Annotated in this window: 208 protein-coding genes, 2 tRNA genes, 1 pseudogene and 2 riboswitches (2 of these 213 running past the window's edge); of the genes and pseudogenes, 99 read left to right on the plus strand and 112 right to left on the minus strand. The window is 57.0% G+C overall.

Annotated features, from left to right (window positions below):
* The 4 genes from RBB47_RS07065 to RBB47_RS07080 form a co-directional block, all read right to left on the minus strand.
* On the minus strand, window positions 1-722 hold the 5' portion of the coding sequence (locus RBB47_RS07065) for an SDR family oxidoreductase (protein WP_305985065.1). 28 nt of this gene lie to the left of the window's left edge; 722 of the gene's 750 nt are visible here — the first part of the coding sequence; it begins with the start codon at window positions 720-722; its stop codon lies off the left edge, out of view.
* Window positions 723-803: 81 nt separating this feature from the next.
* Window positions 804-1,610 (minus strand): phosphatidylcholine/phosphatidylserine synthase, encoded by an 807-nt coding sequence (locus tag RBB47_RS07070; RefSeq protein WP_371932759.1) that lies wholly within the window; start codon window positions 1,608-1,610, stop codon window positions 804-806.
* 74 nt (window positions 1,611-1,684) lie between these two features.
* On the minus strand, window positions 1,685-2,389 hold the full coding sequence (locus RBB47_RS07075; protein ID WP_305985067.1) for a phosphatidylserine decarboxylase: 705 nt from the start codon (window positions 2,387-2,389) through the stop codon (window positions 1,685-1,687).
* Between the two features lie 189 nt (window positions 2,390-2,578).
* Window positions 2,579-3,496: a LysR family transcriptional regulator gene (locus RBB47_RS07080; protein ID WP_305985068.1), complete on the minus strand. Its 918-nt coding sequence runs from the start codon at window positions 3,494-3,496 to the stop codon at window positions 2,579-2,581.
* A 96-nt stretch (window positions 3,497-3,592) separates the two neighbouring features.
* On the opposite strand from RBB47_RS07080, the gene RBB47_RS07085 reads away from it, so the two are divergent.
* Both RBB47_RS07085 and RBB47_RS07090 read left to right on the plus strand, forming a co-directional pair.
* Window positions 3,593-3,784: a hypothetical protein gene (locus tag RBB47_RS07085; RefSeq protein ID WP_305985069.1), complete on the plus strand. Its 192-nt coding sequence runs from the start codon at window positions 3,593-3,595 to the stop codon at window positions 3,782-3,784.
* Between the two features lie 914 nt (window positions 3,785-4,698).
* A riboswitch (FMN riboswitch) is annotated at window positions 4,699-4,843 on the plus strand.
* Between the two features lie 74 nt (window positions 4,844-4,917).
* On the plus strand, window positions 4,918-5,355 hold the full coding sequence (locus tag RBB47_RS07090; protein WP_305985070.1) for a 6,7-dimethyl-8-ribityllumazine synthase: 438 nt from the start codon (window positions 4,918-4,920) through the stop codon (window positions 5,353-5,355).
* A 36-nt stretch (window positions 5,356-5,391) separates the two neighbouring features.
* Here the strand turns inward: RBB47_RS07090 and RBB47_RS07095 are convergent, their stop codons facing one another.
* The 3 genes from RBB47_RS07095 to RBB47_RS07105 form a co-directional block, all read right to left on the minus strand.
* Complete coding sequence (locus RBB47_RS07095) at window positions 5,392-7,239, minus strand: ABC transporter ATP-binding protein/permease (RefSeq protein WP_305985391.1); 1,848 nt, start codon at window positions 7,237-7,239, stop codon at window positions 5,392-5,394.
* 141 nt (window positions 7,240-7,380) lie between these two features.
* On the minus strand, window positions 7,381-7,773 hold the full coding sequence (locus tag RBB47_RS07100) for a helix-turn-helix transcriptional regulator (RefSeq protein WP_305985071.1): 393 nt from the start codon (window positions 7,771-7,773) through the stop codon (window positions 7,381-7,383).
* Window positions 7,774-7,907: 134 nt separating this feature from the next.
* Window positions 7,908-9,563 carry a LysM peptidoglycan-binding domain-containing protein gene (locus RBB47_RS07105; RefSeq protein ID WP_305985072.1) on the minus strand — a complete coding sequence of 552 codons (1,656 nt, stop codon included), beginning with the start codon at window positions 9,561-9,563 and terminating at the stop codon, window positions 7,908-7,910.
* Between the two features lie 189 nt (window positions 9,564-9,752).
* On the opposite strand from RBB47_RS07105, the gene RBB47_RS07110 reads away from it, so the two are divergent.
* Both RBB47_RS07110 and RBB47_RS07115 read left to right on the plus strand, forming a co-directional pair.
* On the plus strand, window positions 9,753-10,388 hold the full coding sequence (locus RBB47_RS07110) for a TIGR00730 family Rossman fold protein (protein WP_305985073.1): 636 nt from the start codon (window positions 9,753-9,755) through the stop codon (window positions 10,386-10,388).
* Window positions 10,389-10,513: 125 nt separating this feature from the next.
* Window positions 10,514-11,767 (plus strand): diguanylate cyclase, encoded by a 1,254-nt coding sequence (locus RBB47_RS07115; RefSeq protein ID WP_305985074.1) that lies wholly within the window; start codon window positions 10,514-10,516, stop codon window positions 11,765-11,767.
* Window positions 11,768-11,785: 18 nt separating this feature from the next.
* On the opposite strand, the gene rarD is transcribed toward RBB47_RS07115, so the two are convergent.
* The 4 genes from rarD to cysS are packed head-to-tail and all read right to left on the minus strand — an operon-like array spanning window position 11,786 to window position 16,268.
* On the minus strand, window positions 11,786-12,697 hold the full coding sequence (rarD, locus tag RBB47_RS07120) for an EamA family transporter RarD (protein WP_305985075.1): 912 nt from the start codon (window positions 12,695-12,697) through the stop codon (window positions 11,786-11,788).
* A 26-nt stretch (window positions 12,698-12,723) separates the two neighbouring features.
* Window positions 12,724-14,319, minus strand: a complete 1,596-nt coding sequence (gene cimA / locus RBB47_RS07125; RefSeq protein WP_305985076.1) for a citramalate synthase — start codon at window positions 14,317-14,319, stop codon at window positions 12,724-12,726.
* Between the two features lie 54 nt (window positions 14,320-14,373).
* Window positions 14,374-14,856, minus strand: coding sequence for a GFA family protein (locus RBB47_RS07130; protein ID WP_305985077.1), 483 nt, complete (start codon window positions 14,854-14,856; stop codon window positions 14,374-14,376).
* The gene (cysS, locus tag RBB47_RS07135) at window positions 14,853-16,268 is read right to left on the minus strand and encodes a cysteine--tRNA ligase (RefSeq protein WP_305985078.1); all 1,416 of its coding nucleotides are present in this window, start codon (window positions 16,266-16,268) and stop codon (window positions 14,853-14,855) included. The genes RBB47_RS07130 and cysS overlap by 4 nt, the downstream gene beginning before the upstream one ends.
* A 281-nt stretch (window positions 16,269-16,549) precedes the next feature.
* On the opposite strand from cysS, the gene RBB47_RS07140 reads away from it, so the two are divergent.
* The 3 genes from RBB47_RS07140 (at window position 16,550) to RBB47_RS07150 (ending at window position 18,965) form a co-directional block, all read left to right on the plus strand.
* The gene (locus tag RBB47_RS07140; RefSeq protein ID WP_305985079.1) at window positions 16,550-18,220 is read left to right on the plus strand and encodes a murein L,D-transpeptidase; all 1,671 of its coding nucleotides are present in this window, start codon (window positions 16,550-16,552) and stop codon (window positions 18,218-18,220) included.
* Window positions 18,221-18,360: 140 nt separating this feature from the next.
* Window positions 18,361-18,549 carry a sugar transporter gene (locus RBB47_RS07145; protein ID WP_305985080.1) on the plus strand — a complete coding sequence of 63 codons (189 nt, stop codon included), beginning with the start codon at window positions 18,361-18,363 and terminating at the stop codon, window positions 18,547-18,549.
* Between the two features lie 74 nt (window positions 18,550-18,623).
* A complete protein-coding gene (locus RBB47_RS07150) occupies window positions 18,624-18,965 on the plus strand; it encodes a metalloregulator ArsR/SmtB family transcription factor (protein WP_305985081.1) in 342 nt (113 codons plus the stop codon).
* 30 nt (window positions 18,966-18,995) lie between these two features.
* Here RBB47_RS07150 and RBB47_RS07155 read toward each other — a convergent pair whose 3' ends face one another.
* Together RBB47_RS07155 and RBB47_RS07160 are read right to left on the minus strand one after the other, a co-directional pair.
* Window positions 18,996-19,490 (minus strand): CreA family protein, encoded by a 495-nt coding sequence (locus RBB47_RS07155; protein WP_305985392.1) that lies wholly within the window; start codon window positions 19,488-19,490, stop codon window positions 18,996-18,998.
* Between the two features lie 163 nt (window positions 19,491-19,653).
* Window positions 19,654-20,874 carry an MBL fold metallo-hydrolase gene (locus RBB47_RS07160; protein WP_305985082.1) on the minus strand — a complete coding sequence of 407 codons (1,221 nt, stop codon included), beginning with the start codon at window positions 20,872-20,874 and terminating at the stop codon, window positions 19,654-19,656.
* Window positions 20,875-21,246: 372 nt separating this feature from the next.
* Between RBB47_RS07160 and RBB47_RS07165 the strand changes: the two genes are divergently transcribed.
* Both RBB47_RS07165 and RBB47_RS07170 read left to right on the plus strand, forming a co-directional pair.
* The gene (locus tag RBB47_RS07165) at window positions 21,247-21,747 is read left to right on the plus strand and encodes a MarR family winged helix-turn-helix transcriptional regulator (RefSeq protein WP_305985083.1); all 501 of its coding nucleotides are present in this window, start codon (window positions 21,247-21,249) and stop codon (window positions 21,745-21,747) included.
* Window positions 21,748-21,879: 132 nt separating this feature from the next.
* Complete coding sequence (locus RBB47_RS07170) at window positions 21,880-23,226, plus strand: DUF2865 domain-containing protein (RefSeq protein WP_305985084.1); 1,347 nt, start codon at window positions 21,880-21,882, stop codon at window positions 23,224-23,226.
* Here RBB47_RS07170 and gltX read toward each other — a convergent pair.
* Complete coding sequence (gene gltX, locus RBB47_RS07175; protein ID WP_305985085.1) at window positions 23,189-24,550, minus strand: glutamate--tRNA ligase; 1,362 nt, start codon at window positions 24,548-24,550, stop codon at window positions 23,189-23,191. The two genes, RBB47_RS07170 and gltX, sit on opposite strands and share 38 nt — an antisense overlap.
* 357 nt (window positions 24,551-24,907) lie before the next feature.
* Here gltX and RBB47_RS07180 point away from each other — a divergent pair, with 357 nt between their 5' ends.
* Complete coding sequence (locus tag RBB47_RS07180) at window positions 24,908-27,058, plus strand: hypothetical protein (RefSeq protein ID WP_305985086.1); 2,151 nt, start codon at window positions 24,908-24,910, stop codon at window positions 27,056-27,058.
* A gap of 671 nt (window positions 27,059-27,729) precedes the next feature.
* On the opposite strand, the gene RBB47_RS07185 is transcribed toward RBB47_RS07180, so the two are convergent.
* The 4 genes from RBB47_RS07185 to RBB47_RS07200 all read right to left on the minus strand — a co-directional run bounded on the left by RBB47_RS07185 (window position 27,730) and on the right by RBB47_RS07200 (window position 32,828).
* On the minus strand, window positions 27,730-28,935 hold the full coding sequence (locus RBB47_RS07185; RefSeq protein WP_305985087.1) for an MFS transporter: 1,206 nt from the start codon (window positions 28,933-28,935) through the stop codon (window positions 27,730-27,732).
* 47 nt (window positions 28,936-28,982) lie between these two features.
* Complete coding sequence (locus RBB47_RS07190; protein WP_305985088.1) at window positions 28,983-30,650, minus strand: NAD+ synthase; 1,668 nt, start codon at window positions 30,648-30,650, stop codon at window positions 28,983-28,985.
* 97 nt (window positions 30,651-30,747) lie between these two features.
* Window positions 30,748-31,281 (minus strand): response regulator, encoded by a 534-nt coding sequence (locus RBB47_RS07195; protein ID WP_305985089.1) that lies wholly within the window; start codon window positions 31,279-31,281, stop codon window positions 30,748-30,750.
* Between the two features lie 164 nt (window positions 31,282-31,445).
* Window positions 31,446-32,828 carry a class II 3-deoxy-7-phosphoheptulonate synthase gene (locus RBB47_RS07200; protein ID WP_305985090.1) on the minus strand — a complete coding sequence of 461 codons (1,383 nt, stop codon included), beginning with the start codon at window positions 32,826-32,828 and terminating at the stop codon, window positions 31,446-31,448.
* A gap of 276 nt (window positions 32,829-33,104) precedes the next feature.
* On the opposite strand from RBB47_RS07200, the gene RBB47_RS07205 reads away from it, so the two are divergent.
* Window positions 33,105-33,836 (plus strand): VIT1/CCC1 transporter family protein, encoded by a 732-nt coding sequence (locus RBB47_RS07205; protein WP_305985091.1) that lies wholly within the window; start codon window positions 33,105-33,107, stop codon window positions 33,834-33,836.
* Between the two features lie 28 nt (window positions 33,837-33,864).
* Here RBB47_RS07205 and RBB47_RS07210 read toward each other — a convergent pair whose 3' ends face one another.
* The gene (locus tag RBB47_RS07210) at window positions 33,865-34,458 is read right to left on the minus strand and encodes a gamma-glutamylcyclotransferase family protein (protein WP_305985092.1); all 594 of its coding nucleotides are present in this window, start codon (window positions 34,456-34,458) and stop codon (window positions 33,865-33,867) included.
* A gap of 51 nt (window positions 34,459-34,509) precedes the next feature.
* On the opposite strand from RBB47_RS07210, the gene RBB47_RS07215 reads away from it, so the two are divergent.
* From RBB47_RS07215 to RBB47_RS07225, 3 genes are all read left to right on the plus strand, one after another.
* Window positions 34,510-35,697 carry an aminotransferase class V-fold PLP-dependent enzyme gene (locus tag RBB47_RS07215; RefSeq protein WP_305985093.1) on the plus strand — a complete coding sequence of 396 codons (1,188 nt, stop codon included), beginning with the start codon at window positions 34,510-34,512 and terminating at the stop codon, window positions 35,695-35,697.
* A gap of 136 nt (window positions 35,698-35,833) precedes the next feature.
* Complete coding sequence (locus RBB47_RS07220) at window positions 35,834-37,327, plus strand: diguanylate cyclase domain-containing protein (RefSeq protein WP_305985094.1); 1,494 nt, start codon at window positions 35,834-35,836, stop codon at window positions 37,325-37,327.
* Window positions 37,328-37,531: 204 nt separating this feature from the next.
* A complete protein-coding gene (locus tag RBB47_RS07225; protein ID WP_305985095.1) occupies window positions 37,532-39,076 on the plus strand; it encodes a diguanylate cyclase domain-containing protein in 1,545 nt (514 codons plus the stop codon).
* A gap of 61 nt (window positions 39,077-39,137) precedes the next feature.
* Here the strand turns inward: RBB47_RS07225 and gor are convergent, their stop codons facing one another.
* The 3 genes from gor to rpiA all read right to left on the minus strand — a co-directional run bounded on the left by gor (window position 39,138) and on the right by rpiA (window position 42,006).
* Window positions 39,138-40,514, minus strand: a complete 1,377-nt coding sequence (gor, locus tag RBB47_RS07230) for a glutathione-disulfide reductase (RefSeq protein ID WP_305985096.1) — start codon at window positions 40,512-40,514, stop codon at window positions 39,138-39,140.
* Window positions 40,515-40,737: 223 nt separating this feature from the next.
* Window positions 40,738-41,253 carry a DUF2059 domain-containing protein gene (locus RBB47_RS07235; protein ID WP_305985097.1) on the minus strand — a complete coding sequence of 172 codons (516 nt, stop codon included), beginning with the start codon at window positions 41,251-41,253 and terminating at the stop codon, window positions 40,738-40,740.
* 57 nt (window positions 41,254-41,310) lie between these two features.
* Window positions 41,311-42,006, minus strand: a complete 696-nt coding sequence (rpiA, locus tag RBB47_RS07240; protein WP_305985098.1) for a ribose-5-phosphate isomerase RpiA — start codon at window positions 42,004-42,006, stop codon at window positions 41,311-41,313.
* Between the two features lie 302 nt (window positions 42,007-42,308).
* Between rpiA and RBB47_RS07245 the strand changes: the two genes are divergently transcribed.
* Entirely contained in the window at window positions 42,309-44,006 is a 1,698-nt protein-coding gene (locus RBB47_RS07245; protein WP_305985099.1) for a methyl-accepting chemotaxis protein, read from the plus strand.
* A 96-nt stretch (window positions 44,007-44,102) separates the two neighbouring features.
* Complete coding sequence (gph, locus tag RBB47_RS07250; RefSeq protein WP_305985100.1) at window positions 44,103-44,783, plus strand: phosphoglycolate phosphatase; 681 nt, start codon at window positions 44,103-44,105, stop codon at window positions 44,781-44,783.
* A gap of 33 nt (window positions 44,784-44,816) precedes the next feature.
* Here the strand turns inward: gph and RBB47_RS07255 are convergent, their stop codons facing one another.
* Window positions 44,817-45,017, minus strand: a complete 201-nt coding sequence (locus RBB47_RS07255) for a YqaE/Pmp3 family membrane protein (protein ID WP_305985101.1) — start codon at window positions 45,015-45,017, stop codon at window positions 44,817-44,819.
* A gap of 236 nt (window positions 45,018-45,253) precedes the next feature.
* Here RBB47_RS07255 and RBB47_RS07260 point away from each other — a divergent pair.
* A tRNA-Val gene (locus tag RBB47_RS07260) sits at window positions 45,254-45,328 on the plus strand.
* Between the two features lie 121 nt (window positions 45,329-45,449).
* Here RBB47_RS07260 and RBB47_RS07265 read toward each other — a convergent pair.
* Window positions 45,450-46,535, minus strand: a complete 1,086-nt coding sequence (locus RBB47_RS07265; protein WP_305985102.1) for a hypothetical protein — start codon at window positions 46,533-46,535, stop codon at window positions 45,450-45,452.
* A gap of 424 nt (window positions 46,536-46,959) precedes the next feature.
* Here RBB47_RS07265 and RBB47_RS07270 point away from each other — a divergent pair, with 424 nt between their 5' ends.
* Window positions 46,960-48,819: a lipopolysaccharide assembly protein LapB gene (locus tag RBB47_RS07270; protein WP_305985103.1), complete on the plus strand. Its 1,860-nt coding sequence runs from the start codon at window positions 46,960-46,962 to the stop codon at window positions 48,817-48,819.
* A 43-nt stretch (window positions 48,820-48,862) separates the two neighbouring features.
* On the opposite strand, the gene RBB47_RS07275 is transcribed toward RBB47_RS07270, so the two are convergent.
* Both RBB47_RS07275 and RBB47_RS07280 read right to left on the minus strand, forming a co-directional pair.
* Entirely contained in the window at window positions 48,863-50,005 is a 1,143-nt protein-coding gene (locus RBB47_RS07275; RefSeq protein ID WP_305985104.1) for a polysaccharide pyruvyl transferase family protein, read from the minus strand.
* The gene (locus RBB47_RS07280; RefSeq protein WP_305985105.1) at window positions 50,002-50,733 is read right to left on the minus strand and encodes a cytidylyltransferase domain-containing protein; all 732 of its coding nucleotides are present in this window, start codon (window positions 50,731-50,733) and stop codon (window positions 50,002-50,004) included. Before RBB47_RS07280 ends, RBB47_RS07275 begins: the two co-directional genes overlap by 4 nt.
* Before the next feature lie 296 nt (window positions 50,734-51,029).
* Here RBB47_RS07280 and RBB47_RS07285 point away from each other — a divergent pair, with 296 nt between their 5' ends.
* A complete protein-coding gene (locus tag RBB47_RS07285; RefSeq protein WP_305985106.1) occupies window positions 51,030-51,893 on the plus strand; it encodes a class I SAM-dependent methyltransferase in 864 nt (287 codons plus the stop codon).
* Window positions 51,894-51,908: 15 nt separating this feature from the next.
* On the opposite strand, the gene RBB47_RS07290 is transcribed toward RBB47_RS07285, so the two are convergent.
* Together RBB47_RS07290 and RBB47_RS07295 are read right to left on the minus strand one after the other, a co-directional pair.
* Window positions 51,909-52,805, minus strand: coding sequence for an N-acetylneuraminate synthase family protein (locus RBB47_RS07290; RefSeq protein ID WP_305985107.1), 897 nt, complete (start codon window positions 52,803-52,805; stop codon window positions 51,909-51,911).
* 240 nt (window positions 52,806-53,045) lie between these two features.
* On the minus strand, window positions 53,046-53,858 hold the full coding sequence (locus tag RBB47_RS07295; protein WP_305985108.1) for a ferredoxin--NADP reductase: 813 nt from the start codon (window positions 53,856-53,858) through the stop codon (window positions 53,046-53,048).
* 510 nt (window positions 53,859-54,368) lie between these two features.
* On the opposite strand from RBB47_RS07295, the gene RBB47_RS07300 reads away from it, so the two are divergent.
* Window positions 54,369-55,337: a GlxA family transcriptional regulator gene (locus tag RBB47_RS07300; RefSeq protein ID WP_305985109.1), complete on the plus strand. Its 969-nt coding sequence runs from the start codon at window positions 54,369-54,371 to the stop codon at window positions 55,335-55,337.
* Between the two features lie 55 nt (window positions 55,338-55,392).
* On the opposite strand, the gene RBB47_RS07305 is transcribed toward RBB47_RS07300, so the two are convergent.
* Window positions 55,393-56,160 (minus strand): sulfite exporter TauE/SafE family protein, encoded by a 768-nt coding sequence (locus RBB47_RS07305; RefSeq protein ID WP_305985110.1) that lies wholly within the window; start codon window positions 56,158-56,160, stop codon window positions 55,393-55,395.
* A gap of 221 nt (window positions 56,161-56,381) precedes the next feature.
* Here RBB47_RS07305 and RBB47_RS07310 point away from each other — a divergent pair, with 221 nt between their 5' ends.
* Window positions 56,382-57,602: a winged helix-turn-helix domain-containing protein gene (locus RBB47_RS07310; protein WP_305985111.1), complete on the plus strand. Its 1,221-nt coding sequence runs from the start codon at window positions 56,382-56,384 to the stop codon at window positions 57,600-57,602.
* Window positions 57,603-57,662: 60 nt separating this feature from the next.
* Here RBB47_RS07310 and RBB47_RS07315 read toward each other — a convergent pair whose 3' ends face one another.
* From RBB47_RS07315 to RBB47_RS07330, 4 genes are all read right to left on the minus strand, one after another.
* On the minus strand, window positions 57,663-59,069 hold the full coding sequence (locus RBB47_RS07315) for a nicotinate phosphoribosyltransferase (RefSeq protein WP_305985112.1): 1,407 nt from the start codon (window positions 59,067-59,069) through the stop codon (window positions 57,663-57,665).
* A 56-nt stretch (window positions 59,070-59,125) separates the two neighbouring features.
* Window positions 59,126-60,190, minus strand: a complete 1,065-nt coding sequence (locus RBB47_RS07320; RefSeq protein WP_305985113.1) for a bifunctional nicotinamide-nucleotide adenylyltransferase/Nudix hydroxylase — start codon at window positions 60,188-60,190, stop codon at window positions 59,126-59,128.
* A gap of 135 nt (window positions 60,191-60,325) precedes the next feature.
* The gene (locus RBB47_RS07325; protein ID WP_305985114.1) at window positions 60,326-61,327 is read right to left on the minus strand and encodes an AraC family transcriptional regulator; all 1,002 of its coding nucleotides are present in this window, start codon (window positions 61,325-61,327) and stop codon (window positions 60,326-60,328) included.
* Window positions 61,328-62,176, minus strand: a complete 849-nt coding sequence (locus RBB47_RS07330; protein WP_305985115.1) for an oxidoreductase — start codon at window positions 62,174-62,176, stop codon at window positions 61,328-61,330. It lies immediately after the preceding gene.
* A 256-nt stretch (window positions 62,177-62,432) separates the two neighbouring features.
* On the opposite strand from RBB47_RS07330, the gene RBB47_RS07335 reads away from it, so the two are divergent.
* A complete protein-coding gene (locus RBB47_RS07335) occupies window positions 62,433-62,636 on the plus strand; it encodes a DUF2892 domain-containing protein (RefSeq protein WP_305985116.1) in 204 nt (67 codons plus the stop codon).
* Window positions 62,637-62,958: 322 nt separating this feature from the next.
* On the opposite strand, the gene tdh is transcribed toward RBB47_RS07335, so the two are convergent.
* The 3 genes from tdh to RBB47_RS07350 all read right to left on the minus strand — a co-directional run bounded on the left by tdh (window position 62,959) and on the right by RBB47_RS07350 (window position 65,872).
* Window positions 62,959-63,999 (minus strand): L-threonine 3-dehydrogenase, encoded by a 1,041-nt coding sequence (tdh, locus tag RBB47_RS07340; protein WP_305985117.1) that lies wholly within the window; start codon window positions 63,997-63,999, stop codon window positions 62,959-62,961.
* Entirely contained in the window at window positions 63,996-65,183 is a 1,188-nt protein-coding gene (locus tag RBB47_RS07345) for a glycine C-acetyltransferase (protein ID WP_305985118.1), read from the minus strand. The genes tdh and RBB47_RS07345 overlap by 4 nt, the downstream gene beginning before the upstream one ends.
* 128 nt (window positions 65,184-65,311) lie before the next feature.
* A complete protein-coding gene (locus tag RBB47_RS07350) occupies window positions 65,312-65,872 on the minus strand; it encodes a helix-turn-helix domain-containing protein (protein WP_305985119.1) in 561 nt (186 codons plus the stop codon).
* 249 nt (window positions 65,873-66,121) lie between these two features.
* Between RBB47_RS07350 and RBB47_RS07355 the strand changes: the two genes are divergently transcribed.
* Window positions 66,122-67,792, plus strand: a complete 1,671-nt coding sequence (locus RBB47_RS07355) for a formate--tetrahydrofolate ligase (protein WP_305985120.1) — start codon at window positions 66,122-66,124, stop codon at window positions 67,790-67,792.
* Window positions 67,793-67,845: 53 nt separating this feature from the next.
* Here the strand turns inward: RBB47_RS07355 and RBB47_RS07360 are convergent, their stop codons facing one another.
* Entirely contained in the window at window positions 67,846-70,164 is a 2,319-nt protein-coding gene (locus tag RBB47_RS07360) for a hypothetical protein (protein WP_305985121.1), read from the minus strand.
* 233 nt (window positions 70,165-70,397) lie between these two features.
* Complete coding sequence (locus RBB47_RS07365; protein WP_305985122.1) at window positions 70,398-70,883, minus strand: hypothetical protein; 486 nt, start codon at window positions 70,881-70,883, stop codon at window positions 70,398-70,400.
* A 205-nt stretch (window positions 70,884-71,088) separates the two neighbouring features.
* On the opposite strand from RBB47_RS07365, the gene RBB47_RS07370 reads away from it, so the two are divergent.
* From RBB47_RS07370 to RBB47_RS07395, 6 genes are all read left to right on the plus strand, one after another.
* On the plus strand, window positions 71,089-71,793 hold the full coding sequence (locus RBB47_RS07370; protein ID WP_305985123.1) for a B12-binding domain-containing protein: 705 nt from the start codon (window positions 71,089-71,091) through the stop codon (window positions 71,791-71,793).
* A 25-nt stretch (window positions 71,794-71,818) separates the two neighbouring features.
* Window positions 71,819-72,466, plus strand: a complete 648-nt coding sequence (locus RBB47_RS07375) for a DUF1638 domain-containing protein (RefSeq protein ID WP_305985124.1) — start codon at window positions 71,819-71,821, stop codon at window positions 72,464-72,466.
* A gap of 103 nt (window positions 72,467-72,569) precedes the next feature.
* Window positions 72,570-72,872, plus strand: a complete 303-nt coding sequence (locus RBB47_RS07380; protein ID WP_305985125.1) for a virulence factor — start codon at window positions 72,570-72,572, stop codon at window positions 72,870-72,872.
* Window positions 72,865-73,755, plus strand: a complete 891-nt coding sequence (locus RBB47_RS07385) for a methylenetetrahydrofolate reductase (protein ID WP_305985126.1) — start codon at window positions 72,865-72,867, stop codon at window positions 73,753-73,755. Before RBB47_RS07380 ends, RBB47_RS07385 begins: the two co-directional genes overlap by 8 nt.
* A complete protein-coding gene (locus RBB47_RS07390; RefSeq protein ID WP_305985127.1) occupies window positions 73,756-74,712 on the plus strand; it encodes a methyltetrahydrofolate cobalamin methyltransferase in 957 nt (318 codons plus the stop codon).
* A 113-nt stretch (window positions 74,713-74,825) separates the two neighbouring features.
* Window positions 74,826-76,859, plus strand: coding sequence for an ASKHA domain-containing protein (locus RBB47_RS07395; protein ID WP_305985128.1), 2,034 nt, complete (start codon window positions 74,826-74,828; stop codon window positions 76,857-76,859).
* 50 nt (window positions 76,860-76,909) lie between these two features.
* On the opposite strand, the gene RBB47_RS07400 is transcribed toward RBB47_RS07395, so the two are convergent.
* A complete protein-coding gene (locus tag RBB47_RS07400) occupies window positions 76,910-77,791 on the minus strand; it encodes a DUF1194 domain-containing protein (RefSeq protein ID WP_305985129.1) in 882 nt (293 codons plus the stop codon).
* A 106-nt stretch (window positions 77,792-77,897) separates the two neighbouring features.
* Here RBB47_RS07400 and RBB47_RS07405 point away from each other — a divergent pair, with 106 nt between their 5' ends.
* Together RBB47_RS07405 and RBB47_RS07410 are read left to right on the plus strand one after the other, a co-directional pair.
* Window positions 77,898-78,719, plus strand: a complete 822-nt coding sequence (locus RBB47_RS07405) for an enoyl-CoA hydratase (protein WP_305985130.1) — start codon at window positions 77,898-77,900, stop codon at window positions 78,717-78,719.
* Between the two features lie 42 nt (window positions 78,720-78,761).
* Entirely contained in the window at window positions 78,762-79,199 is a 438-nt protein-coding gene (locus tag RBB47_RS07410) for a hypothetical protein (protein ID WP_305985131.1), read from the plus strand.
* Window positions 79,200-79,232: 33 nt separating this feature from the next.
* Here the strand turns inward: RBB47_RS07410 and RBB47_RS07415 are convergent, their stop codons facing one another.
* Window positions 79,233-80,108 carry a GyrI-like domain-containing protein gene (locus RBB47_RS07415; protein ID WP_305985132.1) on the minus strand — a complete coding sequence of 292 codons (876 nt, stop codon included), beginning with the start codon at window positions 80,106-80,108 and terminating at the stop codon, window positions 79,233-79,235.
* Window positions 80,109-80,282: 174 nt separating this feature from the next.
* Here RBB47_RS07415 and RBB47_RS07420 point away from each other — a divergent pair, with 174 nt between their 5' ends.
* Both RBB47_RS07420 and RBB47_RS07425 read left to right on the plus strand, forming a co-directional pair.
* Window positions 80,283-80,813 carry a CoA-binding protein gene (locus RBB47_RS07420; protein ID WP_305985133.1) on the plus strand — a complete coding sequence of 177 codons (531 nt, stop codon included), beginning with the start codon at window positions 80,283-80,285 and terminating at the stop codon, window positions 80,811-80,813.
* Between the two features lie 148 nt (window positions 80,814-80,961).
* Complete coding sequence (locus RBB47_RS07425) at window positions 80,962-82,242, plus strand: O-acetylhomoserine aminocarboxypropyltransferase (protein ID WP_305985134.1); 1,281 nt, start codon at window positions 80,962-80,964, stop codon at window positions 82,240-82,242.
* 125 nt (window positions 82,243-82,367) lie between these two features.
* Here the strand turns inward: RBB47_RS07425 and RBB47_RS07430 are convergent, their stop codons facing one another.
* Window positions 82,368-83,384, minus strand: a complete 1,017-nt coding sequence (locus RBB47_RS07430) for a COX15/CtaA family protein (RefSeq protein ID WP_305985393.1) — start codon at window positions 83,382-83,384, stop codon at window positions 82,368-82,370.
* 235 nt (window positions 83,385-83,619) lie between these two features.
* Here RBB47_RS07430 and RBB47_RS07435 point away from each other — a divergent pair, with 235 nt between their 5' ends.
* On the plus strand, window positions 83,620-83,835 hold the full coding sequence (locus RBB47_RS07435) for a DUF2842 domain-containing protein (RefSeq protein ID WP_305985135.1): 216 nt from the start codon (window positions 83,620-83,622) through the stop codon (window positions 83,833-83,835).
* Here the strand turns inward: RBB47_RS07435 and RBB47_RS07440 are convergent.
* Window positions 83,795-84,916 carry a polysaccharide deacetylase family protein gene (locus tag RBB47_RS07440; protein ID WP_305985136.1) on the minus strand — a complete coding sequence of 374 codons (1,122 nt, stop codon included), beginning with the start codon at window positions 84,914-84,916 and terminating at the stop codon, window positions 83,795-83,797. The two genes, RBB47_RS07435 and RBB47_RS07440, sit on opposite strands and share 41 nt — an antisense overlap.
* Before the next feature lie 169 nt (window positions 84,917-85,085).
* On the opposite strand from RBB47_RS07440, the gene RBB47_RS07445 reads away from it, so the two are divergent.
* Entirely contained in the window at window positions 85,086-86,252 is a 1,167-nt protein-coding gene (locus RBB47_RS07445; protein ID WP_305985137.1) for a GNAT family N-acetyltransferase, read from the plus strand.
* Between the two features lie 32 nt (window positions 86,253-86,284).
* Here the strand turns inward: RBB47_RS07445 and RBB47_RS07450 are convergent, their stop codons facing one another.
* Window positions 86,285-88,855, minus strand: coding sequence for an exopolysaccharide transport family protein (locus RBB47_RS07450; protein ID WP_305985138.1), 2,571 nt, complete (start codon window positions 88,853-88,855; stop codon window positions 86,285-86,287).
* 196 nt (window positions 88,856-89,051) lie between these two features.
* Between RBB47_RS07450 and RBB47_RS07455 the strand changes: the two genes are divergently transcribed.
* The 5 genes from RBB47_RS07455 (at window position 89,052) to RBB47_RS07475 (ending at window position 93,961) form a co-directional block, all read left to right on the plus strand.
* Window positions 89,052-89,609, plus strand: a complete 558-nt coding sequence (locus tag RBB47_RS07455; RefSeq protein WP_305985139.1) for a polysaccharide biosynthesis/export family protein — start codon at window positions 89,052-89,054, stop codon at window positions 89,607-89,609.
* Window positions 89,610-89,714: 105 nt separating this feature from the next.
* Complete coding sequence (locus RBB47_RS07460) at window positions 89,715-90,944, plus strand: glycosyltransferase family 4 protein (protein WP_305985140.1); 1,230 nt, start codon at window positions 89,715-89,717, stop codon at window positions 90,942-90,944.
* Window positions 90,944-92,551: an undecaprenyl-phosphate glucose phosphotransferase gene (locus RBB47_RS07465; RefSeq protein ID WP_305985141.1), complete on the plus strand. Its 1,608-nt coding sequence runs from the start codon at window positions 90,944-90,946 to the stop codon at window positions 92,549-92,551. Before RBB47_RS07460 ends, RBB47_RS07465 begins: the two co-directional genes overlap by 1 nt.
* Window positions 92,548-93,876 carry an O-antigen ligase gene (locus RBB47_RS07470; RefSeq protein ID WP_305985142.1) on the plus strand — a complete coding sequence of 443 codons (1,329 nt, stop codon included), beginning with the start codon at window positions 92,548-92,550 and terminating at the stop codon, window positions 93,874-93,876. Before RBB47_RS07465 ends, RBB47_RS07470 begins: the two co-directional genes overlap by 4 nt.
* Window positions 93,877-93,884: 8 nt before the next feature.
* Window positions 93,885-93,961 (plus strand) — tRNA-Pro (locus tag RBB47_RS07475).
* 275 nt (window positions 93,962-94,236) lie between these two features.
* On the opposite strand, the gene RBB47_RS07480 is transcribed toward RBB47_RS07475, so the two are convergent.
* Both RBB47_RS07480 and RBB47_RS07485 read right to left on the minus strand, forming a co-directional pair.
* Window positions 94,237-95,028, minus strand: a complete 792-nt coding sequence (locus RBB47_RS07480) for a ChbG/HpnK family deacetylase (protein WP_305985143.1) — start codon at window positions 95,026-95,028, stop codon at window positions 94,237-94,239.
* Window positions 95,029-95,445: 417 nt separating this feature from the next.
* Entirely contained in the window at window positions 95,446-96,354 is a 909-nt protein-coding gene (locus RBB47_RS07485; protein ID WP_305985144.1) for a LysR family transcriptional regulator, read from the minus strand.
* On the opposite strand from RBB47_RS07485, the gene RBB47_RS07490 reads away from it, so the two are divergent.
* From RBB47_RS07490 to RBB47_RS07505, 5 genes are all read left to right on the plus strand, one after another.
* Window positions 96,353-97,300 carry a class I SAM-dependent methyltransferase gene (locus RBB47_RS07490; protein WP_305985145.1) on the plus strand — a complete coding sequence of 316 codons (948 nt, stop codon included), beginning with the start codon at window positions 96,353-96,355 and terminating at the stop codon, window positions 97,298-97,300. The two genes, RBB47_RS07485 and RBB47_RS07490, sit on opposite strands and share 2 nt — an antisense overlap.
* Window positions 97,301-97,447: 147 nt before the next feature.
* Window positions 97,448-97,795, plus strand: a complete 348-nt coding sequence (locus RBB47_RS07495) for a DUF6326 family protein (protein WP_305985146.1) — start codon at window positions 97,448-97,450, stop codon at window positions 97,793-97,795.
* 4 nt (window positions 97,796-97,799) lie between these two features.
* Window positions 97,800-98,441 (plus strand): class I SAM-dependent methyltransferase, encoded by a 642-nt coding sequence (locus RBB47_RS07500; RefSeq protein ID WP_305985147.1) that lies wholly within the window; start codon window positions 97,800-97,802, stop codon window positions 98,439-98,441.
* Window positions 98,442-98,633: 192 nt separating this feature from the next.
* Window positions 98,634-98,801 (plus strand): carboxymuconolactone decarboxylase family protein, encoded by a 168-nt coding sequence (locus RBB47_RS30995; RefSeq protein WP_371932753.1) that lies wholly within the window; start codon window positions 98,634-98,636, stop codon window positions 98,799-98,801.
* A 442-nt stretch (window positions 98,802-99,243) separates the two neighbouring features.
* Window positions 99,244-99,717 carry a GNAT family N-acetyltransferase gene (locus RBB47_RS07505; protein WP_305985148.1) on the plus strand — a complete coding sequence of 158 codons (474 nt, stop codon included), beginning with the start codon at window positions 99,244-99,246 and terminating at the stop codon, window positions 99,715-99,717.
* Window positions 99,718-100,070: 353 nt separating this feature from the next.
* Here the strand turns inward: RBB47_RS07505 and RBB47_RS07510 are convergent, their stop codons facing one another.
* The 10 genes from RBB47_RS07510 to RBB47_RS07555 all read right to left on the minus strand — a co-directional run bounded on the left by RBB47_RS07510 (window position 100,071) and on the right by RBB47_RS07555 (window position 115,020).
* A complete protein-coding gene (locus RBB47_RS07510; protein WP_305985149.1) occupies window positions 100,071-102,113 on the minus strand; it encodes an amidohydrolase in 2,043 nt (680 codons plus the stop codon).
* A 363-nt stretch (window positions 102,114-102,476) separates the two neighbouring features.
* Window positions 102,477-103,289 (minus strand): class I SAM-dependent methyltransferase, encoded by an 813-nt coding sequence (locus RBB47_RS07515; protein WP_305985150.1) that lies wholly within the window; start codon window positions 103,287-103,289, stop codon window positions 102,477-102,479.
* 579 nt (window positions 103,290-103,868) lie between these two features.
* On the minus strand, window positions 103,869-107,006 hold the full coding sequence (locus tag RBB47_RS07520; RefSeq protein WP_305985151.1) for a glycoside hydrolase family 38 C-terminal domain-containing protein: 3,138 nt from the start codon (window positions 107,004-107,006) through the stop codon (window positions 103,869-103,871).
* Between the two features lie 6 nt (window positions 107,007-107,012).
* Window positions 107,013-108,752: an ABC transporter ATP-binding protein gene (locus RBB47_RS07525; protein WP_305985152.1), complete on the minus strand. Its 1,740-nt coding sequence runs from the start codon at window positions 108,750-108,752 to the stop codon at window positions 107,013-107,015.
* Window positions 108,753-108,755: 3 nt separating this feature from the next.
* Complete coding sequence (locus tag RBB47_RS07530; RefSeq protein WP_305985153.1) at window positions 108,756-109,706, minus strand: ABC transporter permease; 951 nt, start codon at window positions 109,704-109,706, stop codon at window positions 108,756-108,758.
* Between the two features lie 4 nt (window positions 109,707-109,710).
* Entirely contained in the window at window positions 109,711-110,718 is a 1,008-nt protein-coding gene (locus RBB47_RS07535; protein ID WP_305985154.1) for an ABC transporter permease, read from the minus strand.
* A gap of 66 nt (window positions 110,719-110,784) precedes the next feature.
* The gene (locus RBB47_RS07540; RefSeq protein ID WP_305985155.1) at window positions 110,785-111,552 is read right to left on the minus strand and encodes a phytanoyl-CoA dioxygenase family protein; all 768 of its coding nucleotides are present in this window, start codon (window positions 111,550-111,552) and stop codon (window positions 110,785-110,787) included.
* Window positions 111,553-111,666: 114 nt separating this feature from the next.
* Window positions 111,667-113,406, minus strand: coding sequence for an ABC transporter substrate-binding protein (locus tag RBB47_RS07545; RefSeq protein ID WP_305985156.1), 1,740 nt, complete (start codon window positions 113,404-113,406; stop codon window positions 111,667-111,669).
* A gap of 54 nt (window positions 113,407-113,460) precedes the next feature.
* Entirely contained in the window at window positions 113,461-114,144 is a 684-nt protein-coding gene (locus RBB47_RS07550) for an MBL fold metallo-hydrolase (RefSeq protein ID WP_305985157.1), read from the minus strand.
* Between the two features lie 42 nt (window positions 114,145-114,186).
* Window positions 114,187-115,020: a phytanoyl-CoA dioxygenase family protein gene (locus RBB47_RS07555; RefSeq protein WP_305985158.1), complete on the minus strand. Its 834-nt coding sequence runs from the start codon at window positions 115,018-115,020 to the stop codon at window positions 114,187-114,189.
* Between the two features lie 135 nt (window positions 115,021-115,155).
* Here RBB47_RS07555 and RBB47_RS07560 point away from each other — a divergent pair, with 135 nt between their 5' ends.
* Entirely contained in the window at window positions 115,156-116,013 is an 858-nt protein-coding gene (locus RBB47_RS07560; RefSeq protein WP_305985159.1) for an AraC family transcriptional regulator, read from the plus strand.
* 958 nt (window positions 116,014-116,971) lie between these two features.
* Here the strand turns inward: RBB47_RS07560 and RBB47_RS07565 are convergent.
* On the minus strand, window positions 116,972-117,430 hold the full coding sequence (locus tag RBB47_RS07565) for an Lrp/AsnC family transcriptional regulator (protein ID WP_305985160.1): 459 nt from the start codon (window positions 117,428-117,430) through the stop codon (window positions 116,972-116,974).
* Between the two features lie 236 nt (window positions 117,431-117,666).
* On the opposite strand from RBB47_RS07565, the gene RBB47_RS07570 reads away from it, so the two are divergent.
* From RBB47_RS07570 to RBB47_RS07585, 4 genes are all read left to right on the plus strand, one after another.
* A complete protein-coding gene (locus RBB47_RS07570) occupies window positions 117,667-118,035 on the plus strand; it encodes a DUF1127 domain-containing protein (protein WP_305985161.1) in 369 nt (122 codons plus the stop codon).
* On the plus strand, window positions 118,025-118,387 hold the full coding sequence (locus RBB47_RS07575) for an STAS domain-containing protein (protein ID WP_305985162.1): 363 nt from the start codon (window positions 118,025-118,027) through the stop codon (window positions 118,385-118,387). The genes RBB47_RS07570 and RBB47_RS07575 overlap by 11 nt, the downstream gene beginning before the upstream one ends.
* 121 nt (window positions 118,388-118,508) lie before the next feature.
* Complete coding sequence (locus RBB47_RS07580; protein WP_305985163.1) at window positions 118,509-118,910, plus strand: GNAT family N-acetyltransferase; 402 nt, start codon at window positions 118,509-118,511, stop codon at window positions 118,908-118,910.
* A gap of 673 nt (window positions 118,911-119,583) precedes the next feature.
* Window positions 119,584-120,435 carry a DUF2235 domain-containing protein gene (locus RBB47_RS07585; RefSeq protein WP_305985164.1) on the plus strand — a complete coding sequence of 284 codons (852 nt, stop codon included), beginning with the start codon at window positions 119,584-119,586 and terminating at the stop codon, window positions 120,433-120,435.
* Window positions 120,436-121,184: 749 nt separating this feature from the next.
* Here the strand turns inward: RBB47_RS07585 and RBB47_RS07590 are convergent.
* The 3 genes from RBB47_RS07590 to RBB47_RS07600 all read right to left on the minus strand — a co-directional run bounded on the left by RBB47_RS07590 (window position 121,185) and on the right by RBB47_RS07600 (window position 123,497).
* Window positions 121,185-121,700, minus strand: coding sequence for a GNAT family N-acetyltransferase (locus tag RBB47_RS07590; RefSeq protein WP_305985165.1), 516 nt, complete (start codon window positions 121,698-121,700; stop codon window positions 121,185-121,187).
* Window positions 121,701-121,717: 17 nt separating this feature from the next.
* Window positions 121,718-122,203 (minus strand): GNAT family N-acetyltransferase, encoded by a 486-nt coding sequence (locus RBB47_RS07595; protein ID WP_305985166.1) that lies wholly within the window; start codon window positions 122,201-122,203, stop codon window positions 121,718-121,720.
* A 79-nt stretch (window positions 122,204-122,282) separates the two neighbouring features.
* On the minus strand, window positions 122,283-123,497 hold the full coding sequence (locus RBB47_RS07600; protein ID WP_305985167.1) for a GTP-binding protein: 1,215 nt from the start codon (window positions 123,495-123,497) through the stop codon (window positions 122,283-122,285).
* A 160-nt stretch (window positions 123,498-123,657) separates the two neighbouring features.
* Between RBB47_RS07600 and RBB47_RS07605 the strand changes: the two genes are divergently transcribed.
* The 7 genes from RBB47_RS07605 to RBB47_RS07635 all read left to right on the plus strand — a co-directional run bounded on the left by RBB47_RS07605 (window position 123,658) and on the right by RBB47_RS07635 (window position 129,907).
* Window positions 123,658-123,894, plus strand: coding sequence for a hypothetical protein (locus RBB47_RS07605; protein WP_305985168.1), 237 nt, complete (start codon window positions 123,658-123,660; stop codon window positions 123,892-123,894).
* Window positions 123,895-124,137: 243 nt separating this feature from the next.
* Window positions 124,138-124,366: riboswitch (cobalamin riboswitch) on the plus strand.
* A 126-nt stretch (window positions 124,367-124,492) separates the two neighbouring features.
* Window positions 124,493-124,939 (plus strand): DUF1636 domain-containing protein, encoded by a 447-nt coding sequence (locus RBB47_RS07610; protein WP_305985169.1) that lies wholly within the window; start codon window positions 124,493-124,495, stop codon window positions 124,937-124,939.
* Entirely contained in the window at window positions 124,939-126,450 is a 1,512-nt protein-coding gene (locus RBB47_RS07615) for an ABC transporter substrate-binding protein (protein ID WP_305985170.1), read from the plus strand. The genes RBB47_RS07610 and RBB47_RS07615 overlap by 1 nt, the downstream gene beginning before the upstream one ends.
* Before the next feature lie 19 nt (window positions 126,451-126,469).
* On the plus strand, window positions 126,470-127,432 hold the full coding sequence (locus tag RBB47_RS07620) for an ABC transporter permease (RefSeq protein ID WP_305985171.1): 963 nt from the start codon (window positions 126,470-126,472) through the stop codon (window positions 127,430-127,432).
* On the plus strand, window positions 127,425-128,210 hold the full coding sequence (locus tag RBB47_RS07625; protein WP_305985172.1) for an ABC transporter permease: 786 nt from the start codon (window positions 127,425-127,427) through the stop codon (window positions 128,208-128,210). The genes RBB47_RS07620 and RBB47_RS07625 overlap by 8 nt, the downstream gene beginning before the upstream one ends.
* A gap of 18 nt (window positions 128,211-128,228) precedes the next feature.
* Entirely contained in the window at window positions 128,229-129,020 is a 792-nt protein-coding gene (locus RBB47_RS07630) for a cobalamin-binding protein (protein ID WP_305985173.1), read from the plus strand.
* A gap of 2 nt (window positions 129,021-129,022) precedes the next feature.
* Window positions 129,023-129,907: a DUF1289 domain-containing protein gene (locus RBB47_RS07635; RefSeq protein ID WP_305985174.1), complete on the plus strand. Its 885-nt coding sequence runs from the start codon at window positions 129,023-129,025 to the stop codon at window positions 129,905-129,907.
* Here the strand turns inward: RBB47_RS07635 and RBB47_RS07640 are convergent.
* The gene (locus tag RBB47_RS07640; RefSeq protein WP_305985175.1) at window positions 129,892-130,431 is read right to left on the minus strand and encodes a hypothetical protein; all 540 of its coding nucleotides are present in this window, start codon (window positions 130,429-130,431) and stop codon (window positions 129,892-129,894) included. The genes RBB47_RS07635 and RBB47_RS07640 overlap by 16 nt on opposite strands.
* A 505-nt stretch (window positions 130,432-130,936) precedes the next feature.
* Here RBB47_RS07640 and thrS point away from each other — a divergent pair.
* Window positions 130,937-132,919, plus strand: coding sequence for a threonine--tRNA ligase (thrS, locus tag RBB47_RS07645; protein WP_305985176.1), 1,983 nt, complete (start codon window positions 130,937-130,939; stop codon window positions 132,917-132,919).
* Window positions 132,920-133,172: 253 nt separating this feature from the next.
* Entirely contained in the window at window positions 133,173-133,736 is a 564-nt protein-coding gene (locus RBB47_RS07650) for a GcrA family cell cycle regulator (RefSeq protein ID WP_305985177.1), read from the plus strand.
* A 144-nt stretch (window positions 133,737-133,880) separates the two neighbouring features.
* Here the strand turns inward: RBB47_RS07650 and RBB47_RS07655 are convergent, their stop codons facing one another.
* The 5 genes from RBB47_RS07655 to RBB47_RS07675 form a co-directional block, all read right to left on the minus strand.
* Window positions 133,881-134,345 (minus strand): DUF1348 family protein, encoded by a 465-nt coding sequence (locus RBB47_RS07655; RefSeq protein WP_371932754.1) that lies wholly within the window; start codon window positions 134,343-134,345, stop codon window positions 133,881-133,883.
* A gap of 78 nt (window positions 134,346-134,423) precedes the next feature.
* Window positions 134,424-134,888, minus strand: coding sequence for a cyanase (cynS, locus tag RBB47_RS07660; RefSeq protein WP_305985178.1), 465 nt, complete (start codon window positions 134,886-134,888; stop codon window positions 134,424-134,426).
* A 17-nt stretch (window positions 134,889-134,905) separates the two neighbouring features.
* Window positions 134,906-135,823: an ABC transporter ATP-binding protein gene (locus RBB47_RS07665; protein ID WP_305985179.1), complete on the minus strand. Its 918-nt coding sequence runs from the start codon at window positions 135,821-135,823 to the stop codon at window positions 134,906-134,908.
* A gap of 11 nt (window positions 135,824-135,834) precedes the next feature.
* On the minus strand, window positions 135,835-136,836 hold the full coding sequence (ntrB, locus tag RBB47_RS07670) for a nitrate ABC transporter permease (protein ID WP_371932760.1): 1,002 nt from the start codon (window positions 136,834-136,836) through the stop codon (window positions 135,835-135,837).
* A gap of 72 nt (window positions 136,837-136,908) precedes the next feature.
* Entirely contained in the window at window positions 136,909-138,339 is a 1,431-nt protein-coding gene (locus tag RBB47_RS07675) for a CmpA/NrtA family ABC transporter substrate-binding protein (RefSeq protein WP_305985181.1), read from the minus strand.
* Window positions 138,340-138,623: 284 nt separating this feature from the next.
* Here RBB47_RS07675 and RBB47_RS07680 point away from each other — a divergent pair, with 284 nt between their 5' ends.
* Entirely contained in the window at window positions 138,624-140,519 is a 1,896-nt protein-coding gene (locus RBB47_RS07680) for a sigma-54-dependent Fis family transcriptional regulator (RefSeq protein ID WP_305985182.1), read from the plus strand.
* A 667-nt stretch (window positions 140,520-141,186) separates the two neighbouring features.
* On the opposite strand, the gene RBB47_RS07685 is transcribed toward RBB47_RS07680, so the two are convergent.
* From RBB47_RS07685 to RBB47_RS07700, 4 genes are read right to left on the minus strand one after another with little or no spacing between them, the layout of a single operon-like run.
* Window positions 141,187-141,759, minus strand: a complete 573-nt coding sequence (locus tag RBB47_RS07685) for a sarcosine oxidase subunit gamma (protein ID WP_305985183.1) — start codon at window positions 141,757-141,759, stop codon at window positions 141,187-141,189.
* Window positions 141,752-144,745, minus strand: coding sequence for a sarcosine oxidase subunit alpha family protein (locus RBB47_RS07690; RefSeq protein WP_305985184.1), 2,994 nt, complete (start codon window positions 144,743-144,745; stop codon window positions 141,752-141,754). The genes RBB47_RS07685 and RBB47_RS07690 overlap by 8 nt, the downstream gene beginning before the upstream one ends.
* Entirely contained in the window at window positions 144,742-145,008 is a 267-nt protein-coding gene (locus RBB47_RS07695; protein ID WP_305985185.1) for a sarcosine oxidase subunit delta, read from the minus strand. Before RBB47_RS07695 ends, RBB47_RS07690 begins: the two co-directional genes overlap by 4 nt.
* A gap of 9 nt (window positions 145,009-145,017) precedes the next feature.
* Window positions 145,018-146,274 (minus strand): sarcosine oxidase subunit beta family protein, encoded by a 1,257-nt coding sequence (locus tag RBB47_RS07700; protein WP_305985186.1) that lies wholly within the window; start codon window positions 146,272-146,274, stop codon window positions 145,018-145,020.
* A 149-nt stretch (window positions 146,275-146,423) separates the two neighbouring features.
* On the opposite strand from RBB47_RS07700, the gene RBB47_RS07705 reads away from it, so the two are divergent.
* The gene (locus RBB47_RS07705) at window positions 146,424-147,278 is read left to right on the plus strand and encodes a MurR/RpiR family transcriptional regulator (protein ID WP_305985187.1); all 855 of its coding nucleotides are present in this window, start codon (window positions 146,424-146,426) and stop codon (window positions 147,276-147,278) included.
* Between the two features lie 49 nt (window positions 147,279-147,327).
* Here the strand turns inward: RBB47_RS07705 and RBB47_RS07710 are convergent, their stop codons facing one another.
* Window positions 147,328-148,338 carry a GlxA family transcriptional regulator gene (locus RBB47_RS07710; RefSeq protein WP_305985188.1) on the minus strand — a complete coding sequence of 337 codons (1,011 nt, stop codon included), beginning with the start codon at window positions 148,336-148,338 and terminating at the stop codon, window positions 147,328-147,330.
* A 92-nt stretch (window positions 148,339-148,430) separates the two neighbouring features.
* On the opposite strand from RBB47_RS07710, the gene RBB47_RS07715 reads away from it, so the two are divergent.
* The 9 genes from RBB47_RS07715 to RBB47_RS07755 all read left to right on the plus strand — a co-directional run bounded on the left by RBB47_RS07715 (window position 148,431) and on the right by RBB47_RS07755 (window position 158,339).
* Window positions 148,431-149,477 (plus strand): proline racemase family protein, encoded by a 1,047-nt coding sequence (locus RBB47_RS07715; protein ID WP_305985189.1) that lies wholly within the window; start codon window positions 148,431-148,433, stop codon window positions 149,475-149,477.
* Window positions 149,478-149,662: 185 nt separating this feature from the next.
* Window positions 149,663-150,682 carry a TRAP transporter substrate-binding protein DctP gene (gene dctP / locus RBB47_RS07720; protein ID WP_305985190.1) on the plus strand — a complete coding sequence of 340 codons (1,020 nt, stop codon included), beginning with the start codon at window positions 149,663-149,665 and terminating at the stop codon, window positions 150,680-150,682.
* 54 nt (window positions 150,683-150,736) lie between these two features.
* On the plus strand, window positions 150,737-151,270 hold the full coding sequence (locus tag RBB47_RS07725; protein ID WP_305985191.1) for a TRAP transporter small permease: 534 nt from the start codon (window positions 150,737-150,739) through the stop codon (window positions 151,268-151,270).
* Window positions 151,267-152,571 (plus strand): TRAP transporter large permease, encoded by a 1,305-nt coding sequence (locus RBB47_RS07730; protein ID WP_305985192.1) that lies wholly within the window; start codon window positions 151,267-151,269, stop codon window positions 152,569-152,571. Before RBB47_RS07725 ends, RBB47_RS07730 begins: the two co-directional genes overlap by 4 nt.
* 16 nt (window positions 152,572-152,587) lie before the next feature.
* Complete coding sequence (locus RBB47_RS07735; protein ID WP_305985193.1) at window positions 152,588-153,037, plus strand: universal stress protein; 450 nt, start codon at window positions 152,588-152,590, stop codon at window positions 153,035-153,037.
* 11 nt (window positions 153,038-153,048) lie between these two features.
* Window positions 153,049-153,594, plus strand: a complete 546-nt coding sequence (locus RBB47_RS07740; RefSeq protein WP_305985194.1) for an asparaginase domain-containing protein — start codon at window positions 153,049-153,051, stop codon at window positions 153,592-153,594.
* Between the two features lie 3 nt (window positions 153,595-153,597).
* Complete coding sequence (locus RBB47_RS07745; protein ID WP_305985195.1) at window positions 153,598-154,980, plus strand: aspartate ammonia-lyase; 1,383 nt, start codon at window positions 153,598-153,600, stop codon at window positions 154,978-154,980.
* 591 nt (window positions 154,981-155,571) lie between these two features.
* Window positions 155,572-157,446: an adenylate/guanylate cyclase domain-containing protein gene (locus tag RBB47_RS07750; RefSeq protein WP_305985196.1), complete on the plus strand. Its 1,875-nt coding sequence runs from the start codon at window positions 155,572-155,574 to the stop codon at window positions 157,444-157,446.
* 188 nt (window positions 157,447-157,634) lie between these two features.
* The gene (locus tag RBB47_RS07755) at window positions 157,635-158,339 is read left to right on the plus strand and encodes a Crp/Fnr family transcriptional regulator (RefSeq protein ID WP_305985197.1); all 705 of its coding nucleotides are present in this window, start codon (window positions 157,635-157,637) and stop codon (window positions 158,337-158,339) included.
* Window positions 158,340-158,386: 47 nt separating this feature from the next.
* Here the strand turns inward: RBB47_RS07755 and RBB47_RS07760 are convergent, their stop codons facing one another.
* From RBB47_RS07760 to RBB47_RS07785, 6 genes are all read right to left on the minus strand, one after another.
* Window positions 158,387-158,659 carry a hypothetical protein gene (locus RBB47_RS07760; protein ID WP_305985198.1) on the minus strand — a complete coding sequence of 91 codons (273 nt, stop codon included), beginning with the start codon at window positions 158,657-158,659 and terminating at the stop codon, window positions 158,387-158,389.
* A gap of 7 nt (window positions 158,660-158,666) precedes the next feature.
* Window positions 158,667-159,233 carry a cytochrome c oxidase subunit 3 gene (locus tag RBB47_RS07765; protein ID WP_305985199.1) on the minus strand — a complete coding sequence of 189 codons (567 nt, stop codon included), beginning with the start codon at window positions 159,231-159,233 and terminating at the stop codon, window positions 158,667-158,669.
* A 134-nt stretch (window positions 159,234-159,367) separates the two neighbouring features.
* Window positions 159,368-161,305, minus strand: a complete 1,938-nt coding sequence (locus RBB47_RS07770; protein WP_305985200.1) for a nitric oxide reductase activation protein NorD — start codon at window positions 161,303-161,305, stop codon at window positions 159,368-159,370.
* A gap of 10 nt (window positions 161,306-161,315) precedes the next feature.
* Window positions 161,316-162,125 carry a CbbQ/NirQ/NorQ/GpvN family protein gene (locus tag RBB47_RS07775; protein ID WP_371932755.1) on the minus strand — a complete coding sequence of 270 codons (810 nt, stop codon included), beginning with the start codon at window positions 162,123-162,125 and terminating at the stop codon, window positions 161,316-161,318.
* A 5-nt stretch (window positions 162,126-162,130) separates the two neighbouring features.
* The gene (locus RBB47_RS07780; protein WP_305985202.1) at window positions 162,131-163,501 is read right to left on the minus strand and encodes a cbb3-type cytochrome c oxidase subunit I; all 1,371 of its coding nucleotides are present in this window, start codon (window positions 163,499-163,501) and stop codon (window positions 162,131-162,133) included.
* A 23-nt stretch (window positions 163,502-163,524) separates the two neighbouring features.
* Window positions 163,525-163,977 carry a cytochrome c gene (locus RBB47_RS07785; protein ID WP_305985203.1) on the minus strand — a complete coding sequence of 151 codons (453 nt, stop codon included), beginning with the start codon at window positions 163,975-163,977 and terminating at the stop codon, window positions 163,525-163,527.
* Window positions 163,978-164,292: 315 nt separating this feature from the next.
* On the opposite strand from RBB47_RS07785, the gene RBB47_RS07790 reads away from it, so the two are divergent.
* From RBB47_RS07790 to RBB47_RS07855, 14 genes and pseudogenes are all read left to right on the plus strand, one after another.
* Window positions 164,293-165,969 carry a cytochrome D1 domain-containing protein gene (locus tag RBB47_RS07790; protein ID WP_305985204.1) on the plus strand — a complete coding sequence of 559 codons (1,677 nt, stop codon included), beginning with the start codon at window positions 164,293-164,295 and terminating at the stop codon, window positions 165,967-165,969.
* 240 nt (window positions 165,970-166,209) lie between these two features.
* A pseudogene (locus RBB47_RS07795) lies at window positions 166,210-166,701 on the plus strand (NapC/NirT family cytochrome c); the annotation flags it as partial.
* 90 nt (window positions 166,702-166,791) lie between these two features.
* Window positions 166,792-167,940, plus strand: coding sequence for an ethylbenzene dehydrogenase-related protein (locus tag RBB47_RS07800; RefSeq protein ID WP_305985395.1), 1,149 nt, complete (start codon window positions 166,792-166,794; stop codon window positions 167,938-167,940).
* 55 nt (window positions 167,941-167,995) lie between these two features.
* Window positions 167,996-168,418, plus strand: coding sequence for a plastocyanin/azurin family copper-binding protein (locus RBB47_RS07805; RefSeq protein WP_305985205.1), 423 nt, complete (start codon window positions 167,996-167,998; stop codon window positions 168,416-168,418).
* 116 nt (window positions 168,419-168,534) lie between these two features.
* Window positions 168,535-169,332, plus strand: a complete 798-nt coding sequence (gene cobA / locus RBB47_RS07810) for a uroporphyrinogen-III C-methyltransferase (RefSeq protein ID WP_305985206.1) — start codon at window positions 168,535-168,537, stop codon at window positions 169,330-169,332.
* Window positions 169,325-169,630, plus strand: a complete 306-nt coding sequence (locus RBB47_RS07815; RefSeq protein WP_305985207.1) for a cytochrome c — start codon at window positions 169,325-169,327, stop codon at window positions 169,628-169,630. Before cobA ends, RBB47_RS07815 begins: the two co-directional genes overlap by 8 nt.
* On the plus strand, window positions 169,627-170,790 hold the full coding sequence (locus RBB47_RS07820) for a cytochrome D1 domain-containing protein (protein WP_305985208.1): 1,164 nt from the start codon (window positions 169,627-169,629) through the stop codon (window positions 170,788-170,790). Before RBB47_RS07815 ends, RBB47_RS07820 begins: the two co-directional genes overlap by 4 nt.
* Window positions 170,791-170,793: 3 nt before the next feature.
* A complete protein-coding gene (locus RBB47_RS07825) occupies window positions 170,794-171,783 on the plus strand; it encodes an Lrp/AsnC family transcriptional regulator (RefSeq protein WP_305985209.1) in 990 nt (329 codons plus the stop codon).
* Window positions 171,780-172,235 carry an Lrp/AsnC family transcriptional regulator gene (locus RBB47_RS07830; RefSeq protein WP_305985210.1) on the plus strand — a complete coding sequence of 152 codons (456 nt, stop codon included), beginning with the start codon at window positions 171,780-171,782 and terminating at the stop codon, window positions 172,233-172,235. The genes RBB47_RS07825 and RBB47_RS07830 overlap by 4 nt, the downstream gene beginning before the upstream one ends.
* On the plus strand, window positions 172,232-172,720 hold the full coding sequence (locus RBB47_RS07835) for an Lrp/AsnC family transcriptional regulator (RefSeq protein ID WP_305985211.1): 489 nt from the start codon (window positions 172,232-172,234) through the stop codon (window positions 172,718-172,720). The genes RBB47_RS07830 and RBB47_RS07835 overlap by 4 nt, the downstream gene beginning before the upstream one ends.
* A 3-nt stretch (window positions 172,721-172,723) precedes the next feature.
* Complete coding sequence (gene nirJ / locus RBB47_RS07840) at window positions 172,724-173,944, plus strand: heme d1 biosynthesis radical SAM protein NirJ (RefSeq protein WP_305985212.1); 1,221 nt, start codon at window positions 172,724-172,726, stop codon at window positions 173,942-173,944.
* Window positions 173,919-175,451 (plus strand): nitrite reductase, encoded by a 1,533-nt coding sequence (locus RBB47_RS07845; RefSeq protein ID WP_305985213.1) that lies wholly within the window; start codon window positions 173,919-173,921, stop codon window positions 175,449-175,451. Before nirJ ends, RBB47_RS07845 begins: the two co-directional genes overlap by 26 nt.
* Window positions 175,408-176,358: a sirohydrochlorin chelatase gene (locus tag RBB47_RS07850; RefSeq protein ID WP_305985214.1), complete on the plus strand. Its 951-nt coding sequence runs from the start codon at window positions 175,408-175,410 to the stop codon at window positions 176,356-176,358. The genes RBB47_RS07845 and RBB47_RS07850 overlap by 44 nt, the downstream gene beginning before the upstream one ends.
* Window positions 176,355-176,591, plus strand: a complete 237-nt coding sequence (locus RBB47_RS07855) for a hypothetical protein (RefSeq protein ID WP_305985215.1) — start codon at window positions 176,355-176,357, stop codon at window positions 176,589-176,591. The genes RBB47_RS07850 and RBB47_RS07855 overlap by 4 nt, the downstream gene beginning before the upstream one ends.
* Before the next feature lie 45 nt (window positions 176,592-176,636).
* On the opposite strand, the gene RBB47_RS07860 is transcribed toward RBB47_RS07855, so the two are convergent.
* The 9 genes from RBB47_RS07860 to RBB47_RS07900 all read right to left on the minus strand — a co-directional run bounded on the left by RBB47_RS07860 (window position 176,637) and on the right by RBB47_RS07900 (window position 187,496).
* The gene (locus tag RBB47_RS07860) at window positions 176,637-177,656 is read right to left on the minus strand and encodes an FAD:protein FMN transferase (protein ID WP_305985216.1); all 1,020 of its coding nucleotides are present in this window, start codon (window positions 177,654-177,656) and stop codon (window positions 176,637-176,639) included.
* Entirely contained in the window at window positions 177,653-178,201 is a 549-nt protein-coding gene (locus RBB47_RS07865; protein ID WP_305985217.1) for a nitrous oxide reductase accessory protein NosL, read from the minus strand. The genes RBB47_RS07860 and RBB47_RS07865 overlap by 4 nt, the downstream gene beginning before the upstream one ends.
* A complete protein-coding gene (locus RBB47_RS07870; RefSeq protein WP_305985218.1) occupies window positions 178,198-179,028 on the minus strand; it encodes an ABC transporter permease in 831 nt (276 codons plus the stop codon). Before RBB47_RS07870 ends, RBB47_RS07865 begins: the two co-directional genes overlap by 4 nt.
* A gap of 2 nt (window positions 179,029-179,030) precedes the next feature.
* The gene (locus RBB47_RS07875) at window positions 179,031-179,936 is read right to left on the minus strand and encodes an ABC transporter ATP-binding protein (protein ID WP_305985219.1); all 906 of its coding nucleotides are present in this window, start codon (window positions 179,934-179,936) and stop codon (window positions 179,031-179,033) included.
* Window positions 179,933-181,216 carry a nitrous oxide reductase family maturation protein NosD gene (locus RBB47_RS07880; protein ID WP_305985220.1) on the minus strand — a complete coding sequence of 428 codons (1,284 nt, stop codon included), beginning with the start codon at window positions 181,214-181,216 and terminating at the stop codon, window positions 179,933-179,935. The genes RBB47_RS07875 and RBB47_RS07880 overlap by 4 nt, the downstream gene beginning before the upstream one ends.
* A gap of 3 nt (window positions 181,217-181,219) precedes the next feature.
* Complete coding sequence (gene nosZ / locus RBB47_RS07885; protein ID WP_305985221.1) at window positions 181,220-183,130, minus strand: TAT-dependent nitrous-oxide reductase; 1,911 nt, start codon at window positions 183,128-183,130, stop codon at window positions 181,220-181,222.
* A 29-nt stretch (window positions 183,131-183,159) separates the two neighbouring features.
* Entirely contained in the window at window positions 183,160-185,304 is a 2,145-nt protein-coding gene (locus RBB47_RS07890) for a NosR/NirI family protein (RefSeq protein ID WP_305985222.1), read from the minus strand.
* 210 nt (window positions 185,305-185,514) lie between these two features.
* Window positions 185,515-186,744 (minus strand): NnrS family protein, encoded by a 1,230-nt coding sequence (locus RBB47_RS07895; RefSeq protein ID WP_305985223.1) that lies wholly within the window; start codon window positions 186,742-186,744, stop codon window positions 185,515-185,517.
* Between the two features lie 206 nt (window positions 186,745-186,950).
* A complete protein-coding gene (locus tag RBB47_RS07900; RefSeq protein ID WP_305985224.1) occupies window positions 186,951-187,496 on the minus strand; it encodes a hypothetical protein in 546 nt (181 codons plus the stop codon).
* A gap of 591 nt (window positions 187,497-188,087) precedes the next feature.
* Here RBB47_RS07900 and RBB47_RS07905 point away from each other — a divergent pair.
* Genes RBB47_RS07905 through RBB47_RS07915 form a run of 3 tightly spaced genes read left to right on the plus strand, consistent with a single transcriptional unit; the run spans window position 188,088 to window position 189,026 of the window.
* Complete coding sequence (locus RBB47_RS07905) at window positions 188,088-188,300, plus strand: hypothetical protein (RefSeq protein WP_305985225.1); 213 nt, start codon at window positions 188,088-188,090, stop codon at window positions 188,298-188,300.
* A 4-nt stretch (window positions 188,301-188,304) separates the two neighbouring features.
* A complete protein-coding gene (locus tag RBB47_RS07910) occupies window positions 188,305-188,514 on the plus strand; it encodes a hypothetical protein (RefSeq protein ID WP_305985226.1) in 210 nt (69 codons plus the stop codon).
* Window positions 188,514-189,026, plus strand: coding sequence for a hypothetical protein (locus RBB47_RS07915; protein WP_305985227.1), 513 nt, complete (start codon window positions 188,514-188,516; stop codon window positions 189,024-189,026). Before RBB47_RS07910 ends, RBB47_RS07915 begins: the two co-directional genes overlap by 1 nt.
* Here RBB47_RS07915 and RBB47_RS07920 read toward each other — a convergent pair.
* Entirely contained in the window at window positions 188,947-189,636 is a 690-nt protein-coding gene (locus tag RBB47_RS07920) for a hypothetical protein (protein WP_305985228.1), read from the minus strand. The two genes, RBB47_RS07915 and RBB47_RS07920, sit on opposite strands and share 80 nt — an antisense overlap.
* Before the next feature lie 517 nt (window positions 189,637-190,153).
* Window positions 190,154-190,342 (minus strand): hypothetical protein, encoded by a 189-nt coding sequence (locus tag RBB47_RS07925; protein ID WP_305985229.1) that lies wholly within the window; start codon window positions 190,340-190,342, stop codon window positions 190,154-190,156.
* A gap of 271 nt (window positions 190,343-190,613) precedes the next feature.
* On the opposite strand from RBB47_RS07925, the gene RBB47_RS07930 reads away from it, so the two are divergent.
* The 3 genes from RBB47_RS07930 (at window position 190,614) to RBB47_RS07940 (ending at window position 195,221) form a co-directional block, all read left to right on the plus strand.
* Window positions 190,614-191,849, plus strand: coding sequence for a cytochrome P450 (locus RBB47_RS07930; RefSeq protein ID WP_305985230.1), 1,236 nt, complete (start codon window positions 190,614-190,616; stop codon window positions 191,847-191,849).
* A gap of 657 nt (window positions 191,850-192,506) precedes the next feature.
* Window positions 192,507-193,688, plus strand: coding sequence for a glycerophosphodiester phosphodiesterase family protein (locus RBB47_RS07935; RefSeq protein ID WP_305985231.1), 1,182 nt, complete (start codon window positions 192,507-192,509; stop codon window positions 193,686-193,688).
* A 123-nt stretch (window positions 193,689-193,811) separates the two neighbouring features.
* Complete coding sequence (locus RBB47_RS07940) at window positions 193,812-195,221, plus strand: hypothetical protein (protein WP_305985232.1); 1,410 nt, start codon at window positions 193,812-193,814, stop codon at window positions 195,219-195,221.
* 12 nt (window positions 195,222-195,233) lie between these two features.
* Here RBB47_RS07940 and RBB47_RS07945 read toward each other — a convergent pair whose 3' ends face one another.
* The 6 genes from RBB47_RS07945 to RBB47_RS07970 form a co-directional block, all read right to left on the minus strand.
* Window positions 195,234-195,818, minus strand: a complete 585-nt coding sequence (locus tag RBB47_RS07945; RefSeq protein ID WP_305985233.1) for a MerR family transcriptional regulator — start codon at window positions 195,816-195,818, stop codon at window positions 195,234-195,236.
* An 11-nt stretch (window positions 195,819-195,829) separates the two neighbouring features.
* Window positions 195,830-196,144: an integration host factor subunit alpha gene (locus tag RBB47_RS07950; RefSeq protein WP_305985234.1), complete on the minus strand. Its 315-nt coding sequence runs from the start codon at window positions 196,142-196,144 to the stop codon at window positions 195,830-195,832.
* A gap of 143 nt (window positions 196,145-196,287) precedes the next feature.
* Entirely contained in the window at window positions 196,288-197,265 is a 978-nt protein-coding gene (locus tag RBB47_RS07955) for a beta-ketoacyl-ACP synthase III (protein ID WP_305985235.1), read from the minus strand.
* Complete coding sequence (plsX, locus tag RBB47_RS07960) at window positions 197,262-198,326, minus strand: phosphate acyltransferase PlsX (protein ID WP_305985236.1); 1,065 nt, start codon at window positions 198,324-198,326, stop codon at window positions 197,262-197,264. Before plsX ends, RBB47_RS07955 begins: the two co-directional genes overlap by 4 nt.
* Window positions 198,327-198,540: 214 nt before the next feature.
* Window positions 198,541-199,113, minus strand: coding sequence for a DUF177 domain-containing protein (locus RBB47_RS07965; RefSeq protein ID WP_305985237.1), 573 nt, complete (start codon window positions 199,111-199,113; stop codon window positions 198,541-198,543).
* Window positions 199,114-199,144: 31 nt separating this feature from the next.
* Entirely contained in the window at window positions 199,145-199,693 is a 549-nt protein-coding gene (locus RBB47_RS07970) for a ubiquinol-cytochrome C chaperone family protein (protein ID WP_305985238.1), read from the minus strand.
* A gap of 114 nt (window positions 199,694-199,807) precedes the next feature.
* Here RBB47_RS07970 and RBB47_RS07975 point away from each other — a divergent pair, with 114 nt between their 5' ends.
* The 3 genes from RBB47_RS07975 (at window position 199,808) to RBB47_RS07985 (ending at window position 202,520) form a co-directional block, all read left to right on the plus strand.
* Entirely contained in the window at window positions 199,808-200,245 is a 438-nt protein-coding gene (locus tag RBB47_RS07975) for an outer membrane protein assembly factor BamE (RefSeq protein ID WP_305985239.1), read from the plus strand.
* A 343-nt stretch (window positions 200,246-200,588) separates the two neighbouring features.
* Window positions 200,589-201,533, plus strand: a complete 945-nt coding sequence (locus RBB47_RS07980; RefSeq protein WP_371932756.1) for a UDP-glucuronic acid decarboxylase family protein — start codon at window positions 200,589-200,591, stop codon at window positions 201,531-201,533.
* A gap of 6 nt (window positions 201,534-201,539) precedes the next feature.
* On the plus strand, window positions 201,540-202,520 hold the full coding sequence (locus tag RBB47_RS07985; RefSeq protein ID WP_305985240.1) for a glycosyltransferase: 981 nt from the start codon (window positions 201,540-201,542) through the stop codon (window positions 202,518-202,520).
* A gap of 93 nt (window positions 202,521-202,613) precedes the next feature.
* Here RBB47_RS07985 and RBB47_RS07990 read toward each other — a convergent pair whose 3' ends face one another.
* The 16 genes from RBB47_RS07990 to RBB47_RS08065 all read right to left on the minus strand — a co-directional run bounded on the left by RBB47_RS07990 (window position 202,614) and on the right by RBB47_RS08065 (window position 218,830).
* Complete coding sequence (locus tag RBB47_RS07990) at window positions 202,614-204,752, minus strand: sodium-translocating pyrophosphatase (RefSeq protein WP_305985241.1); 2,139 nt, start codon at window positions 204,750-204,752, stop codon at window positions 202,614-202,616.
* Between the two features lie 218 nt (window positions 204,753-204,970).
* The gene (locus tag RBB47_RS07995; RefSeq protein ID WP_305985242.1) at window positions 204,971-206,194 is read right to left on the minus strand and encodes an MFS transporter; all 1,224 of its coding nucleotides are present in this window, start codon (window positions 206,192-206,194) and stop codon (window positions 204,971-204,973) included.
* A 114-nt stretch (window positions 206,195-206,308) separates the two neighbouring features.
* Window positions 206,309-207,307 (minus strand): thiamine-phosphate kinase, encoded by a 999-nt coding sequence (gene thiL, locus RBB47_RS08000; RefSeq protein ID WP_305985243.1) that lies wholly within the window; start codon window positions 207,305-207,307, stop codon window positions 206,309-206,311.
* A gap of 2 nt (window positions 207,308-207,309) precedes the next feature.
* Window positions 207,310-207,828 carry a transcription antitermination factor NusB gene (gene nusB, locus RBB47_RS08005; RefSeq protein WP_305985244.1) on the minus strand — a complete coding sequence of 173 codons (519 nt, stop codon included), beginning with the start codon at window positions 207,826-207,828 and terminating at the stop codon, window positions 207,310-207,312.
* A 5-nt stretch (window positions 207,829-207,833) separates the two neighbouring features.
* On the minus strand, window positions 207,834-208,283 hold the full coding sequence (gene ribH / locus RBB47_RS08010) for a 6,7-dimethyl-8-ribityllumazine synthase (protein ID WP_305985245.1): 450 nt from the start codon (window positions 208,281-208,283) through the stop codon (window positions 207,834-207,836).
* 152 nt (window positions 208,284-208,435) lie between these two features.
* On the minus strand, window positions 208,436-209,047 hold the full coding sequence (locus RBB47_RS08015; RefSeq protein WP_305985246.1) for a riboflavin synthase: 612 nt from the start codon (window positions 209,045-209,047) through the stop codon (window positions 208,436-208,438).
* A gap of 1 nt (window position 209,048) precedes the next feature.
* Window positions 209,049-210,173 (minus strand): bifunctional diaminohydroxyphosphoribosylaminopyrimidine deaminase/5-amino-6-(5-phosphoribosylamino)uracil reductase RibD, encoded by a 1,125-nt coding sequence (ribD, locus tag RBB47_RS08020; RefSeq protein WP_305985247.1) that lies wholly within the window; start codon window positions 210,171-210,173, stop codon window positions 209,049-209,051.
* Window positions 210,174-210,193: 20 nt separating this feature from the next.
* Window positions 210,194-210,670 (minus strand): transcriptional regulator NrdR, encoded by a 477-nt coding sequence (gene nrdR / locus RBB47_RS08025; protein ID WP_305985248.1) that lies wholly within the window; start codon window positions 210,668-210,670, stop codon window positions 210,194-210,196.
* 27 nt (window positions 210,671-210,697) lie between these two features.
* A complete protein-coding gene (glyA, locus tag RBB47_RS08030) occupies window positions 210,698-212,005 on the minus strand; it encodes a serine hydroxymethyltransferase (protein ID WP_305985249.1) in 1,308 nt (435 codons plus the stop codon).
* 218 nt (window positions 212,006-212,223) lie between these two features.
* Window positions 212,224-212,451: a serine hydroxymethyltransferase gene (locus tag RBB47_RS08035; protein WP_305985250.1), complete on the minus strand. Its 228-nt coding sequence runs from the start codon at window positions 212,449-212,451 to the stop codon at window positions 212,224-212,226.
* Between the two features lie 365 nt (window positions 212,452-212,816).
* Entirely contained in the window at window positions 212,817-214,130 is a 1,314-nt protein-coding gene (locus RBB47_RS08040) for a murein L,D-transpeptidase (protein WP_305985251.1), read from the minus strand.
* 370 nt (window positions 214,131-214,500) lie between these two features.
* Window positions 214,501-215,016, minus strand: coding sequence for a transcriptional regulator LdtR (ldtR, locus tag RBB47_RS08045; RefSeq protein WP_305985252.1), 516 nt, complete (start codon window positions 215,014-215,016; stop codon window positions 214,501-214,503).
* 156 nt (window positions 215,017-215,172) lie between these two features.
* Window positions 215,173-216,063, minus strand: coding sequence for a 3-hydroxyisobutyrate dehydrogenase (mmsB, locus tag RBB47_RS08050; protein ID WP_305985253.1), 891 nt, complete (start codon window positions 216,061-216,063; stop codon window positions 215,173-215,175).
* A gap of 98 nt (window positions 216,064-216,161) precedes the next feature.
* Window positions 216,162-216,581 (minus strand): DUF6163 family protein, encoded by a 420-nt coding sequence (locus tag RBB47_RS08055; RefSeq protein ID WP_305985254.1) that lies wholly within the window; start codon window positions 216,579-216,581, stop codon window positions 216,162-216,164.
* An 18-nt stretch (window positions 216,582-216,599) separates the two neighbouring features.
* Window positions 216,600-217,634: an enoyl-CoA hydratase/isomerase family protein gene (locus RBB47_RS08060; protein WP_305985255.1), complete on the minus strand. Its 1,035-nt coding sequence runs from the start codon at window positions 217,632-217,634 to the stop codon at window positions 216,600-216,602.
* Window positions 217,635-217,690: 56 nt separating this feature from the next.
* On the minus strand, window positions 217,691-218,830 hold the full coding sequence (locus RBB47_RS08065) for an acyl-CoA dehydrogenase family protein (protein ID WP_305985256.1): 1,140 nt from the start codon (window positions 218,828-218,830) through the stop codon (window positions 217,691-217,693).
* Window positions 218,831-219,058: 228 nt separating this feature from the next.
* On the opposite strand from RBB47_RS08065, the gene hemB reads away from it, so the two are divergent.
* Both hemB and RBB47_RS08075 read left to right on the plus strand, forming a co-directional pair.
* Window positions 219,059-220,096 carry a porphobilinogen synthase gene (gene hemB, locus RBB47_RS08070; protein WP_371932757.1) on the plus strand — a complete coding sequence of 346 codons (1,038 nt, stop codon included), beginning with the start codon at window positions 219,059-219,061 and terminating at the stop codon, window positions 220,094-220,096.
* A 463-nt stretch (window positions 220,097-220,559) separates the two neighbouring features.
* Window positions 220,560-221,066 (plus strand): RDD family protein, encoded by a 507-nt coding sequence (locus tag RBB47_RS08075; protein WP_305985257.1) that lies wholly within the window; start codon window positions 220,560-220,562, stop codon window positions 221,064-221,066.
* Between the two features lie 35 nt (window positions 221,067-221,101).
* Here RBB47_RS08075 and RBB47_RS08080 read toward each other — a convergent pair whose 3' ends face one another.
* Entirely contained in the window at window positions 221,102-221,575 is a 474-nt protein-coding gene (locus RBB47_RS08080) for a TspO/MBR family protein (protein WP_305985258.1), read from the minus strand.
* A 159-nt stretch (window positions 221,576-221,734) separates the two neighbouring features.
* Between RBB47_RS08080 and RBB47_RS08085 the strand changes: the two genes are divergently transcribed.
* Both RBB47_RS08085 and RBB47_RS08090 read left to right on the plus strand, forming a co-directional pair.
* The gene (locus RBB47_RS08085; RefSeq protein ID WP_305985259.1) at window positions 221,735-223,570 is read left to right on the plus strand and encodes an SLC13 family permease; all 1,836 of its coding nucleotides are present in this window, start codon (window positions 221,735-221,737) and stop codon (window positions 223,568-223,570) included.
* Window positions 223,571-223,600: 30 nt separating this feature from the next.
* The gene (locus tag RBB47_RS08090; protein WP_305985260.1) at window positions 223,601-224,374 is read left to right on the plus strand and encodes an arginyltransferase; all 774 of its coding nucleotides are present in this window, start codon (window positions 223,601-223,603) and stop codon (window positions 224,372-224,374) included.
* A gap of 18 nt (window positions 224,375-224,392) precedes the next feature.
* On the opposite strand, the gene RBB47_RS08095 is transcribed toward RBB47_RS08090, so the two are convergent.
* Both RBB47_RS08095 and RBB47_RS08100 read right to left on the minus strand, forming a co-directional pair.
* A complete protein-coding gene (locus RBB47_RS08095; RefSeq protein ID WP_305985261.1) occupies window positions 224,393-225,058 on the minus strand; it encodes a uracil-DNA glycosylase in 666 nt (221 codons plus the stop codon).
* 10 nt (window positions 225,059-225,068) lie between these two features.
* Window positions 225,069-225,665 carry an NYN domain-containing protein gene (locus RBB47_RS08100; protein ID WP_305985262.1) on the minus strand — a complete coding sequence of 199 codons (597 nt, stop codon included), beginning with the start codon at window positions 225,663-225,665 and terminating at the stop codon, window positions 225,069-225,071.
* Window positions 225,666-226,042: 377 nt separating this feature from the next.
* Here RBB47_RS08100 and rpoZ point away from each other — a divergent pair, with 377 nt between their 5' ends.
* The gene (gene rpoZ, locus RBB47_RS08105; protein ID WP_305985263.1) at window positions 226,043-226,444 is read left to right on the plus strand and encodes a DNA-directed RNA polymerase subunit omega; all 402 of its coding nucleotides are present in this window, start codon (window positions 226,043-226,045) and stop codon (window positions 226,442-226,444) included.
* Between the two features lie 108 nt (window positions 226,445-226,552).
* Window positions 226,553-228,723: the 5' portion of a bifunctional (p)ppGpp synthetase/guanosine-3',5'-bis(diphosphate) 3'-pyrophosphohydrolase gene (locus RBB47_RS08110; RefSeq protein WP_305985264.1), read on the plus strand. The gene runs 76 nt beyond the window's last position; the window shows 2,171 of its 2,247 coding nt (coding positions 1-2,171); its start codon is at window positions 226,553-226,555; the stop codon falls past the right edge of the window.

Below are 228,723 nucleotides of genomic sequence, written 5' to 3' on the forward strand. Positions count from 1 at the left end.
TCGCACAGCATAGCCGATCCCGTGACAAACGAGCCGGCATCGGACAGGAGAAACAGGGCCGCTCTTGCGATTTCTTCCGGCTCGGCCATGCGCTTGAGCGCATGAAGGCCCGCCACATATTCATGAGATGCAGGATCGTCTCCGGCCATCTCCGTTTTGGTGCCTCCCGGCAACAAGGCGTTGACGCGGATGTTCTGCTGCCCGCATTCGACCGCCAGCACCTGTGCCAGCCCGATCAGACCAGCCTTGGAGGCGGCATAGGCCGACATGCCGGGCAATCCAATCGTGTGGCCGACAAAGGTCGAGGTGAACACGATCGAACCTCCGCCGGACGCCTTCAAAGCCGGGATCTGGTATTTTGCCGCCAGAAAGGCGCTGGTCAGGTTGGTGGCCAAAACCTGGTTCCAGTTCTCCAGGCTCAGTTCGGGGAGCGGCCCCATGTCCCCAATCACCCCGGCATTGTTGAAAGCACCGTCCAGTCGGCCGAAGGTTTCGAGCGCGGCCTCAACGGAAGCAGAGGCAAACGCTGGGTCAGAGACATCCCCGGTGAACACCTTGATGCGGGACGCTGCCTTCGGCAAAGCCGATCTGACGTCTTCAAGCCTGTCTTTTCGTCTTGCCGCAAGGACGAGATTAGCGCCCTCACCTGCAAAAATGCGCGCTGCAGCCGCGCCTATCCCGCTGCTCGCACCGGTAATCAAAATCGTTTTTCCGTTCAGCATCTCTGGCTCCTCAGATTCGTGAGGATGCCTAAATGAACCGGAAAACCGATGATCAAAACCCGATTTGCGAGGCCGCACTTCTCAGCCGCCGTGATCCTTGTCGCGGTCGGCGATATTGTCGAGATCCGTGTCGCATTCGTCGCCGTCGTCGTCGAGGGTCAGATTCTCATCTGCCAGAACAAGCTTGCGATGGGCCCGCCACGCGAACGGAATGGTCAGGAGATACAGAACAGCGGCCCCTGCCATCATGCGGAACGGATAGCTGACCGTAAGGGCGACGATCAGGACGGCGAGGACAATCAGGGGCAGAACATAATCGCGCCGAACACGGGTGCCGAGGGTCTTGCCCGAGTAGGTCGGCAAGCGGCTTATGACCAGAAATGAAATCGCGACCGTATAGGCAGCGACAAAGGCGGAATCTGCAAACCAGTGCGGAAACAGCCCAAGAAACTCCAGATAAAGCGGAAGCAGCACCGTCAAGGCGCCAGCTGGAGCCGGAACGCCGGTAAAGAAGCGCGAGGTCCAGGCCGGTTTGTTTGGATCGTCGAGTGCCACATTGAAGCGGGCCAACCTCAAGGCCATGGAAATTGCAAAAATCAGTGCGGCAATCCAGCCCAGATTTCCAGCGTCCTTGAGCAGCCAAAGATAAAGCATTAGCGCTGGAACGACACCGAAATTGACGAAGTCAGAAAGCGAATCCAGTTCCGCTCCGAAACGGGATGTGCCCTTCATGAGACGCGCGACGCGGCCGTCCAGACCATCAAGAACGGCAGCCAGAATGACGGCGCCAACGGCAAATTCCCATCTGCCGTCAAACGCCATGCGCACAGCCGTCAGACCGGAGCACAGCGCAAGCAATGTCACCAGGTTCGGCACGATGAGGCGCATCGGGACGCGGCGGAACCTTGGAGTGCCCCGGTTGCTGGTCTGAGAGGATTTCGGTTTGCCGGGCACGTTGGACCTCAACTAACCCGTGTCAGCGGCAGCGTGGATGCCTGTGGCTGAACAAGATCGGCTAGAACCGTTTCACCTGCGATCATGGTCTGGCCAAGGGCCACCTTCGGCTGCGTGCCGACTGGCAGATAAACGTCCAGCCGGGATCCGAAACGAATCAGCCCGAAACGGTCTCCGGCGGAAATTGTCTCGCCTTCGCGCACAAAGCTTACGATCCGGCGTGCCACAAGGCCGGCGATCTGCACGACACCGATCCGTGTCTCGCCCATTTCGATGACGAGCCCGTTGCGCTCGTTGTCCTCGCTTGCCTTGTCGAGTTCCGCGTTCAGGAACTTGCCGGCGCGATAGGCGACCCGCGTGATCTTTCCTCCGACCGGCGCCCGGTTCACATGGCAATTGAACACGTTCATGAAGATCGAGACACGCATCAGCGGTTCGTTGCCGATTTCAAGCTCGGCAGGCGGACGCGCTAGACCGACATGGCTGACGACGCCGTCAGCGGGCGAAATCACGAGACCTTCGCCAACCGGTGTCACCCGCTTCGGATCCCTGAAAAAGTAACAGATCCAACCGGTGAAAAAGAGGCCGATCCAGAACAAAGGATCAATAAACCAGCCAATGACCAGTGTCGCGACAAGAGAGATTGCAATGAAGGGCCAGCCTTCCCGATGGATCGGGACGATGGCTTTCATGGCAGAATCGACAATCGACATTCATATCTTCCGAATTCAGATCAGGCGCAGCGTTCTTCATCGTTCTTGCGACATCGCACGGCGCTGCAACCGATACGCACCTGTTGCGCTTCCTCGTTTCCTGCTTCTAGAGGTTTTTTTGTGTGAAGAGAACCTTTTATGCCGGTTTTCAGTCGGTTTTCAGCATGCGAATAGCCAAACCTCCCGGCGCTATTCGGCAGCGGCGCGATAGTCCGTTTCCCAGTAGGCGGGCCTGCCGTATTTGGAGATCAGAAAATCAACAAGTGCGGTCACCTTCGGCGGAATAAACTTGGCCGGAGGGTACACCGCGTAAATGTTTCCTGTCCGGGCGACCGGGTAGTTCTCCATGACGGCAACCAGGCGCCCATCGCGCAGGTCTTCCCACACATGAGCGAGAGATTTCACGGTCAGGCCGAGCCCGTAAATGGCCGCATCATAGGCAAAGTCGCCGCTGTCACCGGATATAACCGGCTCTTCCAGGTGGTAGGCAATTTCACCTTCAGGACCTTCGAAATACCAGACCGGCATCGGATCGAATCCGACAAAGTCATGGTTGCGCAAATCATCCGGCGACCTTGGAGCGCCCTTTCTGGCGATATAGTCCGGGCTGGCGCACAAAACCCGCGGATTGCCGCCGAGTTTGCGCGCGATCAGGCTTGAATCCGGCAAGGGAGCGCCCCGGATTGCCATATCGTAGCCTTCCGCAACCAGATCCACGAGCCGGTCCGTCATATCGACTTCGAGCCGCAGTTCAGGATAAAGCTGCCTGAATTCAAGCAGATAGGGTAATATGTGCTTGCGGCCGAAAAACACGTTCAGCGACATGCGCAGCGTTCCGCGCGGCGCGTCTTCCGCCGCATCGATCAGGGCACGAGCACGATCCATTTCGCCGAGCGCGTTTGAGGTGTGCCGCAGAAACACCTGACCGGCCTCGGTCAAGCCCGTCTTCCGCGTGGTCCTGGCGACGAGCTGCGAACCCAGCTCCTTTTCCAGATTGCTCAGGCGGCTGCTTGCGGCAGAGGGCGACAAGCCGAATTCACGGCCAGCGGCGGACAGGCTGCCGAGTTCGGCGACCCGTTTGAAGAACTTCAGATCATCGATGCGCATTGTTCGAAACTTTCGAAAGATATCTTTTAGATTACCCCAATTCTTCGAAAGGTCGCAACATGAGATAAGAGGCTTACCAAACGAAAGGAGCCTGTCATGTTGCACACCGGAGACATCTACGAAAAGCGTGCCCGCACCGCCCGAAACAAGGAACTGCGCGCCGTCGCGAATGCGATTTCGGGCTTCCTGTTCCAAACTGCCCCGCGGAAACGCGCCAAGCGGACAACCGTTTTCAATCGCCCCGAAAACGCCAATGACCGGATTGAAGGCCAGGATCGCGCCGCATAAATCACGCCTGTCACCGGCGCGGTTCACTTTCTTTGCAAGGTGTCTGCGCCGGGAGATGTGCGGCAAGCTCCAGGGCACGCGGCCATCCTTCGAGACGGACCATACGGTCCTCCTCAGGATGAGGCCCGTTTTTCCAGCCCCCGAGGGCAGACGCCATCGCCGTCATCTCGGCCAAGCGCAAGCGCCGAGCCGGGACCCACTCGCCTGTAAACTTGCTGAAAGTTATTCATCTGCTGCTACGGCGCCACGGAAAATTGGACTCTCTCTATAGAACGAGTAGGCCCCGGATCTCCGCTGCGCTGCGTCCGGGGTGACAGAAGCGAGTTTTACGCCCATCAATGCCCTCCGATTGCGCCCCTAGCCTCAAGCCGGGGTTACCAAGCCAAGGCATATGGATGCCCCGGATCAGGTCCGTGCGGTGAGAACACCTTCACCTTCATCCTGAGGAAGCGCGCAGCGCTGCCTCGAAGGATGTGCGGCAAGCTCCGCAGTATGCGGCCATCCTTCGAGACGGACCTTACGGTCCTCCTCAGGATGAGGCCGGTTGTTCAAGCCCCATGAGGTCAATCCCGACCGCCGTCATCCCGGCCAAGCGCAAGCGCAGAGCCGGGACCCACTCGCCTGTCGACTTGTAGATGGCTCTTCATCTGCTGCTGCGGCACCACGGAAAATTGGACTATCTCTGCGAACGAGTAGGCCCCGGATCTCCGCTGCGCTGCGTCCGGGGTGACAGCAGCGAGTTTTACGCCCGTCATTCCCCTCCGATTGCCGCCCCGGCCCTAAGCCGGGGCCTTTTTCAAAATGCTGGAGGCCTTTGGTCTTCGCGCTACCAGGCGAACCACACACGCACCCGACTTTCCTCGTCAATTATCCGTTTCCCATCTTGCCTTGAGACCGGCTGCCTGTCAGAACGGCAACATTCTCAGGGCGGGGTGAAATTCCCCACCGGCGGTAAGCAGCGTGTCTGTGAGCCCGCGAGCGCCATCCTTTCGGATGGGTCAAGCAGATCAGGTGCAATTCCTGAGCCGACGGTTACAGTCCGGATGAAAGAGAAACTGCCTTCAGGCCGCCTTGGCGGTCTGAAACGCATGTGATCGCCTTGGGTGACGTGTCGCTAACAATGGAGATCACGCATGGCACACACCCGATACGCTTTTATCAAGGCCGGCTGGCATTCCGACATCGTCGATCAGGCCCTTGTCGGTTTTCAGCAAATCATACCAGCAGAACAAATCGACGTCTTCGACGTCCCGGGGGCATTCGAGATGCCGCTCGCGGCAAAAGACCTTGCAAGAACAGGAAAGTATGCAGCGATTGCTGCTGCCGCGCTCGTTGTTGATGGTGGCATTTACCGGCATGACTTTGTCGCGCATGCAGTCGTCAACGGTTTAATGCAGGCGGGGCTTGAAACCGGTGTGCCAGTCCTGTCCGTCTCGCTGACGCCGCACCATTTCCAGGAAACCGAGCACCATACGAAGATCTACAAGGATCATTTCGTACTGAAAGGCCGGGAAGCTGCCGAAGCCGCCTTGAAAATCGGCACTTTCCGCGACCAGCTCCAAGCCGGATAGCAGCCGTCCACGACAAAGTCGTCTTGCTGCGGCGGGCTATTTGGCCGGGATATAGTCGGCGGTCTTGCCCCTTGTCACGACCCCAAGCTCGTCATTTTCGCGCGCTGCCCGCAAGCGTTCTTCGGCCTCGTCAGCCTCGCGCTGGCGGGTCCACATGGAGGCATAGAGCCCGCCGCTGTCCAGAAGTTCGGTGTGGGTACCACGCTCGGCAATCCGACCGGCTTCCAGAACAATGATCTGGTCCGCATTGACCACGGTCGACAGGCGATGCGCGATCACAAGGGTTGTCCGGTCGCGCGCAACCTGATCCAGCGCCGACTGGATTTCACGTTCAGTATGCGTATCAAGTGCAGAGGTTGCTTCGTCCAGGATCAGGATCGGTGGTGATTTCAGGATTGTTCGCGCGATGGCAACGCGCTGCTTTTCGCCTCCGGACAGCTTCAAGCCGCGTTCGCCAACTTCAGAGGCATAACCCTGCGGCAGCCTTTCGATGAAATCGTGGATCTGTGCCATGCGGGCAGCTTCGCGGACTTCCTCGTCGGTCGCTTCCGGACGGCCATAGCGAATGTTGTAGGCTATGGTGTCGTTGAAGAGCACCGTGTCTTGCGGCACCATGCCGATGGCATGGCGGACGCTTTCCTGTGTCACATCGCGCACGTCCTGACCGTCGATCTCCACGGCACCGCCAGTCACGTCGTAAAAACGGAACAGAAGGCGGGAGATTGTCGACTTCCCTGCCCCGGACGGTCCGACGATGGCAATCGTCTTTCCGGCCGGCACTTCGAAATCGATTCCCTTCAGGATCGGACGATCGGGATCGTAGTGAAAACGCACATCCTTGAACGCGATCTTGCCGGCGACCGCCTGGAGCGGTGCTGCACCGTCCTTGTCCTTGATCTCGGTCGGAACAAGAAGGAGGTCGAACATGGCTTCAATGTCCGCAAGACCCTGCCGGATTTCGCGGTAGAGAAATCCGATGAAGTTCAGCGGAATAGAGATCTGCATCAGCAATGCATTTATCAGCACGAAGTCGCCGATGTTCTGCTCGCCTGCCATCACCGCTCTTGCAGAAAGCGCCATACAAGTCGCCATCCCAAGTCCAAGGATCACTGCCTGGCCCAGGTTCAGCCAAGCAAGAGACGTCCAGGTCTTCGTGGCTGCCTTTTCGTATTTCGCCATGGACACATCGAAGCGCTCAGCTTCCATATTCTCATTGCCGAAATACTTGACTGTCTCGAAATTGAGCAGGCTGTCGATCGCTTTTGAATTTGCATCTGTGTCGCTGTCATTCATCTCCCGGCGAATGGCGATGCGCCAATTGGAACATTTGATGGTGAACCAGACATAGGCGGCGATCATCACCGCGACGACGACAACATAAAAGAAGCCGAACTGATACCAGATCACCACTGCCATGATGGCGAATTCAAAGACCGTCGGGATACCGTTCAGGATCGTGAAGCGCACAATCGACTCGATCCCCTTTACCCCACGCTCGATGACACGGCTCAGCCCTCCCGTGCGCCGTGCAAGGTGAAACCGCAGCGAAAGCCGGTGCAGGTGCCGAAAGGTCAGGATAGCAAGCTGGCGCACAGCATGTTGTCCAACCCGTGCGAACAACGCGTCGCGCAACTGGTTGAACGCGACGGCAAAAAAACGGGCTGCATTGTAAGCCAGAACAAGCATAACCGGTGCGACCAGGAACGCGGGAAGACCGGCGGTTTCACCCGTCAGCGCGTCCGTCGCCCAGGCGAAAAAATAGGGCGACAACACCGTAATGAACTTGGCAATGATCAGAGCGAAAATCGCCAGAATAACGCGCCGCTTCAGGTCCGGCCGCTCGTGAGGCCAAATATAGGGCCAGAGGTTCGCCAGGGTCGACAGCGTGCTCCCTTCGTCGGCGCTGACAACTTTTTGTGGTTGCGATGTCTGGCTTCCTGACGCCGCATTGGAAGACCCTTGCGGCGAGGTGGCGGATCGATCAGTCAAACTTGGTCTCCGGACTACCGGCGGCAGTCTTTTGTTTTATTCAGTATCTGCGCGCGCCTCAGCATCGGCAACAGACCGGACCGGCTGGAGAGAATTCAGACGGTCGAAAAATTCAATTGAACACAGCTCTGCACGTCTCAACTTTTCGCGGTTCAACAGATAGTGACAGTTTCGGCCGCGTGCATCGCAGTCCAATAGTCCCGCGTCCTTGAGCACCTGCAAATGCTGCGAGACAGTCGATTGGGCAAGGGGTAGATGATTGACGATCTCTCCACAGCACGCCTCGTCCTGCACGGCGAGCTGCTTGATGATCGCAAGCCGCGCCGGATGTCCTAGCGCGCGAAAGATCGCAGCCAGTTCTTCACAGCTGTCCAGACAAGTGCCGGGCTCGGCACAAGATTTAGATGGCGGACAGTCTGTCACGCTCATCAAACAACTCCCTCGTTCACGCGTGTGTGTTTCATCGTAAATATGCGATGAATTTCTCAGAAAACAAGAGGTTCGCACACGATGAGCGGCGATGCTGGCTCGCTTATGCCGATCGGATGAGACTTACCTGTGGCTCAGCCTCTATTGGCGGCGTCAGCCTCCGGTTTCGGCCAGTTGAGATCGCCTTCCGGCGTCAGGAAGACCTGTCCGGGATAGATCAGGTCCGGGTCGCGAATCTGATCCTGATTCGCCTGATAGATTGTTGTGTAGCGGACGCCGTCACCATAAAGGCGGCGCGAAATGCGCCAAAGATTGTCGCCCTTGCGGATGATCACGACAGGAAGCGACTTTTGCACATCGGCACCCTGGCTGCCCTGCCCCGCGCCCTGACCGCTCGCCACGACTTTCGTGAGAACGATCTGCTTGTCCTGTTCCTTTTCGAAGGTGACTGCGGCACGCGCATCCACGGCACTGCCGTCCTCGGAGATCAGATCTGCCCGGACTTCGACATCACCCTCGGCAACATTCTTTGTTCCTTCAACAAGCCAACGGCCGCTTGAATTGACCTTGGCCTCGCCCTGATAGTCTTCGCCTACATAGACCCTTACGGAAGCGCCCGGTTTGCCGGTCCCTGCGACATAAACCTTGTCGGGTTCCGACTCCACCGCTTCGACGGTGACCTGCGGCGCAGCCGGTCCGGAAGTGGTCTGCGCCCCGGCCTGGACGTCGGATGTGTCTGCAGAAGCAGTCTGCTGTTGAACACCGTTACCGCTCCATTCACCGCCTGCCGTATCGGTCGACGGCGCATCGCCTGGAGCCGCGGGAGATTGTTCAGAGATTGAAGCCTGCCCGTCAACCGCAGACGGATTTGTGTCCTGTCCGGCGGTAGATGCAGAAGATTGCGTCTGGCCAGCGGACTGTTCCGCCGGAGTGTTCGCCTGTTCCTGGCTCAGCGCGGCGACGGTCGTTTCCTGTTCTGTTCCCGAAGTTGCGCTGTCCGCTGTTGTCTCGGACGCCGCGCTCTGAGCAGCCGTCAGTGCTTGACCTGACGGCGCTGCTTGAGTTGATGCAGCCTCGCTGCTGCTTCCCGCAGCCGCAGCAACCGTCGTTTGGTCTGACGGGGCCGTGTTTCCTTCAGGGGTCGGTTGAGCGCTTGCAGGCGCTTGGCCGAGCAACGTTTCCGTTTCCGGTTTTTGAAGAATGTCGGATGGTCCCTCGGGCGTATTCAGCACAACGAGCGGGCGTTCGTTGCCGCCTTGGGGGACTGACACCGCAAGCCGTTGCTTCGATTCTTCTATCGATTCACCTTTTTCGTCATGTACTTCAAGCCCGACGTCATAGTCTCCGGGCTTGAGCGGCTCATCAAGAATGATGGTCCACTCCCCTGCTTCGTTGGCGATGCTTTTGCCAACCACTTCGCCGTTTGCCGTCAGCGCGACGATGGCACCGGCATCCGAGCGTCCGGCAACCACCGTTTCACCTGTCGGTTCAACACCCACGACGTCAAAGCTCGGCCCTTCAAGCGGGCTTTCGGACGGCGTTTCTGCCGCTTCGGACTGTGCGTCCGGGCTGGACTGCGCTGGCTGCTCGGTCTCGTCGGCGGGTATGGAGGCAACCTGCGAATTCGAACCGTCGGATGTTTCTGAAGACTGTGCGGGCGCAGACGCTGTTTCGGCAGTTTCCTGAGGCGCCATTCGTGCGGAATCGCTGTAAATGTAGCCAGCCGTCAGCGCCACAAGTGCGACCGGCACTGCAAAGACCAAAGTCCAGATCACTGTCTGCTTATTCATTGTCTTCCCGCTAAAAGGCTTGCGCGCGTTTCGAACCGTTGTCAGTCCCGCATTCGGTGAGCCGCAGCGTCCGCCCTGTCATATTTTCCTAGTTGCCCCATCCATAGCCCCCTTTTGAACGGACAGCAAGAAATCCCGCTTGAATCCCAATGTACTTGTAACAGAATGCTTGACCTCACAGTGATCAGAATGCCACATCTTTGCGTCATGAATACGGTTTCTGAAAATCAGCTTTCCAGCGTCTGCGTCTACTGCGGTTCGAGCTTCGGTTCCGATCCGGCCCACGAGGCTGCCGCAACCCGACTCGGGCAGATCATTGCCGACTCCGGCCTGCGCCTTGTCTATGGGGGTGGCTCGGTCGGCCTCATGGGGACTGTCGCCAACGCGGTGCTTGAAGCGGGTGGCAAGGTCACGGGCATTATTCCGCACTTTCTCGAAAAGCGGGAAGTCATGCTGGAAACGCTGGAAGATCTTGTCATCACCAAGGACATGCACGAGCGCAAGCATCTGATGTTTCAAAAGGCAGATGCCTTTGTTGCGCTGCCGGGCGGTATCGGCACGCTCGAAGAAGCCGTCGAGATGATGACCTGGGCTCAGTTGGGTCAGCACAAAAAGCCTGTGCTTCTGGCGAATATCAATGGGTTCTGGTCACCGCTGCTGGAGCTGCTGGACCACATGCGCGCCCAGGGATATATCCGGCCGGACACCGAGGTCCCGTATCTCGTGGCCAAGAGGGTCGAAGACATTCTTCCCATGCTGCGTCAGGCCGTAGCCGGTCGGACACCTTCACAGGGCGAAGCTCTGGCACAAGTCACGGACCTCTGAATTCCAACTCAGCCAGCTCTTTTTTGCTTTCCCTGGGGCAATCGGGAAAAAATGCTGCGCTGCAAATTGAGTTCCGCAAAACAACCTAGTACTTTCGTCTAGGTTTCTCCGACTGAAGGCCCCCCATGCAGACGACACTCCTGGTTGAAGACGCTTCGTTTTTCGAAAAAGCGATCGTCAAGAAATTGCATGACGTCGGCCGGCATCAGATCATGGTGGCGCGCTCCTACGCGGAAGCCGAAAGCTGCCTGAACCTTCCAATTGGCGAACCCGATCTTGCGCTCGTCGACCTTACACTTCCGGACGCACCGGATGGCGAGATCGTGGATTTGTGCGAGAAGTGGAAAATCCCAACCATCGTCTTTACCAGCCGGTTCGATCCCAGGACCCGCAGCAAAATGTTGCAGAAAGGCGTCATCGACTACGTTTTGAAGGACTCCCCGGGCAGCCTGAACTACGTCGCGGACCTGATCCGGCGCCTGGCCAAGAATCCCAAGATCGGAGTTCTGGTGCTTGATGATGCTTCCGTGGAGCGTCAAGCAATTTCGCGGATCGTCGCCAAGCACCTCTACAAGGTCTACCAGGCAGCCACCACAGACGAAGCCCTCAAGTGCCTTGCCGAGAACAAGGACATCAAGTTGGTTCTTGCCGATTACTTTCTTCCTGGAAAGGACGGGTTCGCCTTTTTGAAAGCAATTCGCCGGTCGCACAGTTCTGAACAGGTCAGTGTCATCGGAATGTCGGCCGTGACCAACCCCGACAACCGCGTCAGATTTCTGAAATACGGAGCAGCTGACTTCGTCGACAAGAATTGTTCCCCTGAAGAACTTCTGCTCAGGATTTCGCAAAACCTCGACTATCTCTACCGTATCGAGGAACTGAACAACCTGGCGATGCGGGACTCGCTCACCGGTCTTTATAACCGGCGCTTCATGCTCGACGAACTTTCAGACGAGATCCATGGCTGGGCATCGGATGACGGGCGGGAGAACTGGCTGGCGCTTTTCGACCTGGATGCCTTCAAGGGCGTGAATGACAATCACGGGCATGATTTCGGCGATGCAGTTCTAACGAGTTTCGCCCACAGCCTGAACAAGCTGGCACACGACAATGATGTCGTTGGGCGCATCGGCGGCGACGAGTTTTGCGTCGTGTTTCGCAACCAATCGGAATGCGAGATCAACGGGCGCCTCGCCACATTCTTGAGGGACATCGAAACCACGTCCGTGGAGCATGGCGGCGCAAGTCTCAATTTCAAGACGAGCATCGGTGTTGCTCCGCTGGCCGGCAAAGGCCTCGCAGAGGCTTTGAAAACGGCTGATCTCAGACTTTATTCAGCAAAACGCACCGGAAGCGGGCAGCTTGTCACCTCAGGCTGAGCGACCTCAGGCACGCCTTCAAGTTGCCGGACGATACCGCTTCCAACTGTCATAGGTGAAAATCACCAGCGCGAACCAGATCATTGCAAAGGTCAGGAGCTTTGTCTGGTCAAGCGGCTCACCCCACAGATAGACAGCCATCAGAAAATGCATGGACGGCGCCATGTATTGCATGAGCCCGATCATGAAAAGCGGAAGTCTGCGCGCAGCTGCCGAAAAGCAGACGAGCGGCAAAGCGGTAATGATCCCTGTGCCGGCAAGCGCGAGGAGGATCGGCATATCATCAAGATAAAGCGCATCGACGCCCCAGCTCAGGCTGAACAGCAAATATCCGATTGCGAGCGGAAGCAGCAACAGGGTTTCGACCAACATGCCCGGAGTTGCATTGACTGGTGTCACTTTGCGCACGTAGCCATATCCAGCGAAGGAAAAGGCGAGTATCAGCGAGACCCACGGTAAGCCGCCGGCGAGCACGGCCTGCACCAGAACGGCCAACGCAGCGATCCCAACGGCAATCCCCTGCCCAAGCGACAGGCGTTCATGAAGAATGACCAGCCCCACCACAATACTTACAAGCGGGTTGATGAAGTAGCCGAGAGAAACATCCAGCACGCGTTCCTGTTCAATGGCCCAGACGAACACCAGCCAGTTCACTGCAATCAATGCAGCCGATGCCGTCAGCCCCTTGAGCACCTTGGGCTGACGAAAGACATCGCGGACTTCCTTCCAGCGACCGCGCAGATAAAGAAAAAGGCCAACGAAAAGCACGGACCAGATGATCCGGTGCGAGACGACAATATCTGCCGGCACCGTATCCGTCAGCTTGTAATAGGCCGGGAGAAAGCCCCACATGCCGTAGGCCGCAAGACCATAAAACAATCCCTGGCGAAACTCGGCGTGCGCCTGGGTTTCCGGCGGCGGCTGAGACATCTGGATCTGCCTTTCGCAGGCCTGCTTCAGGCTGTGTCCGCCTTCAGCAATGCAAATGTTATGGAGTCGACCAGTGCCTGGAACGAGGCGTCGACGATATTGGGAGAAACCCCGATCGTAAACCAGCGGCGCTGGGTTCTTGTATCGTGGCTTTCTATCAGAACGCGCGTCACGGCGGCCGTTCCACCGTTCAGTATCCGCACCTTGTAGTCAATCAGCTCGAGCCCGGCAATGGCTTCCTGATACTTGCCGAGGTCCTTTCGCAGCGCCATGTCGAGCGCGTTCACCGGGCCGTTCCCTTCCGCAACGGACATGCGTGTCTCGCCATCGATGTCGACCTTTACCACCGCTTCGGACACCGTGATCAGATCACCAATTGCATTAAATCGGCGTTCGACCATCACCTTGAACGAATTGACATCGAAGTAACGCGGCACTTCGCCAAGTTCGCGCCGCGCCAGCAATTCAAAGGAGGCATCGGCCGCTTCATAGGCATAGCCCTCCGCTTCTCGCTCCTTCACAAGCGCAAGCAGCTGGTCTAGACGCGGATCGGACTTTTCGATCTCAATTCCAACCCGGGCAAGCTCACCCAACAAGTTGCTTTTTCCGGCCTGGTCCGACACCAGAACCCTGCGCTGATTGCCGACGATTTCGGGTGCGACATGCTCATAAGTCTGCGGATCCTTCAGGATCGCGGACGCATGGATGCCGGCCTTGGTGGCAAAGGCTGTTTCGCCGACATAAGGCGCCTGTCTGTCCGGTGAGCGGTTCAGGATCTCATCGAACGCGTGTGAGATTGCCGTGATGTCCTTTAGCTGATCGTCGCTCACGCCAACTTCGAACCGGTCTGCAAAGGCCTTCTTGAGCTTCAGGGTGGGGATCAGTGTCACGAGGTTGGCATTTCCGCACCGTTCTCCAAGACCGTTCAGCGTTCCCTGGATCTGGCGAACGCCGGCATCGACAGCGGCGAGCGAATTTGCGACAGCCTGGCCCGTGTCGTCATGGGTGTGAATGCCAAGGTGGGTGCCCGGCACCACCTCCTGCACCTTTGTGACGATGTGATAGACCTCGTCTGGCAAAGTCCCACCGTTCGTGTCGCAAAGGACCACCCATCGTGCGCCGGCCTGATAGGCTGTGCGTGCGCAATCGAGCGCGTAATCCGGATTTGCCTTGTATCCGTCGAAAAAATGCTCGCAATCAATCATCGCTTCCTTGCCGGCGGAAACGGTGGCGGCGACGGTGTCGTGGATCGATTCCAGGTTTTCCTCGTTGGTGCATCCAAGGGCGATATCGACATGATAGTCCCAGGCCTTGGCCACGAAACAGCAGGCATCAGACTTGCTGGACAACACTTGCTGCAGCCCCGGATCGTTTGAGGCCGACCGCCCAACACGCTTGGTCATGCCGAAGGCCGTGAAAACCGCCTCTTGCGTCCGTTTTTCACTGAAAAACTCGGTGTCACCCGGATTTGCGCCTGGATAGCCGCCTTCGACATAATCGACACCCAACCGCTCCAACAGCTCCGCAATCACGATCTTCTCGTTCACCGAAAAATCGATGCCGCTTGTCTGCGCGCCGTCACGAAGTGTTGTGTCAAAAAGGTAGAGCCGGTCCTTGGTCATAAATGTTTCCTACCTGGCAATTTGGCTGGGATCTTTTTTTGATGTCTTGTTGAATTACACCGGAGGCCAATCGTCCGTGTCGTGGTCAGGGTGTTGATAGGAGACAACGGACGCCAGAAATTTGGCTGTCTCGCTGTCTTCTTCCGTTTTTCTCATCGGCAGGCTGGCGATCCCATCCGCATAGGACAGCTTGGCTTCAACGCCGTACTGAATGACCGGCGCAACCCTTTCCGGTTCGTCGAACGCACCGATGGCAACGGCAACGCCGTCAGGCGCTTCATAGGTGAGCGGCGTACCGCATTCCGGGCAGAAACCACGGGCGACGTGATTGGAGCTTTGAAACCGTTTCGGCTCGCCACGGGTCCATATCAGCCGTGCGTTTTCTTCCACGTTGACCAAAGGTCCGTAGAATGCGCCAAACGCTTTCTGGCACATGCGGCAGTGACATATCGAGGCTGTCCCAAGCTGCCCTTCGATCCGGAACCGCACGGCCCCGCACTGGCATCCTCCGGTATGGTGTTTTGGCTCTTCAGTCACCGCTTGACCTCCCACGTTGTGATCCGTGCACCGGTTTCAGAGTCTTTTGAATCCTTTAGGTGGATTCCTTGAGACGTCAGTTCAGCTCTGATGCTGTCGGCAACCGGCCAATCCTTGGCGTTGAGCGCCTGCAGCCGTCGGGCCACGGCTTCTTCAACGGCAGCATCGTCAATGCCGGACATGTCGGCCTTAACCGGCGACAACCCCATCAGTTGTGCGGTCGCGGCGTATGTCTCAAGCTGTGAATGATCCTTACCGGCATCGACCGCAAGTGCGTGAAGCGCCTGGATCGCACCTGCAGTGTTCAAGTCGTCCTTGAGATGCTCGACAACGTCCGCAGAGGGTTCGGCATCAGTCGTCACAAGGTCCGGCCATTTCGACAACAGGTTTTCCGCTTCTTCCAGCTTGCGCACGGAAAAATCGATCGGCTCACGATAATTGGTCATCAGCATGGCCAGCCGCAAAACCTCGCCAGGCCACTTTCGGCCACCGAAACTCTCGGTTTCCAGCAACTCCTGAATGGTGAAGAAGTTGCCCTCAGATTTGGACATCTTCTTGCCTTCGACCTGCAGGAAGCCATTGTGCAGCCAGTAGTTGGCCATGGTCGTCGTGCCGTGGGCGCAACGCGACTGGGCGATTTCGTTTTCATGGTGCGGGAAGATCAGATCGAGACCTCCACCATGAATGTCGAACACCTTCCCAAGATGGTGAGCGCTCATGACGGAGCACTCGATATGCCAGCCGGGACGTCCCCGCCCCCAGGGGCTCTCCCATCCCGGTTCCTCGTCGGAGGAAAGCTTCCAAAGCACGAAGTCGCCAGCGTTTTTCTTGTGTGCATCAACGGCAATACGCGCGCCAGCGAGCTGTTCATCGAGGTTGCGTTTGGAAAGGTCGCCATAATCCGGCATGGAGACCGTGTCGAACAGAACCTCGCCGCCCGCTTCATACGCGTGCCCCTTGGCGATCAGCTGCGAGATCATCTCGACCATGCCGTCAATGTGCTGCGTCGCACGCGGCTCATGGTTCGGCTCAAGGACGCCAAGCGTCTTGATATCCTTGTGGAATTGGTCCGCAGTCCGCTTCGTCACCTTTGCGATGGCATCGTTGAGCGGCAGGTCCGGATGGTCGCGCAGGGCCCTTGCATTGATCTTGTCATCGACGTCCGTGATGTTGCGCACGTAAGTGACATGATCCGGGCCGTAGAGATGGTTCAGCAAGCGGTAGAGCACGTCAAAGACGATGACCGGCCGTGCGTTTCCTATGTGTGCAAAGTCATAGACCGTCGGACCGCAGACGTAGAGGCGCACATTCTCATCATTGATGGCCCGGAAGTCTTCCTTCTCGCGGCTCAACGTATTGGTGAGCTTCAAGCCCTTGTCGGACCCGGATTTCTGTGTCGCTTCGACGCTCATGTCAAACGGTCTCCTGGCCGGCTGACCGGGCGATCCGTCTCAGAGGAATTTTTGCCAAGAGGGAACGGCCACAGCCAGCGGTGTCGCTTAGCTGCAGCAAATAATGGTGATCGAGATGATGGTCCGTGTGGTCGTCATCATGGGCGCTTTATGGACCGGAACATTCAACGCGGTCAAGGCTGCAATTCACACCATTTTCCAAATGTGAAGCGGTGTGGCGTTGGCGCCTCACCAGACTTGCACTAAACTTTTGCAGCCGGGAATCAGGAGGGGGATTTCATATGGCGTTGCTGAATTCACTGCGCTCGCATTCAACAGACACGCTGCTGACCGGGGCACTCACCGCCCTTTTGTTTTTGGCGGCGCCACCTGTACTTGCGCAGTCCGAAGCCACCTCTCAGCCGGAAGCTGCGACCGTCGAACCGGCAGCCAACCCGCAACCTGAAACGCCCATCGCAAGAGCGATCCAGGCTGCGATGCCGGCCGATTTTCCTGACGGGCTCAAGCAGTATTACATCGAAAAAGTCTTTGCGCCTGTCTGGTTTGACCAGAACGGCCTGAAGGAAAATGCGCATTTGGCCATTGCGGCGATGGCCGAGGCCAACGACCATGCCCTCAATCCGAACAATTACCGCCCGATCGAACTTGCCGAACTTACCGAAACCGCTCAGACACCCGAAGAGTGGGCGAATTTCGATCTGGAACTGTCCCACCAGTTTCTGCGCTATGCCACACACTTGTCGTCAGGGCGCGTTCAGCCCAACAAGATCAACAAGGCTTTGAACCTCTTCCCGGACACGCCGGACCCGAAAAGACTTTTCGAAAATGCGGAAAACTCGGTTGAATTCAGCGCGTTCCTGGACAGCCTGCCGCCGCAGTCGGACAATTATGCAAGGCTCAAACGCCGCCTTGCCCAGTACCGGGAAAAGGCGGCTGCCGGCGGCTTTACAATCGTACCCGACGGAGACGTTCTCAAACCGAACATGACCGATCCGCGCGTTTCCGCTCTGCGCGAACGGCTGATGCAGGAAGACATTACAGCCGCCGCCGACCATTCCGGCGATGTCTATGACGGCAACCTTGTCGAGGCGGTCAAGATTTTTCAGGACCACCACGGACTGGCCACCGATGGTGTCATTGGCAAGAACACCCTGGAGCGCCTCAACATTCCGATCCAGGACAAACTCATCCAGATGGAACTCAACATGGAGCGCCGGCGCTGGATGCGGGACGATCTGGGCGACTTCTATGTCTTCACAAACCTTGCCGACCAGAACCTGAAAGTGGTGCGCAACGGTAAGACCATCCACACGACGCGCGTGGTCGTTGGCAAGCCCTATCATGCGACACCGGTCTTCTCGGACCAGTTGGAGTATGTCGAGATCAATCCGTTCTGGAACGTGCCCTACTCCATCGCCACAAAGGAATACCTTCCGAAGCTGAAGCAGAACCCGTCAGCGCTCAGCCGGCAGAATATTCGCGTTTTTCAAAATGGCAGCGAGATCGCGCCGACGCAGGTCGCATGGAACAGTTATTCGGGCGGTAATTTTCCGTTCCGCCTTCGCCAGGACCCGGGTGATGGCAACGCGCTCGGACGGATCAAGTTCATGTTCCCGAATGAGTTCAACATCTACATCCACGATACACCGTCAAAGTCGCTGTTCTCGCGCGCAGAACGCGCATACAGCCATGGCTGTATCAGGGCTTCGAACCCGTTCAAGCTTGCCGACGTCCTTCTGGCCGACAACAATTCGACACCCGGTCACTGGGAAACAATCCGGGACAGCCAGAAACGCACCATCGTCAAGCCGGTCGTGCCGATCGAGGTGCATCTTACCTATCTCACGGCGTGGATGAACAAGGATGGCTCGACCCATTTCAGAAAAGACATCTATGGCCGCGACGAGGTCCTCTTGAAAGCTCTCCGAAAGGCGATGACGGAGAACCTATAGAACTATAACCAACTGTTTTTTCTTGGTTTTTGGATCTGTTTAGATATCTGAACGGTAACTGAACGCAGTGCTCAGCATGGGTTCAAGGCGCCCCCCGTATTCTCCGGGCAATCGATACAGATTGCCATCAGGAGAAACTCATGTTGAACCGCCTCTTCGTTATAGTCTTTCTGGCCCTCATTCTGGGTGGTCCGTTTGCCGCCCTCGTCGCCATCACCGACGGTACCAAGGCATTTGGCAATGAAATGCAGCAAAAAAGCGTGTGCCTGATGACCGGCACAGGATGTGGTAACGGAAACATCATTGTCACGGTGGCGGGCCGCATATAAGAATACACGCAGAATTCAAGCGGTACCGAGCACGTAAGCTTGAAGTTTTCTCCCGCGTTTGGCAGAGTTGATCAATGGACTACAAAGCACTTGAAGATAAAGCAGAATCTGCGGCCGAGTTTCTAAAGATGATGGCATCGGCGCCGCGCCTGCTTCTGATGTGCCTTGTCCTGGAAGAAGAAAAATGCGTCAGCGAACTCGCCGACGCGACCGGCATGCGGATGCCAACCGTCTCCCAACAACTCGCGCTGCTGCGCGCCCAGGGACTTGTCGCCACACGGCGCGAGGGGACGACGATTTATTACCGGTTGTCGAGCGAGCCAGTGAGAGACATCATGGCAATGCTCTACAAGCACTTTTGCGCCGACGCCGACATGCCGGTCGCAAAGCACCTGGAAACGCTGGACGCGGACTGACAGTCCGCCGGAAATCCGGCCGCGCCTCCCCTAATCACTGACAAAGTCGGCGCATTTTGGCGGCGCCTGATCGCCCCACGGCATCAGCGGCACAGTGGATGTTGAGTTCTTGGGACTGCCTTCGATCAGCTTGTCGGAGTAAACCAGATAGACCAAGACATTGCGCTTGGCGTCGCAGCCACGCACGATCCTCATTTTCTTGAACATCAGCGAACGACGCTGGCGAAACATCTCCTCGCCCTGCTCAAACTCCTCCTTGATCGTCACCGGGCCAACCTGGCGGCACGCGAGCGACACATCGGAAACCTCCTCTGCAACCCCGAGCCAGCCTGAAACGCCGCCCTTTTCGGGAACCGTGAAATGGCAAGAAACACCTTCGACAAGCGGGTCGTCGATTGCGTAGGTCGCAAGCTTGTGGTCCGGCGTCAGGAACTTCCAGACAGTCGACTTCTTGAAGATCAGATCTGGATCGTCATCCGATAGGGCGGAGCCTGTTCCCAGAAGACAGGCGACCAGTGCAAGCATGGTGGCAATCGGAAAACGCATCGAAAAATCTCCAAGTTCAGGAACGCCAGACATGTGGGGTGCGTGTGCGTACGATCAAGCAATCAGAAAAAATGGACCTTCTGAAAACAAAACGCGCGCCTGCCGGCGCGCGTATGTGTTTTGTCCTGCCTGATGATGTCTGCTATCGGACGCCTTCAAGCAGTATCTCTGGTTCTTCGGCCACCGTTTCTTCGTTCTCGGGCGCAGTGGGAGCCTGATCGTCCGGTGTCGTATCGACGATATCCTCAGACGAGAGATCCAGCGTCTCGCCGTCTCCGGATGTCTGGGCGTCTGGATCGTCTGCAAGCGAGGCGGCAAACTCATTGTCGGAAACCAGTTGCGCCTGCACGGCTTCGTGCATTTCCTCCACAGACGGTTCGGCGACAGTTTCTTGCGGCAGATGCGCCACCACCACGCCGCCAAGGGCATCGCGCAGGTCCGCGCAGCGCTCCCGCGTCCAGATCTGCGGCTGATCGAGACCCAGCGCCTCGTCGTAAGCCCGCGCGACATTGAACGGCAAGTGCATCTCGAAATCCGCTTTTGACCCAAATTGCGGTGCCAATGCATCTTTTACGGAATCGAACGTGTCCTTGAGACCGAGGCTCTGCTCAACGCAGGCAGCCGCAGCGTCCCGCAGGGTCGTCACAAAGTCACGAGTGGTCTCGACAGCCTGTGCAACTGCAGCCGTTCCCTTTGCCGATCGGCCGCGGCCCGGGACCAGTGCGGTCGGGCGAAACGCGGTGATACGGTCCAGCGCTCTGGGCCAGTCCGTGAGATGCGCATCGCCGCAATAGGGTATGGCTGAGGTTTGTACAAGGTCACCGGCAAAGATCACCGAGCTGGCCGGAACCCAGACCACAACATCGCCCATTGTGTGAGCACGTCCCAGATGCATCAGCCGCACTTCAATTCCACCAAGATCGATCGACATGGAGGACGCAATGGTCATGCTCGGCAAGCTGACGGTTGCCGCCGCAGGCAAGCTGGAAAACAGCGCCGGACTGCGCTCCTTCGATAACAGAATGTCTTCTGGTCCGCGCGTGTCCATCATACGCCGGGTCAGATCGGAGGCTAGAATTTCGCCAGGCTCAAAGGCTGGAGCACCAAGCGTATTGTCGGCGTGGAAGTGCGTCAGGACAATCTGTTTCACGGGTTTGTCCGTCAATGCGCGGACTTTCTTAAGGACCCGTCCGGCATGTTCCGGTGTGGCCTGCCCATCAATGATCAGCACACCCCGCTCGCCGATGACAACACCCGTGTTTGAAAAGCCGTCAGCACTGTAGGCGTAACAACCTTGCCCGATTTCCTCGAACCGTTCGTTTCCACCTGGAACACTCTCGGACTGGTTCGGATTGTTGGTCATTTCGGCCTCGCTTTCATGCCAGCTGTCTGATGGACTTCCTGGGTCTTCCGACCGGACATACGCCGTTTGCCTGTTGACCTTAGCGTCTCAGTTTCCAACGCTGATTCGCAAATTTTCACGTGCCATATCCTTAACTATTCCTTTTTTATCAACAGATAGGTCCGCCAATTACGCCGCATTACGACTTCACCGGCGCAAGCTCTCTGTCACTCTTGCTTGCACATCTGACACACTGACGAAGCAGCCGCCTTTGACTTTCGTCCGCACTTCGATCGGTTATACTTGCTAGAGATACAAAATGGCCGGAACACGGCAGCGTTTTTCTGCCGGTCTGACCCGGCAAACCAATGACTTCAAGGCAGCACATACCTCATGTCGCAAGAAATTTGCTCAACCACCGCCTCAACTTCCAAGGACACGGGCGAACGACCCGTCTTGAGGCTCAAGCGCTTCCTGCCCTATCAGCTCAATCACCTCGCCGAAACCGTGAGTCGGTCCTTTTCGAAGATCTACGCGGAGAAATACGACATCGGAATCCCGGAGTGGCGTGTGATCGCAACGCTGGGAGAGCATGAGGTCATGACCGCCCGGGACATCAGTCTTGCAACGTCCATGCACAAGACCAAGGTCAGCCGGGCCGTTGCCGCCCTCGAGAAACGGGACCTGGTGACGCGCGACAAGAACCCCAACGACATGCGCGAACAGGCGCTCAAGCTGACATCTGCCGGCAGTGTCGTCTATGAAGATATCATCCCGAAAGCCCTCGCCTATTCGGAAGAACTTCAAGGCGCGCTTACCAGCGAACAAAGGGACCTCCTGAACGATATTTTCGACAGGCTGCACAAGGCTGCACTCGGTCAAAACGCCGAGTGACGAATTGCGGTGGCAAATCCCTCTCATTAACCGAACGTGAGAGCTTTCGTTGCTATTGGTAGAGGCAGGAGCGATACTTTGATGGCCGTCATGGACGGCTCGGCGCAGGGACAGCGCTGCTGGGGATGAGCAATGAGGCTGCACAAAAGAGCAAAGCCTTTGGGAATAGCGAAATTGGTCGGCCTGCTGACGGCCTTTATGCTGCCTCTGGGATCTGCAGAGGCTGCGAGCTGTTCTGCGCTGAAGTCCGAGCTGCGGCAATTGCAATCCGGTTCCAGCGCTCAATCACCTGCAGCGAAAAAGTGGACAGCTCAAAAGCGCAAGCAGGAAAAGGCAATCTCCGCAGCGTCGCGCGACGCGCGGCATTTCGGCTGCTCAAGCGCCTCTTCTTCAAAATGTCAGCAGCTCAACAACAAGATCAAACGGATGAAGGCCAATCTGTCTGCGATCGAGAGGCAACTGGCAAAATCCGGCGGCGCATCTTCCAAGAATACGAAGAGGCTGCGTCAGGTTCGTGCCGCGATAGAGAGGCAGAACTGCAACGCGCCTGTCAAAACCCGGCAGGCGAACTCCACGAAAGCGAAAGACACCGAAAAACCGAAGTCCTTGCTCTCCCGTTTGTTCAATCAGAACGAGCGGGTGCAACGGACGGCCGTCACGCCGGGCGATCAGGAAATTGCGACCGTGCGCTCGCGACGGAAATCCGCGACGAGCCGTCCGCGCCTTCCGGCAGGCGGTGCTTTCCGCACGTTGTGCGTACGCACGTGCGACGGCTATTTCTTCCCCGTCAGCTTCTCGACAGGCAAAAGCCAGTTCGTCAACGACGAGGCACGCTGCTCCGAAATCTGTCCCGCAGCGCCGACCGAGCTTTACGTTTATCGCAATCCCGGCGGTGATCAGTCACAGATGACGTCTCTTGCCGGAACGCCTTATGCCGACCAGCCTTTTGCCTTCCGCTACAAAACCGAATTTGTCGAAGGCTGCAGCTGCCGCGACACCAAGCAATCGCAGCGTCCTTCCGCCTGGTCTGAAGTCAGCGCATCCTCAAATAGCAAGGTGATGTTCGCCGACATAAGTGCCGGACTGCCGCGCCGGTCGCTCCAACCGAGCCGCGGCGGCACGTTCGAGGACGAACGGTCAACGCCCTCGCCGCTTTCAAGACTTGCGCTCAACAAGGCACAATTGCCGCTCTATGAAGACCCGGGCACGCTTTTCAATCTCGAAAAGGGTTTTGACGTGACGACAGTCCTGGCAGTTGCGGCCAGCCGTGACGAGGACGCGACCCGTCAAGTCGCGGCGAATGAAACCATGGTCGACGGGTTACCGCTGCTCTCCATCCGCTCCGACGAGCAGGATGGCGCGATTGAAGAAGGGCCTGGCTCACCGGTGTTCAAGACCGAAGATGCAGGATTTCGGCCGGCGCCGGAACGCTCGTCTCCCGTCAGGGTAGTCGGTCCAGAATATTTTGTCGCCCAATAAGGGGCAGCATCGCCTTCATATCCGGTCCATGATCCATACCGGTGAGAACACGCCTGAGCGGCATGAACAAGGCGCGCCCCTTGCGCCCCGTCTCCGATTTCAACGCGGACGTCCAGGCGCCCCATGTGTCCTCGTTCACGTCGCCGTCCGGTAACAGGTCCTTGGCACCAGCGACGAATTCACGGTCTTCGTCTTCGATGCGGGAAGCGACCGGACCCGTCACGATTTGCCAGTAATTCAAGGCATCGTTCACCGTTTCACAGTTGCCGCGAACCGTTTCCCAAAAGTCAGCATTGCCGCCGACACCAAGGGTGGTGAGGCGCTCTCTCACCGCTTCGAACGGCAATTCGTGAACCAAACGGGCATTGAGGCTTTTCAGCTCCTCCGGATCGAATTTCGCAGAAGATCTGGAAACATTGGAGAGGTCGAATTTTTCGATCAGTGCATCCATGTCTGCCAGAGGTTCGACGGCCTGACTGGTGCCGGTCAAAACGGCAAGCGAGGCAACCGACATCGGCTCCAGTCCAGCTTCGCGCAGGGACCCGATGGAAAGCGCGCCCTTGCGCTTGGAAAGTCCCTCGCCATCTCGCGTGGTCAGGAGATTATGGTGGCCGAAGACTGGTGCCGGAGCGCCCAACGCCTGGAAAATGGCGATTTGGACTCCGGTGTTCGCCACATGATCTTCGCCGCGAATGACGTGCGAAACGCCCATATCGATGTCGTCGACGATCGATGGCAGCGTGTAGAGGTAGGTTCCATCCGCCCGGATCAGAACCGGATCGGACAGGGAGGCAAGATCGACAGACTGGTCACCCCGGCAAAGGTCGTTCCAGGATATATCGGTCCGCCGTGTCGAAAACGGATCCCCGTCGTGATTTGGCAGGACAAAACGCCAGTGGGGCTGTCGGCCCTCTTCTTCGAACGCGGCCCGCTCGTCCGCCGTCTGCTTCAGGCCGGCGCGGTCATAAACGGGGGGCCTTCCGAGCGCGCGCTGACGAGACCGGCGCCGCTCGAGCTCCTCCGGGGTCTCATAACAGGGGTAAAGAAGTCCCGCGTCCTTCAGTTTTTGTGCCGCTTCGTCATAGCTCGCGACGCGTTCTGACTGACGCTCGATCTGATCGGGCTCGATACCCAGCCAGCGAAGATCCTGTTCGATCGACTCGGCATATTCTTGCTTTGAACGTTCAAGATCCGTGTCGTCGAAACGCAGGATGAATCGCCCTCCCTCCTTCCTGGCGAAAAGCCAGTTGAAGAGTGCGGGCCGGCTGTTGCCGATGTGAATGTGGCCTGTCGGCGATGGTGCAAAGCGTACAGTAACAGTCATGGCGCCTCAGTTAGCTGCTGTGGCGAAGCGCGGCAAGACATAACTGGGTGCAGGCACAAAAAAGAAGGTGCCACGTTTCGCGCCACCAGTCGGCTCAGCCGACACGATCAGTTCCCGGCGCCAAATCGGATTTTACATCCCGACCTGAAGCAGAATTGCGAATTGCCAAGATATAAAACAACCTTATTCACAAACTCAGGTTGCATCACCTAGAGTACTTGATCGTATATACTCCAACGATATAAGTATTAAATGCGAGATTTTTTTAGTCTTTTCCACTTGAGCAATTGAATGACAGACACGGTGCAAACGCTCAAAACTTAAGAGGCACATGGTAATATTGAGGACTGACTGGCAATGACCACCACCTTCATTATCTCATCAATTATTACTTTTCTTGCCATGATAACGATCATTACGATCGACGAACGAACCATAAATATTCAAGGCAAGGACCACAGACAACTATTCGACAACAAGTACATCAAAGCGGTCGTTCGCGCCGACATACTAATCGCACTTGTGTTCATTTTCTTCCTGATGCTCTTTGGTGTCGCGATCCTGCTCAGCGTCACAGGAATTCTGCCGAGTTATAATCACCTTTATCGTTGGCATGAATTTCTGACATCGGCGATCGTCTCCAAACTCATCCTCGGGATTGTGTTTGGCGGCTTGCTCGCGGTCTGGGTCGCCAAGAACTACCGAAGACCCGCAGAATCGAAGCTGACACTTCTTGAAAAGATAGAAGGTGTCGCCCTTGTGTTTTTACTGATCGCAGGGATGACCACCGCCTCGCTGGATGAACTGTTGCGATCAGTGAGCCTCAACGACGGCAAGGTCAACTTCCAGCTTGCGCAACCGGCTTCCAGACAATCAAGCGGTCAGGAAGCGCAGTCCGTGAATACCAACAAGAACGACAATGGAGGCAACAAGGAATCCTTCTTCCTCGGCGGGTTTGGGCCGATCAAAGGCATGATCTCAACGATGAAAAGGGACTATGGATACATTAAAGCCCATAACCCAGGCCTTGCAGACGTACTGGCAACGCATGAAGCGGAAAGTGGCTTCAGCGCCACAAATGACATCCGTCCCCCCTTGCCGGTCACGACCGTTGCCGCTGTCGGAATTGGCGCCGATCCTCAACCGGATCCCCAGCCTGTCGACCCGAAACTTGAAGCTATCCTGAACCACGGTCGCATGACGCAAAACTTCGAGACCTCATTCAAAGCGTTCTTCGAATGTATTGCAGGCTCCCTGGAAAGGACGGCAGACCGCCGCTACCTCTTCAATCAGATCGCGGAGTTTCGCCCGCTCATTGGCGCGCTCTACCTCAATCTGATCGAACTGGAAAAACTGGAAGGTGAAGACCTTTCTCAAGCAGATGGCCTGAGGAAACAGGAAATACAGAAACGTATCGCGGACGTTGTCGCCGAGTTCAACAATCTGGATGCAAATTCCGTCAGCGCGATTGCCAGCGCCTTCGCCGAAATCAAGACATTTGGGGCAGATTACCATGGCGTTGCGGTGTGTTCGGATCTTCAGATCGAGGATATCAATCTGCCGGACGATCTGGAACTCGCCTCCGTTTCGCTCAGGCCCTACCTCGCGACGATCTACGCATCTCTCTTGTACATGGACAACCAGAAGCTGGCCGCGATCCGCGCCCTGAACGAGGATGTCGAGAAATTCAAGAAACGGTTCAGGGGTGTCACCGTCTCCGATGCAGAATTCTGGTACCTGCAAAGAGCCCTCTTCGACGTGATTTTCATGGTGGAGGATTTCTTCATTACCGAGACCCAGTCTCCGCCTCCCGATATCCTGGAAGCCCACTTGAAGAACCTCAAATTCTACAGCAACTTGATCAGACAAATTGATCGCCGGATTCCGCACGAAGAACTGTACGGCAATCACGTCGTCGGCAGCTCCGAAACGCTGGTAGAGACGCGATTTAACCGTGATCCGGGGTTCTCATTTGCCTGCCCCGACGACGTGGCGGACAAGGACGCGCTCGGGTATGACGGTGGATATTTGTCCCTGAGGCAAGCCGGAACGTTCAGTTACCTCTATTACACCATTCAGTCCATTTACGTGCAGCGCGCGCTTAGTCATCCTGACTTCAACGATCTTTTCGGAAAAGACGCCGGACATCTGGCTGAGGTGATCGCCAATATCGATCTGAACTGCTCGATAGAAATCCTGGATCACCCTGAGATCATCGTGCGCCAACAAAGAGCTTCGTTCCTTCACATCTATGCTCTTTATGTGGAGCATCTCACGGAGGCAAAACGCAATATCTCTACAAATCATGTTGCCTGGCTTCGCGACAGGCTGGACCTCATCGACAATGCCGCGACGCTTGCGCTTGAAGTTCTGGCGCGGAACGAAGCCACGCAGCAAAATCGTGACGAATTGCGTAACTTCAAGCTTGATAGCGTTCAGGCTGAGCTGAGATACAATCTGCGTTCACTGCTTCGGAGAAACCAAAGCAAAATGAACCGCATCCAATAAGAATGCGATTTCAAACATTTACACGAATGTAAAGTATGCCGGGTTACGGCTGCGGCAGATACGGGGTGGCCTGAGCCACAGCACTTGCAAACTGCAACGCCGCCAGCATGACCCCAACATATGATATATTTCTAATCATACTTTTCATCTCCATAGCCTCAAGATAGCTCAAAACGCGCTATTTTTCAAGTTTCGCAGCTATTCTATGCAGCTATCCTGAACCTAAGCTGAACAGGTTTGCCCGGTATTGCATTGCGCCGGAAACACTCTCCGCCAAAGGTCGTCTGTTTACCCAATATGGGCTCCCAGAGACACAAGATCAATCACATCCGGCACGGTCCCGTGCGCAACTGATCGGCAACCGGAGCGTTTGAAAGATGAGACCCCAGGCTTAGAGCCGGGTCTCTAGGGTACGGACTCATAAATGAAGTCAATTTGGTTTGGATCGTTTTGACCAGCGGCAAGGAGCGAAAGCGCGGGAAATGTGGTTCATTTTCAAGCCTTTCGCGACGAAGCAGATGGCCAAAACGGCCAAATCCGAAGGACGGCAAAATGGCTTCACCTCGCAGCGTCAACGCGCTTGACCGGGCATAAAGCCCGCTCTTCACACGCTTCCTTGTGTGATTTCGCCATTTCTGCCGCCAAATCGGCTTCATTTATGGGTCCGTACCCTAGTGCCTTGCATAGGCCCGCGACATCAGAGCCAGAACGGCCGTAAAGACGAGACAGTACAGGCTCATGCCCAGAACCTGCACATCGAAGGAGACGCCGATGTCGATCAACCAGCCGACAAGGCCGGGACCTGCGGCGGACGCAAACACCATGATGGAAAAGGCGACCGCACGTATCGCACCCATGTATCGCGTCCCGTAAACCTCCGGCCAGAACGCGCCAATCAGCGTTCCGTTGAAACCATTGCCGACGCCCACCAGACCCAGAAATACGAACGCTGCAACCTGCGCATGGACATTTGCCAGGACCAGGCAACCGACGCAAAGCGGCAGCAGTGCGTAGGGCAAAAGGCGTCGCGCCGAAAACCGGTCAATGAGAGGACCGACGATCAGTGAGGCCCCCACAACGCCGCTTGCCATAAATAGGAAGGCACTTGCAAAAACTTCCAGAGACCAGCCGCGCAGTTCTACGAGGTAAACCTGATGGAACAGAACCGCGGTACCAACGAAGGCCGGCGCATTCACGCCCATCGAAACCAGCCAGAACCTCGGATCCCGCAAGACTTCGCCGCGGGTCCACTGCTTTCCCCCGATGCTTGCGGACGCGACTTCCGCTGCCGAGGGAATGCGATCCTTTGCAAGAAGCACAAAAAGCACCGGCATGGCAGCCAGAACTAGGATCAGCGCAGACAGGGTCCAGGCACCGCGCCATCCGATTGCAGCGCTCAAGATGACAAAGCAGAGTGGAAAGAGCGCTTCGGCTGTCGGAAACCCGAGCATTGCGATCGACACCGCCCGGCCCCTTTGCGCGGAGAACCAGCGTCCCGCCGCGGTGATCGCGGTATGTGTCATCATGCCCTGGCCGCACAGGCGCAGTCCGAAGAACGAAAGCGCCACCATCCACACAGCAAAGGCATTGGCCAGGACAAGGCAGAAAAGGGCAAATCCGGCGATCACGACCATGGCGATCTTCTGGACGGGGAAATGATCCAGGCTTTTTCCGACATATGGCAGCGCCAGCGCACTCCCAAGGGTCGCCAGCATGTAAAGAAGACCAAGATCGCCGTGGCTCAAGCCGAATTCTGCGCGCAAATCACCGGCGGACAGCGAAATGAAGAATGTCTGTCCGAAGCCGGAAAACATCGCCAGCAAATAGCTGGCCGACAGCCAGCGCGCGTTGTCGCGCAGGAAACCAAAATAAGTCATGTGTACGAAGCCGATTGGCAGGAAGGTGGGACGGCTCCGGACTGGTTTCAGCTGCGGTCCCGGAACCGGTTTGTGATTGGGTATCGGCGATCCTTGCCGAAATTCCGTTCTGTAATCTTGACGCCTGGGGGCGCCTGCCGACGCTTGTATTCGGCAATGTAAAGCAAGTGTTCGATCCTGTGAATCAAAGCTTTGTCATGGCCGCGCTTTTCGATGTCGCTAACCGACATTTCCTCTTCCACAAGGCATTCCAGAATATCATCAAGAACGTCATAAGGCGGCAGGGAATCCTGATCAGTCTGGTTTTCGCGCAGCTCGGCAGTCGGAACCTTGGTGATGATGTTGACCGGAATCACTTCGCCTTCGGGGCCAAGCAATCCGTCCGGTTTGTGCGCGTTGCGCCAGGCTGCCAGATGATAGACCTGCGTCTTGTAGAGGTCCTTGATCGGATTATAGCCGCCATTCATGTCACCATAAAGGGTTGCGTAGCCGACCGACATTTCCGACTTGTTCCCGGTCGTCATCACCATACGGCCGAACTTGTTGGAAACGGCCATCAAAATGACGCCGCGCGCGCGCGACTGGAGGTTTTCTTCCGTGGTGTCTTCTTCGGTGCCTGCGAAAAGACCGCTCAGCGCGGACCGGAAACCCTCTACGGGCTCGGCGATCGGCACCGTATCGTACTTGATCCCGAGCGCGGCAGCGCATTTGGCCGCGTCCTCGATGCTTTCTTCGGACGTGTAGCGGTAAGGCAGCATGATCGCATGCACCTTGTCCGCACCGAGCGCGTCAACGGCCATGGCCGCACAGATCGCGGAATCGATCCCGCCGGAAAGACCAAGAACGACCCCAGGGAATCCATTCTTGTTGACGTAATCGCCGAGCCCAAGAACGCAGGCGCGCCAGTTGGCTTCGTCGAGATCGGGGAGTTTCACGGTGTCACCGCGCACGCAGACCCAGGTCTCACCGTCCCGCTTCCAGTCGCTGATGCCGATCGCCGCCTCGAACTGGGGCATCTGGAAGGCGAGCGAACGGTCGGCCTGAAGTGCAAACGAGCCACCGTCAAAGACAAGTTCGTCCTGGCCGCCAAGTTGGTTGCAGTAGATCAGCGGCAAACCGGTCTGAACAACTCTTGAGACAACCACCTGAAGCCGCTCTTCAGCTCGGTTTTCCCAGTAAGGGGATCCGTTCGGCACAAGCAGCAATTCTGCGCCGGTTTCTTCCAGGCACTCGCAAACCTCGTCGTTCCAGATGTCCTCGCAGATCGGCAGACCGATACGAACGCCGCGGAAATCGACCGGTCCGGGCAGCGGTCCTGCCGCAAACACCCGCTTTTCGTCGAAAACACTGTAATTGGGCAGATCATACTTGTAGCGGATCGATCGCACTTCGCCCTGATCCAGCAAGACCACGGCGTTGTAGACCTCGCCGTCGTCGCCCTTCCAGGGCGTTCCGACGATGAGCGCCGGACCGCCGTCGGCGGTTTCCTGTGCAAGCGCTTGGGCGGCTTCCATGCACTGACGCACGAAGGCCGGTTTCAAAACCAGATCCTCGGGCAGGTAACCGGAGAGCATCAGCTCGGAGGACAGTACGAGATCTGCTCCGAGTTCGGCAGCCTCCTTACGTGCCTTGCGGACAAGGTCCGCATTGCCGGCAATGTCGCCTACTGTCGGATTGAGCTGAGCAACCGCCAGCCTGAATTGATCGGATATCATGGGAGCAGCACCGGGACGTGTCGTTTCCCCCTGATGTAGCTGCAAGACCAAACGGTTGCAATCACTCAAATCGGCAAAAACGGACACGCATCGAGCGCTAGAGAAGCGCGAGGCCGGTGTCGTCGTCGGGCTCCGGATCGGCACCCATGCCGGAAATGTCGGTAATGTTGAGCTTGCGGCCCGGGTTCTGATGGCCCGGTCCCATAATGCCTTTGGACCTGCCGTGCATTACCTGGCGTTCCAGGACTTCACCGATATGTTGATACAGGATCGCCGGTGAGATCGGCTTCGCCACAAAGCCGTGAACGCCGATTTTAACGGCTTCAAGGATCGTTGCCCGTTGAGCGTGAGCCGTGATGACGATTACCGGCACCGTGGAGATGACAGGATCCCTGTCACCGCGCAGAATTCGCAGGAATTCATTGCCGCCGAACGGGTTCATGACCCAATCGAGAAGAATGACATCGGGCTTCCGGTCAACGACCAGTTCAAGCGCTTCGGCGCCATCGCTTGCCTCAAAGACAGAGCGGATGCCAAAGCCGGAAAGGACAGACCGCAGGATCGTTCGCATGTGAGGGTTGTCTTCTGCAATCAGGCAGGAAACCCTGGACAGATCCCACTTTTCGCGCATTTGAAATTCTCCCCGGTCGAGCGCCGCACAGACACAGGTATGGGGAGTGAGCGTTAAACGAGACTTACCCGCCGCGACGAAACTTCGTAAAATTTATCGAAAAAACCAAAAAAGGGCGACCCGGGCCGCCCTTTAAGTTAACGCGTCGTAAGCGCCTGCAATTTCTACGCGCTGGCAGCAATCGGCTCAGCCTGACGGCCGTCGCGTTCCTTCTTCAGGTTTTCGGCAATCAGGAAAGCGAGTTCCAGCGCCTGATCGGCATTGAGACGCGGATCGCAATGTGTGTGATAGCGATCGCCGAGTTGTTCTGCCGTCAGGGCCCGGGCACCGCCGGTGCATTCGGTGACGTTGCGTCCCGTCATCTCCACGTGCACACCGCCCGCATGCGTTCCTTCAGCGCGGTGCACTTCAAAGAAGGCCTCCACTTCCTTCAGAATGCGGTCGAAGGGGCGTGTTTTGTAGCCGCCGGCGCTGATAGTGTTGCCGTGCATCGGATCACAGGACCAGACGACAGTCTTGCCTTCACGCTCCACCGCGCGAACAAGCTGCGGCAGGTGATCGAAGACCTTGTCCGCACCGAAGCGCGCAATCAGGGTCAAACGGCCGGGCTCATTTTCCGGGTTGAGGATGTCGATCAGCTCGATGAGCCCGTCCGGTGTCAGCGACGGTCCGCATTTCAGACCGATCGGGTTCTCGATGCCTCGGAAGAACTCGACATGGGCGTGATCCGGCTGGCGGGTCCGATCGCCGATCCAGAGCATGTGCCCGGAGGTCGCGTACCAGTCTCCGGACGTGGAATCGACACGGGTCAAGGCCTCTTCGTAGCCGAGCAACAAGGCTTCGTGGCTGGTGAAGAAATCGGTCCCGCGCATTTGCGGTACATTTTCAGAGCTGATGCCGCAGGCCCGGATGAACGCGAGCGCTTCAGTGATCCGGTCCGCCAGCTCTTTGTATCTGTGACCCTGCGGGCTGTCGGAGATGAAGCCGAGCATCCACTGGTGAACCTGATCGAGATCGGCGAAACCGCCCTGCGCAAAAGCGCGCAAGAGGTTCAGCGTCGCAGCGGACTGGCGGTAGGCCATGGCCATCCGGGTCGGATCCGGAATCCGGCTGTCGGACGAGAAATTGATGTCGTTGATGATGTCACCGCGGTAGCTCGGCAATTCGACATCATCTTTCTTTTCCACGTTCGAAGAACGGGGTTTTGCGAACTGCCCGGCAATACGGCCAACCTTCACCACGGGCTGGCTGGCAGCATATGTCAGGACGACCGACATCTGCAGGAACACCCGGAAGAAATCACGGATGTGGTCCGGATGATGCTCTGCAAAGCTTTCGGCGCAGTCGCCGCCTTGAAGCAGGAAACCGTTTCCGGCCGCAACGTCGGCAAGCTGTTGTTTCAGCGCACGCGCCTCACCGGCAAAGACCAGCGGCGGATAAGTCGACAGGCGCTGCTCAACACTCGCCAGGGTCTCTTGATCCGGGTATTCCGGAACCTGCAAGATCGGCTTCGATCTCCAAGTCTCCGGGCTCCACTTCTCCGCCATTTTTCCTACTCCTACTGGACCTTGAATGCGTTCTCTTCTGCGAGTGAAAGGTCCGCGACATTTTCATTCGTTTCCGTTCGCCCGATTGAAGCAAACGTGCGGCGTTATACACGCCGATGGGCGGTAACGCCACAGGGTAATCTTGCAAAAATGCGCTGACGCCAGGATGGATTTTGCGTCGCTCGCCAATCCACGGATCGACGCAGCTTGACACGGATCATGGCATCTCGCGCCGTTCCTGATCACCCTGTTCCCAGATCAACATAGGACAGCCCCATGCCAACTCCAAGACTGGAGCACAGCCACAGGCCGGCCGACATTGCCTCAAGGCTTTCGGAGGAACCGCAGGCAAGTTATCTGCGCGACTGGATTTATGGCGGTATTGATGGCGCAGTCACGACATTCGCAATCGTTGCAGGAGCCGTCGGAGCTGCCCTTTCGCCCAAGATCATCCTGATCCTCGGCGTTGCCAATCTTCTTGCGGACGGTTTCTCCATGGCCGCAGCAAATTACAGCGGCACCAAATCCGAAGAAGAAGATTACGCCCGCCTGCTTGCTATCGAAGAAAAGCACATTGCCGTTGCCCCGGAAGGGGAAAAGGAGGAAATAAGGCAGATCTTCCGGTCGAAGGGATTTGAGGGCGAGGACCTCAATGACCTTGTCCGACTGGTCACTTCCAACAGATCGACCTGGATCGAAACAATGATGCAGGCCGAATACGGCATGTCCTCGACCTCAAGATCGCCGGTCAAGGCGGCTCTGGCGACCTTCGTTGCGTTTGCCGTGTGCGGCAGCCTGCCGTTGCTGCCGTTTCTGTTCGGCCTCGGCGCAACCGCAATCTATACAACTGCCCTCACCGCGCTCGCCTTTTTCCTTATCGGCTCGATCAAAGCACGCTGGTCGACAAAAAACTGGGTCTGGTCGGGGTTGGAGACAACCGCCATCGGATTGTCCGCGGCCGGAATTGCCTACGTCGTCGGCTACTTGCTGCAAGGCCTGACAGCATAGGTCATCAAAGGATTGAGTGCGCCGTCGCCTAGGACATGTCGATGAAGCTCAGGTCTCGCCGAGACATGGCCTCATCAATGGCGCCGATCACCATATCCGGCAACGAAACAGCGCGCGGATAAGCCGGGCGGTGCCGGTCGCGCAGCACCGGTACGTGCCAGCCGTCGGTCGATTCCAGAAAATGCTCGATGCCGTCCTCGCCCCAGAAGCGAAAGAACCCGGCAAGCACGCAGTCCAGGTAACTCTGCAAAATGGGATGATCCTCAGTTCCCCAGCGATGATGTTCGGGGGCGGCAACGAAGACAAACAGGTCATCCGGACCCTGCTTCTGTTCGGCTTCGCATCGAAACGCCTCGCCCACCGCCTCGACCTTGCGATAGCGCTTTTCCCGTTTTTCGAGATCTTCCAGTCTGGAGCGCGGCTCACGCACCATGACACCCCAGATCTCTTTGTCCGGATCCTCCCGCACGCTAAGCGCACAGCGGCCCTGCCCGTTCTGTCCCATACCGCAGACACGCCACTCACGCACCCAGCCGCGCAGCTTTCCAGGGGTTGCTTCCGCATTTGCCGGGATGGTGTCGAGATTGACGAGGGAGCCATAACCGAAATATGTGATCGTCATAGAGTGCAGTTCTTTTGTCTTTAAAAACGGAACGCCAAACCGAGGGTTGCCATGATAGTCCCATCCCTTTCCCGGCAGGATGTCGCGGTTTTACGTGAGGATACCCCCGGTGTAAGTCAACTGGTACACTTTAACAACGCCGGAACGGGCCTAGCCCTCAAACCTTCTCTCGATGCCGTGAAGGAACACCTGGACCTCGAGGCCCGCATCGGTGGATACGAGGCAGCTGCTGCGGCCAAGGCCAGGATGGACGAGTTCTACACCGCGCTCGCCGCCTTGCTCGGATGCCAGCCTTACGAAATCGCCTACGTGGAAAACGCCACCAGAGCGTGGGACATGGCCTTTTACGGGATCGACTTTCGCGAAGGGGACCGGATCGTCACCGGACGCGCGGAATATGTGTCGAATTACGTCGCCTTCCTTCAGATGAAGCAACGAAAGGGTATCGAAATCGACATTGTCGAAGACGATGCAAGCGGCCAGATTGACCTGCGTGGATTGCAGTCAGCCATTGGTGCAAAAACCCGACTTGTCGCCCTCACCCATATCCCGACATTTTCCGGCCTGATCAACCCCGCGGAAGAGGTCGGGGAAATTGCGCGCACGGCCGGCGTGCTCTATCTGCTCGATGCCTGCCAGTCTGCCGGTCAAATCCCTCTCAACGTCAACGACATCGGCTGCCATATGTTGTCCGGGACCGGGCGCAAGTATTTGCGCGGGCCGCGCGGCACAGGTTTCCTTTATGTCAGCGATGCCGTCCTTGACCAGATAGACCCCCCTTTCATCGACCTTCAGTCGGCGAACTGGATCGATGAGGCAACCTATGAACTTGTGCCGCACGCGTGCCGGTTTGAAACGTGGGAACGCTATGTTGCGGGCCAGATCGGTCTAGGGGCGGCTGTTTCCTATGCCATCGGCTTTGGAATGGAACGGATCGGAAACCGGATCTGTGGCCTTGGTGCTCAATTGCGATCGGAGCTGTCCGGACACAGCGAAATCGCCATTCACGACAAGGGTGCGCGCAAGGGTGGCATCGTGTCCTTCACTTACTCGAACGAACCTGCTTCACAGACGAAAGCACGCCTTTCGGAGGCGGCAATAAACGTCTCGGTGAGCCAGGCCTCGTCTGCTCAAATCGACCTGCCTCACAGGGGACTGTCATCGGTGGTTCGTGCGTCCTTGCACGCATTCAACACCGAAGAGGAAATAGAACTATTCGTTAAGGCTCTTGTAAAATAGAGCTCATCAATTGTCCCCCGAATGGGTTTGAGTACGCGACGTTAAGTTTCCCCTGTTATTCAATTTGAGGGACAGAAACGGGGCGACGAACTTGTTCGGCAGCAGACAGAAGAACGGCAATTCAGGTGCGCCGGTGATGAACCGCAGCGCCGCCGGCCAGCGCATCAGGGTCTGGATTTTCGGCCTTGCCGCACTGCTCATTGTGCTGTCTGCCTCTTCTCTGACGTTTATTGCCTTTCTGGCCTGGGCCGAAGGTGACCGGCAGGCACTGGAGGGCGACAAAAGTCGGTTTACGGGTGCTTTGCAGTCTTACCAGAAGCTCATTGCGGTCGATCAGACGGGACTGGCCCAATGGGATACGACATTCAGCGCGCTTCAACGTCCCGTGGACCGGGACTTTCTTGAAAACGAACTGATTGCCGATCTTTGGGACCAGTTCAACCTTGAGCGGACGTTCATTGTCGGCACGGATGGCAACCTGATCGCGCAAGCCTTGCAAGACAACACGCGCTTTCCGAAGGAAGCCACGGCTACCGATCCGGTTATCAGGCAACTCGCCGAACAAACGCGTGAACGTTTCGAGGCGCGCAAGCGCCAGTCGAATTCTGCCTTTGCCGAATGGTATCTGCCTCAGTCGGTCCTTCTGGAAGTCTCCAGTTCGGCCTATGCGACCATCGACGGGCAACCTGCCCTTCTCGTCGCGGTCCCGATCCTTCCCGACTATGGGCGCGTGAGATTGACCGGCGACTATCCGGCAGTCCTCGTCAATGCGGTTCACATCGACGACGTGATGATCGCCGACTTGAACGATACGCTGAACTACCGCGATCTGCGCTTTCATTCGGGAGCACCCGAGCGCATGCACCCGACCAACCACCTGATTTGGGCCGCCGACGGATCAATCCTGGGGTACTTCCGGTGGGACCATGCCAAAATCGGACACCAGATCTGGCTCATGGCGCTGCCACTGATTGCGCTCATAACGATTGTGATTTCACTCGTGGCGTTTGCCGCGGCAGCAAAAATCAGCCGCACGTCCACGAAGCTCGAGGAAAGCGAACGCAAGAACCATTACTATGCGCATCACGACGCGCTGACCGGGCTGCCGAACAGGCATCATTTTGCCGACCGCCTCGCCTATTCGATCGACGGACTTCCGGATCAGGGTTTTGCGATTTTTGCTTGCGATCTTGACCGGTTCAAGCCGGTTAACGACACGTTTGGACATGAAGCGGGAGACAAGGTGCTGCGATGCGTCGCCGACCGTTTCGAGCGCCAATTCGGCAAGGATGCGGTTGTCTGCCGGATTGGCGGCGACGAATTCATTGTCTTGCTGACGGAGTACCAGAGCCTCGACGAGCTGGGACACCTTGCCGAAAAACTCAAATCCGCAATCGCTGACCCGATCGACATCGGAGGTGGCGAGAGCGTCAAAATCGGCTTGAGCGTTGGTATTGCGACGGCACCTGAGTGCGGCCTCGATGACAAGGAGCTGATCCGCATGGCAGACATGGCCCTTTATCGCGCGAAAGAAAGCGGTCGGAATGCGGTCGAATTCGCGGCACCAATCTACTTGTCCGCCCACTCTGACGAGAAGCAGCTCGACCTGAAACCACAATCCAACTTGTAGATTTCGGTAGTTTTTAAATTAAATACAACTAGAACTTTTACTTGTAATTATTCCCAATAAACCAAATCAACATCACTTCTTTTTGAGTTAAAAGTACGAAACCAACCAAATATTGGTACGTCTCGTTAATTTATCCAAATTATACTTTTCAGAATACAATCAGCATGTCGGAAATTCGTTCGACCTTCGCCAAGAGACTGCAATTTGACTGAATTCCGGAGACGATACAGCGATCAAGCGCCCAAGCTCGCACGGCAGCATATTTCGCGGCTTGCGTTCCTGCTTGCTGCGCTCCTGATCGCTGTCACTTCTGTTTCCCTGATGTTTGTGGGCTTTGTGGCGACCCGCGCCTCAACCCAGCAGGCGATCGAAAACGAGAAACGCCTGTTTCAAAGTGTTCTTTCGGATCAGTTGCGGGCCATTGTTCGAGAGCAGATCAGGGTGACGTCCTCAGACACTTCCGTCGAAAAGCTGGTGCGCTCCTTTAGTCCGGATTACGTGCAAAGCAGCTTCGACAGACTTTGGACGGTTTACGGCCACAGCAAGATCATGCTGATTTCGGGAGGCGGAAAGGTCCTGGCAGAATCGTTCGAAGACTACACGCACATTATCGAGCGTCCTTTGGGCGAAGTTCCGGAATTGCAGACCATCGCCGACAAACTGAACTCGAAATATGCAATGAACCGGGTGCGGGTTCCGGGCGGTTATGGCCACTTGTCTCTTCAGGGCAGCGACCCGGAAACCTATGCGATGATGGGTTTTGTTCGAATAGACGGCAAACCCGCTCTTTATGGCGCCATGCCTGTCATTCCGGACAAGTTTGAAAAGACGCTGCCTGACGGGCCCCCAACCATACTGCTGTCTGCACGCTACATCGACGATGCGCTCTTGAAGACGATCAACTCGCAGCTGGATTTTGCCGGGTTCAGTTTCTCAGAAAGCGCGACACTTTCTGCCGAGGTGCCGTCGCTGCCGGTTGCCAATGAAAGCGGCGTTCCCGTCGGTGCGTTCCAGTGGGATAGCGACTCCGCCAGCACATCGCTCTGGCCGACGATCATTCCTGTTATCGCGCTCCTCAGCGTCGCGCTTGCGGCCATGGCGTTTGGCATTGCCTGGCGCATCGGACAGCTGACGAGTTCACTCCAGGCAAGCGAACGCCAAAACCGTTTTCTGGCGTTGCACGACACGCTGTCCGGGCTGGGCAACCGGTTGCTCTTCAACCGGGTCATGGAGACGTCGGTAAAGGAACTCCCGGACAAGAGCTTTGCAGTCCTGCACTGTGACCTCGACAAGTTCAAGTTGGTGAATGACACCTACGGGCATGCAGCCGGCGACACTGTCATCAAAACGGTGGCAACGCGCCTCCAGGAGGTCATCGGCAATCACGGTCTGGTCTGCAGGATCGGCGGCGACGAATTCATGGTGATCTACCGCAAGGCAACCTCCAGGAACCACTTGAGTTCCCTCTGCGGAGATCTGATCTCGTCTGTCCACAACCCAATTGCACTCTCAGACGGCAACACGGCGCAAGTCGGTCTGAGCATCGGCATTGCCCTTGCACCTGACGATGGCACCGACCCGGAACAGATCATCTGCCTGGCTGATGCTGCGCTCTACCACTCCAAGGCGCTTGGTCGCAGCCGGTATACGTTCCACTCAGACGTGCCAGCCGGAAACGGCGGCACGCCGGCGGAAACACTTTCCGGCCACGATGCACAAGAGGACGCCCAGAGGGAACGGTCAGCGTGACACGCCTTTGAACAGAACTGTTCCCCGACGCTAATCCAGCCGTCCGGCAAAATTTATCTGTTCAGCCCCGCAACTGTTCCGTCGGTTCACGCATTGTGACCAGTTCTTCCGCAGCGGTCGGGTGGACAGCGATTGTCTTGTCGAAATCCGCCTTGGTTGCCCCCATCTGCAGCGTCACGCCGAGGATCTGGGCCAACTCGCCCGCATCTGGTCCGACAACATGGACGCCGAGCACTTTTTGCGTGTCGGCATCGACAATCATCTTCATCAGCATCTTTTCGTCGCGACCGGACAAGGTGTGTTTCATCGGCCGGAAGGTGGACTTGTAGATGTCAAGGTTTGGCGTGCGCTCAAGGGCCTCGTCCTGCGTCAAGCCGACTGTTCCCATTTCGGGCTGCGAAAAGACCGCCGTTGCAATCAGGCTGTGGTCGACCGTCCAGGGCTTGTCGCCAAACACCGTGTCGGCAAAGGCGTGTCCTTCACGGATCGCCACGGGCGTGAGGTTCGCGCGATCGGTCACGTCCCCAACCGCATAGATTGAGTCAACACTGCTTCTGGAATCACCGCGCACCCTGATTGCACCCTTGGCATCCATTTCGACGCCGACCTGTTCCAGTCCGAGATCCTTGGTGTGCGGATTACGGCCGATGGCGAACATGATCTTGTCCGCTTCGAGCGCCTGACCGGACTTGGTGTGACCCGTCAGCGATCCGTCGGCATGTTTTTCTATGCTGGAGAACGTGTCGCCCAGAATGACCTTGATGCCCTTCTTTTCCATTTCCTGGCGCACGGTGGTACGAAGATCCATGTCAAACCCGCGCAGGATCTCCTCGCCGCGGTAGATGAGCGTCGTATCCGCGCCAAGGCCATTGAAAATCCCTGCGAACTCGACGGCAATGTATCCGCCACCGGCAACGATGACCTTGCGCGGCAGCTCTGCCATGTGAAACGCTTCGTTCGACGTTATGACGTGTTCGATGCCCGGGACGCTGTTGTCGACGTTCGGCGAAGCGCCAACCGCGACCAGAATGTACTTGGCCGTCAGGGTTTGCCCTGTCGACAGGAGACGCACCGTGTGCTCACCTTCGATCACCGCACGGCTGTCGTGCACTTCGACGTTGGTCCGTTCCAGATTGCGCCGGTAAAGCCCTTCCAGACGCGTGATTTCCTGATCCTTGGCAGCAATCAGCTTTTCCCAAGAAAAGCTGCGTTCGCCGACTGACCATCCGAAACCTTCGGCATCTTCAAATTCTTCGGAGAATTTGGAGGCATAAACAAAGAGCTTCTTGGGAACACAGCCGCGTATGACGCACGTTCCACCATACCGGTACTCTTCAGCGATACCGACACGCGCACCATGGGTCGCGGCGATCCGCGCCGCGCGGACACCACCCGATCCGCCGCCAATAACAAAGAGATCGTAGTCGAAGTCGCTCATTTTTGCCTCTTATCAAACTTTCCGACCAAGTGATGGGTCGGACATCCCAGCCAGCCCGCAGATAAGCGGTGGATTTTTCCTTACAAGGTTTTCGTTCGCGGCTGTTTTAGCGGAAGAAAGCAAGATTGTCCGCCATGCAAACGAATTGGGCCGCTTTCGCGGCCCTCACACCGGTCAAATTGCCGGCATCAATTCTCTGTGTGGTGCGTGTGACGCCGGAGGCTTACTGGCCGCCGTTGCGCTTAACCAGCTCTTCCTGAACCATCGTTACCATTTCGGTGGAAATCTTGTCCTGCCATTCGCGGGCTGCACCGACGGACACCTGCGTGACGACCGGTACTTTGTTGGTCAGTTTCTGGCCAAGTTCAGTGGCGTAAAAGACGGCAAGTTCCTTGAGCTCTTCCTCGGTGAAGTTCTCGGCCCAGGTCTGGTAGACCTTCTGGTTCAGCTCAGACCGCTTGGACGCAAGCTGAATGGCCACCTCTTGGGTGATTTCAATGATTTCTTCCGCACGTGTCGGGTCCGCCTGCACGAAAGCGGTGCGGGTCTGTTCCGCAAGAAGCGGCAGAATGTTATCGAACGGCTCCATTACTCTGGTGACTTCCGCAACCTTTTTGGCAGCCTCCAGATGGCTCTCGGAAATGGTGTCCTGCGCATATGCCGCGCTTGCCAGAAACCCCGCTGCGGTCATTACCGCGCCTAGCACAGCAGCCCGCGGGAATGCTTTTTTCAGTGTCATTTTTCTACTCCTAGGCGGCCATCCGTCTCGTGTCCGGGAAAGCCATATTCAAGTAAATCAAGCAGGCGTAACGGTCTTTACCCCATCAACGCCTGCCACGTAAGCCTTAGTTGCGAGCCCGATGAAGAGACCGTGTTCCACGACACCGGGTATTTCGTCGAGCCGGTTAGCGAGAGATTGTGCCTCTGTTATGGCTTCAAGATGGGCATCCAGAATGTAGTGGCCGCCATCGGTGACAAACGGCTGTGCCTCACCTCCACGCAAAACCAGCGTCTGTGGCAATCCGAGATCTCCAAGAGTGCGCTCGATAGCGTTTCTGGTTGCACGAAGGCCAAAGGGCACGACTTCGATCGGCAGCGGAAAGCGGCCAAGGACTTCCACCTGTTTGCTGTCGTCGGCGATCACCACCATACGTTCACTTGCAGCCGCTACGATCTTTTCGCGCAAATGCGCGCCGCCGCCGCCCTTTATCAGGGCAAGCGAAGGGTCGAACTCATCCGCCCCATCGATGGTCAGGTCAAGCTCCGGGAGCTCGTCAAGCGTTGTCAGCTTGATGCCGAGCTCGGTGGCAAGCGCGCGTGTTCGCTCAGAGGTTGGAACGCCGATAACGTCCAGTCCGTCATTCACGCGCTCTGCAAGCGCGCGCACAAATAATTCGGCCGTGGAACCCGATCCGATTCCCAGCCGCATCCCTGAAGTTACGTCTTGGGCGGCACGTTCTGCGACCTGCTGTTTGTACTGAACGCTCATCATCTTTTCCTTCAGCCGCCACCCGAGCGGAGGAGTTGCGGCAGGTGATCTTCTTTGGGTCGCCGGGTGCTTAACATGGCCGACCTCCGCCGGTCCAGTGACATTCCCCAATTCACCGAGGAAACCGCCGAAAACGGCACGAAGATACGAATTCATTAACCATGATTTTAGATTAACGGGAGAGAATGCTTCGACTTTTCTGAGATTTGACAGCGCGGTCTCACATGAATCTCTTTCGATACAGATCCAGACACAAGCAAGATCAGTCAAACCAGCCCGACGATACCGCTCCCCTTGAGGAAAGCGTGACGGCTGAGGACACCCCAGAGGATGAGTCTCAAGCGTCCGACAAGATGGAGTTTGTGCTCGATAGCCTAGAAGACGATCTGCAGGTTGCGGCGAAGACGATCAGTGTTGCGGCAGCCAAGGTGCAGGACCGTCTCGTAAACCAGATGGACACGCTGGGAACGATCCGCAACGACACGCAGTCTCTGGCTGACCAGTCAGCCATTGCCGACGAAAACGCCTCGGGGCTGGCCACATCCATCCGGGAGCTGTCGGCTTCCAGCAGCGAGATCGGGTCGCAGGTCGAGGTATCCAATCAGCTCGCTGATGAAGCGCGCGAGATCGCGGATCAGGCCAATCAGGGCGTCCTGGAACTGAAACACGCGATCGACGATATTGCGAATGTCGTCAGTCTGATTTCCGATATCGCCAAGCAGACCAACCTCCTTGCATTGAACGCGACCATTGAAGCGGCAAGAGCCGGAGAAGCTGGCCGCGGATTTTCCGTTGTTGCCAGCGAAGTCAAGGCTTTGTCGGTCGAGACCCAATCCGCAACCGAACAGATTGTCGCCAACATTGAAAAACTGAACCACTCCGCCGAGCACAGTCTTGGCTCGGTCAACCAGATCATCGACGTTATCGGCAAGATCCGTCCAAGCTTCGCAGCTGTTGAAGAGGCCGTCCGTTCGCAGGTGGATACGACCAATCTCATTGGAGAACAGGCCAATAAAACAGCCGACTTTGCCCAGGAAGTGGTTCGCAAGGCACAGGCAATCACGGAAAGTGCCGTCACGGCTGAAGAAGGCGGTACACTTGCCCGCGAAACCGGGTCACAAATGAGCGCCGCTTCTGGATCTCTCAGAACCCGGTTCACCATGATGATCCGGCAGACCGGGCTCGGGAACCGGCGCAAGCACGACCGCTTGCCGGTCAAGCTCACCGGAACCGCATCGAATGGCCAGCGTTCCGCCAGCATCGAAACTCTCGACATTTCAGAAGGCGGACTGCTGTTCAAATCCGAGGCTGACGCCGGTTTCATGCAAGGCCAGATCGTGACGCTTGAATTGACCGGCCTTGGGACCGTACCCGCACGCATCGTCGCCATTTCGGACAATGGCTGTCACTGTTGCTTCCAGGATCCGGCCCCGCAATTTGAGGACGCCTTGCGGCGCAAGATCAGCGCCATTCATGATAACCATGCGCTCGAGGTTGAATGCGCACAAGCCGGCGCCAAGCGGATCGCAGCCGCGATGGAAGATCTCGTCGAACGCGGCGCTCTTGGCTTCGATGACCTGTTCGATACGGACTACCAGCCAATCGAAGGCACAAATCCGGCACAGGTTGCGACACGAGCGCTGAGGCATCTGGAAGGCATTTTGCCGGAGATCCAGGAAGACATTCTGTCAAACGGTAAAGATCACGGCATGGCCTTTTGCGCCTCGGTCGACCGCAACGGCTATCTGCCGGTCCACAACCTGGTCTTTTCGAAGCCGCAACGGCCCGACGATCCAGTCTGGAACACGGCCAATTGCCGGAACAAGCGGATTTTCGACGATCGGGCCGGGCTCAGCGCGGCCAGAAACACGCGCCCTTTCCTGATCCAGTCCTATGCACGCGACATGGGCGGCGGCAACATCGTCTGGATGAAAGAGATCGACGTGCCGATCCTTGTGCGTTCCCGGCACTGGGGCGGCTTCCGGACCGCCTACAAACTCTGACTTGCCGATACCTTGAAAGCGATGAACGCTGACACCCTTGCGGTTGGCGTTTGATCCGGCTAGGCAGAGGTTCCAACAGTCCTGCTTGAGGGTTTCATGTCCGTTCTCGTCTTTGACCTGGATGGCACCTTGGTGTCATCGATGGAAGATCTTGTCGCCACGCTGAATGTTGTGCTTTCGGCAAACGGACACCAGGAAGTTCCGCAGGAGGACGTCGTTCCGATGGTCGGAATGGGGGCCAGGGTTCTCATTCAACGCGGGCTGGAGTTCAATGATGTCGTCTGGACGGATGAGATGGTTGAGCCTTTGTTCAGCCAGTTCCTTGACCACTATGCGGCCAACATTGCTGTGAGAACCAGACCGTTCGACGGTGTCGTTGCCGCCCTCACCTCGTTCAGAAACGACGGCTGGAAACTTGCCGTGTGCACCAACAAGGCGGAACGACTGACGCTGCCGCTGCTCGACGCGCTCGATCTATCAGATCACTTCGATGCGGTCGTTGGCGGCGATACCTTCAGCAACTCCAAACCCCATGCCGAACCGGTCCACGGCGCCATCGCGCGCGCCGGGGGACAGGTCGAGGGTTCGATCATGATCGGTGATAGCGGTACGGATATCAGTGCAGCCCGGAACGCCGGCATTCCTGTCATCGCGGTCGATTTCGGATACACGCCGGTGCATGTCTCCGAACTCGGTCCGGACAAGGTCATCTCCCACTTCGATGACCTGGCTGCGGCGGTCAGGAGCGTGTCGCAGACGGTGGGCCAGAGCGACTAGCCCACGACACCTGCAGCTAGCAATCCGCTCGTCTTAGAGCGGGCTGCCTTCGTGGCGCGCTTCGGCGATCTTCTTGTCGGTCTGGTATTGGCTCAACGCGTAAACCGCCCAGATTGCGGCCGGAATCCAACCGATCAGCGTGAGTTGCAGTATCAGGCAAAACAGCCCCTGAAACGGCCGGCTAATCGTAAAGAAAACCAGAAAAGGCAAAAGGATAGCGATAATCAGGCGCACGCTTTGATCTCCATGTGATACGTCTTAGGAACGCAAAGGGACGATAGACGCTACCTTTTCGATCCGGACCGTATGTAGATATCCCGGTGCCGTTTCTCAACCGGGGCGGGCATTTCAAGCAATCTGCTTTGTGTTGATTATCCATCCATCGAGGCGCCAAGGACGCGGCGGGCCCGATCAAAAAAGCCTTGCCATCAAGACCATGATCCCTTAGACACCCGCCATCCAGCCATAAGGGGCGATTAGCTCAGCGGGAGAGCGTTCCGTTCACACCGGAAAGGTCATTGGTTCAATCCCAGTATCGCCCACCATTTTCCATCTTCGCGTAAGACTACACACCGGCGCTTTGCACGACTAAGCCAGTGTGGTGATTGAAAAACCCACACTGGCAACAGAAACTTAGCCGTTCACCCTGTGTCGGTTGACTCAGTCCTAGTGACGCCGGTTGGCAGCACTTGCCGCCCGCTGCTTGAGTTCGTTTCTCTGATTGTCGAGATCGGTAAGAGCAACACCGACTTCCAGCCAGAGTTCCTGCAGCGTCTTATAAGTCATGAAATCCTGCATCGCCGAATTGAAGGTTTCCGTGTTGCCGCGAAAGTCAAACAACTTGTAGGTTGTCGGAACCATATCCGTGAAACTCTTCCGATGGATCTCATCTCTGATCCTTGCCTGCAATCTCAGCGTCTGGTCCATCACATCGCCGGCCAGTTTGTTGACGGACTGGTCCAGCATTCCATCGATGGACGCTCCCTTCGCCTTTACCTGCCTCAAAGCCTCGTCCAGAAGCGTTTGCTTGTTGTAGGCCCTCGTGTCGCTCATGATGAATTTGGAAATGACACCGACGGTCTGTGCACTCAGAAAGCGATAGCCGGGAGCCGGCGCGGCGAGAAACATGCCCGGGCTCATCGTAGTCGTAAAGATGCTCCTCGACATGACGGGTGCCCCGGTCGCCGAATTCAAAAGACTTTTGTCAACCTCGTCGCCCGGAACACTGAGAAGGGAAAACGCAACCATCAGAAGAATTTCCTCTCCGAGATCGCTTATAGGCGGAAGACTGCCGTCCCTCGCCGACGTAATGATCCTCTTGACCACCGTGACGGACAGTCCGGCCATTATGCGGCACATGGCACCGGTCAAGTAAGCTTCGTACGCGGTCCCCGCAGCCAGCCGGCTGGTAAGTCCTACGGGCGCTGCAAGAACTCTCGATCCGACCTGAAGCGCTCTTTGTCCGTTTTGAAGCAGAACCCCCATCCGAGTCGTAGCGCCGGCAACGGTTGTCGCCTCGGCGGCGCCAGCGCTTCCTGCCGCCGCGACCGATCCAAGATGCGTGGCCAGGCCGGCCGTTGCCGCTGTCAGCACAGCCGTGACAAATGTCGTTTCAGCAACGCGGGAGCCGGAAAACCACAACTCGAACCCCTCGAGCATGTGGTCTTGCACATACTGGGCGTTGTCCCGGTACATAACGACAAGATCGGAAATCAAGCGCCGCTGCGTCTCTATGGTCATCGAACGTGGCATAAGACTGCTCCTTAAAACAAAATTCAATTGTTACTTCAAAGCAAATACTGAAATCTTTATCTGAAATATTCGTTCGACGAGCTGTGATGACAATCACTAAAACTTCGTTGTGATTGTTGGATACAGGGCAACATGAATTTAGACTTTTGCAAAAGCGATAAATACTTTAAGTTGATTACTTAAGATCACGCTGTCACGCAGGTTGTATTTTTGCAAAGCTGAGCAAGGTGGAAGCAAGCCTGAATACGCGCCAACTCAATGAACTTTCTGTCATTCCCCTTCCCGAGTTGGGGAACACCTGCGGACGTCACGCCTTCTCCCGTTCAATATCCCCAGGGGAATTGCTGCTTGCCCCCTGCCCGACTGCACCCCTTGAACCGTCCTGATATGCTCGGCGACGTGATTCCAAAGGGGCCTGGTCAAGATGGCAACGCAGACGGCGGCAAATCCACTACGCGAGAAAATGCTCAAGGGGCTTGCGTATCAAAAGTCCGGCGAATTCGAAAAAGCGCAAAGGTGCTACAAGCAGGTCCTGAAGAAAGTGCCCAAGAATGCCGACGCACTCCATTTGCTGGGCGTGACCTATCGGCAACTGGGTTTCCCCAAACGGGCGCTGGAATACATTCAAAAAGCCATCGAGATAAATCCGGGCCAGGCGCCGTTCTACGCCAACCTGGCCCGAACGATGATGGATATCGGGTCCGATCCGGACAGCCTGGTCGCCGTTTCAAAAAAGGCGCTTTCCCTAAATCCCAATGAAACGGAGGCGCTCAACATCAAAGGGATCGCGCTGACGACGCTTGAAGAGTGGGATGAGGCCGAACAGACCTTCGAAACGCTGATCGCGCTTAGGCCGGGTTTCGGCGATGCCTATCAGAATTTCGGCCTGCTCCTGCGCAAGCAGAAGAAGTTCGAGCAGGCACTGACTTTTTTCGAGCGGGCAGTCGAAATGCTGCCGAACTCTGCGATAAACTATGTCGGACGGGCGCGCTGCCGGATCGAACTCGATCAGCTCAAACAGTCCGAAGAAGAGTTGACTGTTGCTCTTCAGAAATTTCCGGATGACGCCGACCTCGCGCACGAGTTTGCGCGATTGTGCTTCAAAAACGGGGAGATCGACGAAGGGCTTCCCTTTATCGAGCGTGCCCTGGAATACGCTCCCAAGGACCCGGACATTCATGTGACATACGGCGTTATGCTTCACAGCAATGGCCGCTTCGGTGATGCGACAACTGCCTTGCGCAGGGCAGCCGATTTGTTTCCCGCCTCTCAGCGTGCGACCGCGGAATGGAACCTGTCGCTGGCCTATTTCGCAAACGGGCAAATGGAAGAAGGCTGGGATCTTCACAAGTCGCGCCTTGATGCCAACCTGGCGACGGTCATTCAAAGAAAGTTCGACGTTCCGGAATGGGAAGGTGAGGACATCGGCAAAAAATCCATTCTGGTCTGGAACGATCAGGGGATTGGCGATGCCATCCGAAACGTTTCTGTTGTGCATGATCTGTGCGACCGGTTCGAGAACGTCATTCTGGAAGCACCGGTAAAGCTGGAGCCGCTCTTTAAGCGGTCATTTCCCGAGATTGTCGTGCGCCCCAGCCAGTTCGACCGCGAAACACTTGAAGCAACTCGCGATGATTTCGACACCCACTGCTGCATCTCGGATCTGGGCTTTCACCTGCGGCGCAACGTGTCTGACTTTGAAGCGGCCCGGCGGCCTTTTTTGAACTTCAATCGCGAAAAATCGCTTGAATTCATCGAGCGCCTCGGACCAGCGGCAGACAAACCAATCGTTGGTGTTTCCTGGCGGTCGCGCAACCTCGCCCCGGCGCGCGCCCGCTGGTACCTGAGCATTACGGACTTCAGCCCGGTCATCGAGACTGAGGGGGTGACCTTCGTGAACCTTCAATACGCGGCTCTGGAAAAGGAATTGCGGTGGGCGAAGGAAGCCAAGGGAGTGACACTTCACAATTGGGACGACGTCGACCTGATGGATGACCTTGATACGGCAGCTGCATTAACGGCATGCATGGATCTTGTGGTCAGCGCGAATACAAGTGTCGCGGACCTGACAGGTGGTCTTGATGTCCCCTGCTGGCGTTTCGGATCGATTTCGACAGTCATCCTGCTCGGTCAGCAGAACTCGCCCTGGTATCAGTCTACGAAATACTATCGGATCAAGCCTGATCAGCGCGCCAAGGACATTGTGCCAGATCTTGCTAACGATCTAGAAACCTGGACAAAGACAGCCGATACGACGGCGCGACGCGAAAGACTCGGGCTTTGATCCTGCCCGCGTTTTTTAAAGCACTCCACGCTGGACGTGGTCTTCAGCGCTCATTCAACAAGGCAAAGAGCCGGCCGTGAAACGCCCGCGTTGTTTCGCGGAACTCTTCCAGTCTTTCGGACATATTCTGCTTCTGTGCGTCTTTTGAGGCGAGAAGCTTTTCAAGCTTTTCAGCAATAAATGGGCCTCCGCCGGCATCGCTAGCGTTTTGCGTCGACAACCAGTTGTTTTCAAGACCGGCTTCTTTCAGGAAAAATCCGACCTTGTCGTGGCTGCCGAGACCGACGGTCACCGTGTTCATGCCGAAGGGGACGATGTTCGCATGCCCGCGCATGCCGATCGTCAGATCCATCTGGCGGTAGGTATCGGCCAGAAAACCGACCTGGGCGAAGGCAGGCGGATAGATATGAGACGCAGCATCTTCCAGATTGATGATGCGATCGCCCAGCCTTGCCTGAAACAAGTCCCACACATCGCTGTCGATCCGGTCGACGAGATGCGGAATGAAATAGACCTTCATTGCCGGGTGGGTGCGGCTCATCAGGTCGAAGGCGTCACACAAGGCGTCGATAAGAGTGTGGCGGTTTTTCTCCCAAGGCTCCGGAAACCGGAAATGCGGCCTGTCGCCAGCCCAGTTCAGGCCGATCTTGATATCCGCCGTGTCGCCGTCCGGCAGATTGAAAGCGTGTGGCTCAACGTACATACCCGGGTCGGGAATGATATCGATGCGATCCCCATCCAGGCCGCCCGCGATGAGCGCGTCCTTGCTGCCCTGGTTCCGGACGCTGAAAAGCGATGTCTTGGCCTGTGTCGCCTTCAGGTGCTCCATGGCAATCGGCAGGAGCTTCATCTGATCGAAGTAAAAGGCGTTGTAGCCGATGCCGTAGGTCGCGAGCGGCACTCGGATGCGCGCCAGATCCTCGAGTGCAATGTTGAACTGCCAGCCTGACCGGCTGCTGTCCTCTGGCCGATGAAAGATCATGCCGCCACCGCCGAGAACCATCAGGTCGCACGTGTCGTTGATAAGGTCGATCAGGTCGGTATGAAAAACCGTCTGCTGACAATGGATCGGCAAGAAATCAAGTTGCTCGGGTGCATCTTCCTGCAGAACGCGCATCTGGCCTTGCTGGAGCGCCAAATCACCGTAGTTCCGGCTCCATCCACCGACATGCGCTATTCGGATCAATGCTCTGCCCCTCCGTTCACCAGGCTGACATCAAGGTCAAAGCCGGGAGCTTTCAAAAAATGCTCGGCCATCGCAAAATCGTCGAGTGAGTTGATATCCAGCGAGTGCAGCCTGTCCATGACGAACGGGCGGGCGTCTTCGGTATGGAAAGTCTTCTTTTCCTTCAGAACCGAAGGCGATGCGATGTAGATGCTGCCGTTCACGCCGAATACGGGCTTTATATTCTGGCGCTGCGTATTGGGATTGATACCTTCCAGGACCGGCACCAGCGTGTCCTCTTCGACCCAGCGCAGGCTGATCAGCGGCGTCAGGCTGCGGTACACCGAAATCACGGGCCGCTCGGGGTCTTCCGCAAATCTGGCAAGCGCCTTTTCCACGTGCCAGCTCCGTCTTAACGGCGAGGTCGGCAGAAGCATTGCAATGGCATCGGGAAGCGGACGCCCCTGCTCTTCCAGCCAGGCGATGTAGTGAAGAATGACATGAACGGCGTGAACGTTGTCATTGGCGAACTCGGCCGGTCGCATGAAGGGCACCGGTGCACCGTATTCGGCAGCGACGTCGGCAATCTTCTGATCATCTGTCGACACGACGATTTCGCTGACGGCCTTTACCTTCGACGTCTCTTCGAGCGTCCAGGCTATCAGGGGCTTGCCTGCAAGTTTTTTGAGGTTCTTTCCGGGGACGCCCTTGGACCCACCGCGCGCGGGGATCAAAGCAACACAATTCATGCTGCACCTTCTGAGCAAAAATAGTCGATCAATACCAGTGCCCGCCATTGCTATTGACCTCCACAATTCTACTAATGGCACCTTGTTTTCAATGTGCGCTCAATAGATTTCTGTATTTTCAACAAGATATCGATGCAGACTTCCAAGAATAACAAGAAACACACTGAGCGAATCAACACAGTATGGTTGACGCTTATTCAGGCCGAGTATTGAAACCAACAGAATTTTTACAGATCCCGCTCATGTCCATGCCGATCCCCCTTCCCCCGTATCAACAACAGCTGAAAGAGCTGGGCTTGATTTCGGATGAAACGACACTGGTCCACTGGCCACGCACCAGGGACAGCGACATTCCGGTCCTGCGCGACCAAAGAAGCGGCGTGATTTTTCTGGAGCGCCTGCCCGACCTTCAAGCTCATTACGACAACAAGACGATCAGTGCCAAGGCAGATGCCGAAGTCCTGACCCGCGAAGGTGTGCTTACGCTGAAGCGCAATGATGATCTCGACAGACGTCTTGCACAGTCCATCGATCTGGTCTCAGGGCGGAATATCTGTGATTTCGGAACAGGCCGCGGGCTCTATCTGGACCACGTCGTTTCTGCGGCCAGGAGCGTCAGTGGCGTCGAGATTCGAAAGGACCTTTGCGATCTGATCGGCCAACGGTTGGGTGACAAGGTTTCCCTTTACACTGATATTTCTCACGCCCCGGTTCCGTTTGACCTGGTCACTTTGTTTCATGTTCTTGAGCACATTCCGGACCAGATCGGCATATTGCGTGCAATCTTCGATCAGCTTGCCCCTGGCGGACAGGTGTTCGTCGAAGTGCCCCACGCCCGGGACTTTCTGACGGAAGACATACAATCCGCCGCCTATTGCGATTTCACCTATTGGAGCGAGCACATGGTCCTGCACACGCAGGCAAGCCTCGCGGCCTTCCTGAATGCGGCAGGGTTTGTCGACATTTCAGTGAGCGGCTTCCAAAGATACGGTCTTGCGAACCATCTCTACTGGCTGCAACACGGCAAACCGGGTGGTCATGACAAATACGCCCATCTGGTCAATGACGAAGCGGACGCAGCCTATCGGCGCAATCTGATCCAGCGTGACAGGAGCGACACCCTGATTGCGCTCGCCAGAAAACCCGACGCTGTGATTTGATCTTATGGAAAGGCTTCAAGCCGTCGCACGTTCCGGCGGAAAGTCGATCGTCTCCGCCTGAAGCGTGTCATTGCGCCTCAGCTTCTCTGCGATGGGCTTTTCGTCATCATAGAATTTCAGACTGCCGTCCCCGCGCACGACTTCAAGCCGCCGCAACTGACCAACGAGCTCGGCAAGCTCATCCATCTCGAGAGACGCTTTCTGGTCCGAACCCCAGTCGGAACGATCAAGCGTTACGTGGCGCTCAATGGAGACTGCCCCCATGGCTGCTGCGCACACGCTTGGCATGATGCCACTCTCATGCCCTGAGAAACCGATCGAGAGATGCGGAAAGGTGTCCTGCAGGGTTCTGATCCCCAGGAGGTTTATCTCTTCGTCGACCGTCGGATAGGTCGAGGTGCAATGGTAGAGGCAGGCAATCTCGCCGCCTGCATCTTCAATCGCCTCCACCGCACGCACGATCATCGGTAGGTCGCACATGCCGGTCGAAACCAGCAGCGGCCGTTTGGTCTTTGCGCAGTGAACCAGGAAATCACGATCCATGACCATCGCCGAAGCGATTTTCAGATAGCGCGACTGGTACTGCATGAGAAAATCAACGGATGCCTCGTCCCACGGAGAAGCAAGCCAGTCGATCTCAAGGTCTTTTGCAAGCCTGTCAATCGCATCGTACTCGGCCTTGCCGAATTCAAGACCGCGTTTCAGATCACCGTTGGTCGGGCCGAAGACATTGTCGCGCGCTTTGGCCAGTTCAAGCTCGGTATAGACCACGTCTATGGTTCGCTTTTGAAACTTGACCGCATTGCAACCCGAAGCCTTTGCGCAGCGGATCATCTCCAGGGCTTTGTCGATATCACCGTTATGATTGATGCCGATTTCGGCAATCACATAAATTCGGTTGTCGGAGATCATGGCAATTACCTTAGCTACCCTTGGAGACCGCGCGCTCAGTTTTCCGCGCTTGTTCTGGTTATCTGCTTATTGTCTTGCCATTGGAGACTAGGCCTGTCCACCCGACAACGGAGAACTTGTGGACATGCGGCGTGCTTTCTTTGGAAAACCTTAAAAAACTAAGAAAAACAGACAAGGCCCGCGAAGTTGCGGGCCTTCTGAAATATCCGGTGCTTCCGGAGCTGTTGAATGCCGGAAAGCTTAACCGACAAATGCGCGCTCGACGACGAATTCCGCCGGCTTGTTGTTTGCGCCTTCCGTCAAACCAGCTTCCTCAAGAAGAACCTTGGTGTCCTTGATCATGTCCATGGAACCGCAAATCATGCCGCGGTCGATTGCCGGGTCGAGCGGCGGAACGCCAAGGTCCTCAAACAGCTTGCCGGACTTGATAAGATCCGTGATCCGGCCCTGGCGCGGGAAATCCTCGCGCGTTACGGAGGTGTAATGCACCAGCTTGTCCTTGGCGAATTCGCCGATCAGCGGATCGTTGATGGTTTCCTCGACCAGATCCTCGCCATACTTCAATTCGGCAACTTCGCGGCACGTATGCGTCAGGATGACCTGATCGAATTTTTCATACGTTTCAGGGTCGCGGATCAGGCTGGCAAAGGGCGCAATACCTGTTCCCGTTGAGAACATGTAAAGCCGTTTTCCGGGAATGAGAGCGTCATTCACCAGCGTACCCGTCGGCTTCTTCTTCATCAGGACCGCATCACCGGGCTGAATTTTCTGAAGGTGCGATGTCAGCGGGCCGTCCGGAACCTTGATCGAAAAGAACTCCAGTTCCTCATCCCAGGCCGGGCTGGCAATAGAATAGGCCCTGTAAAGCGGCTTGCCGTTGATCAGCAAGCCGATCATGACGAACTCGCCTGACCGGAAGCGAAAGCTCGCCGGGCGGGTCATCCGAAACCGGAACAAACGGTCCGTATAATGCTGGACGGTCGTGACTTCTTCTATGAAGACACCGGCCGGTGCAGCGGCTTCAAGATCGGCAGGTTTTGCAAGTACGTTCATATTCGTCGAATTCCGTGGGTCATCGCGCATCGTGGCTTATGCTCCATTTAGCCCACCCGATCATTGACTTGAAGCAACCCGGAACCACGAATCGGCGAATTTGCAAAAAATTCATCCAAAAATACCGAGTTTCAGATCACGTCTTTCGACAGATCCGGCATGGACCGGGGATTGAGTGCACATCACCGGTCCACAAGCGCTTTTTTCCATCGCCAGGGCGAAGCGTTTCGAGACTTCAAAATGCCTTTTCGCTCCGGCGAAACTCTTCGTCAACCGTAGATGAACTGCGTATCACGCTCCTGGCAAGTTTTCGCGTTCGTTTATGACAAACTCGAGAATGATCTTTGCCGCTGTTTTTTTTATTTGACAGACAAATAGAAAATGCAAAAATTACTGAAAGCTCAATAAAAATGCCTAATAATACCTTCCAATGAGGCAAAGTAAATGTCCGGACGCGCGCACGAAGAATCAGGCCAATCCATAGCATTTGTGCTCATGGACAGGTTTTCAATGAACGCATTCGCAAGCGTCATTGAACCACTCCGCTTAGCAAATCGTCTTCTTGGCCGAGAGTATTACACTTGGACAACTTATTCCCTTGACGGAAATTCAGTCGTTGCCAGCAACGGCTGCGAAGTCATGGTGAATAAAGCTATTCGTGAACTTGTCGATGCAGATATAACACTGTTGTGTACTGGTATCGATGTCGAACGACTGCCGCTCGACTCAGACCTCGGCAACAAGCTTCGACGCCTCAATGCCATGGGCCGAACCTTCGGTGCCATCTGTACCGGCGCTTATCTGCTTGCGCGCTACAATCTTCTTGATGGCCGCCGTTGCACAATCCATTGGGAAAATCTGCGGTCGCTCAGGGAAGAATTTCCTGATGTCGAGGTTACCTCGGACATATTTGCCATCGACCGCAACTGCATCACCTGCGCGGGCGGCATGGCATCTCTCGACATGATGTTGCGGCTGATCGCAATCCAGCACGGTGCCTACCTTGCGCATGAAGTCGCAGAGGTGGCCCTTTACCAGAACATGCGCTCCGGCGAGTCGGCGCAGCGCCACGATATCGAGGCACGCACCGGCATTTCCAACGCCAAGATCCTGGATGCCATCCGGATCATGGATTTTCATATCGAAGACCCGCTGAGCTGCCAGCAGCTCGCCATGACGGTCAACCTGTCTCCCCGCCAGCTGGAACGCTTGTTCCGCCGTCATTTCAACTGCACACCTGGCCAGTATTATTTGCGCCTTCGTCTCGAGACGGCCCGTGACCTGCTGCGCCGGACCAGCCGTCCGGTTCTCGACGTCGCCCTGGCGTGCGGGTTCGCGTCCACGTCGCACTTCACAAAATGCTACCGGGAACGCTTCTTGTGCACGCCGACGGAAGAGCGGCAGTCGTACCAGTGGGCCAATACCAAGACGACATCCGGCGTCGGTACAGCAACGCCCATGCGGCTGGTGGCCAAGTAACCAACCAATTGCAGAACAAACCAGAAAACGCCGCAGCGATGCGGCGTTTTTTTGTTCAATAGAGCCGCCAGAGTCCCAGCGGGACCAGATATATGCCAAGCCCCAGGATCGCGCTCAGGATCAATCGTCGGAAAACTGCCTCTGACACCCGTCGCCGGATCTTCTGCCCGACCCAGACACCTGACAACGCCGGTATGACCAGCACAAGCGAGGCAAAGGCGTCGCGCCCGCTCATCAGACCAAAGCCTCCCAGGGAGGCGCCCAGCGCGACAGTCGAGAGCAGGAAAAACAGGCCCATTGCCTGTATGAGTTCGTCTCGTTTCAATCCGAGAGCCTGAAGATACATCACACCGGGCACCGTGTAGGATCCGGTGAGGCCGGAAAACACTCCGTTTATCAGCCCGATCACAATGCCGACCGGTGTGACGCTTCGTTCGGGAAGCGAGAACGACAGTCCGGCCAGCATCGGCACCGCGTAGGCCACCATCAAAAGCCCCAGGACCAAGTCCGCCGCGCCTTCCGGGATCTGTGTGAGAATGAAGGTACCTGCCGCCAGCGTGAGAACTGCCGTCAGAAGAAACGGCCAGATCCGGGTGACGATCGGGACCAGATGCCCACCGGAAAAGCCCTGCCAGGCGTTGGTCAAAAACGCGGGCCAGAGGATCAATACGATCGCCTTTTCGACCCCGACGAAAACGGTTATCAGGCCAAGGCCGATCGTGGGCAGGCCAAGGCCGACAAGTCCCTTGACGAAACCGGCGAGGACAAAAACGAGAAACGCAATCAGCAGAAGTGGCGGGCTCATTCCCAGAAGTTCAGTCACACCCGCGTCCTATTCCCTGTCTCACGCTGTTTCAGCGGTTTTGTGTCTTCAAGTAAACCAAAGCACGGATGTGTCGCAACAAGGCGACCGATTCTATGGCCGAGGTTTTCTGTTTGGTGCCGTTGCGCCACGCGGGTCGTCATCCCCAGCTGAATCGCTTTCAGGTGGCAGTGCTCGCAAATCAGATTCCCCGGCAGGTATGATGGTGCTAGCTTCCCGGGATGTCAGCCCCTGCCCTACCACGAGTGTCCAACTCGAATGCCCGCCGCCTCTTTCTGAAAAAACACGGTCTTTGCGCGCACCCCAAAGGCAGCGGCAAGGGAGACGATCTGTCGGATGTCATTGATGAGCTGGGTTTCGTGCAGGTTGACAGCATCAACACGGTCGCCCGTGCCCACCACATGATTCTCGCCGCACGCCGGCCCGCCTACAAGGAGAAGAACCTCAAGCGGCTTCTTGAACGCGAGCGAAAGCTGTTCGAGCACTGGACGCATGACGCGTCCATCATTCCGACGGACTTTTTTCCCCATTGGCAATTGCGGTTCAAGCGCGACCGGGAAAAGCTTATCGATCGCTGGCGCAACTGGCACCAGAACGAGTTTGAGGAAAAACTCGAGGATGTGCTGAAGAGAATAAGCGAGCACGGGCCGGTCACCTCTGCAACCGTCGGGGAAGACGAAAAGAGAGGATCCGGCGGCTGGTGGGAGTGGCATCCCTCCAAGACAGCCCTGGAATTTTTGTGGCGTTCGGGCGAATTGTCGGTCTGCCGGCGAAACGGGTTTCAGAAAGTTTATGACCTGACCGAGCGCGTCATTCCTGAACAGCACAGGCTGCATCATCCGGATCCGGACGAGACAATCGACTGGGCGGCAAGATCCGCGCTGGACAGGCTCGGATTTGCAACCTCCGGCGAGATCTCCGCATTTTGGGACCTGATCACCCCGCATGAGGCCAAGATCTGGTGCCAGGACGCATTGAAAGATGGACGGATCATTGAAGCCGAGATCGAGTGCGATGGCGGTGCGGCAAGGCGGGTGTTCCTCTATCCGGACACTCTGGCCGAATTCGACGATGCGCCCGATCCACCCTCCAGAGTGCGTGTCCTGTCCCCCTTTGACCCGGCCCTCAGGGACCGGAAGCGCGCCGAGCGGCTGTTCGGGTTTTTCTACCGGATCGAGATCTTCGTTCCCGAACCCAAACGGCAATATGGCTACTATGTCTTTCCCGTCATGGAGGGAGACGGGCTGATCGGGCGGATCGACATGAAGGCACAAAGGGACGAAGGCTGCCTTCAGGTGCGCGCCTTCTGGCCCGAAAAAGGTATCCGAACCGGCAAGGGACGAGTGTCAAAACTGGAGGCAGAACTCCAACGGATTGCCAGGTTCAGCGGGTGTTCCGAAGTCGGCTTCGACAGGGACTGGTTGCGCGAGACGTCCCCCTGACAAAGGTAAGGGTCTGCAGGCAGCATTGATTGAACTGCCTGCAAAGCCATTTCTTTGGTGTTATCCGGAAACCTCTGTCAGCAGTTCCGAATAGGCGCGCGCCCGCACGTCTACGAAACTCTGGTCCCGCACAAGCTCGCCATTGCGGTAGGCCACCTGCAAGTGATCCTGTCTCAATCCAAGCGCATCTTGCCTGACAGAGGTTAGTTTTCCAGTCGCCTCAATGACCGCCTGTCGGCCGGCCTTGGACGCTTTTGCCGGATCGGTCGCGGGATTCTTGGAGATATCGCGCCAGGTTCCGTCCGCAACCCTCATGGCGTTGGCTTTCATCGCAAAGCGCATTGTATCGCGGTTGACATGCTGCAGCAGCCCGCCACCCATGCCAAAAGCAATGTTGTCGACTGACCATTTTTGCTCCACCAGTTCGCCGACGAGCTTCTCGATGGTCTTCAACGTCATGCCGTCGCCCTGAATGACCCTGACTGCCGGGTTGAGGACCTTTGCGCCCTTTGAATTCTCGTGCCCGCCATAGCTGTTCCAAAGCATTTCCAGGACACGAATGGGTGTTTTAACCGGGTTGCCGGAATCTGGACGGATCACCACGGTCACTCCGGAGCGGAGCACCTTTTCCTTCAGCGTACCGCACCAGATTTCGCCAACTGCGTGGTCAATATCGTAGCTATCGGAAACGACAGCCACGAGCCGGTCTTTCTGCGCGAACTGGTCAAGCATGTTCGCATAGGCTTCCTGTTCGCGCTCTGGTCCCCAGCTTGTCATAGTGGAGTGCTCGGCCGCTGGAATGGAAAGGCCCGCCACATCGGCGGAATAAAAGGCCATGGCAGCCTCCAGGCTCTCCATCGTGTCGGTTCCAACGAAATTGACCAGATGCGCCATCCCGCCGAGCGCAGCGCTTTCGGCAGAAGACACGCCCCGCGCGCCAAAGTCGTGCAGCTTGAACGGGATCTGACCGTCAGGGTCTTCCGATGTTTCCATAAGCCCGCGATAGATCGCTTTCTTGGCCTTGTAGGACAAGGTCGCGACGGTGGACGGATACCAGACCGAACGCAGTAGTGCGGTCTCTACCCAGGTCGTCAGCCACGGCATGCGATCGTCGGTGTTTTCCACTTGCACCATGGGCACGCCGCTCGGTACGAGCGTTCCCTCCGGCAATGCCTTGATCTCCAGAGGGAAAAAGCCGCCGTGATCGTGAAGGATCGCCTTCCAGCCGACATGATTGAATGGCACGCCATGCACCGCGCAAATCTGGCGCGCCTGTTCGATATCTGCCGCCGTGATCGGCGTGAGCAACGTTTTCTTCAGGTAGGACTGAAGTCCAAAGAACAGGACCTTGTCGGAAAACCCGTTGTGGCGCGCTTCAACATAGGCAGACACAATTCGGGCTTCCGGTGGGTATTGCTTGAAGTGCGACTGTTTATAGCTGTCGGTCGCCAAAAGAGGATTGGTCATTGTGAACTCCTCACGTGACATTATTCGGTTTCCGGCAGGACTCCCCTGCCGGTGTTTCAAAGGTCGGCCATGACATCGATGATCGACCAGTGATCTTCAAAGAACTGTTCGGGACAAAGGTCACCGAGGCGATGCCAACTTGCTGCGCGGGCGTCGTCTCCTCCGGTTACGGAGAAGAGTTCGCGGCGCTCAGGAAGCCGGAACAAAAAAGCATGGGTGACGATGCGTCCGCGCAAGGACCTGTCCGGATGATCGAACACCCGGGTTTTGGTCCCGTCGATAAACGAAGCGAGCATCGCCGGCGGAATTTCACCCTTGTGATCGCTGATTGCGGTCTCTTCCTTCAATTCGCGAATGGCAGCATCACGGATGCTTTCGCGCGGATCCAGAAAGCCGCCCGGCAAGGCAAACAGGCCCTCGCCCGGTGCCTGGCCGCGCTCCACAAGAAGTATATTGCCGGACTGGATGACAACCGCATCAACAGTGACAAACGGGCCTTTGCCCCATTCCCTCGGATAGGCCTCCAGATACTCGGCTTCCTGGAGCAATTGTCGGAAGGTCTGCGTCAGGGAAAACGCTTCCAGCCAGTCAGCAACTTCTTCCGACAGAACGGACCGTGAGACCGCCGGAATACGCTGAAACAGTTGTTTGCGCACATCAGTCGATGAAAAGGTCCCGTGCTGGCTGTCCAACTGGATGTTGCCCCACTCGGGAAACAGTTTCAGATAGTAGCTCGTGCGATCCTTGCCGTATCCGGCCAGTGCGATTTTGATGTCCTTGAGGCCGTGCAGAACGACGCCGGTCTTGTTGTAGTCCGCCAGCACGATGTCATTCACACTGCGCTGTACTTCGGCGCACCAGGCCGCGTCCGAATACGGATGATCCGCAACGGGTGCCACAATGAGCCTGCCTGTCGCGATCTCATGCTTGAAGACTTTCGAGAACATGTCTTCGCGTTCGGCAAAAGTGAAGGGATTTCGCGGATCACGTGCCTGGCGCGCAGATCCGATCAGGACGATCAAGGTGTCGACCTTTTCCAGCGCTGCGCGAACCACCGTTTCGTGCCCCACATGAAGTGGCTGGAAACGGCCCACGAACACGCCGTAGTCATATCTGGACATTCGAGACTCCCTCGAACTGTTTGTGTGTCAACCGAACTCCTCGGTCACACAAAACATAATACTCGAATTGAGCATAATCAATCGAAGCGTGATCAAATCCTGTTGCAAATGCGTCGCTTGGTTAATGAAAAGGCATCAGGACGCCATGAATGCCTGCCGGCTTGCTTCGGGTGTTGAGCCCGTCCAGCCGTGAAACGCCCGGATAAAGGAATTCGGGTCGTCATACCCAAGAAGGAATGCGATTTCCGCATTGGAATAATGGGTTTTCTGGAGGTAGATCGTCGCGATATCCGCACGTACCTTGTTGAGGATCGCCTGAAAGTTCGTGCCTTCGCGGGCAAGTTTGCGCTGAAGAGTTCGCGGGCTCATGGCAAGGCGCCCGGCAACATCGTCAATTCCCGTCAAGCCGCCGGCCATCATTTCCGAAAGGCTCGCCCGGACGCGCTCGGACAGCGTTGCGTTCTGTTCCAGCTCGCTCAGCCGCTTCTTCAGGACCGGCTCGAATACGGCGAAGAGCGCATTGTTGACGCTCAGAAACGGCAGTTCCGTATCGGCCTTGCGGAAAACGATTCTGTTTTCTTCGCCGGCAACGACAGGCACGCCGAAGAAAGACCGGTAGGCCGAGATTGCGTCAGGCGGAGTTTTTGCCTCCACCCTTGCCGGCGAAACCGCCTGGTGCGTTGCCGTGCGTCCTAGATGGACCAGGAACACCAGTTCCATCAGCACAAAATTCGTCGGCAACTCGAAATGATCGGCCATTTTAAGCGTGACCGACATCTCCGTATCGGTCCGCTCCAGTTCCAGCGTCATGGGGCAGATGATCGGCTTGTATGTGCTCAACCGTTCCAGTGCGACCTTGAGATTGGGACTGCAATAGGCGGCAAAGAGCGGCGGGCTGAAAGCTTCGGGAGCAAACGCCTGAACGAGCGTGAGCGGCAGCACCGGATCGTCCATGAGCGTTTCAAGACTGCTCCATAACCGGAAATAGGCCTCGGTCTCCAGCTCCGGTGTCGATTGGGACAGAAGCCCGGGCGGCAGACCGGCATGACGCAGCAGGTCATCGGTGTTGATGCCGAGGGCCGCCATCAGTCCGGCCCAGCCAATGTCGATTGTGAACTTAGTGGCCGGGTGCTTCATTCAGGCCTCCTTCATCACCCGCTTTACCTGACTCATGATCAGACGGTCAAAAGCACGATCAGGCAACCAGTGACGGAAGAACAGCAACATTGCGGCCATTTTGCCGCCGTGATAGCGCGTCCGCGGTTTACCGGTCTTGATGGATTTCATGATCAGGTCGGAAATGACGCCCGGTGGAGAGCCGACGCCGTCCTTGTAGGCGCCGGACATGGCTTTCGCGCTGGCATCGGCCATGCTGGCATAGGGGCCCGACCCTGACCGCTCCAGCATGGGGCTGCTGACGACATCGCCGAATTCGGTGAGAATGATGCCGGGTTCGATGATGATCACATCAATTCCGAACTGTGCGACTTCCAGGCGCAGACAATCCGACCAGCCTTCAAGAGCGTGTTTGGTGGCATGATACCAGGCGCCGAGGGGAGAATAGATCTTGCCGCCAACCGAGCTGACATTGATGATCTTGCCGAAGCCGTTTTCGCGCATCGCCGGCAGAAGCAGCTGAGTCAGCCGGGCAAGTCCAAACAGGTTGACTTCAAACTGGTAACGGGCTTCGCCGAGACTGGTGTCTTCGATCGCCCCGTACATGCCAAACCCGGCATTGTTGACCAGAACACCGACGCCGCCGCACTCGTTGTGGATTTGCTCAACGGCGGCCAGAACATCCTTATCGCTGGAGATGTCCATTGCGATCAGGTGCGCGCCCGCTTCTTCCAGATCGCGCATTTTTTCCAGGCGGCGGGCGGCCACGTAGACCGTGTACCCTTCATTGATCAGCCTGAAGGCCGCGTCCTTGCCCATTCCGGCAGACGCACCTGTCACCAGGGCGGTTTTCTGAAACTGTGACGACATGATCGCTGTCTCCAATCCAACTGCTGGATTGAAAGATATGGGGGCACATGGCCGCTTTCACTTGCAGATCACGACAACCGTCCGCAAGAGGCGCCAACCTTCAGCGGATCGCGCCACTGACGGTCCGTTGCACTTTGGCGGTGTTCGCGCATTTGTGACTGCGGCGAATGCGCTCGCAGGCCTTTTCCGACTGGCGCGCAAAGTGCCTGGTGACTATAGTTTCAATAATTCGAACTTTTGAAATAAGGAGCGATCCATGACTGTTGAAAGAGGCATTCTTCTTGTGGTCGGCACGCTGATCGTCGCGTCGGTGCTGCTCGCCGTTTACGTCAATCTCAACTGGCTATGGCTGACCGGGATCCTCGGAGCGCATCTCGTTCAGGCCTCCTTCACCGGCTTGTGCCCGGTCGTGATGATATTGAAAAAAATGGGCCTGCCGCAGAAATCCGGCTTTGCTTAGGTCTGCGATCCGGCGCTTTCCACTCCGACCGTCGCCCGGATGACTTCATCCTGGCATGTTGCTTTGTGGGACTTTGTTGCTGCCATCCTTCGAGACGGACCCTACGGTCCTCCTCAGGATGAGGTCGAACATCTTAGCAATGGCACGCTGACAGTCACCCCGGTCAAGCGACAGCGCAGAGCCTGGGGACACTTGCCTGTCAGCTTGCCGGAGGCTATTAATCGCCTGCAGCTGCGCCATAGCTCGACAGCCAGCCTCTGCAAATGAGTAGTCTCGGCTCGCGCTATGCTTGGCCGGGATGACACTCGCGCGCAGTTCGCTCTCAGGCCCAGTTCAGAACCACCTTGCCGGCCTCGCCCGATTTCATGGCGGCAAATCCGTCTTCGAAATCGTCGACGCCAAACCGGTGGGTGATCACGTTGCGTACGTCGAGGCCGTTCTGCAGCATGGCGATCATCTTGTACCAGGTCTCGAAAATCTCCCGCCCGTAGACACCCTTGATCGTGATCGCCTTGAAAACGATGCGCGACCAGTCGACCGGAGACTTGCCCGGCGGAATGCCCAGCAACGCGATGCGCCCGCCCATGACAAGGTTCTCGACCATCTGATCGAGCGCAATCTGATTGCCGGACATTTCAAGCCCGACATCGAACCCTTCACGCATGCCGAGTTTTTGCTCGATGCCCTTGAGGTCCTGTTCGGCAACATTCACCGGAACGACGTCGACCACTTTTGTTGCAAGATCAAGCCGGGCCTGATTGATGTCCGTAATGACCACATTGCGCGCACCGACGTGGCGCGCGACGGCAGCTGCCATGATCCCGATCGGTCCGGCGCCGGTGATCAGCACGTCTTCGCCGACGAGATCGAAGCTCAGGGCCGTGTGAACAGCGTTGCCGAGCGGATCGAGAATTGCACCGATTTCGTCGTCAATCTCATCCGGCAGCGGCACAACGTTAAATGCCGGGAGGCACAGATATTCGGCAAATGCGCCCTGTTCGTTGACGCCGATGCCGCGCGTTTCAGGATCAAGGTGAAACTTGCCGGCACGGGACTGACGGGATTGCTTTCCAATCAGGTGCCCCTCACCCGAACAGCGCTGGCCGACTTCGAACTCGGTCACGTTCCTGCCGAGTTCGACAATTTCACCTGCAAACTCGTGGCCCGTTATCAGCGGCACTGGAACGGTCTTCGAGGCCCAATCGTCCCAGTTCCAGATATGAATATCCGTGCCGCAGATCCCGGTCTTGTTGATCTTGATCAGAACGTCGTCAGGCCCGATCTCCGGCACCGGTGCGCGGGTCATCCAAAGACCTTCACGCGGCTCCGACTTGCAGAGCGCTTTCATCTGATTGCTGCTCATGACAATACTCCCGTCGTCTTGCCTGCCTTTTCAAAAGCTTCCAGTGCACGGTCCAGATCATTGCGCGTCAGTGACGCGTTCATCTGGGTCCTGATCCGTGCCTGCCCGCGAGGCACAACAGGGAAGAAGAAGCCGGAGACATAGACGCCCTCTTCGAACAGTTGTGCTGCCATGGCCTGCGCCAGCGGAGCCTCGCCGAGCATGACCGGAATGATCGGGTGCTCGCCGGGCAGCAACTCAAAGCCGAGCGCTTCCAGTCCGGTGCGCCAGTAGTCGGCATTGTCGAAAAGCTTGCGGCGCAGGTCGTCGCCTTCTTCCACCAGACGGATCGCTTCCAGGCCGCTCATGACCACGGCGGGCGGCAGGGAGTTTGAGAAAAGATACGGGCGCGCGCGCTGGCGCAGCAAGTCGATGACGGGCTGTGGACCGGCGATATAGCCACCGATGCCGCCGCCGAGCGCCTTGCCGAGCGTTCCGGTCAGGATGTCCACATCAACACCAAAGTGAGCCGGTGTGCCCTCGCCCTTCGGTCCCATGAAGCCGGTGGCGTGACAATCGTCCACCATCACGACCGCATCATACTTCCTGGCGAGCGCCGTGATTTCCGGCAGCTTGGCCAGATATCCGTCCATGGAAAAAACGCCGTCCGTGGCAATCATGATGTGCCGGGCGCCCGCTTCGCGCGCTTCGGTCAGCTTCGCTTCCAGATCCGTCATATCGGAATTTGCATAGCGATAGCGCTTGGCCTTGCAGAGCCGGATGCCGTCGATGATCGACGCGTGATTGAGCGCGTCCGATATGATCGCGTCCTCCGGTCCCAGCAACGGTTCAAACAGGCCGCCATTGGCATCGAAACAGGCGGCGAACAGGATGGCGTCGTCCTTGCCCAGGAATTTTGCCAGGCGCTGTTCCAGCTCCCGGTGAATGTCCTGCGTCCCGCAAATGAAGCGCACAGACGCCATGCCATAGCCCTTGGGCTCCAAAGCCTTTCGGGCAGCTTCTTCAAGAGCCGGGTGGTCGGCAAGGCCGAGATAGTTGTTGGCACACAGATTAATAACTTCACGCCCGCCAACGGTGATCCGGCCGCCTTGCGGCGAGGAGATCAGGCGTTCCGTCTTGTATAGCCCTTCAGCCTCGATCCCTTTCAGGGTGTCGGCAATATGGGTCAGGAATGCATCAGACACAGCATTACTCCAGCAAAATGGAATTTGTGTCCACTATATCGGATTTTTTCTGCGTGATAAAAGAAAAGATTTCCACTATGACGGAAAATTAATTCGTTCGTTATTGGTGCAGCAACAAAGCGGGCTTGCTAGAACTTCACCACCATCAGGATTGCGCGGGCCGGTCCGTCCAGAGCTTCAATGCAATGGGGGACGTCGGCGGCATAGCGCGCCGTGTCCCCCTTGTTGATGACACCCTTGGCATCGCCGGAGGTCACCTCCAGGCGCCCTTCTTCCGCGATCAGCCGTTCATTTGTTCCCCGCTCATGCGGCTTGCTGTCCAGCTTGCCGCCGCTGGCAAAGATCAGTTCGTAGACTTCCAGCTTTCCCGTGTCCTGCGGGGGCGAGAGGATCCGGATCTTGCAGCCGTCGCCGGCGCGGTCCAGCGATGGTGTCATGTGCTCATGCAAGATCTCGACCCTGTCTTCCGAGACGTCTTCTCCCAGCAATCCGGCAAAATCGACATTCAGCGCTCTGGTCAGGTTGAGCAAGGTCGCAACGGTCGGGTTCGATTCCCCGCGCTCGATCTGGCTGACCATGGACCGTGAGACACCGGAGCGTTTTTCGACGGCTTCCAAGGAAAGACCCTGGGCGCGCCGCGCCTGTTTCAGGCGTTCCGGAAGACGGGAAAGAATGTCTGAATCTGTCATAACGGAACTTAAATCCGTTTCGCTGGACTTTGCAATTCTCTTTTTTGTAACGAAGTTTTTCGCGCTCGATCCCGCCATTTCCTTAGCCGGATTTCTCGCTCAATCGTCATCGTCGTTTCCGGAGTGCATCCTGTCGTATTCGGAACACATGCTGCACCGCGCTCTCACATAGCGTGCCGTCGGATGTTGGCGGGGTGTGCACCCGCTTGACTTAAGCCAGTTTTTTAGGACACGCCGCGGAGAATCCATATGGCAAGCGATATCGAAATTGCCCGTGCAGCCAAGATGAAGCCGATCCAGGAGATCGGCGACCGTCTGAACATTCCCGATGAATCCCTCCTGCCCTACGGCCGCACCAAGGCCAAGGTATCGGCAGAATTCATCGACGGCCTGGGCGAGCGCGAGAACGGCAAACTGATCCTTGTCACCGCGATCAACCCGACCCCGGCCGGCGAAGGCAAGACCACGACTACAGTGGGTTTGGGTGACGGCCTCAACAAGATCGGCAAGAACGCCATGATCTGCCTGCGCGAACCTTCTCTCGGCCCGTGCTTCGGCATGAAGGGCGGCGCGGCCGGTGGCGGCTATGCGCAGGTCGTGCCGATGGAAGACATCAACCTGCATTTCACGGGCGACTTCCACGCCATTACGTCGGCTCACAACCTCCTTTCCGCGTTGATCGAGAACCACATTTACTGGGGCAACGAACTCGGCATCGACCAGCGCCGCGTGACCTGGCGCCGCGTGCTCGACATGAACGACCGTGCCCTGCGTTCGATCGTGTGTTCACTCGGTGGCGTCGCCAACGGCTTCCCGCGCGAAGGCGGCTTCGACATCACGGTTGCTTCAGAGATCATGGCGATCCTTTGCCTTGCCACCGACCTGGAAGACCTGCAGAAGCGTCTTGGCGACATCATCGTTGCCTATCGCCGCGACCGCACGCCCATCTACGCGCGCGACCTGGAAGCAGACGGTGCAATGACCGTGCTTTTGAAGGAAGCGCTGCAGCCGAACCTGGTGCAGACCCTGGAAAACAATCCGGCCTTCATTCACGGCGGCCCGTTCGCGAACATCGCCCATGGCTGTAATTCCGTCGTCGCCACCCAGACCGCTCTGAAGCTTGCTGACTATGTCGTCACGGAAGCGGGTTTCGGTGCCGATCTCGGTGCTGAGAAATTCTTCGACATCAAGTGCCGCAAGGCGGGCCTGTCGCCAGACGCGGTCGTGATCGTTGCAACGATCAAGGCGCTGAAGATGAATGGCGGCATCGCCAAGGAAGATCTCGGCGCGGAAAATGTCGACGCCGTCGTCAAGGGCTGCGCCAACCTTGGGCGCCACATCGAAAACGTGAAACAGTTCGGCGTGCCCGCGGTTGTTGCCATCAACCACTTCACGGCCGACACGGAAGCCGAAGTTCAGGCGGTCAAGGATTACTGCGCCGATCTTGGCGTCGACGCAATCCTCGCAACCCACTGGGCCAACGGCTCAGCCGGTACAGAAGAACTCGCCGTACGCGTTTCGGAGCTGGCTGAAAGCGGCGCAGCGCAGTTCGCGCCTCTCTACGAAGACGGCCTGTCCCTGTTCGAAAAGATCGAGACGGTGGCAAAGCGGATCTACCGGGCCGACGAAGTGCTGGCCGACAAATCCGTGCGTGATCAGCTCAAGCGCTGGGAAGCCGACGGTTTCGGCGACCTTCCGGTCTGCATGGCCAAGACCCAGTATTCCTTCTCCACCGATCCGCAGCTGCGCGGCGCACCGACAGGCCACAGCCTGCCGGTCCGCGAAGTGCGCCTGTCTGCCGGCGCCGGCTTCATTGTGGCAATCTGCGGTGAGATCATGACCATGCCCGGCCTGCCGCGCGTGCCGTCCGCAAATCATATCCGGCTGGATGACAACGGCCAGATTGAGGGTCTGTTCTGATCTGTCCGGACCAGAGCAGTTAACTCGGGCGGGTCAATCGACCCGCCCTTTTCTTATGGTGAGGTCGCTTGGCAGGCGTCCACAAGAGCCCTGATCTGCTTTGTAAGGCCAAGAGCGGAAAAGCTGACAAACACCTTGGACTCGAATTCGGTTTCATAAATTATCTCGAAGCTATTTGCCTGCATTACGCTCTTGATCAGGTCAGCATAGTTCTTTTGGTAGTTCCTCAACCGGTAGCCATCCGGCCCAACCAGTAAAGTTCGTCCAAAGGCTTCCTTAAACAGATAGCTGCGGCCTCCGACACGCACGGACGCAATCGAATCAGGCTTCCAGTTCCTGAGACGAACAGTGACTTTGAACGCACTCTCCTTCCAGTCTGCTGCCCGTTTCAAAGCTACGCCCGCCGGCATCGCGCTGCCCGTGAAACCATCTTCGTGGATGGAATAGGTGGAGGTTTCGCAGGCTGAGGCATCGTTACTCTTCCACAATCCCCAGTCCTTGACTGCGGGAAGTTCCTCGGAATCAAAGTAGAGCGTCTGCGGGCGGCGCGTCTCGCGAATGACCCGCAACGGGATTGTCTTTGCCTTCTCGAAGAGTTCAGGAGTTATGTAGCCATGCGGGGTCAGTTCCAACCGGTCTTGTAGTTGCATTGCGATCGTGGTGATCGGCTTGCTTATCCCGAATTCCTGCTTCCCCAAATCCCTGAAAAAAACGAGTATTGCCGTGCCGGCGGATGCGCCAAGAAACTCGTCCTGCTGCTCGCTCGGCAAAAATGGCGCCTTGATGTTCAGGAGGTTGTCGGCCTGTTCTGGCGTCAGAAAACCCGTCGCATCAAAGCCGTTGTGTTCCTGGTAGGCGCGCACCACCTCGATCAGATCCATCCGATAGGAAAAATCCGTGATCATTTCTGGTGTCTTCGCCAAGCCGAGGTGATAGAGCGCCCGATAGATTTTCTGTTTCTGATCCAGCGTGTATGCCAGCTTTTCCCAATCGCTGCGCGCGCGCGGCTGCACTTTCAGCGCCTTCTTCGCCAGCAAGCCCGCGCTCCTCTTCGGTTGTTGTTCGCGCGAGAGTGGAATGCCAGGATTTCGCAAGAGTTCGGCAATCTGAAAAGAGGTCAGGTAGCCGGTCGGATTCGCCTTTATGGACTCCTGGTATTCTCGAACACGCTTTACCAAATCAGGATGCGTAAAGTCGGTCTTGGTAACCTCACTAAGGAAAAATCCTCTGTTGTGGAGAGCGAGATAGATCAACCTAAGCTCTTGCTCCGAATAGTCTTTGTACCACCGTGACATAACCGGATTGGACCACTTTGGTGTTTCCGGAGCGGTCCTGGTGGGGGGAGACTTGATCTCGTGTGCCAGAAGCAGTTTCACCTGAGCCCTGGAGAGAAAACCGGTTGCGGGAAGGCTGGACGCTTCTTGGTACAGGCGCACCGCGCGGATCAGGTCTTCATTGAAAGTGAAATCGACAATGGGAACTGCGCCCTTGAAGTGCCCGAGGTCAACCAGGGCTTGATAAAGGTACTTCTTTTTCTCATCCGGAACCGCAAGAGCAATCCACTGCTGCCTGGGAGACGGCAGCAACCATCCGTGCAAAATTCCGTCAGCCTGCCTACTCGTCAGGTAACCCGTTTGTTCAGCACCAATGCTTGCCTGAAATTTCAGGGCTGCCGCCTTGTTGTCGCGGTCTGAAAAGCTGCTGTACATCTTGTCGTCAGTCAGCAATCCGAGACCATAGAGTATTTCAAAGACATCTTCTTTGTCAGAGGCAGAGAAACCCGCCGCGCCCCATTTGTTTGAGGGAAAAAGCAGCAAGTCCGGATCGCACGTCCTGTGTTCCCACAGATAGGATTTTCCTGCATTTGCCCGCAGAACCTCTTTCTGGGCTTTGGTGAGATTGCCCGTGGCAACTTCCCCGATCCCCTTTTGAAATTCGCGTACTCCGGCGATGACATCGTCGTCGGACAGAAAGTCGGGGAATGCAGTGCGTCTGGTCGTGTGACCGCGCGCATAAAGCGCTCGATAAAGCACGCGCTGGTCCTGACAACTCAAAACCGGCTCTTCAAAAGCTAGTTTCGGCTCTCGGCCAGCATCATGAGTATCCACGACTGACGGGTTTATGGCGCCGCGCAGAGTCGCGATCTGGTCTCTTGTCAGAAATCCCGTCGCCGCGGCACCAATGGTTTTTTGAAAGTCCTTGACGGCGACGATTGTGCTCTTTCTCAGGAGAAAATCGGGAACTGCCAAGTCCTCACTGGCGTAACCAAGCTCCAGCAAAGCGCGATAGACCTCTTGTTTGTCTTCCAAGTTCAATCCGAAACCGGAAAATGTCCTTCGCGCCTGCGCCACAGCTTCCCTGCGCGCGTCCATTGCTTCTACATGTCCTGGCGTCGGGGCATTTATGGCTTCCTGGGAGAAGGTCGAGGTTGTGAATAGAAGAAAGCCGAACAGCAAGACAACGAAGGGCGAATACAATTTTGCCGACATTCAGAATTCCACTTTTACACGCAGTAAGGTTGTACAACTTCTAGTATATAAATGAGGCGAAATCAACAAAACACGTGCGGGCCGGCTCGGGTCATTCGCTTTGCCCTCTTTTTTTGCTAGCGCGTCCGCACCCATCGGCTCTCCAGCCGCGGCTCGCCGGAGACACAGGCAATGCTGGCTGCCGGTGCCTGTCTGGATTGCGACTTGTAGGCCAGGGCCTCGCCTTCCGTAGTGCAAGTCGGCCTGGAGATCACCGAATAGCCTCTCTGGTTGAGGCAAAGCTGAAACCGCCTGGCGCGCAGCGCTTCATTCGGATCGGTGCTTACGATCATCGGCGTATAGCCGTAACCCCTGGTGCCGTAGCAGGAAAAGCCGACGCAATAGCGCGGGCCGAACGCACCGTATCCGCCGACAGTTCTGGTCCGGAACGACGGCGGAACCTGCTGCAGGGCAGCGACCTGGCAGCTGTCGATGACACTGCGCCGCTGTTCAACCGTCGACCCGGTTTTGTGCACAAAATTGACCGTTCCGCCGATGGTTTGGCAGGCGGCCAGTGCAAGCGTTGAGACCAAGACTGCGAAGCGCGAAAAGCTGCCGTTCAATTTGAAACACCCGAAGCAGGAAACACGTTGATCTAAAACCAGGAATTCTTGGTTTTCAATGCTCCGTTTCGCCGCTGTAACGCAATGGTAATCTTTGCTGTCGCGTAAGCGACTTGCCGTGTCGCTTTGAAGATATCGGCAAATCAGGCTTGAGGCATAAGGTTTTGTACTAATTCAAGCCACTAGTGCCCTGTTGGAGCTGCCCATGTCCGATGAAGAAGATATCGATCTCGCGTCGCTATCCGACGATGAACTTGTCGAGCAAATGCATGACGACCTTTACGATGGTCTTCAGGAAGAGATCGAGGAAGCCGTCAACATTCTTCTGGAGCGCGGCTGGGTACCTTACGACATCCTGACCAAGGCCCTCGTGGAGGGCATGCGCATTGTCGGAATCGATTTCCGTGATGGCATCCTGTTCGTTCCGGAAGTGCTCCTGTCCGCGAACGCCATGAAGGCCGGCATGCACATCCTGCGTCCGCTGCTTGCCGAAACCGGCGCACCGAAGGTCGGCAAGATGGTCATCGGCACGGTCAAGGGCGACATTCACGACATCGGTAAGAACCTTGTTTCCATGATGATGGAAGGCGCAGGCTTCGAAGTCATCGACATCGGCATCAACAACCCGGTCGAGAACTATCTGGCCGCCCTGGAAGAACACCAGCCGGAAATCCTCGGCATGTCCGCGCTTTTGACCACCACGATGCCCTACATGAAAGTGGTCATCGACGAGATGAAGGCAAAGGGCATTCGCGACGACTACATCGTGCTCGTTGGCGGCGCGCCGCTCAACGAAGAGTTCGGCGAAGCTGTCGGCGCGGACGGGTATTGCCGTGACGCTGCCGTTGCCGTGGAAATGGCGAAGGACCTGATCGCCCGCCGCCACAACCAACTCGCCTCAAAAGGCTGAGGCGGTGTTTGAAGGGGCTGCCGATATGCGGGTGGTCGAGCCTCTTTTTCCGATCGAAACCGATGAGGACGCGAACGACAAGATCGGCCGCGTCCTTGTTATTGCCTGCGGAGCGCTTGCCCGCGAGATCATCGCCATACGCGATCTGAACGGTCTCGATCATATCGACCTCACCTGCCTGCCCGCGCAATTGCACAACACACCCGACAAGATCCCCGAGGAAGTCCGCCGCGCCATCCTCCTGAACCAGGACGTTTATTCCGAGATCCTGATCGGCTACGGCGATTGCGGCACGGGTGGTCTGCTGGACAGGGTGCTGGATGAAACCGGCACAAAGCGCATCGCAGGCGCGCATTGTTACGCCTTCTTTTCAGGCCTGGACGAGTTCGACAAGATCGCGGAGGAAGAACTCGGCACGTTCTACCTGACCGACTTTCTTGCCCGCCATTTCCAGACCATGGTCATCGAACCGCTCGGGCTCGACTGGCACCCGCACCTGAGGGACATGTATTTCGCTCACTACAAGCGCTTGGTTTACCTCGCCCAAACCGACGATCCGGCGCTGGAAGAGGCTGCGCGTGCTGCCGCGGAACGGCTTGAACTTACATTTGAAATCCGCCGCACGGGCTACGGCATGCTCTCGACATTTCTTGGCGGCGGGGACGCACCTTGAAACCGTCTCTTGATAAGTCGGTTTTTCACGCGCTCATGCCGCTATCAGGCGACCTGAAATTGGATACTTCCGGCAAACATGCTCTCAAAGGGAAATCGAGAGAATGGCGCAGAAAATCATAGTCTACTGGCGGGATATTCCGGCTCAGATCCTGGTGAAAAAGGGACGCAAGTCCGCACGCCGGGAGTTGCCGCCCATGTTCATGGAGGCGATCGATGCCTGTGCCATGCGTGTCGGCGCGAAAGACAGCGAGGCCTACATGGCCGAATGGCGCCGCACCGACCCCATCGATGTCTCGGACGACCTTGAAACCGAAGCGGAAGCGGCCCTGAGCGAGTTGCTTGCAGCCTATCCGAAAGACCGTTTGAAAACCCTGCTCGCAAGTGGAGGCACGGAGAATGACTGAACAGCGCCTTTTGGCCAATGGGCGCCTGGCCGCCTCCACCGAAATGTCGCCGAAGCAGGTGGTCGAAAAGACTGAACTGCTGGCGAACATTCCCGCCGGCACACAAGTTTACGTGACGGATCTCGGCAACGCGTCGGAAGACACGATCGTTGAGGCCGCGCGCACGTTGACGGACCGGAACCTGGTCGCCGTCCCGCACATGGCGGCTCGCCGCTATCCCTCGCTGGAGGCCTTCGAGCGCCGGATCACGCGCCTGACCCAGGAAGGCGGAGCCACAGAGGTGCTGGCGATTGCTGGTGAAGCTGAAAAAGCCGGACCGCTGACATCTTCGGTCGCGCTTTTGGAAACCGGCCTCTTTGACAAGCTCGGCATCACAAAGATCGCTGTTGCCGGTCATCCGGAAGGCGCGCCTGACATTCAGCCCGAAGTGATCAAATCCTTCCTCCTGCGCAAGCACGAACTGGCCGCTCAAAGCGACGCCGAGTTCCGGATTGTCACCCAGTTCGGTTTCGATCCTCACCGGGTCAGCCTCTGGCTCGACGAATTGCGCGAATGGGGCAACACCTTCCCCGTGCATATCGGCGTCGCAGGCCCTGCCAAGATGACAACACTGTTGAAATACGCGGCGTTTGCCGGTGTTGAAAACTCGCTGAACTTCCTGAAAAAGCGCGGCGGCGCTGTGGTTTCCATGCTATCGGGCTACGATCCGAACACCATGGTTGAACCGTTGGAGACACGCGTGACCAGCCAGCCGGGAACGCAGCTCGAACAGATCCACGTCTATCCCTTCGGCGGGATCCAGAAGACCGCTGACTGGCTGCACGGCCGCAGGAGCTGGTCCTTTCAACCCTCATCATCCATGACTGCCAACGAGAGCGCATAAATGACACGCACAGTCGTCGCATCCGCCACCAAGGAAATCGTTATCGGTTTCGACCAACCGTTCTGTGTCATTGGCGAGAGGATCAACCCAACCGGCCGCAAGAAGCTGGCGGCCGAGATGGTTGAAGGCAATTTTGAAACCGTCAAGGCGGATGCGTTGGCGCAGGTCGCCGCCGGCGCCACGATGCTGGATGTCAACGCCGGGGTGACCGCGGTCAATCCGAATGAAACCGAACCACCGCTCCTGGTCAAAACTCTTGAGATTGTTCAAGAACTTACAGACATTCCCTTGTCTATTGATTCATCTGTCACGGAAGCTATCAAGGCAGGCCTTGAGGCCACCAAGGGGCGCCCGCTGGTCAATTCAGTGACCGGTGAAGAAGAGAAGCTTGAGGCGATCCTGCCGCTGATCAAGAAATACGATGTTCCGGTCGTTGCAATTTCAAACGACGAAACCGGCATTTCCGAAGATCCGGATGTGCGGTTTGAGGTCGCCAAAAAAATTGTCGAGCGTGCAGCCGACCACGGCATCCCTCCACACGACATTGTCGTTGACCCGCTGGTGATGCCAATCGGCGCCATGGGAACGGCCGGTCTCCAGGTGTTCAGACTGGTGCGCCGTCTGCGTGACGAGCTGAAAGTCAACACGACCTGCGGTCTTTCCAATGTCTCGTTCGGCCTGCCGCATCGTCACGGCATCAACGCCGGGTTCATTCCGATGGTGATCGGCGCCGGTATGACGTCGGCGATCATGAACCCGTGCCGTCCGCAGGAAATGGAAGCCGTGCGTGCCGCCAACGTTCTGAATGGCACCGACCCGAACTGCCAGGAATGGATCATGACCTATCGCGATCATCAGCCCGCAGCAGCTGGCGCGGCAGCCGCTCCGGCAGAAGGTGCAGCCGGTTCCGGCGGGCGTCGCAGGGGCGGTCGTGCTGCACGGAGATCTGCGGGCTGACCTACGAGCTGTTGCCATAGCTTTCCAGCACTAAGGGCTCGCAAGAACATCCAGGTCCCCTCCCCGTTTTTGGGGAGGGGTTTTGTGCTCAAAGACATAGAACCAATACGCCGATGACCGAAGCCGTAAAACTTGCCAAAGTTGTTTTCCAGCCAAGTGGCCGCCGGGGCACATTCCCGGTCGGAACACCGCTTCTCGATGCGGCTAGGTCTTTAGGTGTCTATGTGGAATCGGTCTGTGGCGGGCGCGGTATATGCGGACGCTGCCAGGTGTCGGTATCAGAAGGCACATTTGCAAAGGAAAACCTGACAAGTTCTGCTGATAATCTGGAAGGCGCGACCGAAGCTGAAACGCGCTACGCGACGCTGCGTTCCCTCGCCTCCGACCGGCGCCTCTCCTGCCAGGCGAAGATCCTGGGCGACCTCGTCGTGGACGTTCCGACCGACGCGCAAACCAACCGGCAGGTCGTGCGCAAACGCGCCGAAGCCAAGCATATCGATGCCGATAGCGCCGTGCATCTCGTGACCGTTACCATTGACGAACCGGACATGGAAACGCCGCGGGGAGACACTGACCGCCTGCGCGAAAAGCTTATGGCCGAGACAGGTTTTGAAAACGTCACTGTCGATCCGATCCTGCTTTCGAAGGTGCAAACGATACTGCGCACCGGGAAATGGACCGTCACGGCGGCGATTTACGCCGATCAATCGGTGCAGCCGACCGTCACGGCGCTCTGGCCGGGCGAAAAGAAAGCAGTTTACGGCCTGGCCGTCGATATCGGCTCGACGACGATTGCCGCCCATCTGTGCAATCTGAAGAATGGCCGTACGGTCTCTTCCGCCGGAACGTCCAACCCGCAGATCCGCTTTGGCGAAGACCTGATGTCGCGCGTCTCGTATGTGCAGATGAACCCCTCCAAGCTTCCGGCTCTCGTCAAGGCAGTCCGTGACGCGATCAACGCTCTGGTGGGCAAGCTTGTCGGTGATGTCGGCGCCGAAAGGTCCGACGTTCTGGACGCGACCTTCGTCGGCAACCCGGTGATGCATCACCTCTTCCTCGGTATCGACCCGGTCGAGCTCGGCGGTGCGCCTTTTGCACTTGCCGCGTCCGACGCCATGGTTCTTGCGGCGCGCGACCTCGATCTTGAGCTCAACCCCGGAGCCCGCGTCTACATGCTGCCCTGCATCGCAGGGCATGTCGGTGCGGATGCTGCCGCGGCCACCTTGTCTGAAAGCCCCTACAGCCACGACGAGATCACGCTTCTTGTCGACGTCGGAACCAATGCCGAAATCGTGCTTGGAAACAAGGACAGGCTGCTGGCTGCCTCCTCCCCCACCGGCCCCGCCTTCGAGGGCGCGGAAATCTCCTCCGGTCAACGCGCAGCACCCGGGGCGATCGAACGTATCCGCATCGACAAGGACACGCTCGAACCGCGCTTCAAGGTGATCGGCGTGGATGAATGGTCGGACGAGGACGGATTTTCCGAAACGATCGACAGCGTCGGCGTTACCGGCATATGTGGCTCTGGCATCATCGAAGCGGTTGCGGAGATGTATCTGGCCGGCCTGATCACCGAGGACGGCGTCATCGACGGGTCGATGGCGGAGCGCACGCACAGAGTTCGATCCGAAGGTCGCACCTTCTCCTACGTGATTGCGAATGAGGACGTTGAGATTTCGATCCTTCAGACCGACATCCGCGCCATCCAGCTCGCCAAAGGCGCACTCTATGCCGGTGTCAAACTGCTTCAGGACAAGCTCGGCACCTACGCGCTCGACCGTATCCGGCTGGCGGGTGCCTTCGGCAGCTATATCGATCCGAAATATGCAATGATCCTCGGTCTCATTCCCGACTGCCCGCTGGACGGTGTCTCAGGGGTCGGCAATGCCGCCGGGACCGGTGCGCGCATGGCGCTCCTGAACCGTGGCTACCGACGCGAGATCGAACAGACCGTGCGCGACATTGAAAAGATCGAGACGGCACTGGAACCCAAGTTCCAGGAGCATTTCGTCAACGCCATGGCCTTGCCCAACAAGGTCGATCCGTTTCCCAACCTCAGGAACGCGATCGATTTGCCGGAGCGCAAGGAAGCGTTGGCTACGGAAGCGACCGGTGGTGAACGCCGCCGTCGTCGGCGCCGGGGCTAACCGCTCAGGACTGGACCGAACCACGGTTTATTTGGAAACACTGTCCGCGATCAAGGATCCCAGAAGAACTGCTCACGCAGGCGACGCCAGATTTTTTCACCGACCAGGCAGTCATAGGGTTCTTCGAAGGTAAATTGAACGGGCTGTACCAGCGGTTTTTCCGGCACGAAACCGCCGATCTCCAGGATCAGTTTGCGTCGGACCGCATCTGGAAACTGGTCCCAATCGGTCACGGGAATAACGAAGCTCGCCGGTCCGCCTGTGACGCAGCGACGGTAGTAGACGTCGAGATCCGGTATGTTGAACTGCGACCCGGGACCTCCGGTTGTCATCAACGGAAGGCCATTGATGGTTATCCCGCTTTCCACCGCAATGTCCCTGGCAAGCGTCACAGGTGATCCGTGATTGTTCGGCCCGTCCCCGGAGATGTCGATCACGTGCCGGTCTGCCAGGTACGGGACCTCGTCCAGCATTTCCGAAGCGTGCACGATCGCACCGGAGATCGAAGTCCGCCGCTGGCTGTAGGATTCTTCGCGCAGGATCCGGTCGGCAAATTCCGTCGCGTCGGCCTGGGTTTCGATCATCGACCAATCGACCGTTACCCTCACGTGATTGTCGTTCGCCCATTCGAACATCATCAACGCAATCCGGCCATGAGCGCCCAGTTCAATGGCGCGAACAACTTCCGGACTCGCGATCGCCGCGGCATAGCCCCTTCGCTGGATCCGGAGTTCCTCAGGCGACATGGATCTGGAGACGTCGACCGCGAGCACCAGCGCGACATCAACTCTTTCCTGTGCCTCGGCAACCGGCAAGAACACCGGTACCAGGAGCACCGCGCACAGCATGATCCGCTGAAGAATTGGCCTCAACATGCGTTGAGGATAGCCGATAATCTGAAAAGCTGCATCGGCTTGTTTACGATCGGTCATAAAGGATCTGTGAGTGGGAACGGATGAACATTGGCAGCAGTCCTTTTGCAGGCCCACTGAGATCAGTTATAAGAGCTGCAAATCGTAGGTTATGCAGGAAGCCGATATGTCCCAAACCGCCGCCAACGACCAGATCGAAAAGCCCATGCTCGGCACGCTTCTTCATGAAGGTGTCTACCGGATCGTGATGCAGCGGCCGGAACGGATGAATGCCTTGTCGAGCGAGATGATGACAGCTCTTTCCGATGAGCTTGCCAAGGCCGCTGAAGACCCTGACGTGCGTGTGATCCTTCTAGGCGCTGAGGGCAAAGTCTTTTGCGCCGGGCATGACCTGAAGGAGCTGACGGCCGCGCGTGCGCAGGCCGACGGCGGGAAAGCAACCTATCAGCAGATCATGCGCCAATGCTCTAACCTGATGCAGCAGATCGTGCGGCTGCCGAAACCGGTGATCGCCGTTGTGACGGGCGTTGCCACGGCTGCCGGGTGCCAGCTTGTTGCCTCTTGCGATCTTGCCATCGCCACCGACACCGCGACATTCTGCACGCCTGGCGTCAATATCGGCCTGTTCTGCTCAACGCCAATGGTTGCACTGTCCCGCAATGTTGCCCCGAAACAGGCGATGGAAATGCTTCTGACGGGCGAAAGCATCGATGCGTCCACTGCCAAGGAATTCGGCCTGATCAACCGGATCGTGCCGCGGGACTATCTCGACCAGGTTGTCCAGAAATACGCCGAGGTGATCGCTTCCAAGTCTTCCAAGACGCTCAAGATCGGCAAGGAAGCGTTTTACCGTCAGCTGGAAATGCCGCTGTCTGAAGCCTATGACTTCGCCGCGCAAACCATGGTGGACAACATGCTGGCAAAGGATGCGGAAGAAGGCATTTCCGCGTTCTTGCAAAAACGCAAACCGGAATGGACGGATAGCTGAACGTAGCTCAGGCGTCCGCAAGTTCAGTCAAGAGCAGTTCGCATGGCAAAGGCAGGTTATTCGGGCCGTCCGCTCTCAGCAAAACTTGGACTGAAGCCCGGCATGTCCTGCTGGCGATCTGGTATGCCGGACGACATTGCCGCTTTGCTGAACGCGCAGGAGCCGGAGCAACGGCTCGTGCCCAAACCTTTCCCGATGCTTGAATGTGCGCATGTTTTCGTCCGCGAAAGGGAAGAGCTCGCACAACATCTTGGAAAGGTGCGCGAGCTCCTTGCGCCACAAGGCATGATCTGGGTTTCCTGGCCCAAAAAAGCCAGCAAGGTCCCAACCACCGTCTCGGAGGATGTAATCCGCGATCTTTGTCTGCCGCTGGGTTTCGTTGATGTAAAGGTGTGTGCCGTCGATGCCGTCTGGTCTGGACTGAAGCTAGTCATCCGCAAGGAACTTCGCGCCGAACAGAAGAAGAAGCTGGCCATTTAGGTCGGCAGCGACGCACCTTCCGATCCCGAAACGTCAGCGTAAGGGCAGATAAATTTCACAAGCGCTCTCATGTTCCGGCACGTCGGGAAATAGCGTCAACCGCTTCACAAACAAAGGGAAATCGCGCGGTTCTTCGCGACTTTGGGGAAGCCAATCCCGGTAGAGGGATCTGATCACCGCTTCTGCGAAATCCAGCGACCCGGTGTGTTCGAGGACAGCGCAGCGCCCAGCCGGTATGGTTTTGCGGACGATGCCAAAGTCGTTTGCGGCAACTGGCCCGGAGAATTCACAGCAGAAGTCGAAGCGAAAGTCTTCCGGAGGCGTCGATTTGGGGTCGTCGAAAAGAAGATTGTAGGTTGCGCTTTTCGTGGGCGGCAGCCCGTTTTCCCTGCGCCAGGCGATGAAGCGCTGAGCTGCCACGGCAAGCCCGGATTGCGGCCCGCGATGCTCAAGTGCGGCAACCTGCGTTTCGGGGAATTGGACGATGCGAACGCTTTCGCAATCAAGCATGATATCGGGCATGAACTGTCCTTTCAGCTCCGTGAGCGGTTGGTAGATTTCATGCCAGATGTCCCAATCAGGTGCTGAACGGAACGCAGACGGCGACTGTCCAAAAACACGTTTGAAAGCGCGCGAAAAGCTCTCGACGTTTTCATATCCTGCGTCAAAAGCAATGTCGGTGACCGACACCGCGGACCGATAAGCGAGCTTATGTCCTGCCTGTTTGAGCAACAGCAGCCTTCGATACTCGGCAACGCTTACTCCGGAAAGGGCCGAAAACTGCCGCTGAAAATGAAAGCGTGAAATCGAAGCTGACTTGGCTAAACGCCCGACATCCAAAGGATTCTCAAGTGAGCGCTCAACCTCAATCAAACTTCTTTGCAATCTCAGCCGAACGTCGGTCGTCATCTCAGCACTTCCGTTTCAAAACCATCTGGCAGGCACTGTGTTAAGCCAACCGAACCGCGCCCGCCTGACCGAACGTGCTCTTTTGAAACTTTGATCTGATTCAGCAAATCCAGGGCTTGCGGCGCCGCTTGGTTTCGCATTGGATGGCGCGGCAACGCTGAGGACAATCAATCAATGAATCACGACAGCTATTCAGACGCCTATATCAAAGCCATCCTCGATGAAGTCACAACCGTTGCGATGGTCGGTGCCAGTGCCAATCAGGTGCGGCCGTCCTACTTCGTGCTGAAGTACCTGCTGTCGAAAGGTTATGATGTTTGGCCGATCAATCCGGGTCAGGCCGGAAAGCAGATCCTGGGACAGACCGTTTATGCGTCCCTGGAAGACCTGCCGGCGGTGCCCGACATGATCGATATCTTCCGCAATTCCGAAGCTGCGGGCCAGATCGTCGACCAGGTCATTGCGAGCGGCCGGTTGCCAAAAGTGATCTGGATGCAGCTCACGGTCCGGCACGACGACGCTGCCGCGCGCGCGGAAGAAGCCGGGATCAGGGTCGTCATGAACCGATGCCCCAAGATCGAATATGGCAGACTGTCCGGTGAAATCGGCTGGGCCGGTGTGAATTCAAAGACACTTTCCGCCAAGCGTCCGGCACTCAAATCCGGTTTTCAGCACCGTGGGCTTTCGGGAAGCAAGTCCGACTGACCGGATCCGCTCCGGTGACGCCCGACTGAAGCCCTGCTAAGCCGTTGACATCGATATTCTAACGAGAATAGCCAAATAGAAAAATCCTGCTTTGACCTCCTCCGTGGCTTCGGTCAAACTGGCCGCAATTCCAACAGGGAGGTTGTTTATGAGCGAAAATATTCCAGGGTTTTCCACGCTAGCCATTCATGCCGGTGCTGCGCCTGATCCTTCCACCGGCGCGCGCGCCACTCCGATTTACCAGACGACTTCTTTCGTATTTGACGATGTCGACCATGCAGCCTCCCTCTTCGGCCTGCAGGCTTTCGGCAACATCTATACGCGTATCACCAACCCGACGACCGCTGTCCTGGAAGAGCGTATTGCGGCGCTTGAAGGCGGCACTGCGGCTCTTGCGACCGCATCGGGACATTCCGCCCAGCTCCTGTGCTTTCACACTTTGATGCAGCCGGGCGACAACATCGTAGCGGCTAACAAGCTCTATGGCGGCTCCATCAACCAGCTCAATCATTCCTTCAAGAGCTTCGGCTGGAACGTGAAATGGGCGGACCCGGACGACCTCAACACCTTTGAGGCTGCGATCGACGAGAACACCAAGGCGATCTTCATCGAAAGCCTTGCCAATCCGGGTGGGATCGTCACGGACATGGAGGCCATCTCAACCCTTGCCAAGGCTAAGGGGATCCCGCTGGTGGTCGACAACACCATGGCAACACCCTATCTCTGCCGTCCGATCGAGCACGGTGCCGACATCGTGCTGCATTCGTTGACCAAGTTCATGGGCGGGCACGGCAATTCAATGGGCGGCGTCATCGTAGATGGCGGCAACTTCGATTGGTCTGCCGGCGGCAGATACCCGCTTCTTTCCGAGCCGCGTCCGGAATATCAAGGTGTCGTTCTGCACGAGACCTTCGGCAACTTCGCCTTCGCGATTGCTTGCCGAGTCCTCGGTCTTCGCGATCTCGGCCCGGCGATTTCGCCGTTCAATTCCTTCATGATCCTGACCGGCATCGAAACACTGCCGCTGCGCATGCAACGGCATTCAGACAATGCCAAAAAGGTCGCGCTGCACCTGTCCGCGCACAGCAAGGTCAACTGGGTGTCTTATGCGGCCCTGCCGGAGGACCGGTATCACCCGCTACAGCAGAAATACATGCCCAAGGGTGCCGGTGCGGTCTTCACTTTCGGCGTTGAAGGCGGCTACGACGCCGGCGTCGCGCTGGTATCGAAGTGCGAATTGTTCTCGCATCTGGCCAATATCGGCGACACACGCAGCCTGATCATTCATCCGGCTTCGACAACACACCGCCAGCTGACGGACGAGCAGAAAACGGCGGCTGGTGCCGGACCGGATGTCGTCCGGATTTCCGTTGGACTTGAGGATGTCGACGACATCATCGCCGATCTCGATCAGGCGCTTTCCGGCTGATCGCATGACACCAAAAAGAAATGCCCGCTCCTGCGGGCATTTTTTTGTCCGGTCTAAAGCATCCGTTGAACTGGACATTTGTGCCGTCATTTGGAACCGAGCGCAGCGCTTTGCCCGGCACACTCTTATCCCCGTACCGGAAAAGGCCCTTTCAGGAGCGCCAGGTGATCGATGGCAGCCGCCAGGACAATGACCGCAAAGCCCTGGTGGATCAGCGCGACGGACAGCGGCACATGCCAGATCAGCGTCAGAATACCAAACGCGGCCTGGAGCAGGATGAATGCTCCGACATGCGCGCCTGCGCGCCTCAGTTCCTTGCGCTCGCTGACCCTGAATGTCGACCAGGCGAGCACCAGCCCGACACCGATCAGAACGTAAGCCGTCATCCGGTGCTGAAACTGCACTGTCAGCACGTTCTCGAAGAAATTCCGCCACAAGGGTTCCATGATCAAGAGACCGCTTGGGACAAGTTGCCCATCCATCAACGGCCAGGTGTTGAAGGTCAAACCGGCGTTGAGCCCTGCGACCAGACCGCCCAGGAAAATCTGAATGAAAACAAGCGTCAGCACCACCGCGCTCAGACCAGCCAGTCGGGCGCGTTCTTCCGGCATTGGCGCGTTCAGAGGTGAGAGCCTGCGCGCAAGCCAGAAAAGATAGGCAAAAATAATCAGCGCAAGCGTCAAATGGGTGGCCAGCCGGTACTGGCTGACATCGACCCGGTCGACCAGACCGGACGTGACCATCCACCAGCCGATAAAGCCCTGAAGCCCTCCCAGCGCAAGCGCAAAAACCAGTCTCGGTTTGAGCCAGGATTCAAGACGACCGGCGGCCCAGAAGGCAACCATCGGCACAAAAAACGCCACGCCAATGACGCGGCCCAGAAGTCTGTGCCCCCACTCCCACCAGAAGATGAACTTGAATTCTTCAAGGCTCATGCCCTTGTTGATCAGCTGGTATTCGGGAATTTGACGGTACTTTTCGAGTTCTTCCTCCCATTCAGCTTCTGTAAGCGGAGGAATGACACCGTGAATGGGTTTCCATTCGGTGATCGAAAGACCTGACTCGGTGAGCCGCGTTGCACCACCCACGACAACCATTGCCAGGATCAACGCGCACACGAAGTAGAGCCACCACCGGATCATCACCCGGCTACGCCTGATCCGTTCCAGCTTTGCCGGCAGGATCTGGGAGCTTCCTTCCCTGTTTGGATCAACAATTGCGTTCATGAGGCGGTTCCGGTTTTTCCCGACATGAATTTGACGTTTGGCTTGGGGAGATATAGGTGCATGGTCAAGACGGCAAGCGGCTTGAGACATTTTGCGGCAATCGGTCTCTCCTTCCGCGTAAATTAAACTTGTTCAACGGACTTTCCCGACGATGGTTCCCTCTTTTCGCAAATTCATCGGCATGGTGTTTCTGGTCGTTTTTGTAGTGGCCTACGCCTTCACGGCAATGGTGATCGGTGACATGACCTTGCAACAATCGTCACATCTTTTGCGGTTTGCCTATTTCGCCGTCGCCGGGCTGCTCTGGGTCGTCCCGGCAGGTGCCATCATCTGGTGGATGGAAAAAGGCGGGAAAAACCGGACCTGACACCGAAGCCGGAGGCAGCCCATCTTGCTGCCCGGTAAAGCGCGAAAGGCGCGCCTGTCAGGTACTGATCAACCACCGCCGGGTCCTGAAAGCGGCCGTTCAGGGAAACGCGAGGCAGCATCATCGGATCGCGGGCATTCGACGATTGCAAAACGCCGGGAAGCGTCGTGACAGAAGACGAAAAACCGATGTCTCGCAAGATATCAGCATCCCTCAAACTGACAGCATGAGACTTCCCGTAAGGATAAGCAAAGTGTTTCGGGCGGCGCCCGAGTTCCATTTCCAGGATCTTCATGCCTTTGAGCACATCCGCTCTGGCTGACGAACTGTCGAGCCGCGCCATAGCGTAGTGCTCGTGCGTATGCGCTCCGATGGTGACTAGCGGATCCGATGCCAGTTGGCGGACTTCATCCCAGGTCATCATCAAGCTCTCGGCAAGCTCTGCCAGATCGACACCGTATTTTTCGGCCAGAGCCCGGATGATCTTGCGCTGGTCCAACTCCCCCACTTCCAAGGTCAGGTAGTCGACAATGCGCTCGAAACAGGTGTTTTTTTCGGCCGCATCCCGGCAGGATATTCCGCTTTCTTCGCCAGCTTGCGTAAAGACGACCTCATCGTTCTCGGCAATGACGCGCTCCAGCGCAAGCCACCAAAGCTCGCTTGTACGTTCGATCAGCCCCGTGGCGACGAAGACAGTAAAGGGTGCCTGAAGTTCGGTCAGGATCGGCAGGGCGATGTCCAGATTGTCCCGGTAGCCGTCATCGAAGGTCAAAACGGCATAACGCCGATGCCCATAGCCCGATTTCAGCAAATCGACAGCTTCATCAAGCGAGATGATCTCATATCCGTTGGCCCGGATACGGTCGACCGCCTGGCGCAAGAAGTCCGGTGTGATCTCAAGATGACGGTTCGGTTGAAAGTCGCCTGTGCGCGCCGGACGGACATGGTGCATCATGAACACCGCGCCGCATCCTTGCGTCAGCGGTGCCATAACCCGTCCGAGCCCGGTTCCCTTCAGAACCGTGAATGCACGAGAAACTGCTTTCTGGCGTATGCCCATCTGGTTGTAATGCCCGTTCATCAATCAAGCGCCAGTAAGGCACGTATTCTTTAACATTTATTGCTAAACCTATCTGGGCCCAATCCGTTCCACCAGCACAACCTGAAGTTATCCGCGATGATCGTTAATTTGGGTTACCCGATCGTCACCGAATACCCGGACCGCGCTCAGCAAGGCCATGGACCCTGCCATGAATGACGACAAAACAAAGCTGGAAACCACAGTCCATTTGAGCTTCCGCGATGCGGCGGAGGACTGGGATCAGCTGAAGGATTCCAGCCACTCCAATCCATATCAATCGTTTCGATGGCTGGAAGCCTGGTCCGATACGCTGGGAAAGGAAGACGGTGTCGACCCGCTCATCGCGGTTGGACGCGTGAACGGCAAGGCGGTTGTCATCTTGCCTCTGGGGCGCCGGCACTCGTCGGGATCGGTGACACTGTCGTTCCTGGGACACGAGAGCGGCAATCAGAATACGGGTATTTGGGACCCGGATTATTACGCCAATGTCGGCGCCGAACAGATCTTCAGCTTCGTCAGAGACATTTGCGATCAGGTGGAAGCTGACATCCTGGTGTTCCAGAACGTGCCGGATACGTGGCATGGCCGCGCCCATCCCCTGGTTCTGCCGGCAGCGCCGCCCAGTCCGAGCCCTATCTTCGTCCGGGAATTGCCGGCGGACTTCGATAGTCTTTTTCTGGACACCCACAGCAAGTCTTCACGCAAGAACCTGCTCAGAAAGCAACGGCACTTGCAGTCAGTGGATGGCTATAGGGTTGTCAGGGCCGAGACACGGGAAGACATTCAGCGCGGTTTCGACGCCTTTCTGGAACAACGTGCGACACGCGCCCAGGAAACCGGTATTCCGAACGCCTTTGCCAGCGACACTGCACAGCGCTTTCTTGGAAAAATCCTTGGGTTGGACACTGAGGCGAATGGCGGACCGGAGGCTGTTCTGGATCTCTGGCTCCTGGAGGTGGACGGAAAAGTCCGGGCAACCTATTTGTGTGCGTCACAGGGCGGCACGATCCACGCATATTCCAACAGTGTTGCGCATGATGAGCTGCTACCGAACAGCCCGGGACTTGTCCTGATCAAGGAGATTATCGAGCGTGCCTGCTCCGATCCGGCCACGTCGACGCTCGATCTCGGCCTCGGTGAAGAGCGGTACAAGACCGCCTGGGCAGAACCGGTCGCCTTAAGGGATAGCAGAATAGCTGTTTCTTTCAAGGGATCTATCAAGAAAAACGTGGAAACTATTGGCGTCAATGCCAAATCCGCGATCCGCAACTCCGACGTCCTCTGGCCTTTGGTCAAGCGTTTGCGCAAATGGAAGGCAGGCTTGCGCCGGGCCTGACGATCCCGTTTGCGATTGCGCCAGCCCTCAGGTCAGGCTGCGTGACCGTCTCCGTTGCGACGCGGATCTGGGCTGGTCTGACCGGCAATGACCACTTCAACCCTGGCACCGGTATTGTGCGCCAGAAGATTGGCGGCGCTCTGAAGCTCATGACTGTGGTCGGGTGCGCTTGCGGCGATGAGAACACGATCGGCGAAACTCAACATACGTGCGCTGGCAAGTGAACCATCGATGGCTCCAAGGTCGACAACGACAGAATCGTAGGTGGACCTGATTGCGTCGAGCGCGAGCTTGAACCGGTCCGACTTGACCATGTCGTCCGTGATCGCAACCCGTCCGGCCTCAATGATATGCGCCTTGGAGACCGCGTCCCGGTAGACAACTTTCGCAAATGGCATCCGCCCGGAAACCACGTCCGAAAATCCTTCCGCCGCCTTCGCATCGGACTGGTCCGGGAACACTTCCACAACGAGTGCACTCGCCCCGTTTGCGGCGGCCTTGCGCACAAGATCGAACGCCAGATCATGAGACAGGGTTTCATCATCCACACTGAGAACAACGATGCGTCCCTTGACGTCAATGTCTTTGGAGAACGTCGTTTTGCCTGCAAGCTTGAAAGCAGCATCCTTGTTGGAAAGGGGCTTGGGCTCCGGCGCATCGTCAGGTCTGCGAAGGGATTTGGGTCCCCGCAGCGGCGCAATTTTCGGCGCCTGTTCCTCAGCCTTCTCGGCTGCCACGGTCTCTTGGGGTTCGATCTCAGCCGGCGTTTCAATCGACTCAGGCCCTTCGGCGTCGCTGTTGTCTTCGTTGCCGCGCAACTCTCCGATCCAGTCCGGTGAGACATCCTGATCATATTTGCTGCTTGTACGGCCCGGCATGCGCGCATTGTCCGGACGCTTGGCCCCGGTTTCTTCGGAAACGTCATCCGGATCGGCAATCGAGGGAATGTCGGCCATGTTGCCTGTGTCTTCGGAGACCAGGGAGCGCTCTGTGCTCTCTTTCCCGAGCGCCTGATCAAAGCCGTAAGTCGCTGCGGAAACGCCATAACCTGATTGCCAACCGAACGGCTCGCCAGTGTTGACCCCGGTGCTGGCAAACTGCTGACCGCTCGTAGCAGGCCGGTGTGCAGCAACGGCGGGTTCGACGGGGCTTGCAGCCGGCGGATGGGCAGCAACGCCCCCTGTCTGCCCCCTGTCGACGCTGTAAAGCGCCCTGCCCGTCAGAAACTCGCGCATCACCACAAAGGCGATACCCAGAATGAGAGTGACAAGGGCGGCAATAATGGTGCTTGAAATGATCTTGGGCGAATAGGGTTCAACCGGCACGCTTGCCCGTGAAATGATTCGAGCGTCTGCAGGAAGCACTTGGGCACGCAGCCGGGAATCTGCCTCCTGAAAACTAAGCAGGAGTTGGTCAAGCTGGGCAGCCTTGGCGTTGGCTTCGCGCTCCAGTTCACTGAGCCGGGCCTGATCTGCGTTGGACCGAGCGGCAGCGGCTTTCAAGTCTTCAAGCCGCGCTTCCAGCGCGAGCGCCTGCTGGTTGGCGACCTTGGCATCGTTCTCCAGGCCCTGAAGGATCTTTGTGGCCTCGGCTCTGATCTGCCTGTCATAGTCGCCCAGCTGCGATTGCAGCGATTTCAGTTGGGGATGGCTTGGCAAAAGGGTGATCGAGAGTTCTGCGATATTGGACTGGATTTCAACCTGCCGCTCGCGCAACCGCTGGATCAGCGCCGAATTCAAAACGTCGCTTGCCGTTTCCAGCGATCCTCCTGAATTGAGCAACTCCCTTAATAGATCGGCTTTTGCCTGCGCCTCGGCCTTCGAAGCCTGCGCTGCCGAATAATCACTGCTCGTTTCGGCAAGCTGCTGTTGGTTCAGAGGAATGTTGTCGGCTCCGATTAAAAGATCGGCGCGGGCGCGAAAGTCTGCAACTGCCTGGCGTGCAGCCTGGACTTCCTTGCGCAGCTCCACGATCTGCGGTTCCAACGCGGCGGAAGCCTGCTCAGTCGTCTGCCTCTTGGCACTCGACTGAAGCGACAGGTATTCGTCGACAATCGTATTGGCCACCTTGGCGGCCAGAACCGGGTTTTCCGCTGAATAATCAACGGCGATCACCCTAGAGCCTTCAAGACGATAGATATCCAGATTCTCGTAAAAGTGCTTGAGAACCCGCTCTTCTTCGCTGTTGCCGGCAGTATCGCTGCCCAGGCCGACCATCATCAGCAGATCGTTGATCAGCGAGGCGCTTCCCTTTGCTTCGTATTCGGGAATGGCGGCGAGGTTGAGCTTCTGGGCAACACGCCGCGCGAGATCCGCCGACATGAGGAGTTGAACCTGGCTGGCGACACCTTCGGCGTCGAGAAGCGCCCTCTCCTCCTCGATGCCGCGCGATGCACCGGGAAACTTGTTGTCCGTGCTTTCGATCAGGACACGGGCTTCGCCCTTGTATTTCGGTGCGACGAACTGAAGTCCGACGAAGATTGCCGCAGAGACGAACAGGGTGAGCGGCAGCAACCAGCCGAGCGAGCGCCCGATTGCGCGAAGGAGTCCCCCCAGATCCAACGCCATGTCGTCTTCGAGATGTGTCTGCCGATCAGCATTCATTGCCTAGATTCTCCACGTTCCGGCAAACTATGTCGAATTAGGGTAAGCGATCGGTTAAACCTTACGCAATTGCATGTCCGCACCTGTTAATCTTTGGGGCGGCTGCAAGGATGGCCGGTCGTGGTCCGACAAACGCTCTTCACCCTCAATTAACCATAACACGCGATGCTGCTCTTGAATTGTAGGAGAGTCGTTGATGCGAACGAGAGCGCTTCTTGTCCTGGGTCTTTGCCTGGGCCTTGCCGCTTGCAGTGGATACAGGCAGCCGCCGACAGCGTTTCATGAGACGCTGACAGAGCCCTATCGCCTGGATTCGAGTGATAGACTGCGCATCATTGTGTTTGGTCAGGAAGACCTTTCAAACACTTATGTCGTTGATCAGGCTGGGTATATTTCGTTTCCGCTCATCGGCAGCGTTGCTGCCAGAGGCAGGACGCAGCAAGGACTTGCATCGGAGATCGCAACGAAATTGCGGCAAGGCTATATCCGCGATCCGGACGTCTCCGTTGAGGTGGACACCTACCGGCCGATCTTCATCATGGGCGAAGTGCAAAATGCAGGCCAGTACAACTACGTTGCCGGCATGACGGTCCAGAATGCGATTGCCACGGCCGGCGGATTCAGTTCCAGGGCCCAACAATCAAATGTGGATATCACCCGTCAGATTAATGGTGAAATTCTAAACGGCCGTGTTCCCATTTCGGACCCGATCCGGCCCGGAGACACAATCTACATCCGGGAACGCTACTTCTAATCCTCCGTAAATTAACGGTGGACTCATCTCCCTTTGATACGGTGCAGCTTCAAGGCCTCACGGGTTCGAAAAGAAATCCGGGGGTAACAACAGGGATACTGCACCATGACAACGACCCCTATGCGGATCGTGCATTGTGTCCGTTCGCCTATCGGCGGAATCTTTCGCCATATCCGCGATTTGGCCATCGCGCAGGCGGCAGCTGGACACGACGTTGGCGTAATCTGCGACAGCACGACGGGCAGCGAATTCGACAATCAGATTGTCGAGGACCTTCGGCCGAAACTGTCGCTCGGCCTGGCGCGCTTTCCAATGCAGCGCCAACTCACTTTCCAGGACCTTTCCGCGACCCAGTCGCTTTACACGCACATTCGTGACCTCAAACCCGATGTCCTTCACGGCCACGGTGCAAAGGGCGGCGCTTACGCGCGGCTGATCGGGACCGTGTTGCGGCTGCGCGGCAACAAGGTCGCCCGGGTCTATTGTCCGCATGGTGGCAGCCTGCACTATGATCCCAACCGCTTCGAAGGACGCGTCTATCATCTCCTGGAGAGCATTCTCGGGCGACTGACGGACGGCCTTGTGTTCGTTTCAGACTACGAACGCGCGGCTTACGAGAGCAAGATCGGTGAGCCGAAAGCGCAGACACGCATGGTCTACAACGGTCTTACGCAAGAAGAGTTCAAACAGGTCACGGCAGACGAAGACGCCGCCGACTTTCTTTATATCGGCATGCTGCGCGACCTGAAGGGACCGGATCTCTTCATTGAAGCGCTTTACAACATACGTCTGAAGACAGGCGTCGCACCGCGCGCCCATATCGTCGGTGAAGGGCCCGACGAAGAGCGCTATCGCAAGATGATCGTCTCTCTTGGTCTGGACAAGGCCGTCACGTTTCATGGCGCCTTGCCGGCGCGAGAAGCTTTCAAGCTGGCGAAAACGGTCGTCGTCCCCTCCCGTGCTGAAGCGATGCCGTACATCATTCTTGAAGCGGTTGCTGCCGGGCGTCCCCTCATCGCGACACGTGTCGGCGGTATTCCGGAAATTTTTGGCCGCCACGCCGGCCGTCTGATCGAGCCCGGACACATCGGAAAGCTGACTGTCGCGATGGAGAACGCTCTTGCAGACCCGGACAAGATGCACAGCGACGCGGCAGACTTGCGCGGCTGCCTTGCCGAGACATTCTCCGTTGATCTGATGAGCGACCGCATCACGACGCTTTACCAGGACCTCAAAGGGCTGACGTCGGCCGAACACGGCGCGGCCGGCATGACGGAAGACGCAGCAGCTCTTCGCCGGACCCAGTCAGCCCTTGCCAGATCGAGCAACAGATAATGAACAAGCCCGCATTTCAATCTGACGAGGCTGTCGAACAAAGACCGGTTGCCGAAAGCGGCCCGGACCTGCGCCGTAACCTCGAAAAACAGTTCAGACAGAGCGTCGACGGGGCAATCGGGCCGCAGCCGCATCATACCCTGAAGACACCGAACTCCGGATTGTCGGTCAGTGCGCTTCAAATTGCACAAAGCCTGGGCGGCAAGGGCATTTCCCTTACCGTACTGACCGGAGTTACGCGCCTTTCCGACATTGTGCTGATCTGCGGCAGCGCCATTGCGGCGGCAGTGGCCGGAGGTGAGCTTGCGTCATTCGGCTGGCCGCATGTCTTTGTGACCGGAACCGCCGTTCTTTTTGCGCTGGCCTTTTTCCAGTCAGCAGACGTCTATCAGGTCCCGATTATGCGGCAAGGGCTGTCGCTTCTCGGCCGTGTCGCCGCTGGCTGGACACTGGTTTTCGCCATGCTGGCCTTGTTCCGGTCGACAACAGGCATTGGTGCAGGCATTACAGATACCTGGATCGGGTCCTGGTTTGTCTTCGGCCTTGCGACCTTGTGCCTGTCACGCGTGGTCGTGCACAGTCTGGTGCGTCACTGGATGAACACGGGACGGCTTGAACGCCGCGCCATCATCGTTGGCGGCGGCACCGCCGCAGCTGAGCTGATCCATGAACTGGAGGCCCAGGCGGACAACGACATCCGGATTTGCGGGATTTTTGACGACCGCTCAAACGAACGCTCGCCGCCGGTGGTTGCCGGGTATCCGAAACTCGGCGACATCAGCGCTCTGGTCGAATTCGCAAGGCTCGCCCGTATCGACATGCTGATCGTGTGCATTCCACTTCGCGCTGAAAAACGTGTTCTGGAACTCCTGAAGAAGTTGTGGGTGCTTCCTGTCGATATCAGGCTGTCCGCCCATACAGACAAGGTCCGCTTCCGCAGCCGTGGCGCGTCCTTCATCGGAACTGTCCCGTTCGTTGACGTCGTCGAAAAGCCGATTGCCGACTGGGATATGGTGGCAAAGCGCGTTTTCGACCTTGTCTTTGCGTCACTTGCAATTGTGACCCTGTTTCCGCTGATGATCGCCGCTGCAATCGCCATCAAGATGGAAAGCCGCGGGCCCGTTTTGTTCCGGCAGAAACGCTACGGTTTCAACAACGAGATCGTCGAGATACTGAAGTTCCGGTCCATGTACACCGACATGGCAGACCCGGACGCGAAGAAGGTCGTGACCAAGGGAGACCCGCGCGTGACCAAGGTCGGCCGGTTTATCCGCAAGACGTCAATTGATGAGCTGCCGCAGCTCTTCAACGTTCTGGCCGGCACTCTGTCGCTTGTCGGGCCACGCCCGCACGCGGTCAATGCCCACACTGACAACACCACTTGGGATGATGTGGTTGACGGCTATTTCGCACGTCACAAGGTCAAGCCGGGTGTGACGGGCTGGGCCCAGATCAATGGCTGGCGCGGTGAAGTCGATACGCCGGAGAAGATCCAGAAACGCGTCGAGTGCGACGTTTATTACATCGAAAACTGGTCTATCCTGTTCGATCTCAAGATCCTGTTCCTGACGCCGTTCCGCCTCTTCAATACGGAGAACGCTTATTGAGCTTCGCGACCGGACATTTCGGCGGTGCGCCAGGTGCGCATGCGCGGGTCGGTGTGCCGGTCAGAAGTCTCGGCAACGGCGCTCTGTGGCTGGCCGCCTTCCTGTCCGGTTTCGTGATCGAGGAACCGGCCCCTTATGAACTCTACATGGTGCTGCTTTCCGTTGTCTGGCTGGCCTGCGGGCTAAAGCTGCGCCCGGAGTTCGGCCCGCTGATCATTTGCCTGATGCTCTATATCGCAGGCGGCCTTGCCTCCGTGCCGATGTCCGACGACCTCGGCGAAGCGGCCATGTACATCGCCGTCACAAGTTTTCTTGCCATCACCGCCATTTTCTACGCGGCGATCCTGGCGGACGATCCGCAACGCTTCCGCATCATCCAGAACGGCTACACGGTCAGCGCGGTTTTTGTCTCACTGATCGGCATAGCCGGGTACTTCCAGCTGTTTCCCGGCGCCGACTATTTCACACTTTACGACCGGGCACGCGGTACGTTCCAGGATCCGAACGTGTTCGGTCCCTTCCTGGTACTGCCGGCGCTCTTGCTGATCCAGAAGCTGCTGCGCCATTCGTTTTTCAAAAATGTGCTGCTGCTGGTGCCGCTGACAATCCTTCTCCTCGGCATTTTCCTGAGCTTTTCCCGCGGGGCGTGGGTCGTTCTGTTTGCCGGTGTGCTGATTGTCTATTTCCTGGCACTGGTGACGGAACAGAGCAACCGGCGCCGGGGCCGCCTTCTGCTGCTCGGGATTGCCGGCAGCCTCGGCGTTTTCGCATTGCTCCTGGCGGCGCTTTCCATCGACACGGTTGCCGAAATGTTCGAGCAGCGCGCGCGCCTCGTCCAGGACTATGACAGCTCCCGTCTCGGCCGGTTTGCGCGCTACTACTACGGATTTCAGCTGGTGATGGAGTATCCGCTCGGCCTCGGCCCGCTGCAGTTCCGCAACTATTTCCCCGAGGACGAACACAACGTTTATCTGAAGGGGTACACCACCTACGGCTGGCTCGGCGGCACGGCCTACATCGCGCTGGCCATCTGGACGCTGTGTGCGCTCGTACCGCTGTTGTTCAAATCCAGACCCTGGACAGGGTTCACACACTGTGTCTTCGCCGTTTTCGCCGCACACCTGATCCTGTCCGTCATCATCGACACCGACCGCTGGCGGCACATGTATATGCTCTACGGTCTGGCGTGGGGCATGATCGCGACCGACAGGATCGAACAACGGCGGTTCCGCGCCCAGAGAGCCGGCCGGGATCGACTGGATGGGCAAACAAACAACTCCAGGCCAATAAGCAGCTTGCGCTCTCACAGCGAACAAGCTAGGTAGGTCTCGTTCGGGCAGTAGCGCAGCCTGGTAGCGCACTTCACTGGGGGTGAAGGGGTCGTCGGTTCAAATCCGGCCTGCCCGACCAACAATCTCAATCACTTAGCAACTTCAGTTGGTTTTCATTGCAATGAAACTGCAATGAAACCGGGTTTCGCAATGGCTCTCATTCTTACAGCTTCTACTGCAAAAAACCCGACAATCCGCGCTCGGCCCCGTACTTGACGGACCGGTCTTGGTTTTAAGCGGTAACTCCGCTTTGCGCAGCCAATCTAAAAGTTCGACTGCTACCCCACAGGTCCCAAAAGCAGCCGTCCGTTGTGAACGAACAGAAGGGGCAATTCGGACAAAACTGCCGTTCGTTTAGAGATCTCGATAGCTGATTAGTTCGATGCCGAGTTGATCAACTCGTTCACGCAACGCAGGGCTTGTGAGTGTTTCCAGGCAGGTCACGCGATCTTCTGCCGCGTCTTCGTATCCACTATGGCCGGTCACGGACAATTCTGGTGACGTGATAGCTGGATGGTCAATGAAGATATGTGTGCCCTGATCAAGTTCTTCGAGTTGATGCACGAAGGCTTTAACCCGCTGCCCGGTATCCCTTGGAAACTTGGGATACCCTTCGATCCTTGGCAGACCATGGCCAAAAGCGTCATCATCGAGACCGTATTCGAGGCAGAGATCAGAGATGACATCACCGAGTCTCGCGTCGAAGTCTTTGAAGTGTTTCAGCATATGCGAGCTTACGTGTGAAACGTTTTGGAACATTTCGATCCCAAGCACGATTTGAGCTCTGAATTCGCTAGCGATTTCGTCCAGTAACCAGTCGACCTCCGACAAACTTCGTCTGTTATCTCCGTCCCTTGGCGTCAGCAGCGGAAGGAAATCTCCGCGTTCATCGACGAGGCTTCTCGCTTGGGTGATAGGTCGCCACTTTACCGCATCCCATTCACTCGTCAGGGTCAAATGAATACCGATGTCCACTTCCGGTTGACCATTGAGTATCTGCGCTGCGTGTGAAGTCCACGCGCACGGCATCATGACCTCAACGCTCCGTGCAATTCCTTTGGTACAAGCGCGCAGACATCCGATGTTGGAGGACCAACTCGATCCTGCGTCATCTGCTCGCACAAGTAATCGAATCTCGCGACTCATCACTTAATCCCAGCACTATTAATAAGGTCAGAATTGCACGCGGAGACTTGCAGTGCACGTAGACGAGTTGTCATACATTGTCGCAACGCTGAAACAGAAACCAAGGGCTCTAACCAGACGTTCGCCGCATAAGAGTAAAATGACGGCTTTGCGCCCGCAATTTAGACGTGCGATTGCTACCTCGCTGTTCCCAAAAAGCAGTCGTCCGTTGTGAACGGACTGAAGGGGGCAAAGCGGACGAAGCAGACCTTTGAATATCGGGTTTCGCTCGAGCAAAAAAACCCTTCGCCGGCGCAGACTGTAATTTGCCCTAATGCGGTACAAATCGCCAAAGCGGTCATTGAATATGACCCTCCTCGCTGGAAAGATGGATCCGTGCGTATAATCGCGTTAAAGGCGCGAACTCTTTGCGCCCACTCAGTTCCGGAGCTGTGCCGAAGCTTGTGCCAAGCCGTGGGCCAATCGGTCGAAGACAAGTCGTATGCGCTTGCTCGTCCGCAATTCGCGATGCGTCACCAACCAAACCGGAATTTGCGGCGTAGGTAGGTCGGGCAATACGCGTTCGAGGTCCGGTTCAGGATCACAGAGTGCAACAGGCAGCAGCGACAGTCCAAAACCGGCCTTTAGGCATCCTGAAATGACCACGCCTGAGTCGCTGGTTACAACGAAGCTGTCCTGTGTCAGGGGAATTCCAAGACTTCGTAACGTCGATAGCAGGCCCTCGCCACTTGGAATACCGATAAATGCATGATCAGCAGCGTCGCGTGGAGTGCTCGGCCTTTCAACCGCCTCGAAGTAAGTTCGCGACCCATATAGACCAGTTGGCAGATCGGCAACATGTCGGGCGATGAGCTCAGGCTGTTCGGGGCGAACATGCCGAACAGCAATGTCCGCCTCTCTGCTTAGGAGGTCTTTGATATCGTTGGATGGCAGAAGTTCAGGCCGGATTCCTGGCGCCGACTTCCGCAACGGCGAGAGAAGACTCGGGATGAGGCCCACAGCCAACATGTCCGAGGCCGTGATCCGCACCCTGCCTGAAACCTCTGCTGATTGCCCGATTGCAGCCATTGAGATCATCGTTGCCGCGTCGCTCATGGCGCGTACATGATGAAGCAGGCTTTCGCCCGCCTCTGTCAATCGCGGACCCTTCACGCTGCGTTCCAGAAGCGTCACGCCAAGCCGATCCTCAAGTTCTGCTATCTGGCGCCCTATCGTTGGTTGCGTGGTTTTCAAGACGCGTGCGGCGGCACTAAACGTGCCTTCTTCAACAGTCGCCAGAAAGGCCCGCACCTGGTTCCAGTCGAAGGAGATTGCATCCCAGTTCATGCATCCACGTATAGCAGTTGTTCAATTTTCGGCAATCGACTGTTTGCTGATGCATGGCGATAAGCGCACCAACGGATCGGTGTGCCCCGGTTCTGTATCTACCGATCTCGCAAGTGGACTTGAAAAAATAATGAACATCCTCAGCAAAGTCGAACCGTGGAACATGGTTGCCGAAGGCTATGCCATTGCGGCGGGCGATCTCTTTCGTGCCTACAGCCAAGCAACGCTATTGCACGCCCAAGTCGGTCCCGAAATGTATGTCGCCGACATTGCCTGTGGTCCGGGAACGCTCACGACACTTTTGGCAGAGCGTGGCGCGAAGGTGGCGGCCGTCGATTTCTCGCACGAGATGTTGGCCATTCTCGAGCAGCATATTCTTGATAACTCCGTGTCCGGTGTCTCGCTCCATCAGGCCGATGGCCAAAACTTGCCGTTTCCTGACGATGAATTTGACATCTCGTTTTCACTCTTTGGTCTTATGTTCTTTCCAGACCGAACCAAGGGGTACGCCGAGATGCTCCGCATCCTTTGTCCCGGTGGATGGGGCTATGTGTCGAGTTGGTCGAAACTGTCCGACTCGCCGCTGTTCTCGGTTATGGCAGAAACGATCTATCGGATAGACCCCGCACGGGCTGCGCCACACTATGACATTACGTCACTCGAAAACCCCGACGTTATGGAATCCGAGATGATCGCCGCTGGTTTTCAAGATGTGACCATCAGCAGACTGGAGCATGGAAGTCTATTCAGGTCTGCCGAAGCGCTATGGAACAGCTTTGTCGCTGCTAGTGCGCCCATCACGTTTCTCAAATCGCAGATGCCCGAAGAGGTTTGGCGAGCGAAGACCGAAGAAGCACTCCGCTACATTCGTAAGCAAGCCGGTCCATTTCCGGTGCAACTCGGCACTGTTGCCTGGCTCGGAAGCGGACGGAAGCCCCTTGACTGAACCGCACCGTCGCAGACCGGCCTGACCCGATCACCTTAAGCGTGCGTGTCTGCACCGCTTTTTGACCAAAGAATGAACACACGATGCGCACTGAAGACGTACATACGAAGCTTTCGACCCTTTGGCCGTTCATATTGCTTAACGCTGATGTGTTGCGAACTCCACCAACTCGTGATGCCTGGGTACTTGGAAACCATCATGACTGGTTGGCTCAACGGTATGGGGACACCCCCCAAATTGATGCTGTTTGGCGCCGTTGTGCTCTCCGTTCCGATTGCGATGGTGCCGTCGTCTATGCTGTCGCAGTGTCAGTTTGCACGGCCGCTCACCTTCTTTGCTGCTCTGATGACCACTGTGACTGTGATCCCTCCCGCGCCCATCGACCTCGGTGTCACATATCGACTTGTTCTCCAGCGCATGGAGATCGTTGCAGTCGCCTGGCGGTGGATGCCAAGGTCCGAGACGTTAGGCGTCGCTCCGGCGCTTGGAGACTAGAGCGATGACATACACGACAAATACAGACGACCGGATGATCCGTCTCTATGATCGCCTGGCCCCTGTCTATGATCGCCTCCACCAACGCTGGCTGCGATTTGCCGGTGGTGAGGCGCAAGCCGCGCTGGAGGCAGCGGTGCGTGTCGGGATGACTGAAGAGGCGAAGCTTCTGGACGCCGGTTGCGGCACTGGACGATTTGCGCGCGGCTTGCTTGCCTGTGGCATCACCCCAAAACAGATCACGCTGCTGGACCCATCCGAAGCGATGCTGTCTCGTTGCTCCGATCTGCCGGTCCGTCGGTCGCGCGGTCGACTGGAAGCTATGCCATTCCCGGATTCCAGCTTTGACTTGGTGACGAGCGCATGGGTGGTTGAAACGGTATCGGAGCCAAGCGATGCTTTGCGCGAACTATGCCGCGTCCTACGGCCAGGCGGTATCCTGTGCCTCACATTCTGCGCCGAGAAACCCTTTCGCGGCTTCGTGGATTGGGTCATGTACCGAGGCCTCTCGCTCCGACACACAGGACGGTTCCTGAACATTGAAGACATCAAACGCAGTCTGAAAGGCGCGATGACGTGTGAAGTGCAGACCCTGCCGTCAGCAGGCCCCGCCGCCACGCTGATCGCCCGGCGATGCGGTGCGTGATCCACGCGACTGAGCCGTCCCTTATGGATTTGATCTTGCGGGCCGTAGACCACCAATAGCCCTAAAAAAAGATTTTTCGATGACTGGTTCAAACCCGCCGCTTACTCGCGGACAAAAAAAGCCATAGATCTTCGGGCATCTTGGGTACGCCCTTGCCTTAATGGCAGATCATGGCCTGATCATGCACTCTCAGTGTTGATCGAACTAGGGGCGTATCAGATCAGTTTATGTGTTTGTTGCGTGGGCTTGCATCTGAGCCGAGCACGAAAAAACGGCGACTCACAGGGAAAGGTCGACACGCTTGTCGTCTGGCGCGAGGTTGATCATCTTTCACCTGCCGAACAGGCAGTACTCGCTTAGACGGAAGCGTTGACTTGCCTCGATCGTGGCACTGATCTTTCCAGTTTGCGTACGGCGTTGCGGGTGCACTATTCGAAGAAGGCGACCTCGGTAGTCACCGCAGACCTCGGTATCATCAATCTCTGGAACCGAGTGAAAAAGCCGAAGCACTGACGGGGACCATTCGCCAGCAACAGGTGGAACTGCGAGGCTCATATATCTGGGCCACGTTACAATCGATGTTAGACGACGAGCCCTGATACGGATTTCTTAGTCGTTACCAAAGTCGGCGTTCCGCATTCCAAGCTTGACCAGAACGGGCAAAGACCGATGAAAGCTCGCAAGCACAATACTAACTTCAAGGATTTGTGATCGCGTAAGCGTTTTGCTCGAGACCCACCACCCAATTTGAGCCGTACTCATATCTGGAGAAGGCGGAGAAAGAACACTAGAGGAAGCTGTCTTGAAACAAGAAATCACATTTGCTCGGCTGTCGGAAATCGAGCCAACAGAGATTGCAGCTCACATGTCTGACCCTCGGGTGGCAGAGCACATGCCGCTTCTGACAACTAAGTGGGACGTTGAGGCCGCGGAAAAGTTTGTCGTTCACAAGGAGCAGTGTTGGACCCGTGATGGACTTGGGCACTGGGCTTTTTTAGCCAATGAAAAATACGTAGGATGGGGAGGCTTCCAAAAGGAAGGTGACGAGTGGGATTTCGGACTGGTACTACGTCCGGATGCTTTCGGTCTGGGGAGGCAAATCTCGAAAAAGGCACTAGATTTTGCCGTTGCTGACGGACGCATCCCGTACGTGACATTTCTTTTGCCGCCATCTCGAAAGAACTTGGGCGCACTCGCAAGGCTTGGCGCGAAACAGGTGGGTGAGGTCACGTATGAAGGCGCAAAGTTTCTCAAATTTCGTCTCGAGACTGCATAACCGCACCTTGCCTCGACTCGTGATTGCGCACACGACCTGTACACATCGCATGAATGACCGATTTTCGGGCTGCGTTGCAGCATCAGGCATTATGCATTTGTTGCAAACTTGCTGTTGTTTGCACTCACAGCGAAACCTTCAAACTCAAAACTATGGCTCTAACCGAACGCTCGCCGCGCTGAAAACAAACGACGGCTTTGCGCCGCCATTTAGGACGTTCGCTGTTTCACGAGCTCATCCCGAAAGCCGACAATCGTTGTGATCAGAGCATATGGCCGCATTGCGAGAAAAGTAGACCTGTCGACGATTGGTTCCTTTTTTGGGCCATTGTAGCGAGGACCTTGCAAGTTCGTTCAGACTTTAGACGCCCACTCAGCAACTACCGCCCAGCCAATCGCATTCGTCCCACAGCAGCTTGCCATCGATGTCTGGCCAGCCACCGAGGGTGTACACGTAAAGGATGCCGGCGAAGCGCAGCAGGAACATCCCGCAAGTGTCCCTCGCTGCGCGAGCATTGTCACATCGTTGAGTGCGCTGTGAGGTGTTCGTGCCAATTGGATCTCGTCCTTCGGTGGAAACAACGAGGCACGGTCTGGCGTGAAATCACTGGAGACAGGGAACACGTCGCCTTCGAGGACAGTTCCCCAAATGCCGATGTCCTTGATTGCGTCTGGATCGACCTCGAATGGGTCTTCTTCGAGGACTGTGAAGTTCGCGAATTTGCCGGGTGCGATCGAGCCAATCTCATCTTCGAGCCGGATGGAGTGAGCGGCGTCGATCGTAACGGCGCGCAGGGCGTCTTCGACCGACAGGCGATGTTCTGGACCGGCGACGCGGCCAGATACCGTCGTCCTGTTGACTGCTGCCCAAACCAGAAACAGAGGCTCGCCCGGAGCCATCGGCACGTCGGAGTGAAATGATATGGGTGTGCCGTTTTCCTTGATGGGACCAAGCGGCACAATGTTGTCAGCGCGCTCCGGGCCGAGGCCTATGTCCCCGTAACGGTCCGACAGCGCCGTGACGTAATAAGGGTTGCCGCTGACGATGCACCCCAGCTCGGCAATTCGGTCTGCCTGATCCTCACGTGAATAGCCGAAATGTACGAGCGTTGTGCGGTGGTCTGGTCGTGGCATACGCCGCATGTTTCGTTCGATCGCATCGAGGATCATGTCAACGGCGAGGTCGCCTGTCTGATGGATGTGGATCTGATACCCCTCGTCCCAGTAGGCGTCGAAGGCCGCATTGAATGTATCCGGCTCCATGATCCACTCACCGTGAAACTCCTCGCTGGTATAGGGCTCGGATACCTGCATTAAAAGACTGTAGATCGCGCCATCGGCGAACAGTTTGACCTGCTGGGGCAGGAAGGACGTCTTGCCTTCACCCCAATCCAAAAGGGCTTCCGTCTCTTCGATCATCGTCCCATCATCGAAATACAATTCAAAGAGCGATTTTCCGTCACCGATGAAATAGGTCCGCGTTGGAACGTCAGGGCCGGAAAACACGGAATTCGTAGCGTTCTGAAGTTGCCGCGAAAGAACCCCACCTGGCTCGCAGCCAACCGTGACCCCGGCGCGATGCATGTATTCGCGGGTCAGCTTGAGACCGGCAATGAGACGCTCCGGCGTTGACAAGACGGGGGCAACGGTCGGCAATAGCGCGAACATTCCCGCCTCGAAGAAGTGGCCATCATCAAAGTTTGATTGTTCTGCAGCGAGACCCTCCAACGCATCAACAAAAGCCCGATCGATACCGAGCAGGTCGAGTGCGGATGTGTTTAGAATGAGCTCATGTGCCGACCGGTGCAAAATAATGATGGGTCGCGCCGTGCTGATTTCGTCGAGCTGCTGGCGCCTTACCTCGCCGTGAAAGAAATGGTGGTAGCCCCAGGTCAGTAGAGGCGCGTCGGGATCCTCTATGGCCGCTTCGGCAGATTCCAAACGGTCTCGATATTCCTCTGGCGACCGGGCTGCTGGCGTAAGACCTGTTGGCAAGTTCCAGTCCTCAATCGCAATGATCTCGGCAGTTAGTGTTAGTGCCGCGAGGAAGGGATGAACGTGTTGGTCGATCAGCCCGGCTATGATCACCTTGTCCGCGAATGTCTCATCAATACGGAATGGCTGTTCAGCAATACGGTCCACGATGGTATCGCGTGGCCCGGCGGCAAGGATGCGATCACCGACGACGGCAACTGCATCGATATCGGGCTCGTTGCCTTCCATAGTTATGACCCGTCGGGCCACGTAAACGGTGATTTCCGGTAACGCCTCGATTTGGCTGGCAAAGTCTTGCAGCGTGAAGGCGCCATTGGCGAAAGACGCGCTCGCAATTGCTGCCGCCGACGTTCCGGCCATCAACGCCAACGCGGTTCGTCGGGCTAGGTTTGCCTTGATCATGTTGAACCTCAAAAAGTCTAATTCAAAAGTCGACTAGGCCTGTAAGAGGATCGATTGGACGTACAGCGAAAACAATGTCGCATAAAGCTTCGCCAAGGGCTTACTTCGACGAATGATCCCACGAACCGCTGTAGCATATCCGCGTGCACAAAGGGTTCAAAGACGTTTTCACTTTATTCTGGCCGATGGGCCGCTTTGCGCCCCCAAATACGGACGTTCGACTGCTACCCAACAGGTTCCAAAAGCAGCCGTTCGTTGCGGAATTAACGAAAACGGGAAAAGTGAGCAATACGGTCTTTTGCTGCAAGCTTCAGCAAGGTTCGCTTCCGTGGTATGCGCTCAAGTTGAACGCGCAAAAACAACTCAATCTGCGACGCTAGCCGAGACGATCCAAACCGCAGCGATAAGACTGATACTGGCCGGATTGGATCGTGCTGAAAGCGCAACTCGCAAATCCGGCTCGACTTTAGAGCGAAGATCGGGGTCTGCTCTAACCATCTGGCCGAGCGCACCTACACTCAGCAACACTTCGACTGTGTCATCCAAACCACCACACGAAACTGGTTCATCATATTTAACGATGGTGATGTCTTCAAATCCGGCTTTTTCGAGAAGATCGCGCAGGTATTCCGGATCCGCGAAGCTGAATGGAGCTCTCTGAACTTGATCAACGCGTTTCGCCACACTGATGGGAAAGTGGTCGATTTCGTTCTCCTCCAGTGCACGCCAACAACAGAACGCAATGCGCCCACCCGGACGAAGCATCCTCCTGAAATTTGAGAATGCAGACGCAGGGTCTTTAAAACCCATTACGCCGAATCGGGAAAATGCTCCATCGATGCTGCCGTCAGGCAACGCAAGCGCCTGTGCATCTGCCTTGATAAACTCTATTGCAGGGTTGCTCCCGAAGCGTTCTTGAGCAACTGATAATAGCAAAGCGGAGATGTCGTTCCCGATCACCCTCCCACCAGGGCCTACGTGCCTAGCGATCTGTGACAAGGTTTGTCCGGCTCCGCATCCAATATCTAGAATGACCTCGTCGGAGCATGGGTTCAGGATGCCGATAGTTGCAAGGCCGAGCGGTGAAAGCTGCCGATCGACCAATGGCGCCACTTTAGCCAGCGCGGTGGTATGCCGATCAATCCAATCCACAGTGTCTTTGCTTCCATAAATCATAACTCAATCGCTAACGGCCGAGAGTCCATTTCGACAACAGGCTAGGAACTCAATTGAAATACTTGCCGCACTGCAACGCAGTCTTTGACAGCGCCCATTCCTGCAGCTCGTATCATTCAAAACTTTGGGCTCAAAGTAGACATTCCCTACAAAATGAACCAATGGGAATATTGCGCTCCCATTTCCGATGTTCACCGCAATGAAGGCTGCGCCCGAAAGCAGACGTTCATTTAAGGCGCAGCAAATTCTTTGGTTGGGCGGATTCCAGATATTTGCCGCTGGATGAACGAACGTCCTCCAATAGATATGCCATATGTTTGAATATGTTCTTCCTGCGGAACAAGCGAACCCGATATATCTCCAAGCTAGAGCACCCAATTTCAGCGCAATCGCTCCCCACCTACCGGTACTGGTATGCCAAATTGCAGATAGTGGCTCTTCGGCATACCCCAATCATAATGGTTTTTGGGCCCTAGATTCTGCTCTGAAAATCGGCGACTGAATGAAATCATTGACGCTGATCCAGCCCCTGATCCGGACTGTTCAAGCGGAGGATCTGTTCGTTTTTTCCGTCCGAAACTAAAACTGTTTCGTTCCATGATCAGGTAGATGCAGCCGGAGCGTCACAATCTCATAATTGGAGAGAAAAAGTCTCGCCTGACCATCGTCCAGCTTGATCGGGTCTGCTTCAGTCTCCAGAAGGCCGCACCGCTCGACCCGTTGCACAGCCCGGTGCAGGTCCAGTACGATCTCACCGGACGTGTTGTGCGCCTCGAACAGGCGCACGATGACGCCCTGCCCGTCTTCAGCCGGCTTAACGGTTTCAATAACCGCTTGGGCGCTCCTGCAGGTCACGATCGGCGCAGACACACCGGACCCTGATCCTGATCCTGAGAAAATCCGAGGCGGCAGGTTTAGGGCATAGGCCTCACGGCGGACATCTACTCGCGAATTGCCCAGATGCGGCAACAGGGAATAGGTAAATTGGTGTTGGCCCTGGTCGGCTGTCCAATCCGGCATGGTCGCGGATTTAATCAGGGACAAACGTAAAACATCGCTGCGCACGTCATAGCCATATTTGCAGTCGTTCAGCAAAGCAACGCCGTAATCCCCTTCGCTGAGATCGGCCCACTTTTGGGCAGGCACTTCGAACTGCGCAGCATCCCAGCTGGTGTTGCGATGGGTGGGCCGGTCGATCTGGCCCCATTGGATTTCGAATTCAGCGCGGGCGGAGCGCACCGCCGCAGGGAACGCAGCCTTCAGAAGCAGATGGGTTTCGTGCCAATCCACATCGGTCACAAAATCGATCCGGGCGGAAGCCCGGGTCAGTTGAACTCGTTGTGTTAGTTTGGAGCGCCGGAACGCCCTTGTAATCTCAACAGTAGCCCGCAGCGGACCGTCCTCAATTACTTTCAGACTGTTGAGAGCCGTGACGACCTCGCCGCGATCTTCGAAAAAAATGTCGATGTCCCATGCGTCCCAGCTGATCGGACGGTCTTCGAACAGTTCGAGTTTGTTGCCGAACATGCCGGACTTGAGCACTTCCCGCCCACTGCGTTTGTCGAATACCGAGGTCAGCATGCCGTGAGGCCCCAAGACTAGACGCAGATACTGATTTTCCAATATCGCTCCGCCATCCTCGGTGGGACGCGCGGTGACGCCGTCGGAGATTTCCGCACTTGACGCGCATCGTTGTAGCACACGCGGCGAAAGGGCGTTCTTCTCGGGGAGTTCGACGAGGATACCGTCGACCGTCTTCTGTGAGGGCAAGGGCATGTCACCCTCCGAGACTGGAAAAGCCTCGGTCGGCAATGTGACGTAGCGAATTCCGGCCAGCGGGGCTGCGTCAATAACCAGATAAGACGCCTCTTTCGGGATCAGCGCAGCGGCCGCTCTCTGAAGCGCCGCCTCCGCGATTTCGGTAATTTCGGCAAAGTCCTTACGCGCATCCTCGAACACCTTCGGGATAGAGGTACCGGTAAGGATGTCATGGAATTGCAGCGTGCAGAGTTTTTGCCAGGCGGCCGTCAGATCGTCCGGCTCTTGGCCTGTTACCATCGCGAGCGACATCGCCAGCTCTGTTTCGTGCAACAGTCTTTCAGCCATCCGGTTTTGCCGCTTTATCCAACTGTTGCCGGTCAGAACTCCGCGATGGCCTTCAAGATAGAACTCGCCCAGCCAGGTTGGCAGCCGGGCAGATTGCGCCTCCAGCCGCTCAAAGTAATTGCGGACGGTAGAAAAATTGACTTTCGGAGCACCCGGAAGAGCCTGATAGGCTTTGCCGCGCCGGATCAGCTCGTCCGTAGGGCCACCGCCGCCATCCCCGTACCCATAGGCGATCAGCAGGTCCTGCACATGCTCCTTCATGGTGTTCCGGCGCCATGTTCCGACAACTTCGGCAGCCGTCAGGTCCGACTTGTAATTTGTTGGAAACGGAAGGTGCTGAACTTCCCTCGGGGTGGTCAGGAACTGCGCCAGGACACGGGAGCCATCAATCCCCTCCCACCATGTGGTAGAAGCCGGCATCTGGTTGTACTGGTTCCAGTTGACCTTGTTGGTCACGAACCATTTGAGCCCGGCTTGAACCATCAACTGCGGCAGACATGCCGGAAATCCGAATGTATCGGGCAACCAGAGAACAGGGCATTCGGCGCCCGGCCCGAAGGCGTCGTCGCAATACCGGCGTGCTAGCAAGATTTGGCGGACCAGCGCTTCTGCCCCCGGCATATTGGCGTCTGGTTCCACCCACATGCCGCCAAGGATTTCCCATCTCCCCTCGGCGACCCGGGTGCGAATATCTTCGAAAATCTCGGGGTAGTCCTCGGCGGTCCAGGCATAAAGTTGTGGTTGCGAGTGCGAAAAATTGAACTCGGGATGCCGGTCCATGAGGCGCAAGACGTTTGAGTAGGTCCGCGCGTTCTTTTGGCGGATTTGCGCCATCGGCCAAAGATAAGCAACGTCCATATGGGCGTGCCCTGCGGCATGAAGCGTTATGTCGAGCGGCGGCGCGGCCTGCTCAAGTCCATATTGCAACCGCTGCATTGCCGGCTCGATGGACGCCCGGAAGGCCTCCTCCATCGGGTCCCGTGTATCGAGCACCAGAAAAGCGGCATCGAGCGCTGACAGGATTGCATGTTTTTCCGGCCGGTCGTCGCTCATCTCCTTCGATAGGTCGAGCGCCGTTTCTGCAAGGATGACAAACGATTGGAGGTCCCGGTCCAGGTCAACCACGGCACACTCCCGCAGGAGCAGTTGCGAACGATCCTCCGGATCAGGGGGCCAACCGGTCAGCCCTGTCCAACCGTGCAAGAGCAAATGATGCTGTGCTCCATCGACGTAGATCTGTGGCACTTCGATGGTGTGATGGTACCGGTCGGCAGAGGCGATAACCTGTCCATCAATGTAGGTCAGCGCTTCAGGGTGGGTGAAGATATCACCGGCAACCCCGAGAGGCAGATACAGCGCCGGATTCGACCAGGACCTGGGCACCCGGAAACGGGAGCGCAGGACAAAATGAAGGTCCTGTCCGCCCCAATGACTGTTCCAGGCAAGCTGCTCGCCGCGCTCCAGCACGCTGAGGTCCGGGCGTGTTGACGCGTCCGTCAGTTGCTCAAGCGTAAACGCATCGATCGCAAGGCGAGCACGATGAATGAGCGGCCGCACCAGACGCAGCCTCTGCGCTATCTTTTCGGCCGTGAGACGCTCGCGGTGGGACATGCCGGCTCACCCCTGGACCAATTCAAAACCCGGGATATTGCCGCGCATGATCGTCTCATGCCCATCTAGCCGATCCAGTGCTTCCAGTCCCTGCCGGGCATCCTTTGACGATCCCCAGTCCCGATCCAGGTCGGGCCAGGGGATGGAGGCAATCAGGAGTTGGGTATAGGCATGTTCGGGGTCGCCAATGACGTCTTTTGGAGGTCCAGCCTCGACAATGTGGCCCTTGTACAGGACCATCACATAATCGGAGACATGAAAGGCCGTGGCGAGGTCGTGGGTGATGTACAGGATGGAAATTCCATGCCGGTCCTTCAGGTCATGGATATTCTTCAAGATCGTTGCCCGCAAACTCGCATCCACCATGGAAACAGGCTCATCCGCAATCAGGAGCTTGGGACTGAGCATCAGCGCCCGGGCCACGATCAGCCGCTGCCGTTGACCACCGGAAAGTTGATGCGGATAGCGGCCCAGCACCGTTTCTGGAGCAAGGCCGACGGCGCGGCAGGCCTCTACCATCGCAGTCTGGGTATGATCCGGGCCTTCGCTGAGACCGAACCGTTCAAACGGATACTTGAGCGCATGATTGACCCGGTAAAACGGATTGAAGCAGGCATAAGGGTCTTGGAATACAGCCTGAACCTCTTTCCGGAACGATAGGGCCTCCGCGCCCGACTGACGGTTGATGTCCCGGCCCTTGAACCGCACCTCGCCGGTCGACGGGGCGTTAAACCCCAGCATGAGGCTACCCAATGTCGATTTGCCCGAACCGGACTGCCCGACAATCGAAATGATTTTCGGCACCTCGCCGTCGAGCGTGAAATTCATGGGATGGAGGGCTGTGACAGCGCCATAATGCTTGGACACCTGCCGGAGCTCCAGCAGCGGCTCTCCGTTTTCTGACCGGAAACCGGTAGCGGTTTCTTCACCGGCGGGTTCAAGGAAGCTTTTGCCGCCCACCAGCGGCACGGAGGATATGAGTTCCTTCGTGTAGGGGTGTTCGGGACGCTCAATGATCTGCCGGACAGGCCCAAATTCAACCAGCTGGCCTTTTTTCAACACGGCGATTTCGTCGACCGACTGCGCCATCAGCCCCATGTCATGGCCAATGAGGATCAGCCCGGCACCGATCTCGCTCTGGACATCGCGCAGTGTCTGCATGACGTGCCGTTGCGTGATGACGTCCAGCGCCGATGTCGGCTCGTCCGCAATGATGAGATCCGGATTGAGGCAGACCCCGATCGCGATGCAGACCCTCTGCTTCATGCCACCGGACAGCTCATGCGGATAAAGGTCGCCGACGACTTCGGGGTCGAGCCCGACGCCCGCCAGTGCCGCATCGGACCGGCTTTGCAAGTCTCCTTGTGGCAGCGCGCCCTCATGCGCGACGATCCCGTCCCAGATCTGGTGCGCGATCCGCATGACCGGATTCAAGGAGTTCATCGCGCCTTGAGGGATATAGCTGATCCTTGATAGACGGACCTGGCGCATATCATCGTCGCTCAGGTCGAGGAGATTTGGTTTCTCCAGCGAATTGAGCAGGATTTCACCGCCAGCGACAAAGCCGGGCGATGCCAGCATCCGCATCGCGGACAGCGCCGTTGTCGTCTTGCCAGACCCGCTTTCTCCGATGAAGCCGACACGCCGGCCTTTGCCAACCGATAGCGAGACGTCGGTAACCGCATGCACGACGCCTTTGGAGGTCGGGAAGTCTATGGACACATTGCGCAGATCAAGAACGGTCATGGTCTATAGCCTCCTCAAACGCGGGTTCGAGACCTCGTCCAGCCCGAGGTTCACCAGCAACAGCCCGATGAACATCACGGCCAGCAGCAGCGTCGGGATGCCCCACCACCACCAGAGATTTTGAATAAGCGCACCGGAGTTGATGGCGTCGTAAATTACGCGGCCAAGCGTGGGCACGCGCTGTGGACCGAGACCCAGAACCTCCAGCCCTACTGCGGTGACGATGGATGTGGTCACGTTCGCAATGAACGACCCGAAAAGGTAGGGCACCAGATTGGGCAGCATCTCCCGGAACATGATGTGCCAGGTGGATGCACCGGACAACCGGGCCATCTGCACATACCCGGATTCCCGCATCGACAGAACTTGCGCCCGAATAAGTCGGGTGGGCGATTGCCAGACGAAACAGGCGATCAGGATCGCCATGACCGTCAAGGAGATATCACCATAAGCGGCTTGAAAGACCACCAGGATCAGCAGCGGCGGAATGGTGATCATCACGTCCGATCCGACGCGGATGACATCGTCCAACCGTCCGCGGATGAACCCCGCAGAAAAGCCGAGGAAGATGCCGATCGACATGCCGATAAGCGAGGCAAGCATCCCGACATAAAGAGAGTTCGGCGCACCGACAATCAGCAGCGCCAGAATGTCCTTTCCGGTGACGTCCGTCCCAAGCGGATGGGCCCATGTGCCCACCTGCCCCCGCAGGTTTTCCACGCCGACCGGTCCCTGGCGGGGAATTCCAGATCCAGTGAACACCATATCGGTGTCCCACAACATCCGGCCGACCACCCCCAGCGCAATGATGCCCAACAGCATGGACAGTCCCCAAATCAGCTTCGGGTTTTGCCAGGGATTGTCGAACCGCTTCATGCGGCGGATTTGCGCCCGGGTCAGGCCTTTGACGTCGGCTTCGGCGGTTTCGGGCTTGGTGGCGTTTTCATCAGTCATCGGCTCAGCCCCCGTGCCGGATGCGTGGATCGATCAGCGGATAGATGAGGTCGACGAGAAAGACCGCAATAGCTGTCATGAGAATGATCACGAAGCTCACACCCTGGATCACGGGATAGTCCTGGGTCAGGATCGCATCGTAGAGAAGCTTTCCCATGCCCGGATAGGCAAAGATCCGCTCCACCAGCACCTGCCCCGCCACGAGGAGCCCGATTTTCAGGGCAAACGCCGTGATCTGGGGCAGAATCGCATTGCGGATCATGTAGCGGTAGAGAATGTAGCGGGGCTTCAGGCCCTTCGCCTTGGCAAGCGTTGTGTAATCCTCGCCTTGCACGGTGATCATCAGTCCGCGCATACCCAAGGCCCAGAAGCCGAAGGTCACAACGACGATGCTCATCGCCGGCAGGAAGCCGTGATAAAGTACCGAGTTGATGAACGCGAACGTCCAACCCGGCTCCACATTCAGCCCATAGGGACCGGATAGCGGCAACCACCGGAGCTGCGTTGAAAACACATACATCAACAGCAGCCCCGACAGGATCGGCGGGATCGAGGTGAACACCATGGCTGCGGGTATGGCGACTTTCCAGAGCCTGGGTGTGTGCTCCCAGACCATCAAGGCGCCGAGAAGATTGCCAATAACGAAGGTGATAATAAGCGAAATGAACATCAGCCCAAGGGTCCACGGCAAAGCGTAGCCGATCATGCTGGAAACCGGGGTCGGGAAGCTGGCCGTGGAGAGCCCGAAATCCAGGGTGAAACTGTTCACGATGTAGAGGAAGTACTGAACGATCAATGGCTGATCGAGGCCGAAGCTTTCGCGCAGCTGCTGCAGGATCGCCTCGGAGTTTTCGATTGTGCCACCGCCAGCCGCCATCCGGCCGAGCATCACATCAATTGGGTCAATCGGGCTCAGCCGCGGAATAATCCAAATCAGCGTCGCCGCCACAAACACGGTCAAAAACAGCGTGAAAACGCGGTTCGTCAGATACGACAGCGGGATACGTCCCATATTTATCCTCCCTGGTATCTGCTAAGGCAGCCCTCGTTGGCGGAGCCATCCTGAAACTTCTGGTGGTCAGGCGGCCTCACCTGCCTTGTGCCGGGAAATCGTGTGGTTCCAGCCACGTAGGACCATCCGTTCATCCGGGTGCCGGTTGCCGTCCTCCACTTGGTCATGCCCCTCATAGAGTTGGCACAGGACGGTTTTGCGCGTTGCCTGAGACCGGTTCGGCATGGACCCGTGAAGCGTGAAGTAGTGAAAGAAAACAACGTCTCCGGCCTGGCATTCAACCGGGGTCGCGTTTTCAATCGGATACCGGTCAAGCGTGTCGTTCTTCCGGCGGCCGTCGGCCCCTTCAATCCGGCCGAGTTTATGAGACCCGGGATAAACGCGCAGACACCCCATTTCGTCGGTCGCGTCGCTGACGTGAACAATACCGGCGATCATGCTGTCGTGATTGGTCGGAAAATAAGGCCAATCCTGATGCATCGGGAACGGCGAACCATGTTCCGACGGCTTCTGAAAAAGCTTCGAGTGATGCAGGATGATGTCAGGCCCCAGTATCACCTCCGCGACATCCAGAAACCGCTGGTTCAAGAAGGCATTGAGCCACGTACGGGAGAATTTCTGCACATTGTGGGTATGCAGGATCATATCGCCCGTCTGCGCGATTTTATCCGTCTCACCGCCGTCCCATGTGGCATCGATCGCCTCGCCACTCACGGCGAGCTGGTGCACGATGCCGTCAAAATCGGTCTCAAGCGCGGCAACTTCCTCCGGCTGGAACACGCCTTTCGCGTGGTAGTAGCCGTGCTCGTCGAAAAATGCGCGGATGTCAGACATCTGTTGTCCCTTCTGGCTTTGCGCATCGGGGCTAAAATAACCCGCCCCGATGCGTTGTGCTTTCAGATCCCACAAGGGACCTGCGCCGGTTCCCATCAGGGAACCCACGGCGCGTCAGTTCGCGCGTTCCAGGTTGTGAATGATCTGGTGGCCCGAGTTCCACCAATGGAAGGGGTGGTTGTAGTAGTTCTCATTCGATGGCCACCCGGTCCAGTAGGTCGTGTTCATCGGCAGGAGTTTGGCCGATTGCACCAACGGGATGAACGGCATCTCGGCGGCCATGTAGCCATAGGCCTCAGCCACCATGCCCGGGATCGCCGCATCGCCGAGCGCCATTCCTTCGAGCTGATCGACAATTTCCGAGTAACTCGCCGCCGCCGGGCTGTCCCAGCGCGCGGTGTTATTGAAGCCCGGGCTGCGCTCGCCGACCGGAACGACATCGGCAACCGTATACCGGCCCATCGAGGTCCAGGGCTCATTGACCGAACCGCAGCTCAGCCAGGAATAGGTCATCTCGTAGCTGCCAAAAGGCAACACTTCGCCCCAGAAGACCGAGTTTTCGACGGGAACGGACCGGGCGTCGATACCGGCCCGTTGCAATTGCTCCACAATCATGTCGATTGTTCGGGTGTATTCGGTCGACGCCGAATTCACATGTATGGCGGCACTCAGCGTCTCGCCATCCTTCTCATAGTAGTCGCCATTGCGGGTCCAGCCCTCTGCCTCGATGAGCGCCTGGCCGGCAGCAACGTCAGCCGTTGGAGATAGGCCGTGTCCGGCTTCGACGACGGCGTCGATAAAGGGCGCCATCGACCCGTATTCGGCAAACATCGTCCTGGACGGGGTAGTCGCCCCTTCAACGGCGATATTCACGATCTGATTTCGGTCGATGATGTGGTTCACCGCCCGGCGCATGTTCGGGTTGTCCCAGGGGGCGACGGTGGTGTTGATCTCCATCTGGCGCGGGCACGGGTCGGCCGCAGCATACGGATACCCATCATGCCAGGTCATCACTGCCTGGTTTTGCGCTTTGATGGCTTCAAACGTGCCAACACTTACGTTTTGGGCGGCATCGAGCTGGTTTGTGGCCATCAGCTGGGCGCGGCTCTCCTCGCCTCCCGATTCAAGGAACACAACGCGTTGCGGTTCAGGTAAATCCTGAAACCCGGTCGCAGCTCCCCACCAACTGTCGTTGCGATCCCAGATCGCGCGGTTGGAGGCGGCCGAGGCGAATGTGTACGGGCCGGTTCCGACTGGCGGATAGAAGGTGAAGGTCGCGGGGTTTTCCTGCGCTGCCCAGATATGCTCCGGCATGATCAGAAAAGATCCGAAAATCCGAACGCCGAAGTTTTCAACGACAAATCGCGGATTTGGCGCATTGAGTGTGAATTTGACTGTCAGATCATCGATCTTCTCGACGCCAGCAACCTGGCTGCGAAGCGTTGCGACCTCGCGCGCTGTCAGTTCTTCATTGGCTTTCGCCATCTCCACGGTAAAGACGACATCGTCGGCGTTGAATGCTTCGCCATCGGACCATGTCACCCCGTCCCGGAGCGTGATAGTGAATTCGGTTGAATCGCCGTTGGCCTCGAAACCGGTGGCAAGCCATGGATCCAGTTCACCGGTGCCATAATTGAGGATGAACAGGGGTTCCCACATCGTTTGATGGGCGCCGTGCATTCGTCGGATGCCGGTGCCGTCGGTCATCCAATTAAAGTTTTCCGGATCCTGAATGGTGCGGTCCAGGTCGAAGATCACGGTGTCCTCGCGGGCCACATCCTGGGCCACGGCTACTGCACTCAGCGCAAGTGTCGAGACCGCAGTGGTCATCAAATATTTGAGCGTTCCCGTCATGAATTTCCTCCCTAGATTTTCAACCTTGCAGACCCACTGGGGCGCCGCTGCAGGTCAGCTAACGTAGTCCATCACCAGAACCCTTGTTCCGTCCTCCGGCAGCTGGTCTTTTTGTATCACCGCCGTATGGTTGCAGGCGAAGTCTATTGCCTCATCCTTGAAATTCGCTAGAAAACTCTCGATCCACATCGTATTGCGCGGCCGGTAGGTCAGAGTCCGAAAGTGCATCGGAATGATGAGTTTGGGCTCGACTCGGTGGATCATTCTCATCAGATCGGGCAACTCGATGGTCAGGTATCCGCCGGCAAGCGCGAGAAGCACGTCGGTGTCCTTAAAAAAGTCGATTTGCGCGTCGGTAAGCGGATTGCCGACATCACCCATATGCGCAATCTTGAGCCCATCCAGTTCGAACCGGTACATACCGTTTTGACCTGGAACCTCATGTTCTGGATGATGATCCCACTCGGCCGCTTCAATGGCTTGAACGGTCAACCCTCCCGCGACGGCCGAACCCGTATCCTGAGCAACCTGCAGCGCATTGATCACCTGAGGGTCTCCCGGGATCAGATCCGCACGGCAATGCGCATCGTCGTCGTCGGATGAGATCACAACGACATCGGCGGTTTCCCGGATGGACGGGTATCCGACGCCTTCAGGCGTGTAAGGGTCCGTGATCACCGAAAACCCTGACTGATCAGTCAGCTTGAATGCGGCGTGACCAAACCACGTTATTTGCATGTGTGCGGCCTCCGGACGGTCTGGATATGCGTGTTGCGGGGTTCAATTGTTTCCAACGACATGGGGGCTCGCCGTTTTGGTGATGTCATCATTGGTTGGCCTCGGATGATGGTTCCAGTGGCCGCTCGGGTCGGCCCCTCGGGCAACGATTGCCTCAACGCCGGTCGCCCAAGCCGGATCGATTATCCGAACTTCCGGTGGGCAATAACGTAACGTCAGGCCACACCGCCGGCGCGCCGAAGTGTTCGGCTCCGAACCGTGAATTAGCATATCCGCATGGAGGGAGATCTGCCCCGCCTTCAAGCTGTTGGAGACCGGAGCCCCAAAGCGCTCGGCCTCTGCTATGCCTTTATGAAACACAGAGTTTTCGCCCATCGACGAGGTTTCGACAGCCCCCTTGTCGTGGCTACCTGGGATGAACCGCATGGCGGCGTTCTCCTCATCGACATCATCGATCGCCAGCCAAACCGTTACGGTTCTTGCCGGGCTCAGTCCCCAAAAGGATGCGTCCTGATGCCAGGGAACCCGCTTCGGATCGCCCGCACGCTTCGACAGGATCGCGCTAGCCCAACAGATAATGTTTCCGCCGATAATATCCTGAACAAGGTCAAGAATCCGCGGGTTAGTTGCAATGTCCCAGATCCCGGCCATACGTGCCTGATAACAATTGATACCATAGGCGCCGTCTGGCCCCAGATCCTCCATCAAGCGGTCAAAGTAGGCCCGGACACCGGCGATCTCCGGTGCGGTGAACACCTCGAAAGGCTGCACGAAACCGAGACGATTGTATTGATCGATCTGAGCATCGGTGAGCCGGCGCGAACGGCCGAGTCTGGCCGGATGGAAACGAAGATCCATCTCCTCAAGCACGTCCATTGGCCTGCGTCCTCCCCTTCACTTGTCTGAAATGCTAAGGGGCCAAGTCGAGCGGTGGCAGATCCGTGTTTGACAAAAACATGTACTTTATTGATCTTTGCCACAGGAGAGTTTAACGATCGGGAGTGTTCCTGAGTGCGGCTGCCGCAGAAAATATACCGGATCGAGAACTACATCGGCGCGACGGACGCGTTCCATTTTGTACGTAAGGACCTGTCGGTCCAGCCGCCGGTGCTGGAGCATTGTCACGACTATTTCGAACTCATGCTGATTGAACAGGGACAGGCCTATCACTGGATCAATGGCGTCGAAGAACAGTTGACGGAAGGCCACCTCGTTTTCCTGCGTCCTTTGGACAGCCATGCATTGCAGGCCGTGCCCGGCACAGGCGCCCGGATCTTGAATGTCATGTTCCGGAGCGAAACGGCCGAGCATTTGGTGACCCGGTATGCCGAAGAGTTGTCCGGCCGTTTTTTTTGGCAAAGCGGCCAATTGCCGGTGACGCTCAGACTGAGGGGCCCGCAGCGAGAGCGGGCCGTGAACTCCCTTCTGACGCTCCAAACCAACCATCGCAGCCTGACGCGGATTGAGCACCTTCTTCTATCGATCATGACCCACATGCTGGATGCTGGTGAGGTGATTGACGACCGAGCCCCGTCCTGGCTCCTGGAAGCATGCCGGGCCGTGCGTGAACCCCGGGTTTTCCGCCGGGGCGCAGCCGGCTTCAGCGAAGCCGCCGGCCGGAGCCAGGAACATGTCTGCCGTCAAACACGTCGCTATCTTGGACTGAGCCCGACTCAGTATGTGAATCGCATCCGGATCCAGCATGCGGCAATGCTGCTGTCTTGCACAAACACGCCTTTGTCCGTCCTCGCGCTGGACTGCGGGTTCGAGAACTTGAGCTACTTTCATCGCCTCTTTTTGCAGCAGTATGGAACCACGCCTCACAGCTATCGCCTGCGCCACCGGCGTGTCATGATCGACAGCCACTAACTTTTAGATTCCATTTTCGGATGTTCTTAGGAGGACAGCCCAATCAATGCATCAGCGATTGTTCGGGCAAAAATCGCAATGCTAGTACCCTGAATTCTCGCAAAGACGCGGGTGGTCATTTCGAAAATGCAGGGGCGTGATTAGTTGTTTGCGAAACCCCAATGGTAGAATTTGAAAGTAGTTATGTCCCATGGGCGAATGGGCAAGAGCCAAAGAATGAACGCGCGATATCACTAATGCATTTGTTCATGTGGCTCTTCATGTTTCTGGCCGTCCTCTTATCAGATCTGGACCGTAGCGTTGAAAAAATGGGACGGCAAATTCGACATAATTGTAGTCAAGCCTGCCAGACCCAACGAGAAATGGCACGACGACGGCTCTCCTTACTCTGGAGATATGCAGCTTAGCGCTTTTGGCAATGAGACCACGAAGACGGTTGAACTTGGGGTTTGAACAGGTGCAGCGCGTTGGACCTGGACTACCCCATTTACACCGGCAGAGCGGATGGAACCAATCTCATTCATAACGCTGTTTGATTGGGATAAGAGTTCTCGGATTCAAGTAAAAGCGGACATTGGACCGCCCGATACGTTATGTCTGCTCAGGGCCGAAACCAATCACCAACCTGATCCGCGTGAATGTCCGCTTCAAGAACTTTGTAAACATAATCCGCCAGACCGCTCCCGGCCCCAGACTAGATATGCTCCCTGTCCGCATTGCGCCGCCATTCCGGTCGTTCACCGCATAGAAGCATGAGCTCGAAAGCAGACATTCAAATCTGATGCAGCAAATAGTGGGATGGGCGAGAACCGGGTGTTCGCTATATTGCGAACGAAGGTGCAGACGGGGGCCCAACGACCCAAAGCGCCGATATTAGCCTTGAAGTGCGGCATACCAAGCACGGTAAATGACTGGAACGAGTCCAATTTTCCGTTCGAGCCATTGGCTTCAATGGCGACTACAGGCTTCCGGTTTCTTCTTTCGCCAGCTCTTTAAGAACCACTAGGCTCACAAATCCGTCGACAGGTGACTGAAACAGATAGGTGTCCGCAAAGTCGGAGAATGCCTCCATCGACTCACATTTCATGAACAACACGACATCTTCTTCTCCAGTGACGGACCAGACACGTTCGACGTCGGGATGTTTGCCGAACCGTTTCATCAGCGTCCCGATTTGCTTCAGGTTTTGAGGATCAAAGCGGACCAGAACAAACAATTGAACGCCCTTGCGCTTATAGATCGGGTTGATCACCGCAACTTCGCGTTCGATGGCGCCGATCTTTCTCAGACGCTGAAGACGACGCAAACACGCGGCCGACGACAATCCGATGGCTTCGGACAACTGATGGCCTGTCTGGCGCGCATCGACCTCGAGCAATGCGAGGATTTTCCGGTCAAAGCTATCGAGCTCTTCCATAAATTGTCCCCCAAATTCTTCCAATGCGAGATTTTCGCAGAAACACGAGAAACATGCGAAAAATTCGTTCCAAATGCGCCGCATTCGACGCCACCTCGTGAGCGCCCGCGCCTATAAACCGCTCAGGTTCACGAGATGAGCCTCATCACAAACCAACGAAATCACCCTGAGATTCGCCCAGGGTCACCGTGGCATGCGGATGCCACGGATTGAAAAGACATGGATTGGGAAACGTAATGGAAACTGTGACTTACAGCCTGAAATTTGACTCGGCATCGCTCCCCAGACGCCTCAAGTTCCTGACATTCTTTGATGCCCTGAAGCGTTTCTTCCGCCTTCGGATCGCCAGCCCGGTCCAACGACTGCGCACCGCGACGGACTCCGTCGTTGAGGAACTGGCAGATATTGGTAAGGAGCGGCATGCAATCAAAACGCTCAGCCAAATGAGCGACTACGAGCTCGCCGACATTGGACTCAGCAGATCGGATTTGACCTCCGAAGGTTTAGCCGTTGCGGGTGCTAAGCGCGCGTTGAAGCAAGATTCGTTGGTAAGAGAAATCGCCTTGACCCGCTCAACTCGGGGGGCAATCGATCATGGAAATTAACACTGAGAATGCAGGTCCCTACACCAGCGTGAGGCTCGACGGCCGTCTCGACAGCAAAGGCGCGGGCTCCATCTACGATGCGATCATAGGCCTGGGATCATTGGGTCCAGGCAAGGTTATCGTCAACATGGCAGCGGTGACGCATGCTACGCGCGCGGGATCCGGCGCACTCATTGTCGCGGCGAAGATGCTTCGTGTGAGAACAGGTGAAAAACTCCTGATCTACAATGCGTCGCCTCAAGTCGCGGCACTTATTGATGGCTCAGGTCACAATCATCTGATCGAGGTCCACTCAAGCTCGAACGTTCAAACACACGGCGTGACTCAGTTGAATGAAACCGGAGTGATCTGAATGACCAAATTGGTGAGAGCTTCCATCGAGGCGGATATGGAAGACGTTCGGCGGCTATACGCCCACGAAGTTCTGAACGGTCGCGCCTCCTTTGAACAAACACCCCCCCGATGTTCATGAAATGTCAAGGCGGCGTCAAAGTGTTCTGGATCTGGGATTGCCGCATCTTGTTGCGGAACGGGATGGTAAAATTGTGGGATTCGCATATGCAAGTCATCATCGACCGCGGCCGGCTTACAGCTTTACGGTCGAGAACTCAGTTTATGTCGCTGAGGATGCACGGGGGACCGGTTTCGGAAAAATGCTGATGTCTGCGTTGATCCATGAATGTGAACGCGGTCCCTGGCGACAGGTCGTAGCGGTTATCGGAGACTCGCAAAACGCTAAATCCATCGCGTTGCATAGATCGCTTGGTTTCCGGCAGGTCGGAATACTGCAATCTGTCGGTTTCAAACTGGGTCGATGGGTTGACACGGTTATCATGCAGCGCGCGCTTAACGATGGCGGCAGAACTATTCCGTGACGCGAGCGATCGTCGCGCGAAACGGGGCTGGGCTTTGCCTACCTTCAAACACTTCGGTGCCTCGGTCTTTCATATTGTAGTTCCCAAAACCCGGGACTGAGAGTCGTTCTTTTCTGCAAAAGGCCGAGCCACCGGAGGTACCGTGTCCGACATAAACCTTTTGGGAGAAGGCAGAAAGAAAAACAGCCTTGAACTCATTCAACGGTGCCGTCGGAACAACACCGAAACTAACCGGCTCCAGGCGCTCAAATTCTTTGTATGGGCTCTCCACGATCAACGCCGCGTCATTGCAACTTCCCGACCCGATGGCGAAAGCTCACCGCGAAACTCGTCCCGGCTGACCCGATAGACAGCCGCGACTGGACGATCGTCACCCAAGCGGAAGAACTCTACGGTGCCCCGTTCTCGTTTCCATTTGTTGACCATCAAAAAATCAGTTGCTCGATCATTTCGAGTGCGCTCACCAGCCTGCGAACACGCTTGGGCATAAGTCATCGATACAAGTTCTATTTCTAGACGAACACGCCCATTCGTCGCAGAATTCCCATGCTTGTAGTGCTATCGGAATGACAGTCCACGTTTGGTGTGCGAACGGGTCACACACTTGTTTCAAAGATAGCCGACAAATTGAAAACACAATTCGGCAGCTTTCGCGTTTTTACGAGAGGATCCCGTGGCAAAACTTAAAACCGACATCTACGTCGGTATCGACGGAACCGGCCCCGAGGGATTTCGAACTGATATTGGCGTCAGCCCTTTTGGAAAAAAACAACGTTCCAATCCGGGCTACGGCATGGAGATGCAATACGTTGATATTGGTTCCGAAGAATCTTATGCCCATCAATTCGTGCACAGCCACGTCTATCACTATTGGCTGAATTGGCATGGCCTGAAGAAATACTACAAGCGAGGCCCTGAGTTTTTTGGTTTTTCAACTGAAGTGCGGGCAAAAGACGCATTCGATTGGTTGATCGAAGCCCGGAAGTACTCAAGAGGGAGAATTTTCCTTTGTGGCTATAGCCGGGGCGCGTACGCCGTTGTCCGCGTTGCGCACATGTTGAAGAGCCTTGCTGACAAGGGCGATAGTGAGCTCAATTCCAGTGTGCATGCACTCATGTTGTTTGATGCCGTGCAACGGACTGAGGACTATCCAAACCTCGTGAACGCTTACTTTTGGGGGTACGGAAACAAGGTCGATGCGGACCAGTCCATGTCAGTTATCCCAGACAACGTTGTGAACTGTTGTCATCTTCGACGGAGTCCGGAGGGTAAATCCCGTCAGGTGATGGGAAACTGTTCAACGATGCTTCAGGATAGTCGCAAAACATCTTATCAGGAGCGTTTTTTCCGCGGAACCCATGGCTCGATGGGTGGCATCTACTATCAGCCAGGGCCCGGCCAAAGAGCCGAAGACCAGGTGGTCGAGCCCGGAACCGGCGCTACAAACGTGACGTTTCGACAAGACAAGACAGCTGCGCATGAAGCACGGGATGAGATGGATCAATTCCTCTATCGCGTTGTTTGAGTCCCTGGTCAGGTGTTTTCCTGCTCTTGCCAATTGCGACCGTTTGTTACCCTATTCTCCGCGAAGAGTGGCCAAATACCGCTAGGAACGGAGTGCTTAATTGAACCGGCGCACCTGGAAACGTGGGCTGGGGATCCAATACAAAACAGGTTCAAAAGGTGCCTGGGACCGGTCGGTCTCGAATAACGAACACCGTCCCAGACAAACACTTGCTTTGGCAGCTTTGGGCATATGCAGAGTTCTGAAAGGCAATAAAATAAGAAAAATTAGCACAGACTCATAGTTTTTAATTAGAATAAGTAAAAACTAGAATCATTCTAATACTTAAAGTACGTAGTAGTGTGTATTGATTTTATTTAGGAGCCAGCCTTCAATCCAGATGAAAGAGGGACACGGAATTCGTTTTGAATGCCGAGGGAGACGCACCACGATGGCTTGTCGTAGCACCAAAGATACCATCTCTTCGAATGTGAGCCCAAAGACGTGTAACGGCGACTGCGCAAACTGCGGTGCTGTTGGCTCTATTCTTGACCAGCTCGATATCTCTCTTCAAGACAGTCTCGACGGTACACTGCAACGGCATCCGCAAAAACAGACCGGACCTCAAACCGTCGGTTCGTAGATTTTCACCGCGCCTATCACCAAACGTTCCTTTTGACGTTGTAAGAAAGGCCCGAAGCCCTGACCGCTCGGCGAAGGTGTCATCGTGTCTTGGTGTGCTGGCGCCGACTCTTCAAACTTGAGAAACCCTACCGCACCAGATCATACGCATAGAGATGGTCAGGATAGTCGTATCCTTCGAGCATGATGTCGCGGCAGTAAGTCATTCCAACCTTCTGAAGGACGTGCACGGAACGAGAATTGTGCGGGTCGACAATCGCAACGATACGGTCCGGTCGCTTTCCAGATAGCGGCATTTCAAGCAGCGCTGAAACCGCTTCTGTTGCGCACCCCTGCCCCCAAACATTTCTTGCCAGCCGGAAACCAATTTCCGCGTCTCCCGGCTGCACGCGTTCAAGGTCACTCACGAGACTGATGTATCCGACAATTTGCCGGTTCTGTTTTCTTTCAATTGCAAGGAGGAACGGCGGCTCAAGCTTGTTTCCGCTGGCCAAGGCAGCTTGGAACCAGGCAGCTTGCTGTTTCTCGGTGAGCACTCCGTGATCGCTGAACTGCATGACGTCTGCATCGCCAAGTATGGCGTTCACGGACGGCCAATCGCTTTCCTTCCAGGGCCTTAATGTCAGTCTGCTGGTTTCAATCACCGGTTTTGTGACCCCGTTTATCGAAGCGAAAGGGAACGCTCGTGCTCCGTGACGTGCTCTCGTGGCGAAGGCAAAGCCCCGACAGTGCCGGTTGGGCGAAACCCTGCTTGTTCATAGGGCCTGATCGCGGCGAGATTGCTATCGGCAACATCAAGAAACACCTGGTCAAAGCCGGCGGCAAAAGCCCAATCTATCACGCTTTGAACGAGGAGATTACCAGCGCCTATCCGCCGTGCCTCCAGGGCTACCCACATCCCAAAGAGACCGGCAACACCGTCCTGGTCTCTCCGGGCTGCACCGGTCACCGAGCCGATATCTTTGTCACCCAACACGGCGAAAAAGGTCTGCGCCCCTGAAGTCAGACGCTGGCGCCATCTCCTTTCGGGAAACGCTTCCTCGTCAGCATATGTGCTTGCAAAGGCATCGGGCGTGTCGCGCAAGGCACGAAGGCGGATCGCTCGATATCGCTGCCATTGATCTTCAGCGAGTAACTCAATTCTCATGTCGCTGCCAGTCTCGTTTTCGGGTCCTCGACCCGCCAATTTCGCTGGAAACACACAAAACGAGTTCCCTCAGCAAAAGTCAGCCCCAAGCGGGAAAGGGATCTTCGAGCTTACGGTGGGCTTTGGAGACGCCCGTGATGGCACTGCCATGAAGACAGGCATCAAGCGCGTTCCGAATTGCCTGCTCATCCATGTCCGCTCCACCGATAAAGACGAGTTCCTGTCTACGGTCTCCCCAGGTCGAATTCCAGAATTTGCGAACAAACGCAACTGATTCTGGATCTTGCGGCCAGCGCTCCTTCGGGACCGCCGCCCACCATCGCCCAAGACCCTCGGTACGCGTCACGGTGCCAGCAATGGAGAGTTCGCCGAGCCAGTCCGGGCGCGTTGCAATCCAGAAGTGGCCCTTTGCCCTGAAGACGCCCTTGAAACCCTCGTTGAGCAAGGCGTGCAGTTTCACGGGATGAAAGGGACGGCGCGCGCGATAGACAAAGGAACGGACGCCATATTCCTCGGTTTCGGGCGTGTGGTCCTCGTACTCGTAGAGTTCCTTGAGCCACAATGGATGAGATTGCGCGCGCTCTTCGCTGTAGAGACCGGTGTCGAGAATGGCATCGAGCGGTGCACGACTGAAATCCGTTTCGACAATGCGTGCGTCCGCGTTCAGGCCGCGGATGACGCGAAGAACTTCGTCGCGCTGTTCGGCTGTAACGTCGCTGATCTTGTTGACGACAACGACATCGGCAAACTCGATCTGTTCAACAAGGAGGTCAACCAGAGTTCTGTCATCGGTGTCGCCGGCGGTTTCGCCGCGATCCCGCAGGAAATCCCGCGAACCGTAGTCCTTGAGAAGGTTGATCGCGTCGACAACAGTGACCATCGCATCCAGTCGCGCGAAGTCCGACAAGGAGTGATCTTCTTCGTCCCGGAAATCGAATGTGGCAGCAACCGGAAGCGGCTCTGAAATTCCGGTGCTTTCGATCAGGAGATAGTCAAAACGTTTTTCGTCGGCGAGACGTTGCACTTCTTCGAGCAGATCATCGCGCAGTGTGCAGCAGATGCAGCCATTGGTCATTTCCACCAGCTTTTCATCCGTACGCGACAAGCCTGCGCCGCCGTCGCGCACGAGATCGGCGTCGATGTTCACTTCGGACATGTCATTGACAATAACGGCCACTTTTCGACCTTCGCGATTGTTCAGGACGTGATTGAGCAGGGTTGTCTTGCCGGCACCGAGAAAGCCGGAGAGAACGGCGACGGGAAGACGTTGGTCGGAACCGGAAGAGATGGACATGAGATGGCACTTCTGAGTAATGTTATAAAGTAACGTTTTACATGCGATGCCTGATCGGCAATTGCAAGACGCCGTGACCGAATTTGACGCCAAAGGCACCGCTCCTCGGATCCTCGATGCGCGGCGTGTGCTCCAGCCACCAAAACCCGAGAGACGTCCAATGAGACCCTTGCGTACCTATGACAACTGGAAGCATTGCATCACCGACATCTGCAAGGTGCCGCTTACAGCTGACTATGTCGCCGCCCGGTCAAAGGAACTTCGCGATACCCAGAATTTCGACACCAAGAAATTCGTCGGCAGTTGGGGCGAGCCGCATCGACAACGGGTTGTCGCCGGGTTTGAACAGGCAGAGACAGAATTCGCTGGAGACGGCTCAAACAAGAGCGAAGCATAGGCCGGCCTGGTATCTGACGATGGTGATTTCCACAACTTCAGCGGTCGCTCAGGGGCCTTTAACGCTGAACGGCGCTCAGTTTTTGCCGTCAACTACGGGCGACCTCAGGCAACCGCGAGGCTTATGCTTTGGGGATCAATCGGCACAAATCAACTCTCAGGATCGCCTGCGGAAACCCGTGCCTTTCCGGTCACTGCACCGACAGATCGTCGGACTGTGCCGGTTGACTTCAGGCATCAAAGACGCTTCAACATTCGTGATGGTTCTCATGTGCCAAGCGATGCACGCGAGATGAAAAGGGAACACGGTCAGGTGTAGCCAACAGGCGCCAAACCCGTGACTGCCCCCGCAACTGTAGGCGGAGAGCGAACCTGATAGAGACCACTGGGCCGGCAACAGCCACGTGCCCGGGAAGGTTCAGGAAAGCTTCGACCCGCGAGTCAGGAGACCTGCCATCAATCCATGCAACGCTCGGGCGGGGTGCCCCGAGGAGGTTAGGTAATGACGACAAGACTTAATCAGGCTTCGGCGGCCTGTTCCTTTGCCGTTTTGTATCTGCCCCTTTGGCATGCCGTCCTTTCAACGGAAAGAACGGCTGATGCTGGAAGGCGACAGGGCAATTCTCTCGGTATGTACACGGTGTCGGGTCCCGGGTGACGGCTGCGCGCTTGAAGAGCGGCCAGGTTACCGCCTGGCGCAGCGCATAAAGACGCAGTTTTCCAAAAGCGACGCGGCAAGGCTTGGCGTCGAGCTTCGCGGTGTGCGTTGCATGAGCCAATGCAAACGCCATTGTGTCGTCGCGTTGTCCGGCACCGGCAAATTCACTCTCGTATTTGGCGATTTGGACGCATCCACTGATGCGGATGCGATCTTGCAGCTCGCGGCGCAATACGCGGTGGCCCCTGACGGGCAGATTGAGCGGCCGGACAGGCCCGAACCCCTGCGTGCCGGCATCTTGGGCCGCATCCCGCCACTCGCCTTTGACGGCGAGCAGATCGACACGACTTTCACCATAAAACCAACTGATTGCGAGGAGGTCCTCTAATGCTCCCATTTTCCTTACGCAGACCCGTCAAACAGGTCCTGCACAGCGCTGCCCTCGGCGCCATGATGGCCCTGCCCCTGGCGATGGGCCCGGCTCAGGCTGACAGCGTGACCGTCGGCCAGACCTTCCTGGCCTCCGGCCTTGATCCGGCTGAAGGGTCAACCGGCTGGGCGCTTGTCACACACGGGATCGGAGAACAGCTTTTCCAGGTCTCGCGCACAGGCGAAGTCGTTCCGAACCTGGCGTCTTCGGCAAACTTCAATGCAGATGGCACCTGGACCGTTGAACTTGCACCCGATCGTTTCTTTTCCGATGGCACACCCGTCAGCGCCGAGCTTGTTGCAGCCGCGCTCAACAGGACGGGTGAGGCCAACCCATCCGCGCGAGCCACAGCAGGGCGGTTGACGTTTGAAGCCATTGATTCAGATACGCTCAAGGTTTCCACCGAAGAACCGACGACCATCCTGCCTTCGATCCTCGCGGAATGGGCCTTCCCGGTTTACATGGAAACCGACTCCGCACCGATCTTTACCGGTCCCTTTGCAGTGACCGACTTTCAGGCGGGCTCACAGATCAGCATGACGCCGAACACGTTTTATACAGACGCTGACAAACGGCCTGACGTGGTGCTACGCCGGATCGCAGACGGCCAGTCTCTGGCTCTGGCGTTTGCCTCTGGCGAGCTGGACCTTGCCTTCAATCTGCCCGTGGAATCGCTCTCCATGTTCGACGGCACCCGGGGCGAGGCAGTCAAATCGTTTCCGGTTGCCTACCAGTACATGATGTGGATGAACACGCGTCATCCGGCACTTGAGGACGTGCGAGTGCGCAAGGCTATCGATCTGGCGGTCAACCGAGACGATCTGGTCGCGGCAGCTCGCGCCGGAAAACCGGCAACCGGCGCATTTGCGAGCAGCTACCCCTTCGCAGCGAACGGCCCACTCACAGAGGATCTGGAAGCAGCCAATGCGTTACTTGACGAAGCAGGCTGGGTGAAGGGCGAAGATGGAGTGCGCTCCAAGGACGGTAAACGTCTTGAGCTTGTGCTATGGGCCTATCCACAACGTCCGGACCTCGTCACCTTTCAACCGGTTGTCCGAGCAGCTCTCGCCGAACTCGGCGTCAGCGTGACTACGCAGGTTACAGAAAGCCCCAGCCAGGTGGCCGGCGAAGGCGGCTTTGACCTGTTCCTATGGGCGCAGCATACTGCACCGGCAGGTGATCCCGGTCTGTTTCTCTCGCTCTTTTTTGAAACCGATGCCGCACGCAATTACTCCGGCTGGTCAAACCCGGACTACGACGCACTGATTTCAGAGCTGCGCGCCGAAGGCGATCCGGAGGCACGCATCACACTTGCTCAAAAAGCACAGGAGATGATTGCCGAACATGCGCCTGTCTCGTTCCTCGTGACGCCTGAATGGCATGTCGGCGTCTCCAAGCGTGTTTCCGGATATGAACCGTGGGGGTCGGACTACTACGTTCTGCGTCCCGACTTCATGCTGACGCAATGACGGCTTTGAGGTCCGCGTAATGAACTGGTTCGCGGCGACACGATTTGCAGTCCTGCCGGTTGCGTCTCTTGGCGCGTCCTGGATTGCGGTGGTTGCCGTGAGCTTTCTTCTGATCAGGCTGGTTCCGGGCGACCCGGTCGAGATCTTCATCAATCATATGAACGTTCGTGCAACGGATGAACTCATCGCGGCCTACCGGGCTGAATGGGGTCTCGACCGAAGTCTCTTTGCGCAGTTTGCGATCTGGCTTCAGGGCTTTATCACCCTTGACTGGGGGCAGTCCTTTGTGACCGGACAGGCCGTCACGGCCGAGCTCTTTCCGCGTGTCGGCTGGTCCGCGGCCATTGGTCTTGCCGGTTTTGCAAGCGCTATTCTTGTCGGCTCCGGAATAGGCTTTCTGGCGGCGTTGCAGCCGGGCGGTCTCGCCGACCGACTATCGCGCCTGTTCGCGATTGGCGGTCAGGCACTGCCTGCCTTTGCCGTAGGGCTGATCGCCTTGTGGATCCTTGCTGCCGAACTCCAATGGATCCGGCCATTTTCAGGAGGTGTGGTGGAGCGCCTCCTTTTGCCGATTGCGCTTGTCGCGTTTTTTTCCATTGGCAGCGTCTCCCGCCTGGTCAGGGCCGGTTTCAGCGAGGTATGCAACGCGCCCTATATGCGCACGGCGCTGGCAAAGGGACTGGGCCGCGGCAAGGCCCTCTGGCGGCACGGCCGCCGCCATGCGGCCATTGTCTTGCTTGCCGGCATCGCTCCCGACCTGGCGTGGATCATCGGTGGAACGGCGGTCGCAGAGATCGTTTTCGGCGTGCCGGGATTGTCGGAACGCATTGTTGCCGCGGTCGCTGAGCGCGACTATCCGGTGCTTCAGCCTTACATTGCCCTGATCGCCTTGTGGCTGGTGCTTGGTTTGCGCCTGATCGCAGTTCTTCGACGGTCGCTCGATCCACGTGTCGATCTCGGTTTGGAGGTAGGTCATGGCTGACGTCGGCACATTGGCCCTACGCATCTTCATGTTGGTCGTGCTTCTGTTCATCGCCATCGGGTTTTTCTGGCAACCGCATGATCCCCATGCTGTCGATCTGAGCCAGTCGCTAGAAGCGCCCTCGTTGGTCCATTGGCTCGGAACGGATCATTTGGGCCGGGACCTTGCGTCCAGACTGATCGTGGGTGCGCAGAGTTCTGTCCTCGCGATCGCAATCGTCCTCGTTTCGAGCATCGGGATCGGCATCATGGCTGGGGCTGCCATTGCAATCGGACCGGGAAGCGTCTCCGTCATCTTGCGGTGGTTGGCCGAAACCGTTCTGACGATCCCAACATTTGTACTTGCCCTGGTGCTGGCCGCCTTGTTCGGTGCCGGACTGATGGCGATCGCAGCCGCTCTCATCGTGGTCACCTGGGCACCCTATGCCTTGAGCCTCGCCGCGCTCTTTGATCGGCTGCGGGCGGAACAATACTGGCAGGCCAGCCTCGCGATGGGGTCCGGATTGCCGGGTGCGCTTCACAGACACCTGCTTCCGAACACGCTGCCCGTGCTCGGCGCGCTTGCTGGTGCAGATGCCGGCCGGGCCGTCATCCTTGTTGCGTCTCTTGGGTTTCTGGGACTGTCCGCCGACACGGGGCATCCGGAGTGGGGAGCGATGATCCACGAGTACCGAATGTTCCTGTTCTCCGAGCCGCGGCTCATTCTTGCGCCGGTCTTCGCGACAACCGTCTTGGCTTTCCTCTTGAATCAGGTTCTCGATAGGAACGCAGATGTTTGAAGGGAGATAGGCAAAGTCATGAAGACATTTCCGCCTGAACGCATTGTCTGCCTAACGGAAGAGACAGTCGAGACAATCTACCTGCTTGGCGAAGAAGACCGGATCGTTGGCGTCTCAGGCTATGCGGTGCGGCCGGCGCGCGTGCGACGTGAAAAGCCGAGGGTTTCGGCCTTCACATCAGCTGATATCCCAAAGATCCTCGCCCTGGAGCCCGACCTCGTTCTGACTTTTTCCGATTTGCAGGCCGACATCGCAGCCGAACTGATCCGAGCAGGGGTTGCTGTCGTTGCCTACAATCAGCGCGACATTGCTGGCATCCTCGCCATGATCCGGCACCTTGGAGCGACCATTGGCCAGGCAGCAAAAGCCGATGCTCTGGCCAGCCAGTATGAAGCGCGGTTGGCACAGGTCGCGGCAAACGCTGAAGGCCAGCCGCGTCCGGTTGTCTATTTCGAAGAATGGGATGATCCGATGATCTCAGGCATCAAGTGGGTGTCTGAACTGATTGAGGTCGCCGGTGGCCGCGAGGCTTTTCCGAAACAGGCAGAAAGCGGTGGTGCACGCGACCGGATTGTTTCGTCGGACGAGGTCATCGCCGCCGCGCCGGAGGTCATCATCGCATCCTGGTGCGGCAAGAAGGTACGCCCTGAGAAGATTGCAGCGCGCCCTGGCTGGGACACAATACCCGCAGTCCGCGATGGCCATATTGTCGAGATCAAATCGCCCCTTATCTTACAACCCGGCCCTGCGGCCTTGACGGATGGTCTTGATGCCATTCTTGCAGCGCTAAATCACGATCAGAAGGTCTAAACATGAGCATGGTCAGCCCCTGTGTCGGTACCTGCAAACTCGATGAGGCAACCGGGTTTTGCATAGGCTGTGCCAGAACCGGAGACGAGATCGCTGTTTGGGGCGGTGAAACAGATGCCTGGCGCGCTGACATCTGGGACGCACTCCCTGAACGCTTTGATAGCCTTGGCGTCGCCTGCCGACGTTTACCCTGGGACACAGACGAGATACGCGCTTTTGTCGTAAGAAGCCTGCAGGAGAACCAGGGAACCTGGGTCGCAGGTGTTGTCGGCGCGGTCGGTGAGTTCACCGCAGCTCCGGGAAACAAGGTCCATGTCGACTTTGAGGGAGATATCATCGTTGCGACCACGCCGGGCGCAAGGCTCAGGTTTCACATCGATGACCATGTGCGCGCCTTGACGTTTGATCCCAAAGTGACCCCAACCAGGGAGATGCGGGTGATGCTTTCCGTCAAACGGGAACGCGGGCGCCCAGAGGTTGCCCACGTGCTCTCGCCGCTTGGGAAAGATTGCTCCGCAATCGCGGCCGCGGACTGGGACGCAACCTTGTTCGACCTTGGTCTTGGACGCAAAGAAGCACGCTTTTGCGTTCGAACCGGACCCGGCCCGCTAAACGATGCGCTTGTGCGTGCAGACGGGACGGCTTTTCCCGACAACCTGCCAAAGATCGGACCTGCCTTGCTCGAAGCGAGCCCGGCCCGTGTGATCGAAACGGCCCTTGGCCGCATCGAAGTCATGACTCCGATCCCTGCTCCAACCGGAAAGTCCCCTCTCGGTCCCCACACGCATCTTTTGCCGGACCATCTTGCCTCGGGACGCGCAACACCGGCCGGCATGGACCTCCCCCGCGCCTATCTTCCAGGTGCGATCTTTTATCCGGCAGCTTGACGTTTCGAAGGGGCGATGCCAGCCAGGGCGCCAAGGCCGTAAAGAGCACCGAACGTCGCGAAGGCGAGCGCATTCGTCCAGCCGATCTGCCAAATGACCGGCAGAGAAAAAGCAGAAGGATGTGACGGCAACAGCCAGCTCGCCGCGTAAACGACTGCTTGTTGCGCAAGAAGCGCTGCGGCAAACGCAATCAATGCAACGGCTACAAACAAATGCCCCGCAAACTGCCTTTGGCTAAACAGCGCTGCCATCACGGCAGCAACAGCCGAAAAGCCGAGCACAGCACCCCAAGCAAGCGTTGCCATATCTGTCGGATAACCGAGCACGCCAAAGCCGATGACCTGATTGACCAACCAGCCGAGGATGGCCGTGACAAGTGCTTCTCTCCAGGGAAGAACAAGCGCAGCGAGCGCGCCGATTGCGGCAAAGGGCATCGCGCAGGCCAGCGCAAAACTGAATAGCACGGCCGCTGAGACGAGAACCACTGGCCAAACCATCACCATCTTGTTTTCACTGTTAGTCATTACGACAAGCTCCCACTAGCGTCCTAGTGTGTCACACTGCTCGACACGATGACAACGGTCCGGCAATTGAGTCACGATGTCATTTCGAGTGCTGGCGCACATGCTGTTTAAGAAATGGGTGCTCGAACCGTTGCTTTCAGTCCCGCTAGCAGATATTACCACTCGACATGTAACGTTATAACATAATGCGTGAGGCAACTGGGCGTCCGGACTGAGGTCGGCTCGACGTCGTGACAAGACATCAGAAGTTTCAATGATGGGGTTCAGACCACATGTCGGTCGGATGGAACTCCGTCAGTTGGAGAATCGAGCCCGCAGAACACGGTGGCCGAGAACAAGGAGATGATCCTTATTGGTGGAATTTTCGGCCATGAAGTTCTTCGGTCTCCGACATCGGGAAACCTTAGAGCTTGGCATTGCCAGTGCGCTCACTCCCCAGTCTTTCCGAGCTTCAAAATTATAGCTCGAGGCAATCAAACTTAACCCCTGAAATTCGAGAAGAGTCATGGTCCTCATCACCCTGCCCGACGGTGGACAACGCACATTCGAAGAACCGGTGTCAGGTTCGGACATCGCAGCCTCAATCGCGCCTTCACTCAAGAAAAAGGCGATTGCTATGGCGCTGGACGGCAGTCTGTCGGATCTATCCGCACCTGTGACGCAAGACGCCAATATCGAATTCATCATGCGAGAAGATCCGCGCGCATTGGAGCTCATTCGCCACGACGCTGCGCACGTTCTTGCGGAGGCGGTCCAGGACCTGTTTCCAGGCACCCAAGCCACCATTGGGCCTGTTATCGAAAACGGCTTCTTCTATGATTTTGCGCGAGACGTTCCATTCACGCCAGACGACCTGCCCGTGATTGAAGCGCGCATGCGCGAAATCGTGTCCCAGAACCAACCCTTCACCCGTGAGGTGTGGAGCCGTGAGGAAGCCAAGAGTTTCTTTCGCGACAAAGGCGAGCATTTTAAAGTTGAGCTTGTCGATGCAATCCCGGAAGGCGAACCGATCGGGATATACCGGCAGGGAGACTGGCTCGACCTGTGCCGGGGTCCGCACATGACCTCCACCGGCAAAATCGGATCTGCATTCAAATTGACCAAGGTTGCAGGTGCATATTGGCGCGGCGATGCCGACAATCCGATGTTGACGCGTATCTACGGCACGGCGTTCGCGACACAGGAAGAACTGGACGCTCATCTGAAGATGCTTGAAGAAGCCGAGAAACGGGATCACCGGCGTCTCGGCAGAGAAATGGATCTCTTTCACTTCCAGGAGGAAGCGCCGGGGTCGGTCTTCTGGCACGCCAAGGGTTGGTCCCTATTCCAGAGCCTCATCGCCTACATGCGCGATCGGCAAGCTGATGCCGGCTATATCGAAGTCAACACGCCCGATATCATGGATCGAAACCTCTGGGAAACTTCGGGCCACTGGCAAAATTATCGCGAACACATGTTCACGACGAAAACCGAAGACGATCGCGACTTCGCACTCAAACCGATGAACTGCCCCGGCCACATGCTCATCTACAAGCAGGGCCTAAAGAGCTATCGCGACATGCCTCTCAAGATCGCGGAGTTCGGCAAGGTGCACCGGTACGAGCCGTCAGGCGCATTGCATGGTCTTTTGCGGGTCCGGTCCTTCACTCAAGATGATGCACACATCTTTTGCACGGAAGATCAGCTCACTGCCGAGTGTATCAAGGTCAACGACCTTATCCTGTCGATTTATGCCGACTTCGGGTTCACCGACATCCGCATAAAGCTCTCGACCCGGCCGGAACATCGCATAGGTTCCGACGCGTCGTGGGATCGCTCCGAACGGTCGCTTCGCCGCGCCCTGGATACGTTGGGCAGGCCCTACACCGTCAACGAAGGAGAAGGTGCGTTTTACGGGCCCAAGCTTGAGTATGTTTTGCGCGATGCCATCGGCCGTGACTGGCAATGCGGAACGCTCCAGGTGGATTTCAATCTGCCTGAACGCTTCGGAACCTTTTATGTCGACGACAAGGGCCAGAAGGTCACCCCGGTGATGCTGCACAGGGCGATGTTTGGATCGCTGGAGCGCTTCACGGGCATTTTGATTGAGCATCATGCCGGAAAACTGCCCCTTTGGCTGGCTCCCGTGCAGGCTGTTGTCGCAACGATCACTTCCGAAGTGGACGACTATGCTGACGAGGTCGCCTCGCTTCTGCGCGCACGAAACATCAGGGTGGAAAGTGATCTTCGAAACGAGAAGATCCCATACAAGGTTCGCGAACACAGCCTGAAGAAGGTCCCGATCCTTATCATCCTCGGGAAAAACGAATTGGAAAACCGCACCGTTTCCATTCGACGCCTTGGCTCACCCAAGACAAATGTGTTCGGGCTTGAGGAGGCTGCGGATTTGATCGAGAAAGAGGCGCAGGCACCGCAGACGGCTCGATCGACTTCATTTTCGTCTACCTCACCAGACCATCTTGAGGCGATGGAAAGCGCTTTGGCGTAGTGCCAACGACTTGAACACTCGCAGTTTGTGTTTGCAGCCTCTGGATGACAATCGGTGGGCGTCATCCGGAGGACGTTCACCTGGCAACAAATGATGGTTTCGCGCAAACCTCATGGGGAAAACGCTTCGTTGAACGCCGCTTTCCTTGCTGACATGCCAAGCTGGAGATAACGTTATGAAATAACATTACAAATTGAGATCTCTATGTCGCGTTTGGTCAAGCTCCCGCGATGGGTTTCAAAAGTGAGGCGACATGTCTGCGAGCGCAGGATCGACTTGGACAGAAGAACGCATTGAGCGACTGAAAACTCTTTGGAGCGAGGGGTTGAGCGCCAGTCAAATCGCGTCTCAATTGGGCGGCGTTACACGCAATGCCGTGATCGGAAAGGTCCATCGCCTTGGACTGTCTGGAAGGCAAAGAACGAGCGTCAGAAGTGTGGCAAAATCCACGTCAGAAGCAAAGCAAGTGGCTGGGCAAACGCATTTACCCCGCCCGCCAAGAGTTGCTGCGGTCTCCGCTACTGCGCAGGCTGTCTCGCCTTCTCACGTACCCGAGCCTCTGACGGAAAACCCTATTGAAACGAACAACGTCATTCCAATGAGCCGATACCTCACAATACAGGAGCTTGATACTCACACCTGCCGCTGGCCCATTGGAGATCCACAGTCGCCACAATTCCGATATTGCGGAGCCGCGACGGAACCAGGGCAAGTCTATTGCGGCCCTTGCTCGCAAAAGGCCTATTTGCCTAAGGAAAACAAGAAAAAGACCACGTTAAAAACCAACCAGCAACTTATGTGGCGACAGTTTCGGTGAGCCGGATGTCGAGCGGCTCTTTTCAGCTGTCGGAGCGGTGAAGTGGGCAAACAATTTGCGTGGCTGGTTTTTTGAACGCACATCCTTGATCGACAAACGACTGCAATGTCGAGGATCTTTGGTCGACGTCATCCTGTACGAGGTTCATAATCCCAATTCCGTAAGGCCGGGATGATCGTCCGGGCGCACACCGCTCGGCCAACGAAAGAGCCTGTCACTCTCTTGGATTGCAACATCATTGATTGACGCATGACGCTCGGCCATCAAGCCTTGAGCATCAAAACGCCAGTTTTCGTTGCCATGGGATCGATACCAATTGCCGTCAGTATCGTGGCATTCGTAGACAAAGCGCACCGCAATTCTATCGTCAGCGTGCGCCCAGATTTCCTTGATCAGGCGATAGTCGAGTTCCCTCTCCCATTTCCGCGTCAGGAATGCCTCGATCTCTGCCCGACCATTTACAAACTCTGAGCGGTTGCGCCATCTCGAATCGGGTGTGTAGGCCAACGCGACCTTGGCTGGGTCTTTCAAGTTCCAAGCATTTTCAGCCATTCGAACCTTTTTGACGGAGTCCTCAAATGTAAACGGTGGCACAGGGGGTCTGATCAAGATGGTGATCCAATCTACTCATGAAAGATGCGACGAGCCGAACGTCACTTCCAGCTCGCCTAACAATTCCAGTGGCGTTTACCAGCTATTGTAGCCAAGAAACTTGCCGGACATTTCGACCTTCACCCTGTCGCCTTTGGGGTTGGCGACGCGCGTGATGCTCATGTCAAAATCAATAGCTGACATGATGCCGTCGCCGAACTCTTCATGAATAAGCGCCTTGATGGTCGGGCCGTAGACCCCAACGATTTCATAAAGCCGATAGATGCATGGGTCCGTCGGCACCGTTTGCTCCCAAACCTTTGTGGGGCTCTCGACAAGAACTTCGATCACCTCTTGCGGCAAGCCGAGCACCTGAACAAGTGCCTTGGCTTTCTCTTCGGGCATGGCATTCATGCCGACACAGGCTGAGTGGGTCCAGACCGGTGACATCGAGATCTTATCCGCGATGTCCTCCCAGGACATTTTGGACGCCTTTTTTGCAGACAAAATGATCTGGGCCACGTCATCTTTGGTGAGCAGTTGCGGAACTTCGATGGTCATGATTGACTCCTGTTTCACTATTCATTCACGGCGCGCAAATGCGCTTGATGAGTTGGATCATCATCGGTTTCGGGCGTGTCTTTCTCGGTGCGGTCAATACGGATGGTTTCCGGCGAGTTGGCTCCGCTGCCGCTAGACTGTCCTGCCAATTCTTTGGACCTTGAGCCGAGGAAGTGCACGAGATGATTGCGGATGGCGTAGTAGTTCGGGTGATCGATGATTTCTTCACGCCGGCGCGGTCGTGGAATGGTGATCTCCACGGCCTCCGCGACACGTGCGAACGGTCCGTTGGTCATCAGCAAAATGCGGTCCGCAAGCAGAATGGCTTCGTCAATATCATGCGTGATCATGAAAACGGTTTGATTTGTCCCGTTCCAAATTTTCAGAAGTTCGTCTTGGATTGTTCCGCGCGTCAGCGCGTCAAGCGCGCCAAAAGGTTCGTCGAGAAGAAGCAGTTTGGGGTGATTGGCGAACGCTCTTGCAATAGAGACGCGCTGGCGCATACCTCCAGACAATTGGGATGGTTTCCGGTGGATGGCGTCGCCATCTAGGCCCACCATGGCGAGGTACTTTTCCGAGTGTGCCTGAACTTCGGACTTGCTCCAATCCGGATGCCGCGCCGCTACACCAAACATGACGTTTTTCAGAGCTGAGAGCCACGGCAGCAGCGAGTAGTTCTGGAACACCACGCCCCGATCAAGGCTCGGCCCAGAAATTTCCTCGCCGTCCATAATGACAGTGCCGCTTGTTGGCTCAGCCAAACCAGCAAGTACGTTCATGATCGTCGACTTGCCGCAACCGGAATGGCCAAGAATGCAGACGAATTCACCCTCTGCGACACTAAACGTGGCGTTTTCGAAAACGGTAAGAGTATCCCCTGCGCCGTCCGGAAACTGCTGTGTGAGAAGTTCAACGGAAAGAAATGGCTTGGTCATCAATTCACTCCTTATTCAGCGTAAGCGACGGCACGTTGCAGTCGCGCAAAGGCGGCATCGAGCAACATGCCCACCACGCCGATCAGAAGAATTGCGACAATCATTCGGTCGAGACGCAGGCCATTCCATTCGTTCCACACCACGTACCCAATGCCAGTCCCGCCAACGAGCATCTCGGCGGCGACGATCACAAGCCATGCAATTCCGATGGAAATGCGCATTCCGGTAATGATGGTGGGCGCTGCTGCCGGCAAAATGACGGTTAGTGCGGTCTTCGTGGTGCTCAATTCGTGTGTACGTGCCACATTGACCCAGTCCGACCGGACATTGGCCACACCAAAAGCCGTGTTCGTCAGCATTGGCCATAGCGAGCAAATAAAGATCACGAAAATCGAAGACAATTCGCTATCGCCGATGGTGAAGAGCGCGATCGGCATCCAGGCCAACGGCGAAATGGGTTTCAAAACCTGAATGAAAGGATCGAGCGCCTTATAAAACATCGGCGACATGCCAATGAGGAAACCCAACGGAATTGCCACAGCCGCCGAAAGCGAATACCCAATCAGAACCCGCAGCAACGAGTATCCCATCTGTATGCCAAAACCCATGTCGTTGGTGCCGGCGACGTAGAATGGATCAGCTATGGTCGCCCACAACTCCTTGCCGATCTGGGTAGGTGAAGGGAAAAGCGAACCAGGTGCTGGCGCGCTGTTTTCATCCGGGGCGCTGATACCGAGCGCCTGGATGCCACCGGCAGCTTCGATCATCGAGCGCGAAAGATTGAGGGAAGCAATTTGCTCCAATTGCGCAAATTCAACGCCTTGCGTGGCATAGTATTCAATGTCCTCGGAAAGCATGTTTTTCCCAAGCAGCGTGTCCATCTCGCCTTGTGACAACTCGACGCCCGTGGGGCCTGTGTCAGGGACATGCGTTGCTGCGTGCCAAATGAAGACGCCGACAAACAAGATTGTCAACGACAGCAAGGTGCTGCGCATATCTATTTTCTGAACCATAAAAATCATCCCAAAATTCAAGAGTTAAGACGGGGCGAGCATGCTCGCTCCGTCTTTCGTTTTTGGGCTGGTTCAGCCGACAGTGCGAGAGAACGGTTGGCTATCAATGAACTGCTGCGCCGCAGCCGGAGCGAATTCGCGGCCCTGAATATCAACAGGCGCGTAGACATCCTGTTCTGCATCAGAGAAGGTCAAGTTCGGGTCAGCCGCCATCATCGCGCGCATCCGTTCACGTGTGGTCGTCGTCATGACCAGTTCTTCCGCAAGGGTTGCGTAGTCGGTGTCAGCGTCGATGTAGTTCCAGCGCCGCAACTGGGAAAGTACCCAAGTACCCATCGTCTGAGTTGGCAATGGCATGAACGAAATCCTGTCCGGCACGTTCTTGATGTTGCCTTGGCCGTCGGGGAACACACCAGTCAGGATCTGTTTCAGAATTTCGACTGGTTGGTTGAGGTAATTTGCCGGCGCCATCGATTCTGCGAATGCAACACGACCTTCTGACGTTTCCGCCGAGGCTGTGGCCTCAAGAATGGAAGTCGTCAAAGCCATGGTCGTGTTCGGATTTTCTGTAATGAATTTCTCAGACAGACCGAACACACAGCACGGATGTTGCTTCCAAAGATCCAATGTCAGTTTGTGAATAAAGCCAACCTGGTCATAGACGGCACGCTGACAGAACGGGTCTGGTGCGAGATAGCCATCAACGTTCTCTGAGCGCAGGTTTGCGACCATTTCAGGCGGCGGAACGACGCGAATCTGGATGTCACGATCCGGGTCCAGGCCTGCATCGGCAACATAGTTGCGAAGCAGAAGGTTGTGCATCGAATATTCAAACGGAACCGCAAACTTGAAGCCTTTCCAGTTCTTCGGATCCTGATTGTCGCGGTGCTTGTTTGCCAGAACGATTGCCTGGCCGTTGGTGTTTACGTTTGATACCACTTTCCAGGGCTGTGCCGTGGATCCAATGCCGAGCGACATTGCCATCGGCATCGGGAAGAGCAGGTGCGAACCATCGTATTCGCCGTTAAGGCACTTGTCGCGTGATACGGCCCAGCCAGCTGTCTTAACAATATCAACATCAAGACCATAACGCTGGTAGAAGCCCAGTGCATGACCGCCAATGATCGGTGTGGCGCAGGTGATCGGCACGAAGCCCAAAGTCAACTTTGTCTTCTCTAGGTTTTTCATGGCCTCTTCGGCCATAGCCTGAAGGGACGTCAGCGGGAAAACGGTCGAGACGGCGGCAAGTGCACCAGTCACACCGGCGCTGCGTAAGAACGCTCGGCGCGAAATGTCCGTTTTGAACAAACCCTGCATAACGGAACTTTCAAGCGCACGCGCCATTCCGACTTCTGCGTTCAACGATTGTTTCGCACGAAGCTTCAATGCGTCGGCATCTTCCTTCGAAAGTCCAGCATAGGGATCAGTAGGGCTTTCTGAAGCCTCACCACATTCGTTCCAAACATCGATGTTCGGATTAAATGGGTCTTTGAAGTGGGTCATGTGTTACCTCTCATGATACTGCATCGACTGACAAGACACCCTCACGACAAGACTTTTTTCGCCAACGATTCCGATATGTGCGCCGCGAGCGGGAGATTGCGAGGTCTAACAATGCGAGAGCTCTGACAATAAAAATAGCCACTTTTCGAGATTTCAATTTTATGAATTATCTATTTTTTTCAATAGCTTAAATTCGTTACACTTAAGAGTCTAAATACGAAATTTCATAAATTACCAAATTTCGTGTAGGTTCGTGAAAATGCGTATCAATACGGATGGATGGAATGCACGGCAGACTGACAGACCAGAAGTTGTCGCTTCAGCTTGAAGCCATTCCGCTTCCCGCGCTGGTGCTTGATGCCACGGAAGATCGCGTTCTAAGCGCGAATGCGGCTGCACGTCATATATTGGCTATTCAGCATTTGGAAGACCTGCGTTTTTCTGCCCTGATCGGATCGAACATTGCCGAATTTATCGTGTTTCTGGACGAGGTTGCCCATCGTGGAACGGCATGGACGCGGAAGACTGTTCTCAGCAGCAAGAATGGAATGCGTGTCGAGTGCGAAATTCGCGCGCAGATGAATCCGCGCGACAACGACACCCATCGCCCTCTTTTCACGCTGCTGATTTTGGAACTCAGCGAACTGTCGCAACATGAGAAACAAGTTGAGACCGATCAGCTTCAACGCGATGGAATTGTCGGGTGGAAGCATGCGGAGGAGTTCTTCGCAGAGCTGGAACTGCGGAACCAACTCATCCTTAACGCGGCCGGAGAAGGTATATATGGCGTCAATACTCAAGGACAGGCCACATTCGTCAATCGCGCGGCGCAAGAAATGCTTGGTTGGACGCTTGAAGACCTCGTGGGAAATGTGATCCACGACATCATTCACCATCACCACACCGATGGCAGCGTTCATCACGCTCATGATTGCCCGATCTACAAATCGTTCCGCTTTGAAAAGGTGATGCGGGTAGATGATGACGTGTTCTGGAAGAAAGATGGGAAACCCATACAGGTAGAGTACGTTTCCACCCCGATCTACAACCAAAAGGTATTGGCGGGTGCAGTGATTGTCTTTCGTGACGTCACGGAGCGAAAGGTCAATGAGAAAAAGCTCATTGATGCAATGAATGAGGTGGCAGATCTCAGGGATCGCCTGGAGCAGGAAAACGCGTATCTTCAACTAGAGATAACCAAAGAACGCGCTCATCAGGACGTCATCGGCCGCTCTCTTTCCATCCAGCAACTTCGCGCCAAGATCGATCTAGTTGCGCCCACGAGCGCCCCTGTGCTGATCACAGGTGAAACCGGGACAGGCAAATCAATCGTGGCCAATGCGATACACAAGAACAGCCTTCGGAAAGGTCGTCCTCTCATTCGCTTCAAGTCTGGCTCGATTAGCCGGACGGCGATTGAAGCGGAACTCTTTGGTCGTTCTGAAAACGCTTTGACAGGCGAAAAACCACAGATGATCTCAGGGGCGATTGAACTGGCGCACGGCGGAACACTGTACATTGAAAATGTGTGTGAGTTGCCGCTCGAAATCCAAAACAAGCTCTTAGGTGTTCTTCAAGACGGCAGGTTCAAACGTATTGGCGACACTCAGTTTAAAAATCTCGATGTACGGATCATTGCCGCAAGCACCAGCAATGTCGAACGCGAGGTTTCAGCGGGTAGGTTCAGCGAAGAACTTTTTTTGGCATTAAATGTCTTTCCCATCAGCTGCATTCCTTTGCGCAATCGAAAAGACGATATACCTGATCTCGTGACGCATTTGTTGGCGGTTGCTTGTGAACGCCTCAATCGACATGTGCCCAAAGTGACCGAGCGCACCATGCGAATGCTTACGGAATATGCCTGGCCAGGTAACGTGAAAGAACTGCGGAACGTCATAGAGCGCGCAGCGATTGTGTCTCGTGGCGAGAAATTGATTGTGGAGCTTGGCAGCGCGACCGGGCCGCGCGCGCATATCGGAAAGACGGTCAGAACCGAGTATGAAATGCAGTTGGAAATACGCGCCAATATCGTATCTGCTCTCAAAGAGGCGCACGGCAAGGTGTCCGGCAAAAACGGCGCAGCCGCCCTGCTCGGCGTTGAACCAACCACGCTTTATTCGCGCATAAAGAAACTCGAAATAGAGAAACGGGAATGGCAACAGCTTGATGGGGAGCCATAACAATTCCAGGGTGCGAGTTGACGGTTTCCCGCCCTCCTGTGAATTTGCTACGCCTCAAAAGAATGTCTGCCTTCGGGCGCAGTCTTCAATGCGGCGAACAACCGATTTTGGCGCGCAACTTCGCTTTTAGTTGCGAGTGCAGCATTCGGAAAAGTGGGCTCGATCCGAACCTTCGCTGCGCAAAGCACCGATGTCGCCTATGGGCCGTTAATGTCGGCATCCGGGTACGGCTGTAATGTCCGCTTTACAGAATCTACTAAAAAACGCGACAGTCCACTTCCGGCCCCTTTTCGGACATTGGCTGTCTCGATTGAGAGATACACCGTTGATATCGCAAAATCGGTTTGGCACCGCGGCTTTCCGAAAACTAGTTGGGTTTGGGGTAACGGCGGCAACGGTACTCGTCCACCAATTTACCCCTAAGGTTTCAATTACCTAAGTCTCGCACACGGCAACCTCACCTGCCCGTGGATTACCCCGAGTTGCATTTCGAGGTTCAAATATGTGGGCTTGAATGTCGTAGAGTGCTTTGCCGCTCCATTTTGGGATCTTGTTGACCAGTGTGGGAGTTGGCTGGCAGCTAGAGCAGGCAATGGAAATTAACAAATCTCTTGATCAGTTTTGTGCGGTACGAAACAAACTGGAGGCGAAGTTGGGGAACCGTCAATCACGCGTTTGAATGGACTTCCAGCCCAAAGGGTAAAGCGTTTTCAAGCAATACCTCCCAACCAGATTCCGCCCAGGTCGTCGGAACCAGGATCTCGAAGTCCGTTTCCTCAACGCAATGAATGAGCACGCCGACGTGATGGATTCCGGTTTGCAAAAACGCGCCTCGACGAAAGGCTGCGGGAGACACATCGATCGCTATGAGTTGAGACAGCAGGTCCCGCGCGGCCGGACCGGACAAGATGATTGCTTCGCGCGCATGGCTGAGATTGAGCACAGCAAGGTCCTGAGAATTGAATGCGCCCAGGTCGTGTGCGCTTTCGACAAGTAATTTGTCAGGTGCAATCCGCCAGGCGCAAGCAATTTGCGTTGCTTGAGCGGATTGGAAGGTCCCTATCGTGGACAAACCCAGAGCCTCCAGGGCGCTTGCTGCAGCAGTTTCAAAATTGGCCCAACCAGCCAATTGCCACAGACCGCGAAGGCGGCGGCCTGACAGGCGGATACCGGCATCACCCGCAGGGCCATAATGCCCTGAGACGAGTTTCTTGCTTAACGCGGACAGGACTTCAGCCATTTTGGCGTTCCCCTTCAGGATCGAAGAAATGGTGTGAAACGACCCTGGCACTCAGCGTTTCACCACCGACGAAATTGACGACCCTCACGGTCTCACCAAGTCGTGCCTTGCCGTTTTTCAAAAACGCCAGCGCAATGTTCTTTCCGAGCGCCGGTGAATAGGTGGTCGAGGAAACCCAGCCTTCGCCGTGCCCCTTGGCTTCCGCCTTGGCCTGGAAGAGCAGCGATCCGGGTTTGGCGCCGCCATCTCCCTCGATCTCAAGTCCGATCAACGTTGGACGGTCCGGGTCCGTCAGCACCGGTCGCTTGCGCAGCACCGAACCAACAAAAGGTTTTTTGCTGGACGCCAGGCCCTCAAGACCCAGATCCTTCAACGTCGTGCGGCCTTCGATTTCAGGCCCCGCCACATGACCCTTCTCGATCCGAAGAGCACCCATGGCTTCGGTCCCGTACGGCTTCAAGTTATGCGCCTGTCCCGCAGCATGAAGGGTTTCCCAGACATGTTGTCCGTAGCCGGCGGGAATGTAGATTTCGTAGGCCAATTCACCGGAATAAGACATCCGGTGAACCCGGACCGCCACATCACCAATATGTGCGCGTGTGACATGATTGTTGGGCAACGCCTCCCGGCTCAAATCGGCATCCGTCACCGAGTTCAACAACGCCCGGGAACTCGGCCCTGCAAGAGCGATTGCCGCCCATTGATCGGTGACGGACGTGACATGAACCTTCAGGTCTTTCCAGGCGGTTTGAAGCAGGTGTTCGGAAAAGGCCAGCACCTTGGCGGCATTCGCCGTGGTGGTCGACATAAAATAGTCCCACTCGCCCAAACGCGCGGTTGCGCCATCGTCCATGACAAATCCGTCCTCGCGCAGCATGGCACCATAGCGAAGACGACCGATCGCGAGGGTTTTCCATCCGTTGACATAGACCCGGTTGAGAAATTCGGCCGCGTCAGGTCCCTGAACGGCAATCTTGCCCAGTGTCGACACGTCGATCATGCCGACGTTTTGGCGCACATGCGCGGCTTCGCGAATATAGGCGGCTTGCAGGTCTTCGTCCGCTTGCGGATAGAACCAGGGCCGCATCCAGGCACCGGCTTCCGTCATTCTAGCGCCGTTGTCCATATGCCAATGGTGGATCGGCGACAGCCGCGTCGGCCGAAAGTGCCGGCCATGCTCATGACCGACGATCGCACCGATTGACACCGGCGTGTAAGGTGGCCGGAACGTTGTGGTGCCGACGTCCGGAATGGAAAGTCCACGCAATTCGGCCATGCGTGCAAGGGCATTCACGTTGGACAGCTTGCCCTGATCAGTGGCCATCCCGGTTGTCGTGTATCGCTTCAGATGTTCGACCGAGACGTAGCCTTCCAGATGTGCCTGATCGATATCGCTGAGTTGGACATCATGCTGGAAGTCGACGAATGCCTTTCCAGCAAGTGACCCGTCAGCCTTGCGCGTTGCCCATACGGGTGACTGGTTTTTCTGCCAGAACGGTCCGGCTTCAAAGGGTGGTGGCGGGTCGCCGGCTTCACCGGTTGACCCGCTCGCACGCGCCGCTTCGATGCCGCGGTTGAACCCTTGCGCGATGACCTCATCCAATGTCGCCGCTGCAAATGCGGTTCCAGCGGGCTGAAGGTGATGCTCGCTCTCCTGGCACGGAACAAAGCAGACTGCGTGAGCATCGTATTGCGGCTTGCGATAAAGCTGTGACCACAGATGTACAACTGGAGACCAGCCGCCGGACATGGCGATCAGGTCTGCCGGCACCTTCCTGGTCGAGCCAGCTGCCCTGCCCCTTTCGTCGACAGGCGTTATCACCGCCGACGTAACACGTTTTCTACCAATAGCCTTGAGAACGCCATGCCCCGTCAGAACGGTCACGCCTGCGTCTTTCGCGATTGCAAGCGCGTCGTCGGGCGGGTCTGCCCGTAAATCGGCGAGCGTTACAAATGCACCGGCCCGGGACAATTCGGCTGCGGTGCTATAGGCGGTGTCGTTGTTCGTTGCAAGCAGGACGTTCTGGCCGGCAAGGACAGCGAACCGGTTGAGATAGGTCCTGACCGCGCCCGCCAGCATCACACCGGGTCTGTCGTTGCCGGCAAAAACCAGCGGCCGTTCAAGCGCACCCGTCGCCAGGACCGCCCGCCCGGCGTGGACCAGCCAGTAGCGTTGCCTTATCTGACCAGACTGCGGCGTTTTGAGATGATCCGAGACACGTTCGACAAGACCGTACGTGCCACCGTCATAAGCGCCGAAAGCCGTTGTCCGAAGCAGGATCCGGACGTTGGGCAAACTCGCCAGTTCTTCCTTGACCCGGGAAAGCCATGCGTCGCCCGGAGCGCCGACAGGATCTGAAAGGATGGCACCGCCGAGTTCGAAGTCCTGCTCGACAAGGATCACCTGCGCACCGGCGCGGCCTGCGGCGAGCGCTGCTGACAGACCTGCCGCGCCCCCTCCAATCACCAGAACGTCGCAGAAGGCATTGCGTTTTTCGTATCGATCGGGATCCTCCAGAGTGGTTGCACGGCCCATGCCCGCAGCTTTGCGGATGAAGGCTTCGCACATCATCCAGAACCTGGTGGAGTTCCTGAAAGGGCCAATGAAGGTCTTGTAGTAGAACCCGGCGCTCAAGACCGGGCTCAAGATATTGTTCATCGCCCCGATATCGGCTGTCAGGCTTGGCCAGGCGTTCTGCGCGGTGGAAACCAGGCCGTCGAACGCCTCGGTGGTCGTCGCACGCACATTGGGTTCATGCCGGTCTCCCTCACGCAGATGCACTAGTGCTCCGGGTTCTTCGACGCCCGCCGAAAAGACACCGCGAGGGCGATGGTACTTGAAGCTTCGTCCAGCCAGAGAAACACTGCCTGCCAGCATAGCTGACGCGAGGGTGTCACCTTGGTACGCAGGCAGCGCGCGCCCCTCGAAAGTCACCGACAAGGGCTTGGTTCGGTCGATGCGACCACCCGCATTGAGACGCCTCATTCCCCGGCCTCCCTTGCAAGCCTGCATCCCCGGATTTCATGCGTGAGCGTGTTCCGTTCCAGGACGAGCCACTGCCGGCAGCCTTGAACGTGGTGCCAGTATTCCTTGTGCCAGCCGCGCGGATTGTCACGGTTGAAGACATAGTCCAGCCAGGGTCCGGTTTCCTGTTCGTCCAGTGCCGGGCGGTTGACGGTCGCGTCGGCGCCGTAAGTGAATTCCGTTTCGTTCCGGAGCCCGCAGACCGGGCAATTTATCCTGATCATGCTCGCTCCTCAGTGTGCGTTCGGTTGTGGGCCCATGCCCTTTTCGTCGATCTGGTAGCCACGCTCGAAACGGTCGAGGGTGAATTCGCGGTTGTCTTCATGCGGTTGGTCTTTGGCGATGGTCCAGGCGAAACACCAGCCGGACGCGGGTGTGGCCTTGAAGCCGCCGTAGCACCAGCCACCGTTCAGATAGAGACCGTCAACCGGGGTTTTTGTGATGAAGGGAGACCCGTCCATGGACATATCCATGACACCTGCCCAGTGACGCAGCAGCTTTAGTCGCGAAACACACGGCATGAGCGCCTTGGCACTGGCCAAAGTGTGCTCGACAATGGGGAGTCCGCCGCGCTGTGCGTAGGAATTGTACATGTCGAGATCACCGCCGAGCACAAGGCCGCCCTTGTCTGACTGGCTGATGTAGAAATGCGCAGCTCCGAAGGAAACAACGGTGTCGACTAGAGGCTTGTAGGGCTCGGTGACGAAAGCTTGCAGGCTGTGTGTCTCGATGGGAAGCCGCAGTCCGGCCATCTGCGCCAGATGTCCGCTGTGACCCGCCACACAAAGGGCAACCTTCGCGGCCCGGATGTCTCCGCGACTTGTCCGGACCCCGCAAATCCTGCCTCCGTCCCAGAGGTAGCCGGTGACTTCGCGTTGCTGAAGAATGTCGACACCGTGACGGTCAGCACCGCGGGCATATCCCCAGGCCACCGCATCGTGCCGCGCTGTACCGGCCCTGCCCTGAAAGATGGCACCGTGAATTGGAAAGCGCGCAGCCTGCGAATAGTCCAGATAGGGCAAGCGGCGGCGAACCTCTTCGCGATCGAACAATTCGGCATCGATGCCGTTTGCCCGCATGATGTTGCCGCGGCGGCGCGCTGCGTCCATCTGGGCGGGCGAGTGGCACAGATTGTATTGGCCGCGCTGCGAGATCATCACATTGAAATTGAGATCCTGGCTGAGATTTTCCCAAAGCCGCATCGAGCGTTCATAGAACATCGTATTGCCAGGCATCATGTAGTTCGAGCGAACGATAGTTGTGTTGCGCCCGGTGTTGCCGCCACCCAGCCAGCCCTTCTCAACGACGGCTACATTTTTGATGCCGTGTTCCTTGGCGAGATAATAGGCGGTCGCCAGACCATGACCGCCGCCGCCAACGATGAGGACATCGTAGGACGGTTTCGGGTCGGGGTCCCGCCAGGCACGTCCCCAGGACCTGTTTCCTGAAAGTGCATTCCTGAGCACCGAGAGAGCTGAGTAGTGGGTCATTTCTGCTGCCGTGTTGCGACGGTTCAAACTTAAGGATCATCTGATACTTTCTTAAATAAAAAATATCAATCGATATTTTTTTCTGGTTCAACCGGCTTGTTTTGTTCAAAAAAATATCGTTTGCTGCAAAAAAGTATCGGAGACCCAACGTGTCACTTACGAATACGCTGCGCAAAGCCCTCCCCGACCTGCCCAAGAAGCTCGCGCAAGCGGCTCGTTACGCGCTCGACCACCCGGACAAGATGGCGCTCAATTCCATGCGAGGGTCCGCGTCAGCCGTCGGCGTTACCTCAACAACGATGCTGAGACTGGCACGACATCTCGGATTTGACAGCTATGAGGACTTCCGGGCGGCCTTTCAAAAGGAGCTGTTGCGCGACGGGTTCGGGGCCAGAGCCGGTGCTCTTAGGCAAGAGGACAAAACAACCGGCGAAGAGACCCATACCGAGAAGATCCTGTCTGCAGCGGAAGCCAATATCCACCAGTTGAGAACCAGCCTGCCCCGTCAGGACTTGGACAGGTTTTGCGAGAAAATTCGCCGGGCGCCGAATGTCTGTCTGGTGGGATCATCATCCTTGTTCTGGCTTGCCTCGATGATGAAGAACACCGGCAGCCTGATATTATCCAATCTGAGACTGGTCGGTGCGGAATACGCGATCGCAGCCGAACAAATGAGTGCGCTGAACAAAGAGGACATGGTCATTTGTTTCGGCATGAGCCCGACCGCACGGCGAACGGTCGATGCAATGCAGTTCGCCCAGCGACGCAGCGCGTTTACCGTCGCGATCACCGACCGGCCGAGTTCGCCGCTCGCTGAGGAGGCGGATCTTGCATTTTTCGCGAATGCCGACAGTCCCCACTACTATCCATCCGTTGTTGCAATGACCGCTCTTGTCGAACTGCTTCTGGCTTCTGTGGTCGCTGGCGGAGACGGACGCGAGGCAGAACAGGTTGCGGAATTCGAACGCTTGCGCGCAGGCACGGACGCGTATTTCGACTATTGAATTTTTCTGCCAGGCAAAACCCGGCAGCAAGTTCCTATTGACTGCGCCGCTAGCGTTGCTTTGCCAGCCTGGAGTCCCGGTAGCGTCGCGGCGTTTCCCCGAATTTGGTCTTGAACCAGCGTGCGAAGTGACTGCTGTCGGAAAATCCGCATTCATACGAGATCTGCGTGATGGTCCTTTTCGAGTTCATCAGTCGCCAGCGCGCATGCTGTAGCCGCATATCGCGCCAGACTTCCTGCGGCGTCGAATTTGCGTGTTGAAGAAAAACCCTGTTCAGCTGACGAACGGTCGAACCGAGCTTTTCTGCCAGGTGTTCCGTTGTGTCAGGTTCGCGCAACTTCTGGCGCATGATCTTGACGGCCTGCTCGACACGCCAGTTCCCGCATTCCTCAAGATCCTGGTATGGAAGACGCCCAACTTCATGGGCGGACCTGTGCTCGTCGACAACCAGTGCCGTCAATCCTTTCATTCCGCGCGAGCGGCCGCAGTGTTCGATCAGAATCTCGACGGCAAGGTCGATGGCGGCGGTGCCACCTGGACACGTTAGAATGTCGCCCTCTGAGACATATAGCTCGTTTTCGACGGGAATGACCTTCGGAAACATCTCGACAAATTCCGGCCGGTGATGGGCGTGGATCGCAGCTCTCCTGCCATTGAGCAATCCGGTGCGCGCCAGCGCAAAACTGCCGGTACACAGTCCCACCAGCTTGGTGCCCCTTGAGTGGTGTTCCCGTAAAAAATCGTATGTCTGAGGCGGAATGTCGTTCAGGTAGTCCAGCAAACCGCCCACAACGACGATGTAGTCGTAGTCGCCAGCCTCTTCGAAGGTATTCCAGGGACGAACCGCCATACCTGTGCTGGACGGGACCGGGTTAAGGTCGTGACCCAAAACCTCCCAATGACAGAAAACCTGCCTGCTTCTGTCAGCTTCGTCTGACGAGTGCCGCACGGCGTCGGCAAATCCCGCCAGTGGAAGAAGCGTGAACGCGGGCGTGAGCACAAACGCAAATCTCACATCCGGTTCGATGTCCGAAGCGCTATGCGACGTCAGGAAGTCCATGTCTGTCTGCCGAATGTCCTATAAATGTCTACCATGTTCTATTAATTGCCCACATCGTTCCTACACTTGCCAAAAAATTGCAAGGAGGAACAATGCGCTGGAAGAAAACCCTGACGGTCATTGGAGCGCATGCTGAGGGCGAAGTCGGCCGGGTTATTACCGGAGGTGTCCTGGATGTGCCCGGCGCTTCGGTGCTGGAAAAAATGCAGTATCTGCAGGAAAATGACGAGCTGCGCCAGTTTGTGAACAACGAACCGCGCGGCTGTGCGCAGATGACCACAAACCTGCTGCTCTCGCCCTGCGACCCGGACGCGGACGCTGCCTTCATACCCATGCAGGCCGACGGGACACATCCAATGTCCGGATCCAACGCAATGTGCGTCACAACGGTTTTGCTCGAAACCGGCATTCTTCCCATGCAAGAACCAGAGACCACAATCGTGCTGGATACTGCTGCAGGTCTCGTGAAGGCGGTCGCACAATGCGCCGATGGCCGCGTTGAACGGGTAACGCTGGATTTCTTTCCGGCGTTTGCCGAGTATCTCGATGCAACCATCGAGGTTGAAGGGATTGGATCGATTTCCGTCGATGTGGCCTTTGGTGGCGTCTACTATGTCATGCCGCGCGCCTCGGAACTCGGGTTTCAGATCGGCCCTGACGTCGCCCGGGAAATGTTGGATCTTGGCGCTCGCATCAAACGGGCCGCCAGAGAACAATTGCCCGTTTGCCATCCGGAAATTCCCGCATTCAACAGTATCGAGTTCCTGATGTTCACCGACGACATCGACCCCGACAAGCATGTTTACCGCAACGCGACCATCATGCCTCCAGGTCGTGTCGACCGCTCGCCGTGTGGAACCGGCAGTGCTGCACGCCTCGCGGTGATGCATGAAAAACGCCAGATCAAGCAGGGTCAGACACTGGAAATGCGGTCGACAATCGGTTCTCGGTTCGACGCTTCTGTTGTGGCAGTCACCCGCTTGGGAACCAGAAACGCGGTCATTCCACGACTGTCAGGGCGCGCCTGGATCTATGCCATGATGCAGCTTGGCGCCGACCCAAGTGATCCTTATCCACTTGGATACACGATGGCAGACACCTGGGGAACCGAGATTGAGCACCGCATTCCTTCGGCGTAGCAAACACAACAGAAACTTCCCCCAACTGAACCGGCGGCCTTGGTCGCCGGTATTTTTGTCGGCCGGCAAAGCGAGGTCCATTCTATTATAAAAAAGGGCCAACACGTTCAATTCAGGCTGCGAATTCTCCACTTATCCTTTTCTCATTGCCGCCGTGGGGTGGCGACGGAAATTGGAGGATTTCAATGCTTTCGAGGATCAATCGCCGCACCGTTCTGGGGGCGGCAACCGCACTTGCAGTTTCGTTTTCAGCGTTTGCCGCATCGGCGGAAACAACTCTTCGCCTGTCTCATCTGTCCCCGCCGGACAGTGACATGGACAAATGGGCTCATCAGTTTGCAGATCGGGTTTCCGCAGAGACCGACGGCCGCGTGAACGTCCGTATCTTTCCCGCAAGCCAGCTTGGCGACTGGGAAGAAGTCTACGAACAGCTGAGCCAGGGCGCGGTTGATCTTGCCATCCAGTCGATTTCGACCAAGTTTGACTCGCGCCTCGCCATCACCTGGTTCCCCTATACCGCAGTCGATTATGACAGCGCGAAGGAAGCCTGGAACACAGACGGTTTCCTGTTCAACATCGTGGACGAGTTGGTCGCACCGCAACAGATCAGTGTCATGGCGCCCTACGCTTTCGGTCTCGGTGGCATGGCGGTCGGTAAACCTGTCGCCGATCCGAAGAACCCGGATGCGGACCATTCCGACCTGAAGATCAGGGTCTGGCCGTCCGGGGTACCGACCCATAAACCGACGCTGGAACGTCTCGGTTATTCCACCACGACGATGCCTTGGGCAGAGCTTTATACCGGCGTCCAGACTGGCGTCATTGACGGTATGGTCGGTGGTGTCCCAGAAAATGCGGTCCGCGACTGGAACGGCGTCGTCGACACCTGGTTGCAGATCAATGATCACTTCGAGATCAATTGGCTGCTCGGCTCGACAATGTCACTCGCACGCCTTTCTGAAGAAGACCAAAAAACGGTCTCGGCAATCGCCAAAGACCTGGCCACGCAGAGGTTCAACGCCGTTGAAGATGCGGACAACAAATACCTGCAACAGCTGAAAGACAGCGGCGTTACCGTTGTCACCTATAGCCGGGAAGAAATTGACCTGCTGGCGGATGCGGTACGCGCTGACGCGTGGCCGCAGATGAAGGACGAGATCGGCGACGAACTCTACGACCTCATCCAGCAGTACTACGCAAACTAATTCAAGCAGGAGCCGGAGCGATCCGGCTCCAGTCCTTTCGGGGGAGGAAGGAAAATGCTCGAAGAGCGCCAGACTCAATTCCGGCATCCGCTGTGGAAGTTCAAGCTCAACATCCTGAAATTTGTGATGTTCGTCAGCTCCATAGTTTTCACCCTGGCTGTGTTTCTCCAGGTCGTTGCGAGATACGTCTTCAATTACTCGCTGTTCGGGATCGAGGAACTGGCCAGCTTTGCCGGTGTCATCATGTATTTCATCGGCGCGGCCTACGCCACGCATGAGCGGAGCCATATCTCCGCAAGCCTGATCGACACAATTTTCGGCGAGGGGCGGATCACCGCCGGTGTTCACGCCTTTACCCGCCTGCTCGCTTTCGTTCTGACGCTCTACATTCTGAATTCCCTTTGGGACCTGCTCGTCTTTACCGAGCGAATGGGAACGAAATCGACCGAGCTTCGTCTGCCGATGATCTGGATCTACGGAACGATGTTCGTCGGCCTCTCGCTGACCGCCTTCTACTTCCTGCTCGAGTTTTTCGACAGCCTGCGCGCAACCATCTGGCATGCGGTCTCAAAGGAGCAAGACACATGAGTACTTTGATATTGATGGATGTCGCGCTTCTCGTGTTGCTGATGATCCTGGGGGTACCGGTTGCCCTGACCTTTGTTGCCGCAGCCGCGTTTCTGGTCATCTTCGGCAATTATGGCTCGACGACATTCCTGATTACGGCAGGGTTTTCAAAAGTGTCGTCGGTCGTGCTGCTGGCGATCCCGCTCTACATCCTGGCGGGCGGCATCATGACCCAGGGCGGCATCGCAAAGCGATTGCTGGAACTTGCAGACAGCATTTTGGGCCGGTACCGGTCCGGTTTGGGCGTCGTCACAATCATCACAACGGCAATCTTCGGAGCGATTTCCGGCATGGCGTCATCGGCCGTTGCCGCAATCGGATCCATCGCAATACCGCGCATGGTCGAACAGGGTTACGACCGCGGGTATGCAACATCGCTTGTCAGCTGCTCGGCGGTTCTGGCGTTGTTGATCCCGCCAAGCGCAACGATGATCCTGTACGGCTGGGTCACCGGTACGTCCATCGCCGCGTGCTTTCTGGCACCACTGATCCCGGCCCTTCTGCTCATAGCGCTGTTTTCGTTCTGGAACATGATCCTCACGCGGAAAATGGACATCCAGATTGCCGACCCTCAACCGTTCAATATCCAGATGAAAACGGTGTTTCAGCGGACAAGAGAAGCGGGCTTCGGCCTGGCGATGCCACTGATCATTCTCGGCTTCATCTATGGCGGCATCACCACGCCGACCGAAGCTGCAGCGGTGGCCGTGATCTACGCATTGCCTGTCGCCTTTCTGATCTACAGTGAGCTGACTTTCAAATCGTTCTACGACGTTGTCTGGAAATCGGCTCAGGTTACATCCGTCCTCATGCTGGTTATCTTCACCGCAAACATGCTCGCCCGGGTTCTGACCCTGGAAGAGGTTCCGCAGCAGATCCTGGAATCGATGCTGATGATCTCCGAGAACCCGATCATCCTGCTTCTACTGGTCAATGCATTTCTGCTCTTGATCGGCATGTTCATGGAAGATGTCTCCGGCATCTTGCTGGCAGCACCGTTGCTGTTGCCGGTTGTCACCGAAGCCGGCGTTCATCCGGTTCATTTTGCCGCGATCATAGGCGTGAATCTCGGAATGGGCCTGATCACGCCGCCAACAGCTCCGATCCTCTATTTCGGCACACTGATCGGACAGACTACGCTGGCAAAAGTGGTGAGACCGACCTTGGTGTTCGTCTTCCTGGCATATTTTCCCGTGGTCCTTCTGACCACATTCATTCCTTCCCTGTCGCTTTGGTTGCCGTCCCTGATCACCGGACTTTGACCGGAAAGGAGATCCCATGACACTGAAAATCCTGGTTCCAATCGATGTGGAAGAACCCCGTTCGTGGAGCGCCGTTCTGCCAGAACTTCGACAGCATGCCAAAGGCAACAAGGTCGAGCTGAGCGTCGTGACGGTCGTACCGGACCTCGGCACGGTTATTGCACAGGCGGCGCAGGCGGCTCCCCTCGCCTCCGCCTTGCCCGCCGATCTAAAGGAGCGCGCGCTCGCCGTGGCACGGGATCGCCTCGAAAACCTTGTCCAGACCGATGAATTCGGCACAATCCAAAAAGTCGCCCGGTCCGGTACGATCTACTCCGAAATCCTGCACACCGCAGAAGAGTTGTCGAGCGATCTCATCGTCTTGATGTCCCATCTGCCCGACTTCGGCGACTACCTGCTTGGACCAAACGCCGCAAAGATCGTCCGCCACGCAAGGTGTTCGGTGCTGGTCGTGCGACCCAAATAAAGAGATCTGAGATGAACAAGCCGCTTCGCCCTCGTGCCGGCCGTGGTACGGGTCCGCTTTCCGTCGCCGTGATCATGACGGGCGGAACGATCGCAAAGAGCTACAATCCCGCCGAGGCCCGGCTCTACAATTTCGAACCGAAGGTCCAGGAACTTATTGCGGATTTGCGGATTGACGATCTTGAATTGACCTACATCGATCTTCTGCACTTAGACAGCCTGGAAATCCGCGATGCCGATCGGGATCATATTGCCTCGGCGATTATCGGCGCTTGCAAAACGCACGATGCGGTTCTGGTGACGCATGGAACCGACAGCATGGCCGACAGCGGCACTGTTTTGTGTGCGCGTATGTCCGAGTTTCCCGTGCCCGTCGTCTTCACCGGCGCAATGGTGCCTTACGCGATCAAAGGATCCGACGCGGTTCAGAACGTGACCGAAGCGCTGCTGGCGCTACGCCTTCTGCCGCCGGGAGCCTATGTCGTTCTGCACAATCGCATCCTGACGCTTCCTGGCGTTCAAAAGGACCACAAGTCCCTAACGTTCCAGGAGAATTGACAGATGGCCCGGCTTGAAACTGACAGCATCGGCACCCGCGAACTGCCCGAGGCCGCGCTCTACGGCGTCAACACGCTGAGAGCCACGGAAAATTTCGACATTTCGCCGCTAAAAATCGGCAATGAACCGGCCTTTATCCGCGCGCTCGCATACATCAAGAAGGCAGCCGCGAAGGCCAACTGCGACATCGGTGCTCTCGAACCCGCGTTGCGGGACGCCATCGTTACCGCCTGCAACGAAGTCCTGGAGGGACGACACCACGATCAGTTTGTTGTCGACCTTCTGGAAGGATCGGGCGGCACTTCGATCAACATGAACACGAACGAAGTCATCGCCAACCGGGCCTTACAGATTTTGGATCACCAGGCCGGGCAGTATGATGTGATCAATCCCAACGATCACGTTAATGCCGGCCAGTCGACGAACGATGTCATTCCCTCCGCCGTCAAGCTCGCGGTCCTTGAAAAGGCACCTGCACTCATCACGTCGCTCGGCTATTTAGCCGAGGCGCTTCAAGCCAAGTCGGACGAATTCGCCGATGTGCTGAAAATTGGACGGACTTGCATGCAGGCCGCGCAACCTATGACGCTAGGTCAGGAATTCGGCGGCTATTCAGCAGCGCTGTTCCGCGCGCGGGACAAAATTCTCAAAGCAACAAAAGATCTGGAAGTCCTGCCACTCGGCGGCACGGCAATCGGAACCGGACTGGGCGCCCGGCCCGGCTACAAAGCGGCCGTTTACCGGCACTTGTCTGAAGACGTGGGTACGAGACTGAGGCCGTCGGAGAACATGTTCGATGGCATGCAGAATTCCGACAGCTTCGCCCGCGTATCTTCGGAGTTCCGTATTGCCGCCGAGGTAATCGGAAAAATCAGCCTCGACCTGATCATCCTGTCATCTGGGACGAAATCAGGCATCGGCGAGATCAGGCTTCCAGCGGTCCAACCCGGTTCCTCGATCATGCCAGGCAAGATCAATCCCGTCCTTCCTATGATGATGCAGCAGGTCACTTATGCCGTCGTCGGCAATGACGCGGCGGTTTCGCTTGCTTCGCTTGGCGGCCAGCTCGAAATCAATCACTTTGAACCGGTGATCGCATCGCGCATGTTCGACAGCATGGACCTATTGACCAGGGGCAGCCGCATCTTCGCCGACAAGTGTATTTCCGGAGTCCAGGCGCTGAAGGAACAAGCCCTAGAAAACCTCCTGGCCTCATCCGCCCTTGCAACGGTTTTCGTGCCCCAACTCGGCTACGCCCAAGTGTCCAAAATCGTGAAGGAAGCGGAGGCAGAAGGAAAACTCTTTGTCGACGCACTGATCGAAATGGATCTTCTGACCCGCGATGACGTCATCAAAGCCCTGCGCAGCGCAGCCAACGCGGAATGAAGAGTTGGCGGAGAAAGTCTGCTTGGCCTCGAAAACGAGGTTTAAGGCATTTGGGCCACCAGTTAGGAGAATATTTCTCCAGGCTTGCAGGCTTGGTTGCGACGTCTGCTTTGCCAATCCAACACTCAGCGCCCGGCCCCATTGCGGACAAACGACTAGATCGCAGAGAATTCGCGGTTTGCGCCCTTGTTGGACCTTAGACCAGCGAAAAGTCTGTTTCAGACACCGCAGGTGCAATCACAATGGGTAAAGGAAACAGAACTACGGCTTTGGTGGTGGCAATCATGCAACCCAAGCCATTTCTTGCCCGCAATGAAACTGCAATGAAACTCCGGAACAGACCGGAACCTTCCTTGGATTTCTGGAAACAAGTTTGGCTGTTTTCTGCGACTTTTGATATCCCGCCACTCACTGGGGGTGAAGGGGTCGTCGGTTCAAATCCGGCCTGCCCGACCAACAAAATCCAGCGGCAAAGAGTGAAAATCTCCTGTTGCTTGCGTGGTTCGACACCCCTTCCCGCTCTTGCAAAGGCCCAGTCAGGCCAATAGCTTGGACAGCTAGCGCCAATATCAGGCGCGCGTCACGGGGCCGATGAAACCACTTTCAAGATTTTCCATAACTGTCAGTCTGTTCACAGTGACCTTGAGCGTTGCCCTGGCGCTGGCAGCAACGATCATTACCTATACGCACTATGCCAACCGGGCATCGGCTCTGACGGCCGGCCGCGAACTCATGGAACGGTCTGCCGAAGTCGTCCGGCTGCAGACCGCGTCCCTGATCGCGCCGATCAATGCCATTGCGCAATATTCGGGCGATTGGCTCGACGTCAATGTCGAACCGAAAGCGAGCGGGCACCCGGCGCGCAAGCGGCTGATTTCGTTTCTGTCCGCCATGCCGCAGATTGCAAATATCTATATCGGCTACGAAGACGGCAGCTACTACCTGGTGGGAGCCACGCGCACGTTACCGGAAAGCCGACTGGAAGACTTGGGCGCGCCGGAGGGCACGGTCTTTCGCGAGCAGGTCATCCTCCGGGGAGAACGTGAGCGTCCGATCCAGATCGACCGGTTTTTGGATGAGAACAGCGTCACACTGCACACAAACTCGAACGAAGACGAGATTTCGTACGATCCTCGCGAGCGGCCCTGGTACGAGCTGGCCATCGACAGTCCGTTCGTGGAGCGCACGGATGTCTATATGTTCACCGGGTCGAAACGGCCGGGCCTGACCGTGAGCAAAAGGCATGCAAAGGGTGTCGTCGGCGTCGACATTACCCTGTCGGATCTCAGTTCGTTTCTGGATTCGGAGCCTCAGGCAAAGACCGGCGTGCTGGCGATCATCAGTCATGACGGCACGCTGCTCGCCCATTCCTCGCTGAAGGACAGTGCCGAGGGTGATAACCGATATGCGGCCCTTGCCGCGCTGCAGGACCAGGTGCGCAGCCCCGACCGGGATGCGATCAAGACCATTGACGTCAGCGGGCATCCCTGGATGACGCACATATCCGCGATCGGACTTGGTGCCGGTGAGCGCGAGAATCTCGCAATCGCCATGCCGTCTCGCGAAGTGATCGGTGAAATCACCCGTGCTTCGCGCCGAACGATTCTTGTCTCGGCGCTCATTGCGGTGTGCAGCATCCCCCTTGTCTGGCTCGTCTCGCGCTCCCTGTCGCGCCCCCTCAAGACGCTGGCAAAGGGCACACAGCGCATCCGAGACTTCGATCTCGACAAGCCGTTTGCGCGCTCGTCCGTCGTCAACGAGGTTTTCCAGCTGGAAACCGCACTGGACCAGATGCGCACGTCCCTTATGACCTTTGGCAGATATGTGCCGAAAGCGCTCGTTCAGCAGATGATCAAGCGGCAGGAGCTTCCCGAGCCGGGCGGCGAGAAACGGGATGTCACGATCCTTTTCATGGATATCGAGAACTTCACCGCCATGTCGTCGAAGCTTCCGCCTGAGGAGGTCATGAACCGGATGTCACGGTATTTCGAAGTCGTGACGCAGACGCTTCTGGAGCACGAGGCAACGATAGACAAATTCATCGGCGACGCGGTCATGGCATTCTGGAACGCGCCGAACCTGGTTGAAGACCACCCGGTGAAAGCCTGCCGCGCTGCGCTTGCGGTCATCGAGGCCTGCAAGGCCGAGACGGACACCTGGTCGGACGAGGACATTCTCCCGCTCAGGACCCGTATCGGCCTTCACGCCGGCGAGGCCATCGTCGGCAACGTGGGCAGTTCCGACCGGCTGAACTACACAGCGCTTGGGGATACGGTCAATTTCGCTTCCCGGCTGGAAGGTCTTAACCGGGAAAAGAAAACCAGCATCCTGGTTAGCGCCGAACTCGCCAAGCGCGTTGAAGGCCGCATTAAGGTCCGTTCGGCGGGCGACGCCCATATCAAGGGGTACGAAGACGCCATAGAAGTCTTCGAACTGAAACCGGAAGACAATAGTGCCGAGAGCTAGGCACGGACTCATTTTCCGCCAATCGCACCGCAGTGACACCAACCATTGCATACCATTGGTCGAGGCCTGGAAATTCATGCCCTGTTTGATCAGGAGCAAATTGCATTCCCGGCCGGTCTGATATTGTCGAAAATTACAGATTGAGGGAGGGGCAGGCTCGTCGTTGAGCCTGAGAAGGAGTTCGTAAAATGCCGAACGAACGCCGCAGGAAGATTGCGGAAAACTCGCTGTTGCTGAAAAGTTTTTCGCCGGACATTCAGGACATGATCCTCCGGATGTCGAGCTGGCGCGAATACGACCGCGGTGAAACCTTATTCCTACAAGGCGAAACTGCACATGCCATTCACATTGTGACAGAGGGCTGGGTCAAACTTTACCGGATCGCGCCCAATGGCGGCGAAGCCGTGGTGAATGTCTTCGCCAAGGGAGAGAGTTTCGGTGAAGCGGTTGCCTTCCGCGGCCACGCTTATCCGGTGTCGGCAGAGGCGGTGTCCGCCTGTGAAGTCATGCGCATTCCAAGCTCGGCGCTGTTGGAGGCCATGCGCAAGGATCCGGAGATTGCAGTTTCGGTGCTCGCATCGACCTTTGCGCACCTGCACTCCCTTGTCTCGCAGCTTGAACAACTCAAGGCGCAGACCGGCCCTCAACGTGTCGCGGAGTTCTTGTTGGAACTGTGTGATTGCAATGACGGTGGCTGTGTCGTGACGCTGCCCTATGACAAATTCCTGATCGCCGGGCGGCTTGGGATGAAACCTGAAAGCCTGTCGCGTTCCTTTTCGAAACTGAAGACCGTCGGGGTGCACATCAACCGTAACCACGCGGAGATCGACAACATAGAAAGACTGCGCGAATTCTCCGAGACCGACCCAGTCGAGGCCTGGCACAAAGGTTGATCTGACGGGTCTGGATCAAAAGTGCTTTGCTGCCCTCGCCGCTTCAGTCAGGCCCCTATTTCCGGGATCAAAAAAAGCCCAAGGAGCAGCAAACAGAACAGCCCAAGCGCCCAGTTGAAGCCGGACAGCCAGGCAGGCGCTTGCCAGAGCCCGAGATAACGGGCGAGCACAACCCGGGCCTTCATCCAGGCGAAGATCAAGACCAGCGCCCCGGTTATGGCCACGCCCAGTGTCTCGGTTGCGCCCGTGGCGATCACGACGGAAACCCCACTCAACAAAAGCAGGCTGATCCAGGCGCGTGTGGTTTTGTCGGCACTCATGTCCGCCTCACGCCAGCAGGTAGATCACCGGAAACAAAAGCACCCAGACGAGGTCGACCATATGCCAAAAGGCGGTCCCGACTTCGACATTGCGCAGCGCAGGTTTCCAGAAAATCAAGGCCAGGATCACAATGCCTGCAACAACATGCAGCGCGTGAAAACCTGTCAGCAGATAGTAGAAGGTAAAGAACGGGTGGGTTTCTGTGGAAATACCCTGGCCGGCAACATCTGCATATTCATACGTTTTGATGGCCAGGAAGACAGCTCCGAGAGACGCTGCAAAGACAAGGTTCCACCTGACCGTTGACTGCTTGCCGCGATCAACCAGATCAAGTGCACGCGCAGCGAAGAAACCGCTGGTGATCAGAACAATCGTGTTGACGCCGGCTAGAGTGGGATGAAGCGCGCTTTTGGCAGCAGAAAACCCGTCCGGATCCGTGATCCTGACGCCCAGAAACGCAGCCAGCCCCGCGCCGAAGACCAGAAGCTCGCTCGCGATCAGGACCCACATCATCAGATCGCCCGGCAAGTCGTCGAGCGTACTCTTGTGCGGTGTTTCTGCGCGGTTATTCATCGGGTTACCACTCCCATGGGGAGAGGGCCAGGGCGAAGGAACAAACCTGAGGCGTCTGCCCCCCACCCGTCCTTTCAGGCCGACCTCTCCCAATGGGAGTGGTGACAAAAGATGAGGTCAGCATCCGTTCCTGCCTACGCCCCGACAAGCTGGCGATAAATCTGGGGCAGCGCCTGGGTCAGCTTGTCCGGGTGCGGGATCAGGGCAAAGCCCCCCTGCCCGAACAGCCGCGGAAACCAAGATTTCGCCGACTTGTCGATGGTGACGCCGAAAACTGCCTGGCCGCAGCGTCTGGCTTCCCTTACAGCCATGCGCGTGTCCTCGATGCCGTGCCGGCCTTCATAGTGGTCGAGGTCATTCGGTTTGCCATCAGTGATCACAAGCAACAGCTTGCGCTTGCGGGACTGGGTCTCGAGCTCTTTGGACGCGTGGCGCATCGCGGCGCCAAGACGCGTGTAAAATCCCGGTTTCAAGCCGCTGATGCGATGCTCAACGGTCAGCGACATCGGTTCATCGAACCGCTTGCAGTTTTGCACATAGACCCGGTGTCGCTTCAGTGAGGAAAAGGCTGAAATGGCAAAATCATCACCGCAGGCATTGAGACCCCAGGCAAGCGCCGTGAGCGCCTCGCGTTCGATGTCGATGACGGCTCGCCCCGTCACTGCACTCTCCGTTGAGCGGGACACATCCAGGAGAATAGAGACGGCAAGATCCCGCGCCTCGGGCCGGGTCTGCAACCAGATCCGGTCGTTGCCGGCACCGCTGGCAATCCGCTCCACCTGAGCACGAACCGCCGCATCCATATCGAGACCGTCGCCTTCCAGGTGACCGCGGGTGGTAACCCTTCCGGGCCGCAGTGCCTCGAATTGACGCTTTACGGCCCTGATCCGGCGCGCGGCGCGCGGATCCTGCGCTACGATATCCTGGTCCGGATCGGCATCTGCAACACTGGTGAGGACGCAGACATGGTCCGGAAGATACTTTCCGGTGCGTGTGTCCCACTCCGGATAAAGGATCTTGCCGGACAGCCTTTCCCTGTCGACATCTTCGGGGGCCAGATCCAAATGCAGCTTCAGGCGCGTTGCAGGAGCCTTGGAAATCTGTCCCAAGCCGATTTCTTCCTGATCCTCGGCAGCCTTCTTTGCATTGTCGTTGTCGTCATCATCGACCCGGCGGTTGAGGTTCAAAAACTCTGTCCAGCTCAGGATCGCTTCGAACTTGTGCAGGATCAGGCTGTCCTTGCGTTCGGCCTGATCGGCCTTGCGCCGTCTTGCGCGCACCGTTTTACCGGTCGCCTCTTCCGGGGTTCCCTCTGTATCGCGGTTTTCCACCGCATCTCCTGTCGAAAAGACAACGTCGCGCAGGCGCGGCCAAATCGGAACAGGACGGAAAGGGAGATAATTTCTGGGCGCTGCGAAAGCCGACAGGTCTCCAGCTTCGAGCGCTCCCTTTAGCTCCTCGATGTCAGCTGAAAGCGGCGACGGATCGCCGAGCAGGTGGCGGACGAGTTTTTCAACACGCGCTTCCATTGGCGTCAGAGACGCATCCGCGCGCAGCGCGAGCGCACCGTGACGCAATTCGGAATAGAGCGGACGAAGCCCGGGCGCTGCCTCCAAAGTATCGCGAACGGTTTTTCCAACCAGTTGCAAGGCCCTCAAATCCGCCCGCAGCTTGTCGTCTTCCAGCTCATGCTCCGGCGCGTTCGCTGCCATTGCTGTCAACCAGACATAAAGCGCGGCATTCGCTTCCCGGAATGGAAAGACCGCCAAAGTCTCGGGCAAGCGAAGCGTCTCTCCGTCGAAGCTTGCCTGGGGCACACTTTCTGCCTCCGTGCCGAGCCGCCTCAGAAAACCGAGGCGGTGGCGCGAGACTTCTTCGGAGACCGGGCGAACGTCAACACTGTGGCTCCCGCCCAGTCCCCGGAAAAGCACAGCAAGCCGCCCGCCAACCTCTGCGAGGTCGACCGCGGCTCCATGATGCACCTCAGGTGCATCCAGGCGGCTTGCAAATGCGTGCCACAGTTTCCCGACCGTTTCTTCGGGTTCCCATGGCTCGAAGTCGATCCTGCCCATCGGTCTGGCCTCACCCAAACACGGCCGTGACAAGATCTAGGAGCCCGCGTTTCACGTCTTCATCGTCCGTCAGCGGTTCGATCATCGCCGCAAGAACGGCGCGGTCCACCGGCATGCCCTGAGCGATCAGGGTGGCTGCATAAACAACCAGGCGGGTGGAAACCCCCTCTTCCAGGTCCTGTCCCTTGAGGGCTCTGAGTTTTCCGGCCAGCCGGACGAGCGCGAGGACCCTGTCCCTGTCCAGACCGCTTTCTTCCGCAACAACCTCGGTTTCGAGATCAACCGGAGGAAAATCAAATTCAAGCGAAATGAAGCGTTGCCGTGTCGAAGGTTTCAGCGTTTTCAGGATGTTCTGGTAACCTGGGTTGTAGGAAGCGACCAGCATAAAGCCCCGCGCCGCCGCCAGTTCTTCGCTGGTCCGGTCGATCGGGAGCGTCCTGCGGTCATCCGTCAGCGGATGCAGAACAACCGTGACATCCTTGCGTGCCTCAACGACTTCGTCGAGATAACAGATGGCCCCTTCGCGGACCGCCCGCGTGAGCGGCCCGTCAACCCAGACCGTTTCACCGCCTTTGAGCAGATAGCGACCAATCAGGTCGGCTGCGGACAGGTCGTCGTGGCAAGCAACGGTGTAGAGTTTCCGGCCAAGCTTGGCGGCCATATGGGCAACGAAGCGGGTCTTTCCGCATCCCGTCGGCCCCTTGAGAAGCACCGGCAAGCCGTTTTTGTAAGCTGCCTCGAACACCGCGCATTCATCGCCCTGAGGCAGGTAGAAAGGGGCGGAGGCCGCCCCCTTTGCCAATGAGATGGAACCTTCCATGATCATTACTCCGCAGGCATGTTGGCGGCTTCACCGGGTTCGATCACTTCGCGCCTGGGCACTGCAATCGCATAGATGAAGAGCAGCGCACCGACCACGAAGAAGGCACCGGACCCGAAGCGCATCCAGTAGAACAGGGCGATCTGGTCCTGCACGTCCATGAAGTACTCGCCGTTGACCCGTTGCAGGTGGGTCTGAATGGTTCCGGCGAAGGTCAGGACGAAGGTCATGAACGCCATGCCGCTGGACATGAGCCAGAACGAGGCCATGTTGAGCACCTGATTGTAGGGCTCCCGGTTGCGCAGGATCGGCATGGCGTAGGTGATGATCGCCAGGTTCAGCGAAACGTAGGCACCGAAGAAGGCCAGGTGACCGTGTGCCGCCGTGATCTGCGTTCCGTGCGTGTAGTAGTTGACCCCATGCAGCGTGTGCAGGAAGCCCCAGACACCGGCACCGAAGAAGGCGAGCGTTGCACAGCCGAGCGACCACAGCAGGGCGGCCTTGTTCGGATGGTCACGCCGGCCCTTCCAGACCATGACGAATGCGAACGCCATCATTGCGAAGAACGGAATGACTTCCAGCGAGGAGAAGATCGAGCCGATCCATTGCCAGTAACCGGGTGTACCGATCCAGTAATAGTGGTGACCAGTCCCCAGGATACCGGAGAAGAGCGCGGCCGCCACGATGACGTAGAGCCACTTCTCAACCACTTCCCGGTCGACGCCCGTCAGCTTCAGCATCAGGTAGGCCAGGATCGAGGCCATGATCAGTTCCCAGACACCTTCAACCCAAAGGTGGACGATGTACCACCAGTATTGCTTATCGAGAGACAGGTTGCTCGGATTGTAGAAGCTGAACAGGAACAGAAGTGCCAGGCCCCATAGCCCGAGAAGCAGGATGTTCGTGATCGCGGTTTTCTTGCCCTTCAGCACCGTCATGGTGACGTTGTAAAGGAACATCAGTGCGGCGACGACGATACCCAGCTTGACCCATTTGGGCTGTTCGATGAACTCGCGCCCTTCCTTGCCGAGCAGGAAGTTGCCTTCAAACAGGTTGAAGACATAGGTGACGACCACACCGAGCGTGCCGAGCACGAGGATCGCAAGCTGCAGATAAGCCAGCTTGGTCGAGTGCAGTTCGCGTTCGGCTTCCTCCGGAATGAGAAAATAGGCAGCGCCGAAGAAGCCGAGCAGAAGCCAGACGATCAGGCTGTTTGTGTGCAACATCCGGACGATGTTGAACGGCAGAAGTTCAGACAGAAAGTTCGGCTGAACATAGATCCAGCCAGCCAGCAATCCACCGAGGACCTGGACGGCAAAGAGAGCCAGGGCGACGGCGAAATACGCCAGGGCGACCTTTTGTGATTCGTATTTCATCTCTTGTTCCTCTTGCTTTCGGATCAGCCGGCTTCGTTCGGCGGCCAGTCCTGGGCGTCGATCTTGTCGGTCCAGATCAGGAAGTTCGCGAGGTCGCGGATTTCCTCGTCCGTCAGGTCGAAATTAGGCATCTGCCTGCGGCCCTCGATGCCGGTTGGCATGGACTCCATCCACCCCTTCAGCGTTTCGAAAGCAGCATCCGGATCTTCCAGGACACCCCAACGCGTCATTACGTTGCCGACCTCCGGCGCGTAATAAGCGCCCTCGCCCAAAATGGTGTGGCAGTTGATGCAGGCGTGGTCTTCCCAGACGCGCTTGCCGGCAGCCACACTTTCGGTAATGCCGGCGTGGTCGGTCGACGTCCCGGTGATGTAGAAGTGACTGTGGACCGAAAGCCCCAGGAAGATGATGATGAAGAACAGTGACCCGCCATAGAATATGTTTCGGGCCATGCTTTTGGTCATGACTTCGCGCATCGCGCGCTCCTTTCCCCCGAGTTGATCGTAGCCTTGAGGGTGACAGCGCGAACGCTTGTTTCCTTAACCAAAGTCAAGCCGCTCTGAACGTGGCAAGGTTCCCGCGCCGTTCGATGCGACAAAGCGGTCCAGAAAAAGTTTAAAATTCTAAATACTCATTTAATTACAGATACATACGAATCCTCTCAGTCGATTGACTGCATCGATTGCCTTCACAAGACCGCGTCGGGCGGGACCGTCTTAACGAAAGTCAAGGAAGCCTTGCGGCGATTGCGCAGACTCGCGAATGCCTCACCAGCATTTGGAGTTTGGAGAATGTCACATCCAAGGAAGATAAAAGGGACAGGCTACGCGTTAGCGACCTGCCTTGCGCTGCTGATGGGCAGCGTATCGGCGCCTGCCTTTGCTGAGGGTCCTACCTTGAGCGAGGAGGCCTTCGAGAGTTCCAAACAGCTCTATTTCGAAAGATGCGCGGGCTGCCATGGCGTCCTGCGCAAGGGCGCTACAGGCAAGAACCTTGAGCCGAAGTGGAAGAAAACCGCTGCGGACGGCACCGTCACAGAAGGCGGTACGCTGCAGCTGGGTCAGGAAAGGCTTGAGAAAATCATTTCCTGGGGCACCGAAGGCGGCATGAACAACTTCTCGGACATCATGACCGAGCAGGAAATCAAGGACATGTCGACCTACATCATGATGGAGCCGCCAACACCGCCGGAAATGTCCCTGGCGCAGATGGAAGCGACCCGCAAGGTCTATGTCGAGCCCGAGGATTACCCCACCGAGCCGCTGCATGGCCGGAACTGGGAGAACTTCTTCGTCGTCATCGAGCGTGACGTGGGCAAGGTCGCGGTCGTGGACGGTGACACCAAGGAAGTGCTGGCGCACATTCCCACCGGTTATGCCGTGCACGTTCTGAAGGCTTCCGAGCACCATGCGATCACAGAGCCTGAGCATCCCGGCCGCTTCTGGTACACCATGGGCCGCGACGGCAAGATGACCAAGATCGATCTCTGGCAGAACCCGGAGAACATGCTGGTTGCGGAAGTTAAGATCGCCTACGACGCCCGTGACGTGGCCGTCTCCGGCGACGGCAAGTACGTGATCGGTGGTGGTTATTGGCCGCCTCATTTCGCGATTGTCGACGCGGAAACCATGGAGCCGAAGAAAGTCGTCTCCACCCGCGGCGTCAACGTCGATGGCGAATATGTGGAAGAAAGCCGTGTGGCAGCCATCTACACAACGCCGAACGAACCGACCTGGATCGTCGCGGTCAAGGAACTCGGCCAGCTCTGGCAGGTCGACTATTCCGACCTCGACAACCTGCGCATCGACAAGATCGATTCTGCCAAGTACCTGCATGACGGCTTCTTCGATCCGACCGGCCGCTACTTCCAGATCGCCGCGAACGCGTCGAACAAGATGGTTGTGGTCGATACGGAAACGCACAAGCTTGAAGCGTTGATCGATACTGCCGCCCTGCCGCACCCCGGCCCTGGCGCCAACTGGGTTGACCCGAATTGCGGCCCGGTCGGCGGCACAACCCACCTGGGTGAAGGTACGGTAACTGTCTGGGGCAATGACCCGGCCGGCCATCCGGACCAGGCCTGGAAAGTCTGCTACGAGGTCGAGACCGACGGTGCTGGTCTCTTCATCCGGACACACCCGAATTCGGAGTACGTCTGGGCTGACCAGACCAAGCATCCGGAACCGGATGTCCAGCAGTCCGTTCAGGTGTTCTCGAAGGAAACCGGCGAGATCGTGGAAACGATCCAGATTACCGAAGAGGAAGGTAACGTCGCTGTCCACATCGAGTTCAACCAGGACGGATCTGAAGTCTGGGTCTCCAAGTGGAACCGCTCGACCTCGAAAGAACCGAACGGCGAGATCGTGATCTTCGATTCCAAGACGCTTGAAGAGAAAGCACGGGTCAAGGGCCTCTACGCCCCGACCGGCAAATTCAACGTCTATAACCGTTCGAACCACGTCACCTGATGTGAGCAAGCAAGACGAAGGGCGGGCACGGCGCCCGCCCTTCTCAATTGCCCGCGGTGAAGGGACTGCATCGACTGAAGGTCGCCCGCAACAACGCAAATGCTCCCCGCATCCGCACTGCGATCGCTGACAGCCTGGAAATAAGGGCTGCAGGGACATCCACTACGGAGCCTGGACATGACCGAGAGCAACCAAGGTGACAAGAAAAAGCCGATCTGGCGCAGATATCTTCTTTGGGGAATGCCCATCGGAGGTGTCGCGGTTGCGTTTGCCGGCGGGATCATCTTCTGGGGCGGTTTCAACACCGCAATGGAAGCTACGAATACCAAGCAATTCTGCATCTCCTGTCACGAGATGCGCGACTACGTCTACGAAGAATACAAAGGCACGATTCACGACGTGAACCGGTCCGGGGTCGGTGCAAGCTGTTCCGACTGCCACGTGCCGAAGGACTGGACCCACAAGATCATCCGCAAGGTGCAGGCGACCAAGGAACTCTACGGCAAGGTGATGGGCACCATCAGCACGCCTGAAAAGTTCGAAGCCAAGCGGCTTGCACTCGCAATGAATGAGTGGGAGCGCATGAAGGCCAACGATTCGCGTGAATGCCGGAACTGCCACGACTTTGAATCGATGATGCCCGAGTTCCAGAAACCGCGTGCGCGCCAGCAGCACCTGAACGCCATGTCGAACGGTCAGACCTGTATCGACTGCCACAAGGGTATTGCCCACTCGGATCTGCGCGACCGCGCCGAAGAGGAATATCTGGAAGAACTCGAAGCACCGCATCCCGGTTTCATTCGGGAAATTCCGCAGGAATATATGGCAAGCCTTGCCCGCGTCGAAGCCAAGGAAGCTGAAGAAGCGGCTGCGGCAAAGGGCGCTCAGAAAGCTCAGCAGGAAGCTGTGCAGTCCCAAATCGCGGCAGCTGTCGAAGCTGCTGTGGCGGAAGAACGGGCCAAGGCGGAAGGCGCTGCGGCAAGTGAGAGCGCAAATTCTGAAGGTGGCAGTGTCGCGCCGAATGTCGACTGGTCAACGGTCGCAGCAACGGACCTAACCCTCTTCTATCCCGGGCAGGCCTCTTTCGAATGGGTACAGAACGGCAAGACCCATGGCGGCGCACGTCCGCTCACCAAGGGAGGTGACGCCTGCACGACCTGTCACGAAAAGGAAGTGGAGGCGATCGGAACAAAAATCGTCGCCGGCGGCGAGATCGAGCCGACACCGATCCCGGGCAAGCGCGGCACGATTGCTGCAACGATCCAGGCCGCTCATGACGACGAGACCCTTTACGTGCGCATGCAATGGCCGGATGCCGGACATAACCCTGCCCCGTTTGTCGACGGCGGCAAGATGGATCCGGATAACCAGATCAAGGTCGCCATGATGATTGCCGGTACAGGCATCGAAATGGGTGAAACCACCGGGTGCTGGGCCTCTTGTCACGCGGACAACACCTACATGCCGTTTGATCCGGGCGCCGAGGCGATCGCTGCAAATGCCGACGTTGCGGCACAGCTCGAGGCCAAGGACACGATCACCAAATACCTGACCGAAAGCCGGACCAAGGTCGAAGTCAAGGGACGTCGCGGCAAGGCCCAGGGTGGCTGGGACAAGCTGAAGCCAGCCGAGGAAATCGACCAGCTTCTGGCCGACGGCACCTTCCTGGATCTGCTCCGGGTCTATGCGGACGGTTCGTCAACCAATGGCTACCTCCTGGAACGCAGGGTCGCGAATGACGGCGACATCTCGGCCGAAGCCAGCCTGTCAGGCGGGGTATGGACAGTTGTGTTCTCGCGTCCGCTTAACTCCGGCGCACCTGGTGACATTCCGTTGGAGCCGGGCAAGACCTACACAGTCGGGTTCGCGATCCACGACGACTTCGCAGCGGCACGGTTCCACCACGTGACGTTCGACACCAGTCTCGCGCTCGACGATGACACGGCCCAGATCAACGTGACCAAACAGTAGCCAGTAGCGCGGCCGGAAGACCGGTCGCGCTCTTCATGAACGAGGGAGAAATCGCATGTCGCTGAACAGGTTCCGTTTTCCCGCTGTTTTGCTTTCACTAATGATCGCCATTCCTGCTGTCGCAGCCGACGAAGACACCGCCGCAGTCTGCGCCGAAGCGGAAGAACGCTATGTCGACATGTTCGGCCACCCGTCTTCGCAAGAAGAAGGCGTAACAGTCGTCACCATGTACAAGTACAAATTCTGCCCGGAAGACCTCAGCGTACCTGTTGGCACGACCGTGCGCTGGGTGAATGTCGACAAGCGAACCAGCCACAGCGTGATCCTCAAGGATGAAGGTGTGCCCGAGTCGGACCGGCTCTTTCCCGAAGAAGCTTTCGAGTTCACCTTCCTGACCGCCGGCGACCCGCAGACATACCTGTGCGGACCCCACTGGGAAACGCAGGAGATGATCGGCACAGTGACCGTAACACCATGATTTATCTCAATTAAATTCTGATCAAAAAGAACCGGGACCCTTGACAATAATCAAGCAGACCCGGCGCGAAATGAGTGACCATAAGCCATCGAGTTTTCAGGAGAGCGAGGTCTTTCATGACTGGCAAAGTCTTTCTCATCGGAGCCGGCCCAGGCGATCCTGAATTGCTGACCCTCAAGTCGGTACGCATGTTGCAGGACGCAGACGTGGTCGTCTACGACCGGCTGGTTTCCGCTGAAATCCTGGCCCTGGCCCCGGCTGGTGCGCAGCTGGTTTCAGTCGGCAAGTCCCCCGAAAATCATCCGGTGCCCCAGGAACGGATCAACGAAATTCTGTGCGAATTCGCGCAGCAAGGTCTGACCGTGGCGCGCCTCAAGGGCGGCGATCCGCTGATCTTTGGCCGCGGCTCGGAAGAAGCCGCATATCTGCAGGCAAACGGTGTGTGCGTTGACTACGCTCCCGGCATCACCGCAGCACAAGGTGCGGCCTGCGTGAGCGGTGTTCCCCTCACCCATCGGGGTCTGGCGACAGGCGTACGCTATGTCACCGGTCACCGGCAAGCCAATGGATCTTTGGACCTGGACTGGAGCAGTCTCGCCTGTGCTGACACCACGCTCGTTGTCTACATGGGCGTTGCTAATATCGGTCAGATCGCGATGCGCCTTGTCGCTGAAGGCTTGAGCGACAAAACCCCGGTCATGGCGGTCGCTCAGGCGACCACACCGCGCGAAAGCAAATTGTTTTCAAGGCTCGGCAGGATTGCAATTGATGTGCGCGAGGCCGGTCTCAAGGCACCCGTGCTCTTTGTGATCGGCAAGGTGGTCACGCTCAGCACCGAGTGGCCAATTTACGATGCAGACCTGATGACCGCCCCTGCCGAAGCGCTCACGGTCGGGCAGCAGGCTCATGCTTAGGCTGCTCGCAATCGGCATCTTGTGCTGCACGCCGGCATTGGCGGAAGAGACCAGCCCGGCTGCAGAGCTGATCAATCTTGTCCATCAGGACTGCGGCTCGTGCCACGGCCTCACCCTCAAGGGCGGCCTTGGACCGGATATCAGGCCTGGGTCCTTGTCCCACTATGACATCGAAACCCTATCCACCGTCGTGTTGGACGGCATCCCGGAAACCGCCATGCCGCCCTGGCGGCCGCTGATGAGCGAAGCCGATGCAGAGAAGATCGCCGAATATCTGTTGCAGGGAGAACTGAAATGAAGGCTTTCAAAAGCGCCTTTCTTGCAATCGCGATGGCCGGAGCCGCTCTGACCGGACCTCTGCAAGCTGAAACAATCGTCGCCACCGGTGACCTTGGCCTGGTGGTGGAGCGCGCGAGCGGGTCTCTTCTCCTCGTCGACCAGTCTGAACGCGCTGCCATCACCAGGATCGAGGGTCTCGGGGATCTTTCCCACGCGAGCCTCGTGTATTCGCCTGACCAGAGGTTTGCCTACGTCTTTGGCCGCGACGGTGGCCTCACAAAGGTCGACATCACGACGCAACAAATCGTCAACCGCGTCGTACAATCCGGCAACGCCATCGGCGGAGCGATCTCGGATGACGGGGCCCTGGTCGCGGTTTCAAACTACGAGCCGGGCGGCGTCCGCATCTTCGATGCCGATACGCTGGATCTGGTTGCCGATATTCCGACCGGCTCGAAAACGATCGGGCTTGTGGATGCACCCGGGCGGAAGTTCGTGTTCACGCTTTGGGATGATGGTGAAACCTGGATCGCGGATCTGGCGTCCGGGGAAGCGAAGGTCACCAAGATCATGGATATCGGCGTCAACCCCTACGACGCGCTGATCACCGGAGACGGCCGCCTCTACATCACCGGTCTGTTTGGCGAGGATGGGCTGACGGCGATCGATCTGTGGGATCCTGAGCCGAAACCGATCCGGGTGCTGCCGGAATACGGCCGCGGCCAGGAAGACATGCCGGTTTACAAGATGCCGCATCTGGAAGGCTGGGCGCGTGCCGGGCAGGAATTCGTGCTTCCGGCCGTCGGACATCATCAAGTGCTCTGGATCGACGCCAATGACCTGTCAGAGACCGGACGAACCGACACTTACGGGCAACCTGTCTTTGCCATGTCCCGACCTGACGGCAGACAGGTCTGGGTAAATTTCGCCCACCCGCTCAACGACACCATTCAGGTGATCGATACGGTTTCCAAGGAGATCGTCCACGAGTTCAAGCCGGGCAAGGCTGTGCTGCATATGGAATTCACGCCGCGTGGTCACGAGGTCTGGGTGTCCGTGCGCGACGCAGGAAAAGTCATGATCTACGACACCAGAACGTTCGAAAAGCGCGGAGAAATCGACGCGGAAAGCCCGTCGGGGATCTTCTTTACGTCGCGGGCACACAGAACGGGACTTTGAGCCATGAAACGGATCGGCGACCCACTTGATCTGAAGCTGCTGGACGATTGGCAACGTGACCTACCCATTGAACCTCGCCCTTTCGCCCGGATTGGCCGGGACCTGGGCTGTGGTGAACCGGAGGTCATCAGAAGGCTCGAGATCCTGAGAGCGTCCGGCCGTGTCACACGGGTCGGGGCAACATGCGCGCCCAACACCGTTTCGGCGAGCACGCTTGCCGCCCTCGCCGTCCCCGTTGAAGCGCTCGAAAACGTCGCGGAAATTGTCGGCGATCAGCCCGGTGTCAATCATTCCTACGAACGAGAAAACCACTGGAACCTCTGGTTTGTCGCAACCGGTCCCGACAGGGCCCATGTCGACGGAGTTCTGAAGGATATCGAGATGCAGACCGGGCTGCGTGTTCTCGACCTTCGCCTTGTCAGACCGTTCAATGTCGATCTCGGATTCAGACTGAACGGAGAGATGGACCGGCCAATCGCGCCCCGGCCGGTTCGGAAGGAGCACCTGCAGGAGGGTGACAACGATCTCCTGCAGGCGCTCACTACCGGTATGGCGTTGACCGAGAGGCCTTACCTTAAGATCGCCGAAACGCTGGACCGGAGCGAAAACGACGTTCTTGAACGGATCTCGATACTCCAAGAGGCAGGGATCATCTCCCGCCTCGGTGTGATTGTCCGTCACCGCGCCCTCGGGTGGCGCTCCAACGCCATGGTGGTCTGGGACATAACATCGGAGCGCATCGACCAGGCCGGTCCCGCGCTCGCGGCACATCGCGGCGTTACCCTTTGCTACGAGCGGCGCCCGGTTGAAGGGGCCTGGCCCTATCGCCTCTACTGCATGATCCATGCGCAAAGCCGGCAGCAGGCGCTTGAGACACTGACGGAAGCATCCCAACTGCCCGAGCTGGCAGACGTTCCTTATCGCATTCTCTTTTCGAGCCGCTGTTTCAAGCAGACCGGGGCGATGATTGCACGACAAGGAGCTGCTGCATGACGGAGACGCTTTCTGACCTTGACCGCCGTTTGATCAATCGCCTTCAGGACGACCTGCCGCTGGTCCCGCATCCTTTCGCCACCCTGGGCGAGGAACTCGGCTTGTCCGAACAGGATGTCGTTGACCGGGTCAGGCAGCTTCGGGACGACGGCCTGCTGACGCGCTTTGGCCCCTTTTTCGACGCCGAGGCCCTGGGTGGTGCCTTTTGCCTGTGTGCCATGTCGGTGCCCAAGGACCGCTTCGAGGATGTCTTAACCAAAGTCAATGCTCACGCGGAGGTCGCGCATAACTATGAACGGGACCACAAGCTGAACATGTGGTTCGTGCTGGCGACTGAGAGCCGCGGCGACATCATGAGGACAGCCAAGGAAATCGAGCACGATACGGGACTGGAAGTTCTTCTCTTTCCCAAAAAGCGCGAGTTTTTCGTTGGCTTTCGGGTGAACGCATGACACTGGACCCAAAAGACAGGGCAATCATCGAAGCCACGCAGGCCGGGCTGCCGCTTGTGCCGCAGCCGTTTGCGGTGGTCGCCGAAACGCTCGGCATTGGCGAAGCCGAACTGCTGGAACGCCTCGACACGCTTAAACAGCAAGGCGTCATTCGCCGCATCGGTGCAGCGCCAAATCACTATCGCCTTGGCATGACTGCAAACGGCATGTCGGTTTGGGACGTTGACGACACCCTCGTCGACGATCTTGGAGATCAGATCGGTGCCCTGCCCTTTGTGACCCATTGCTACCGTCGTCCGCGGGCACTTCCGGTGTGGCGCTACAATCTCTTTGCCATGGTCCACGGCGCAAGTCGTGAGGAAGTCCTCGCCAAAAGAGACCGTGTCGCGGACCTGCTCGGTAACGCCTGCCAGGCGAGCGACATTCTTTTCTCGACCCGCATCCTGAAGAAAACAGGCATGCGGCTGCGCGGCAAGAAAGGTTGAACCATGTTTCGTCTTTCAGAGTACATGCATCAGATCACCAACCCGACGCCCGTTCGCAACCGGGGATGCAGCGGACCGGTGAAACCGGTCGTGATCTGGAACCTGACACGCCGCTGTAACCTCAGGTGCCGGCATTGCTACACAGTGTCCGCCGACGTCGATTTCCCGGGAGAGCTAAGCCATGAACAGGCTATGGCGACGCTGGAGGATCTCGGGCAATTCGGGATACCTGCCCTGATCCTGTCCGGCGGCGAGCCGCTGGACCGTCGTGATCTCTTCGAGATTGCCTCCCGTGCCCGCAAGCTCGTGCGCATGCTGGCGCTCTCAACGAACGGCACGAAGCTCCACGGCGACGCGGTCGACCGTGTCGCGGAAATCGGGTTCGACTATGTCGGAATTTCGATCGACGGCATCGGTGCGACGAACGACTGGTTCCGGGGCGTCAAAGGCGCATACGAAGATGCTTTGCGCGGGGTGCGCGAATGCAGGGCCCGCGACATCAAGGTCGGACTGCGGTTCACGCTGACAGAAGGAAACCACAAGCACCTGCCGGACCTCCTCAAGCTTTGCGACGACGAAGGCGTCGACAAGTTCTACCTCTCGCACCTGGTCTACGCAGGGCGCGGCGACAAGAACCGCGGCGAAGATGCGGAACACAAGCGCTCCCGCTGGGCCATGGATCTCTTGCTTGACCGGGCCTGGACCGGTGTTAGCGGCGGGCGGAAACTCGATATCGTCACCGGCAACAACGACGCGGACGCGGTCTATTTCCTGAACTGGGTGCGCGAGAATTTCGACGATGAAGTCGCAAATCATGTCCGCAGCCATCTTGTTGCCTGGGGCGGAAACTCTTCGGGCCTGGGCGTTGCCAATATCGACACGCTCGGCAATGTCCACCCGGACACCTACTGGTCCGACTATACCGTGGGCAGCGTGAAAACGGATCGCTTCTCGGACCTGTGGACCGGCACCGATCCGATCCTTGCGCAGCTCAGGACGCGGCCGAGACCCCTGAAAGGCAGATGCGGCTCTTGTGCACTCCAAGACGTGTGCGGCGGCAACACGCGCATCCGTGCGCTTCAATTGACCGGTGATCCCTGGGCAGAAGACCCGGCCTGCTATCTCGGCGATGACGAGATCGGCCTCGCCGAAGACACTTATGAGCGCCTGACCGTCACCCCCTTCAGAGGAAAACGACATGACCCGGCTCATCGTTTCGCTTAGTGCGCTGCTGATGGCGGTGTCTGCACCGCTTGCAGATCCTGTGACAGATTATCAAGAGAACTGTCAGGAATGCCATGGCCTCAACCGCCTGGGCGGGATTGGACCTGCCCTCATCCCGCAGACGCTGCGCCGGATGCGCGGCCCCAACTTGATCGCAGTTATCCGGGACGGCCGCGAGGCAACACAGATGCCGGCCTTCGGCGAACTCATGAGTGAAGAGCAGATTGAGGCGCTTTCCGCGTTCCTGAACGAACCGCTGGCTGACGTCCCTCCCTGGGGCGCTGAGGAAATCATGGCGAGCCGCTTGCTCAACGAAGACTATGAGCCTACGGACAAGCCCGTCTGGTCGTCTGATCCGATGAACATCACGCTCGCGGTTGAAACCGGGGATCATCACGTCAGCGTACTCGACGGCGACACATTCGAGACGCTCGACCGGTTCCCCACGCCTTTTGCCGTGCATGGTGGGCCGAAATTCAGCCCGGAAGGCCGCTACGTTTTCATCATGTCCCGCGACGGCTGGGTCCAGAAATACGACCTCTATTCCTTAAAGGAAGTCGGACGCGTTCGTGCGGGTCTCAACAGCCGCAACATCGCCATGAGCCACGACGGCAAATGGATCGCGGTTGCCAATTATCTGCCGAACACATTGACGATCCTGTCAACCGAAGATCTGAGTGTTGCAGCCGTTCAGGAGGTGAAGGGAAAGGACGGCACGCCCAGCAGGATCTCGGCCGTCTACCAGGCACCGCCGCGCGAAAGTTTCGTTCTGGCGCTCAAGGATGTGCCGGAAATCTGGGAAGTGTTCTACGGGCCCAATCCACCTCATTACGGCTTTGCGCATGACTGGCGCATCGAGGGTCCTGCCCCGCACACCAAACCGTTCCCTGTGCGAAAGATCACGACCCCGGACTATCTGGACGATTTCTTCTTCGATCAAAGCTATGAATACGTGATGGGCGCATCCCGCAGCGGTGAAGGCGGCCAGGTCATCGATCTGGTGATTGGCCAGAAGACCGCAGACCTAGACCTTCCGGGAATGCCGCATCTCGGCTCTGGCATCACCTGGAAATACGGCGACACGACCGTCATGGCGACCCCGCATCTCAAAGATGGTGCGGTTTCCGTGATCGACATGAAGACCTGGAAGACGGTGAAGCGGATCGAGACACTGGGCCCCGGTTTCTTCATGCGCAGCCACGAAAACTCACCCTATGTCTGGGTGGATGTTTTCTTCGGTCCGAACAAGGACGTCATGCATGTGATCGACAAGGAGACTCTGGAGATCGTCAAGACGCTCCGGCCCGAAAAGGGTGCGACCGTTGCTCACGTGGAATTCACCCGCGACGGCACGTATGCTCTTGTTTCTATCTGGGAAGATGATGGCGCCGTAATCGTCTACGACGCGAAGACCCTGGAAGAAGTTCGGCGCTTGCCGATGCGAAAACCTTCGGGAAAATACAATGTCTGGAACAAGATCACCTTCTCGGAAGGGACCAGTCACTGAAGCCCTGATCGTTTCGCACGGTCAGCCGTCCAGTCCTGAAGAAGGTGAAGTGCAACTGAAAGTGCTGGCCGACCGGGTCAGGCAACAGCTTCCCGGCTGGGAAATCCGGTCCGCGACGCTCGCCGCGCCTGATGTGTTCGACCAGGAATTGGCAGCGTGTTGCGGTGAGCCATTTGTGTATCCGGTGTTCATGGCCGATGGCTGGTTCACGAAAAAGGCGCTTCCCAAACATCTGAATGGCCGCAAGGTTCACCAGCTCAGTCCGCTCGGCCTGCATCCAGGACTTCCGCACCGAACGGTTAAGCTGCTGAAGCGCGAGGCCGAGCAGCGCGGCTGGACGCTGAATTCCTGCAACATCATGATCGCGGCGCATGGCTCGGAAACAGGTCCCGCCGCCGCTGACTGCGCGCTTTATTTTGCAAAGCGCGTGCGCAGCCTGATGCCATTCAAGAAGAAGATCCACACGGGTTTCCTGGCGCAGGAACCTTTTTTGTCTCTGGTCGCGCAGGTGAGCACGGACAGGACACTGCTGCTGCCGTTCCTTGCCGGAACCGGCTCGCACTTGACGGAAGATATTCCTCAAGCGCTTGCCGAGGGCGGCTTCAGGGGTGTCCAGCTCCCGGCGATCGGCGAAGCCGATTTCATTGCGGACCTGATTGCCCACAGTCTGAGCACTGCCCGTCAGAGAACCGGGAATTTCGACCCGCTCAGTCAGCCCCGAACCACCTTGAGCACCTCTGCCGGCGGTGCTGCCGCGTCTGAGGCTCACTTGCAGGATGTGGCACCGGCTTCCGGTGCCCTGAGCGCGCAATCAGATCGGCGGTCCTTTCCGGGATTTGGCCTTGCCGCATCACTTTTCGGGAATCTTGGCTGGCGCCGCACGACAAAGAAGAGGCAAGCCGCATGATGGCCACAGACACAACCTGGTCGGTTAAAAAACTTGCCTTGGTGCTCTATCCGTTCACCGCAGCTGCCGTTGCGATCAATCTGTTCCTGCTCGGGCTGATCGGGATTTCACTTGGGCTGCCTGCAATTTCACCAGTAACCTCCATTTGGCTCGGAATACCCCTCGGAATTCCGGCCACCTGGTGGGCTGCAAAATGGGTTCGTGGCCTGATGGACGAAGCTGATGGCAAATAGCTTTACGCCTGCAAGCCTCTGATTTTTGGTATTTTTCTTCTGGTCCTAGGACGCCATCCAAGCCGTCGTTCCGTTTTCATGAACAACAAACGCTTTCGTTGCCGGCATCTGTGACAATGCTGCGCCAAGCGAGCTTTTTCCTGTCACCAATGCAGCCGTTGAAAGTCCGTCGGCCAGCGCGGCAGTCGGAGCGATCACGCTCGCTGCCGTGAGGTCAGCCTCGACGGGCTGGCCAGTCCGCGGATCGAGTATGTGTGACAGGGTCCCGCCGCTGTCGAATGTCGTTCCCGCTCTCGCCGAGCTGGCAGCGGCGGTATCCATCAGACGAATTTTGACCTGCACTGACGGATGCGCCGGGTCGGGCCGAAGTGTCACCGGCCAACCGGCGCCATCTTGGAGCGTTTCCTCCGGTCCATTGCCGTTGGCCGATACCTCGCCAAGATCAACGACGACATTCCGGTAGCCACGGGCCGTTAGCAAGGCAGCTACGCGATCGGTAATGTAACCCTGCGCGATGCCATTCAACGTCATCGCCATGCCGGGCTGCTCGTACCGGACCTCTGACGGATCAAACAGCACCTTACCGAAACCAGTGCGCCGTAGCGCTGATGCACGAGCGCGCGATGACGGAGGCTGACCCGTTGTAGCTGCGGTTGCGTAGAGGCTCCAAAGCGTCTGGATGGTCGGATCGAATGCGCCTTCTGTCGCGGTGTGGATCCGGTGCACCGTTCCAAGAAGCTCGATGAGTTCGAGCGAAGGGGCTCTCAGACGGCCAGTCCTGTTCAGCCGCGCCAATTCGCTGTCTTTGAGATAAAGACTGAAAATCTGTTCCAGCCTGCGGATTTCTGCTTCCACCTTGCGGAAGAGTTCTTTGGCTTTTGTGTCTTCCACGTCCAGCAGGTTGATTTCAGCCGGAGCACCGAGTGCAACACCGCTCCAGCGGTGCAGGATCGTCTTCGCCCCAAGAGCCGACGCCGGCAGGAATGCTCCCGCCGCACCAGCGGCGCATATCTTGAGAAACCGCCTTCGGCCGACCGGCCCGCGCTGCGTATTGGTAAGCGTCATCTCAGCGCCTCGTCCGGGCCGTCCTGGTTCAATTCGGTCGCCGAGGTGAGTTCGACCGGCGCCAGAACGTAGTCAACAGGGATATCATCGAGGCGAAGGACACGGCCGCCGTTGGCGGCAGCGAATGCCTTTGCGCCTTCTTCAGTTCCGAACGGTATCGTCTCGGGCGCGCCCATCCCCCCGGTCTGCTTGCTGTCGACGACAAACCAGGCCGTCTCTGCTTCGATCCAGTTGTCAAAACCGGGCTCCTTCCAGCTGTTTGCGTTGTCCATGTCGTTCACATAGATCGCGGCGATGTTTTTCGGTTCTTCCGGTGAATGCATGAAGGCAACAGCGTCCCGCACCTGGGTGAACCAGAAGGGAAACGGATTTCCGGTCAGATGGATCTGCGCCTTGGGACCGTCATGTTCCAGGACGGTCATCTGACAATAGTGCCCAGCCGCCTCAGGTGTCAGGGCAATGGCTGCGGGTTTGATAATCTCAGCCTCGTCCTGACACCCAACGAGGAGACCGAGCGCAAGAAGGGCAATGAAACGTCGTTTCATGGCGTAATCCTCCGGATGAGAACAGCCGACGCCGATAAAGCGATGCCAGCAAACAAAATGAGCGACACAAGCGCGAGCGCCGGGTCGAAAGGCAGTGTTTCAGACACGCCCGACATGCCGCCAACGAGATCGCTTGCGCCAAGAGCGGCAAGATTGAACAGCCGGAAGGCATCGGCAGGGTTCAGCAAAACCGCATAGGGAAAGACCTGCGAGGCAAAGACACCGCTTGGATTGGCGACGAGAGCGCCCAGAAGAGCCAGGTCGTAAAGCACGACCAGGAAAAGCCACGCAGCGATTGCCAGGGCAGCGGCGGTTCCCAATTGGCGCGTGAGCGCGCTGAGGACATAGCCGATGGCCAGGAAGCAGATGCCCAGAAGAACGGATGTTCCAATCAACCGGGCGAAATCCACGAGCCCCGACAGCGACCCCGTCCCCGTTGCCAGGAGTACGACGGCCGTCAGGCCGTAGCCCACCACGAGCGCGATCGCCAGCACCAAAGTATGCCCGACCGCCTTGCCGATCAAAAACTCAGATCGCGAAATCGGGCAAGAAAGGGTCATCAGCAAGGTGCCGCGCTCGATTTCACCGCACACTGCATCGAAGGCGAGCAAAAGAGCGATCAGCGGAACGAGGTAGACAGAAAGACTGGCCAGGGAAGCGACGGTGATCGTCAGTCTGTCGACGCCGAGCGTTCCAGCCGGAGCGGAGCCGAGGAGCGCAAGCGCAAGCGAGAAAACCGCAAGGATCACTGTCGCCAGCAGGATCCAGCGGTTTCTGATGCCGATCCGGATTTCCTGTTGAGCAATTGTCAGAATACGGGAGAGCATTCCTATGCCTCCTTCTGTGCTGAATTTGAGAAATGCCGGTAGACGTCATCGAGGCTCGGTGCATGAACGTCGACATCCTCAACGAGATTGCCGAGGGCGCTGATGGCTGAGAGCGTGCGGACCTTGTCGTCCATCCCGCAGTCGAGCTCCACGGACCGTCCGTTCATTTTTCCAGCGCCAAGTTGCTCAGCCACTTCCTTCGCCGCACCCGGCTTCGTCCAGACTTTCAGCCGGATCGGAAGCCCGGCCTGGGCCCGCAGTGTCCCGAGTGCGTCGTCAGCAACTAGTTGCCCCTTTGACAGGATCAGAATCCTGTCGGTTCTGGCTTCCAGTTCCGTCAAAGCGTGGGAAGACAGCAGAACAGTCGCGCCCTGTTCGGCAATCTCGCCGATCAGCTGGTAGACATTCTGCCGGGAAATCGGATCGAGACCCGTCGTCGGCTCGTCGAGGAGAACCAGCTTCGGCTTGCCGATCAGAGCCTGTGCCAGACCGAGGCGCTGGCGCATGCCTTTCGAATATGTCGCTACCCGCCTCTTTGCGGCATCGGCGAGGCCGACCTTTTCCAGAAGCTCCAGAGACTGCGACGAATTCTCGCCCTTGAGACGGGCATAAAAACGAACGACTTCCTCACCTGTCAGCGCGCCCGAAAAGGCCACCGATTCAGGAAGATAGGCCGTCCCCTGACGCGACACATTGCTGCCAGGGGCAGACCCAAGAACAGAAATCTCGCCGCCGTCACGCCTCAAGAATCCAAGGATCATCTTGAACAGCGTGGTCTTGCCGGCGCCGTTGTGCCCGAGGAGCGCAACACGCTCGCCCGGTTTCAGGTCAAAAGAGACCTGATCGACTGCAACGTGCGCTTTGAAGCGTTTCGTGACCGTCTGAACAGCAAGGGTGGAATGCGTCATCCCTGAACTCCTGCATTTGGCTCTTGGCGAACGGGCGGATGCATCAAGGGCGCGTTGTCGACAATCCCGCCAGGCAGCAGGGCCGGAAACTGGGATTGCGTCCAGCGCAGAAGCTGAACCGCCGGACTGCCGATCAAGAGCTTGGCGGAAGGCTGTGTCCACAGCACCTGGTCCACCATGTCGTTTGGGCGGTAAGCGGTGTCGGCCAGACCATCGCCATTCATGTCGAAGGCAGGATGGTCGCTCCAGTAGTTTCCGCGCCCATCCGTGCTCCAGTCGAGCATCCTGCTGCCGACATACTTGACTTGGGTCCTGTTGCGGATAAAGGCGTTGCCCTGAAATGTATTCTTCGCCGATCCAGCCGTGAAATGGATCCCGATCGGACAGCCTTCAAAGTAATTGTCCGATACGCTGTTCTTGTTGGCATTATACATGAACAGGCATTTTTCGCCGCCGCCGGACACCCGGTTGCCGGAGATTTCCGCGCGGTTGGCGTAGTTCAGCATGAGGCCGTGGTTGCGGTCGAAAATCGATACGTTGTTGCGCACCGTCAAACGATCGGAGAACATCAGCGCGTAACCGATGTCGTTTCCGATCGAGACATTATTTTCAACGATCCCGCTGTTGCCGTGCATGTAGTGAACCGCAAAGCGCAGGTCCTCAAACAGGTTGTTGCGGAACGTATCCTTGTGACTGGTATTGACGAAGATCCCGTCCCGGCCGAACCGGATGGTGTTGTACTCCGCCAAGAGATCCGGCGCATTCCAGACATAGATGCCGTTGCCGCGTTCGTTCCTGCGCAAGTCGCGGCGGCCCTCGATGAGGTTGTTCGAAACATTGGCCTCGCGTGCACCGTGGACATCGACACCTGTCAGATTGTCGATGATCCTGTTGTTTCGAACGATTGCCTTGTGCGCTTTCTTGGTCAGCTTCACACCGGCATCCAGCGTTTCGTGAGAGAGACCGGACCCCGTCAGGGTCAGACCCTCGATGGTGACATCCGGCACGGTGACCGTGACCACGCTCCCGTTGCCGTTGCCGACGATCCGGGCCGCCCCGCCACCGTCCAGCGTGACTGGCTTGTCCACAGTCACGGGACCCGAATGGTCACCAGGCGCGAGCCGGAGGACGTCCCCGGCCTGCGCTTTTTGAAGGATATCGTGCAGCGCGCCGTGCCTGGCCGGAACGCTCCATTCGGCGGCCGCCAACGGTCCGCAGACCGCCAGTGCCACGCAAACAGAAGCAATTCTTCCAGCCAGATTGCGCAGGGCGCGTTGCATGGATCAGGCTCCTCTGGGCTCAACAAACATCCGGCCGCGCATTTCCATGTGAAGTGCATGGCAGAACCACTGGCAATAGAACCAGTGAACACCCGGACGCTCGGCGATGAACGTGACCGAGGCAGTCGCTTGCGGCCCGACTTCCATCGCAATACCGTAGTTCGCAAGGCAGAAGCCATGAGTTAGATCATCGATGTCATCGATATTGGTGACATAGACCGTCACCTCATCGCCCTGCTTCACCGTGAATTTCTCAAGGCTGAAGGTCGGGGCGACGGAGTGCATGTAGACCCGGACCTTGTTGCCGTCGCGAATGACGTCGGCAGCAGACTCCAGATCAATCCCGTCCGCTTCAGCCTGTTTCACGGCATCGGCAAAACTCGGATCGTTTCTGTCCCAAACGATCGCCGGATTCACCTTGGAACGGTGAACGATGATGCTGTCATGCGGTTCCGCGAAGGTCGGACCGTCATGAACCACTTTCATCTCGTCGCTCGAGATATCGATGAGCTGCTCATTCTCCGGCTTCAGCGGGCCAACGTTCAAGAACCGGTCCTTGGAGAACTTGTTCATCGAAATCAGCCACTTGCCGTCTGCTTCCGCGGTTTCACCCATGGACGTGGAGTTATGGCCCGGCTGATAGTGCACATCGACCTTGGATATGATCGGATCGACATCTTCACCGGCATAGGCCTGGATGGCCTTGTCCATGTTCCACTTCACGACCTGGCTGTCGAGAAACAGCGTTGTGAAGCAGTTGCCCTTGCCGTCGAAAGCCGTGTGAAGCGGCCCAAGACCCAGTTCCGGCTCACCGACGATCGCCGAACGCGGATCGGCATTGTCGTTGAACAGGGCATCCACCTTGGTGACATCAATGATGGATACTGTCGGTGACAGCTTGCCGTTGATGACGATGTGCTTCTTGTCCGGCGCCGCGTTACAGCCGTGCGGGCTGTTCGGGATCGGAATGTAGCGGGTGAACTGGGAGTTGGCCTCCTTGCGGCCATCGACGACCGGCACACCCTTCATTTCCTCATAGTTGCCCGCCGCAACGGCTTCCTCGATCGCCTTGATGTTGAAGACAACGCAGTGGTCCAACTCGTTTTCGGTCATTTCGGCGAGGTTGGTACCCATTTCCGAGTTGTAGCTGGTCGAAAACGCGTATTTGCCCTGATAGTCCGCATCGGTGTTGTCGAGGTTGCCCGAAACGATGACCTGCCACGCGACTTTCATCTCGTCGCCGTCGATCGCAGTAAAGATGCAGGCATACTGATCCGGATCGTCCAGGATCTCGCCATCGTTGACCAGCGGGGCTTCATGCTCGCCGTTGGCGAAGATGTAGCCGGTGCGCGGGAACTTCTGCGGGCGCATGCCATGGATGTCATGCGCATTCGGGATCTCGATGATCTTGTCGCATTTCATCGTGCTGCAGTCGATGCGGGCGACACGTGTGTTCGCCTTGTCGTTGGCGAAAATGTAGCGGCCGTCATAGGTCCCGTCGGTGAAGGACATGTGCGGGTGGTGCAGATCGCCGTTGTCGTAGGTGACCTTGCCCTGAGCCGCGAGATAGGCCTTGGTTTCCGGCAGCAGCCCTTCTGTCAGGATCTTCAGCGATTCATTGGTCTGGCCCCAACCGGTTGCCGAGCAGCGGTTGAACACCGGAATACGCATCAATTCGCGCATCGATGGCACGCCCAGAATGCGAACTTCACCGGTCTGACCCGAGGACCAGAAACCGTAGTATTCGTCGAGTTCACCAGGCGCCATCTCGAATTTCTGATGACCGTCTTGAGCAAAGGCGGGATTGGTTCCGCTTATGGCGACGGCCCCCATTCCGGCGACGACAGCCGTTTTCGCGGTTCCCCCCAAAAGATCCCGGCGGGATACGCCCATATGGTTTTCTTTCTCCTTCATGGCTGATCTCCTTGTTTGCCCATTGAAGGTTAGCCAACCGGCTCCGGCGCAGCCGTTTTGGCCGGCGCCTCCGGTTTTCCAAGCCCGGTCTGCTTCTCAAAGCGCCGCCTTTTGGCGAGCTTCTTGATGCAAACGGGACATTTCTGATCGTGCTGATAAAGAACCTGGCAGTGCAGGCAGTTCAGACACTCGTTCGGATTGATGTTGCCTTCCGGATGGATGGCCTGGACCATGCATTCCTTGGCGCAGCGGTGGCACGGGTTGCCGCACTCGCGGTAACGCTTCAGCCAGTCGAACATTCTGAGCCGCGCGGGGATCGCAAGCGCCGCGCCCAGCGGACACAGATACCGGCAGTAGAAACGCTCGATGAACAGGCCCGCGACCAGCAACGCAACAGCAAAGAGAACGAAAGGCCACGCACGCTGGAATTTCAGGATGATCGCAGTCTTGAAGGGTTCGATCTCGGCATATTGTTCGGCACCGTCGAGCGAATAGAGCGACAATCCGAAGAGACCCAGGAAGATCATGTATTTGAGCGGCCAGAGGCGCTCGTGCAGGCCCCAGGGCACTTCAATCTGTGGAATGCGTACCAGTTTGGCGAGCCGGTTCGTCAATTCCTGCAGTGCGCCGAACGGGCAGAGCCAGCCGCAATAGGCCCCGCGTCCCCAGAAAAGCAGCGCGGCTGCAACGGAGAACCACAACAGGAACACCAGCGGATCCATCAGGAAAGCATTCCAGCTGAACTCGCTCGTGAGCGAGGAGAAGAACGCCATCACGTTGACGACCGAAAGCTGGGCATTTTCGATCCAGCCGAGCCAGACCAGTGTGAAGGTCAGAAAAGCGATCCGGAACCAGAAGGTGAACGTCTCGTTGCGTGTCACCTGCATCTGGAAAAAGAAGACCAGTGTCAAAATGACGATGGCCGCGCCCAGCACGGCGATGTCGATCTGGCGGTCCTCCCAGATCCGTTGCCAAAGCGCCTGGACAGCTTCTGCATCGGACAATGTTGCGCCGGCTGAAGCCAGGTCTGCCTGACCACCTGATGCGGCGACCGGCACAGTTTTCAGGTAACTGTCCGGCAGCTGGTATCCAAGATCGAAGGTCAGGAAGACCTTTTCAATCGGCCCGACGGCCCGCTGAACGAGGAGCTGAAGGCGAAAGTCCTTCGCCGGATCGAATCCGATGTCGGCAGGAATGATGAAGAGGTCCATCTCGACGAAGGCAGGTGCGCCGTCGGCAGCGATTTCGCCGACACGGTTGTGCTGCTTATCGAAAAAGCGCGCGGAGATGTCGTCCTGGATCATCTGGATCCGGTCAAAGATGCCGCCCCGGACATAACCCGACCCTTTGAAGGAGTAGCGGCCACGCCCCATCACCAAAAGCGCATGTTCGCCTTCTTTCAGGCGCTTCTTGAGATTGGCGTATTCGGCTTCGCCCAACAGTGAAAGTCCGATGGTTGGAACGTCCGCGAGTGCCACGTAGAGGTCGATGAAAGTTTCCGTATCCTCGCCTTTTTCAGGACGGGCGATCGCGCGCGGATCACCCTGACGCGCAAAAGCTTCGTTCACTTGCGCAATGTCCAAGGACATGCGGCGCACGGACCCGTCCCCGGTCAGCGTCATCCAGTCAAGGACCTCCTGCTGACTGGTATCGATCTCCTTCTTCGGGCCCTCCTCCGCGACTTCCGGCGCCAGTCCTCCAAGACCAAGCAACCGGGCAACCTTAAGTCCAGAGCGAACGATGGAATCGTCGATCACCATGATGGTCACGGTCGCACCGGAGATGATGTCGAGTTCGTGCGCGGACCCGCCGCTTTCAGCTTCCGCCTTCAGGTCGAGACCGGCGTAGCCCTCCGTAACGGCCCTGACCTTTGATTCCGGTATTCCGATCAGGACGATCGGTTCGGAATGCTTGACCAGCCGGACACCGGTCACCACTGCGTCAGGGTCGACGCCGACCAGCGTGTGGATCGGTTTACCGGAATAACCGGTTGTGGAAACAAAATCGGATGTCAGGAAAACCCAGCCGACCGCCTCGCCGCCCTTGAGGGCTGGGACGACCGGAATGTCTTCGCGGAGTGCACCGAAACTGTCGGCGCCCGGCACCATTTCACCCGGTTCAACCTTTTCAAGAAACTTCGAGATTTCCGCATCTGCGGCAAAAGCCATAGGCATTGGCGCGGTCGAAAGCAGAGCACCAACGACTAAAAGGAAGCGAAAAATATGAAAAAGAGGACGCACCCCAAGCGCTCCAACTCATGTCAATTTGATGACGTTGAAGCGATTGTCCGCCCACACTCGCGGAAGTTCTTTGACGATAGTCAAGAGTGGAAAAAATTGAACTCCCGGCAGACTAACCGGAAATGATGCGACGCGTAATTCTCCTTACTTCAAGCTGTTTGAAGCCCTCGGCGTGGTCAGGATCGGAACGTAAACCCAGGCGAATAGAACGAAAGCTGCTGTCCAGAGCGCCCCGGAAAACAACATAACCGGGAAATAATCGAACACGAAGGTTCCGAAGCTCCGGATGAGCGCAGCGGCTATGACCAGCAGATAAGCCAGCACAATCAGCGGGGACACTTTCAATGACCGACCGCTGTGTCCCAGCGATGCTCGGGTCATCATCGCTAGCGTCATGCTGCCGATGGCGCCTATGGCCAGAAGGTGAAGCGCGGCCGTCTCGTTCATTAAAGACAGAACCAAAGTGCCGCCATATAAGAGGTATCCGGTGGCCAGCAACAGAAAGGCGAGATGCAGGATCCACAGGATGGGACTGTTTCGCACGGCCCAACCCTGCCAGCCCGACAGGCGCAGAAGGTTGACGGCGCCGGCGGCAAAACAGATGCATCCGAACATGAGCGCAGGCACGAAAGGAAGTGCGGCCAGCGTTGCCAGAAGCGCAAGAAGGACACCGGCGCGGTCCAGCCAGATATTTGATTGCGGCAACGCCCCCTTATAGCCTTCGCGATTGAGCGCGTTACGCGTGAAAGCGGGAACAACACGACCGCCGACAATCGCGATCATCGCCGCGCTGGTGAAAATGCCTAACCGGACCCCAGCCTCCGCTGTCCCCTCCGACCAGCCGATCCAATCGAGATGCATCAGGAGATTGCCGAGAAAAAGCGCGCTGAGCAGAAACAGAAAAATCATGTTCCTGGCCTGCGATTTCTGGGTAAGGCGTCCAAGGATTGCCAAAGATAGAACCGGAATGAAGGCCAGATCGATCGCGGCGACCACGACAGGATCCAGGGCGCCCGAAAACCAGATGCCCAGACGTCCGAAAAGCCAGACGAGGCCGCTCGCAGTGACGAATTTCGCACCTGCCTCCTTTGTCCCGGTCCAATTTGGCACAGCGGTGATGAAGAACCCGGCGGTCACTGCCACGGTGTAGCCAAAGACCATCTCGTGGGCGTGCCAGAGATGAGGAGCCATGGCCATGGGCACCGAAACAAACGCGCCACCTGCAGCATGAACCCCGAGCCAGATCGTCCACGCCAACATTGCGAACACCGAGAACAGGCCCGCGAACAGGAAAAAAAGACGGAAACCGGCTGTCAGAAAGACGGGAATGCGACTTGGGCTGCCGGGATTTCGAGAATAAAGCGCTGCGGCCATAGCATGCCTCTCGATCAAACTCATGGTGGAGTGAGTGCCGCGCCCTGCCCTGAAGCGAGCCCGGCTGAAAGACATGGTCACAGGATCACGCAGTCTCTGACTTGACCAACGTCAAGCGCTGCATGAGCCAGACTATGCGCCCCGCGCATCACACGGTCCTCGAGATACCGCCCAGGTCGGCGTCTGATCACGTTGAGACCCTCTGACTACCGGAGTTTCTTCATCTCATCGGCGAAGAACCTGTCAAATTCCTCCGGTGGAAGCCAGCCGACCGGCGTGCCCTCCAGTTTTTGGCCCAGGAACAACTTCACCGCCGCGACAGCGTTCCAGCTCTGGGATCCAGCGGAAAAGTAAGGACGCATCGGGACGTGCGTGCCATCCTTTAAGGCAAGGTCAGGTCGAAAGATCCCATTTGAGGTGTTGTCGCGTCTGTGTTCGTTGAGCTGCGCGGTTTCAAGATCACTCAGGCGCCAGTCCCAGGTCTCGGTGCCCGTTCGGCTCTCAACCACGAGCGAGATCGCATCCTTGAGCCGGTCAAAGGTGATGGTCGATCTGATCCGGGTGAGCTTCAGATAGAGGAAACTGCAAGGAGCGGCCGCCAAGGACACACCAGCAGGCACCCATAAGCCTTCCCAGGCGAACCAGGCCGCCGCAAGAACCAACGCGCCGGACAAAAAGCTCATTGCCAGGGCCTTGTCGCCCTGATCGTCGCGCAGCACGAGCCTGTCACCGGTTTTGTCCCGTATTTTCATCCAGTTAGTCTGAGTTGCGCGAAAGGTTGCGTCAAGGACGCGCGTATTCGTGCGCTTTTCCACCCGTTTTTGCCTCAGGCAACCTGGCAAGGCAGATCAAGAAAAGTCACGCTCTGCGCGTGCCTTGTGCCACGCGTCGATATTGCCGGATCGGTTGTTTCAATCCGATTAGCGTTCATCTTAATGCTGAACTAGGGTTCGGACATACGGGACGGTATAGGCGCGTGCAACGTGAAGGTGACGCAATCACAATAGAAGTAAGAAAAGTTCATTCTTTCAATTCAGTACACATGAAACCTCATCTGAATTGTAATGAGCTGCAAATTGCGCCTTCGACCTTGGATATTATCTCGAGTCAGCCAACACTGTGCGTGCCAGAATACGTCTTGCTGGAGTGCAGTCGTGGAACACATCATGAAATGCAATATCACGCTTGTTTCACGTCTGGCGTGTGATTTTTAACGTCACGCCTCATTGCGAGCGTGTAGGGACGTAATCTGCAAACAATTGTTAGTTTTCCCGATGCAAGATTGACCGGTATTATTTTGTCCGGCGGTTCGGCGTAAGAAGAGATCACGAATTGGAATATTCATGACGCTCATGGAAGACTTGATTGGTGATCTGACAGGGAAGTCCATGCGCATGAGTGGTATTGTGCACGACGATATAAGTGACGACACCTTGCTAAGAGACCTTCGAACGCAGCTTGACGGCTTGCTTGAAGACAGGAACGCGGCCCTTCCGATGGAAGCCTACACGCTCGTCGTGATGCGCGCATTCCGGAACCTGCGGGAGACTGGTTGAAGCCATGGATCTTCAGGCGTTCCTGAACGAAGAGGCTGAATGCTATGCGGACATGTTCGACGGCGGACTTGTCATCCGCGGGTTCATAAGCACCATGCTTGAAGGATATGACGGCAAGTCGGACTGGCAGGAGTTCACGCCGCAAGAGCGCGATGAAATCGTCATGAACTGCCACAGAATGATCGAGCTGCTACGGCAGGCGGAGGAAGGATAATGCACATCAAGCGCGTTGATCCGGCAAACATGAAAGGATTGGCGGGACAGCAGATCCAGGATCTTGATGCGTTTTTGCGCCACACAAGTGGTACATTCCGTCCCGATATGCCCCTGTTTCACCGCGTCGTGTTCACTTCGATAAACGCTAGTGGCGATCACATCCCGCAAATCGGGTATGTCGGCAAGGAAAGCTACATCAAGGAAATCATGGAAGGGCAGTTCGGCAGTGATTTCGCCTCCGCTATCCGAAACCAGGACCCCCGATTTGACGAAGCCGTTGCAGGCGGATTTGCAAGGGCGGCGCAAGGAGACCGGGTCTTTGAGCTGGTTGAAATGGAAGTGACACCGCCCGGTGCATTACAGAATATTCCCGTAAGCTATTACAGGCTCATAGAACGTTTGTGGCTGGGCACGCCGCACCCGGTTCTGGTCAATCTGACACTCCCAACACCGGCGCAGTTTCGTGAGCATCTATTGTTGCCAGATAAAGCACATCTACTGGCCAATTGAACAGGAACATGTCGTCCTGCTTGCGATCATCAGGCGGATTCAACCACTTAGTGGCATAGGGGTAGGCGTGAAAGGCGCCGTAGATCGCGCCGAGAGACTTGCGAACCCGGTCCGCGCGCGCAAGTCCAACGCAGGCTGACGTCGTTTTCCAGGTCGCAAGGCCGAGATAAAGATTCATCCTTGCAACAAGCGCAAGCCGCTCAAGGGATTTCCTTGCTGAACCGTGTCCGGGAATGTTCAACGCGTCGCCCGAATAAATCACCTGCCCCCGGATATCGCGCATGGGCGGGCAGACCCAGGACGTGTCAATCGGGTATTCCGCGCCGTATATTCTGGCAAGCTGGACACGGTGATAGTCGAGATAGGTCATGCCTCCCGTATCGAAAAGCTGACTGCAATAGAACGAGACCGGTTCTTCGCCGGCAAAGGCGACATGACAGAAGCCGTTGTGCCCGTTGAAGTCGAAGAACCTGTTCTGAAAAAAGGGGGTTACTTCCTTACCACACGCTTCGAGCGCGGGCACAACATCGTTGAAATCACGCAGAACCCGGACATTGCACCCGAGCGCATACAGCTTCGCCCGACACGCCGAATAGGCGTTAAACAACATTGCAACGTCTTCAGGTCCCAAAGAACCCCCCATTTCCGCATGTTTATTTGCAAAAAGATGCTGCCGGCGAGAAAGAGGTGATCGATTTGCCGGCGCATAGGAATTCAGCCCCTACCACTGAAAACCCATCAATCGGGCAAAAAAATAGTCCAAGTCTCACACAACCACTATTAATCGCTATGAGTGGTTTTGCCTAGAATAAATCGTCAAATTTACCATTAATTGAAGCTTATATTGGAAACAGAACCGAACCAAATCCAGTAAAATTTTAATTAAATTTTTCCCAATCCGAATAATCGGCAAAATTTTGAATGCAGATTAATCCTCTCCGGCATGTACAACCAAGAATATACTCTAAAAGGTTGTCGACCGCACGGTGCCGGCGCAGAGATACTTTTTTAGTATTAATGCAGGGCGCGACGAGGAAGGCAGTTGTGAACCATCGTTGAGATGTCAGCAGGGAGGAAACACGGCGGGGATCAAGCGACCGATCAACGGCTAGGGCACGGGAAAGAGGTCAGGCAGCGTTGTGGTTCTGGCGATTGACCTTGCCGATGAACTCGGACAGCCAGGCGATTTCTTTCAGGTAAACTTCCATGCTGAGTGAGGCCAGTTCCATAAGCAGTGCCTGCGGATCCGGATTGTCGAACCCGGTTTCCTGAAGGAATGTCTGGTACTCCTCACGAAAAGATTTCGGCACACGCATCTCGGTCTCACGCACGGATGGTTCACTTGAGTTTTCGGACTGTCATGTCCTTGCCAACGATATCGTTAACCGGCTTCCTATTTCCCTGATATCGTCAGTTTTTCCCTTTCCTCGCTTTCCCCAGCAACTCCTGCTCTGGTTCGGAAAAACGCCGACAAATGCTGAAAACAGCGTCACTTCCGCGCTTTTCCCTTGCACTTGAGCAGCGAAATCTTCGACCCTGCCAAGAATCACAATCTTAAACGATCCACCTTGCCCCAATGAGACCTGAATGAGCCCGTCCACAGACCTTTCCTTTGATCCTTTGTCCGGGGCGTTCGCCCAGGATCCGCACCCTTCCTACGCCGCATTGCGCGCTCGGCCGGGACTGACCTATTTCGAGGATTTCGACGTCTGGCTGGCTGCCCGATTTGACGATGTGTCGGCGATCGTGATGCATGACAAGATGGTCCGCTCCATGGAGCATGTTGCCACGGCTGAAGAAATTGCCGCGCAGAAGCAGGCGGGCAACTGGCATGACATGCCGCACCATTCCCGTTTCGTGCAATTTTCTCTGCTCGACAGCGACGGTGATATTCATGACCGGTTGCGGAAGCAGGTTTTCAAGCTGTTCACGCCAGTCATGGTCAACAAGCTTCGAGACGACATACAGGCCTATGTCGACAGCCTGATCGACAGCCTGACCGACAGGCCGGAAATCGACTTCGTGGAGGATCTGGCTGCTCACGTCCCCGGTCACATCATCGGGCGTATTCTGGGTGTCCCTGACGAAGACTGCCCGCAGCTTCGCATCTGGTCGGAAAACATCGTCCAGTTTTTCGATATCGACCGGTCGGACGAACGCAAGGAATTGGCTGAGCGCAACACCACTGAATTCTATCACTATCTTCTCGACCTGAAGGCGCGCCGCGAGGCCACGCCGCAGGACGATCTTCTTTCCCTGATGATAGAGGCCGAACGGCAAGGCCACATGAACCATGACGAGTTCTTCTCAACCGCAATGCTGATCCTGATGGCCGGGCACGGATCCACGATCGATGTTCTGGGAAGCGGCATGCATGCGCTTTTGAAGTTCCCCTCGGAAATGGCGCGTCTGCGAAACGATCCGACCCTGATGAAGACTGCGGTCCAGGAAATGTTCCGCTACGAATCGCCCCTTCCCTTCTTCCACCGATACTGCACGGAAGATGTCGAAATCTGCGGCCAGAACTTCTCCCGAGGAACGAAGTTCGGCGTCCTTTACGGCTCAGCCAACCGCGACCCGGAGCAATTTCCGGATGCCGACAGGTTTGATGTCGGGCGAACCCCAAACTGGCACATCGCCTTTGGCCGTGGCGCCCATTTCTGTCTGGGAAACCATCTCGCCAGGCTCGACATGGACATCATCTTTTCAACGCTCTTGAGACGGTTCAAGTCGATCGAACTGGCGCAAGAAACCGTTTCCTACAAGCGCGGACTGTCGGTCAGGGGGCCTGAGAGGCTGACCGTGTCATGGAAGTCAAAGTGAGCAGAATGCGAAAACAGTTTTTTCAACGATTTCTTTTAATTGTATTATTCTTAACTATCGTGGCCGTGACAAATTATTTGACACCATTTTTGACCTCGGACGCATTAACAAAACATTCCACGAAAATTTACATTATCACGACTTTTCTTTTACTATTATTTTTGTGCTTCCCGCTTTTGACGGCACCTACAGAGACTTTGGATTTAACTCTCGGGCAAAAAGTGATCGTAACCTTATTTTCAATTTTGATTTGTGCTGCTTCGAGTACTGTTTTTTTGCATACAATTCCGTATTTTTTCACGCTATTCGTACACACGGAGTCCACATCAATCTTCGAAGTCGACGGTGTCTACTATCAGCATAGAAATCGCCGGTTCGGTTGCCCCCAAGCGCTAGAAATTGAGAGTCAGCCAATCTGGGGAACAAGGCTTTGTGTGGATTACGCAACGAGTAAAATCGTGGATGAAGCTCTGACGCAAAGAATTCAAACGTCGTGCGAAATTCTTGTAACAGGCAAATCAAGCTGGTTCGGCATGATACCGGCAAGCGTTAGTTTGAGCGACCCAGGAATTAATAGGCCTTGCTATGTCTTTCGCCGCAACTAATTGCAAATTCATTCAAGTCCTGAACTTCGTTGCCAGGAGATTGCCTGTTTCCATGATCGGACTGTCGGTTGTGGTGCCACAGCTTTCTTTGGCCACCGAAGCAATCTCGCTTGGCCCCCGGCCCGCCTACCTCGTTCAGCAAATGCAAGAAAGCGAACTAAAGTCGAAGCTAGCCAGCTGCCTCGGCCAACCGGCAAAGCGCACCCTTTTCTCGATCGGTCACCGCGGCGCGCCCTTGCAGTTTCCCGAGCTCACCGAAGAAGGCTATCGCGCAGGCGCGCTGATGGGAGCGGGCATCCTCGAATGCGACGTCACCTTCACCAAGGACAAAGAACTGGTCTGCCGTCATTCGCAAAGCGACCTGCATACGACAACCAACATTCTGGCGACAGATCTGGCCGCAAAATGCACCGGAGGATTTGTTCCGGCACAAGGTGACACACCCGCCTCCGCCGAATGCCGCACATCGGACATTACGCTCGCCGAGTTCAGATCCTTGAGTGGGAAAATGGATGGCGCAAATAAGTCCGCACAAAGTGTGGATGATTACCTGAAGGGTACAGCCGGCTGGCGTACCGAGCTTTACGGCCTTTCAGGGACGCTATTGACGCACGCGGAGTCGATTGCGCTCTTCAAGGATCTCGGTGTCAAATTCACACCCGAACTGAAGGCACCGGCAGTGGCGATGCCCTACGACGGCTTCAGCCAGAGCGACTATGCGCAAAAGCTAATTGATGATTACAAGGCCGCCGGCATCGCGCCGGAAGACGTCTTTCCGCAATCGTTCAATCTGCAGGATGTCCTCTACTGGATCGAAAACGAACCGGAATTTGGAAAGCAGGCCGTTTTCCTCGACGGTCGCCGGGACCTCAATCCTCTCGACCCGTCGACATTCTCACCGTCAATGCAGGAGCTGAAGGATGCTGGTGTGAATTACCTCGCACCGCCTCTTTTTGTTCTGCTCACCTTGGAGAACGGCGAGATTGTTCCCTCGCCCTATGCCAGAGAAGCGAAAGCAGCCGGTCTCAACCTGATCACCTGGACACTGGAGCGCTCCGGCCCGCTCAACTCCGGCGGCGGCTGGTACTATCAGACAGTTGCGGAAGCGATCGACGGTGACGGAAAGATGCTGGAAGTCGTGGACGTTCTTGCAAAGGACGTTGGTGTAAAGGGTATTTTTTCAGACTGGCCGGCGACAACCAGCTTCTACGCAAGCTGCATGGACCTTGAGTAATCCGCGCACGCCATGCACTGCTGTCGTGCCGGATCACAAAATTGTTTCGAAGATTGCTAATCACTTCTTCACCCGTTGTGTTTAACATTTTGGAAATTAGAACCACGATTTGCGGCCAATCAGTTGAAAACACATCCACTTACGAGCATCGACAGCCAGGTTCTTTACCGACAGTCACAACCGCTGGACGGAGAGAAGCTCTTCGGTTTCATAACCGAAGCGGCAAAGGCTGTTGGCACAGCCGAGGAAGATTGCGAACTTATCGAGGTTACCGAGGAGCTGGATGTCCGTGCTCGTTGCGCCGACTATCAGGTGCAGGTGACACAATCCGTTCCATTTGCGGAAGATGACTACCTCAAGATTGCCCTCGACACGTTTTCCTTCGAGACCTCGCTCAAAAGTGTTCCGGAAATTGACGACACCATCACCGCCTGCATCCACGTTTCCGTGCAAAAACGTGCGATGGGGGAGGAAGACGCACCCGCCAGGAGTTCCAACCTGGCCGATGCGCAGATTGCAGCGTTCAGTGGTTCTAGCGAAGCATTGTCAGCCATGGCGCTGGCAAAGGACGTCGTGGCGCGCATCGTTCAGAATACCCAGCCGGCTTCCGTCTTCTGGGGACCGAGCGTGTTTCTTGTGGAACCTGAGAAATTTCTCGAACTTGCTTCGGCCAAGAACCCGCTCTCGCTATACCTGCATTGTCATGTCTACAGCCACTATTCTCCGGACGCCGGCAAGCGGCTGTTCGGTGTCATCGCTTCCGGAGCGCAGTGGCTCATCGGCCGAAACGTTGAATTCAAACCTTCACCGCTGCCGCCTCAGTACCTTGTTGAAAAAGTCTATGATTTTGTCCGCTTCACGCTGAAAAACGATGGGCTGCTGAGCGAAAGTGACGTGTTCGGCAGGGACGAAAATGAAAGAATACGGCCGATCATGCATCGGAGCAGCGGCAGCGGCCCCGACAGTGTCGAGCTGAAGGTGATCTACAATCCGGAGTTCGGCATCACGCATGACACTTCGCTGAGGTTCGACGACTTGGAGACCACCGGTCTTGGGTCATTCGACGATCCACATCTTGAGGACGAAGATACAGATCTAAACCCAAACGATCCGGTCGACGCTGCCATTCTTGAACGGCTCGCGGAACTCAACAAGGATGCACCGGCCCCCTCAAGCGATCATTCTGCGAAGGTGGACGCGCAAGCTCTACCAGACGTTCCTGCTCCCGATGCACTGGTTCCAGAGACAACAGCTCCAGAAGCAACAGCTCCAGAGGTAACGGCTCCAGCGGTCTCGGAGCCTACGGTTCCGGAACAGGGGACGGTAGCGCCAGAAGCAACGCCAGCTCCGGATATGGCCCCAGCTCCTGAACCCGTTCAGCGCCCGCGAACGGTCCAGCCGCAGGCGCAGAAGATGTCTATGGCCGAGTTGAGGGATTTTGCGAAAGAAGCGCAGGTGCCTTTGGCGGCAATCGAAGACAGGCCAAAAAAACGCGGCCTTCTCGGCAAATTCTTCAAGAAAAAGTCAGGCTGATCTAGCGTCTGTTCAACGGGCCTGGTCAAGCGTCCGCTTGCACTCGAGTAGCTCAAACAGCGTTGCCTGCAAACGCCGTATGTCCTCTTTCGAAACCGCCGGCTGTACCGCAGAGGCCCCGGGTGTAGGTTTCTCGCCCCGAAGCCGGTTCAGTATATTGAGCCCACCCGATTGGGGGAGCGACCCGCCCTCGTCATGGTCTTGTTCGCCAAGCACACCATTGGGCAGCGCTTCGTCCTGTACCACCTGGGAACTGGCTGCTGCGTTGGCCGGGGCTTCTTCATTCTGGATAACGGTGGGTTGAAGCGGTGAAGCATCTTCCCGCCAGATCTGCATGACGAAGCGTTGTCCCTGCTCTTTCAGGATCCGCTGCACGCCCTTGATCGTGTAGCCTTCACCGTAAAGCAGGTGCCTGATACCCTTGAGCAGCTCAACATCGTCAGGACGATAGTAGCGTCTTCCGCCTCCCCGCTTCAGCGGCTTTATCTGGGAAAACCGCGTCTCCCAGAAGCGCAGCACATGCTGCGGCAAGTCCAGGTCGTCTGCGACTTCGCTGATTGTTCTAAAGGCGTCTGGGCTTTTGTCCTGCGAGGTCATCCGATCTCAGATTATTTGTTGGCCTGTCCTGTCAACGCATCATTGATACGCTGTTTCAATACGTTAGATGGTTTGAAGACCATCACGCGGCGCGGTGAAATCGGTACTTCCTCGCCGGTCTTCGGGTTGCGGCCTATACGTTCTCCCTTGGAGCGGACCACAAATGAACCGAAGCTTGATAATTTTACCGATTCTCCGGTAACAAGACAGTCTGAAATTTCAGAAAGTACACGTTCGACCAATTCAGATGACTCGGTCCGAGACAAGCCAACCTTTTGATAAACGGCTTCACACAAATCCGCTCGGGTAATAGTCCGATTGCCCATAACCCCTCCACATCGACGCCAGCGATCTGGCTGATTTTGCAAGAGAACTCCAACGCAAGGCCCTACGGTATTGCCTCACGGCGAGCCGGTCAACCGGAACTCTTCAACAAGATCAGATTTGTAGAGGGTGGCAACCGCACCACTTACCAGCGTAGCAGCACCGATCCCCAGGTGAATCCGCCGCCCATAGCCTCAAGCATCAAAAGATCGTTCTTTTTGACACGTCCGTCCTTGACCGCCGTGTCGAGGGCAAGTGGGATTGAGGCAGCCGACGTGTTGCCGTGTAGCTGAACTGTGGTCACGACCTTCTCGGGCGCAATGCCGAGTTTTTTGGCGCTGGCATCGATAATGCGCTTGTTCGCCTGGTGCGGAACAAACCAGTCCAGGTCATCCGATGTCAGACCCGTCGCCTCGTAGGCGTCTTCGATCACATCCGTGATCATGCCTACGGCGTGCTTGAAGACTTCCCTGCCTTCCATGCGCAGGTAGCCGACGGTCTGGGTTGCCGAAGGCCCGCCGTCGACATAGAGCTTGTCCTTGTGACGGCCGTCAGAGCGAAGATGAGAGGTCAGTATGCCCCGGTCTTCGTTGCTTCCCGCGCAATCGCTTTTTTCCAGCACCACCGCACCGGCACCGTCGCCGAACAGGACACAGGTCGTACGATCCTGCCAGTCCAGGATGCGCGAAAAGGTCTCGGCGCCGATAACCAGGCATCTTTCGGATAGCCCTGCCCGAATGTAAGCATCCGCCGTCGTCATGGCATACACGAAGCCGGAGCACACGGCCTGAACGTCGAACGCACAGCCATGGGTTATGCCCAACCCGGCCTGAACCGTGACCGAAGTCGCCGGAAAGGTGTTGTCCGGAGTAGCTGTCGCCAGAATGATTGTGTCGATGTCCGACGCCTCGCGGCCCGCATCCGACAAGGCTGCCTGGGCCGCTTCCAGTGCGAGATCCGACGTGACCTGCCCTTCCCTGGCAATATGGCGCTGCTCGATGCCTGTCCGCTGAACAATCCATTCATCGGACGTATCCACCATCTTTGCCAGATCGCTGTTGGTCAGCACTTTTTCCGGCAGGAAACTGCCACAACCGGTCACGATTGAACGGATTACGCTCACGAATCACCTTCCGCTGTCGGCGCGGCTTCTGCGAAGCGGCCGCGATGATAATGCACAAGATCCTGAGCAATCTTGTGGGTCAGTTCATTTTTCACCATGTCATAGGCCAGATCGATGGCCGACGCATAGCCTTCCGCATCTGTCCCGCCATGGCTTTTGATCACAATGCCGTTCAATCCGAGAAACACACCGCCATTGACTTTGCGCGGATCCATTTTCTCGCGCAGCAGATCAAAGGCGCCTTTGGCGAAGAGATAGCCGATCTTCGACATAAATGTCCGGTTCATCGCCGACCGCAGGTAGCTGCCAATCTGCTTGGCCGTTCCCTCGGCCGTTTTCAGCGCAATGTTGCCGGCAAATCCTTCCGTCACGACAACGTCCACCGTTCCCTTGCCGAGATCGCTGCCTTCAACAAATCCCGCATATTCCAGCGAGCGTAATGGGGTTTCCCGCAAGAGGCGGCCGGCTGTGCGGACTTCTTCGAGCCCCTTGACCTCTTCAACGCCGATATTGAGCAAACCGACGCTCGGTCGTTGAACGCCGAACAGGGCCCGCGCCATTGCGCCGCCCAGAATTGCAAAATCGATCAGCTGCTGTGCATCAGCGCCAATCGTGGCCCCGACGTCCAGCACAACGGATTCCCCGCGTGTCGTTGGCCAGATCGCCGCAATCGCGGGACGTTCGATATTGGCCATCGTGCGGAGGCAGAACTTGGACATGGCCATCAACGCACCGGTGTTGCCTGCGGAAACCGCAACAGATGCATCGCCGGATTTCACCGCTTCAATGGACCGCCACATGCTCGAGCGCCACCGCCCCTGGCGCAGTGCCTGGCTGGGTTTCGTATCCATCGCGATCGATACGTCACAGTGGTGCAGGACAGAAGCCTCTTTCACCCGCGGATACTGCTCCAACAACGGGAGCAGAACGTTTTCGTTGCCATAGAGAAGGAAGCGAATTTCCGGGTGACGAACGAGCGCAATTTCAGCTCCGGGAATGACAACTTCGGCCCCGCTATCGCCACCCATCGCATCCAAGGAAATCGGAATTGTTTTCGCCATTCAAAAGGTCTTTTAACGTTTCGCTTACACGTGCCGCATCGGATGATGCCGCAAGAAAAGTCCCACCCATTTGGCAGGAGCCCGGATCGGGCGCGAACATAACGGTTTTGCACGGAGTGACAACAGTTTTCCTGTGCTCACGCAGAACTGGCGTTGAAAACGCATGGTAAGGACAATCCGACGTTGTTGATCCCGTTTCGATTGGCCATCAATGTCAGTCTTCGGAATCGTTTTTCAACGCCTGCAAGGCAGCAAATGGCGACGGTTTCGAATCTTCTTCTTTATCGGGCACAGTTTCTTCTTCACTGCCGCCTTCGAATTCGGCGCCTGGCTTGCGCGGGAACGGATCAAGCGAAAGCGCAAGCTCTTCGCAGATTACCGCACCGAGATCCAGCACGCCGTCGACGATGGCGTCAGGCGGATCAAGTGATTCCAGGTCAATTTCGATTTCACCTGCCTCGTTCAGATCTCTTACTTTCCGAGGCCTACTCGAGACGGGTTCGAAGGTCCTGTCGACGTCCAGGGTCACGTGGCTCTCAAACGGCTCGAGCGAAACAACACAGTTCTGTGTGATGTCGGCGCTGACCTCTCCAACAACACGCAGGCCTTCCTTTCTGTAAGGCTTGAGCGTGAAGCTAGCTTTCAAGTCCTTCATTGCGACAAGATCATACGCAGCTGAAATAGACTTCAGCTCCCTTGCATCCGGCTGCACCACAATCGTCTCATCCTTGTCGACAACTTTCCTGGCATTGACCGAATGGGAAAAGGGAAATGTTTCTGATGCCATTGTTTTTCTTTCGTTTCGTCGCTGACGCGCATCAGACCTTGAGCGTCGCAAATGCGTTGGGATCTGGCCAAGTGAGATTACCGTCCATGAGAGCCGCAGTGGGCTGTTCGGCCAGAGTTTTCGCAGCTTCCAGTGCGTAGTATGCGAGCCTCTTTTGCGCAAGCTGCTCGGGATTGTCCGGGTAGATATTGCGCCCCAACGCTGCTGCAAGTTCCTCCGGATCGCCGTTATCGATGGCTGGAATATAGACATCCGCGCGGCCATAAAAAGCTTCGCCCATCACTTTCACCTTCTTGGGGACACGGGTATCGCTCACACCCATTTCCCGCAACGACGCGTCCATGTCCTGGAAAAACAGGTCGAAAACGTCCTGGGTGAATTCGGCAACCTTTGCGCCCTCCCCGCGCATGCGCCTGAAATAAAGCACTGCGTGCATCACGATCAGATCGAACCGGCCGTCGATCGTGTCGGGAACAAGAAAGTCTGTATAAAAGACCGGCTGCCGCGCTTGAGCCACGATTTCACAATAAACCTTGTGCTCGGCATCACGTGACCGGCGGCGGAACAGGCCGAAAACCATGACCGTCTCCATTTGACTCAGGTGTTGCCTTGTGCCCTATCCCACGATAGTGACTTTGCCAAGCAACGAAATTCGAAAGAAGCCAGACTGATCTGGCAAAATGGGACTTCTTAGATGAACTTCAAGGCGAGCGCCCTGATCCTTCCGCTTCTGGCCACACTGCCGCTCGGCGGCTGCTTCACCACCACCTATACCCACGGCCATGTCGTTACAACGGACATGCTGAACCAGGTGCAGGTCGGCTCCAGCCGGGAACAGGTTGAACTCGTGCTCGGGTCGCCGTCAACGACGTCTAGCCTGAGCGGCGACGCCTACTATTACATATCGCAGAAAACCGCTACGACAGCCTTCCTGGCGCCCGATATTGTCGAACAGCGTGTTGTTGCCGTCTATTTTGATGAAGAAGGCTTCGTTCAGGACCTTGGCAACTACACTCTGGAAGACGGCAAGATTGTCGATATCGTCACCCGCGAAACCCGAACCGGCGGCGCCGACTACGGTTTCCTGACGCAAATCTTGGCGGGCGCGACCAATCCTGGCCTTGGACTGTAATTGACCGGCGGCTGCTTAGCGTAGCCGCGGCCAACCTCAATCCGACAATAAAGTGCGTTGCCGGGGCTACCCCGGCTATTCCGGGGAAATGCTGCTTTCCATTCGTTTCGCTATCTCGGCAGCCTCGTCAACTTGGATCAGACGTCTCCAGTTTGCCAAGTGATCTTGTCGATCCTGCTGTTTTCGGAGTAAACGGCTATCAACCGGCTGATCGTCGCATTGCATTGATCGGCTCGGAAACGAGTTCGACTGATCGGGCCACTGCTCTGGGCCGCTCATGCGATCGGAGAAAGCGCGTGAATACCAATACTGGCTGCCGCAAAACGCCGAGGAAATCCAAGGAATGAAGATCTCGAACAGAAAAAGAGTGCTCGTGACGGGCGGTGCCGGGTTCCTGGGATCTCATTTGTGCGAGCGATTGCTGCGCGATGGTTCGGACGTTTTGTGTATCGACAATCTCTACAGCGGCACGAAGGACAATATTGAACACCTTCTGTCGAATCCCCGTTTCGAATTTCAACGCCATGACGTTACGTTTCCGGTGTATCTGGAAGTCGACGAAATCTACAACCTCGCCTGTCCTGCATCTCCCGTGCACTATCAGCGCGATCCGGTGCAAACGACAAAAACGAGCGTGCACGGGTCCATCAACATGCTTGGTCTCGCCAAGCGCACCGGCGCACGCATCTTCCAGGCATCGACCAGCGAGGTGTATGGTGACCCCGAGGTCCATCCCCAGACCGAGGATTATTGGGGCCGCGTCAATCCGATAGGTGTTCGGTCCTGCTACGATGAGGGCAAGCGCTGCGCGGAAACGCTGTTTTTCGATTACAATCGCCAGCACGGCCTGGAGATTAAAGTCGCGAGAATATTCAACACCTACGGGCCACGCATGCACCCGAATGACGGCAGGGTCGTCAGTAACTTCATCGTGCAGGCCCTGCAGGGCAACGACATCACTATCTATGGGGACGGACTGCAGACGCGCAGTTTCTGCTACGTGGACGACCTGATTGAAGGTTTCGTCCGGCTGATGTCGTCACCGGCAGACCTGACAGGACCGATCAACCTGGGTAACCCTTCCGAATTTACGATCCGCGAGCTTGCAGAGGCCGTTCTTGAGCTTGTCGGCGGCTCGTCTTCGCTTGTGTTCCGCCCGCTTCCGCATGATGATCCGATGCAGCGGCAGCCTAATATCTCGATGGCAAAGCAACATCTTGACTGGACGCCCGAAATCCCGCTGCGAGAGGGATTGAAGAAGACCATTTCCTATTTCAGGAACTTGTAAGAACCAATGATCCCTTCCAGCTCACCTCTCATTATCGTCACACCGGTCTATGAAGACTTTGAGGCGAGCAGCCGGCTGTTCAAAGAACTTCAGGCGGAGTTTGGCGACGACGTTTTCATCGTTGCCGTCGACGACGGTTCCGTCAGACAGCCACTCGATGCGTCAGGACTGGACGGCGCCGGAGTGAGAGGCGCAGTACTCAAGCTGAGAAGAAATGTCGGCCATCAAAAGGCAATTGCCATTGGCCTCGGCTATGTTGCAACCCACATCGGTGCCAGGCAGTCGGTCGTTGTAATGGATTCAGACGGCGAAGATGTGCCCGGCTCAATTCCGCAACTTCTGGAGAGGCTGCATTCGGATCAAGTTGATGTGGTCGTGGCGCGCCGAAGAAGCAGGGTTGAAACGCTTCGTTTCAAGACCTTTTATGCGATCTACAAGCGCCTCTTCCGGATCGTGACAGGCCGAACCATCAGCTTCGGCAATTTCATGGCGGTGAAAGCGGACGGTGTGAGGCGCCTCTCGGCCATGCCGGAATTGTCAATTCATGTTGCGTCCGCTGTCCTTGCCTCCAAATTGCGAATTGATACCTGTCCACTGGACCGCGGTCCCCGGTATGCCGGTCAATCAAAGATGAATTTCGTCGGCCTCGCGTTGCACGGCTTCAAGGGCATGATGGTCTTCGCGGAAGATGTCTTGGTGCGCGTCGGCATTGCCTCTGCGATCGTCGCCATCTTGTCCGTACTTGGCGGCATCACTGCCGTCCTGCTCAAGGCGATCGGTTACTCGACCCCCGGCTGGTTTTCCGTGGCCCTGGGGATCCTGGTCCTGATGTTCATGCAGACGGGTGTGCTGGCACTCATGACGCTTATGCTCACCGGGGTGGTCCGCAGCGGAACGGTTACGTCCGAACTGGACTATAACGACTTCATCGATGAAATCCTGGTCAGCAAAAGCGCCGAGCCGGTGACCAAGGTCATCAGCTCTTAAACCAGACGGCAAACTCTCTCGACAAAACTGAAAACGGCGAGCCCTTTTGGGGCTCGCCGTTATGATGTTCAGACCAGATCTGACTTTATGCTTCTAATGAGCGAGGATCGCCAGCAGGAGCAAGGCCATGATGTTGGTGATCTTGATCATCGGGTTCACCGCAGGGCCTGCAGTGTCCTTGTAGGGGTCACCGACCGTGTCACCGGTAACAGACGCCTTGTGCGCTTCGCCGCCCTTCTGGTGCGTCACGCCGTCCTTGTCGGTGAAGCCGTCCTCGAACGACTTCTTGGCGTTATCCCAGGCGCCGCCGCCTGCGGTCATCGAGATTGCAACGAACAAGCCCGTCACGATCACGCCAAGCAGCATGGCGCCGAGAGCCGCGAAGGCGTCGGCCGGTGTCGCCACGGCACGCACCACGAAGAAAACGACGATCGGTGACAGCACCGGCAGCAGCGACGGGATGATCATTTCCCGGATGGCCGCCTTTGTGAGCATGTCAACCGCACGACCGTAGTCGGGCCGTTCCGTGCCTTCCATGATGCCCGGCTTTTCCTTGAACTGGCGGCGGACTTCTTCCACCACCGCACCGGCTGCACGGCCAACTGCCGTCATGGAAATCCCGCCGAACAGATACGGCAGCAGACCACCGAACAGCAGACCGGCGACCACATAGGGATTGGACAGGGTGAAGAGCGTGCTCACGTCGATGCCGGCGAAAATCGATCCTTCCTCAGCATTGCTGGAGAAGTATCTCAAATCTTCCGTATAGGCCGCAAACAGCACCAGAGCACCGAGACCGGCCGAACCGATGGCGTAGCCTTTGGTCACCGCCTTGGTGGTGTTGCCGACCGCGTCGAGCGCATCTGTCGTGGTCCGCACTTCTGCCGGAAGGTCGGCCATTTCCGCGATACCGCCGGCGTTGTCCGTCACCGGACCGAATGCATCGAGGGCAACGACCATACCTGCCAGCGCCAGCATCGTGGTCACCGCGATCGCGATACCGAACAGCCCTGCAAAGCTGTAGGTGACCAGGATACCCGCGATAATGATGATCGCCGGAAGGGCGGTCGCTTCAAGCGAAACAGCCAGACCCTGGATCACGTTGGTGCCGTGGCCGGTGACAGACGCCTGTGCGATGGACTTCACCGGACGATAGTCGGTTCCTGTGTAGTACTCGGTCACCCAAATGATCAGCCCCGTAACAATCAGACCGACAACGCCGCAAATGAAGAGATCAAGGCCGGTGAAGGTCGTACCGCCCTCGATCGAATATTCGGTGCCGCCACCGAGCCATCCGAAAATAATCACGGCAAGTGCGACAGCTGACAGAACTGACGTGGCAATGAAGCCTTTGTAGAGTGCGCCCATGATGGAGTTGTTTTCGCCAAGCTTGACGAAGAACGTGCCGATAATCGACGTCACAACGCAGCTTGCACCGATCAGGAGCGGCAGAAGCATCAGCTCCATGGCCTGCGCGCCGCTGAAGAAGATCGACGCCAGAACCATGGTCGCGACCACGGTCACCGCGTAGGTTTCGAAAAGGTCGGCCGCCATGCCCGCACAGTCGCCGACGTTATCGCCGACGTTGTCGGCAATTGTCGCCGGATTGCGCGGATCGTCTTCCGGAATTCCGGCTTCGACCTTACCGACCAGGTCGCCGCCAACGTCGGCGCCCTTGGTGAAGATACCGCCGCCGAGACGGGCGAAGATCGAAATCAGAGACGCGCCGAAGCCGAGTGCGACAAGAGCGTCGATCACCGTGCGATCGGTGGCTTCATATCCCATCATACCGGTGAGGATCGCGTAGTAGACCGCAACACCCAATAGCGCCAGCCCGGCAACCAAAAGGCCGGTGACGGCACCGGCCTTGAATGCGATTTCCAGCCCGGCTCCGAGGCTCTGGCTGGCGGCCTGGGCCGTGCGCACGTTGGCGCGGACTGAAACCATCATGCCGATGTAACCGGCAGCACCTGAGAGGACGGCTCCGATGGCAAAACCGATTGCCGCAGGTCCGGAAAGCAATATCCAGGCAAGAACGAAAACAACCGCACCAACGATGGCGATTGTCGTGTACTGCCGGTTGAGATATGCACTGGCCCCTTCCTGAATCGCCCCCGCGATTTCCTGCATGCGGGCGTTACCCGCATCCGCCGCCATGACGGACTGAATTGCCCATGCGCCGTACGCAATGGACAAGAGGCCACAAACAATGATGATGACGAGCTCGATCATACTTCCTCCCAGAAATGCGGCGGCCTGTTTTTGTTGTCGTTATAACCACCAGACTGCGCTTCACGCGTTTTCCTCCGCGTGAAGAGAGCACAGATAGCAACAAAGCGGAGCGCTTCGTCAAGCTCTCACTTGGTTTAATTTCGCTCTTCCGTTGCGGCAGCATTTGGTGCAATGCGGAAATTTTGCTGCACGGACGAAGTGGATTTTTGTGAACGGCCCTAAACGGTTGTAACTGCTTTCCTTTCCGCGAGCACGAGCCACGCCAGCAATCCGAGCGAAAGGATTACGAACGGAAAAACCAATACATTTACCGTGCCCCAGCCAAAGGCATTCAAAAGCGCGCCCGACGAAAACGAAGCTGCGGCAACGAATCCGAACACCAGAAAATCGTTGACTGCCTGGACAAGGTTCCGCTCAGCAGGTCTGTAAGTGTCGGTCAGCATGGCGGTCGCACCGATGAAACCGAAATTCCAGCCGAGTCCCAGCAGGACCAGCGCCGTCCAGAAATGCGCCAGTTCCAGCCCGGAGAGGGCCACGATCGAGCAACCAGCCAGGAGAGCGAGGCCTATGGCGACTATGCGCTCCTTGCCGAAGCGCGCGATCAGGTGACCTGTGAAGAAACTTGGTCCGAACATGGCCAGCACATGCCACTGAATTCCAAGCGCTGCGTCTGTTTCAGACAAGCCGCAAGCGATCATGGCCAGCGGTGTCGCCGTCATCACAAGGCTCATCAGGGCGTAGGAACAGATGCCGCAAGCCGCGGACACGATGAACCTCGGTTGCGACATGATCTTCAATAAGGGGCGACCACCGCCCTGCGTGCGGTTTTGCCGCGGCGGCTTCGGGATTTTTATGAAAACAAGAAGGAAAAGCGCAACCAGCGCTAGTCCGGCCTGTGCCAGGTACGTACCCGCAAACAGAATCGGTTGGAACAAGTCCTTCGTTGCGATCACGGTTTGTGGTCCGACAATGCCGGCCAGCACGCCCCCTGCCAGAACCCAGGAGATGGCCTTCGGCTTGAACGCCTCGCTCGCCGTATCAGCGGCCGCGAACCTGTATTGCTGGACAAATGCACCGGCAAATCCCCCCAATGCACAGGCCAGGGCAAACAGACTGAAATCATCCCGGAACACGGCGAAGGACGCCAGCAATCCGCTGGCTACCCCCAAGAGAGACGCACCGGTGAACCCGGCGCGGCGACCGAACCTGCGCATGATCATTCCCGCAGGTATCGTGCCGAAAGCCGTTCCAAGCACCATTGCTGAAACTGGTAGTGTTGCCAGAGACTTGTCTTCATCGAGCATCATGTAGCCCACCAGCGGGCCGGTCGCGATCACGATGGAAGCGGACGCGCCACCGAGCGCCTGTGCCAGGGCCAAGAGCACAGCGTTTCGTTTTGCCAATCGATCATCGACCAAGGGTTCCGGCGTCGCGGTCGTCATTCATTCAATCTCGAAATGGGCGGGCAGTGTTTCACAGAAGCGTGCCCTTCATAGGTAGCACGGCTCCGGCGACCGGTCATACCCTGAACTTCACCGGCAGGACAGACGTGATGCTCAGAAATGCGTGAAGCCGTCGCCCGCCTGAAACGAAATTTGCTGCCCGCCATCCATTAGGGTGACTTGGCCAGCATCCTTCGTAACGCGGCCGATCTCCGCGACCGGGCAACCGGCGGAAGCAGCTTCCTGGCTAAACCGCACAGCGTCTGCAGCGGGAACCGTCGCCAGGATTTCATAATCGTCGCCGCCATTCAGAAAGGACAGATAGTCATTTCCGGCAGATGTCTGCAGGCGTTTCAGCGCATCGGACAGTGGTATCTTTGCCAGATCAATCTCAAGGCCTGCACCGGACACACGCGCCATGTGTTCACTGTCCGCGAACAAGCCGTCGGATATGTCCATCGCCGCCGAAGCCCGCCGGCAAATCAGTTCCGCAAGACACGTTCGCGGGCGTGGTAGGAGGTAGCGGCCCAGAACGTGTTGTTCTTCCGCCTCGTTCAGAGACCGCTCACGGCAAAAGCTGTCGTCAAGCCTTGCCTTCAGCCCCGCTGCCGCATCCCCGATTGTGCCGGATACAAACAAGACGTCGCCGGATTTTGCACCGGAGCGCCTGACGGCGCGGCCGGAAGGCACCTCACCAATGGCAGTGATCGAAACCTGCAGCCCGTTTCCGGACCGGATTGTATCGCCTCCGAACAGTCGGACCTCATAGGCCGCCTGATCGTCGGCAAGACCGGCACAAAAGCGTTCCAGCCAGTCCGCGGTCCAGTCCGCGGGCAATGCAAGACCGAGCAGGTATCCACGCGGCGTGGCCCCTTTGGCGGCAATGTCAGACAGATTTACCCGCAATGCCTTGGCAGCGATGGCCTGCGGCGGGTCTTCAGCAAAAAAGTGCACGCCGGCGGCAAGAACGTCCTTTGTCAGAACGAGATCATAACCGCTTCGGGGAGAAAACACCGCAGCGTCGTCTGTTAGTCCCACACTCCCGGGGTCACTCGCCAATGGTGCGAAATACGTCCTGATGAGTTCAAACTCGCCTGGCCGGGTATCAGCCATGATCAGGAGGCGCCATCCGCCTTTTGAGCGTCAAATTCCGCATCCCGGAGCTCGTGCGCTAGACGGTCGAGCACGCCGTTCACCAAACCCGGTTCGTCATCTTCGAAAAACGCTTTGGCGACGTCGATGTACTCAGAGATGATCACTTTTGCCGGCACATCCTTGCGGCGCAACAGTTCATAAGAGCCAGAGCGAAGAATGGCGCGGAGAAGGCTGTCGATCCGCTTCAGCGGCCAGTCTTCCGTCAACGCGGTATGGATATAAGGATCAAGGAACTTCTGGTCCTCGACAACACCGGCGACGATATGTTTGAACCACTGCTCGTCGGCATCGCGGTATTGTTCACCGTCGATCTCCTTGCCCAGCCGGAATGCCGTAAATTCACTGACGACGCTTGTCAGCGGCGCGCCGCCGACATCCATCTGGTAGAGCGCCTGAACGGCAGCCAGACGCGCGACGCCCCGCTTGTTTGCCGGTCGCACGGTCTTAGCCGGTTTTTCCGGGTCGGCCTTTCCGTTCATTTTGCTTACACTCCAAGCCGTTCGCGCAAGGCGATCATATCAAGCGCTGCCCGTGCTGCGGCACCGCCCTTGTTCTTGTCTCCCACCTTCGCGCGCGCCCACGCCTGCTCGGCGTTCTCCACAGTCAGAATACCATTTCCAAGGGCAAGGTCAGCATCGACGATCAAATCCATGATCACCCGGTTGGACTCGTTGGCAACGATGTCATAGTGCGTGGTTTCACCGCGAATGACGACGCCAAGAAGGACGAACCCGTCATAGAGAACACCGTCATTTTCCATTGCGGTCATGACCATGGACAAGGCAGCAGGTATCTCAAGGACACCCGGAACCGCAATCCGGTCGTAGGTAGCGCCGGCAGCCTCGATCTCCTTGACAGCTCCTTCCGCTAGGGCGTCAGCAAGGTCGTCGTAAAATCTGGCTTCGATGATCAGCAGTTTGCGTTCAGCGCTCATGTGTCCTGATATCCTTTAAGGGGCCGCGACAGGAACCACGTCCGTCCCGGTTTGTCCAGTCTCAATCGTGCAACACAGCCAATACCGGACGGGGTCTTTGCCGTCCGGTCGCTTGCGCGCTTTCATGTCCTTCGAAGGTGTTGGGAAGTCCCCTACCCGGTCTTTGCGAATTCCGCAAGGCGCGCGGCATAACGCGCCATCATGTCGACTTCCAGATTGACCTTGTCGCCGACGCTGCGGTCCGACCATGTGGTCACTTCAAGCGTGTGCGGAATGAGGAAGACCGAAAACAGGAGACCGTCCACCTCATTGACCGTCAAGGAAGTGCCATCAAGGGCAACGGACCCCTTTTTCGCTATGAAGGGAGCGGCCTCTTCAGGCGCTTCAAACTGAAGATAGACCGACTCCGGATGCTCCACCAGCTTGACGATCGTCGCCACTCCGTCGACGTGGCCAAGGACGAGATGTCCGCCCAGTTCCGCCCCCATCGTCAGGGACCGTTCCAGGTTCAGTTTCTGGCCCGTCTTCCAGTCCGAAACATTTGTCAGCGCCATTGTTTCCGCGGCGCTGTCGATATCGAACCAGTTGCCGTTCGAACTGTTGGCTTTGGCCGTCACCGTGTGACAGACACCGGCACAGGAGATCGAGGCGCCTATGTCGAATGTGTCGGTATCATAAGCAGTTCGGATGCGGGTTTTCCGGCCCGACGGAACATCTTCGATTGAGAGAATTTCGCCCAGATCGGTCACAATCCCGGTAAACATGTCAAGCTCCACGGCGTCTTAGATAAATGTAGCTGTCGCAACCGAACTTTCCGGCATCGATCCGCTCGAATTTGGGATCTGAAAAGACTTCTTCAAGAGCAAGGTCGTGCAGAGCCGGTATGCCGTCGTCCCCGATTTCGATGTCTCCCGTCACGACACAAAGGTCATCGACAAGGTCCGCCTTCAAAAAGGACTCCGCCATGCGTGCACCGCCTTCCACCATGACGCGGGTGATACCCCTGGTCGCGAGCGCACTGAGGATCACTGACGGTTCAATGAAACGGTCGCCGGCAGGAACACGAATAACATTGACCCCGGCAGCGGCAAGAACATCGATCTTGTCCGGATCTGCATCGTTCCCGCAAATAAGCCAGACCGGAACATCGACACAGGTTCGCACCAGCTTGGAATCCAGCGGCAGGCGGGCGCAGCGATCCACCACCACGCGGACCGGAGAGCGCTCGGCAAGTCCCGGCAGCCGGCAGGTTAGCATCGGATCATCGGCGAGTGCTGTTCCGGAGCCGACAAGGATGGCGTCGTGCTCTGCCCTGAAGCCGTGAACTTTCCGCATCGCGAGCGGTCCGGAGATCTTGACCTGGCCTTCGCCCGCGCGGCCGATATAACCGTCTTTGGAGACGGCCAGCTTCAAAAAGACATGCGGGCGCTGCTTGCGCTGCCGCAACGCGAAGCCATGATATATCGGCTCCACGGTCTCTTCGCGCACACCGACCGTAACCTCGACACCACCATCGCGCAGCATCTCCACACCTCTGCCGGCGACACGCGGATTGGGATCGAGCATGCCGATGACCACCCGCTTGACACCCGCCTCTATCAACGCCAGTGAACAAGGCGGCGTTCGGCCATAGTGCGAACAGGGTTCCAGAGTGACGTAACAGGTCGCGCCGCGTGCCTTGTCACCAGCATGACGAAGGGCATTTACCTCCGCATGCGCCATTCCGGGTCTTGAGGTCACTCCCCGCCCGACGAGGACAGGACCGTCCTTCTCGTCTCGCACGATGAGCGCGGCGACAGCCGGATTGGGCCAGACGCGCCCGAGTCCGCGCCGGGCAAGACGCTCGGCTGCGGCCATGAAATGCAAATCTATGTTGTTTTGAGCAGACATAAGTTTTCGTTCGCAGACGATCACTGGTCTTTCAGAGCAGAGCTCTCGGGGTCACTGAGTTCATCCAGCAGCGCCTCGAAATCCTTGGCTTCGCGGAAGTTCCTGTAAACGGACGCAAAGCGTACATAGGCCACATCGTCGATGCCTTTCAGGCCTTCCATGACGTGGTTGCCGATGGTTTCGGCCGTGATTTCACTTTCTCCGGAACTTTCGAGCTGCCGTACGATGCCACTGACCATGCGTTCGATCCGATCTGGGTCGACAGGACGCTTGCGAACGGCAATCTGGACGGAGCGGATGAGCTTTTCACGGTCAAAAGGAACGCGGCGCCCTGAGCGTTTCAGGACCATCAGTTCGCGCAATTGGATCCGCTCGAAGGTCGTAAACCGGCCGCCGCAAGTATTGCAGATCCTGCGGCGGCGAATGGCGGTGTTGTCCTCGGTGGGACGGGAATCCTTAACCTGGGTTTCCTCGCCACCGCAAAACGGACATCTCATGTCAAAAAGCTCCTGACCGGACCGGTATTAATCCCCGTAGATCGGGAACCGGGCTGTCAGTGCTTCTACCTTGGCTTTGACGGCTGCTTCAACCGCCGCGTTGCCCTCTTCACTGTTTGAGGCCTTCAAACCATCCAACACTTCCGTGATCAGCCCGGCAACTTCGCGGAATTCCGCAACCCCAAACCCGCGGGTCGTGGCCGCGGGCGTGCCAAGCCGGATACCGGATGTGACGAACGGTTTTTCCGGGTCGAACGGAATGCCGTTCTTGTTGCAGGTGATGTTTGCGCGTCCAAGCGCCTTTTCAGCAGACTTGCCGGTCGCATTCTTCGGGCGCAGGTCCACCAGCATCAGGTGATTGTCCGTGCCACCGGAAACAATGTCGAGCCCCTGCTCTTTCAATGCCTCGGCAAGTGCCTTGGCATTTTCGGTGACGGCACGGGCATAGGCCTTGAATTCCGGCTGAAGAGCTTCCTTGAACGCCACGGCCTTTGCGGCGATCACATGCATGAGAGGGCCGCCCTGGAGGCCAGGGAAAACCGCAGAATTGAACTTCTTTGCAAGCGCTTCGTCGTTCGACAGGATCACGCCGCCACGAGGACCGCGCAAAGACTTGTGTGTCGTGCTGGTTACGACGTGGGCGTGGGGGATCGGAGACGGGTGCACGCCGCCAGCGACAAGGCCAGCGATGTGGGCCATGTCGACCATCAGGTAGGCACCGATGCTGTCTGCGATCTCGCGGAATTTCTTCCAGTCCCAAACACGGGAATAAGCCGTTCCACCCGCCAGAATGAGCTTCGGCTTGTGTTCGTGGGCAAGACGCTCGACTTCTTCCATGTCGAGCAGATGATCGTCCTCGCGCACGCCATAGGACACAACATTGAACCACTTGCCGGACATGTTGACCGGAGAGCCGTGGGTCAGGTGGCCGCCGGAGTTGAGATCAAGGCCCATGAAAGTGTCGCCCGGCTGCAGCAGCGCCAGGAATACCGCCTGGTTCATCTGGCTGCCGGAGTTGGGCTGAACGTTTGCGAACTGGCAGCCGAACAGCTCCTTGGCCCGCTCGATAGCGAGCGTTTCGGCGACATCGGCAAACTCGCAACCGCCGTAGTAGCGTTTGCCCGGATAGCCTTCGGCATATTTGTTGGTGAAAATTGAGCCCTGGGCTTCCAGAACAGCGCGGGAAACGATGTTCTCTGAAGCGATCAGCTCGATCTCGTGCTGCTGACGGCCGAGCTCCTGCTGAATGGTGCCGAAAATATCCGCATCGGCCTCAGCGAGACTGCGGGTGAAGAAACCGGAATGGGATTGCCCCGAGCTTTCCATCAAAGACATCGCACGATCCTTTAGTTCATTTGCCAAGAACCTGGCCCCGGCGGTCTTCAACGTTCAGACCTTCTTGCACCCGTTGGCCGACTTGGCGCGAGGAATTAACACAGCGCCCCTGCAGAACCAAGGGGCATACCGACGCGGTCAATTGGGAAAACGACGCGTTTGCGTTCAAGGAATCTTTTTCCCAGCGAAAATATTCACCCGGAGCTAGCCGGCCCGGGTCAGTAAAGTGTCGGATCCGACGCCCGGCTGCCGGTCGACGCAATCTGCTGAATACGGCGAAGCAATTTGCGCACGGCAATGCGCTTCAGGTCTTCTTGCGCAGCAGATGCCGGGCCAAATGTCGAGACCTCGATGCCGGTTGCGGCATCGATCGCAATCACCTTCACCTGCTTCCCGATCGGATGGTACTCCAGATAGATTTCGCCTGGTCGCGGATCGCGACTCATCTTGGATCTCCCGACTGTGTCATGCCCAAAAAGCCACGAAACGCCGGCCTTATCAAGACCGGCGTTTCGTTGTTTACAGTCGTTTTTTTGGTCGGAAACCTAGGGTCAAGACTCATTAATTTGGCTGAATTGGTAGGGATAAATTTGTTCGGATACGAGGCGCAAAGCTGCAGGAAACCGTCCGGTTTCCAAAGATTTGCAACGACGTTGCCGCGCAAATTCACCCTATCCTGAAGGGACGCAAAAACGGATTCAATCTGCCGCGTCAAACCGCTCAACCGGGCAGGAAGCCCGCTTGTCGCGCTTTTCCTTGCAGCTCATCGCCGTTTGCTGCGCCAATTCAACCAAATTAATGGGTCCTGACCCTAGAGCCGCGCCTGCGTTTCCGTCCCCGTGCCGTAGAGATCATCCCGGTTGTAGATGTCTTCGCGGAAGTGGATGACACCGTCGGAATTGGCCCAGGCGGTCACGTAGGTCATGTAAAGCGGAATGGATTTCTTCAGCTTCACATCCTCGCGCTCGCCGGTCCGGATAATGGAATCAACGCGCGTGCGGTTCCAATCCGGGGTGGTGGACTGCAGCAGCCAGGTTACCAGCTCACGTACGTTCTGGACGCGTACACATCCGGAGGAATGGAAGCGCTGGCTTTCCCCGAAGAGCGTCTTCGACGGTGTATCGTGCAGATAGACCTGATGTTTGTTGTGGAAATTGATACGAACAGATCCCAGCGAGTTTTCCGCGCCCGGATCCTGCGTGAAGCGATACTGGGTCGCTTCGTCCGTATTCCAGTCGATCTGCTGCCAAGCCAGCTCATTGCCGCTCCAGTCGAAGATGCGGATGTTGTTCTTGGCCAGATACTGCGGATCTTCCTTCATTTTCGGGATGAGATCCTTGCGAATGATCGAAACCGGCACCGTCCAGTACGGATTGAAGTTCAATTCGTAGATCTTGCTGTTCAGGATCGGCGTCTGGCGGTCGATTTTTCCAACGACGGCCGTGTGGCGCGAGCGCACTCGCCCCTCCTCGACGGCCTCAATCTCGGCCGCAGGAATGTTCACCATCACATAGCGGTCGCCCAAAAATCCTGACATGGACCGCAGACGGACGAGGTTGGTTTCAAGCTGTCTCAGTCTCACGTCCGCAGGAATGTTCAGCGCCTGGACCGTGTCTTCGCCCATAATTCCGTCCGGGATCAGGCCGTGGCGCAACTGAAAGCGGCGCAGCCCAGAATCCACATAGGAATCAAAGGTATCGGAAAGACCGGCTTGCTGTTCAAGATCGCCGGATCCGATCAAGCGGCGGCGCAGTTCAACAACGCGCGGGTCCTTGGCACCGATGCGGAGCGCCTTGCCACCACCAGTGACTGTTCCCCAACCGCCTGCCTGGACAATGCGCTGATAGCGGTCGATCGCAACCGAGATGTAGTCGGCTGTTGCCGGTGACAGGGTCGGCGCTGACGAATTGACTTCGGTGATGTTTTCGGTGGCAATGTCGAAGTTATCGGTCCATTCGACATTTTGACGGTTCTGCTGCAAGGACTGCAATGCGGTCTGCGCGCTTGCCGGAGTCCCAAATGCCAGAAGGCTTCCCAGTCCGATTGCACATGTGCTCAGGACCAGTTTCCCAACACCCTGGTTCACGTAACGCGTCTTCCCGGTCGTTCCGGCTAAAAGGTGCATTGCCATCCTCATTCGCTGCGCCTTACACATCCAAATTTAATTGCGGTTTCAATCGGCTGTTCCAGTCCAAATCGAAACCGATTGTTTCATGTCTGTTCATTAGCGGAAGGATGTTAACAAATCGCTTGATTTCTTAACCATGTCTCCGCATGGAGCGCCGCACAAAGCCACCCTTTTGTGACCACAAGATGTCAGCAGACGGCAGAAGGGCGCAATTTCCCAGTCGCCTGAGCCCTTTTGGGGGCATCCAAGCCTTCCTGAACAGGTATGAAGGAAATTCAGATGGATGAAACGCAAATTTGCGTGAACCGCATAAAGAAAAAGCACCGCCCACTGGGCGGTGCCTTGTCATCCGGATTTGCTGCGTAGCTTAAAGGCGATAGAGAATCTGGTCTGTCCAGAAACGCTCCAGACGGCGCAGCGACTTGTTGAGGGCAACAAAGTCCTGCGGACCGATTTCGCCGACCTGTTCAACGGACAGGATGTGACGCTCATAAAGATCGTTGACGATCTTGGCGACTTCCTGGCCCTTGTCCGTCAGGCTTACGCGGACAGACCGGCGGTCCATGCGCGAACGCTGATGGTGGATATAGCCGGTTTCGACCAGTTTCTTCAGGTTATAGGAAACGTTCGATCCAAGGTAATAGCCGCGGGTCCGCAGCTCACCTGCGGTCAGCTCGGCATCACCAATGTTGAACAGCAGCAGAGCCTGCACGCTGTTGACATCGGAGCGACCCATGCGATCGAATTCATCCTTGATGACGTCCAGAAGACGACGATGCAGTCTTTCGACAAGAGTCAGAGCTTCAAGATAAAGTGGCTTGATTTCCACTTCTTCCGCTTCGCCCGGTGAAACAGCGTCGACTGCCCTACTTGCGGTGATCATGTGATTGCGCCTCTTATAGTACCCGTTAATGGGCGGATATGTTCCCGCCTTGAGACACAATCTAACCGAGCGATTCTAAAATCCGCTTAAGAGACACGCTGAATCCTTCGTTAACGTTTGAAGGCCATTTCAGGCACCTGATTCAGATTTTGTTCATCATGTTCCGCGCAGGAATTTCACGATGCCGGAGAAGTCCTGTGCGTCACCGCCGCTGTTGCAGAACAGCGTGTAAAGCGCTGCTGCCTCGGCCCCGAGAGGTGTCGCGGCTCCGGATGTGCTGGCCGCCTCCTGGGCAAGCTTCAGGTCCTTGAGCATCATCGCCGCGGCAAAGCCTGGCTGGTAGTCACGGTTCGCCGGAGAGGCCGGAAGCGGTCCTGGGACCGGGCAGTAGGAGGTCAGCGACCAGCACTGGCCGGATGCCGTTGAGGAAATGTCAAACAGCTTCTGCGCGTCCAATCCGAGCTTTTCGGCAAGGACAAACGCTTCGCAGACGCCAATCATCGAGATGCCGAGAAGCATGTTGTTGCAGATCTTGGCGGCCTGGCCGTTCCCCGCGCCGCCCGCATGCACGATCGTCTTGCCCATGATGTCGAGAAAAGGCTTCGCCGCCGCGAAGGCCTCGTCGCTGCCGCCAACCATGAAGGTCAGCGTTCCCGCTGTCGCGCCCCCGACGCCGCCGGAAACGGGCGCATCAACCATCGGCATGCCTTTTTCGGCCGCAGCCGCACTGACGACACGTGCGCTGTCCACATCGATGGTGGAGGAATCAATCATCAGTGTGCCTGGCTTCGCGCTCTCGAAGATCCCGCCCTCGCCCTGATAGATCTGACGGACATGTTTGCCGGCGGGCAGCATGGTGACGATGACATCCGCGGCCGCAGCAAGGTCCGAGACACCGTTGGCTGTTTCACCGCCGGCTTCGGCATGCGCCGACATGGCGGCCTCGGCCAGGTCAAACCCAATGACGCGATGGCCTGCCTTGACCAGGTTGATCGCCATGGGGCCACCCATATTGCCCAATCCAATGAAGCCGATTGTGCTCGCCATACGTTTTCTCCCAGATCGTGTTTTTTGAGTCTTTTGAATCGGTTGCCAGATTCAATTGAAGCAATTTCGCGGGCCGTCCCGCAATTCGGCCATTCGGCTTACCCGGTCGCGGCCCGGTTTTCCTTATGCATCAGGTAAACCAGCCCGGCGTAAATCGCGACGGTGATCAGATAAAAGGTGATCTCGTAAGGACGGCGGCCATAAAGATCGGAAAAGGCGGTGTGCATCACGATCTGGCACAGGCAGCGGAAGATCCACATGACCGTGCCCCAGGACACTGTCAGCCAGAGGCCCGTTGCGGCAACCAGATCGAGGACGGCGAAAAAAACGGTCGCCACCTGAAGTTCGATCGGCATGTCCCAGAAAAAATTGCCGTGCCATTCCACGATACCGATGATCCGCGCCCAGTAGATCACGCCTCCCCCGATCAGAATGACCGCGATGCCCCGCAGGTACCAGATAAGGATGGTGCTCCAGGGCGGGCGGGCATCGACGAGGTCCTGAAAGCTTGTGATCATGGCCGGTCCGGTTGTGCGTTAAAGAGGAAGATCTCCGTCAGACGGTTCCTCGAAATACGACGCAAGCTCCGTTCTGTCTACTTGGATGAAATCCGACGGCGTCCACTTCGGTGACTGGTCCTTGTCGACGACCACTGCGCGAATGCCCTCAAAGAAATCGACACCATGAAGGATACGAGACGCGATCCGATACTCAAGCTTCATGCACTCGTTGAAGAAAAGGTCTTTGCCGCGTTGCATCTGCTCAAACGCGATCAAAACGCTTGTTGGGGATTTCTCGCGAATGATTTTTGCCGTCTTTAGGCCGAAGGCCGTTTCAGAGCGGTCCAAACGATCGAGAATTTCTTCGACGGAACGCCCCGAAAAAGCCTCTTCAACAAGCACTTCGTTTTCCAAAAGCGGCCCCTTTTCAGGAACGACGAGAAACGGCTTCAGCGCTTCATCAATGTCGCTCGCCGTTTCCAGCACCTGCTCCACGTCCGCAAGGCTCGACTGTGCAACGGCGTGCGTCAGAACGCCGGTACCAAGAGCATCGCCCTGCTTGAGCCGGCTGCCGGCGAGCGCGCAATAGACGCCCGCGCTTTTAGGCATGCGCGGCAGAAAATACGTCCCGCCCACATCGGGGAAGAAACCGATCCCCGTTTCAGGCATGGAAAAGAGTGTTTTTTCAGTTCCGATCCGATGGCTGCCGTGGACCGAAACGCCGACACCGCCCCCCATGACGATACCGTCAATCAGGGCAACATAAGGTTTCGGGTAGGCTTTGATCCGGGCATTCAACGTGTATTCGTCCCGGAAAAACCCCTTCAGGTCATCCACCCTGCCCGCCAGATTGGCATCATAGATACTGCGGATGTCCCCACCGGCGCAAAAGGCCTTTCCCCCCGCTCCCCTGATGACCACATGGGCAACCGACGGATCATCCGCCCATCGGTCAAGGTGGTCTGCAAGGGCTCTGACCTTGGCGTGTGTCAGAGCATTGAGCGCTTGCGGCCGGTTCAAGGTCACAAACCCGGCCTTGCCCCGGACTTCAAAAAGGATTTCGTCGCTCATCAAATCGCCTTGCCGAAAAAGAGAGTCATTTCAAGACACAGATCCAGTTGCTTCACTCAGTCTTTCAACAAGTGGCGGGCAATGATGAGCCGCATGATCTCGTTGGTCCCTTCCAGGATCTGGTGCACGCGCACGTCCCGGAAGTACCGTTCAATCGGGTAGTCGCGCAGATAACCATACCCGCCGTGCAACTGGAGCGCCTCATTGACCACCTTGAAGCCGGTGTCGGTTGCCAGCCGCTTGGCCATGGCGGCAAGTTTGGTGGCCTCGTGGGACTTTGCGTCGATCGCGGCGGCGGCCTTGTGAAGAAGCAGCCGGGCCGCTTCAAGTTCGGTTGCCATGTCGGCAAGGCGGAACTGCAGCGCCTGGAAATCGGAAATTGGCCTGCCGAATTGCTTGCGTTCCTGCATATAAGTGAGCGCATGACCCAGACAGGCCTGGGCAGCTCCAAGCGAGCACGCTCCGATATTGATCCTTCCGCCATCCAGTGCGGACATGGCGATCTTGAAGCCCTGCCCTTCTTCGCCGACCAGATTGGATTTCGGCACACGGCAATCCTGGAAATTGACCTGGGCGGTCGGCTGGCTCTTCCAGCCGAGCTTGACTTCGTTGGCACCAAAGCTGAGACCCGGCGTTCCCTTTTCAACGAGCAGGCAGGAAACGCCTGAAGGTCCCTCGCCGCCGGTGCGCACCATCACTGCATAAAGGTCGCTCACGCCGCCGCCGGAGATGAATGCCTTGGAGCCGTTAAGAATATAATGGTCGCCATCGTCGCTTGCGCTGGTGCGCAGGCTTGCCGCGTCGGAGCCGGAGCCGGGTTCGGTCAGGCAATAACTGGTGAGCAGCTCCATGGAACACAGGCTTGAGAGGAATTTCTGCCGCAGCTCTTCAGAGCCGAACCTATCGATGATCCAGGCAACCATGTTGTGAATCGACAGATAGGCGGCGGTCGACGTGCAGCCCTTGGAGAGTTCCTCAAAGATCAGCGCCGCGTCGAGCCGAGACAAGGCCGATCCGCCGACGTCCTCCTTGACGTAAATTCCGCCAAATCCGAGTTCTGCCGCCTTGCGCAAGGTCGGGATCGGGAAAATGCTATCTTCGTCCCACTGCTTTGCATTCGGCGCGAGCTCTTCGCGGGAAAAACTTGCGGCCATATCCTGAAAGGCGCGCTGATCTTCATTCGGTGAAAAGTCCACGTTCGTCCTCCCGTTTGCGCCCGAGCGCGGCGTCTTTGAAAGCCGGTCATTCGCCCTGCCATTGCGGCAGCACTAAAACATATTTGACGCAAACGTCAAACAATCTCTTTTTTGTTTTTATTTTCAGTTATTTTACAGAATGTTGGAATGCGTCAATCTGCGTGCTAGATTTGCGTCAGACCTTCGCGAGAATGCCATCAGACCTCTTCTTACCGAGCGCATAATTCCATGACGTCCAAACCGCCGCTGCCGCCAATTACGTCCGACCACATGGACACGCTTCTCGCCGGGACCCGAATGCGGCGCAACCGTCAAACAGACTGGTCCCGCCGTCTCGTGCGCGAGAACACGCTGACGGTTGATGATCTGATCTGGCCAATTTTTCTGGTCGACGGAACGAATAAACGTCAGGCGGTTCCATCTATGCCGGAGGTGTTCCGCCTGTCCGTCGACGAAGCCGTGCGGGAGGCAGCGCGGGCAGCCGAACTCGGCATTCCGGCGCTGGCGCTTTTTCCTTACACCGACCCGGACCTGCGCGATGCGACCGGATCAGAAGCTCTCAACGATGAAAACCTGACCTGCCGCGCGCTTCGGGCAATCAAGTCGGAAGGCCTCAATGTCGGTTTGATGACCGATGTTGCCCTCGATCCCTATACCAGTCACGGTCATGATGGCCTGATGGAGGGGGAAACAATCCTGAACGACGAAACGGTCGACCAGCTCTGCCGCCAGGCTCTTGTGCAGGCGGAGGCAGGGTCCGATGTCATTGCTCCTTCCGACATGATGGACGGCCGGATTGGCGCCATTCGCCAGGCGCTCGATAGCCAGGACTTCCGGGCGACACAGATTATGGCCTACTCGGCCAAGTATGCGTCTGCCTTTTATGGACCGTTCCGCGACGCCGTCGGCTCATCGGGAACGCTGAAGGGGGACAAGCGCACCTACCAGATGGATCCCGCCAACACGGATGAGGCCCTGCGCGAGGCGGAACTCGACATCACCGAGGGGGCGGACATGGTGATGGTGAAGCCCGGCCTGCCCTATCTCGACATTGTCCGGCGCATCAAGGACGAATTCCAGGTCCCAACCTACGCCTACCAGGTCTCCGGCGAATACGCGATGATCAAGGCGGCCAGCGCCAATGGCTGGCTCGACGGCGACCGCGCGATGGTCGAAAGCCTGCTCGCGTTCAAGCGGGCCGGCGCTGACGGCATCCTGACCTATTTTGCGCCGAAGGTTGCCGAAATGCTGGCTGAAAGAAAATAAGCGGCACGCGTCCTCACGCGGCGATGCGGGTTTGATGCTTGATGTGCAGCAGCAGTCGATCAACCCTTCGAGATGGGCGAATTCCATTTTTGAGGCGAACATTCGCACTGCTGCAAGAATAGCCAATGGGCACTTCACGTGTCGATGGCAAGCGGATCCCACAGGTTTGTCGTCATCCCCGACTTGATCGGGGATCCAATTCAAGGTGCCACAATATCCGGAAATGGTTGCATCGCCATATCAATTGCCGCAAGCACGTAATCTCAGCCGTCAGCTCTGCAACCAGTGCCCCCCCCCGATCAAGTCGGAGATGACACAGTCTTTGCGGTGACGGGATCGGACCAAACACTTTCGGCGGATCCACCGCTTCATCAGGCATTAAAGGGGCAGATTCATCTGCGGAATTTGCGTTTCCCCGCCACAATCCCCACATGTGGATCATCACTTTTTCGGGAGCCGCTTCATGTCAGCAGACACCTCCGCCGACTATGTCCGTCAGGATGTATTTGACCCAGTTCGCCATCCGGAACTCTTTGCGGGTGTGCGCAGCCGGCGGATCTTTGCCTTTTTCATCGATGTAATCGTGATTGCGCTGCTGACGTTCGGAGCGGGCATTCTGGTGTTCGTGCTGGGCGTGTTCACGCTCGGGCTCGGCTTTCTGCTCTATGGTATTCTTCCGGCAGCGGTTGCCCTGCTTTATGTAGCCTTCACGCTTGGAGGACCGCAGGCGTCAACGCTCGGAATGCGCGCCATGGGCCTTGAAATGCGTCTTTGGTACGGCGCCCGGCCCTATCCGCTGCTTGCCGCTGTCCATGCGCTGCTGTTCTGGTTTTCAGTCTCGCTGCTGACACCGCTGATCCTGCTGGTTGCTCTCTTTTCCGACCGCAAGCGCCTGCTCCATGACATCATCCTGGGCGTTGTCGTGATCAACTCTGCCTATCATCGACAGCATGTTTACGGGCAGGAGTAAACGAGAACGGTCGACAATCTCGTTGCGTCAAGGTTTCAGTTAAGCAGCGCCAGAGACAGGTTGAGGACGCTCGCGAAGCCCACCCAGGCGGCATAAGGCAGGAACAGCAGCGCCGAGACTCTGTCCGCTTGCCAGTTGGCCCAGACGAACAAAACGATCACGGCGACCATTGCAATGCTTACCGCCAAAGCCGTCCACAACAGATGCAGGGCAAAGAAGAGCGGTGACCAGAGCCAATTGAGGCACATCTGGCCATACCAGAGATACATCGCGCTCGACTGCGGGGAGCGCAAGAAGCACCGCCAGCCTGCAACTGCGATGAACAGGTAAAGCATCGTCCAGACAGGACCGAAGATCCAGTTGGGCGGGTTGAAGACAGGTTTATTGAGATCCTGGTACCAGCTTCTGGGCGCCGTCTGGATGCCGATGAAACTGCCCATTCCCAGGACAACAAGCACGAACAGCACAAGCAATGCCAGGGAACGCGGGCTGCGAAATTGCTCGGTCAAAACGCCTAACTTCCTGAAATTCAAGAGAACCGTACTGTGATGCCATCCGTCACACTTGTCCATAAATCGCTATCTGGCTCATAAGCCCTTTCAATGACCGAACCGCCTGTTTTAAACTGAGCGTTGGTCGAGTGTGGCCAAATGGCTTTGGGCAGGTGAATGCATTCCGTTGATATTGCGATGGCGCTAACCTTTGTGGTGATCGCGTCGACAGTCATCCTGTACGCCCTCGAGCGCTACCCAATCGAGACGGTTGCCCTCGGATCCGTGACCGCTTTCATTGTTATTTTTTCTGTTCTTCCGGTGGAAACGCCGGACGGCAAGGCCGTTACGACCGCGGATTTCCTGATGGGATTTGCAAATCCGGCGCTCGTGACGGTGATTTGCCTGCTGATTATTGGACAGGGTCTGTTTCAGACGGACGCGCTGGAAGGTCCAGCCAAGGCAATCGTCAGAATGACGCGTGGCAGGTCTGCATTCGCCACGATCCCCATCCTGCTCGTGGTGGCCGTTCTCAGTGCCTTTTTGAACAATACCCCGGTTGTCGTCATGTTCCTGCCGATCCTGACCGCGGTGGCTGCGACGGTCGGCCAGTCCCCTTCCCGGGTTTTGATGCCGCTCTCTTTCATTGCGATCCTCGGTGGCATGACCACGCTGATCGGCTCTTCCACCAATCTGCTGGTCGCAAACTATGCTGCCCAGACATCCGACCTCAGACTAAGCTTTTTCAGCTTCACGCCGATCGGTCTGATGCTTGCCAGCGTTGGAGCGGTCTATGTTTTTTTCGTCATGCCGCACCTGATGACGGCACGCAAAACCATGGCGGAAGAGTTTCAGGCGACGTCCGGAAAACAATTCATTGCCCAGATAGAAATCACATATGGACACCCCCTTGTTGGCGTGGAAGCCGTCTCGGGCATGTTCCCGAACCTCAAGGACATGACCGTCCGGCTGGTGCAACGGGGCCAGAAACCGCTGTTGCCACCGTTTGAGAACGTGGTCCTGTCACCCGGTGACACGGTCATCGTCGCTGCGACCAGAACGGCCCTTGCCAATGCGCTGGCGCGCCGGCAGCCGCTGATGGAAACCGAGGCTGAAAACAACAGCGCCGGCCGCGATCAACAGGCTGCTCAGCCGGGCTCCATCAGTCTCGCCGAAGTGGTTGTTGCGCCCGCATCAAGACTGATGGGCAGGACCTTGCCGCAATCCGGATTTTACACCGACACCGGCTGTCTGGTCATGGGTATCCAAAGACGCAGCCGCATGCCCCGCATGGCCATGAACGATATACGCATGGAAGCGGGCGACGTTCTGCTGGTTGCCGGAAACGAAGACGAAATCGCACGCCTGCGGGGCAATCGCGACGTCCTGCTTCTGGACTGGTCGACCGCGGAAGTGCCGAGGCGGCGCTATGCGCCACGAGCCCTTGCGATCTTTGCTTGCGTCGTCGTGCTTGCCGCGTCCGGACTGGTTCCGATTGTCTCGGCAGCGATCGGTGGAACCTTTGCAATGATTGCAACAGGCTGCCTCAACATCCGGCAGGCCATGCGTGCCATTGACAGCCGGATTTTCATGCTGGTCGGTGCCTCGCTGGCTGCTGCCGTTGCTCTAGAGGCAACCGGCGGGGCAACGGCGATCGCAGCCGGTCTGGTCCACATGCTGCAGGGAGCGTCAGCCGCCACGGTTCTGTCCGCCCTCTTCTTTCTCGTGATGGTTCTGACCAACTTCCTGTCCAACAACGCCGCCGCCGTCCTGTTCACGCCGATCGCCATCAATCTGGCCGAACAGATCGGCCAGCCTCCGGAGGCATTTGTCGTTTGCCTGATCATCGCGGCAAACACGTCTTTCGCGACACCGGTCGGTTATCAGACCAACCTGATTGTCATGGGACCGGGGCACTACCGGTTCATCGACTTCATCCGGGCTGGTGCACCGCTGGCAATTATTTTATGGTTGACCTTCTCTATGGTCGCGCCATGGTACTATGGGATGTAGAAAAGCTTTGAGCTATCGCGGGACAACACGGTGACACGGCACCCCACAGATCATCCGCAATTCTATCTGACCGCGCCAGCGCCCTGTCCCTATCTGGACGGCAAGCAAGAACGCAAGGTGTTTACGCATCTTGTTGGCCACGGCGCCCCGGCCCTCAACGAGGTGCTGACCCAGGGCGGCTTCCGGCGCAGCCAGAACATTGCCTATCGTCCGGCCTGCGAGCAGTGCCAGGCCTGCATATCGGTGCGCGTGCGCGTCAACGATTTCAAATGGAGCAAATCCCTCAAACGGGTGTGGAAAGCCGGAGCAGACATTGTCGGCGCAAGGCTGCCCGCAAGCCCGTCGGCGGAGCAGTATGATCTCTTCAGAGACTATCTCCAGGCACGCCACGAAGACGGCGGCATGACGGAAATGAGCGTTCTCGATTACGCCATGATGGTCGAAGATACCCACGTTGAGACACTGGTGATCGAATACAGGCGCCGCGGGCCGGACAGTTTCGTCACCGGAAACGGCGAAGGACCGCTCCTGGGCGTCGCGCTCAGCGACCAGCTGTCAGACGGCCTTTCGATGGTCTATTCGTTCTATGATCCCGATTATGCAGGTACGACGCTCGGTACCTACATGATCCTTGATCACATCGAACGCGCCCGAAAACTGCGCCTTCCTTACGTCTATCTTGGATACTGGGTCGAAGGGTCGGCGAAGATGGCCTACAAGGCGCGCTTCAAACCGCAGGAACACCTAGGCCCGAACGGATGGGCCGTCGTGGAGGCAGACACGTCAGCGGGCAGCGACACTTAAAGTCTGTGTCTTCAATCGTCAGCTGTCCGGAATGTGGTTTCGGATTTTCTCAAAAACGTCACGAAACATCTTCTCGGTCAGCCGACCGGTGTTGGTGTTGTAACGCGAGCAGTGATAGCTGTCGAAAAGTGAGAATTCGAAGCCGTTAAGCGGATACTCGGCGCCATGCGCGAACTTGTAGTCCGCTCGCCTCAGTTCAAGGGCCGACAAAAAGGTATCATGGGCAATCCGGCCCAGCGCCAGCACCGCACGAATGGACGGATTGGCCGCAAGTGTTGAAAGCAGATAAGGCCGGCAGGTCCTGATTTCAGGTCCGGTCGGCTTGTTTTGTGGCGGGAGGCACCGCACAGCGTTGGTGATCATTGCGTCTTTCAGGCGCAGACCGTCATCGGGACGCGCCTGATAGGCCCCCTCCGCAAACCCGAAATCCAGCAGCGTCTTGTACAAAAGATCGCCGGCATAGTCGCCGGTGAACGGACGTCCGGTGCAGTTGGCGCCTTTCATACCGGGCGCCAGGCCGATCACGAGTAATCGCGGTGCCTCCGACGTGAACGAAGGCACCGGAGCGTTATGCCAGTCCGGGAAGGTTTCCTTCAGCTCTTCGCGCAAAGCGACGAGCCTTGGGCAGTCCGGACAATCCAAAGGCGGATCTACCGGCCCGTAATTTCCCTCAAGAACTGACATTTTTTGAGACTTAGTAGTCCTCGTCCTCATCTTCGTCATCGTCGACTTGCGACGACATTTGCGGACGCACGGGCCTTTCGGACGGATCACGGCCGATCTTGTTGGCAAGGCTTGCCAGGTCGATGAAGTGGTCGGCCTGACGGCGCAGATCGTCGGCGATCATCGGTGGCTGCGTTTTCAGTGTGGACACCACACTGACCTTGCGGCCTTTGCGCTGAAGTGCCTCGACGAGCGACCGGAAGTCGCCGTCGCCGGAGAACAGGACCACATGGTCGACGGATTCCACAAGCTCCATGGCATCGACTGCAAGCTCGATATCCATGTTGCCCTTGACTTTCCGTCTTCCGGCGCTGTCCACGAATTCCTTCACCGGCTTGGTGATGACCTTGTAGCCGTTGTAGTCCAGCCAGTCGATCAGCGGGCGGATGGACGAGTATTCCTGATCCTCGATCAGCGCGGTGTAATAGTACGCGCGCAAAAGGTATGCCTGTCCCTGGAACTCTTTCAACAGCCGTTTGTAATCGATATCAAATCCGATTGCTTTTGCCGTCGAATACAAGTTGGCTCCATCAATAAACAGGGCAACTTTTTCTCGAGCGTCAAACATATTATTTGAAACCTTTCCGAGTTAAATGCGACGTCAAATGCGAGCAAGAAAGAGCTCGGCTCCCGCAGCCAAACCCGGTTTGTCGACCACTTAATCAACGCATTTTGCTGAGAAGACTTTTAACGTATGCCGCCGCTTCACTCAGCTTATTGTTTTCTTTTTCCTGCAGACCCTGATGATTCTTATAGGTCCGGCTTAGTGCCCTACACCATAATATTGGGCCGCCGCAATGCAAAAGCGAGCGCCTGCTGAAAAAAATCGATAAAATCTCAGCACAAAGTAGTGTCTACCTCTGTAATCTGACAAGGGGTTGCTTTTTCCAAGTCTGATCACTATACGCTGGTTTTTCAAGTTCCTTTAGCCTATGGAGACGTCGAATGGCGCGCGTGACCGTCGAGGACTGCATCGACAAGGTCGAAAACCGGTTTGAGCTGGTGCTGCTTGCTGCGCATCGCGCTCGCATGATCTCAAGCGGTTCGCCGCTGACAATTGACCGCGACAACGACAAGAACCCTGTCGTCGCGCTGCGTGAGATCGCCGAGCAGACTGTCAGCCCGGAAGACATGAAAGAAGACCTGATCCACTCACTTCAGAAGTTTGTTGAGGTGGATGAGCCTGAAGCGGAAGCCGTGCCGGTTGTTCCGTCTGCCAATCAGCATCAGGTAACGCAGGTCAACGCTGTGGACGACAGCGCTGTAGAATTCGACCGCATGTCTGAAGAAGACCTGCTGCGCGGTCTGGAAGGTCTGGTGCCGCCGGAGCGGACCGACGACATTTGATTTTTCGTCCTTATCCCGTCTGAGACGCGACCTCAATATTATCGCGTTTCAGGCGGATTTTCTTTATCCGGCTGACGTTTCAGCCGGTTGCCGGGGTCGGTTGCGGCCATGATGCGTCAGTACGAACTCGTCGAACGGGTTACGCGTTACAATCCGGAAGCCGACGAAGCCTTGCTCAACAAGGCATATGTCTACGCCATGCAAAAACATGGCTCGCAGATGCGCGCATCCGGCGACCCCTACTTCTCACATCCTCTCGAAGTCGCCGCAATTCTCACGGACTTGCGTCTGGACGACGCGACGATTGCGGTCGCCCTGCTTCACGACACGATCGAGGACACCGACGCAACCCGCGCGGAAATCGACTCCCTGTTCGGCGAGGAAATCGGCAAGCTGGTCGAGGGGCTGACGAAAATCAAGCGGCTCGACCTTGTGTCCCAAAAGGCAAAGCAGGCGGAGAACTTCCGCAAACTTCTGCTTGCGATTGCCGACGATGTCCGTGTTCTCCTCGTGAAGCTGGCCGACCGGCTGCACAACATGCGCACGCTCGGGCACATGCCGCAGCACAAGCGCGGCCGCATCGCCGAAGAGACGATGGAGATCTACGCGCCGCTCGCCGGTCGCATGGGCATGCATGACATGCGCGAAGAGTTGGAAGACATTTCCTTCCACACGCTCAATCCGGAAGCATACGAGACCATCACCGACCGGCTTGCGGATCTGCGCGAAAAGAACCGTGACCTGATTGCAGACATTGAAACCACGCTGACCGAACGCCTCAGCGAACGGGGCATGGCTGCGGTCGTCATGGGACGGGAGAAGCGCCCCTACTCCATTTTCCGGAAGATGCAGCGCAAGGCGATCGGTTTCGAGCAGCTTTCCGACATTTACGGGTTCCGGGTCACGGTCGGGACCGTCGAGGCGTGCTACAGGGTCCTCGGGGTCATTCATACCACCTGGCCGACGGTTCCAGGCCGGTTCAAGGACTACATCTCGACCCCGAAGCAGAACGACTACAAGTCGATCCACACCACGATCGTCGGTCCCTCGCGTCAAAGGGTCGAGCTGCAGATCCGCACCACGTCAATGAACCGCGTCGCCGAATACGGCATTGCGGCCCATGCGCTCTACAAGGATGGCGAGTTCGGCGGCCGCAACATCGCACGCCACACGGAAGACTGTCGCGCCTTTGAATGGTTGAGACGGACGACAGAACTGCTTGCCCAGGGCGACACACCGGAAGAATTCCTTGAAAACACCAAGCTGGAACTCTTCCACGATCAGGTGTTCTGCTTCACCCCAAAGGGCAGACTGATTGCGCTCCCGCGCGGTGCGACGCCGATCGATTTCGCCTATGCCGTTCATACCGGGATCGGCAACACCTGCGTCGGCTGCAAGATCAACGGCAAGATCATGCCGCTCGTGACCGAACTTCACAATGGCGACGAGGTGGAGATCATCCGTTCGCCGGCTCAGACGCCGCCGCCTGCCTGGGAGGCTATTGCGGTTACCGGCAAGGCTCGGGCCGCCATCCGAAGGGCGACGCGTGAATCCGTGCGCAAACAGTACGGTGCTTTGGGAGAACACATTCTCAAACGTGCATTCGCGCGGGCCGACAAAGCTTTTTCGGAAGATCTGCTGGAAGCAATCCTCAGTGAGCATCACCAGTCGAGCGTTGCCGATCTTCTGGCTGCCGTCGGCAGAGGCGATCTTAGCGCACAATTGGTCCTGAAATCGGCACATCCGGACTACCAGGATGAAAGAGTGGCTGTCACCGGACCGCCCATGGAAGAGGGCTGGTTCGGCCTGAAAAAGGGACATGGCCTGAAATTCAGGATCCCTCCCGGCGAGCTTGAGGACCGGAAGGCAAACTCCGGTGAGGAGGCCGAAATCGGTGAAGGCCCGGCACTGCCTATCAGAGGGCTTTCGGGCGACATTCCGGTCAGTTTCGCACCTGACGGAGGCGCTGTGCCCGGCGACCGGATCGTTGGCATCTTGACCCCGTCTGAAGGACTGACCATTTATCCGATACAATCGCCGTCACTGAAGGAATTCGATGACCAGACCGAACGCTGGGTCGACGTGCGCTGGGACATCGACGTCAACAACCCCGAGCGGTTTCCGGCGCGCCTTGATATCTCGGCTGCCAATGAACCGGGCTCACTTGCAGCAATCGCTCAGGTCATCGGTGAAAACAGCGGCAACATAGACAACGTGAAAATGGTTCAACGGGCACCGGACTTCCACCAAATGCTCATTGATCTGGAAGTATGGGACCT

This window comes from Roseibium sp. MMSF_3544, assembly GCF_030732845.1.
Lineage (GTDB): Bacteria > Pseudomonadota > Alphaproteobacteria > Rhizobiales > Stappiaceae > Roseibium.

What these genes read in the sequence shown, in the direction of transcription:
- RBB47_RS07070 (WP_371932759.1), bottom strand. Translation starts at nt 1,610, where the DNA reads ATGCGCCTCATCGTGCCGAACCTGGTGACATTGCTTGCGCTGTGCTCC.
- RBB47_RS07075 (WP_305985067.1), bottom strand. Translation starts at nt 2,389, where the DNA reads ATGTCGATTGTCGATTCTGCCATGAAAGCCATCGTCCCGATCCATCGG.
- RBB47_RS07080 (WP_305985068.1), bottom strand. Translation starts at nt 3,496, where the DNA reads ATGCGCATCGATGATCTGAAGTTCTTCAAACGGGTCGCCGAACTCGGC.
- RBB47_RS07085 (WP_305985069.1), top strand. Translation starts at nt 3,593, where the DNA reads ATGTTGCACACCGGAGACATCTACGAAAAGCGTGCCCGCACCGCCCGA.
- RBB47_RS07090 (WP_305985070.1), top strand. Translation starts at nt 4,918, where the DNA reads ATGGCACACACCCGATACGCTTTTATCAAGGCCGGCTGGCATTCCGAC.
- RBB47_RS07100 (WP_305985071.1), bottom strand. Translation starts at nt 7,773, where the DNA reads ATGAGCGTGACAGACTGTCCGCCATCTAAATCTTGTGCCGAGCCCGGC.
- RBB47_RS07105 (WP_305985072.1), bottom strand. Translation starts at nt 9,563, where the DNA reads ATGAATAAGCAGACAGTGATCTGGACTTTGGTCTTTGCAGTGCCGGTC.
- RBB47_RS07110 (WP_305985073.1), top strand. Translation starts at nt 9,753, where the DNA reads ATGCCACATCTTTGCGTCATGAATACGGTTTCTGAAAATCAGCTTTCC.
- RBB47_RS07115 (WP_305985074.1), top strand. Translation starts at nt 10,514, where the DNA reads ATGCAGACGACACTCCTGGTTGAAGACGCTTCGTTTTTCGAAAAAGCG.
- rarD (WP_305985075.1), bottom strand. Translation starts at nt 12,697, where the DNA reads ATGTCTCAGCCGCCGCCGGAAACCCAGGCGCACGCCGAGTTTCGCCAG.
- cimA (WP_305985076.1), bottom strand. Translation starts at nt 14,319, where the DNA reads ATGACCAAGGACCGGCTCTACCTTTTTGACACAACACTTCGTGACGGC.
- cysS (WP_305985078.1), bottom strand. Translation starts at nt 16,268, where the DNA reads ATGAGCGTCGAAGCGACACAGAAATCCGGGTCCGACAAGGGCTTGAAG.
- RBB47_RS07140 (WP_305985079.1), top strand. Translation starts at nt 16,550, where the DNA reads ATGGCGTTGCTGAATTCACTGCGCTCGCATTCAACAGACACGCTGCTG.
- RBB47_RS07145 (WP_305985080.1), top strand. Translation starts at nt 18,361, where the DNA reads ATGTTGAACCGCCTCTTCGTTATAGTCTTTCTGGCCCTCATTCTGGGT.
- RBB47_RS07150 (WP_305985081.1), top strand. Translation starts at nt 18,624, where the DNA reads ATGGACTACAAAGCACTTGAAGATAAAGCAGAATCTGCGGCCGAGTTT.
- RBB47_RS07155 (WP_305985392.1), bottom strand. Translation starts at nt 19,490, where the DNA reads ATGCTTGCACTGGTCGCCTGTCTTCTGGGAACAGGCTCCGCCCTATCG.
- RBB47_RS07160 (WP_305985082.1), bottom strand. Translation starts at nt 20,874, where the DNA reads ATGACCAACAATCCGAACCAGTCCGAGAGTGTTCCAGGTGGAAACGAA.
- RBB47_RS07165 (WP_305985083.1), top strand. Translation starts at nt 21,247, where the DNA reads ATGTCGCAAGAAATTTGCTCAACCACCGCCTCAACTTCCAAGGACACG.
- RBB47_RS07170 (WP_305985084.1), top strand. Translation starts at nt 21,880, where the DNA reads ATGAGGCTGCACAAAAGAGCAAAGCCTTTGGGAATAGCGAAATTGGTC.
- gltX (WP_305985085.1), bottom strand. Translation starts at nt 24,550, where the DNA reads ATGACTGTTACTGTACGCTTTGCACCATCGCCGACAGGCCACATTCAC.
- RBB47_RS07180 (WP_305985086.1), top strand. Translation starts at nt 24,908, where the DNA reads ATGACCACCACCTTCATTATCTCATCAATTATTACTTTTCTTGCCATG.
- RBB47_RS07185 (WP_305985087.1), bottom strand. Translation starts at nt 28,935, where the DNA reads ATGACTTATTTTGGTTTCCTGCGCGACAACGCGCGCTGGCTGTCGGCC.
- RBB47_RS07190 (WP_305985088.1), bottom strand. Translation starts at nt 30,650, where the DNA reads ATGATATCCGATCAATTCAGGCTGGCGGTTGCTCAGCTCAATCCGACA.
- RBB47_RS07195 (WP_305985089.1), bottom strand. Translation starts at nt 31,281, where the DNA reads ATGCGCGAAAAGTGGGATCTGTCCAGGGTTTCCTGCCTGATTGCAGAA.
- RBB47_RS07200 (WP_305985090.1), bottom strand. Translation starts at nt 32,828, where the DNA reads ATGGCGGAGAAGTGGAGCCCGGAGACTTGGAGATCGAAGCCGATCTTG.
- RBB47_RS07205 (WP_305985091.1), top strand. Translation starts at nt 33,105, where the DNA reads ATGCCAACTCCAAGACTGGAGCACAGCCACAGGCCGGCCGACATTGCC.
- RBB47_RS07210 (WP_305985092.1), bottom strand. Translation starts at nt 34,458, where the DNA reads ATGACGATCACATATTTCGGTTATGGCTCCCTCGTCAATCTCGACACC.
- RBB47_RS07215 (WP_305985093.1), top strand. Translation starts at nt 34,510, where the DNA reads ATGATAGTCCCATCCCTTTCCCGGCAGGATGTCGCGGTTTTACGTGAG.
- RBB47_RS07220 (WP_305985094.1), top strand. Translation starts at nt 35,834, where the DNA reads ATGAACCGCAGCGCCGCCGGCCAGCGCATCAGGGTCTGGATTTTCGGC.
- gor (WP_305985096.1), bottom strand. Translation starts at nt 40,514, where the DNA reads ATGAGCGACTTCGACTACGATCTCTTTGTTATTGGCGGCGGATCGGGT.
- RBB47_RS07235 (WP_305985097.1), bottom strand. Translation starts at nt 41,253, where the DNA reads ATGACACTGAAAAAAGCATTCCCGCGGGCTGCTGTGCTAGGCGCGGTA.
- rpiA (WP_305985098.1), bottom strand. Translation starts at nt 42,006, where the DNA reads ATGATGAGCGTTCAGTACAAACAGCAGGTCGCAGAACGTGCCGCCCAA.
- gph (WP_305985100.1), top strand. Translation starts at nt 44,103, where the DNA reads ATGTCCGTTCTCGTCTTTGACCTGGATGGCACCTTGGTGTCATCGATG.
- RBB47_RS07265 (WP_305985102.1), bottom strand. Translation starts at nt 46,535, where the DNA reads ATGCCACGTTCGATGACCATAGAGACGCAGCGGCGCTTGATTTCCGAT.
- RBB47_RS07270 (WP_305985103.1), top strand. Translation starts at nt 46,960, where the DNA reads ATGGCAACGCAGACGGCGGCAAATCCACTACGCGAGAAAATGCTCAAG.
- RBB47_RS07280 (WP_305985105.1), bottom strand. Translation starts at nt 50,733, where the DNA reads ATGAATTGTGTTGCTTTGATCCCCGCGCGCGGTGGGTCCAAGGGCGTC.
- RBB47_RS07290 (WP_305985107.1), bottom strand. Translation starts at nt 52,805, where the DNA reads ATGATCTCCGACAACCGAATTTATGTGATTGCCGAAATCGGCATCAAT.
- RBB47_RS07295 (WP_305985108.1), bottom strand. Translation starts at nt 53,858, where the DNA reads ATGAACGTACTTGCAAAACCTGCCGATCTTGAAGCCGCTGCACCGGCC.
- RBB47_RS07300 (WP_305985109.1), top strand. Translation starts at nt 54,369, where the DNA reads ATGAACGCATTCGCAAGCGTCATTGAACCACTCCGCTTAGCAAATCGT.
- RBB47_RS07310 (WP_305985111.1), top strand. Translation starts at nt 56,382, where the DNA reads ATGTCAGCCCCTGCCCTACCACGAGTGTCCAACTCGAATGCCCGCCGC.
- RBB47_RS07315 (WP_305985112.1), bottom strand. Translation starts at nt 59,069, where the DNA reads ATGACCAATCCTCTTTTGGCGACCGACAGCTATAAACAGTCGCACTTC.
- RBB47_RS07320 (WP_305985113.1), bottom strand. Translation starts at nt 60,190, where the DNA reads ATGTCCAGATATGACTACGGCGTGTTCGTGGGCCGTTTCCAGCCACTT.
- RBB47_RS07325 (WP_305985114.1), bottom strand. Translation starts at nt 61,327, where the DNA reads ATGAAGCACCCGGCCACTAAGTTCACAATCGACATTGGCTGGGCCGGA.
- RBB47_RS07330 (WP_305985115.1), bottom strand. Translation starts at nt 62,176, where the DNA reads ATGTCGTCACAGTTTCAGAAAACCGCCCTGGTGACAGGTGCGTCTGCC.
- RBB47_RS07335 (WP_305985116.1), top strand. Translation starts at nt 62,433, where the DNA reads ATGACTGTTGAAAGAGGCATTCTTCTTGTGGTCGGCACGCTGATCGTC.
- tdh (WP_305985117.1), bottom strand. Translation starts at nt 63,999, where the DNA reads ATGAGCAGCAATCAGATGAAAGCGCTCTGCAAGTCGGAGCCGCGTGAA.
- RBB47_RS07350 (WP_305985119.1), bottom strand. Translation starts at nt 65,872, where the DNA reads ATGACAGATTCAGACATTCTTTCCCGTCTTCCGGAACGCCTGAAACAG.
- RBB47_RS07355 (WP_305985120.1), top strand. Translation starts at nt 66,122, where the DNA reads ATGGCAAGCGATATCGAAATTGCCCGTGCAGCCAAGATGAAGCCGATC.
- RBB47_RS07360 (WP_305985121.1), bottom strand. Translation starts at nt 70,164, where the DNA reads ATGGACGCGCGCAGGGAAGCTGTGGCGCAGGCGCGAAGGACATTTTCC.
- RBB47_RS07370 (WP_305985123.1), top strand. Translation starts at nt 71,089, where the DNA reads ATGTCCGATGAAGAAGATATCGATCTCGCGTCGCTATCCGACGATGAA.
- RBB47_RS07375 (WP_305985124.1), top strand. Translation starts at nt 71,819, where the DNA reads ATGCGGGTGGTCGAGCCTCTTTTTCCGATCGAAACCGATGAGGACGCG.
- RBB47_RS07380 (WP_305985125.1), top strand. Translation starts at nt 72,570, where the DNA reads ATGGCGCAGAAAATCATAGTCTACTGGCGGGATATTCCGGCTCAGATC.
- RBB47_RS07385 (WP_305985126.1), top strand. Translation starts at nt 72,865, where the DNA reads ATGACTGAACAGCGCCTTTTGGCCAATGGGCGCCTGGCCGCCTCCACC.
- RBB47_RS07390 (WP_305985127.1), top strand. Translation starts at nt 73,756, where the DNA reads ATGACACGCACAGTCGTCGCATCCGCCACCAAGGAAATCGTTATCGGT.
- RBB47_RS07395 (WP_305985128.1), top strand. Translation starts at nt 74,826, where the DNA reads ATGACCGAAGCCGTAAAACTTGCCAAAGTTGTTTTCCAGCCAAGTGGC.
- RBB47_RS07400 (WP_305985129.1), bottom strand. Translation starts at nt 77,791, where the DNA reads ATGACCGATCGTAAACAAGCCGATGCAGCTTTTCAGATTATCGGCTAT.
- RBB47_RS07405 (WP_305985130.1), top strand. Translation starts at nt 77,898, where the DNA reads ATGTCCCAAACCGCCGCCAACGACCAGATCGAAAAGCCCATGCTCGGC.
- RBB47_RS07410 (WP_305985131.1), top strand. Translation starts at nt 78,762, where the DNA reads ATGGCAAAGGCAGGTTATTCGGGCCGTCCGCTCTCAGCAAAACTTGGA.
- RBB47_RS07415 (WP_305985132.1), bottom strand. Translation starts at nt 80,108, where the DNA reads ATGACGACCGACGTTCGGCTGAGATTGCAAAGAAGTTTGATTGAGGTT.
- RBB47_RS07420 (WP_305985133.1), top strand. Translation starts at nt 80,283, where the DNA reads ATGAATCACGACAGCTATTCAGACGCCTATATCAAAGCCATCCTCGAT.
- RBB47_RS07425 (WP_305985134.1), top strand. Translation starts at nt 80,962, where the DNA reads ATGAGCGAAAATATTCCAGGGTTTTCCACGCTAGCCATTCATGCCGGT.
- RBB47_RS07430 (WP_305985393.1), bottom strand. Translation starts at nt 83,384, where the DNA reads ATGATCCGGTGGTGGCTCTACTTCGTGTGCGCGTTGATCCTGGCAATG.
- RBB47_RS07435 (WP_305985135.1), top strand. Translation starts at nt 83,620, where the DNA reads ATGGTTCCCTCTTTTCGCAAATTCATCGGCATGGTGTTTCTGGTCGTT.
- RBB47_RS07440 (WP_305985136.1), bottom strand. Translation starts at nt 84,916, where the DNA reads ATGAACGGGCATTACAACCAGATGGGCATACGCCAGAAAGCAGTTTCT.
- RBB47_RS07445 (WP_305985137.1), top strand. Translation starts at nt 85,086, where the DNA reads ATGAATGACGACAAAACAAAGCTGGAAACCACAGTCCATTTGAGCTTC.
- RBB47_RS07450 (WP_305985138.1), bottom strand. Translation starts at nt 88,855, where the DNA reads ATGAATGCTGATCGGCAGACACATCTCGAAGACGACATGGCGTTGGAT.
- RBB47_RS07455 (WP_305985139.1), top strand. Translation starts at nt 89,052, where the DNA reads ATGCGAACGAGAGCGCTTCTTGTCCTGGGTCTTTGCCTGGGCCTTGCC.
- RBB47_RS07460 (WP_305985140.1), top strand. Translation starts at nt 89,715, where the DNA reads ATGACAACGACCCCTATGCGGATCGTGCATTGTGTCCGTTCGCCTATC.
- RBB47_RS07465 (WP_305985141.1), top strand. Translation starts at nt 90,944, where the DNA reads ATGAACAAGCCCGCATTTCAATCTGACGAGGCTGTCGAACAAAGACCG.
- RBB47_RS07480 (WP_305985143.1), bottom strand. Translation starts at nt 95,028, where the DNA reads ATGAGTCGCGAGATTCGATTACTTGTGCGAGCAGATGACGCAGGATCG.
- RBB47_RS07490 (WP_305985145.1), top strand. Translation starts at nt 96,353, where the DNA reads ATGCATCCACGTATAGCAGTTGTTCAATTTTCGGCAATCGACTGTTTG.
- RBB47_RS07485 (WP_305985144.1), bottom strand. Translation starts at nt 96,354, where the DNA reads ATGAACTGGGATGCAATCTCCTTCGACTGGAACCAGGTGCGGGCCTTT.
- RBB47_RS07495 (WP_305985146.1), top strand. Translation starts at nt 97,448, where the DNA reads ATGTGTTGCGAACTCCACCAACTCGTGATGCCTGGGTACTTGGAAACC.
- RBB47_RS07500 (WP_305985147.1), top strand. Translation starts at nt 97,800, where the DNA reads ATGACATACACGACAAATACAGACGACCGGATGATCCGTCTCTATGAT.
- RBB47_RS07510 (WP_305985149.1), bottom strand. Translation starts at nt 102,113, where the DNA reads ATGATCAAGGCAAACCTAGCCCGACGAACCGCGTTGGCGTTGATGGCC.
- RBB47_RS07515 (WP_305985150.1), bottom strand. Translation starts at nt 103,289, where the DNA reads ATGATTTATGGAAGCAAAGACACTGTGGATTGGATTGATCGGCATACC.
- RBB47_RS07520 (WP_305985151.1), bottom strand. Translation starts at nt 107,006, where the DNA reads ATGTCCCACCGCGAGCGTCTCACGGCCGAAAAGATAGCGCAGAGGCTG.
- RBB47_RS07525 (WP_305985152.1), bottom strand. Translation starts at nt 108,752, where the DNA reads ATGACCGTTCTTGATCTGCGCAATGTGTCCATAGACTTCCCGACCTCC.
- RBB47_RS07530 (WP_305985153.1), bottom strand. Translation starts at nt 109,706, where the DNA reads ATGACTGATGAAAACGCCACCAAGCCCGAAACCGCCGAAGCCGACGTC.
- RBB47_RS07535 (WP_305985154.1), bottom strand. Translation starts at nt 110,718, where the DNA reads ATGGGACGTATCCCGCTGTCGTATCTGACGAACCGCGTTTTCACGCTG.
- RBB47_RS07540 (WP_305985155.1), bottom strand. Translation starts at nt 111,552, where the DNA reads ATGTCTGACATCCGCGCATTTTTCGACGAGCACGGCTACTACCACGCG.
- RBB47_RS07545 (WP_305985156.1), bottom strand. Translation starts at nt 113,406, where the DNA reads ATGACGGGAACGCTCAAATATTTGATGACCACTGCGGTCTCGACACTT.
- RBB47_RS07550 (WP_305985157.1), bottom strand. Translation starts at nt 114,144, where the DNA reads ATGCAAATAACGTGGTTTGGTCACGCCGCATTCAAGCTGACTGATCAG.
- RBB47_RS07555 (WP_305985158.1), bottom strand. Translation starts at nt 115,020, where the DNA reads ATGGACGTGCTTGAGGAGATGGATCTTCGTTTCCATCCGGCCAGACTC.
- RBB47_RS07565 (WP_305985160.1), bottom strand. Translation starts at nt 117,430, where the DNA reads ATGGAAGAGCTCGATAGCTTTGACCGGAAAATCCTCGCATTGCTCGAG.
- RBB47_RS07570 (WP_305985161.1), top strand. Translation starts at nt 117,667, where the DNA reads ATGGAAACTGTGACTTACAGCCTGAAATTTGACTCGGCATCGCTCCCC.
- RBB47_RS07575 (WP_305985162.1), top strand. Translation starts at nt 118,025, where the DNA reads ATGGAAATTAACACTGAGAATGCAGGTCCCTACACCAGCGTGAGGCTC.
- RBB47_RS07580 (WP_305985163.1), top strand. Translation starts at nt 118,509, where the DNA reads ATGTCAAGGCGGCGTCAAAGTGTTCTGGATCTGGGATTGCCGCATCTT.
- RBB47_RS07595 (WP_305985166.1), bottom strand. Translation starts at nt 122,203, where the DNA reads ATGAGAATTGAGTTACTCGCTGAAGATCAATGGCAGCGATATCGAGCG.
- RBB47_RS07600 (WP_305985167.1), bottom strand. Translation starts at nt 123,497, where the DNA reads ATGTCCATCTCTTCCGGTTCCGACCAACGTCTTCCCGTCGCCGTTCTC.
- RBB47_RS07605 (WP_305985168.1), top strand. Translation starts at nt 123,658, where the DNA reads ATGAGACCCTTGCGTACCTATGACAACTGGAAGCATTGCATCACCGAC.
- RBB47_RS07610 (WP_305985169.1), top strand. Translation starts at nt 124,493, where the DNA reads ATGCTGGAAGGCGACAGGGCAATTCTCTCGGTATGTACACGGTGTCGG.
- RBB47_RS07615 (WP_305985170.1), top strand. Translation starts at nt 124,939, where the DNA reads ATGCTCCCATTTTCCTTACGCAGACCCGTCAAACAGGTCCTGCACAGC.
- RBB47_RS07620 (WP_305985171.1), top strand. Translation starts at nt 126,470, where the DNA reads ATGAACTGGTTCGCGGCGACACGATTTGCAGTCCTGCCGGTTGCGTCT.
- RBB47_RS07625 (WP_305985172.1), top strand. Translation starts at nt 127,425, where the DNA reads ATGGCTGACGTCGGCACATTGGCCCTACGCATCTTCATGTTGGTCGTG.
- RBB47_RS07630 (WP_305985173.1), top strand. Translation starts at nt 128,229, where the DNA reads ATGAAGACATTTCCGCCTGAACGCATTGTCTGCCTAACGGAAGAGACA.
- RBB47_RS07635 (WP_305985174.1), top strand. Translation starts at nt 129,023, where the DNA reads ATGAGCATGGTCAGCCCCTGTGTCGGTACCTGCAAACTCGATGAGGCA.
- RBB47_RS07640 (WP_305985175.1), bottom strand. Translation starts at nt 130,431, where the DNA reads ATGACTAACAGTGAAAACAAGATGGTGATGGTTTGGCCAGTGGTTCTC.
- thrS (WP_305985176.1), top strand. Translation starts at nt 130,937, where the DNA reads ATGGTCCTCATCACCCTGCCCGACGGTGGACAACGCACATTCGAAGAA.
- RBB47_RS07650 (WP_305985177.1), top strand. Translation starts at nt 133,173, where the DNA reads ATGTCTGCGAGCGCAGGATCGACTTGGACAGAAGAACGCATTGAGCGA.
- cynS (WP_305985178.1), bottom strand. Translation starts at nt 134,888, where the DNA reads ATGACCATCGAAGTTCCGCAACTGCTCACCAAAGATGACGTGGCCCAG.
- RBB47_RS07665 (WP_305985179.1), bottom strand. Translation starts at nt 135,823, where the DNA reads ATGACCAAGCCATTTCTTTCCGTTGAACTTCTCACACAGCAGTTTCCG.
- ntrB (WP_371932760.1), bottom strand. Translation starts at nt 136,836, where the DNA reads ATGGTTCAGAAAATAGATATGCGCAGCACCTTGCTGTCGTTGACAATC.
- RBB47_RS07675 (WP_305985181.1), bottom strand. Translation starts at nt 138,339, where the DNA reads ATGACCCACTTCAAAGACCCATTTAATCCGAACATCGATGTTTGGAAC.
- RBB47_RS07680 (WP_305985182.1), top strand. Translation starts at nt 138,624, where the DNA reads ATGCACGGCAGACTGACAGACCAGAAGTTGTCGCTTCAGCTTGAAGCC.
- RBB47_RS07685 (WP_305985183.1), bottom strand. Translation starts at nt 141,759, where the DNA reads ATGGCTGAAGTCCTGTCCGCGTTAAGCAAGAAACTCGTCTCAGGGCAT.
- RBB47_RS07690 (WP_305985184.1), bottom strand. Translation starts at nt 144,745, where the DNA reads ATGAGGCGTCTCAATGCGGGTGGTCGCATCGACCGAACCAAGCCCTTG.
- RBB47_RS07695 (WP_305985185.1), bottom strand. Translation starts at nt 145,008, where the DNA reads ATGATCAGGATAAATTGCCCGGTCTGCGGGCTCCGGAACGAAACGGAA.
- RBB47_RS07700 (WP_305985186.1), bottom strand. Translation starts at nt 146,274, where the DNA reads ATGACCCACTACTCAGCTCTCTCGGTGCTCAGGAATGCACTTTCAGGA.
- RBB47_RS07710 (WP_305985188.1), bottom strand. Translation starts at nt 148,338, where the DNA reads ATGGACTTCCTGACGTCGCATAGCGCTTCGGACATCGAACCGGATGTG.
- RBB47_RS07715 (WP_305985189.1), top strand. Translation starts at nt 148,431, where the DNA reads ATGCGCTGGAAGAAAACCCTGACGGTCATTGGAGCGCATGCTGAGGGC.
- dctP (WP_305985190.1), top strand. Translation starts at nt 149,663, where the DNA reads ATGCTTTCGAGGATCAATCGCCGCACCGTTCTGGGGGCGGCAACCGCA.
- RBB47_RS07725 (WP_305985191.1), top strand. Translation starts at nt 150,737, where the DNA reads ATGCTCGAAGAGCGCCAGACTCAATTCCGGCATCCGCTGTGGAAGTTC.
- RBB47_RS07730 (WP_305985192.1), top strand. Translation starts at nt 151,267, where the DNA reads ATGAGTACTTTGATATTGATGGATGTCGCGCTTCTCGTGTTGCTGATG.
- RBB47_RS07735 (WP_305985193.1), top strand. Translation starts at nt 152,588, where the DNA reads ATGACACTGAAAATCCTGGTTCCAATCGATGTGGAAGAACCCCGTTCG.
- RBB47_RS07740 (WP_305985194.1), top strand. Translation starts at nt 153,049, where the DNA reads ATGAACAAGCCGCTTCGCCCTCGTGCCGGCCGTGGTACGGGTCCGCTT.
- RBB47_RS07745 (WP_305985195.1), top strand. Translation starts at nt 153,598, where the DNA reads ATGGCCCGGCTTGAAACTGACAGCATCGGCACCCGCGAACTGCCCGAG.
- RBB47_RS07750 (WP_305985196.1), top strand. Translation starts at nt 155,572, where the DNA reads ATGAAACCACTTTCAAGATTTTCCATAACTGTCAGTCTGTTCACAGTG.
- RBB47_RS07755 (WP_305985197.1), top strand. Translation starts at nt 157,635, where the DNA reads ATGCCGAACGAACGCCGCAGGAAGATTGCGGAAAACTCGCTGTTGCTG.
- RBB47_RS07760 (WP_305985198.1), bottom strand. Translation starts at nt 158,659, where the DNA reads ATGAGTGCCGACAAAACCACACGCGCCTGGATCAGCCTGCTTTTGTTG.
- RBB47_RS07765 (WP_305985199.1), bottom strand. Translation starts at nt 159,233, where the DNA reads ATGAATAACCGCGCAGAAACACCGCACAAGAGTACGCTCGACGACTTG.
- RBB47_RS07770 (WP_305985200.1), bottom strand. Translation starts at nt 161,305, where the DNA reads ATGGGCAGGATCGACTTCGAGCCATGGGAACCCGAAGAAACGGTCGGG.
- RBB47_RS07775 (WP_371932755.1), bottom strand. Translation starts at nt 162,125, where the DNA reads ATGGAAGGTTCCATCTCATTGGCAAAGGGGGCGGCCTCCGCCCCTTTC.
- RBB47_RS07780 (WP_305985202.1), bottom strand. Translation starts at nt 163,501, where the DNA reads ATGAAATACGAATCACAAAAGGTCGCCCTGGCGTATTTCGCCGTCGCC.
- RBB47_RS07785 (WP_305985203.1), bottom strand. Translation starts at nt 163,977, where the DNA reads ATGCGCGAAGTCATGACCAAAAGCATGGCCCGAAACATATTCTATGGC.
- RBB47_RS07790 (WP_305985204.1), top strand. Translation starts at nt 164,293, where the DNA reads ATGTCACATCCAAGGAAGATAAAAGGGACAGGCTACGCGTTAGCGACC.
- RBB47_RS07800 (WP_305985395.1), top strand. Translation starts at nt 166,792, where the DNA reads ATGGCAAGCCTTGCCCGCGTCGAAGCCAAGGAAGCTGAAGAAGCGGCT.
- RBB47_RS07805 (WP_305985205.1), top strand. Translation starts at nt 167,996, where the DNA reads ATGTCGCTGAACAGGTTCCGTTTTCCCGCTGTTTTGCTTTCACTAATG.
- cobA (WP_305985206.1), top strand. Translation starts at nt 168,535, where the DNA reads ATGACTGGCAAAGTCTTTCTCATCGGAGCCGGCCCAGGCGATCCTGAA.
- RBB47_RS07815 (WP_305985207.1), top strand. Translation starts at nt 169,325, where the DNA reads ATGCTTAGGCTGCTCGCAATCGGCATCTTGTGCTGCACGCCGGCATTG.
- RBB47_RS07820 (WP_305985208.1), top strand. Translation starts at nt 169,627, where the DNA reads ATGAAGGCTTTCAAAAGCGCCTTTCTTGCAATCGCGATGGCCGGAGCC.
- RBB47_RS07825 (WP_305985209.1), top strand. Translation starts at nt 170,794, where the DNA reads ATGAAACGGATCGGCGACCCACTTGATCTGAAGCTGCTGGACGATTGG.
- RBB47_RS07830 (WP_305985210.1), top strand. Translation starts at nt 171,780, where the DNA reads ATGACGGAGACGCTTTCTGACCTTGACCGCCGTTTGATCAATCGCCTT.
- RBB47_RS07835 (WP_305985211.1), top strand. Translation starts at nt 172,232, where the DNA reads ATGACACTGGACCCAAAAGACAGGGCAATCATCGAAGCCACGCAGGCC.
- nirJ (WP_305985212.1), top strand. Translation starts at nt 172,724, where the DNA reads ATGTTTCGTCTTTCAGAGTACATGCATCAGATCACCAACCCGACGCCC.
- RBB47_RS07845 (WP_305985213.1), top strand. Translation starts at nt 173,919, where the DNA reads ATGACCCGGCTCATCGTTTCGCTTAGTGCGCTGCTGATGGCGGTGTCT.
- RBB47_RS07850 (WP_305985214.1), top strand. Translation starts at nt 175,408, where the DNA reads ATGTCTGGAACAAGATCACCTTCTCGGAAGGGACCAGTCACTGAAGCC.
- RBB47_RS07855 (WP_305985215.1), top strand. Translation starts at nt 176,355, where the DNA reads ATGATGGCCACAGACACAACCTGGTCGGTTAAAAAACTTGCCTTGGTG.
- RBB47_RS07860 (WP_305985216.1), bottom strand. Translation starts at nt 177,656, where the DNA reads ATGACGCTTACCAATACGCAGCGCGGGCCGGTCGGCCGAAGGCGGTTT.
- RBB47_RS07865 (WP_305985217.1), bottom strand. Translation starts at nt 178,201, where the DNA reads ATGAAACGACGTTTCATTGCCCTTCTTGCGCTCGGTCTCCTCGTTGGG.
- RBB47_RS07870 (WP_305985218.1), bottom strand. Translation starts at nt 179,028, where the DNA reads ATGCTCTCCCGTATTCTGACAATTGCTCAACAGGAAATCCGGATCGGC.
- RBB47_RS07875 (WP_305985219.1), bottom strand. Translation starts at nt 179,936, where the DNA reads ATGACGCATTCCACCCTTGCTGTTCAGACGGTCACGAAACGCTTCAAA.
- RBB47_RS07880 (WP_305985220.1), bottom strand. Translation starts at nt 181,216, where the DNA reads ATGCAACGCGCCCTGCGCAATCTGGCTGGAAGAATTGCTTCTGTTTGC.
- nosZ (WP_305985221.1), bottom strand. Translation starts at nt 183,130, where the DNA reads ATGAAGGAGAAAGAAAACCATATGGGCGTATCCCGCCGGGATCTTTTG.
- RBB47_RS07890 (WP_305985222.1), bottom strand. Translation starts at nt 185,304, where the DNA reads ATGCCTATGGCTTTTGCCGCAGATGCGGAAATCTCGAAGTTTCTTGAA.
- RBB47_RS07895 (WP_305985223.1), bottom strand. Translation starts at nt 186,744, where the DNA reads ATGGCCGCAGCGCTTTATTCTCGAAATCCCGGCAGCCCAAGTCGCATT.
- RBB47_RS07900 (WP_305985224.1), bottom strand. Translation starts at nt 187,496, where the DNA reads ATGAAAATACGGGACAAAACCGGTGACAGGCTCGTGCTGCGCGACGAT.
- RBB47_RS07905 (WP_305985225.1), top strand. Translation starts at nt 188,088, where the DNA reads ATGACGCTCATGGAAGACTTGATTGGTGATCTGACAGGGAAGTCCATG.
- RBB47_RS07910 (WP_305985226.1), top strand. Translation starts at nt 188,305, where the DNA reads ATGGATCTTCAGGCGTTCCTGAACGAAGAGGCTGAATGCTATGCGGAC.
- RBB47_RS07915 (WP_305985227.1), top strand. Translation starts at nt 188,514, where the DNA reads ATGCACATCAAGCGCGTTGATCCGGCAAACATGAAAGGATTGGCGGGA.
- RBB47_RS07920 (WP_305985228.1), bottom strand. Translation starts at nt 189,636, where the DNA reads ATGTTGTTTAACGCCTATTCGGCGTGTCGGGCGAAGCTGTATGCGCTC.
- RBB47_RS07925 (WP_305985229.1), bottom strand. Translation starts at nt 190,342, where the DNA reads ATGCGTGTGCCGAAATCTTTTCGTGAGGAGTACCAGACATTCCTTCAG.
- RBB47_RS07930 (WP_305985230.1), top strand. Translation starts at nt 190,614, where the DNA reads ATGAGCCCGTCCACAGACCTTTCCTTTGATCCTTTGTCCGGGGCGTTC.
- RBB47_RS07935 (WP_305985231.1), top strand. Translation starts at nt 192,507, where the DNA reads ATGATCGGACTGTCGGTTGTGGTGCCACAGCTTTCTTTGGCCACCGAA.
- RBB47_RS07945 (WP_305985233.1), bottom strand. Translation starts at nt 195,818, where the DNA reads ATGACCTCGCAGGACAAAAGCCCAGACGCCTTTAGAACAATCAGCGAA.
- RBB47_RS07950 (WP_305985234.1), bottom strand. Translation starts at nt 196,144, where the DNA reads ATGGGCAATCGGACTATTACCCGAGCGGATTTGTGTGAAGCCGTTTAT.
- plsX (WP_305985236.1), bottom strand. Translation starts at nt 198,326, where the DNA reads ATGGCGAAAACAATTCCGATTTCCTTGGATGCGATGGGTGGCGATAGC.
- RBB47_RS07965 (WP_305985237.1), bottom strand. Translation starts at nt 199,113, where the DNA reads ATGGCATCAGAAACATTTCCCTTTTCCCATTCGGTCAATGCCAGGAAA.
- RBB47_RS07970 (WP_305985238.1), bottom strand. Translation starts at nt 199,693, where the DNA reads ATGGTTTTCGGCCTGTTCCGCCGCCGGTCACGTGATGCCGAGCACAAG.
- RBB47_RS07975 (WP_305985239.1), top strand. Translation starts at nt 199,808, where the DNA reads ATGAACTTCAAGGCGAGCGCCCTGATCCTTCCGCTTCTGGCCACACTG.
- RBB47_RS07980 (WP_371932756.1), top strand. Translation starts at nt 200,589, where the DNA reads ATGAAGATCTCGAACAGAAAAAGAGTGCTCGTGACGGGCGGTGCCGGG.
- RBB47_RS07985 (WP_305985240.1), top strand. Translation starts at nt 201,540, where the DNA reads ATGATCCCTTCCAGCTCACCTCTCATTATCGTCACACCGGTCTATGAA.
- RBB47_RS07990 (WP_305985241.1), bottom strand. Translation starts at nt 204,752, where the DNA reads ATGATCGAGCTCGTCATCATCATTGTTTGTGGCCTCTTGTCCATTGCG.
- RBB47_RS07995 (WP_305985242.1), bottom strand. Translation starts at nt 206,194, where the DNA reads ATGACGACCGCGACGCCGGAACCCTTGGTCGATGATCGATTGGCAAAA.
- thiL (WP_305985243.1), bottom strand. Translation starts at nt 207,307, where the DNA reads ATGGCTGATACCCGGCCAGGCGAGTTTGAACTCATCAGGACGTATTTC.
- nusB (WP_305985244.1), bottom strand. Translation starts at nt 207,828, where the DNA reads ATGAACGGAAAGGCCGACCCGGAAAAACCGGCTAAGACCGTGCGACCG.
- ribH (WP_305985245.1), bottom strand. Translation starts at nt 208,283, where the DNA reads ATGAGCGCTGAACGCAAACTGCTGATCATCGAAGCCAGATTTTACGAC.
- RBB47_RS08015 (WP_305985246.1), bottom strand. Translation starts at nt 209,047, where the DNA reads ATGTTTACCGGGATTGTGACCGATCTGGGCGAAATTCTCTCAATCGAA.
- ribD (WP_305985247.1), bottom strand. Translation starts at nt 210,173, where the DNA reads ATGTCTGCTCAAAACAACATAGATTTGCATTTCATGGCCGCAGCCGAG.
- nrdR (WP_305985248.1), bottom strand. Translation starts at nt 210,670, where the DNA reads ATGAGATGTCCGTTTTGCGGTGGCGAGGAAACCCAGGTTAAGGATTCC.
- glyA (WP_305985249.1), bottom strand. Translation starts at nt 212,005, where the DNA reads ATGTCTTTGATGGAAAGCTCGGGGCAATCCCATTCCGGTTTCTTCACC.
- RBB47_RS08035 (WP_305985250.1), bottom strand. Translation starts at nt 212,451, where the DNA reads ATGAGTCGCGATCCGCGACCAGGCGAAATCTATCTGGAGTACCATCCG.
- RBB47_RS08040 (WP_305985251.1), bottom strand. Translation starts at nt 214,130, where the DNA reads ATGCACCTTTTAGCCGGAACGACCGGGAAGACGCGTTACGTGAACCAG.
- ldtR (WP_305985252.1), bottom strand. Translation starts at nt 215,016, where the DNA reads ATGATCACCGCAAGTAGGGCAGTCGACGCTGTTTCACCGGGCGAAGCG.
- mmsB (WP_305985253.1), bottom strand. Translation starts at nt 216,063, where the DNA reads ATGGCGAGCACAATCGGCTTCATTGGATTGGGCAATATGGGTGGCCCC.
- RBB47_RS08055 (WP_305985254.1), bottom strand. Translation starts at nt 216,581, where the DNA reads ATGATCACAAGCTTTCAGGACCTCGTCGATGCCCGCCCGCCCTGGAGC.
- RBB47_RS08060 (WP_305985255.1), bottom strand. Translation starts at nt 217,634, where the DNA reads ATGAGCGACGAAATCCTTTTTGAAGTCCGGGGCAAGGCCGGGTTTGTG.
- hemB (WP_371932757.1), top strand. Translation starts at nt 219,059, where the DNA reads ATGACGTCCAAACCGCCGCTGCCGCCAATTACGTCCGACCACATGGAC.
- RBB47_RS08075 (WP_305985257.1), top strand. Translation starts at nt 220,560, where the DNA reads ATGTCAGCAGACACCTCCGCCGACTATGTCCGTCAGGATGTATTTGAC.
- RBB47_RS08085 (WP_305985259.1), top strand. Translation starts at nt 221,735, where the DNA reads ATGCATTCCGTTGATATTGCGATGGCGCTAACCTTTGTGGTGATCGCG.
- RBB47_RS08095 (WP_305985261.1), bottom strand. Translation starts at nt 225,058, where the DNA reads ATGTCAGTTCTTGAGGGAAATTACGGGCCGGTAGATCCGCCTTTGGAT.
- RBB47_RS08100 (WP_305985262.1), bottom strand. Translation starts at nt 225,665, where the DNA reads ATGTTTGACGCTCGAGAAAAAGTTGCCCTGTTTATTGATGGAGCCAAC.
- rpoZ (WP_305985263.1), top strand. Translation starts at nt 226,043, where the DNA reads ATGGCGCGCGTGACCGTCGAGGACTGCATCGACAAGGTCGAAAACCGG.